Origin of the sequence: Flammeovirga sp. SubArs3 (genome assembly GCF_947387565.1) — a bacterium.
GTDB lineage: Bacteria > Bacteroidota > Bacteroidia > Cytophagales > Flammeovirgaceae > Flammeovirga > Flammeovirga agarivorans.
This window is the reverse complement of sequence record NZ_CANDOA010000006.1, coordinates 57,672-288,357: the sequence shown is the minus strand read 5'-3', so window position 1 is coordinate 288,357 and position 230,686 is coordinate 57,672. Positions and strand designations below refer to the sequence as shown.

General features: G+C 33.6%; 182 protein-coding genes and 2 riboswitches (2 of these 184 only partly in view). Of the genes, 66 read left to right on the top strand and 116 right to left on the bottom strand.

Annotation, left to right across the window (positions count from 1 at the left end):
- Positions 1-2,524, bottom strand: the 5' end (the start) of a protein-coding gene (locus QL232_RS18250) for a hypothetical protein (RefSeq protein ID WP_281615251.1). It extends 4,580 nt beyond the left edge of the window; 2,524 of the gene's 7,104 nt are visible here — the first part of the coding sequence; its start codon is at positions 2,522-2,524; the stop codon falls past the left edge of the window.
- Positions 2,525-2,964: 440 nt separating this feature from the next.
- On the opposite strand from QL232_RS18250, the gene QL232_RS18245 reads away from it, so the two are divergent.
- From QL232_RS18245 to QL232_RS18235, 3 genes are all read left to right on the top strand, one after another.
- On the top strand, positions 2,965-3,246 hold the full coding sequence (locus QL232_RS18245; protein WP_281615250.1) for a hypothetical protein: 282 nt from the start codon (positions 2,965-2,967) through the stop codon (positions 3,244-3,246).
- Positions 3,247-3,313: 67 nt separating this feature from the next.
- Positions 3,314-3,787: a DUF2235 domain-containing protein gene (locus tag QL232_RS18240; RefSeq protein WP_281615249.1), complete on the top strand. Its 474-nt coding sequence runs from the start codon at positions 3,314-3,316 to the stop codon at positions 3,785-3,787.
- Positions 3,775-4,362, top strand: a complete 588-nt coding sequence (locus QL232_RS18235) for a DUF2235 domain-containing protein (RefSeq protein WP_348646756.1) — start codon at positions 3,775-3,777, stop codon at positions 4,360-4,362. The genes QL232_RS18240 and QL232_RS18235 overlap by 13 nt, the downstream gene beginning before the upstream one ends.
- Before the next feature lie 21 nt (positions 4,363-4,383).
- Here QL232_RS18235 and QL232_RS18230 read toward each other — a convergent pair whose 3' ends face one another.
- The 3 genes from QL232_RS18230 to QL232_RS18220 all read right to left on the bottom strand — a co-directional run bounded on the left by QL232_RS18230 (position 4,384) and on the right by QL232_RS18220 (position 7,388).
- A complete protein-coding gene (locus tag QL232_RS18230) occupies positions 4,384-5,169 on the bottom strand; it encodes a hypothetical protein (RefSeq protein ID WP_281615248.1) in 786 nt (261 codons plus the stop codon).
- A gap of 62 nt (positions 5,170-5,231) precedes the next feature.
- Positions 5,232-5,537 (bottom strand): 2Fe-2S iron-sulfur cluster-binding protein, encoded by a 306-nt coding sequence (locus QL232_RS18225; RefSeq protein WP_281615247.1) that lies wholly within the window; start codon positions 5,535-5,537, stop codon positions 5,232-5,234.
- 99 nt (positions 5,538-5,636) lie between these two features.
- Positions 5,637-7,388 (bottom strand): sulfatase-like hydrolase/transferase, encoded by a 1,752-nt coding sequence (locus QL232_RS18220; RefSeq protein ID WP_281615246.1) that lies wholly within the window; start codon positions 7,386-7,388, stop codon positions 5,637-5,639.
- 383 nt (positions 7,389-7,771) lie between these two features.
- Here QL232_RS18220 and QL232_RS18215 point away from each other — a divergent pair, with 383 nt between their 5' ends.
- A complete protein-coding gene (locus QL232_RS18215; protein WP_168884451.1) occupies positions 7,772-8,752 on the top strand; it encodes an AraC family transcriptional regulator in 981 nt (326 codons plus the stop codon).
- A 65-nt stretch (positions 8,753-8,817) separates the two neighbouring features.
- On the opposite strand, the gene QL232_RS18210 is transcribed toward QL232_RS18215, so the two are convergent.
- A complete protein-coding gene (locus tag QL232_RS18210) occupies positions 8,818-9,222 on the bottom strand; it encodes a hypothetical protein (RefSeq protein WP_168884450.1) in 405 nt (134 codons plus the stop codon).
- A 229-nt stretch (positions 9,223-9,451) separates the two neighbouring features.
- Between QL232_RS18210 and QL232_RS18205 the strand changes: the two genes are divergently transcribed.
- The 3 genes from QL232_RS18205 to QL232_RS18195 all read left to right on the top strand — a co-directional run bounded on the left by QL232_RS18205 (position 9,452) and on the right by QL232_RS18195 (position 11,463).
- Entirely contained in the window at positions 9,452-10,783 is a 1,332-nt protein-coding gene (locus tag QL232_RS18205) for a polysaccharide biosynthesis C-terminal domain-containing protein (protein ID WP_281615245.1), read from the top strand.
- A 67-nt stretch (positions 10,784-10,850) separates the two neighbouring features.
- A riboswitch (SAM-I-IV-variant riboswitch) is annotated at positions 10,851-10,948 on the top strand.
- A 59-nt stretch (positions 10,949-11,007) separates the two neighbouring features.
- A complete protein-coding gene (locus QL232_RS18200) occupies positions 11,008-11,262 on the top strand; it encodes a hypothetical protein (protein WP_281615244.1) in 255 nt (84 codons plus the stop codon).
- A gap of 33 nt (positions 11,263-11,295) precedes the next feature.
- Positions 11,296-11,463 (top strand): hypothetical protein, encoded by a 168-nt coding sequence (locus QL232_RS18195; protein WP_281615243.1) that lies wholly within the window; start codon positions 11,296-11,298, stop codon positions 11,461-11,463.
- A gap of 42 nt (positions 11,464-11,505) precedes the next feature.
- Here QL232_RS18195 and QL232_RS18190 read toward each other — a convergent pair whose 3' ends face one another.
- On the bottom strand, positions 11,506-11,940 hold the full coding sequence (locus tag QL232_RS18190) for a hypothetical protein (protein ID WP_281615242.1): 435 nt from the start codon (positions 11,938-11,940) through the stop codon (positions 11,506-11,508).
- Between the two features lie 222 nt (positions 11,941-12,162).
- Entirely contained in the window at positions 12,163-13,545 is a 1,383-nt protein-coding gene (locus QL232_RS18185; RefSeq protein WP_281615241.1) for a cation:dicarboxylase symporter family transporter, read from the bottom strand.
- 259 nt (positions 13,546-13,804) lie between these two features.
- Between QL232_RS18185 and QL232_RS18180 the strand changes: the two genes are divergently transcribed.
- From QL232_RS18180 to QL232_RS18170, 3 genes are all read left to right on the top strand, one after another.
- The gene (locus tag QL232_RS18180) at positions 13,805-14,509 is read left to right on the top strand and encodes a cytidylate kinase family protein (RefSeq protein ID WP_281615240.1); all 705 of its coding nucleotides are present in this window, start codon (positions 13,805-13,807) and stop codon (positions 14,507-14,509) included.
- Positions 14,510-14,594: 85 nt separating this feature from the next.
- Positions 14,595-17,273: a cation-transporting P-type ATPase gene (locus QL232_RS18175; protein WP_281615239.1), complete on the top strand. Its 2,679-nt coding sequence runs from the start codon at positions 14,595-14,597 to the stop codon at positions 17,271-17,273.
- Positions 17,274-17,380: 107 nt separating this feature from the next.
- Positions 17,381-19,561: a TonB family protein gene (locus QL232_RS18170; protein ID WP_281615238.1), complete on the top strand. Its 2,181-nt coding sequence runs from the start codon at positions 17,381-17,383 to the stop codon at positions 19,559-19,561.
- A gap of 115 nt (positions 19,562-19,676) precedes the next feature.
- Here the strand turns inward: QL232_RS18170 and QL232_RS18165 are convergent, their stop codons facing one another.
- Positions 19,677-20,069, bottom strand: coding sequence for a hypothetical protein (locus tag QL232_RS18165; protein WP_168884441.1), 393 nt, complete (start codon positions 20,067-20,069; stop codon positions 19,677-19,679).
- Positions 20,070-20,464: 395 nt separating this feature from the next.
- Between QL232_RS18165 and QL232_RS18160 the strand changes: the two genes are divergently transcribed.
- Together QL232_RS18160 and QL232_RS18155 are read left to right on the top strand one after the other, a co-directional pair.
- Entirely contained in the window at positions 20,465-21,886 is a 1,422-nt protein-coding gene (locus tag QL232_RS18160) for an MBL fold metallo-hydrolase (protein WP_168884440.1), read from the top strand.
- Positions 21,887-22,768, top strand: coding sequence for a Rossmann-like and DUF2520 domain-containing protein (locus tag QL232_RS18155; RefSeq protein WP_168884439.1), 882 nt, complete (start codon positions 21,887-21,889; stop codon positions 22,766-22,768).
- Positions 22,769-22,807: 39 nt separating this feature from the next.
- On the opposite strand, the gene QL232_RS18150 is transcribed toward QL232_RS18155, so the two are convergent.
- The gene (locus QL232_RS18150; protein WP_281615237.1) at positions 22,808-23,659 is read right to left on the bottom strand and encodes a mechanosensitive ion channel domain-containing protein; all 852 of its coding nucleotides are present in this window, start codon (positions 23,657-23,659) and stop codon (positions 22,808-22,810) included.
- A 273-nt stretch (positions 23,660-23,932) separates the two neighbouring features.
- On the opposite strand from QL232_RS18150, the gene QL232_RS18145 reads away from it, so the two are divergent.
- Positions 23,933-24,862, top strand: coding sequence for a sulfite exporter TauE/SafE family protein (locus QL232_RS18145; RefSeq protein WP_281615236.1), 930 nt, complete (start codon positions 23,933-23,935; stop codon positions 24,860-24,862).
- 40 nt (positions 24,863-24,902) lie between these two features.
- Here QL232_RS18145 and QL232_RS18140 read toward each other — a convergent pair whose 3' ends face one another.
- The 9 genes from QL232_RS18140 to QL232_RS18100 form a co-directional block, all read right to left on the bottom strand.
- Positions 24,903-26,462: an arylsulfatase gene (locus QL232_RS18140; RefSeq protein ID WP_281615235.1), complete on the bottom strand. Its 1,560-nt coding sequence runs from the start codon at positions 26,460-26,462 to the stop codon at positions 24,903-24,905.
- Positions 26,463-26,472: 10 nt separating this feature from the next.
- Positions 26,473-27,948 (bottom strand): arylsulfatase, encoded by a 1,476-nt coding sequence (locus tag QL232_RS18135; RefSeq protein ID WP_281615234.1) that lies wholly within the window; start codon positions 27,946-27,948, stop codon positions 26,473-26,475.
- A 430-nt stretch (positions 27,949-28,378) separates the two neighbouring features.
- Positions 28,379-29,923, bottom strand: coding sequence for a RagB/SusD family nutrient uptake outer membrane protein (locus tag QL232_RS18130; RefSeq protein WP_281615233.1), 1,545 nt, complete (start codon positions 29,921-29,923; stop codon positions 28,379-28,381).
- A 2-nt stretch (positions 29,924-29,925) separates the two neighbouring features.
- The gene (locus tag QL232_RS18125; protein ID WP_281615232.1) at positions 29,926-32,919 is read right to left on the bottom strand and encodes a TonB-dependent receptor; all 2,994 of its coding nucleotides are present in this window, start codon (positions 32,917-32,919) and stop codon (positions 29,926-29,928) included.
- A 69-nt stretch (positions 32,920-32,988) separates the two neighbouring features.
- Entirely contained in the window at positions 32,989-34,452 is a 1,464-nt protein-coding gene (locus QL232_RS18120) for a hypothetical protein (RefSeq protein WP_168884432.1), read from the bottom strand.
- A 354-nt stretch (positions 34,453-34,806) separates the two neighbouring features.
- Entirely contained in the window at positions 34,807-39,669 is a 4,863-nt protein-coding gene (locus QL232_RS18115; RefSeq protein ID WP_281615231.1) for a sulfatase-like hydrolase/transferase, read from the bottom strand.
- Positions 39,670-40,022: 353 nt separating this feature from the next.
- Positions 40,023-41,906 carry a biotin/lipoyl-containing protein gene (locus QL232_RS18110; RefSeq protein WP_168884430.1) on the bottom strand — a complete coding sequence of 628 codons (1,884 nt, stop codon included), beginning with the start codon at positions 41,904-41,906 and terminating at the stop codon, positions 40,023-40,025.
- 415 nt (positions 41,907-42,321) lie between these two features.
- On the bottom strand, positions 42,322-46,329 hold the full coding sequence (locus QL232_RS18105; RefSeq protein WP_281615230.1) for a two-component regulator propeller domain-containing protein: 4,008 nt from the start codon (positions 46,327-46,329) through the stop codon (positions 42,322-42,324).
- A gap of 362 nt (positions 46,330-46,691) precedes the next feature.
- On the bottom strand, positions 46,692-47,216 hold the full coding sequence (locus QL232_RS18100; protein WP_168884428.1) for a DinB family protein: 525 nt from the start codon (positions 47,214-47,216) through the stop codon (positions 46,692-46,694).
- An 82-nt stretch (positions 47,217-47,298) separates the two neighbouring features.
- Between QL232_RS18100 and QL232_RS18095 the strand changes: the two genes are divergently transcribed.
- Positions 47,299-48,138, top strand: coding sequence for a sulfurtransferase (locus QL232_RS18095; RefSeq protein WP_281615229.1), 840 nt, complete (start codon positions 47,299-47,301; stop codon positions 48,136-48,138).
- A gap of 344 nt (positions 48,139-48,482) precedes the next feature.
- Here the strand turns inward: QL232_RS18095 and QL232_RS18090 are convergent, their stop codons facing one another.
- The 4 genes from QL232_RS18090 to QL232_RS18075 all read right to left on the bottom strand — a co-directional run bounded on the left by QL232_RS18090 (position 48,483) and on the right by QL232_RS18075 (position 56,712).
- The gene (locus tag QL232_RS18090; RefSeq protein WP_281615228.1) at positions 48,483-53,171 is read right to left on the bottom strand and encodes a sulfatase-like hydrolase/transferase; all 4,689 of its coding nucleotides are present in this window, start codon (positions 53,169-53,171) and stop codon (positions 48,483-48,485) included.
- A 270-nt stretch (positions 53,172-53,441) separates the two neighbouring features.
- A complete protein-coding gene (locus QL232_RS18085) occupies positions 53,442-54,527 on the bottom strand; it encodes a glycosyl hydrolase 53 family protein (RefSeq protein ID WP_281615227.1) in 1,086 nt (361 codons plus the stop codon).
- Positions 54,528-54,631: 104 nt separating this feature from the next.
- Positions 54,632-55,405 (bottom strand): sporulation protein, encoded by a 774-nt coding sequence (locus QL232_RS18080; protein ID WP_281615226.1) that lies wholly within the window; start codon positions 55,403-55,405, stop codon positions 54,632-54,634.
- Between the two features lie 53 nt (positions 55,406-55,458).
- A complete protein-coding gene (locus QL232_RS18075) occupies positions 55,459-56,712 on the bottom strand; it encodes an MFS transporter (protein WP_281615225.1) in 1,254 nt (417 codons plus the stop codon).
- Positions 56,713-57,133: 421 nt separating this feature from the next.
- Here QL232_RS18075 and QL232_RS18070 point away from each other — a divergent pair, with 421 nt between their 5' ends.
- Positions 57,134-57,946 (top strand): DUF2490 domain-containing protein, encoded by an 813-nt coding sequence (locus tag QL232_RS18070; RefSeq protein WP_281615224.1) that lies wholly within the window; start codon positions 57,134-57,136, stop codon positions 57,944-57,946.
- A gap of 1 nt (position 57,947) precedes the next feature.
- Positions 57,948-58,823: a hypothetical protein gene (locus QL232_RS18065; RefSeq protein ID WP_281615223.1), complete on the top strand. Its 876-nt coding sequence runs from the start codon at positions 57,948-57,950 to the stop codon at positions 58,821-58,823.
- A 3-nt stretch (positions 58,824-58,826) separates the two neighbouring features.
- Here the strand turns inward: QL232_RS18065 and QL232_RS18060 are convergent, their stop codons facing one another.
- Both QL232_RS18060 and QL232_RS18055 read right to left on the bottom strand, forming a co-directional pair.
- The gene (locus QL232_RS18060; protein ID WP_281615222.1) at positions 58,827-59,642 is read right to left on the bottom strand and encodes a putative zinc-binding metallopeptidase; all 816 of its coding nucleotides are present in this window, start codon (positions 59,640-59,642) and stop codon (positions 58,827-58,829) included.
- A gap of 160 nt (positions 59,643-59,802) precedes the next feature.
- A complete protein-coding gene (locus tag QL232_RS18055; protein ID WP_281615221.1) occupies positions 59,803-60,075 on the bottom strand; it encodes a hypothetical protein in 273 nt (90 codons plus the stop codon).
- A 910-nt stretch (positions 60,076-60,985) separates the two neighbouring features.
- Between QL232_RS18055 and QL232_RS18050 the strand changes: the two genes are divergently transcribed.
- Entirely contained in the window at positions 60,986-61,657 is a 672-nt protein-coding gene (locus tag QL232_RS18050; protein WP_281615220.1) for a hypothetical protein, read from the top strand.
- 109 nt (positions 61,658-61,766) lie between these two features.
- Here the strand turns inward: QL232_RS18050 and QL232_RS18045 are convergent, their stop codons facing one another.
- A complete protein-coding gene (locus tag QL232_RS18045) occupies positions 61,767-62,126 on the bottom strand; it encodes a helix-turn-helix domain-containing protein (RefSeq protein ID WP_281615219.1) in 360 nt (119 codons plus the stop codon).
- 109 nt (positions 62,127-62,235) lie between these two features.
- Between QL232_RS18045 and QL232_RS18040 the strand changes: the two genes are divergently transcribed.
- Genes QL232_RS18040 through QL232_RS18015 form a run of 6 tightly spaced genes read left to right on the top strand, consistent with a single transcriptional unit; the run spans position 62,236 to position 67,225 of the window.
- On the top strand, positions 62,236-62,829 hold the full coding sequence (locus QL232_RS18040; RefSeq protein ID WP_281615218.1) for an NAD(P)H-dependent oxidoreductase: 594 nt from the start codon (positions 62,236-62,238) through the stop codon (positions 62,827-62,829).
- On the top strand, positions 62,829-63,485 hold the full coding sequence (locus QL232_RS18035; RefSeq protein WP_281615217.1) for a peroxiredoxin-like family protein: 657 nt from the start codon (positions 62,829-62,831) through the stop codon (positions 63,483-63,485). Before QL232_RS18040 ends, QL232_RS18035 begins: the two co-directional genes overlap by 1 nt.
- A gap of 4 nt (positions 63,486-63,489) precedes the next feature.
- Positions 63,490-64,023, top strand: a complete 534-nt coding sequence (locus QL232_RS18030) for a redoxin domain-containing protein (protein ID WP_281615216.1) — start codon at positions 63,490-63,492, stop codon at positions 64,021-64,023.
- Positions 64,001-64,792 (top strand): hypothetical protein, encoded by a 792-nt coding sequence (locus QL232_RS18025; protein ID WP_281615215.1) that lies wholly within the window; start codon positions 64,001-64,003, stop codon positions 64,790-64,792. The genes QL232_RS18030 and QL232_RS18025 overlap by 23 nt, the downstream gene beginning before the upstream one ends.
- A 10-nt stretch (positions 64,793-64,802) precedes the next feature.
- Positions 64,803-66,134 (top strand): aldehyde dehydrogenase family protein, encoded by a 1,332-nt coding sequence (locus tag QL232_RS18020; protein ID WP_281615214.1) that lies wholly within the window; start codon positions 64,803-64,805, stop codon positions 66,132-66,134.
- 8 nt (positions 66,135-66,142) lie between these two features.
- Positions 66,143-67,225 (top strand): bestrophin family ion channel, encoded by a 1,083-nt coding sequence (locus tag QL232_RS18015; protein ID WP_281615213.1) that lies wholly within the window; start codon positions 66,143-66,145, stop codon positions 67,223-67,225.
- 171 nt (positions 67,226-67,396) lie between these two features.
- Here QL232_RS18015 and QL232_RS18010 read toward each other — a convergent pair whose 3' ends face one another.
- From QL232_RS18010 to QL232_RS17995, 4 genes are all read right to left on the bottom strand, one after another.
- Entirely contained in the window at positions 67,397-68,764 is a 1,368-nt protein-coding gene (locus tag QL232_RS18010) for an ADP-ribosylglycohydrolase family protein (protein WP_281615212.1), read from the bottom strand.
- A gap of 19 nt (positions 68,765-68,783) precedes the next feature.
- A complete protein-coding gene (locus tag QL232_RS18005) occupies positions 68,784-69,782 on the bottom strand; it encodes a GRP family sugar transporter (RefSeq protein ID WP_281615211.1) in 999 nt (332 codons plus the stop codon).
- 4 nt (positions 69,783-69,786) lie between these two features.
- Entirely contained in the window at positions 69,787-70,689 is a 903-nt protein-coding gene (gene rbsK, locus QL232_RS18000; protein WP_281615210.1) for a ribokinase, read from the bottom strand.
- Between the two features lie 144 nt (positions 70,690-70,833).
- Complete coding sequence (locus tag QL232_RS17995; protein WP_281615209.1) at positions 70,834-71,850, bottom strand: LacI family DNA-binding transcriptional regulator; 1,017 nt, start codon at positions 71,848-71,850, stop codon at positions 70,834-70,836.
- A 158-nt stretch (positions 71,851-72,008) separates the two neighbouring features.
- Between QL232_RS17995 and QL232_RS17990 the strand changes: the two genes are divergently transcribed.
- On the top strand, positions 72,009-72,521 hold the full coding sequence (locus tag QL232_RS17990; RefSeq protein WP_281615208.1) for a PepSY domain-containing protein: 513 nt from the start codon (positions 72,009-72,011) through the stop codon (positions 72,519-72,521).
- A gap of 42 nt (positions 72,522-72,563) precedes the next feature.
- On the opposite strand, the gene QL232_RS17985 is transcribed toward QL232_RS17990, so the two are convergent.
- Positions 72,564-73,682, bottom strand: coding sequence for a BamA/TamA family outer membrane protein (locus tag QL232_RS17985; RefSeq protein ID WP_281615207.1), 1,119 nt, complete (start codon positions 73,680-73,682; stop codon positions 72,564-72,566).
- A 179-nt stretch (positions 73,683-73,861) separates the two neighbouring features.
- On the opposite strand from QL232_RS17985, the gene QL232_RS17980 reads away from it, so the two are divergent.
- Positions 73,862-74,467 carry a DUF1684 domain-containing protein gene (locus QL232_RS17980; protein WP_281615206.1) on the top strand — a complete coding sequence of 202 codons (606 nt, stop codon included), beginning with the start codon at positions 73,862-73,864 and terminating at the stop codon, positions 74,465-74,467.
- A gap of 63 nt (positions 74,468-74,530) precedes the next feature.
- On the opposite strand, the gene QL232_RS17975 is transcribed toward QL232_RS17980, so the two are convergent.
- The 8 genes from QL232_RS17975 to QL232_RS17940 all read right to left on the bottom strand — a co-directional run bounded on the left by QL232_RS17975 (position 74,531) and on the right by QL232_RS17940 (position 82,226).
- The gene (locus QL232_RS17975) at positions 74,531-76,333 is read right to left on the bottom strand and encodes a long-chain fatty acid--CoA ligase (RefSeq protein WP_281615205.1); all 1,803 of its coding nucleotides are present in this window, start codon (positions 76,331-76,333) and stop codon (positions 74,531-74,533) included.
- Between the two features lie 220 nt (positions 76,334-76,553).
- Positions 76,554-78,071: a sigma 54-interacting transcriptional regulator gene (locus QL232_RS17970; RefSeq protein ID WP_281615204.1), complete on the bottom strand. Its 1,518-nt coding sequence runs from the start codon at positions 78,069-78,071 to the stop codon at positions 76,554-76,556.
- A gap of 12 nt (positions 78,072-78,083) precedes the next feature.
- Positions 78,084-79,184, bottom strand: coding sequence for a VWA domain-containing protein (locus QL232_RS17965; protein ID WP_281615203.1), 1,101 nt, complete (start codon positions 79,182-79,184; stop codon positions 78,084-78,086).
- A 92-nt stretch (positions 79,185-79,276) separates the two neighbouring features.
- On the bottom strand, positions 79,277-80,086 hold the full coding sequence (locus QL232_RS17960; protein ID WP_281615202.1) for a hypothetical protein: 810 nt from the start codon (positions 80,084-80,086) through the stop codon (positions 79,277-79,279).
- A 212-nt stretch (positions 80,087-80,298) separates the two neighbouring features.
- Complete coding sequence (locus tag QL232_RS17955) at positions 80,299-80,793, bottom strand: hypothetical protein (RefSeq protein WP_168884406.1); 495 nt, start codon at positions 80,791-80,793, stop codon at positions 80,299-80,301.
- Positions 80,794-80,861: 68 nt separating this feature from the next.
- Positions 80,862-81,335 carry a YdeI/OmpD-associated family protein gene (locus QL232_RS17950; RefSeq protein ID WP_281615201.1) on the bottom strand — a complete coding sequence of 158 codons (474 nt, stop codon included), beginning with the start codon at positions 81,333-81,335 and terminating at the stop codon, positions 80,862-80,864.
- A complete protein-coding gene (locus QL232_RS17945; RefSeq protein ID WP_281615200.1) occupies positions 81,335-81,790 on the bottom strand; it encodes a TspO/MBR family protein in 456 nt (151 codons plus the stop codon). The genes QL232_RS17950 and QL232_RS17945 overlap by 1 nt, the downstream gene beginning before the upstream one ends.
- A 4-nt stretch (positions 81,791-81,794) precedes the next feature.
- Positions 81,795-82,226 carry a hypothetical protein gene (locus tag QL232_RS17940; protein WP_281615199.1) on the bottom strand — a complete coding sequence of 144 codons (432 nt, stop codon included), beginning with the start codon at positions 82,224-82,226 and terminating at the stop codon, positions 81,795-81,797.
- 106 nt (positions 82,227-82,332) lie between these two features.
- Between QL232_RS17940 and QL232_RS17935 the strand changes: the two genes are divergently transcribed.
- A complete protein-coding gene (locus QL232_RS17935; protein WP_281615198.1) occupies positions 82,333-84,045 on the top strand; it encodes a hypothetical protein in 1,713 nt (570 codons plus the stop codon).
- 383 nt (positions 84,046-84,428) lie between these two features.
- A complete protein-coding gene (locus tag QL232_RS17930) occupies positions 84,429-86,066 on the top strand; it encodes a hypothetical protein (RefSeq protein ID WP_281615197.1) in 1,638 nt (545 codons plus the stop codon).
- Between the two features lie 35 nt (positions 86,067-86,101).
- Here QL232_RS17930 and QL232_RS17925 read toward each other — a convergent pair whose 3' ends face one another.
- The 7 genes from QL232_RS17925 to QL232_RS17895 form a co-directional block, all read right to left on the bottom strand.
- Entirely contained in the window at positions 86,102-86,473 is a 372-nt protein-coding gene (locus QL232_RS17925) for a hypothetical protein (RefSeq protein ID WP_281615196.1), read from the bottom strand.
- Between the two features lie 141 nt (positions 86,474-86,614).
- Entirely contained in the window at positions 86,615-87,346 is a 732-nt protein-coding gene (locus QL232_RS17920) for an outer membrane lipoprotein-sorting protein (protein WP_281615195.1), read from the bottom strand.
- Between the two features lie 11 nt (positions 87,347-87,357).
- Positions 87,358-88,632 carry an FtsX-like permease family protein gene (locus QL232_RS17915; protein WP_281615194.1) on the bottom strand — a complete coding sequence of 425 codons (1,275 nt, stop codon included), beginning with the start codon at positions 88,630-88,632 and terminating at the stop codon, positions 87,358-87,360.
- Positions 88,632-89,807, bottom strand: a complete 1,176-nt coding sequence (locus tag QL232_RS17910) for an FtsX-like permease family protein (RefSeq protein ID WP_281615193.1) — start codon at positions 89,805-89,807, stop codon at positions 88,632-88,634. Before QL232_RS17910 ends, QL232_RS17915 begins: the two co-directional genes overlap by 1 nt.
- Before the next feature lie 4 nt (positions 89,808-89,811).
- Positions 89,812-90,504, bottom strand: coding sequence for an ABC transporter ATP-binding protein (locus tag QL232_RS17905; RefSeq protein ID WP_281615192.1), 693 nt, complete (start codon positions 90,502-90,504; stop codon positions 89,812-89,814).
- Between the two features lie 12 nt (positions 90,505-90,516).
- On the bottom strand, positions 90,517-91,674 hold the full coding sequence (locus QL232_RS17900) for a hypothetical protein (RefSeq protein ID WP_281615191.1): 1,158 nt from the start codon (positions 91,672-91,674) through the stop codon (positions 90,517-90,519).
- A gap of 4 nt (positions 91,675-91,678) precedes the next feature.
- Positions 91,679-92,248, bottom strand: a complete 570-nt coding sequence (locus QL232_RS17895) for a TetR/AcrR family transcriptional regulator (protein WP_281615190.1) — start codon at positions 92,246-92,248, stop codon at positions 91,679-91,681.
- A 150-nt stretch (positions 92,249-92,398) separates the two neighbouring features.
- Here QL232_RS17895 and QL232_RS17890 point away from each other — a divergent pair, with 150 nt between their 5' ends.
- On the top strand, positions 92,399-93,169 hold the full coding sequence (locus QL232_RS17890; RefSeq protein ID WP_281615189.1) for an MBL fold metallo-hydrolase: 771 nt from the start codon (positions 92,399-92,401) through the stop codon (positions 93,167-93,169).
- 64 nt (positions 93,170-93,233) lie between these two features.
- Here the strand turns inward: QL232_RS17890 and QL232_RS17885 are convergent, their stop codons facing one another.
- The 6 genes from QL232_RS17885 to QL232_RS17860 form a co-directional block, all read right to left on the bottom strand.
- Positions 93,234-95,054: a DUF4493 domain-containing protein gene (locus QL232_RS17885; RefSeq protein ID WP_281615188.1), complete on the bottom strand. Its 1,821-nt coding sequence runs from the start codon at positions 95,052-95,054 to the stop codon at positions 93,234-93,236.
- A 91-nt stretch (positions 95,055-95,145) separates the two neighbouring features.
- Entirely contained in the window at positions 95,146-95,730 is a 585-nt protein-coding gene (locus tag QL232_RS17880; RefSeq protein ID WP_281615187.1) for a hypothetical protein, read from the bottom strand.
- Positions 95,723-96,832, bottom strand: coding sequence for a YHYH protein (locus QL232_RS17875; RefSeq protein WP_281615186.1), 1,110 nt, complete (start codon positions 96,830-96,832; stop codon positions 95,723-95,725). The genes QL232_RS17880 and QL232_RS17875 overlap by 8 nt, the downstream gene beginning before the upstream one ends.
- A gap of 235 nt (positions 96,833-97,067) precedes the next feature.
- Positions 97,068-98,363: an NCS2 family permease gene (locus tag QL232_RS17870; protein WP_168884392.1), complete on the bottom strand. Its 1,296-nt coding sequence runs from the start codon at positions 98,361-98,363 to the stop codon at positions 97,068-97,070.
- Between the two features lie 58 nt (positions 98,364-98,421).
- A complete protein-coding gene (locus tag QL232_RS17865; protein ID WP_281615185.1) occupies positions 98,422-99,246 on the bottom strand; it encodes a hypothetical protein in 825 nt (274 codons plus the stop codon).
- 260 nt (positions 99,247-99,506) lie between these two features.
- Entirely contained in the window at positions 99,507-99,806 is a 300-nt protein-coding gene (locus QL232_RS17860; RefSeq protein ID WP_281615184.1) for a DUF6150 family protein, read from the bottom strand.
- A gap of 372 nt (positions 99,807-100,178) precedes the next feature.
- Between QL232_RS17860 and QL232_RS17855 the strand changes: the two genes are divergently transcribed.
- Positions 100,179-103,502 (top strand): Ig-like domain-containing protein, encoded by a 3,324-nt coding sequence (locus QL232_RS17855; protein WP_281615183.1) that lies wholly within the window; start codon positions 100,179-100,181, stop codon positions 103,500-103,502.
- Positions 103,503-103,567: 65 nt separating this feature from the next.
- On the opposite strand, the gene QL232_RS17850 is transcribed toward QL232_RS17855, so the two are convergent.
- The 4 genes from QL232_RS17850 to QL232_RS17835 all read right to left on the bottom strand — a co-directional run bounded on the left by QL232_RS17850 (position 103,568) and on the right by QL232_RS17835 (position 106,761).
- Positions 103,568-104,590 (bottom strand): DNA cytosine methyltransferase, encoded by a 1,023-nt coding sequence (locus tag QL232_RS17850; RefSeq protein WP_281615182.1) that lies wholly within the window; start codon positions 104,588-104,590, stop codon positions 103,568-103,570.
- A 15-nt stretch (positions 104,591-104,605) separates the two neighbouring features.
- Positions 104,606-105,487 (bottom strand): 23S rRNA (adenine(1618)-N(6))-methyltransferase RlmF, encoded by an 882-nt coding sequence (gene rlmF / locus QL232_RS17845; RefSeq protein WP_281615181.1) that lies wholly within the window; start codon positions 105,485-105,487, stop codon positions 104,606-104,608.
- Positions 105,488-105,627: 140 nt separating this feature from the next.
- Positions 105,628-106,080 carry a hypothetical protein gene (locus tag QL232_RS17840; protein WP_281615180.1) on the bottom strand — a complete coding sequence of 151 codons (453 nt, stop codon included), beginning with the start codon at positions 106,078-106,080 and terminating at the stop codon, positions 105,628-105,630.
- Positions 106,081-106,311: 231 nt separating this feature from the next.
- A complete protein-coding gene (locus QL232_RS17835) occupies positions 106,312-106,761 on the bottom strand; it encodes a hypothetical protein (RefSeq protein ID WP_168884385.1) in 450 nt (149 codons plus the stop codon).
- Positions 106,762-106,967: 206 nt separating this feature from the next.
- Between QL232_RS17835 and QL232_RS17830 the strand changes: the two genes are divergently transcribed.
- Together QL232_RS17830 and QL232_RS17825 are read left to right on the top strand one after the other, a co-directional pair.
- A complete protein-coding gene (locus QL232_RS17830; protein WP_168884384.1) occupies positions 106,968-107,450 on the top strand; it encodes a GtrA family protein in 483 nt (160 codons plus the stop codon).
- A gap of 99 nt (positions 107,451-107,549) precedes the next feature.
- Complete coding sequence (locus tag QL232_RS17825; protein WP_281615179.1) at positions 107,550-110,021, top strand: M1 family aminopeptidase; 2,472 nt, start codon at positions 107,550-107,552, stop codon at positions 110,019-110,021.
- 40 nt (positions 110,022-110,061) lie between these two features.
- On the opposite strand, the gene QL232_RS17820 is transcribed toward QL232_RS17825, so the two are convergent.
- The 18 genes from QL232_RS17820 to QL232_RS17735 all read right to left on the bottom strand — a co-directional run bounded on the left by QL232_RS17820 (position 110,062) and on the right by QL232_RS17735 (position 129,193).
- The gene (locus QL232_RS17820) at positions 110,062-110,946 is read right to left on the bottom strand and encodes a hypothetical protein (protein WP_281615178.1); all 885 of its coding nucleotides are present in this window, start codon (positions 110,944-110,946) and stop codon (positions 110,062-110,064) included.
- Positions 110,947-111,108: 162 nt separating this feature from the next.
- Positions 111,109-111,957, bottom strand: coding sequence for a DUF5777 family beta-barrel protein (locus QL232_RS17815; protein WP_281615177.1), 849 nt, complete (start codon positions 111,955-111,957; stop codon positions 111,109-111,111).
- Positions 111,954-112,493: a YceI family protein gene (locus QL232_RS17810; RefSeq protein ID WP_281615176.1), complete on the bottom strand. Its 540-nt coding sequence runs from the start codon at positions 112,491-112,493 to the stop codon at positions 111,954-111,956. The genes QL232_RS17815 and QL232_RS17810 overlap by 4 nt, the downstream gene beginning before the upstream one ends.
- On the bottom strand, positions 112,493-112,897 hold the full coding sequence (locus tag QL232_RS17805) for a hypothetical protein (RefSeq protein WP_281615175.1): 405 nt from the start codon (positions 112,895-112,897) through the stop codon (positions 112,493-112,495). Before QL232_RS17805 ends, QL232_RS17810 begins: the two co-directional genes overlap by 1 nt.
- 11 nt (positions 112,898-112,908) lie before the next feature.
- Positions 112,909-113,409 (bottom strand): SRPBCC family protein, encoded by a 501-nt coding sequence (locus QL232_RS17800; protein WP_281615174.1) that lies wholly within the window; start codon positions 113,407-113,409, stop codon positions 112,909-112,911.
- A 345-nt stretch (positions 113,410-113,754) separates the two neighbouring features.
- Complete coding sequence (locus QL232_RS17795; protein WP_281615173.1) at positions 113,755-114,459, bottom strand: SDR family oxidoreductase; 705 nt, start codon at positions 114,457-114,459, stop codon at positions 113,755-113,757.
- A 7-nt stretch (positions 114,460-114,466) separates the two neighbouring features.
- Positions 114,467-115,543: a bestrophin family ion channel gene (locus QL232_RS17790; RefSeq protein WP_281615172.1), complete on the bottom strand. Its 1,077-nt coding sequence runs from the start codon at positions 115,541-115,543 to the stop codon at positions 114,467-114,469.
- Between the two features lie 42 nt (positions 115,544-115,585).
- Positions 115,586-115,963: a nuclear transport factor 2 family protein gene (locus QL232_RS17785; protein WP_281615171.1), complete on the bottom strand. Its 378-nt coding sequence runs from the start codon at positions 115,961-115,963 to the stop codon at positions 115,586-115,588.
- 134 nt (positions 115,964-116,097) lie between these two features.
- Complete coding sequence (locus QL232_RS17780) at positions 116,098-117,165, bottom strand: DUF5074 domain-containing protein (protein ID WP_281615170.1); 1,068 nt, start codon at positions 117,163-117,165, stop codon at positions 116,098-116,100.
- Between the two features lie 3 nt (positions 117,166-117,168).
- Complete coding sequence (locus tag QL232_RS17775; protein ID WP_281615169.1) at positions 117,169-119,112, bottom strand: TonB-dependent receptor; 1,944 nt, start codon at positions 119,110-119,112, stop codon at positions 117,169-117,171.
- Positions 119,102-120,004, bottom strand: coding sequence for a hypothetical protein (locus tag QL232_RS17770; protein WP_281615168.1), 903 nt, complete (start codon positions 120,002-120,004; stop codon positions 119,102-119,104). Before QL232_RS17770 ends, QL232_RS17775 begins: the two co-directional genes overlap by 11 nt.
- A gap of 52 nt (positions 120,005-120,056) precedes the next feature.
- Positions 120,057-121,433, bottom strand: a complete 1,377-nt coding sequence (locus tag QL232_RS17765) for an InlB B-repeat-containing protein (protein WP_281615167.1) — start codon at positions 121,431-121,433, stop codon at positions 120,057-120,059.
- A 122-nt stretch (positions 121,434-121,555) separates the two neighbouring features.
- Positions 121,556-121,731: riboswitch (cobalamin riboswitch) on the bottom strand.
- Between the two features lie 123 nt (positions 121,732-121,854).
- A complete protein-coding gene (locus QL232_RS17760; protein WP_168884371.1) occupies positions 121,855-122,016 on the bottom strand; it encodes a Lacal_2735 family protein in 162 nt (53 codons plus the stop codon).
- Positions 122,017-122,021: 5 nt separating this feature from the next.
- Positions 122,022-122,717, bottom strand: a complete 696-nt coding sequence (locus QL232_RS17755; RefSeq protein ID WP_281615166.1) for an SDR family oxidoreductase — start codon at positions 122,715-122,717, stop codon at positions 122,022-122,024.
- Positions 122,718-122,808: 91 nt separating this feature from the next.
- A complete protein-coding gene (locus QL232_RS17750) occupies positions 122,809-123,102 on the bottom strand; it encodes a thiamine-binding protein (RefSeq protein WP_281615165.1) in 294 nt (97 codons plus the stop codon).
- 57 nt (positions 123,103-123,159) lie between these two features.
- On the bottom strand, positions 123,160-123,615 hold the full coding sequence (locus tag QL232_RS17745; RefSeq protein WP_281615164.1) for a hypothetical protein: 456 nt from the start codon (positions 123,613-123,615) through the stop codon (positions 123,160-123,162).
- 388 nt (positions 123,616-124,003) lie between these two features.
- Positions 124,004-127,090, bottom strand: a complete 3,087-nt coding sequence (locus tag QL232_RS17740; RefSeq protein WP_281615163.1) for a response regulator — start codon at positions 127,088-127,090, stop codon at positions 124,004-124,006.
- Between the two features lie 39 nt (positions 127,091-127,129).
- Positions 127,130-129,193 carry a SpoIIE family protein phosphatase gene (locus tag QL232_RS17735; protein WP_281615162.1) on the bottom strand — a complete coding sequence of 688 codons (2,064 nt, stop codon included), beginning with the start codon at positions 129,191-129,193 and terminating at the stop codon, positions 127,130-127,132.
- A gap of 247 nt (positions 129,194-129,440) precedes the next feature.
- On the opposite strand from QL232_RS17735, the gene QL232_RS17730 reads away from it, so the two are divergent.
- The 4 genes from QL232_RS17730 (at position 129,441) to QL232_RS17715 (ending at position 132,899) form a co-directional block, all read left to right on the top strand.
- Positions 129,441-131,087 carry an FAD-dependent oxidoreductase gene (locus tag QL232_RS17730; RefSeq protein ID WP_281615161.1) on the top strand — a complete coding sequence of 549 codons (1,647 nt, stop codon included), beginning with the start codon at positions 129,441-129,443 and terminating at the stop codon, positions 131,085-131,087.
- Positions 131,088-131,184: 97 nt separating this feature from the next.
- Entirely contained in the window at positions 131,185-131,742 is a 558-nt protein-coding gene (locus QL232_RS17725; RefSeq protein WP_168884364.1) for a YeeE/YedE thiosulfate transporter family protein, read from the top strand.
- Positions 131,743-131,752: 10 nt separating this feature from the next.
- Positions 131,753-132,175, top strand: a complete 423-nt coding sequence (locus QL232_RS17720; protein ID WP_348646753.1) for a YeeE/YedE thiosulfate transporter family protein — start codon at positions 131,753-131,755, stop codon at positions 132,173-132,175.
- An 82-nt stretch (positions 132,176-132,257) separates the two neighbouring features.
- Positions 132,258-132,899: a YiiX/YebB-like N1pC/P60 family cysteine hydrolase gene (locus QL232_RS17715; RefSeq protein WP_281615160.1), complete on the top strand. Its 642-nt coding sequence runs from the start codon at positions 132,258-132,260 to the stop codon at positions 132,897-132,899.
- Positions 132,900-132,948: 49 nt separating this feature from the next.
- Here the strand turns inward: QL232_RS17715 and QL232_RS17710 are convergent, their stop codons facing one another.
- Genes QL232_RS17710 through QL232_RS17700 form a run of 3 tightly spaced genes read right to left on the bottom strand, consistent with a single transcriptional unit; the run spans position 132,949 to position 135,004 of the window.
- On the bottom strand, positions 132,949-134,040 hold the full coding sequence (locus tag QL232_RS17710; RefSeq protein ID WP_211093358.1) for a DUF2652 domain-containing protein: 1,092 nt from the start codon (positions 134,038-134,040) through the stop codon (positions 132,949-132,951).
- Positions 134,041-134,051: 11 nt separating this feature from the next.
- A complete protein-coding gene (locus tag QL232_RS17705) occupies positions 134,052-134,297 on the bottom strand; it encodes a hypothetical protein (RefSeq protein WP_168884362.1) in 246 nt (81 codons plus the stop codon).
- Between the two features lie 17 nt (positions 134,298-134,314).
- Positions 134,315-135,004, bottom strand: a complete 690-nt coding sequence (locus QL232_RS17700; RefSeq protein ID WP_281615159.1) for an HAD family hydrolase — start codon at positions 135,002-135,004, stop codon at positions 134,315-134,317.
- A 202-nt stretch (positions 135,005-135,206) separates the two neighbouring features.
- Here QL232_RS17700 and QL232_RS17695 point away from each other — a divergent pair, with 202 nt between their 5' ends.
- Both QL232_RS17695 and QL232_RS17690 read left to right on the top strand, forming a co-directional pair.
- The gene (locus QL232_RS17695; protein WP_281615158.1) at positions 135,207-135,803 is read left to right on the top strand and encodes a hypothetical protein; all 597 of its coding nucleotides are present in this window, start codon (positions 135,207-135,209) and stop codon (positions 135,801-135,803) included.
- Between the two features lie 126 nt (positions 135,804-135,929).
- On the top strand, positions 135,930-136,229 hold the full coding sequence (locus QL232_RS17690) for a hypothetical protein (protein WP_168884359.1): 300 nt from the start codon (positions 135,930-135,932) through the stop codon (positions 136,227-136,229).
- A gap of 414 nt (positions 136,230-136,643) precedes the next feature.
- On the opposite strand, the gene QL232_RS17685 is transcribed toward QL232_RS17690, so the two are convergent.
- The 4 genes from QL232_RS17685 to QL232_RS17670 all read right to left on the bottom strand — a co-directional run bounded on the left by QL232_RS17685 (position 136,644) and on the right by QL232_RS17670 (position 140,359).
- The gene (locus QL232_RS17685; protein ID WP_281615157.1) at positions 136,644-137,210 is read right to left on the bottom strand and encodes an LUD domain-containing protein; all 567 of its coding nucleotides are present in this window, start codon (positions 137,208-137,210) and stop codon (positions 136,644-136,646) included.
- Between the two features lies 1 nt (position 137,211).
- Entirely contained in the window at positions 137,212-138,582 is a 1,371-nt protein-coding gene (locus QL232_RS17680; protein WP_168884357.1) for a lactate utilization protein B, read from the bottom strand.
- Positions 138,566-139,336 (bottom strand): (Fe-S)-binding protein, encoded by a 771-nt coding sequence (locus QL232_RS17675; RefSeq protein ID WP_281615156.1) that lies wholly within the window; start codon positions 139,334-139,336, stop codon positions 138,566-138,568. The genes QL232_RS17680 and QL232_RS17675 overlap by 17 nt, the downstream gene beginning before the upstream one ends.
- A gap of 138 nt (positions 139,337-139,474) precedes the next feature.
- Positions 139,475-140,359 carry a class II aldolase/adducin family protein gene (locus tag QL232_RS17670; protein ID WP_281615155.1) on the bottom strand — a complete coding sequence of 295 codons (885 nt, stop codon included), beginning with the start codon at positions 140,357-140,359 and terminating at the stop codon, positions 139,475-139,477.
- 206 nt (positions 140,360-140,565) lie between these two features.
- Between QL232_RS17670 and aldA the strand changes: the two genes are divergently transcribed.
- The 6 genes from aldA (at position 140,566) to QL232_RS17640 (ending at position 145,332) form a co-directional block, all read left to right on the top strand.
- The gene (aldA, locus tag QL232_RS17665) at positions 140,566-142,032 is read left to right on the top strand and encodes an aldehyde dehydrogenase (RefSeq protein ID WP_211093357.1); all 1,467 of its coding nucleotides are present in this window, start codon (positions 140,566-140,568) and stop codon (positions 142,030-142,032) included.
- An 82-nt stretch (positions 142,033-142,114) separates the two neighbouring features.
- Complete coding sequence (locus QL232_RS17660; protein WP_168884354.1) at positions 142,115-142,294, top strand: hypothetical protein; 180 nt, start codon at positions 142,115-142,117, stop codon at positions 142,292-142,294.
- 96 nt (positions 142,295-142,390) lie between these two features.
- Positions 142,391-143,584 (top strand): DUF6786 family protein, encoded by a 1,194-nt coding sequence (locus QL232_RS17655; protein WP_281615154.1) that lies wholly within the window; start codon positions 142,391-142,393, stop codon positions 143,582-143,584.
- Positions 143,585-143,694: 110 nt separating this feature from the next.
- Positions 143,695-144,261: a Crp/Fnr family transcriptional regulator gene (locus tag QL232_RS17650; protein ID WP_281615153.1), complete on the top strand. Its 567-nt coding sequence runs from the start codon at positions 143,695-143,697 to the stop codon at positions 144,259-144,261.
- 30 nt (positions 144,262-144,291) lie between these two features.
- Positions 144,292-144,492 carry a hypothetical protein gene (locus tag QL232_RS17645; protein WP_168884351.1) on the top strand — a complete coding sequence of 67 codons (201 nt, stop codon included), beginning with the start codon at positions 144,292-144,294 and terminating at the stop codon, positions 144,490-144,492.
- Positions 144,493-144,519: 27 nt separating this feature from the next.
- A complete protein-coding gene (locus QL232_RS17640) occupies positions 144,520-145,332 on the top strand; it encodes a hypothetical protein (RefSeq protein ID WP_281615152.1) in 813 nt (270 codons plus the stop codon).
- Positions 145,333-145,335: 3 nt separating this feature from the next.
- Here the strand turns inward: QL232_RS17640 and QL232_RS17635 are convergent, their stop codons facing one another.
- The 4 genes from QL232_RS17635 to QL232_RS17620 all read right to left on the bottom strand — a co-directional run bounded on the left by QL232_RS17635 (position 145,336) and on the right by QL232_RS17620 (position 150,875).
- Positions 145,336-146,286, bottom strand: coding sequence for a helix-turn-helix transcriptional regulator (locus QL232_RS17635; protein WP_281615151.1), 951 nt, complete (start codon positions 146,284-146,286; stop codon positions 145,336-145,338).
- Between the two features lie 178 nt (positions 146,287-146,464).
- Positions 146,465-148,288 (bottom strand): arylsulfatase, encoded by a 1,824-nt coding sequence (locus QL232_RS17630; protein ID WP_281615150.1) that lies wholly within the window; start codon positions 148,286-148,288, stop codon positions 146,465-146,467.
- A 79-nt stretch (positions 148,289-148,367) separates the two neighbouring features.
- Positions 148,368-149,705 carry an L-fucose:H+ symporter permease gene (fucP, locus tag QL232_RS17625; protein ID WP_281615149.1) on the bottom strand — a complete coding sequence of 446 codons (1,338 nt, stop codon included), beginning with the start codon at positions 149,703-149,705 and terminating at the stop codon, positions 148,368-148,370.
- A gap of 144 nt (positions 149,706-149,849) precedes the next feature.
- On the bottom strand, positions 149,850-150,875 hold the full coding sequence (locus QL232_RS17620; protein ID WP_281615148.1) for a LacI family DNA-binding transcriptional regulator: 1,026 nt from the start codon (positions 150,873-150,875) through the stop codon (positions 149,850-149,852).
- A gap of 146 nt (positions 150,876-151,021) precedes the next feature.
- Here QL232_RS17620 and QL232_RS17615 point away from each other — a divergent pair, with 146 nt between their 5' ends.
- From QL232_RS17615 to QL232_RS17605, 3 genes are all read left to right on the top strand, one after another.
- A complete protein-coding gene (locus QL232_RS17615; protein ID WP_281615147.1) occupies positions 151,022-152,800 on the top strand; it encodes an L-fucose isomerase in 1,779 nt (592 codons plus the stop codon).
- A 65-nt stretch (positions 152,801-152,865) separates the two neighbouring features.
- A complete protein-coding gene (gene fucK / locus QL232_RS17610) occupies positions 152,866-154,260 on the top strand; it encodes an L-fuculokinase (RefSeq protein WP_281615146.1) in 1,395 nt (464 codons plus the stop codon).
- A 128-nt stretch (positions 154,261-154,388) separates the two neighbouring features.
- Positions 154,389-155,432 carry a winged helix-turn-helix domain-containing protein gene (locus QL232_RS17605; RefSeq protein WP_281615145.1) on the top strand — a complete coding sequence of 348 codons (1,044 nt, stop codon included), beginning with the start codon at positions 154,389-154,391 and terminating at the stop codon, positions 155,430-155,432.
- Between the two features lie 77 nt (positions 155,433-155,509).
- Here the strand turns inward: QL232_RS17605 and QL232_RS17600 are convergent, their stop codons facing one another.
- Positions 155,510-156,448: a manganese-dependent inorganic pyrophosphatase gene (locus tag QL232_RS17600; RefSeq protein ID WP_168884332.1), complete on the bottom strand. Its 939-nt coding sequence runs from the start codon at positions 156,446-156,448 to the stop codon at positions 155,510-155,512.
- A 139-nt stretch (positions 156,449-156,587) separates the two neighbouring features.
- Complete coding sequence (locus QL232_RS17595; RefSeq protein ID WP_281615144.1) at positions 156,588-157,544, bottom strand: hypothetical protein; 957 nt, start codon at positions 157,542-157,544, stop codon at positions 156,588-156,590.
- Between the two features lie 481 nt (positions 157,545-158,025).
- Here QL232_RS17595 and QL232_RS17590 point away from each other — a divergent pair, with 481 nt between their 5' ends.
- On the top strand, positions 158,026-158,946 hold the full coding sequence (locus tag QL232_RS17590) for a hypothetical protein (RefSeq protein WP_281615143.1): 921 nt from the start codon (positions 158,026-158,028) through the stop codon (positions 158,944-158,946).
- Positions 158,947-159,166: 220 nt separating this feature from the next.
- On the opposite strand, the gene QL232_RS17585 is transcribed toward QL232_RS17590, so the two are convergent.
- From QL232_RS17585 to QL232_RS17565, 5 genes are all read right to left on the bottom strand, one after another.
- Positions 159,167-160,291 carry an FAD-dependent monooxygenase gene (locus QL232_RS17585; RefSeq protein WP_281615142.1) on the bottom strand — a complete coding sequence of 375 codons (1,125 nt, stop codon included), beginning with the start codon at positions 160,289-160,291 and terminating at the stop codon, positions 159,167-159,169.
- A complete protein-coding gene (locus tag QL232_RS17580; RefSeq protein WP_281615141.1) occupies positions 160,284-160,994 on the bottom strand; it encodes a methyltransferase domain-containing protein in 711 nt (236 codons plus the stop codon). Before QL232_RS17580 ends, QL232_RS17585 begins: the two co-directional genes overlap by 8 nt.
- Positions 160,991-162,043 (bottom strand): type III polyketide synthase, encoded by a 1,053-nt coding sequence (locus QL232_RS17575; RefSeq protein ID WP_281615140.1) that lies wholly within the window; start codon positions 162,041-162,043, stop codon positions 160,991-160,993. The genes QL232_RS17580 and QL232_RS17575 overlap by 4 nt, the downstream gene beginning before the upstream one ends.
- 21 nt (positions 162,044-162,064) lie before the next feature.
- Positions 162,065-162,946 carry a UbiA family prenyltransferase gene (locus QL232_RS17570; protein ID WP_281615139.1) on the bottom strand — a complete coding sequence of 294 codons (882 nt, stop codon included), beginning with the start codon at positions 162,944-162,946 and terminating at the stop codon, positions 162,065-162,067.
- A gap of 151 nt (positions 162,947-163,097) precedes the next feature.
- Complete coding sequence (locus QL232_RS17565) at positions 163,098-163,472, bottom strand: hypothetical protein (RefSeq protein ID WP_281615138.1); 375 nt, start codon at positions 163,470-163,472, stop codon at positions 163,098-163,100.
- A 974-nt stretch (positions 163,473-164,446) separates the two neighbouring features.
- On the opposite strand from QL232_RS17565, the gene QL232_RS17560 reads away from it, so the two are divergent.
- Together QL232_RS17560 and QL232_RS17555 are read left to right on the top strand one after the other, a co-directional pair.
- Complete coding sequence (locus QL232_RS17560) at positions 164,447-164,857, top strand: hypothetical protein (protein ID WP_168884324.1); 411 nt, start codon at positions 164,447-164,449, stop codon at positions 164,855-164,857.
- A gap of 74 nt (positions 164,858-164,931) precedes the next feature.
- Positions 164,932-165,276 (top strand): hypothetical protein, encoded by a 345-nt coding sequence (locus tag QL232_RS17555; protein WP_211093354.1) that lies wholly within the window; start codon positions 164,932-164,934, stop codon positions 165,274-165,276.
- A gap of 235 nt (positions 165,277-165,511) precedes the next feature.
- On the opposite strand, the gene QL232_RS17550 is transcribed toward QL232_RS17555, so the two are convergent.
- Complete coding sequence (locus tag QL232_RS17550; protein ID WP_168884322.1) at positions 165,512-165,736, bottom strand: hypothetical protein; 225 nt, start codon at positions 165,734-165,736, stop codon at positions 165,512-165,514.
- Between the two features lie 226 nt (positions 165,737-165,962).
- On the opposite strand from QL232_RS17550, the gene QL232_RS17545 reads away from it, so the two are divergent.
- Positions 165,963-166,673, top strand: coding sequence for a chalcone isomerase family protein (locus QL232_RS17545; RefSeq protein WP_281615137.1), 711 nt, complete (start codon positions 165,963-165,965; stop codon positions 166,671-166,673).
- 52 nt (positions 166,674-166,725) lie between these two features.
- Here the strand turns inward: QL232_RS17545 and QL232_RS17540 are convergent, their stop codons facing one another.
- The 4 genes from QL232_RS17540 to QL232_RS17525 form a co-directional block, all read right to left on the bottom strand.
- Positions 166,726-167,730 carry a WYL domain-containing protein gene (locus tag QL232_RS17540; protein ID WP_281615136.1) on the bottom strand — a complete coding sequence of 335 codons (1,005 nt, stop codon included), beginning with the start codon at positions 167,728-167,730 and terminating at the stop codon, positions 166,726-166,728.
- A 70-nt stretch (positions 167,731-167,800) separates the two neighbouring features.
- Positions 167,801-169,591: an ATP-binding protein gene (locus tag QL232_RS17535; RefSeq protein WP_281615135.1), complete on the bottom strand. Its 1,791-nt coding sequence runs from the start codon at positions 169,589-169,591 to the stop codon at positions 167,801-167,803.
- A 72-nt stretch (positions 169,592-169,663) separates the two neighbouring features.
- Complete coding sequence (locus QL232_RS17530) at positions 169,664-171,487, bottom strand: hypothetical protein (RefSeq protein ID WP_281615134.1); 1,824 nt, start codon at positions 171,485-171,487, stop codon at positions 169,664-169,666.
- A 44-nt stretch (positions 171,488-171,531) separates the two neighbouring features.
- Positions 171,532-172,143, bottom strand: coding sequence for a response regulator transcription factor (locus QL232_RS17525; RefSeq protein WP_168884317.1), 612 nt, complete (start codon positions 172,141-172,143; stop codon positions 171,532-171,534).
- A gap of 117 nt (positions 172,144-172,260) precedes the next feature.
- Between QL232_RS17525 and hrpB the strand changes: the two genes are divergently transcribed.
- A complete protein-coding gene (hrpB, locus tag QL232_RS17520) occupies positions 172,261-174,750 on the top strand; it encodes an ATP-dependent helicase HrpB (RefSeq protein ID WP_281615133.1) in 2,490 nt (829 codons plus the stop codon).
- A 100-nt stretch (positions 174,751-174,850) separates the two neighbouring features.
- Positions 174,851-175,144, top strand: a complete 294-nt coding sequence (locus tag QL232_RS17515; protein ID WP_168884315.1) for a hypothetical protein — start codon at positions 174,851-174,853, stop codon at positions 175,142-175,144.
- 44 nt (positions 175,145-175,188) lie between these two features.
- Here QL232_RS17515 and QL232_RS17510 read toward each other — a convergent pair whose 3' ends face one another.
- The 4 genes from QL232_RS17510 to QL232_RS17495 all read right to left on the bottom strand — a co-directional run bounded on the left by QL232_RS17510 (position 175,189) and on the right by QL232_RS17495 (position 180,786).
- Positions 175,189-178,422: a response regulator gene (locus QL232_RS17510; protein ID WP_281615132.1), complete on the bottom strand. Its 3,234-nt coding sequence runs from the start codon at positions 178,420-178,422 to the stop codon at positions 175,189-175,191.
- A 1-nt stretch (position 178,423) separates the two neighbouring features.
- Entirely contained in the window at positions 178,424-178,966 is a 543-nt protein-coding gene (locus QL232_RS17505; RefSeq protein ID WP_281615131.1) for a heme NO-binding domain-containing protein, read from the bottom strand.
- 115 nt (positions 178,967-179,081) lie between these two features.
- On the bottom strand, positions 179,082-180,062 hold the full coding sequence (locus QL232_RS17500; protein ID WP_281615130.1) for an SGNH/GDSL hydrolase family protein: 981 nt from the start codon (positions 180,060-180,062) through the stop codon (positions 179,082-179,084).
- 64 nt (positions 180,063-180,126) lie between these two features.
- Positions 180,127-180,786, bottom strand: a complete 660-nt coding sequence (locus QL232_RS17495; RefSeq protein WP_281615129.1) for a hypothetical protein — start codon at positions 180,784-180,786, stop codon at positions 180,127-180,129.
- Between the two features lie 160 nt (positions 180,787-180,946).
- Here QL232_RS17495 and QL232_RS17490 point away from each other — a divergent pair, with 160 nt between their 5' ends.
- Positions 180,947-182,098, top strand: coding sequence for a porin (locus QL232_RS17490; protein WP_281615128.1), 1,152 nt, complete (start codon positions 180,947-180,949; stop codon positions 182,096-182,098).
- Positions 182,099-182,308: 210 nt separating this feature from the next.
- Positions 182,309-182,677, top strand: a complete 369-nt coding sequence (locus tag QL232_RS17485; protein ID WP_281615127.1) for a hypothetical protein — start codon at positions 182,309-182,311, stop codon at positions 182,675-182,677.
- A 37-nt stretch (positions 182,678-182,714) separates the two neighbouring features.
- Here the strand turns inward: QL232_RS17485 and QL232_RS17480 are convergent, their stop codons facing one another.
- The 4 genes from QL232_RS17480 to QL232_RS17465 form a co-directional block, all read right to left on the bottom strand.
- Entirely contained in the window at positions 182,715-184,700 is a 1,986-nt protein-coding gene (locus QL232_RS17480; RefSeq protein ID WP_281615126.1) for a TonB-dependent receptor, read from the bottom strand.
- Positions 184,700-185,602 carry a FixH family protein gene (locus QL232_RS17475; protein ID WP_281615125.1) on the bottom strand — a complete coding sequence of 301 codons (903 nt, stop codon included), beginning with the start codon at positions 185,600-185,602 and terminating at the stop codon, positions 184,700-184,702. Before QL232_RS17475 ends, QL232_RS17480 begins: the two co-directional genes overlap by 1 nt.
- A gap of 144 nt (positions 185,603-185,746) precedes the next feature.
- Positions 185,747-186,139, bottom strand: a complete 393-nt coding sequence (locus QL232_RS17470; RefSeq protein WP_281615124.1) for a hypothetical protein — start codon at positions 186,137-186,139, stop codon at positions 185,747-185,749.
- Positions 186,140-186,401: 262 nt separating this feature from the next.
- On the bottom strand, positions 186,402-186,632 hold the full coding sequence (locus QL232_RS17465) for a hypothetical protein (RefSeq protein ID WP_281615123.1): 231 nt from the start codon (positions 186,630-186,632) through the stop codon (positions 186,402-186,404).
- A gap of 103 nt (positions 186,633-186,735) precedes the next feature.
- On the opposite strand from QL232_RS17465, the gene QL232_RS17460 reads away from it, so the two are divergent.
- Positions 186,736-189,288, top strand: a complete 2,553-nt coding sequence (locus QL232_RS17460; protein ID WP_281615122.1) for a CHAT domain-containing protein — start codon at positions 186,736-186,738, stop codon at positions 189,286-189,288.
- Here QL232_RS17460 and QL232_RS17455 read toward each other — a convergent pair.
- The 5 genes from QL232_RS17455 to QL232_RS17435 form a co-directional block, all read right to left on the bottom strand.
- The gene (locus QL232_RS17455) at positions 189,256-189,774 is read right to left on the bottom strand and encodes a hypothetical protein (RefSeq protein ID WP_168884303.1); all 519 of its coding nucleotides are present in this window, start codon (positions 189,772-189,774) and stop codon (positions 189,256-189,258) included. The genes QL232_RS17460 and QL232_RS17455 overlap by 33 nt on opposite strands.
- Positions 189,775-189,872: 98 nt before the next feature.
- The gene (locus QL232_RS17450) at positions 189,873-190,523 is read right to left on the bottom strand and encodes a sigma-70 family RNA polymerase sigma factor (RefSeq protein ID WP_281615121.1); all 651 of its coding nucleotides are present in this window, start codon (positions 190,521-190,523) and stop codon (positions 189,873-189,875) included.
- A gap of 100 nt (positions 190,524-190,623) precedes the next feature.
- A complete protein-coding gene (locus tag QL232_RS17445; protein ID WP_281615120.1) occupies positions 190,624-190,947 on the bottom strand; it encodes a hypothetical protein in 324 nt (107 codons plus the stop codon).
- 307 nt (positions 190,948-191,254) lie between these two features.
- Positions 191,255-193,564, bottom strand: coding sequence for a GH92 family glycosyl hydrolase (locus tag QL232_RS17440; RefSeq protein WP_281615119.1), 2,310 nt, complete (start codon positions 193,562-193,564; stop codon positions 191,255-191,257).
- A 22-nt stretch (positions 193,565-193,586) separates the two neighbouring features.
- Positions 193,587-195,869: a GH92 family glycosyl hydrolase gene (locus QL232_RS17435; RefSeq protein ID WP_281615118.1), complete on the bottom strand. Its 2,283-nt coding sequence runs from the start codon at positions 195,867-195,869 to the stop codon at positions 193,587-193,589.
- A gap of 580 nt (positions 195,870-196,449) precedes the next feature.
- On the opposite strand from QL232_RS17435, the gene QL232_RS17430 reads away from it, so the two are divergent.
- From QL232_RS17430 to QL232_RS17400, 7 genes are all read left to right on the top strand, one after another.
- Positions 196,450-197,520 carry a type IX secretion system membrane protein PorP/SprF gene (locus QL232_RS17430; protein ID WP_281615117.1) on the top strand — a complete coding sequence of 357 codons (1,071 nt, stop codon included), beginning with the start codon at positions 196,450-196,452 and terminating at the stop codon, positions 197,518-197,520.
- Between the two features lie 21 nt (positions 197,521-197,541).
- On the top strand, positions 197,542-204,471 hold the full coding sequence (locus tag QL232_RS17425; protein ID WP_281615116.1) for a PKD domain-containing protein: 6,930 nt from the start codon (positions 197,542-197,544) through the stop codon (positions 204,469-204,471).
- A 191-nt stretch (positions 204,472-204,662) separates the two neighbouring features.
- Positions 204,663-205,721, top strand: coding sequence for a type IX secretion system membrane protein PorP/SprF (locus QL232_RS17420; RefSeq protein ID WP_168884296.1), 1,059 nt, complete (start codon positions 204,663-204,665; stop codon positions 205,719-205,721).
- A gap of 11 nt (positions 205,722-205,732) precedes the next feature.
- The gene (locus QL232_RS17415; RefSeq protein WP_281615115.1) at positions 205,733-212,185 is read left to right on the top strand and encodes a PKD domain-containing protein; all 6,453 of its coding nucleotides are present in this window, start codon (positions 205,733-205,735) and stop codon (positions 212,183-212,185) included.
- A gap of 118 nt (positions 212,186-212,303) precedes the next feature.
- Positions 212,304-213,524, top strand: coding sequence for a M20 family metallo-hydrolase (locus QL232_RS17410; RefSeq protein WP_281615114.1), 1,221 nt, complete (start codon positions 212,304-212,306; stop codon positions 213,522-213,524).
- Positions 213,525-213,642: 118 nt separating this feature from the next.
- Positions 213,643-215,043 carry an AbgT family transporter gene (locus tag QL232_RS17405; protein ID WP_281615113.1) on the top strand — a complete coding sequence of 467 codons (1,401 nt, stop codon included), beginning with the start codon at positions 213,643-213,645 and terminating at the stop codon, positions 215,041-215,043.
- A 32-nt stretch (positions 215,044-215,075) separates the two neighbouring features.
- The gene (locus QL232_RS17400; protein WP_168884292.1) at positions 215,076-215,735 is read left to right on the top strand and encodes an isochorismatase family cysteine hydrolase; all 660 of its coding nucleotides are present in this window, start codon (positions 215,076-215,078) and stop codon (positions 215,733-215,735) included.
- Positions 215,736-215,765: 30 nt separating this feature from the next.
- Here the strand turns inward: QL232_RS17400 and QL232_RS17395 are convergent, their stop codons facing one another.
- The 5 genes from QL232_RS17395 to QL232_RS17375 all read right to left on the bottom strand — a co-directional run bounded on the left by QL232_RS17395 (position 215,766) and on the right by QL232_RS17375 (position 223,421).
- Complete coding sequence (locus QL232_RS17395) at positions 215,766-216,653, bottom strand: DUF3307 domain-containing protein (RefSeq protein WP_281615112.1); 888 nt, start codon at positions 216,651-216,653, stop codon at positions 215,766-215,768.
- A gap of 10 nt (positions 216,654-216,663) precedes the next feature.
- Positions 216,664-217,293 (bottom strand): AsnC family protein, encoded by a 630-nt coding sequence (locus QL232_RS17390; RefSeq protein WP_281615111.1) that lies wholly within the window; start codon positions 217,291-217,293, stop codon positions 216,664-216,666.
- A gap of 91 nt (positions 217,294-217,384) precedes the next feature.
- Entirely contained in the window at positions 217,385-217,978 is a 594-nt protein-coding gene (locus tag QL232_RS17385) for a hypothetical protein (RefSeq protein WP_281615110.1), read from the bottom strand.
- 98 nt (positions 217,979-218,076) lie between these two features.
- Complete coding sequence (locus tag QL232_RS17380; RefSeq protein ID WP_281615109.1) at positions 218,077-222,318, bottom strand: DEAD/DEAH box helicase; 4,242 nt, start codon at positions 222,316-222,318, stop codon at positions 218,077-218,079.
- Positions 222,319-222,320: 2 nt separating this feature from the next.
- Positions 222,321-223,421 (bottom strand): hypothetical protein, encoded by a 1,101-nt coding sequence (locus QL232_RS17375; protein ID WP_281615108.1) that lies wholly within the window; start codon positions 223,419-223,421, stop codon positions 222,321-222,323.
- A gap of 473 nt (positions 223,422-223,894) precedes the next feature.
- On the opposite strand from QL232_RS17375, the gene QL232_RS17370 reads away from it, so the two are divergent.
- From QL232_RS17370 to QL232_RS17360, 3 genes are all read left to right on the top strand, one after another.
- A complete protein-coding gene (locus QL232_RS17370; protein WP_168884286.1) occupies positions 223,895-224,038 on the top strand; it encodes a hypothetical protein in 144 nt (47 codons plus the stop codon).
- A gap of 202 nt (positions 224,039-224,240) precedes the next feature.
- Positions 224,241-224,723, top strand: coding sequence for a hypothetical protein (locus QL232_RS17365; protein WP_168884285.1), 483 nt, complete (start codon positions 224,241-224,243; stop codon positions 224,721-224,723).
- Positions 224,724-225,210: 487 nt separating this feature from the next.
- Complete coding sequence (locus QL232_RS17360; RefSeq protein WP_281615107.1) at positions 225,211-225,561, top strand: hypothetical protein; 351 nt, start codon at positions 225,211-225,213, stop codon at positions 225,559-225,561.
- Between the two features lie 82 nt (positions 225,562-225,643).
- On the opposite strand, the gene QL232_RS17355 is transcribed toward QL232_RS17360, so the two are convergent.
- A complete protein-coding gene (locus QL232_RS17355; RefSeq protein ID WP_281615106.1) occupies positions 225,644-228,328 on the bottom strand; it encodes a glycogen debranching protein in 2,685 nt (894 codons plus the stop codon).
- Positions 228,329-228,624: 296 nt separating this feature from the next.
- Between QL232_RS17355 and QL232_RS17350 the strand changes: the two genes are divergently transcribed.
- Positions 228,625-230,199, top strand: a complete 1,575-nt coding sequence (locus QL232_RS17350) for an arylsulfatase (protein WP_281615105.1) — start codon at positions 228,625-228,627, stop codon at positions 230,197-230,199.
- Between the two features lie 90 nt (positions 230,200-230,289).
- Here the strand turns inward: QL232_RS17350 and QL232_RS17345 are convergent, their stop codons facing one another.
- Positions 230,290-230,686, bottom strand: the 3' portion of a protein-coding gene (locus QL232_RS17345) for a hypothetical protein (RefSeq protein ID WP_281615104.1). It continues 2 nt past the right edge of the window; only the last 397 of its 399 coding nucleotides appear in the window; its start codon straddles the right edge of the window (only 1 of its three bases is visible, at position 230,686); its stop codon occupies positions 230,290-230,292.

The window sequence follows — 230,686 nt, the reverse complement described above, 5'->3', positions numbered from 1 at the left end:
AGAATGGAGAATAATTGAGTTCAGAGGATTGTAGATTTATTTTTGTCCCTTCTAGATTTTCTGCCCACCATTCCCTTCTTTTTGAACTTGTTTGTTCTTCAACTTCTAATAAAGTACCTAAAGTATTAACATCGATGATTTGATCTTCATGATTAGTAATAATTACTGGTTGAATCACATCGATAGAAACAATATTAGATGTATATTCTTTGTTTTCAATATTGGATTTACAGATTAACTCATAACTACCAGCATCATTAAAATTCAATACTAACGATGAATTAGTTTGTGGTATTTGAAAAGAGTTCCAATATATTTCACCTTTTAATCTAAAAAACCATTCTCTTTGATTTGCTATAGGATATTCTGAAACCTCAAGGATTTGTTCGGTACTATTGACTAGAATTGATGTAGTTATTGAGTTATCTATAGCATTCCCAAATACTTCAACCTCAACAATATTCCCATAATCACTAAAGCTATTCCAATAATTTCTACTCTTTATGTAATATTTTCCAGGTTCAGAAAATAATGGAGCATATTCATCCTTTTTTCCTAGAGAAATATAAGATCCATCTTCTTTTGTTGAATAATACCAGTATCTATAATTTGCTGTCGGTGATTCTGTAATTTTATATGTATCCCCAACCTCATTAACATCTACTTTTTGATATATAGGACTGATTACAGATTTAGATGTAAAAGTAATAGTGATATCTTCTGTCTGATAAATTTTATCATTTATAGTAGAAAAACAAGCTAACTGATATTCACCTGTCCAAAGATATTCGGGATTAAATGTTTCGCTAGTTTGAGGGGTATCAAAAGATTTCCAATTATCGTTATCATCTAATCTATATCTCCATTCCCTAGATGTGGCATTTGGATACTCAAATACTTCAATTGGTTCCGTTTCATCTTGAATATAGAAATGTTTATTACTAGTATTCAATCTATTTCCAATTACCTCTACTTGTATAGAATTACTATTTATCTCTACCTCTTCAATTTCAGCTTTTGCTATTAGATAAAACTTCCCTGGATAATAAAACTTTACATTATAAGGATTTGAAGAAGATAAATAATTACTAAATGGACCTTCGGAATTTTCTCCATAATACCATTTAATGTCAGCTTCACTATTGCTACAAGTAGCAGTAAGTGTAGGTCCCACTTGATCTTTGTCTAAAACGATATTTTCAAATGGAGTGAAACTAATTCCAGCGACCAACACATGACTTTGGTTTGAAGTGATCTTTTCTCCTTCTAAATCGTAAGTAAAAACGATATCCTTTTCTCCTTCAAATAAAAGACCTGGTGCTATATATTGTTCTACTTGTTTTGGTGAAAATGAAATAAACGCCCCTGTATTCTTATCCTTGTATAACCACTCTGTATTATTAAAATTACCTTTTTGAATAGTCATTAATTTTTCATTGTCACCACTTTTAAATCCTTGCTGACTAGGAATAATATCAAAGAATTTTTGTGAGGGATCATTAGAAAAATTGTAGATTTTTTCATAAAAAGACCATGATGAATTTTTCCAAGTATACTCAATTTCATGATCTATGTATTGATTATCATTATAAATGTAATCTTCTCTTCTTGAATTTAACCACTCACTTTTTGATACATCCCAATATTGGGAGAGGTACTTTGTTTTATTATTAAGGTTGTCGTAAGTATAGGTTTGTAAGGATTGAGGCACTCTGCCTTCCCCATAAAAAAGTAATGAAGTATTATTATTAAATTCATCATATTCATACCTAACTTCTGACATTAACTTCCATTGATTATTTTCAAAATAATGAGTCATACTATAATTAAATTGATAAGTTTCATCATCAATATATTGATAAGTTACTTTCAATTCAGGATCCCAATTATTTCCCGCCTTTATATAGTTGACATATTCTACTTCATTATCTCCAAAATAACTATAAACCACTTTTTGATAAAAATCGAAGTTATTATTCTCTAATCTAAAATAATGAATTTCATCCAAAAGTAGATTTTGATCAAAAACATAGTCAATATAAGAATCTAAATACCAATCATCCTTAGTATTATTCGGTAAAAAATAAGAAATCTTTGAAATAAAGATAGTCCCCTCGACATATTCATATTTTTGCTTTGTGCTTAGTTCCCACTGATAATTAATCCATGAATAATTTAGATATTCAGTAATTCTGCCATCATGGTCATATTCTTTTTTTTGTTTAAAATAACCTTCCCATTCATAGTTTTTCCAACGATATCGAGTTTCTTCAATTAAATTACCATGATTATCATATTTATGATATGATTTATAGGATGGGGTTGAATCACTTTTAATAGTAAAGGTGGAGTCAATATGAAAAGAATTTGAAAAGGTTCTTGACCTTAATTTTACTTCGTTCTTTTGTTGTAAGGTATGTCTGTATACTTCTATTGGATCAGGGAACTCTTGTGCAAAAGTTTCTTGAGAAACACCAAGTATAATAGTACACAGTGTTACAATACAGTATAAATACTGCCTCATTAAATAGGTATAGTTGAAATTCATTTGTATAGATAAAGATTTTAATATGAACAGCGTTTGTGTTTCTTTAAGTAAGATTTAAATATATCAATTCCTTTTTGTGTTAAGAAATGAAAATTATTTAATAAATATTAATTAAAGATACTATTGAGAATTCTCATTTTTAATTGAAAGCATCAAAACTTTTACTACAACAAAGTAACATAATTGCATTGTGATATTAATATAAATCTCGATAATATTTGGTAAGTAACCTTTAATCGAGATTGTTACCTATATAATAAATAAAATCATTTTTCAAACTGATAATTAAATCAATATATGGATATTTAAATCATTTTTTGAGTACAATATAAAGAATAATAGGTTGTATTAACCCTGTTTTACAACGGCACACATTTTTCATATTTACCATTGATTTTCAACTTAAAACATGAATTATGAAATCTCAAATAGTATTAATCTCTAGCTTAACAATTTTGGCATTAACGTCAATGTCTTTTGGCTCTAAGTCTGTGGATAATCTACAAAATAAGAAGTGGTCATATTGTTGTAAGCATCCATCACATGCGAAGTATAGTGGCAATCAATCAGTTTGTGATTATACAAAGCAAACTTATACTACTAAAGAAGCTTGTGAAAAAGGTAAACAAATCCATATCTCAGGACCAGCAAATATGAAAGCTCATTTAAATTACTGTAGTCCATGTTCTTCAAACTAAATGGAATATTTTCTACTATGTAATTAAACTTTCACATCTCTTATAACTACTCTTAACAACCAATAAAATGAAAAAGATTGTAATCTGTGCCGATGGTACTTGGAATAAACCCGAAAAAAAAGAATCAGATAATCCTTCTAACATATTAAAAATTGCTAGGTGTATTTCACCTGATCACCAACAACAAGTTTTCTATGATCAAGGTGTTGGATCATACGGTACTTTTTACTCTAAATTTGTTGGAGGAATCACCGGACAAGGAATTCAGAAAAATATTACGGATTGCTATCGTTACCTTGTTCAGAGCTATTCTCCAGGTGATAAGATTTATCTTTTTGGTTTTAGTAGAGGCGCATATACAATTAGAGCATTGTGTGGTTTAATCAACAACTGTGGAATTCTAAAAAGAGAAAATGCAGAAAAGATAAATCAGGCATTTAGTATCTATAAAAACTGTGGAGATGATTTCAGCCCAAATGGTATTAAGGCTAAGGAGTTTTATAAAACTAATTCACACCCTTTAAAGAAATTACATTTGTAGGTGTTTTTGATACCGTAGGAGCACTTGGTATCCCATTTCCGAAACTAAAATTTCTAGAAAGAGGAAAATACGAATTTTATAATTGTAAGGTATGTTCTAACATAAAAGTGGCTAGACATGCCCTTGCTATTGATGAAAAACGAAACGATTTCAAGCCTACTTTTTGGTTAGGAAATAAGAAAACTGATCTGAAGCAAGTTTGGTTCTCAGGAGTGCATAGAAATGTTGGAGGACAATATCCAGCAGATGAAGATCAATCTATTATTAGTGATATCCCTTTGAAGTGGATGTTAGATGAAGTTTCTAAACTCCCTAATGGAGATGCACTTACATTTGAAAACCATATATTCGAAAGATTAACAAATAACCCTTTAGCAAAACTTCATAAATCTCGGGTTTGTGTTTACTACTTACGTAAAAAATACAATCGACCTATCAACCATGGTACATCAAAAACCCTAATTCATGAGTCAGTAAAAATGCGTTGGAATAAAGATGAAAGCTATAGACCTATACAACTCAAGAAGTTTTTAGAAGAAAATAATTTCAATTGGGATAAATTTATGGTCAAATAAAGGAGTATTTTGTATTTCAATTTATAATTGAATCCTTACACTTTCTGTAATCTCTTTTGTAATAAAATTATCGGCTATTGAAAAAAGCAGCATTTCTGTAAAATAAAGTTCCTTCCGTTCATCATTCCAAAGTTTTTGATGGACGGCTTTGATCAATGTATTCATACAACAATATGCCTCATTTTTAGGAATGTATAATTGTTTGTCTCTATTTGAAATGTATTTTTGTTCGATATGGAATGCATCTTCAATATGGTATTTATCAATATGTTTTAAACGTATAAGTACGTCCATATCAAAGGCTTTCATTTTTGAATTCCTACCTAATGGGATGGGGAAATATTTTGTACCAGCATTTCTGGATAAGATCAACCAATTTAATGTATAGGCCACTCTTGCATCATAGATAATGCATTCCTCGGGACACATAAATGAAGCCACTTTTGAGTATGAAGCAATACGTTCAAAAGGCTGTATTCCCTTTTCAATAAAGTTATTGATTAATGGTATAGTCTCTTTTTTCGAAGCTGCTCTTATTCCTCCCCACTTTATAATAATCCACATTGAAAGCTCTTCAAATTTGGTTCTATCACTTTTATAATAATTATGGAGTGCATGATGAACGATAGTTTTTACTTTAACTTCCCTATTGTATATAGACTGTTGTAGTAGATCCGACAATTCGTCCTTTGATATTAATCCAAAATCTACCAATCCTGATATATCTGCATTCCATAAATAAAGTTGTTCTAATTGGTTTTTGTAAGGTGCTAAAGCGTTAGTTATTGCTGTGATATCGAATTTCATGATAGAATAACAGGATAATAATATAGGAATTAAAAAATTACACTATAGTGTTGATCTGTAAATTAACTCTTGCCTAACAACCTTTCCATTTTTTCTTTGTGGGCTTTAAAAAGCTTTACTTTCTCTTTACGCTCCTCTAATAAATCATCTCTTTGAAGTACATACTTTTCATTCTCATCAGGAGGAATTCCGCAAGATAATTTCTTTTCACCATCTACTTCAACAAGACAAGAATTGCAGGTTCCAAACTGACGTAGTGTTTTATAACAAGGAGCTGTAATGCTTAATTTGTGTTTTCTGCATACATCAAGAACTGTTTTGTTCCTTGGTCCTACTTCGTATTCTTTATTGTCGATAGTTATTTTCATATAGATATAAATTTTGGCAATTATACTTGATAAGAATTTAACAACATAAAAAAGGCCATCGACTTTTAACATCAATGGCCTTCTATCTATCTTTTTTGATTAGTTGCCTTCACTTGCCGCTTTAAAAGCATTCCAACTTTCGTCGACTTGTACCAATTGATGGTCTTTTTCATACTGTTTATAAGTGGCTAACATCTGATCAAATTTACCTTTCATTTTATCCTCTAATGGCATACTTTCAGATGGATCTTTTACTACATCATATAGATGCCATTGCCCATCACCAAACATACCTTTTCTTACTTTAATCAGCTTGTAATTCCCTTGCATAATGTAAGCATTACCAAACAGTTCAAAGGCATACCATTGTTTATCATTACGGACTATATCAGATTTTCCATCTAAGAATGGTCTTGCAGAAATTCCTGTTGGTGTGACCACTTTCTTTCCTTTATAAGTATCTCCTGGATGTTGAATACCTGCATAATCTAAAATGGTCATCGGTAGATCTTTCACAGACATCACCACATTACTCATTTGTCCTGCTCTAGAATAATTGTCTTTTGAGGCTCCTGGAGGAACTATTATCATAGGTACTCTTACACCACCTTCACCAATAAACCATTTCCACCAAGACAAACCACCCGTTGCTGCATTGGCCCAAGCTGTACCGATGTAATTCGACGAATTGGCTGTACCAATACCTTCAAAAGAAGTATCATAATTATTGGCAATCCATTGCCCAAACACCTGATTTCCTGTATTGGGGTTTTCAGCTTCCATACCTTCTGGTCCATTATCCGAAAGATAGACAATTAAAGTATTATCCATTTGTCCAGATTCTTTGAGATAATCTAATATCTGTCCAATACGGTTGTCCTGATCTTCAATCTCTGCTGCATAAGTAGCAAATACCTTAGCTTGATACTCTTTTTCTTTTTGACTTAGCTGAGACCATTTCTTTACCAAATCATTCTCGGGTGCTGGTTGTGCACTATGTGAGATTAACCCTTTCGCTTTTAATCTTTCATAGCGGTATTGTTTTAATCCCTCATACCCTTTTTCCAGATAAAATTTATAATGTTTTTCAACTAATTCTGGTGGTGCTTGAATAGGAAAATGAGCAGTAGTAAAAGCCATCCAAGAGAACCACGGTTTCCCTTCAGCTTTTGCCTCTTTTATAAAATCAATCATTTGTTTTGTGTAAAGCTCTCCAGAATACACTCCTTCAGGTCTATTGTATTTCTCACCATTTAACGTCCAATGTTCCTTAAATTTCTTATGCATAAAATCTGGATCAGAAAAAATTGGAGTCATTCTTAAATCGTTCCAGTGATTGGATCCACCCGATAGGATACCAAACTCTTTGGTAAAACCCCATTCTAATGGAGTGTATCCACCTGCTGCTTCACCCCCTAAATGCCATTTTCCTACTTTCAATACTTCATACCCTTCATCATTAAATAATTGAGATAACGCTACAGCATTTCTAGTCAGATAACCTTCATACCCCGCTTTTCCCTTAGATGCAGGGTAGAAAGAATAATCAAAAGAGCCTAGGCCTACCTCGATATTATTACAACCTGTCATTAACATAGACCTTGTTACTGAACAAACTGGTGAAGCATGAAAATTTGTAAACCTTACTCCCGATTCTGCTAAACGATGAAAATTGGGGGTTTTGATTTCAGAAGCATACACTCCTAAATCTCCGAAGGCAATATCATCACCTATTAGTATTAGTACATTGGTTTTATCTTTTTTATCGGATGACGACTCTGTATTGGTAGAGCTTGAGTTACAACCGTACAAAACGGTAGCAATCAGTAATAAACTTAAGATGTGTCTCATTTTTATAGTTAATCTATTGAAGTACGTGTCTTGTACTTTGCTTGGGTTTTAATTATTTATTTATCGAAGTAATCACTAACTAAAATAATGAACTTATTGAGTATAGTTGAAGAAATAACAAGAATGTTGTACATAATATATTTATTATCTAGGTACATCAGCATATAATACAAATTCCATAGTATATTCTAATAGTAGTATTCCACTAAGGAGTAAGGTGTCCTATTCATTATCAGCATATTTCATAGTACTTTCTAAAGATATTATTACAACTATATATCAGTTTCTTTTTGATAAGAGTACATTTTGAAATAAATGCATTAACTTAATTATCGTTTTGATAACAAAGAATAATCTATAATTGATATAACGCAGAAACTACAATGCTAAGAGAAAATTTGCATTTAACTTTAGACAAATGGGGTTCTTTCTTTAATTCCAAAAGAAAAGGAGATTTACTTACTTTTGATAATGAATTAGCGACAGGAAGTATCGAAGTTATAGATTGTAATGAGAAAATGGATCTGATTAAGTTTGATGTTACTTTTCATGAAGACTTCCACCACCCTAGACCAAAAGAAGTAGAAGAGGCTCCATTTATTACCCTTGTTTTTGGTGATCCCTTTTTTGGCGGGAACAAAGTAGATGATAATAATGAAGATCAAGTCATCAATCAATTGAATTATAATTCTGTTGGAGCTTTTTGCTCTAACTCCGATTCAAATTTAGATTGGAAGTATAGAACCAATGAACATATCAAGCTATTTATCGTTCGTATCTCAAAAGAATACTTCAACTATTACATCCACCAAGACAAAGGACTAACGGCACTAATGTCTCTCGATAAAGTCTTTTTTGTCTATGAAGAATTTGATAATAAAATGATCTTCTTTTATGATGAGGCATTTTCAATGAAATCGACAGAGATTTTCTATAAAGATCGAATGGAAACCTTAGGAAAAGCCATGCTTAATCGCTTCTTTCTCAATGTATCGATTCGTGAAGATATTACTGAATCCAATACGTATAGCTTTAATATTGAACCTATATTTAAAGCACACCGTTTGTTGGAGTCTACAACAGATAAAATCATCCCACTAGAAGAATTATCTCGAGAAGTAGGTTTAAGTGAAAGCCGTTTGAGGTTCTTATTTAAGCAAGTTTTCGGTATGACAATCACTACATTTCATACCAATGTGAGGTTAGAAAAGGCAAAACGATTATTGAGGGAAAGACAAAAAACCAACCTTATGATCGCAATGGATTTAGGTTTCTCCAGTGCCAGTCATTTTTCTACTGCCTTTAAAAAGAAGTATAAGATCACACCAAAAGAATATCAGACGAATTTATCGTCAAATTCATAAAAAAGAAAAAGGTCATCCGTAACATAATAGTTTCGGATGACCTTTATTCATTTATTTTAAATTAATTATCTAGCTTCTTCGAATATAAACGAGCCCATTAAAAAACCATTGTTGCTAAACTGCTGCATGACAATCTGGTCCTTTGAAAATAAGTTTTTCTTGTAACTGATCATTACAATCACATGTCCATCTTCACTTCTTTCAGTGTAGATCTTTTCACCATTTTCCTTTTTTTGATACTCGTAGGTATTAATATATTTATTATTTGATTCTTGTCCACTAAGAAATGCCAACTCAATACCCTCTTCTGTTTCTTTTGCTTCGACAGCTAAGTGTTCAAACTGTTCTTTTTCTCTCTGAGTGAATTCTGGATATGCACTCATCTCCGCTACCTCAAATCTTGTTTGAGAAAATGATGTATTGGATAAAGCCAAAAAGAATAATATCGATAAGAGTTGTAATAATTTCATAGGTGAATCTTTTGTTGTTTATACCCTTACTAACGACAATATATTAAAAATCAATCACTTGTTTAAATATTATTAAGAAAACATAAACAGTAAATGACAATTGAATTTTATTGATGATAAATGGTTATGTATAATGAAAAACGAATATTTAGTTGCAACTTGCGACTTATATTTATTAATACTATCTATTAATCCTTATTTTTAATATAGATGTTGTTACTACCTAATAATGAAATTACTCATACGTCAATTCACAGAGAGACCTTTTCTATCTTCGATTACTATCACTGTAAGCGAGTTATTTATTAATTACTCTCTCCTATTATTTATCACTCATTTATTTGAAGCTTCTGTTGTAGGAAAATGGTTTTTATTCCTCGCGGTTTACAATGTCTCTATTAATATTAGAGAAGGTGTTTTGTATGCTTCATTAGTCAAGTTTTCTTCTGGAAAAGAAGCAGATGTACAATATTCATCCTTCAAAACCGTATTCGTCAGTTTATTACTTATTGAAGGAATAATTGGTAGTATCATTTTAGCGGTCGGTTTATTTAATCTATTCCCTGAAATTAGTAGTTTATTGGTCCTCTACCCTATCTACTCAATCACTAATAATAGTTTAAAATGGATAGAAAATATTCATAAGAGTAATAGGCAATTACATAAAACTGTACTGATCAATATATTTACTATTATCTGTTTGGGTCTTCTTTGCTATGGTTTATGGCAACTTCAACAGCCAAAATTAGAGGATCTAATATGGGGTTTAAGCGGAATGTATACGGTAGTATTTTTCCTATCACTTTCTACACTTCCCATTTTTAAGATCATCAAAAGTAAATTTAACCCTAAGACCTTTAAACAAATTATATTCTATGCTAAACAAGGTACATTAAAGGCAATTTTTGGTACGATAGCATCAAGAATGACGTTATTTATTTCGGCTGGATTATTATCATTAGAAGTCACAGCAGTATTAGGATTAGCACAACGGTATTTAATAATTATACTCGCTTTAGGGAATTCTATTCAATTGATTTTCTATCCTAAAATTGTGGTCTTGTTTGAAAGCGGTCAGCTCAATAAATTTAAGAATGAATTCAAAAAGACGTTGGTCAGAGTCTATTCTTTAATACTGCCTTTATCTCTGATTTTCATGATAGTGATTAAACCAATTATTATCTTTTTACATGGAGAAGTCTATGCCGATGCCTACTACTTATTAGTTATTTTAATCTTATCGTCCTTATTTAATCCATTAGGGGCCTTCTTTGGTAGTTATACCAATGCTATTGGCAAACCGCAACATTCTACCAATGTAGTCGTACTCAACAGCTGTATTTTGATCGTTTCTTCTTACTTTTTCATTCACTTTTTGGGTGAATTAGGTACGGTACTTCCCTCTTTATTTACTGAGTTTATTGGTTTTATTTTGATCACTTATTACTTTATAAAAAGAGAAAGGATCAATATAGTCTCATTGATTTACTTTTTGCCAAAATGCTATGCTATCTATTTTAGAAAAGGAAAACAAATACTTTTTCAATACTCCAATAAATAAAACTCTACCAAATCAGTAGATTTTTATAAAATGATTTGGATTACATAATTTAATTCCTTTAAATTTGTATCAACATCAAGAATCCTTGAATGGATGCCAACCGAGCACTAGCCACGGTGGTAGAATGGATGTGGTCCAGTAGGATGGACAAAAACGCCTACCTTACCATTCTCCAAAATTTTTCTTGATGTCATGAATTTATGTTTCATCGTAAACGCTATTTTATGACATTTACAGAAGATTTTTATCTTAACAGTATCGAAAAGTTATCATCACTTTCAGATGATGAACTCATCCACTCTTTTAATAAAGAGGTGGGAAATCTTGGATGGACCTCCACAAGAGGTGCTTATCTTTCTGCACTCAATGATGCCATTTCTCAACGGAATTTCAAAGGAACTCCTTTAATTATAAGAGGGGGTAGAATGTCGATAAAACGACATATTTCTCTTAGAAACAACCAGCTTGAGTTAGTTTAATTTTCTTTATTTAACTATTTAAAAAAATACATCATGAGTTTAGCACAAGATATATATATCCAATTTTTAGATCACTTTTCATCACTTACTACAGATGAATTAAGAACCTTGGCTCAATCAGCCAATGAGCAAGCAGTATCACATCATAATCATACGATGGTACTTGCTCTACAAGACGTTTTAAAGGCAAGAGGCGTTTAAGAACAGAAAAGAGGTTGTTAAGTACTTTAACAACCTCTTCATTTATATTACTTTTCTTTCTTTAACGAGAAACACATCACAATAGGCTTCTGCTTTTCTTAGTGCAGACCCCATTGTCCTACAAATATCTTGTGGTATTTTAGGGCGAGCTATAATATTTACACCCTGAACAATTACCTTCCCCACCACATTCGGTATCACTATAAATGATTTTTTTAGAATGTGATCAAATTTTGATTCTGTTTCTCTCAAACTTAAACCGAATGCCACTCTCGACTCTGCACTTAACCATTTTAGAGTAGAGACATCTACAACCATTACTACTTCCATATCAAGAAGTGTAAAGATCTTGTTCTTAAGTTGTCTATATTCTGCAATATCTGAAACGTTAGGCTCTTCTTTCGTAACAGTTAGTGTAATTATTGGTAGTTGAGATAAATCAAATTTTGCAGCTTTACAATTATATTCTGTCTTCAATGTCTGATAACGTTTATACGATTTAATTTTATAACAGAGCTGTTTGATGAATAGTTCATCAATTTACGACAAAATCTACAAATAGTACAATAATAACACTTTATACAACCAACTAAAAATAAGTCAATAATAAAAAAGAGCCCATTCTCAATAATTAAAAACAGACTCTTGGATAATTCTAATACAAATGTAACCAATTACATATATATTAGAATCTTATATTTAATTTTCTTTATTAAAGGTTTCCATATCCATTAATCCTTCTCTCTTTGAAATGAAGGTTGCAGCTGAAGATACTCCAAATATATTTGTAGCTGTCCTTCCCATATCTATCAATGAATCTACAGAAAGTACAAATGTTAGGACAATTCCCATAACTTCTGGTGTTATACCCATAATTGTCATTGCTGTTATTGCTGCAAATGACGCCGTTCCTGGTAATCCTGCAATTCCAAAAGAAGAAATCACAACAGAAATAAACATGGTTATTAAAACACTTGGTGAATAAAGTGCCAAGTTACCTCCCATTGCATTCGTTACCCCCACTGATAGTACGATCATAAATACAGGCCACATTGCTCCACATGCATTCATACCCATTGTGGTTCCCAAAGATGCGGCAATATTCGCTGTTTCAGTATCAACACCATTTCTTTCTTCTAAAGAATTTATCGTAACAGGTAAGGTTGCTCCACTAGATTGTGTTGAGAATCCGGTAATGATTGCTGGCATTAAATTCTTCAAATGTTTCACTGGATTCACTCCATTCAACATTTGTACTACTAAATGCATTACAAAGATTAATAGCATAGTGAAATAAGCGACAAAGATAAACTTGGCTAAATCGGAGAATAATGAAGGACCTTTCTCAGCAACCGCCATTGTCATTAACGCTAATACCCCATAAGGTGTCAGTTTAATAATGGTCATTGTCATAGAATTGATAATGATTTTAGAAGCATCTAATCCTTTAATCACCATTCCCATTTCATCTGGTTTTCTTGAATTCATTCTTCTCACTGCTATACCGATCAGCATTGCTACCAGAAGAGTACCTATGATATTATTATCACTGAAGGCTTGGAATATAGAGGTGGGGATATTTTTAGTAAATCCATAAATCACGTTACCAAGTGATGCATCACTTAGGGCATCAATTCTATTGGCATATCCTTCTGAAATATTTTCTGTTGAAAACTTAGAAACATCGATAATTTTATCAAATCCGAAAATGGAAGCGGTTCCTAGTGCAATTGCTGCTGCACTTGTTACAGAAATCACAAAATAGGCAACAATTTTGCCTATCCTCTGTCCTACATTACTATCATTACTTAGATTCACCAATGTATGTGAAATACTAATAAATACGATAGGAACAATCATCAACTTCAGAAAACGAATATATATATTAGACACTGTCCTGATATAATGTTTAATCTCTTGATAGGCTTCTTGAGGAAGAAAAGCATATAAAGCCCAACCAAATAAAATACCCAGTGCAATGGCTGTAAGATTTCTTTTGTGGAATTTAACCTTCTGATTGGACATATAATTCAGTATCCATAGAAGACCAATAAAAATAATTAATGCTATAAACTCGAACATAATAACTACATAAGTAAGTAGTACTCAAAAAGATATCTAATCACTTTTTAAATACTCTAGTATTTTTATAGAAATTTACACAAAAAATTAGTTTCCCTTCGTCTATCCTTCATTATTTAATAATTGTTTGCAGATAAAATCAATTCATAAAAATCAAACACACCCGATACTTATCATCATTTTCTAGTGATTTACATTACCCAAACGGATCTATATAAGTGTTATATTTACACATATAATAACTAAAAGCCCAACAACCATGGAACCGCACATATATAATTACCTAATTCAAAAAGAACTCCGAAGTATACAGGCTCCAAAAACAAACGGACTCATAGTATGTATATCTAGAAACTTTGGCGTTCAAGCTAGAAAACCAATAGAAAACCTTATTGACAAATTAAACAAAAATGAAGTAGGATATTCCTTATTAAGAAGACCTTGGAAATTAGTAGACTATACCATTTTACATAATATTGCCAAGGAACTTAAAGTAGGAATTCAAGAACTCAACGAATTTACACCTATTGAACATAAAGGGATCATTGAACAAATGATGTACGGTCTAGATTTTAAAAGAAATAAACTAGACGAAAAACTTTCTGATGCATTAAAAACCGTTATTTATTCATTCTTTGAGAGAGGTAATGTTGTTTTTCTGGGAAGAGGAGCAACAAGTTTTACAGCTGGAATACCTAATGCTATGAATATTAGGGTCCATGCATCAGAAGCCTATCGGATCAGGCAGTACGCAACATCAAACGATCTAGACCTTGGTTATGCAAGAGAACGAGTGAAAAGGAAAGACAAAAAGCGAAAACAATTTCTGAATTATATCTCACAAACCGTTCCTATACCATTTGATTTGGAAATTGACAGAGAAGAATTATCCGACCTAACATTAACGGAATGTCTTTTCTCATTTGTGCGATCTAAAGAAAACGAACTTTTGCATAATGTTTAATGGTCTTGCACTCTCATACTACTTGTTATGGGAGTGCTTTTTTTATGCCTAGACAATTAGAATTTTCAACATAAACACTATAAAAATGAATACTATACAACATTACCACCTCCTTTCTGAAAGGCAGGTGATCGACCGGTTAGAATCAGATAAACATAAGGGTTTAACTTTAGAAGAAGCAGATAAAAGGTTGTGGATATATGGAGAAAATAAACTTACTCCTCCAAAAGGTGAACCTCCTTGGAAGATATTTCTAAAACAGTTTCAACAACCACTTATATATATTTTAATCGTCGCCGGAATTGGTGTTGGTTTCCTTGGTGAGTGGATTGAAATGGGTGTTATTTTAGGAGTTGTCCTTATCAATGCTATCATCGGATATTTTCAGGAAGTTAAAGCTTTAAAGGCGATTCAAGCGTTAAGTAAAAACCTTAAAGAACACTGTTTAGTACTAAGAGATGGAAATAAACAATCTATCGATACACACCAATTAGTTCCTGGTGATATTATTTTCTTAAAAGCGGGAGACCGAGTTCCTGCAGATGTTAGAATATTAGAAGCGAAAGAATTAAAAATCGATGAATCTGCTTTAACAGGAGAATCGCTACCAACAACAAAAAACTGTGGAACTTTCTTAAAAGAAAAGGGTATTGGAGACCAATCGAATATGGCTTTCTCTACTACCCTAGTTACTTTCGGAACTGCGACCGCCTTAGTAGTTGCAACTGCAGACCAAACAGAAATTGGTAAGATTAATAAGTTAATTGCTCATGCAGATATATTGGTCACACCACTAACAGAAAAAATTGAATACTTCAGTAAAATTCTTCTTTGGATAATTCTTGGTTTAGCCAGTATTGCCATACTCTCAGGGCTATACAGAGGACATTCCATTGTCAATGTATTAATGGAAGGAGTAGCTTTGGCTGTTGGAGCAATTCCTGAAGGTTTACCTACTGTTGTGACGATTACCTTAGCCATCGGGGTTTCTAGGATGGCCAAAAGAAAAGCTATTATTCGAAAGTTACCCGCAGTAGAAACTTTAGGAAGCACTACAGTAATATGTTCTGATAAAACAGGAACACTCACGCAAAATGAGATGACTGTTCAGAAAATAATGGCTGCCCACACTGTTTATTCACTCTCAGGTGTAGGATATTCCCCTTTTGGAGAAATCAGTTTAGATGATAAAAAAGTTGATGTACATTGTTCAAAAGCATTATTTGAAACTCTCTTAGCTGGAGTACTTTGTAACGCTTCAAACCTTATTCAGGAAAAAGGTACTTGGAAAATTGAAGGTGATCCAACAGAAGGAGCATTAATTACTTCAGGGATAAAATGTGGAATTCCCCTTCATCAAGTAAGAAAAGGTTATTCTCTTATTGATGAAATTCCTTTTGAATCTGAATACCAATATATGGCTTCCTTATATCAAAATGGCAATAGTCAGGTAATCTATATTAAAGGTTCTCCTGAAAAGTTACTTCCGAGATGTAAAAACATATTAGATCAAAATGGGAAGACTTCATCTATTGAATATGATAAAATTCAGAAGAAATTAGTTTCGTTTGCCAAAGATGGGTTAAGAGTTCTTGCTTTTTGTAAAAAGGAGATCCTTAAAAAAAGAGGTATAGACCATGAAGATGTGGATACCAACCTGACCTTTTTAGGGTTTCAAGCAATGATAGATCCGCCTAGACCTGAAGCAATCTCTGCTGTAGAAGTATGTCATCAAGCAGGTATTGAGGTGAAAATGATTACTGGTGACCATCAGATTACAGCAACATCAATTGCTCATCAATTGGGCATCATCAATAATAATGATGCATCTTTTAGTATCAGAGGAGAAGAATTAAAAGACCTCAATCAAAAAGAATTATCGGAGATAATCGATGATAAACAAGTCTTCGCAAGAGTCAATCCGCATCAAAAACTCATACTAATCAAAGCTTTGCAAGAGAAAAACAATATAGTTGCAATGACGGGTGATGGAGTAAATGATGCACCCGCTTTACGACAAGCAAATATTGGTATTGCAATGGGACTAAATGGTACGGAAGTCGCCAAAGAAACTTCCGATATGATTCTTACTGATGATAACTTCTCCACTATCAAAGATGCTATTGAAGAAGGAAGGAACGTATTTGACAATCTAATTAAATTTATTATCTGGACGATTCCTACCAATGTAACTGAAGGCCTTGTTATTTTAGTTGCTTCTTTACTCGGCTTGATGTTACCGATAACACCACTTCAGATTTTATGGATTAATATGTCAACGGCCATATTTTTAGGTGCAACCTTAGCTTTTGAAAAGCAAGAAATTAGTTGCATGAATAGACCTCCTCAGCCTCCGAATACACCAATTCTTACGCATCAGATGCTTTTTAGAATTACTTGGGTCAGCCTCTATTTAGTTGCATCTATATATTTCCTATTTGATATGCTTATGGATCAAGGAATTCAAGAAGAAAAAGCTCGAACTATTTGTGTCAATTTGATTGTATTTGGAGAGTTATTCTATCTTTTCAATACCCGATCTTTAAGACATTCTGTATTCAAAATAGGCTTTTTCAGTAATCCTTGGCTTATCGGTGGTGTAATTACTATGATATTACTTCAGTTAATTTTCACCTACTCCCCTGCCATTAATTCTATTTTTGGTAGTACGCCTATCACTCCTTACGACTGGGCTTGGATTATCGGTTTATCCGCCGTTCTTTATTTATTAGTGGAACTTGAAAAAGGAATTAGAAGATTATAATATTAGCAGTTGGTACGAAAAACATCATTTGTCACATATTAATATGTTTGGCTTTTGATGTTTTTTACTAATTTTAAGAGAGACTACTTTCATTAAAACACACCAACATGTTCAAGAAGCAACTACTTATTCTTATACCTTTATATTTTTTCATCAGTTCTATCTATGCACAGTCCAATAAGATTGTATTTTTTGATAGCCTTTTTAACAAAACAGAAAATATTACTGAAGCATCATTTATGCAGAGAATTCGATATGATGCCAAAAAGGAGTTATACCTCAATAACATCAACAATTTTAAAAAAGGGTATAAATATTCTTCTTTTTACTCTTCAGACAGTTTAGGTTTAGTAAAAGAAGGAAAGTACAAACAATGGCATAAGAATGGGAACCTTGCCTTTGATGGAGAAATTCTAAACCGAAGAAAATATGGACCTTGTAAAACGTACTATGAAAATGGGAAATTAATGGATCTGACTGCTTATCCTTTAGTGGAGTTAGGTAAGGGTAAACTAGTAGAGTTTTACGATCCCAATGGTAAACAACTGATTTCTAACGGAAATGGTCCTTTTATAAAGTACTGGGAGGACAATACTGAAATGGTCAAAGTAAAAGGACAGTATAAGGACGGCTATAAAATAGGACAATGGATAGGTTATGATAGCCTAGGAAATATCACTTTTGAAGAAGTATGGAAGAACAAGAAGCTGGTAAAAGGTATCAGATATACGGAGAACAATCAACAGAAAGAATATACTCGATTATATGAAAAACCTAAGCCGGTGATGGGCATGTCCGCTTTAAATAATCTCATCATGAAAAATATCGTTTACCCTCCAAATGCAATTAATAAACAATTGATGGGTTATGTTAGGGTAAGTTTTAATATTAATGATGAAGGGAATACCAAAAACGTAAAAATTCAAAATTCATCCAACACAATATTCGAAAATGAAGCCCTTAGAGTATTTAATCACATTCAACCAAAATGGGAAAAGGGGTTGTTTAGAGGTAAAATTCAAGAAGATAAACTAGTTCGGTATGTTGTCTACTTCCAATATGCTTTCGAAAGAAAATACTATTATTTTAAGGTAAATTCTCCTTACCTCCTCACTAAAAATATGTATCCAACATATACTAGAGAAGTAGCCTATTATCAAGGCACTGTATCTAAAATTGGAGAGAAATATAATCATAGCATATCTTACCTTTCAACAGGTCAATTGTATAAAGAATATTCTACGAAAGACCTAAAAGGATATAAGAAAGATGGTTTATACCAAGAATTTCACCCTAATGGTAGAGTGAAAAAAGAAGGGCACTTTGTAGATAAAAAGAAAGATGGATTATGGACTTATTACGATAACTCTGGTAATAAGGTATTAGATATCCCAGAGAATAAAACGTTTAGTAAGAAGAGAAAGTTTGAGAATTATTCAAGCAACAACGATCTTGATGTAAAGGAAATTCTGAATCAAGGTACTGCTGATTCTATTCAATCTAAACTAAATGACTTCCCGTACGTCTACCATTTCACAAGCTACCATTCTCCTTTAACAAAGAAGTTGAAAAGAAGCCGTTATTCAGAATATCGACATATCATTAATAAAAGTGGTGAACTCTCTCAGTATACTAAAGAAGGGCAATATTTATTAAAGGATGGCAAAGGAATATTAAACTTTTATGATGAAAAATCTGGCTTGGTCATTTTTGGTGATTTTAATAAAAATTGGAATGAAGACTACCTAATAGTTGTGGATACAAGTCAACATGGTATTCCTGAATACGAGGATGATATTTTCTTTCTTGGAAAATTTTATAAAAATAAAGAATATATAAAGTTTACTTCTAACAGCGAAGCAACTCAGCGTATCATTGATCAAAATTATAAACAAGATCCTGTATTGATATTCAATATATCTTCTATCGATAAAGAAGACGGTATGTCACTTTTTATGGATCATTTCTTTAACCCTCTCATTCGTTTTGCTTTGTATGAAGAAGTCTATGTGAGAAAAAATGAAAGACAACCCAATGGCGAAAAGTTTGATTATCGTATTTCTGTCAATCAAGATCAAGAATATACCTTAACACTTTTAGATGATCAAGGGAGTGAAATTTTACCTCTACTTTCAAAGCATCTGAATCAATCGAATTATCAGCAACTCTTTAAAAATTTAATAGATAGCTTACTTGGAGATTTACCAGAATTTGAAGCATCTGTCAATAATTTTAAAACATATTCATCTTCTATAGACACTCCAAGTGCCTATGATCAAGTACGATAAAGATAAAAATGATGGAAAAAAAATGTCACACTGAGAATAAATTCAGTGTGACATTTTAGATCTTCGTAAACTGTATGCATTCTAACAGAACGAATACTAAAAGATTTATATTTTTTTAATAATTCAATCTAGTTAATTCATTTTGAGAACAATCCAATTGCCAACAAGATGGTCTTAATTGTTCACGATGAAATAACACTCCTTCGTTTCCAACGATATTCAAAGCTTTTCCAGTCTCACAACCTTCCATAATTTTTTGGCGGTAGGATACTCTATATATTGATCGTTCATTATGTTCGATTAGTATATAATCACAACGATACATGGTTTTGTTACCATCTATTATTTCCTCTACATAACATTTTGTGTCTCCGGTAAACTCAACCCTGAGGTTTTGTACACCGTCTACCTCATATACTCCCACTGGGAAATGACTTGTCACCAATCCATTATTAGCACATGAAATCGTTAGTAGGGCAAAGGATAATAAGATAAAAAATTGTTTCATTTAATAAAATAGTGTCTGTATAATCAAAATTGGTGCTTTTAAATTAACGAAAAATGATGAATAATTGATACGTTTTAAGATTTAATAAATGTCATTTTTCATTAGAAATCAAACAATTAATCTAATTCACTATCTATAATCAATCTAAAAGAGTATCGGTATGATAAGGTAATCTGATACCTTGCATATCACAGAAGATCACTTGTATCTGCAACAAAAAGGAGTTTTACGTGTTAAGTTTACCTTGATTAATCGTTTCGTTCTCTGGAGCATCAAAAATAAAATTACTCAGCATCAAGAGTTAAAGAAAAAATTCAAAAAAAATTCTCTTAATATAAATCTTTTGATGCTAACTTTGGAGACAGTTCGTATCCACTATTTCATATAAATATAAAATGAGACTCACTTTTTGGGGAGCAGCACAGCAAGTAACTGGAAGTATGGCCTTGTTAACTTTAGACGATGGCTATCAAATTTTGATTGATTGTGGTATAGATATGGCCAACCTTTCTGAGGCTGATCCACTCTACCCCAATTCGGCTTTTCCATTTGATGTTTCTTTGGTCAATTTGGTAGTGGTAACCCATGCACATTTAGATCACTCCGGTAAATTACCGAATTTATATAAGGAAGGATACGAAGGACAAATTCTTTGTACGTCCGCGACAGCATCTCTAACACAAATTTTGTTAGAGGACTCTGCGCGTATTAATCAGAGAAAACTTAAGGCTTACAATAAGAAAAAATCTAAAGGACAATCTGTAGAACAATACTCTTTTATTCCAGAAAACCTTTATACTGAAAGTGATGTATCTGCCACTATGCAAGAGGTAGTACCTATCCAATTTAGTAGACGATTTAATATTAAGCCCGGAGTATGGGTAACTTTCTTGCCTGCAGGACACTTATTGGGTGCTGCACATGTTTATCTAGAGATTGATGATAATGGGGAAAGAAAAACCTTTTTATTCTCTGGTGATATCGGACGTCAAGATTATCCACTATTAAATGACCCGAGTGAAGTTCCTGAAGCAGATTATGTAGTTTGTGAAACTACTTACGGTAACCGTGAACACTCTCAAATAAGTGATTCTACTAAAGATCTTCAAGACGTTATTCAACGTACTTGTGTGGATATGCCTGGGCGATTGATTATTCCAGCATTTAGTATTGGTAGAACACAAGCCGTATTGTTTGAGCTACACAAACTTTTTGTTGAAGGTAAATTGCCTCCAATAAAAATATTTGCAGATAGCCCATTGGCGATGCAAAGTAATCGTATCTATGAAAACTCAAAGCACCTTTTAAATAAAGAAGCGAAAGATTTTATGGAGGATTATGATAGTCTTTTCAATTTTGAAAATATAGAATACCTTCAGAAACAAAATGATAGTAAGGCTATTTCAAATTATAACGAGCCTTGTATTATCATTTCTTCATCTGGTATGTTAGAAGGAGGACGTATTCAGCATCATATTCAAGCTAATATGGGGAACCCTTATGCTACTGTCTTGATGGTTGGTTTCTCAGCAGAAGGTACTTTGGGAGCTAGACTCCGAGATAATGAAGGGTCACTTCGTATTGGTTCAGAAGAACATACTATTCATTGTAAAATTGAACAGACAGATTCTTTTAGTGGACATGGTGATGTCAAAGATCTTGAACACTTTATCACTCAACAAGACAAAAATAAAGTGAAGCAGATCTTTTTAAACCACGGTGAAGAAGAATCTATGGAAGCGTTTAAAAATAGAATTGAGGCTCTAGGATACAATAATGTTGTTATTCCTAATAAGGGCCATGAATTTATTGTATAAATGAAAAGAGTCACTTTAATTGGAGCCGGTAAAGTTGCTTCACATTTGGGACTAGCATTAGAAGATCAAGGAATTGTAATTGAAGAAGTATACAGTCGAGATCTAAGAAATGCCAAACGTTTGGCAAGACAGTTTTATGATGCTCGTCCGACAGATCAATTAAACTTTTCGAACAGTATTGCAGAAGTCTTTCTCATTGCTGTTACCGATAATGTTATTGATGAAATTGCAAGAAATATCATTCTTCCAAATAGAAAAGCGATATTAGCACATACCTCTGGAGCCACACCCATGGAAGTTCTCGCAGAGGCAACACCCTCAATTGGTGTATTCTATCCTTTGCAAACTTTTTCTCATGACAAAACAGTAGATTTTAAAGAGGTTCCTATTTGTATTGACGGTACTTCTGAGAAAACATTAGATGTCTTAGCTGAAATTGCAGTAAAATTAACACCAAAGGTATATCACTTAAATAGTGAAGAAAGAAAGAAATTACATATCTCTGCGGTCTTTGCCTGTAATTTTACAAACCACTTATTAGAAATGTCATCACAACTAGCGGAACATGCTGGTATGAAACTTTCTGATCTTAAACATCTAGTCGATGAAACCATAGAAAAAGCATTTGCTTTGCCTTCACCGAAAGATGGGCAAACTGGTCCTGCCATTAGAAGAGATTATAAGACAATCAAAAGGCATCAAAAAGAATTAGAAAAGGAATTTCCAGAGATGCTTACTACATACAATGTACTTTCGGATTCCATTATGGAACAGGAAGGCAGGTATAAAACTGCAGAACAAATAAGAGAAGAGATTATCGAAGAACATCAACGTAAAAATGATGACCTTGACAATGAACATTTTGATGACTTCGATTTATAGATATAAATAAAAAGCCCTAGAGTTCTTCTAGGGCTTTTTTTAATATTCTTGCAATTCCAAAGGCAAACTTTCTTTTTCTCTCTGTAAATGTAAAACACGCTGAGGAAAAGGGATCTCAATATCATTTTGATCTAATGCTATTTTACAAGCCTCTAGGGTTTCAAATCTGAAGTCCCAGTAATCGTTAACGGAAACAAAAGCTCTTACTTCTAGGTCTACCGAACTTTCTCCAAGGTTTGTTACCACTACTGCAGGTAAACCATCTTGTTTGATAATTCTTTTATCTCTATTTAAGACATCCATCAATACTCTTCGAGCTTCCTTGATATTTGCCCCATATGAAATTCCTATGGGTAAGTCTACTCTCGATAAATCCTCAGAAGAAAAGTTTTTAATTACACCTCCTGCCAATCCACCATTGGGAAGAAATACTTGTCGCATTCTTGGAGTTCTGATAGTTGTAGAGAAAAGGCCTATTTCAATAACATTCCCTAAATGTCCATTGGCTTCTATAAGATCTCCTTTTTTAAAGGGACGTAGTGTTAGCAGTAATGCACCTCCTGCAATATTGGCTAAAGACCCTTGTAATGCCAAACCAATCGCTAAACCAGCCGATCCTAACATTGCGACAAACGATGTTGTCTCTACTCCTGCCATATCTATCGCCCCGATAAATATGATCACTTTTAAGGCGATATTTGTTAAGGAAGTAATAAAATCGATTAGAGAGTGATTTGTAGATTTCTTCTTGATCTGAACCTTGATCAATTTCGTTAATTTATTACCGATATAGTTACCAATAATCAGGAACATAATCCCTTGTCCCAATTGCAAACCATAACGCGAAAATAATCGAATGAGGTCATCTTGATACTGAGTAATCTCTTCCATGAAAATAGTGTAGTTTTATAATTAATGTTTTATGATTTAATAGATAAAATTTACGGTGCTAACTATTTTCAGGATGTCTAATTGATGAAGGTTATACACTAAAAAAGTAAAAAAACTTTCAATGAATTTTAACGGAGGATTTATTATTGATCTAGGTTAATTTTTCTACCCAATTATGTGATTTAGATTCTACCTAACAAGAATTAATGAAAGTAATGAAATCGATGAATATTTCAGAATTTTATCACCTAACTAAATAAATTCCTGTTTTTAATGATGAACGAGATATCCATCAAACAAATATTCCTGGCACTATTGGTTCTTTCCGGAATATGGTTCTGTATCGCTTTATTTAATTCGTATAAAAATCAAAAAGCAAAGACTAATGTAAATAAAAAAGAAGCTATAGGTTTAGCAATTACAGGGTTCGTCGCGAACTTTTTTGATACTTTAGGCATTGGCTCTTTTGCCATTATGACCTCCTCATTTAAGAACTTCAAACTTGTGGATGATAAACTAATCCCTGGTACTTTGAATGTGGGTGTTGCCATTGTTTGTATCACTCAAGCCTTCTTATTTATTGATGCTGTAAAAGTGGATACATTGACACTAATGTCTATGATTGTATCGGCTTTAGGTGGGGCTTTAATAGGTGCTAGTATTGTATCTAAACTAAACAAACAGCACATTCAACTTGTCATGACAATCGCTCTATTTATTATGGGTATTACCATGATCTTAAAGATGGCAGGTTTACTTCCTGGAGGTGATGAAGCTTCTTCAGTTAATGGGTTTACAGGTGGGAAATTAGTTATTGCCTGTGTTGCCAATTTTGTCTTTGGTGCATTAAATACCATCGGAATTGGCCTGTTTGCTCCTTGTATGGTCACGCTATCATTACTTGGATTACATCCTTCTTGTATCTTCCCAATTATGATGGGTTCAACTGCATTATTAGTTCCTTTTGCAGGGATTAAATACATCAAAGAAAACGTTCATAATATGAATGGATCTATTTTGATCAATATATTTGGAACAATAGGTGTCTTTGTTGCTTTTTTCTTGGTAAAACAAATGGACCTTGTCATGCTAAAATACCTTGTGATTATTGTAGTAGGCTATACCACTTGGGAAATGGGGAAATCTTATATCAAGTCTAAAGTGGATACTAAAAAAGAAAATCAAAGATTACAAAATCAGTAAATAAAAAAGCCAAGTAATTAAAAACTACTTGGCTTTATTCTTATTTCAACTCTAACTTATTGTCTACACCTTTTTTCCATTCTCCTCTAATTTCATAGAATTCTTCCAACAGCTCTTCTACGACCTCTGGATATTGATGAGCAACATTTTTAGTTTGTGATAGGTCATTTTCTAAATCAAATAACATCAACTCTTCATTATTACCTAACTCTATATCTACGAATTCATTTCTTTTCTTTCCTTTATAACTTGGTATTAAAATCCATTTCCCTTTTCTGAAAGAGGTTCTTGTAGTAGCTTCTAGAACCAAAGAAGTTCTACCTGTCTTATCCTGTCCTAAAAAAGAGGATAAGATATTTTTTGAATCAGGTCCCTTAATATTACTACCTACTAAGGCTGCCAAAGAAGAAAATAGATCTATTTGGCATACCAGTGCATTGGAAACTGAAGGTTCAATTTTACCTTTCCAGTAAGTAATAAATGGAACATGTGCTCCTGCTTCAAATAATGAATACTTACCACCACGTAAAGGTCCTGCAGGTTGATGATCCCCTACTAACTCCACTGCTTTATCATAATAACCATCATTTAACACTGGACCATTATCTGATGACAGAATGATTAATGTATTTTCTAGTATCTCTTCATTTTCGAGAGTCTTCATTAATTCTCCAATACACCAATCCGCTTCTAAAATTACATCTCCTCTAGGACCTTGACCTGATAAACCTACAAACCTTGGATGTGGTGTTCTTGGCACATGAGGTTGTTGCATGGTATAACTTAAGAAAAATGGTTTATCAGTTTTAGATTGAGTTTGAATATACGACTTTACTTTTCCTAAGAAATGATCTGCCATATCTACATCACTCCATAATGCAGACTTGCCTCCTTTCATGTAACCAATTCTTGGAATTCCATTTACTATCGTATTATTATGCCCGTGGTGCCACATCATTGTCACTAACTCTGGATTGTCTTTACCCGTTGGCTGACCTTCAAAATTTTGATCATAATCTACTTCGATTGGGTCATTCATATCCAGGTTTACCACATTACCGTCTTCTATGTAAACTGTAGGTACTCGGTCTTGTGTAGCGGCCAAAATATAGGAGTAGTCAAACCCTACATCATTTGGACCTGGATAAATTCGTTGATTCCAATCTTTGTTCTCATTGCCTAAACCTAAATGCCATTTTCCAATAATAGCCGTTTCATACCCTGCCGATTGTAACATTTTTGGTAAAGTGACTTGAGTCGTATCGATTAACATTGGAGCCGTACCAGGAAGAATTTTAGCGTTCTTTCTCCATGGATATTGCCCCGTAAACGCTGCATATCGAGATGGTGTACAAGTAGCAGAAGTGGCATAACCATTTTTAAAATTTACTCCTCCTTTAGCTAGAGCATCCATGTTAGGAGTTGTAAACCCCTTTGCTCCATTGATACTGATATCTCCAAAACCAAGGTCATCTAAGTAAATAAAAATGATATTTGGCTTTTGGGCTGTTAAATCTTTGCTTGAAGTTGCTTTTTGCTGCTGTTGACAACTGAAGAAAAAGATAGATAAAACAGTTGTAATTAATAATTTGTAATTCATTATATATTATCTAAATATGTTGATCAAATTTTGGAAATAGTGTAGAAGGTGAATGTGCATCCGACATAATCAGAAGTAACTCATTGACCTTTGCAGGATATTCTTCAGAAAGGTTATTTCTCTCGTACGGATCAGTATCCAGATTGTATAATTCTATAATCGAATCAGTAGCTGAAAAGGCCTTTAATTTCACCAATTTCCAGTGACCTTGTCGTATAGCTTGACGTCCGCCTTTTTCATGGAATTCCCAATAGAGATGTTGATGATTGGATTGTTTTTCACCTTTTAAGGTTGGAACAATTGAAATTCCATCTATCTGATGATTAAAGTTGAGATCAGCAATTTCTGAGAAAGTTGGCATCATATCCCAAAAAGCGGATACATGATCTGAAACACTTGCTTTTGGAACCACACCATCCCAACGAACAATCATTGGAACTTTAATTCCCCCTTCATATAAATCTCTTTTTACACCTCTTAAACCTCCATTACTATTGAAAAAATCTGGAGCTGCTCCTCCTTCTGTATGGGGGCCATTATCAGAAGTAAAAATAACTATCGTATTCTCTAACAAATCATGCTCTTCCAACTTAGCAATCACTTCTCCTACTTGTTGATCTAAGAGTGAAATCATTGCTGCGTAAGTAGCTTTGGGTTCAGGTTGGGAAGCATATCTAGCAATATTAAATTTATCACTTCCATAATCTGCTCCCTTTTTATTATTGATAAATGCTTCCTCATTACCAAACTTTGCTCTATACTTTTGTAATAGGTCACCCTCAGGTAAAAGTAATTCTGCATGAGGTACCAGATTTGGGTAATAAAGAAAGAAAGTGGCACTCTTATGATTATCTATAAATTCTAATGCTTTCTGATGGATTAAATCTCCTGAATAAGTCACCTTATTATTGAAATCATTTCCTTCCAACAACACCTTCTTATCATTATGCCATAAGTGCTTAGGATAATAACGATGTGCCTCTTTCTGGCAATTGTATCCATAAAACTCATCAAAACCCTGATTATTGGGGTCGCCCTCAGAACCTGGATAACCTAGTCCCCATTTACCAAAAGCTCCAGTGATATATCCCTTTTCTTTTAAAAGTTCTGCAATAGTGATACTTTCTTGTGGTAGCGGAACCTGACCTTCTGTAAATTTTTTCGTTGGTTTATTTCCTCGAATAGCTGTATTCCCTGTGTGCAAACCTGTTAGAAAGGTAGACCTTGACGGTGCACACACAGAACTGCCTGCATAATGGTTGCGAAACAGCATTCCATTTTTAGCTAATAAATCAATATTTGGTGTTTCAATTTTTTCTTGACCATAACACCCTAAATCACCATAGCCTAAATCATCTGCTAAAATATAAACGATATTGGGCAGGTTTTGTGGATGTGTATTATCTACTGTACTTTTCTTTGGAGATGTACATCCAAAAACAATACAGTAAATAAATAATGAGATTATAAGTTGTTGTTTAATCATTGTTTGCCTGGTTAATAGTTATGGAAGATGAGCAGTTCAATTGTAAAATGTCATGCATCAGTAAGTCATTGATATTTTGTTTCAAATACCAATAGGGATCTTTTCTAAGCCATTCATAAATTATTTCTTTTCTAAATTTTAAATTCATTTTAACTCTTTTCACTTGACAATAATGTATATGGATTTTGTGATTCATTTTTATAAAGTACAACCGAGGTAAAACCCCGATCGTACTCTTCAGTTTTATTTCTTAATACTACTTCATTGTTGTAGTCACTTGTCTTATGTATAAACTATAACCTTAATAAAACTCCGATTGACATCGTATGAATATCATATATTGGGATAATAATGGTTTGTAATATTTGTACATTTCGCACAACACAAATGATTACTAACCATTATTATTATACTTTATTTTTATATCTATTTACCTTGGATTTTGTGTTAGATTCGGATTCAACTCTAAATCAATATCAGGCAATGGCAATAGATAAAAGTTCTTATTTGATGGATCTCCAATTAATGGATTTTCAGAAGGGTCTCTATCTGATAATGCATTCGCTAACGTTTCTGTTCTGATCAAATCAAACCATCTTTTTTGTTCGCCAATAAACTCCCAACCTCTTTCATCAATCACATCTTGAGCTGTAAAAGCCATTAAGTCATCTGCGTCTGTTTGATTTGTCGGTACCCCTTTACCTCTTCTTCTTACTTGATTAAGGTATTCAAGAGCTTTGGTAGCTTCTCCACCACCTCCATTTACTTGTGCCTCTGCATAAATTAACATCATCTCTGTAATTCTATACATCGGCAAATCTAAATCAGAAGAAGGAGCAGTTGTTCCTACTTGATCTTCATATGGTAAATCCTTATTTACCGTACCACTATAAAACTTGCTTAAGAATGGGTGTTTCCAAGTAAACTCTTCCCACGGAATAGTTGTACCGTCTTTGGTCTTCAATTCTGATAAGAACGTAAAATCCTTTCTATTACCTTCTGGAAACTTGTTGTAATAAGCAATCTCCACATAGATATCTTGGAAACCTCCCAGCTCACCCGGCTTTGTAGTTTGAGAAGCGAACGTTGTAATTAAGCCTGCCCCTGGACAGTTTATTACATTACAGAATTTTAATTGCCAGATATATTCAGTGTTACTATCCTGACGATTATAATCAAAGATTGGTGCAAAATCTTCCTCAAAAGAAAAACCTCCATTATTAATTACGTCCTCAGCTGCTTTTAAAGCCAAAGCATAATTTTCCGTTTCCTTTAAAGGCCAACCAGCCATCGTTAAGTGAACATCAGCTTTTAAAGCTTTTGCTGCCCAATAAGAAACTCTACCTCTTTCCACTTGTTGCTTTGGTAAATGTTCAAGAGCAAACTCTAAATCAGAAAGGATTTGTTGGTAAACTTCCTTTACCGGTGTTCTTGTTAAGTTGGCATTCTCTTGACTATAAGATGGATCAAGAACTACAGGTACATCTCCATACAAACGAACCAGCCTAAAGTACGACCACGCTCTTAGGAAATAAGCTTCAGCACCCATTGCCTTTACCGTTGTCTCATCTTCACCTCTAGCAATTAGGTCTTCTATCCCTTGAATTGCAAAATTACTTTGTAAGATTACGTCGTAGGGTAAATTCCATCCCGTACCAGAAATATTGATATCTGAAGAACCAATATTCAATTGATCCCCAGCTTTAAAATCAGCTTTATTACCACCAGGTTGAGAGGTGAAATCATCCGCTCCCATAAATACTGTTCTCGATCGTGCTCCACCTAAGGATCTATTCCAAGCGTTATCGACTAATTGTCTATATGCTGCTGTTAAAGAATGATCCAAGTTTTCTGTCGACTGGAAAAAGTTATTGATCGTTGAGCGATCTTCTGGAGTTTCTTTTAGAATAGATTCACAAGAAGTTGCTAAACAAAAGAGGGCTCCTGCTGCTATAAAATGTTTTAGATGCTTCATTTCTATATTCCAAAATTAAGTCCGAAAGTATATGTAATAGGTAGTGGAAATGATCCTCTGTCGATACCTGGTGCTAAGTTTGACCCTGAATTAGATTCTGGATCATACCCTTTATAGTTTGTAAAGGTATAGATGTTTTGTGCTCCACCATACACTCTTAATTGAGCTTTGTCCCAAGGCACTTGATACGCTAGTGTGATGTTTTTGATTCTAATAAAACTCGCATCTTCAACAAACAATGAAGACTGTGCTCTATATCTTGCGTTCAACGATGGTAATGAACCATTACGGTCAAAAGAATAACTGTTGTAAATCTCTGTAGATGTCGCATCTAATACTCCAGATCCACCACCAAGTAAACCGTGTTGTGGCAAGTTAAATACATCCACTCCATGTACCCCTTGAATAAAGATATTTAAACTCCAGTTACCGTAATCTAAATAAGAGTTGAAACCCCAAGTCATATCTGGGTGACCATTACCAATTACTTCCATATCTTCGATAGAAATAGTACCATCACCATTCGCATCATAATAGATCGCATCACCCACTTCTAAGTTTGGAATCTCTCCTTCAACAGGTGTATTTGATTTTTTCACACCAACATATCTGTAACCATACAGTTGGCCTACCTGTTGACCTTGAATTAGAATATGAGATTGTCTTTCAAATCCTCTTTCATTGATATTACCCACATACACTGTATCCTGAGGAATAGCTAACACTTCAGATTGGTTATAGTTAAAGCTAAGTGTGTTACGCATTGAGAATTTCCCTCCAGTGGTCCACTTGTAAGTTAATTGAAGTTCAACTCCTTGATTTTGTAACTTACCTGTGTTTGATTTTACTGTTCCACCACCAAGGTATCCTGGCACTACTGAATTAAAATGTGAGTCATCCGTAATCTTATTATAGTAATCTGCGTTCAATTGAATCTTATCGTCTAGCAAACCTAAGTCGAAACCAAAGTTTGTCTGTCTTGAAACTTCCCAACGTAATTCTGGATTTGCTCGATTGGCTCCATTTTCAATTCCTTCCGCATAAGCTAATTCCGTTCCTTGAAAAACATAAGGTCCAATTCTAGGGTTAGTTAAATCTTGAACCTGAAAAGCATTTAGAGAGTTTACATTACCAATTTCACCGTAACCAACTCTAAGCTTTAACATTGAAACTACCTCAGAATATTTCAAGAATTCTTCATTAGAAAGCTTGTAGGCAAACGCTGCTGAGTAAAAATCGTCCCACTGATTATCTTCTGGAAGTCTAGATGAACCATCTAATCTTACGGAACCCGTTAATAGAATTTTGTCTTTGTACGAGTAACCTACTCTACCTAAAGCAGATAACATTCCTTCAGGTTCCATCACATTGATGACTTCAGAAAGTGTTCCTTCTTGATCTTCTCCTTGATCATATGATGTAGTAAAAAACTCACTCTTATTTTTACGAGAAATCACCTCAAATACTGCTGTTGCATTTAATTTATGATCGCTGCTAAATTCTTTATTAAAGTCTAACTGTGCATTACCTTGATACTTGACATTACTCCCTGTTAATTCATAAAATGAAGAAACAGAATTTGGAGTAGCTGGTTCATATCTTGTAAAAGTATCATTATTGATATCTCTATATTGCATCGCACCAAATACTTTAAAACTTAGCTCTGGAATAATTTTCTGAGTCAGTGATAAGTTGGTAGCGTAAGTTTTTTGATTCGTATTTCGTAAAATCTCTTCCGATAAATAAACCGGATTTCTTAGTACAGTTGCACCATATCCTTGGAAACCTGTATAATCATTCGTTGTTTCATCATATACTTTTAAGTTTGGAGACCAAGCAGTAGCTGCGGCAACCACATTATCAGATCCATTTTGTCCTCCTTGAGCGGTGTTCATACCTTTCTCTTGAGTAAATGAACCATTGAAATTTAATTTCGTCGAAGATGTTAAATCAGATGAAATCGATAACCTAGATGTATATCTTTTGTAATTTGTATTTCTTAAAATACCTTCATCATTTCTTGCTCCTAATGAGAAACGCATTGTCGTTTTATCCCAACCTTTTGAAAGAGAGATGTTAGCATTATCAGAATGAGCTGTTCTGAACACTTCATCTTGCCAATCTGTACCAAAACCAGGAGTACTTTCAGCCTCTCTAATTTCTAATCTTGAGAAGATCTCATTCGCTCCAGCTTCAAGTTTTTTCTTGTTGACAATTTTCATGTAAGATACAGGATCTAGCAATTCCAATTTGTTATTCAGTTGGGATACTGTGTGGTAATATTCAGCATTAACTTTTAGTGGAGAGTTTTTCTTACCGCCTTTAGTTGTTACGATGATCACACCATTGGCTCCTCTTGAACCATAGATCGCAGTTGCCGAAGCATCTTTTAGTACAGAGATATTTTCAATATCGTTAGGATTGACTGCATTGATATCGCCATCGATTAGACCATCAATTACATATATTGGATTTCCTGTAAATCCCCTAACGTTTACTTTTGGAACTGCACCCGGTGCCCCACTATTTTGTGATACTACTACACCTGCCATTTTACCTTGTAACATTCCTTGAACGTTAGGTACAGGCTGCAAATCTGAATCTTCAGATGTCACTACACCTGTTGATCCTGTTAAATCTGATTTCTTTTGAGTACCATAACCGATGACTACAATTTCTTCTAGTTGTTCCGCATCTTCATTGATTTGGATCGAAATATTTGTTTGGCCTTTATATGGAATTTCTTGAGTCACATATCCGATTGAAGAAACAACAATGACATCGCTGATACTTAATCCTCCTAATTGAAATTCTCCACCAAAATCACTTACAGTACCTTTTGTTGTACCTTTTATGATCAAATTGACATAAGGAACAGGCTCACCATTAACATTGGAAATAACTCCTTTTAAAGTACTTTCTTGAGCAAATAGTTGTGTTGAAAATAGAAGAAAAAATAATAGACTGTAAAAAGAGTATTTGGTTCTATTTTTCATAAAAATATACGTTTAGATAAGGAGATATTGCTATCTATTTCAGAGCAATACCTCCATAAATTTCATTTCTTATTGAAGAGAACAGTCACTACCAGAGTTAGTTAATACTCTGTTGTTTAATGAAAGATCGTTACTGTTTTGAGCAGCACTATGTTCTTGGAATAATGTTGCTAACCATGTATCACCTACTCTAATACCTGTAATTGAAGCAGTTGGTGTGTTTACAGTTTGAGTTCTTTCTCTAATAAAGATATTTGTTAAGTCAGTTGGATCAACACCTAAACCACCATTGTAATCAGCATCAATTACAGCTTTTGGTTCAAGGTCACTCATTGATGTTGGAATTTCATCTCCTTCAGCGAAAACATACAATTTAGAAACATCGTTGTTGTCGCCCTCAACAAATTCATGACTTAAAACAACCGCGTAAGTCTTCCCTAAAACATAGCTTTCCTCTGATAATACATAAGGATTACCTTCATTTTCTTTAATGATACCGAATTTAAACCCTCCTTTATCATCACTGATCGCTACCACCTTGATTACATTGTTGTTAGCTGAACCTGAAGTTGCATTCGAAAGTGCAATGATATCACCAATACCAAATTCATCTGCTGTTCTTGCTGTTCCTAACTCATCCACCTGGATCAATGCTGACATAAATACATCATCAGTGTAACCATCTGCGGCAAATCTTCTTGATGCACTTGTGTTGTTTCCTTCATTTTTACCAGCGATACAATTTCCATTCTTTTTGTTCAACCAGTTCCAAAAGTGCCATGATCCATCATTATCAATCACCATGTTTCTATGTCCATCTACAGAAGGATAACCACTAAATGCTAAGTTTGAATCGTCAGATAAACCAACACTTGCTCTTAATGTTGCTCCGTTTAATGGAATTGGTAAATACCAAACATTCATTACTTCATTATTAGGAACAGTAGTCTCAGGATATCCTGCACCAGAATTAGCAGCGTTTACTACAGTGTCAGTATTTAAATCCCAACCCATAATACCTGAGTCTAATGGCATTACATTAGAATAACCTGTGTATTGTTCAAAATACTCAGACATAAATAAAGTACCTTGAATTTCAATCGCTACTTTAGCTACTAAACCAATTTTTACATCTTGTGCCCCTGTTGATTTTAATGCTAAATCACCTGATAAATTTCCTTGGAAACCTGCTGGAGGTACTGCTCTTACATATACGTTAGCATTTGCACCTTCAAGTAGATCTAAAGAGATTTCTAACTCCTCAGCTACAAAGTCTGCATCTTCTATAAGTGATGCTTCGAAGTTTTCTGGAATTTCAATCATTACAGATTCAGATAAATCAAAAGCAGAAATCGCAATTGTTTTTACCTCTGAGATTTCTTCTACATCTAGATCACCAAAATCTACTGTAGTCACATCAGCAATGATCTCAGGATTGAGTACTTCTACTTTGTTATCCTCTTCTTCAGAACAAGAGGTGATAAGAGTAGAGAGCATGAATAGATAGAATAAAGAAATAATAATTCGTTTCATTCCGTTTGTTATTTGGTAAATAAAAAATTCAAATTGATGTTTCAAAAGTAGTGGGACCAGTAGGAAAAAAAGGGGGTATATTCATCAACAAGGAAGTAAATAACGTCATTTGTACACTATATGGGGCATTTATGCATAAAGTACGAATATACCCCAGTACTGATTTTTCTAATTGAATAGATCACAGGGCTTTAGAAAGAATTACGTAAAACTATACTCGTTTTATTGAAAATGACGAGCGAACATTCTTCTCTTTTTATTGGTTTTAGAAACAGAGCTCATATAAAGAAATGGACATAAAAAGACCCTTAGACTTTTACATCTAAGGGTTCTATTTTCGGTTATCCCGATTACTTATTTGATAATCACTTTTTGTTCTTTGGTATAAAAATCATTCTCTATTAAAAGTAGGTAAACTCCACTCGACAATTCATTGGTAGGTAGAATGATTCGCTCTACATTACTTCCCATTTGATGAACGATCAACTGTCCCATTAAGTCATAGAGTTTTATACTCAAATTAGGAGAAACACCACCCAAATCAATTAAAAAGTTATTCCCTTTTTGAATAGGGTTTGGATATACTTTTAATTGATCTTCCAATAAGATTTGATGATTGTTTGTTCTTGATCCAGTAGTTTGTTGTAACTCTCCAATTTCAATTTTATCAATCTGAGGTGAATCATAGAACTTAATAGAGTTTAACCCTTGATTGAGATCTACTATGATTTTATTATCAGCAGAACTACCACCTTGGTAACACCATTTTCCAGTAGATGGTAGAGAAATTGTCTGATCCACTCCATTTACTTCTATTACAGCAGTAACATTTGTACTTGTCATATAAGTGATAATTAGCTCATATTCTCCATCATTAAAGATTTCTATATCATTAAATGAAACAGCGTTTACTATACCACCCGTTAACCCTTTTACTGATTTTCCTCCTGAAGAAGTCGCACAATTATAGGCCAATGCGGTACCTGATAATACTGCATTTTCTGCTTCCCAAGCTCCTCCAGATGAAGGCAACTCAATATGGATTTTATCAATTATAGGGCTATCAAAAAACTTAATTGTATGATCGCCTGCATCTAAAGTGATATCAAAAGTATAATCTCCTGGTGATCCACCTTGATAACACCATTGACCAGTAGCAGGTAAAGTTAATGTTTGAACTTCAGCTCCATCTATTTGGCAGTTTAATGTTGCTTCACTTGTTGCATAATAACTTACCGTTAATTGATAAGTGGTAGCGATATCCACATTTAAACCTTCAAAAATTAATGCATTCGAAGTACCTCCTGTTAAACCTTTTACCATCTCGCCTTCAGAAGCATTTCCACAAGTAGTGATTTCCGCTGTTCCAGTTAAAGTGGCTAATTCTGCTTCATAAGTTGGTCCAGGTTGAGGAGTTGGTGGAGGTGGAACTTCACCTTCTTCGAATGAAACTATTTCAATTTTATCTAAAGTGATATTACTTATTGAAATTGTATTTGCTCCTGAAGTTAATGGTTTCACAAATTGGTAGTTACCTGCCACACCACCTTGAGCACACCAACCATTCGTAAATTGAAGTAATACTTCTTCAGCTGGTGAATTGTTGATACTTAATTGAATCGGCTCAATATCAGGATTCATGTAATACACTTTTAAGATATACTCTTTAGCTTCATCAACATTTACAGTAAATGTAACTGTACCATTTTCGGCTTCCACAATCTGACTTCTAGAAGCCGTTGAACAACTTACTGAGTTTCCACTAGAGATTACAGCATCTTCGGCTTCATAAACTGTAGTTTTTTGTGATAAAGGAACACCAGAACCATTATAAGCACCAATATTTGTTTCCATTGATAAATCAACGGGATTCCCGTAGTAATCTTTTTCAGCCGCAGAAGTTACGTCTTTAAAAACCCCTTGCCCCGCATAAGGGAAAGTTGGTTCTTGGAAAGACTCCCCACTTTTCAAGGCTGGACTACCTTCTTTTAATTGATATCCCAACTCATTGTGAGTACCTTCCCCAATAAACTCAGGGTTTTGTTCAATTCTTGTTGCATCAAGATTCTTCAAACTAGAGTTGAACTCACCTCCAAAGAATATATTCTTCTTAAAGTTTGTAGTCGTTGCACTGTTTTTATAAAAACCTGAACCGATACCTAGCTTAGAATCCGATTCTAAGAAAATGATGTTATTGATAAAATTAAATTCTTCTACCTCAAATAAAACCTTAGCATTTGTGATCTGATTGTCATAATCGCGGCCACCATAGATTGTATTATTGTAGATATGTACATCTCTACTTTTCTTATTATTGCTGGAGAATTTAGAAATCCATAATAATAGGTTTTTGCCTCCTCTATCTGTATCTGCATCATTGACACTGATATTATATCGCCAAATAACATTGTCATTATCACCTAATGTTTCACAGAAACCACCAGCAGCATCTTCAGAATAATTGTATTGATACAAAATATTTTTGTTACCATAATCCACATGCATACCACTAGAATCTCCGTCTCCTCTTGCATGTTTCGAAATATTGAATTGAGCAACAACACCATCACAACCAAAAGTCCACATACCACTACCTCTTTTTGCCATTCTTGAATCTGAATTCGCTCCGCAGAATTGCATGTAGTTGTTTTCATAAAGAATTCTATTGGAAACAGATAAAATAGCTCCTGAACCTCCAATATCTACAAATTGGTTGTTTTTGATAATAATATCTGTTGACCATCTTCTCACCCAAATACCTGTTCTTTGAAGATCTGTGAAATAAGAATCTTCGATTATGATATCCTTCGCAAAGGATTCTTCTAAATAAATAGCTGTTGAGCGTACACTGTTAAATGGAATACCATCAAGACCTAAACTATATACTTTATCGAAATATAAGTTAGAGAAATAGAGATGTTCGTTAAATGAAAGCGTATCTGTCTCTTCAATTGCTTTTTCAAACTCTTTGTTGGAATAACCCGTCGGTAACTTTCCATTTACTCCTGCTTTGTGTTCTCCTAATTGCTCTGTATAATTTAAAATACCGAAAGCTTTATCATTATCTACCCCTTCCATGGCGTCGAAACGTTCATTACGAATATGTAGATTTTTGAATTCTAGGAAAGATTGATCAACAATCAAAATTGTAGTTAATGGATCAGGAACCCCATCATTACCAGTACTACCTGATAAAATAGGTAAGGCGCCGTTTCCATAATCTTTATAGATGATTGGAGCATTATCAATACCTGAATAATTACAATCCAATTGGCCAATAAAAGTATCTCCTCTTTTAAAATGTACCCAATCTCCTGGTTGTAACGCTATCGTGTTTAGTTTAGCTATTGATGCTATCGGACTATCCATACTTGTCCCAGAGTTAGTATCATTTCCATTGCTACTACTCACATAATAGTTAGTCCCTGTAGTTCTTTGCGTTGTTGTAATTGGAAGAATAACGTCAGTTATTTCTTCTCCACCCGAACCATCATTTACAGATAAAGTTAATTGATCGTTAGTACCCACAGCACTTGTAGATTGATACGCAATTTCACCATCATTTACCTGTCTTTGTGTAAATTTATGTCCTATCAATAACTCCTCTCCATCTCTTAAAATTGTACCATTATTTGGTAAGGATGTAATGGTATAGGCAATCACATTTGCATTTTTTATTGGATCTGTAAACTCAATATTTGAAGTCGAAATTACAGATAAAGAATATTCTTCAGCACTTAATGTTTGAACTTGCTTTTGTTCCAATTTTGTCGCTTCCTTAAAAGCTGCAAATCGATCAACTATTACCTGACAGTTCTTAGCATTGTTTGCTGTTGGACATACATTCTTTAAGATAGTTGCTCCGTACCATGAAGGTAAATCCAATGTATTGTTCCAATTATTGTAAGCAATTACCAAATCTGATACATTTTGAGATGCAGCACTATAAACATTCGTTGTTTCAGAAATATCTGAGTCTAAATTATAAAGTACAGTGTCATATAAGTTATTTGCTGGATCGGTAGCTTCAAATAACAATTTATTTACCCCATCTGAAGCAATTCCCCAACGGTCTAACTTTCTCCAATAAAGGATAGAATGTAAAGGGGTATTCACTTGATTAGAGGCTTGAACTAAATCTTTACCGTCAAGTTCAGCATATTTTGAATCCGATAGATTTCCTCCAGCTGCCTTAATGAAAGTTGTTGTTAAATCTAGAGAAATAACTTGTTCGCCGTAGGTAGTATTAGATGGAATTTTTGTGTTCCAAGTAGCAAAAAATGGCACTCTTAATCCCCCTTCATATTGACTACTTTTATTTCCTTTTAATACACCATTATCAGTAAGACCAACACCACCATTATCACTTAAGAAAACAAAAAGTGTATTTTCATACTGTTGTTTTTCTTTTAGTAGATCTATAATACGTTTAACATTATCATCTACATTTTTGATCATCCCATAATAATTCTTCTGGTCACTAGATAAGGAGGTATTAGCATCAAATAAAGCTTTATCTTCTGGTTTTGCCTGAAATGGTCCATGGGGTGCAGTATATGACATAAAAGCAAGGAATGGATTACCTGCATCAATCTCTGATGTCATAAAAGCAAGTGCATCATCTGTAAGAAGATCTGTCAGGTAGAAGTTGTTGTCTGTTGGCTCTACTTCTACTCCATTTTTTCTTAACATCTTATTAAAGGCTGTCTCTACTTTATTATAGTTTCTTGAACCAGAAAGTAGACCATAGAAATAATCAAAACCTCTTGTATTAGGTCTATGATGATCTTCTTCTCCAACATGCCATTTACCAAAAAGAGATGTAGTATAACCCAAATCTTTTAGATAATCTCCCATTGTAGGAACATTAGGATCAATCCCAACATCATGCGAAGTATGATCAGGAGAATTGGAATACGTTACAATGTTATACTCAAAACCTATTTTGTTTTGGTACTGTCCTGTAAGCATGCCTGCTCTCGATGGAGCACAAACCGAATTAGTCACGTACCCTTGTGAAAAGATGGTTCCTTCAGCAGCCAATTGGTCAATGTTTGGTGAGATGGCTACTGTGGATCCTTGGAAGCCCCAATCCTTATTACCTGCATCATCTACAAGGATAACGACGATGTTAGGTTTAGTCTGAGCAATTGAGTTCCCCGCCAGCAGGCACAAGAGTACCTTTAACAGAAATCTCGGAAGTAATAATGATTTCATATTTAATTGTAGTGTAAAATGTTAAGAGTATTCAACTATCAATACTTTTGCTGGTTGTCGTATATGTTGATAGTTGTTCATTTCATACTCATGAAAAGTTAAAAGAGATATCAATACACAAGAAATGCTCGATATCACATATCACAATTATACCCTACAGAGACAGATAATTATGGGGTATTTTATGCAAGAGAGGGGGTAAAATGACTCTTTAATGAAATTACCCATAGAACTTTTACAATAATCTTTACTCAAACAAAAAAAGAGCTGCTCCATGACAAAAATGCCATTTCACAACTCTTTAGAATTGTAACTAGAAATCGTAAGATCTCTTATTATTCTTACTTAAATATTTATGCTAATTCTAAAGCAGAAATATCTTCTTCTGATGAAACAATATCAAGAATCATTTGACCTGATGCTACCACATCGCCATCTTCAACAAAGATATTGTTTACATAACCACTGAATTCTGCAGTGATTGTATTTTCCATTTTCATTGATTCTAAGATCATAATAGGGTCTCCCATCTTGATCTTATCACCCGTTTTTACAACAACTTCTAAGACTTTACCAGGCATTGGTGAATTGGCTTTTCTACCAAGTTTTACAGGTTCTTGTACTTTTTCAACTACTTTCTCCTTTTTAACCTCAACTGGCTTTTGTGCTTCGAAACGTTCTTTCTTCAAGTTTTTCAAGTAACCTTTAGCCACTAATGGGAATAACTCCAATAAAAGCTCTTCTTCATAGTTTTCAGCTAACTTTACATTACCGAATTCTGGTAATGTAGGGTTGTCTTGTGCTTTGTAGTTACTTGTATCAAATGGTCTTTCGTCTGCATGACCACAGATTTTTTCTCTAAATTCAGGTTTAACAGGAATTGGCGTTTTACCATAATCCCCTTTCACTAAACTCATAAATTGGTTAGAAGTATTAGAATACATCTCCTTACCCGCTTTTAAACTCATGGCTGCATTTACTGCCTGAGCCCCAACAATCTGGCTCGTAGGTGTTACTAATGGAGGTAAACCTGCATCCATACGTACTTGAGGGATCAATTTCATTGCTTCGTCCAAAATCTCATCAGAACCTAAAGCTTTTAATTGAGCCACCATGTTAGAATACATACCACCTGGTACTTCTGCCTCTTTTACTTTCGTATTTGGTTTAGGGAAGTTGAAGTGATCTTCAATTTGATGACAAATTGTTAATAATAAATCCTCATTTCCGCTATTTACTGCCTGAATAGCATCATCAAATAGTTTATCGATGTTAGCAGGTAACGTATCTGTTAGAGGATTGAATGGGTTAGGGAAACTATCGTAGGCATCGAAATCTCTTAATTCTCTACGGATGTCTACAAGTTTTTCATTTATTTCAGCTACAGCTTCCATATTCACATCGATGTTGATACCCAATTTTTGAGCAAAAACATAGATTAACTCAAGGGCTACACCAGCAGAACCTCCAGCGAAGTTCCAAATGTTTGTATCTACAATATCAGCACCACTCATTACGGCACTTAATACAGCAGCCAAACCATAACCTGGAGTACAGTGTGTATGGAAATCTACAGGAATTGTTAGATTGTCTTTAAATAGTTTTACCAGTTTTGCTACTCTCATCGGTGGAATTAAACCACTCATATCTTTGATGGAGATCATGTCAGCTCCTAGCTTTTGCATTTCTAATGCTTTGTCTAAGAAGTACTGGTCTGTAAATACTGGTTTTGGAAGTGGTTTACCTGTAAAGAATCCTTTAATTCTTTCCATTGTAGTGAAGTGCGGATCAATAGTATAACAAACTGCACAGTCTGCAATACCTCCATATTTCTTCACATACTTGATAGTTGATTTAATATTATTAGTATCATTCAGAGCATCAAAGATTCTCATGATACCTAAACCATTATTTATTGATGTCTTACAGAAGCCTTCAATAATTTCTTCAGTATAAGGAGTATATCCGAACAAATTACGGCCACGCGACAAGGCTGTCAACTTACTTACATTGCCTACAGACTCATGGATAGTTTTTAGACGAGTCCAAGGGTTTTCACCTAGATAACGCATTACTGAATCTGGTACTGCACCACCCCAAACTTCCATTGCATAAAAGTTGGCATTTTGGTAATCAGGTAGTAATCTATCTACTTGATCTTGAGTCATTCTTGTTGCAAACAACGATTGTTGACCATCGCGAAGAGTTAAATCTCTTATTTTTAACGTCTTTGACATAATATTTAAGTAAGTATAGTTATAATTCACAACAGCTCTTTTAAGTCTCCTTTTGTTCAATGGTCACCGATATAAAAAAATACAAAACCATCATCCTTGTACACGCACTTAAATAGAGCATCACACTTTGATAAATCAAAAATACAGGTTAGAGATATCTATAATGATGACCTAGTTCGTTGGTTAAAGAATGACTTCACACACCTTTTTTTATATAATAATATCAAATAAATAGAACCTTATTTCGAATTGAGTAAAAAATATTTTCTATAGTTCACTGATTATCAATTGTATTTTATACGATTGCTTGATGTCGTAAAAAAGAAACATTTGTCACCTTTATAAAAAAGCACCTCCTATTTTCGTCCAAAATAAGAGGTGCTTTTTTAGTGTTTTCTTTGATATAACAGAAAAATTAACTGTTCATTACCAACATTTCTTGTTTTTTCTTCTCTCTATACTCCTTTGGTGATACACCAAACTGTTTAGTAAACTCTTTTTTGAAATACTTGTAATCATTAATTCCGACCATACTACCTATCACATACAACTTCTGATCATCTTCTATTAATAATTCAGAAGCTTTCTTTAAACGTATCGATCGAATAAAGCCTGCGATGGTCATTCCGGTTAATCCTTTTAGCTTTCTGTACAGTGTGGATTGACTCATACAGCATTGTTCTGCTAATGTTTCCACAGAGAAAGATTCATTTTCTAGATTCGTATTAATAAATTCTGAGACATCTTGTAAGAATTTTTCGTCTTTATTCTCTGTATTCAGATTAGTGTTTGGCTCAAATCTGACTTTATTTTGGAAGTACCTCTGTACTTTTAGTCGGTTCCTTAACTGAGTCTCAACCTTTGTGTTTAAAACTTTTACATCAAACGGCTTTCTTATATAATCATCAGCACCAGATTTTAACCCTTCTATTTCATGTTTATTATCAGTCTTCGCCGTTAATAGTAAAACAGGAATGTGTGCTGTTGATATATTATCCTTTAGTATTTTACATAGATCAATACCATTCATCTTCGGCATCATTACATCAGTTAAAATAAGATCTGGAATAATTTTAACTGCTAGTTCTTTTGCTTCTACTCCATTTGCCGCAGTAGTAACCTGATACCTATCTTTAAAGATATCCTCTAAATACTCTCTAATTTCTTCATGATCATCTACGATAAGAAGGCTTTGTTTTTCCCTAGTATTCTCTGCATCTGCAGTAGTTGTTTTCTTTTCATTTTCTTGTTCTTTGATACTTGAAACTTCTTTTACCGATTGATTTTCTATTAATGAGTGAGGAATGGTCACAGTGAATTCAGTTCCATTATTTTCTTCTGATCGGATTGAAATTTCTCCTTGATGTAGCTCTACAATCTTTTTAGTTAAAGCTAATCCAAGGCCAGTACCCATCATATTAATGCTCTCCACATCCTTAATTTGATAATATCTATTGAAGATTTTTTCTTGCTCAGTAGCAGAAATCCCTTTTCCTGTATCTTTTACCGTCAGTGTTACATGATCAGAATTATTTGAGATAATCATCTTCACCTTACCATCTAATTTTGTAAATTTAAATGCATTGGTTAGAAGATTACATACGACCATTTCCATTTTATCATGATCGAATACAAGATTAAAATCTGTGGCCTCTTTCTCTAAATCAAAATAAATGCTTTTGGATTCTGAATGGTTTTTAAAATTCAGAAAAATCTTATCAATAAATCTCTCAAAGTTATGTTCTCTTAGATTCAATTGAAGCATTCCATTCTCTGCTTTTCTAAAATCTAAAAGATTATTGATAAGTGTTAGGAGACGCTGTGCATTATTGTTTATACTGACCACCTTATTTTTCATCACAGGTGTTAGATCCATATCCATGATTTCACTCAGCGGACTAATGATCAATGTCAGAGGTGTTCTCAATTCATGGGAAATATTAGTGAAAAACATCAACTTCGATTCATTCAATTCATTGTCTTTTTCACTATTAATTTTTTCAATCTTTAAATCGTTTTCTAATTTTGATTTTAATATTATAAAACGCAATACTAAATAGATAACAACAATTAAACTTGATAAATATAAAAGTTTAGCCCACCATGTTAAGTATAAAGGAGGGGCAATGGTAAACGTTATCGTTTTAATTGCACTGTAATTTTTTCTATCGTAGGTCGACCTTATTTCTAGGTGATATATTGATGGTTTTAAGTTAATTAAATTGATGAGCTGATTATCTCCATTATCAATCCAATTTTTATCTAGTTCTCTGATTCTGAATTGATAAAAAATAGTACTATTTGCATGATAATTTGGTGAAACTACTTTAAATGAAAGTGTATTTTCGTTATAAAAAAGGTGAATATTGTCTTCAAAATTCACTTCTTCTTCCAATAAGATACGTCCGTTTCTTTCTGCCTGTACTTCAACTCTTTTCTGGTTTACATAAAAGTCTGTGACAAGAATGGAAGGAACCACTTCAGGTTGTAAACTTATTTTTTCTAGATCAAGAACATATAAACCATTAGTACCACCAAAATAGATCTTTTTCCCATCATTATATATGGCATCATTGTTCATGACATTATTGAACCTTTTCTCTCGATCAAAGTTGATGATACTTTTCTCATTTGGGCTTATAGTTCCGATTCCTAAAGTATTACTGAACCATAATCTATTATTATAATCAAAAGTGACACCTTTGATACAGTCATTATTTAATCCATCATCGACTGTAAATACTTTTTCAATTTTAAACCCATTGGAAATGTCTGCTTTTATTAACCCCTGTGCAGTAGATAACCAAAGCTTTCCCTCTTTTTCAAGGTTTATAGATAATATCACAAGTGATGATTTTACTTCATCTTTAATATGTCCATAGATGTTATAAAAATCACTCTTATCCTGATCAAAAATTTGTAATCCTCCATAAGAACCAATCCATACCTTTTTAGATCTATCTTTTCCAATTGCACTTACTCTATTATTAACAAGGTTACTATTTTTAGTAGTATAAATGCTAGGTAGTTCAAAATTTGGATCTTTTTTAAGGTCAATCACTAATAAACCATTCATTTGTGTACCTATATAGAGGATTTCATTTTCATCTAATAAGACCGAATTCATTCGGAATTTTCTCAAAAAATGACCTAAGTATTTTTTCTGGTTATTCGTATTGTCTATAATATGAATTCCCTTTTTTCCAGCATAGATTATCTTATCTCCCCAAGGTATAACTTTCGTTACTTTTTCTTTTTTATTATCAGGAAATTTTTGAAATAGTGTTGAACCTTTAGTCAGATAAGAGAGTCCACCAGACCATGTTCCACACCATAATGTACCGTAATTATCTTTATAAATTGATAGAATGTTATTATCTGATAAACCAATGTTATTCGTAAAAGTATTATGATAATTCTTGATAGAATGTTCATGAATAAGTTTTACCAAACCTCCATTAGCCGTACCTACCCAAATGTTTTTATCTTGATCGAAAAAGATATCCAGAATGGCTTCGTATTGAGAATTGGTCTCATAATCTTTAATTAATGGAAGCTTCGAAAAATATTTCTGTTCTCGGTCACTAACAAATAATCCTCTTGTCCATGAACCTACCCAAATTCGGCCTTCCTGATCTACTTTTATTGTATTTAGCCCTTTCATTCTGTCCAACGTTTTATCTGAAGGAAAAGATTGAATCACCATATCTGTAGTGGCCATTTTGTACAAACCTTTAGCGGTACCAATAATAATTTGATCCCTAGGTGCATCGTAATACAACTCCATCACTTCACCATATACTTTTCCAGCAGAAATTAGTCGATCTTCTGAAGGGTCATATTTATATAACTTACCGCGTGATGCAAACCATATGTTACCAAAAGTATCTTTAATTAGATGAAGTACTTTAGAGTTTTCAACAAATCTTTTTATTATTCCCTTTTCTTTATTGAAAACAACTACTCCATGATAAAATGTAGAAAGCCAAAGGTTACCATCAGCATCCTCAGTAATAGATGTGATTCTATTGATTGGCCTATTCTTTTTAGTTAAGATATTATCGTAATGTTTAAAATAATCTAATCGACTATTATAATGAGATAATCCCCCACTATTAGTACCTACCCAAATGATACTATCATTTTGAAGATAAACTGCACTAATATTCTCATTCTTTAAACCGGTATATCTTAGAGATGGCCTTTTGACATTAAAGTTCTTACTATCATAAACCACCAATCCACTATTGGTCGCTAACCAAAATAGTTTATTATGATCCTGTCGTATTTTATAGGTGTAATTTGTTGGTAAACCGTTGGAAACATTGAAGTACTCAAACTGATAGGAATCTAAGATTTGTTCAGCATAAGTATCAATAGAAATAATAGACAGAAGATAAAAAAGTAATAGCTTAAATTTCATGTATTAATTATTGGAAACGTATTCGTAGTAGTTAACACAGCTCAATAATAGTAATTATAACACTTATTTGAAAATGTAACAGTTGACCATCTTCATTTTAATAAAAATCAAAAACAAATTTCGTTTGTATTAAATTGAAGAAGGCAGAATAGCAATTATAGAATATGTGTTGTTTATGCATCCAACTAAATTGGACTTTTTATTTGTACAATGATAAAAAATTAACGTAGAAAAAAGTGGGGGTAAATTCTTCAAAAAGTGGGATAAACCTTGAAAACAAGTCAAAAACGCCTATTTCTATTCAAAAACCAAAGGGGAAGCATAGAGAAAAAGTACCTTACCTTTTCTCTACACTTGTTATATTATTGATCCAACAATGGGAAGTATCTTTCTTTAATTACATTCCCATGATGTAATTGATGACCAGCAATTGTAAAGCCAATAGCGAGAACGTTATTCTTAATCCCACTAGCTACACCTTCCTGTAAAAGCATTTCGTCGGTAAAGCTTTTAAACATGGCAATTGTGCCCATTCGTACAGCTTGAAATTCAGCTACCAATTCATCAAAATCTCTTTGATAACCTAAAGCGGTTACTGCATAAGCGTTCTCTTCAAAACCTTCGATTTCTGTTTTGTCTTCTCGGGCAAATCGCAATGCTCTATAGGCTAGAATTCTCTCTGTATCTATAATATGTTGAATAATATCATGCATTGTCCATTTTCCAGTTGCATAGACTCTAGTACCAAGTTCTCTCATCTTTTCAACATTATCCATATTGATGTTAACCAGTGTTTCAGAAAGAACATCTACGACATCTTTATCCTCACATAGGTTGATGTAACGGTCGTAAAATTCTGGCATAAATGGGATATCTTTTTTTTTCATCCGTGATAGTTTTGGTGATCTATTGAAAGCTTGTAAATTCAAACTAAATTTTAATATAATCGATTCAAGTATATAAATCATTATGAAGAATATTATTTCTGCATCTGAACTTCATGAATTACTTCAAAACGAAAAGCTTATTATCTTAGACGCTAGCCAACCTGGTAATAAAGCGGGATTAGTAGCAACAAACCCTGATTTACAGATAAAAGGTGCTCGTACTTTTGATATCAAAAACGACTTTAGCGACACTTCTTCTTCCCTGCCTAATATGTTACTAGATGAGCAGAGCTTTGAAAAAGCAGTACAAGCGTTAGGAGTCAATCAAGATAGTATTCTAGTCGCCTATGATAATCTTGGAATATTTACCAGTCCAAGAGCTTGGTGGATGTTTAAGACGATGGGCTTTAATAATATTTCAGTACTAAATGGTGGCCTTGATGCATGGATAGACAAAGGTTTCCCTACTGAAGCTATCGGTACTTCACAAGTTTTCGATAAAGGAAATTTCAAGGCATCGTTCAATAAAAATGCTGTTGTTGATGCTAAATATGTGTATGAGAACATAAACAAATCAACGGATCAAGTTATAGATGCTAGAGGGAAACAGCGTTTTGATGGAACGGTAGAAGAGCCTCGTCCAGGAATGAGAAGTGGGCATATTCCTAACTCACAAAACTTGCCTTTTAAAAAACTTCTTGAAAATGGATTTTATAAAAGTGTTGAAGAAAGAAAAGAAATCTTTGATCAACTTAATTTAGATCAGGAGAAACCCTTAATTTTTTCTTGTGGTTCTGGTATTACGGCAGTTGTTGACTTGTTAGGTACTGAAGATATACTTCCACAAGAGAAAAAAGTATATGATGGCTCTTGGACGGAATGGGGACAATCAGAATATCCTATTGCAACAAATAAAGACTAAGGATTTAAACAAAAAAAGAAGAGGAAACACAAAATGTTACCTCTTCCTTATATAATCGGAATTATTAAATACACTTATGATGTCTTTCACATCATTAATTGAATCTTATAGAACTTTTTCACTGTCACGTGAAAATTTTGTGACCATTGTTTTTTGATCACATTGCTAATCTAGAATTATTCTAAATAAGAACCAAAGATTATGTAATGTTAATCTAAATAATTTCTTATTTCGTAGTAAAATTCTGATTTCGTTAACGTTATCCTACAAAAAGATATAAAACAAAAAATCCTGAGCTTAACGAAAATGTTTAACTCAGGATTATTAATATAAATATTTATTCTCTAGTTTTTGATAAACCTCAAGCTACCCAAATTACTTAATTTGATAAAGTAGATACCATTTTGTAATTGGCTGATATCAATCATATCTTGAGCTTTGGTAGTCATCACCACCTGTCCCACTAAGTTCACGACCATTATATCAACTTCATGTGATAAACCCTTGATATAAAGTACATTTGAAGCAGGAATTGGGAAAAGTGAAATATCTTGGATATCAATTTCAGCTTCAAGAATTGGATTATCATCACTTGGTGTTCCATCTTCAATTGGGTCTTCATCATCAACAGATACTTCTGGATTTTCAGGAGTTTCTGGTCCTGTTACTTCCTCCTTTGAAACATTAAAAGTTACTATCTCAGAAGCGGCATTGTATTCTTCATTTCCTAATTGAGAAACAGTAATCTTAACCGTCCCTTCAGCTCCTGTTAGAGTTATTGTTGTTCCATCTAAAGAAGCTGGACCTTCAATTGCATAGGTTAACTCAAGATTTGATGAAGTTGAAGCTACCAACTCAAAATCAGCATCTGTTGTCTTTTTATCTCCAATTGGATCTATTATTATTGTCTGATCCATTTTCTCAATATCATTTGGAGCAGATGATTCTGAACCAGGAACTAAATAATCTGAATAGAAATACACTCCATTAAGTTGAAAACTCCAATTGGAAGGACTTTCATTTTCAACTCCATTTTTCATAAGAATCTTTACATACTTAGTCCCCTCAGGAATTTCCTTATTAGATACAAATGCAAACTTATGAGAGTGTCTATATTGATCTATTACTCCTTCGGCATTGATAATATCATTGATGAATAATGAGATAGAACGCATTTCTAATGATTGATAAGTGTTATTATCCTGTGAGACAAGTACCTCAATTTGATAATCTTTTAGTACCGTATCATTGTTCGCGATATAAGTCCCCGAACTATGCAATTCTACTGCTTCAACTCTAATCGCTCCGATATTTTCTACTTCATAAATCACAAAAGCCTCTTCAGTTGAGCTTCTCACTAACCTTTTACCATCCTGATGAAAGTCTTTACCATCATCATCTGTTAAGTAAGTATTATCTGATTTTTGGAAGTATTCTTCAGATGAAGAAAAATCATCCGCCTTGATTGGTAAAATAGAACTGCTTGTTCTGTACCTTTTACTTTCGATTTCGAAAGTTGATTCATCAACATCTACGACAATATTATCTAGATCCATGATCATATTGCGATCTTCTGCTTTATAGATACGAACACTTCCTAATAATGCTGCAGCATGATCTTCTCCATCTCCTTCTAAAGTAATTTTAATATATTTTGTTCCTTCAGGGAATTCAGTCATATTTTCATAGGTATAGATATTACTATCCCAAGTATAGCTACCAACGATTTCATTGGTCATCATTTCTTCCCAAGTTGAATTGTCAGAAGAATAATATACTTTCCAAGTACCATACTCAACAGGTACATTTTGCCATTTTCCTGTATCCTCATTCAACACAGATTTATAGGGAACCCAAGTTTCAACTGTTAATACTCCAGGATTGGTCACTTCGTAAGTGATAAAGTTTTCTGTCACTCCTGCTTTAACTCTTTGTACTAAAGACCCATCATTTTCAATAGGTACACCCCAATCTTTAGAGAATGATTTCCAATTATCACTCTTTTCATAAGCAAGATCTAAATTTTCTAAATGATCATTTAAAGCATAATCCGGACGTAGTTTGTATTCCATCTTCTTTTGGAAAGCAGCCAATACTTCTACATATGCAGGATCATCAATTACATTGATAAATTCATCTTGGTCATATTTGTGATCATACAATTCGTCTTGGCCGTCATAACGATTAATATAACGGAACCTTTGACTCTTTATACCATAGTTTTGACGGTCTGAAGTTTTATAGAACCAATTACCTATTACCGATAAAGCTACTTCATCTCCTGTAAAGTCCGAAGAGTTAACATCAAAAAGGAAAGGCTTTAAACTATTACCATCTAAATCAGCTCCAGCTTCACTAAACTTTGTATCTCCAGTTAGTGAACATAAATCTTGCAATGTAGGATAAATATCTACCAATGATACTGGGTGATTTACTTTTCCGCCATGTGTATTTTTATGGATCGGTGATTTAATGATCAATGGAACTCTAGTCGAATGTTCCCAAAGGTTATTCTTGTGAGAATAATCTTTTTCTCCCATCAAATAACCATGATCGCTAAATAACATGATCACTGTATTGTCTTTATACTTACTATTCTCTACAGCATCCACAACTTTACCGACCATTTCATCAGCAAAAGCAACACTTGCTAAGTAGCCTTGGAAATACCTTTTTAATCCTTCATTCTTATCAATATGACTATGTTCTAGAGCATCAACAATCTCATGTCCTCTATTCGTACGGTCATAAGTAAAATCTTCTCTGTCATCTAAATAAATTTTTGGAAGTTCAATGCTCTCTAAAGGGAACATATCAAAATATTTGTCTGGCACTACAAAAGGCGAATGGGGACGAATGATTCCGACTGCCATAAAAAATGGATCTTCACTATCTGCATCGGATAAAGCATTGATATGCTCAACAGCCCAGTCTGTATTTTTCTCATCGGGCATAAGATCTCTGTCCTCTTCAGAAACGTAATTAAATTTCTCTCCTGTAATAGTACTGTACCATCCTTCAATTAATCTATCAAATCCAGAATTGTCATCTAATGTTTGATGTCTCATTGCAGTTGGAATATCAGAAAGTCTTCCGTAAACACCGTCTAACGAACCACCGACATCTGCCATTTGGTGAATAGAGCTTGAGTGAATAGCTCCACTTTTTCCATTGTAAGCAACTGGACCATAATCTTGAGAATCCTCATGAACATAATCCCACCATTTATCTTCACCTGAGGTAGAGTGAGTAATCTTACCTGTTTTGTAAGTGGTGTAACCATTATCCATAAAGTATTCTGAAATCAATTTTGATTCCTTTAGTACTGGGTTATTCTTCCAGTTACTACCACCTGTACCAAAATGCTGGGAAGTCATAGGTAATATACCATTCAAGAAAGAGGCTCTTGATGGATCACATAGAGGAGCGTTGGAATGAGCATTCATAAATGAAACACCTTGTGTCGCCAATTTATCAATGTTAGGTGTCTTTGTTTTTAGATAACCACCCATAAAACCAATGTAATCATTTAGATCATCGAGAACGATCATCACTACATTTAACTTCGCTCCAACAATACTTAATTCAAATAATTCTGTAGTTGAAAGATCACCCTCTATGATTGTTATTTCAACCTTATAAACATTATCTTCATCATGATCTGCAGCTATATCTACACTTGGGGTAGTTACAAATGATAGTTCCCCTTCTGAAGACAAATTAAAAGAGGTCTGATCCTCACCACCTGTAATCTCATAAGAAACATTATTATTGGGAGACAGTGTTTCTAAAGTTAACTTCTCTTGATTTTCTGGATAATTTTGAAATGGATCAGTGATAAATATTGGTGGTAATGCTAAAGATCCTACTCCTAAATGTCCAACATCGTTATTCGATTTTGTTTGACCTATTGCATCAGTAATAGTACCTGATGCAGTTCCTGATGCATCAGCCAAAGAGGTATTATATATTGGTAAAATATATAAGCCATTTTCAGCTTGCTGCAACTCACCAAATTTTAAAGCTGACTCGGCTACTTGTGCTTTCTGCAAATAATTTGTCCCGTTTTCAAAAGGTGCCCTATCAGTAGCTGAGTGAACATATGAAATGATATTACCACTTACATTAAAATCTGTATCCGCCTCGTTTGAGATAACAATATCTTCTCCATCGGCTCTTACGTCATCACCCACAATATTATTAAAAAGAATATTGTTATGCATGTTCACTACAATAGTTCTATTATTTGCCTTATCATCATCACTTAAAGCTGAATATAAGTTGATACCAGCAGATTTATTGACCGCCTCAGTAGAATTATAAGCAAAGGTGTTATTTAAGAAAGTGACTTCTTTAGCATTTGCTCTGACTGAAGCTCCCGTACCAGTACCACCTGCAACGTTACCATAAAAAAGGCAATTTTCGACCACCAATGGAATTAGGTTCGAGTTATTATTAATAGCTCCACTATGTGTGGCACTTTTGTTATTAATAAAAGAAGAATTTTTAACTGTTAGCTCTCTGTTTGTAGAAATAGCTCCACCTTGGCTTTTTGCATAGTTTTCAATAAAATTACAATTTTCAACCGTTAACTGAGAGTTCAATTTGTTGTTATAAATTGCTCCTGCTTGCCCTCCTTCAAAACCATACTTTATGGTAAGATTTCTAAAAGTAACTATTTGCTCATTTTGAGACATAGTAAAAATACGTTGGTTTGAAGCAGGTACTTCACCATTCTCTAAACGTACAAAAGGTGATTCAATATTTCCTTGAACTATAGAAGTGAGTGGTGCATCTCCCTCAATAGTTATAGATTTATTGATAGTAATTCCATGCTCTATCACTGTTCCAATAATATGGATGATATCATCGTCTGATGCCTGAGCAATAGCATATGAGATCGTCTGAAAAGGAGCTTCTTGTGTTCCATTTTCAGCTGCATCTGTACCATCAGCCTTTACATACCATGTATCGGCATAAATAGACGTCAGCCTCATTATAAAAATGATAGTAAATAGTAATAATCTTCTCATTTGTGTTCAGTAAGTAAACAAAAAATATTAGGCGTATATTTTACACGACTTCAAAAATGAATATCGCGGATTGAGATATAAAAAGTTGTATTTGTATAAATAGAAGTTAATGAAGGGTTAGTTTAGGTCAAAATGAGATTACTCTATTCTCTATTATGAATTTTATATTGGTTTACTGAATGCACAAAGAAGAAGAATACAAACCTATAAAGTGGTATTTTCAATGAAAAATACTGCAGTTATATATCAAATGAGTACTGATTTTTTCTCTTATTTAATTTTAAATTCTTCAATTACTGGTAAGGCCTTATTATCAAAATCAAACAACGCCTGATTTTCCCAAGAAGAACCATCAGTAGCTTCTGTACCTTTCCAAGCAATTAATTCTGCTCCCCAGTAACAAAAACCTAAAGTATATTCTTTAGCTGTAGAAAGCGTTCTGATTTCTTTTATAAAAGCCTTTTGACCTTCCGCACTTGAAGGGTAATCCGGTGTAATCAATTGGTCATCACTACCAATAATATTATTCGTCCAATCATTCCAACCTAAAGTAAATGCATAAGCGGTCTCAGCCACCAGAACATCTTTATCATAAGATGAGGCTAAACTTGATAAGGTTGAACTAAGTTCGGATAATAACTTTCCATGCCATAATGGATAATATGACAAACCAATGATATCGTAATCAAGTCCATACATCTCATTAAAAAACCAGTCGGATCCTTCTATACCTGCGTAATGTAAAATAACTTTGGTATTGGTATTTTGGTCTCGAACAGCTTTGATTCCCGATTTCAGTAATCCTTTAAACTGTTCCATATTTTGAAGGGTGCCTGTTGGATGTAATATTCCAGTATTGATTTCATTACCCACTTGAATGTACTCTGGTGACATTGTATTTACAATGGAAGAAGTATATTCATAAACACTGTCTTTTAATGCTTCGTAAGACAGGTTTTTCCAACGTTCTGGAGTTTCCTGATGGCCAGGGTCAGCCCAAGTATCAGAGTAATGTACTGTCAACCATATTTTAAAACCCATTCCTTTTAACTCTTGAGAAAAACGTTGTACTTCATCAAAAGTAGAATGATTAGAAACAGGATCAACCCACAATCTTAAACGTACTGTGTTTACTCCATGATCACTTAAGTAAGATAAGAAGTTAATTTCAGTGCCCTCTTCATTGTAAAATACAGGGTTGGTCAGTTCAATTTCAGGGTAATTTGAAATATCAACAGCTGAAATTTTGTTTGTTGTCTCTTCCTCTTCGACTTCATTTTCAGTACTATCTTTACATGATACAAGTAAAGAAAAGAGGAGTAGGTAAATTAAGTATATATTTTTAATAGCTTTCATTATCTGCAAGGTAATAAATAGAGTCTACCTTTCTGTTTTATAAAATACAATAGATTTAAATGCTTGATAAGATTATTATTCACCATCTTATCAAGCATTTACTACTAAATATTCTCTGTGATTATTTGATAGAACATCTCGACAAGTTTTTGTTGTGAATAATGTTCGGACATATGTAAAACCAATTTAAAGTTCCTTTCATCATAGCCAGCCATTTCTTGCAACCAATTCCCTCTTTTGTCTATTTCTAATAATACATATAATTTATCTTCAGCGGCAACAAACATCACTTCCAGTTCGTCTAATTTTCCTCTGAAATGACCTCCATTAGGCTTAAACTCCAACTCTTGTACTACAGGAAGTTCAGTAGGAATTCCATAGCCTGCTCTTTCGAATTCGGTCTCTGCTAAGTACAAACCTAATTCCTCAAATGCATGCATACATTGCTCCTGCAACGGATGAGGAGCTATTAATAAATCATCACGGTCAGATTTATCAATGGCATTATCGATATAAACTAATGTTTTCATGTATACTTTAGAATCACCAAAAGAAACGGGTACATCATTTGGTAACTTCAAATCAAATTCAAACACCTCATCGACCTCTTTTTTGATGGTAAATGAGTCTGCGATAGCATAACGCCATAGCTCAATTTCTTGATGTGCTCTATTATTCTCAGTATCCTCATCTTTGATATAAACATGAGCATATAATCTTATTTCAATTTTATTGATATTCTGGTCTACATTTCCAGATTTCAAGTACACTTTACCTGTTATCTGTTCTCCGGCTTGAACTTGTTCTTTATCAAAAATGGTATCGACTTTTAAACTCCCAATTCCTACACTGGCAAGAGCTTTCTTAAAAAATGACATATCGTTTGTTTAATTTATTACTCAATTGAATTTACATCTTTTCTAAATGGATTCTAACTCTTCTTCTTATTTTTGTGATAAAACATCAGTACTGTGAGGTATAACACTAAAAGCATTACTCCTACGATCACTAATGCCTCTCCAATAGAAAAATGGTCTGCCAAATACCCAAACAAAAATGAAAGTACAGCGGTAGCAATAGTACTAACAAAAGATTGAATAGATAAAAAGGTAGTAGTCATATCAGAAGGTGTATCATCCATGATATAAGAAAAAATAAATGGTTTTCTTAAACTATCTATGATATAAAGAAGAGAAAAAGAAATTAGTGACAATACCACAAAATTGAATTCATAAAAGATACCAGAACAGATCCCTACCACCAAGCCTGCAATTAATGTAACAGTAATATAAGAAGGTTGATCACTAAAGCCCTTTGTAATTTTTTTCGCATTAATCGATGTAGTTGAATTCAAAAAATAGATAATAAAATAAAGTACCCCCACGACTATACCTATCCTTTGATGCTCTGAACCAATGTCATTAATAAAGACTAAAGACAAAGCAAACGTCGCCATTATTGGCTGGATAAAATCTTTTACTGCACCAAGAAATGAAGCCAATGTTGTAGAATTCCCTATAACCTTTATTAGGTGTGGATTTTTTAACGCACTCAACATTTCTGAATTAAAACTTTCTGTTTTCTTTTTCTTAGATGCTTTTCCTGTATTCAATTCTTTTGGGTAAGTAATGATATTAAAGAAGTTGATGACATATGGTACAATGGAAAATAGAAATATGTTATTGAAATGCTCTGTATTGAAAACCAACACCCCTGCCACCAAAGATGAGATGGCACTCCCCATTTGTGCCCAACCTCTTGTATGTCCAAAATAATCTGCCTTTTGATCTTCCCATCCTTTAATTTCTAAATATGATAGGATAATCGCCTTATGTGTACCACTTCTTAATGTTTCTGCCAAACCAAAAAAGGTAAATGATAAGATCAGAAGATAGAAATTAGGGTAAAGGTAGATGATAAGAAAAGAGATAATGTAAGCTAAAAAAGCTAATGACAATGATTGCTTCCTTCCCATTTTGTCCGCTAAAATCCCTGTAGGTACTTCTAAGAAAAATGCCACTAACTTTCGAATACCGTATAACACTCCAATCTGAGTATAACTCACCCCTATTCCGGAGAGATAGATAATCATAAAAGGATCAAAAAACCTGAGATTCTTAAGAAAACCATAAGCAGAAAATCTCCAATAAAGAATATCTTTCTTAAACGTAGTATTTTGGGTCATACAATAATTTACTTTGGGTGATGATATAAGTTAATGAAAAGAGTATTGATAGACAGCATATTGCTGAAAATTTTAATATGAATGTTATTGAGTCATAAAAAAATTAACATATAAGATCTTACATTTTTCAACTATTTTCCATGTATTCAAAACATAACAAAACATACAAGGTGTTTTGATTTATTTTTGATAATAAAAAGGTGATTATCATGAAATTTTATCATGTAAAAGCTTACGAACTGAAAACAAAAAATATTGTAAAAAAACACTCTTCACAATCAAATATCTATCGAACAACAATACATTTGTATAGATCGTTGCTATTCAATTTCTGATACAATGATTATTTAAACTTCAACCAATACACTCTTCACAAAGTTGAACTCCTAAACTTAACGACTGTCTAACTTCATTAATTAATATGCTAAAAAAACTACCAAGATTCATTCTAATTTTAATTAGTTTATTATCTACAATTTATACGTATGGACAAGATGCCCCCGAGTCTAGTTTAGAGGAAACTGGAATATGGACGGGTGCATACATTAAAGTCAGGTTTTCTGAGAAACTTGGTTATTACGGTGAGCATCATTATAGGGTGAGAAATGATCTTGATGATGTTAATTCATTCTATGGTAGACCAAGACAAATCTACAATAGAGCAGGTCTTAATATTTTCTTTAATGATTATTTCGAGGCTGTAATTGGACCTACTATGGTGGTGAATTTTTCTCCGGAACCTGGTAGTGACCAATATGAACCATATACCATAGAACATAGAATCTGGCACCAATGGCTCTTAAAAATGCCTATGATGGGTAGAGTAAAAATCTATCATCAATTTAGATTTGAACACCGTTGGAAAAGAGATAATAATATCGGTGCAGAGCATGATTATACCAATAGATATAGGTATAAGATGTTTGCCTACATTCCAATCAATAAAAGGAAGATAGAAAAGAATACACTTTATTTCTCCCCGAGTTTCGAAATCTTTATGCATTCTGGGGCTTCGATTGCCTACAATCCATTTGAAGACTTTAGAACATACAATGGGTTTGGTTACGTCCTAAACAACCAAATCACATTCTTTGCAGGTCATATGTGGACGTTAGGACAAAAGAGTTCTGGATACCAATATAAAGAATCCCACATTCTTAGGTTCAATATCTTTATTGGTCTAGATACTAGAAAAAACAGTAACAAAATGCCTAAAATTAACCTTGGATATTAATATGAAAAAGATACTATTTATCATCCCGTTATGTTTTATTCTATCCATTATTTCTCTTTATGTTTCTGAGCACATAGATCAATTGCATATCAAAATAAAGACACTAGAGAAAGAGGATCTTGAATATAAAGTACTCACTTTAAAAACCACTGCAGATTCATTATTGATTGCTCATCAATACGATACTGCTCTATCATTGTATCATAAAGTCGATAGCATTTATCAATCGGATAGTTATACGGAAAATGCTTTGCGTTTCATCGAAGACCAAAAAGTGCCTTTCGAAAAAATCAATGAGCTTGAAAAACGGTATTACACTAACCAAAAATATATCTATCGACTAAAGCAAAATCAAGTGGAATTATTTGATAGTATCAATGTATATAAAACTACAAATCATCTACTCACATCGGATAAAGGAAAACTTGAGCTTGACCTTCAAAAGAATAAGAAAACTATTAAAAACCTTCAGAAAGAATTAGTCTCTCAAAATAAAGACATTGAAAGACTCGATATTCAAAACTATGATGGAGCTGAGATTAAATACATTGGCGAGGTATTTAATGGGAATGCGCATGGTTTTGGGTATGCGGTTTTTGAAAAAACAGGTTTCTATGAAGGACTTTGGGAAAACAATAGAAGAAATGGACAAGGTGTTTATACCTGGGAAAATGGTGACCGCTTTGAAGGCAATTATAAAGCAGGTATAAGAGACGGTTTTGGCGTCTATTTTTTCAAAAGTGGAGAAAGATATGAAGGGTTCTGGAGTAATAATTTAAGAGAAGGTTTTGGTGTTTTATTTAATGATAAAAACGAAGTAATATTTGAGGGCATCTGGAAAAAAGATAAACCGAAAAATAAGAAACTCACCAAATAGATATTAATCATCCATATTGAGAGACTTTAAATGTTGTCTCATCTCAGTCCTGTAAGCCACTAAATCAGGAAATTGATAAAAGAAATTTATCTTTTTATCCTTGATGGAAGTGGCTTCATTTTTTTCATTCAAAATAAAATAAGACCAAGATTCTGCAAAGTCTTCCTCCGGCGATTCTACAGCATAATCATTGATAAACTGATCTTGGTAATTATCATAAAAGCCTAATAAAAATTTTTGTCTTCTTCGGGATCCTTTCATCGCTATTTCATCCCATTCCAAGAGTAAATCACCTTTCCAAAATTCAGCAACATATAAACCAAGATAACTGTCTTTTTTTGCATAACCTTCTGTTGTTAAATAACCTCTTTCGTCATCTTGATACTTATCCTCCGTTGGTTCTACCTGCTGAATATTTAAAGATAATAAATGTCCAAACTCATGGATAATCGTATGATCCATATCTTCCAACATAGATGAATCATTACTTGTTAAGTCATTATCTATATAATCTAATTCTATTTGCCAATTTTTATTCGATTCATCTAATGGACTCATCCCTCCTAAATCTTCTTCTTTCCCATCAGTATATAAACGAAATGCTACAACATATCGATCCAAAAACTCATTGGGTAAAACCTTTTTCATATACTCCCAGTACACCTTTGCTTTATTATCTTCAACTGTTCCTTTATCTAATTTGATAGAGCCATTATTTATTTCCCAAACCGCTAATGTTTTTCCAATTTCTTTTTTCTGGGCATGTACCTGAAGAAGAGGTAATAAAAGTAATATTAAAAATTGAGGTAGATTTTTCATGGATAATTTAATTTGGTATCGTATTAATGATGTCGTGATAAGATTGATGGTATTCGAATAACATCAATATAAAAATATTTGTTCTTTGTAGAGTAAGAAAATAAGAAATAAAAAAAGCCACCCTTTTACAGGTGACTAATTTTAAATGTGTATTACATTTTTATGAAGCAATCCAATAAGATTGCATTGTATTTGTGTCTAATTGTCTCACATTGGATGAATCTAATTGACAAATAAAATTAATTAGTCTGTCATCCAGTTCTTTATCCTTTATTACCCTATCATCAATACTATTACTAATGAAGTCTAAAGCTAATGAAATAGCTGGTATAAAAGATTTTGGGAATGCTTGTACTAGAGTGTCACTATGAACTTGGTTCATCAATTGTACAGTATCTTCAGTTTCAATAATTGAATACTTGATAGTTTGCATGATTCTTAAAATTTACTCCACTGCTAAACTCTTCCAAGCTTAGAGGTGGAAGGTGTGACATAGTATCACCTCTTCGGCAATACGAAAACGAATCGAGAATGTGTGATCTATAAATCAGATCAATCACTGTGCATTAAATGCACCTATTATTTAGTTGACTACTGGAAATAGTGGAATCGAATATATCGTTCTACACTATTTAGAAGAGAAAAAATTCTACTTATTTAATGGTGGTACTCTTTACCACTTCTTTGAAATAGTTTGTTTGATTTATGAATCGTTCACTCTCTAGGAAGAAGTCTTTATTTTTGGATTTTGATTAAAAATCGTTCTTCCTTTATAATTACTGTCTACTTTTATTCAACAGTTTATTTTTGATAATCTCTCTTAGATGTTTGTTTTGATGATTTATAAAACGGCAAAGTTGAAACTTAGATGTCTGTTTCACATTGAATAACACCATAACCAAAGTATTTGGCTATAATTTAACAAATCCATCCTTTTTCATCATTTTCTACCTTCAAAGAACAACAACAAATGTGAAATATTTTAATAAATAAATATTAATTTTTAGATGATTATTTAGAAATATAAAATTAGAATATTTCAATAATGGTTTTCAATTGTGAAGATATGTAATCATATGTAACATAGTTTCTAAAAGAGTTATATATTTGAATCATCGCCGGTTAATTTACTAATCGACAAACTAATCAAAATTGCATCATCTTAATTTACTATGAATAATTACATATCTGTTGAACAAGCTTTGTCGAAAGGACGAAAACGGATTCTTTATCCTATGTTATTTATAATCATAGTTGGAGTAAGTATATTATTATCTTTATTCCTATTTGTTTTTAAGCACTTCGACATATTAACTATACTAACATGCCTTACATTTCCCATCTTGACGGCAGTACTATATTTAGCGTATGCCATACCTAGATGGAAGTTATGGGCTTATACAAAAGTAGATGACCTTAATGGTCTGAAACAAAAAGTAGCGGTATTTGGAATATTTACGGATAATCATCCGTTTTGGAATCAAATAGCCATTCTTTCCCCGAAAAAGAAGCAACTATTGGAACAGGTTTGTAATAATAATAAATCTAACACTGTCTATTTTAAGTACTCGAACTTACCTTCTTACACAGTGTTAGAAAATAAAAATAGTGAACCCTTTCTAAAAACAATGATTGGTTTAGCTTTATGCTTAACTGGTATTTATCTATTGCTACAGGAAGAGTACCCTATTGATTTTATCATCCCCACTATTGCCTTAATATTTGGGGTTTTCATTAGTATATCGAGTATAAAATTATTGTTTTCGAACAAGACTATCGTTGTACTTTCACACCAAGGAATAGTTATAGATAAAGAATTAATTCCTTGGAAAAATATTAGTAAAATAGAAGCCAATACTAAACCTATTGGTGAAACTTTTAGAGACTATTTATTATTAATTACAAATGGAAATAGTTACGAATTATCTATAGATCATTTAAACTATTCTGTAGAAGAAATCAATGAATTAATAGATTTATATTGTTCAAAAGCATTATCAAGTGGATTATATTAATACTTCCAAAAATGGAGATTAATAGATTTTGTTGTTTTTTTTGATAGGATCTAACGTTTCGGCTAAACTGCGTTTTAATGCAGTTTAGGTTTTGTTGTACACTGGTCTTTTATAAAGATACTATTCTGCATTGTTCAAACCCAACCTCTTCATAGGTTTCAAATGTCCAGTCACTTAGACTTTTTAGTACAGGTAATAAAGCTTGACCTTTTGGCGATAAAGAGTATTCCACTCTCGGTGGGATTTCGGCATATTTGGTTCGAATGATAAGTCCATCTTCTTCTAATTCCTTCAATTGTTCAGTTAACACCTTTTTTGATATAGTAGGAGTAAATAAAAGCAGTTTGCCGAAACGTAAACTTCCGTTTGCCAATAAATAAATAATTATCGGTTTCCATTTACCACCAATTATATTCATGGCATAAACCAAGGAGCACATATTGGGGTTGTCAATTATTTTTCTGCCCATAAGTTACTTTTTTGTTACCACTATTTTTTTAAATATCACCTCAATTAGTTTCTAATTGAAACTATTATAAGTTCCTTTGTGAAACAAATGTAAAGTTAAAAAAGAAAAAATGAAAAAGATACTTGTTATAAATGGACATCAATACTATCCATTTGCTGAAGGGAAACTGAATTCATCACTTATACAAAGGGCAACACAGATAATGGAAGAACAAGATTATGAGGTTAAGTATACCACAAGTGAAAAAGGATACAATGTTGAAGAGGAAATAGAAAAATGGCTTTGGGCGGATGTATTTATACTTCAAACGCCACTAAACTGGATGGGTGTAACATGGAGTTTTAAAAAATATTTAGACGAAGTACTCACTGCGGGTATGATGGGGAAATTATCTAATGGAGATGGTAGAAGCTCTGAAGCACCTAAAAAGAATTACGGGTTAGGTGGGTTGCTCGAAGGAAAGTACATGATTTCTGTAACTGCGAATGCACCACGAGAAGCGTTCAATAATCCTGAAGAGAAATTTTTTAATGGTATAAGCGAAGATGATTTATTGCTTCCAATGCACTTAAACTTTAGGTGGTTCGGACTAGAGCCGTTAAAGACCTTTTTCGCTTATGATGTCATGAAGAACCCTACCATTGAAGATGATTTTAAAAGATTTGAAACACACATCAAGGAAGAATTAATAGAGAAAATATAATGATGGAATTACAGCAAAGTTTAGATAGACTAAAGGAAAGAATTGAAGGTGGAATGCCTTCTGAGTTTGTAGGTATTATGCACCAAGCTACCCGAGATTTAGAGGCTTCGGGAATTGGTGATGGTATATTAAAAGCTCGTGACAAAGCTCCATCATTTAAACTTCCTAATCAGAAAGGGGAGCTTATTTCTAGTGAAGAAATATTAGCAAAAGGTCCATTAGTAATCACGTTTTACAGGGGTGTTTGGTGCCCATACTGTAATACAGATTTGGCTTACTTAAAAAGATACAAAGAAGAACTAGATGCAAAAGGAGCTACTCTATTCTCTATTTCCCCTCAAACTCAAGAGAATAATCAGCAGATAGTTGATGGGCAAAAGTTAAACTATGATCTCCTGTCTGATAAAGGAAATGCCGTAGCTGAATCTTTTGGATTGAGATGGGAAATGGTTGACCCTTTGAAATCGCTTTATGCTAATAAGTTTAGAATTAGCTTGCCTGATTACAATGGTGAAGATTCTTGGACATTGCCTGTACCTGCACGGTTTATTATCGGGCAAGATGGAGTAATAAAATATGCTGAATACTCCATTGATTACACTAAACGACCGAATCCGGATGTATTAGTCAGCAAGTTAGAAAGCATTAAGAATTAAAAACATGAATACACAACAAAAAGCCATACCAAAATCGCAAGCGCCAGCGCTTGAGGTGAAATTATTAAATGGAGATACTTGGTCACTAAAAAAGCAGAATCCAGACTTTTTTACCATGGTTATCTTTTATCGTGGTCTTCATTGTCCGCTTTTTAAAAAGTATTTAGAAAAACTCAATGAAATACAAGGCGATTTAGAGTTTAAGGGGGTAAATGTTATTGCCATTAGTATGGATCCGGAAGTTCGTGCACGCAAAAGTAAAATGGATTGGAACATTGAAAATGTAAACTTAGGTTGTGAAATGGATGCGGAAACAGCGGCAAAATGGGGACTTTATTTGAGCGAATCTATATCACCTTCAGAAACTCCTTTATTTAGTGAGCCAGGTTTGTTTTTAGTGAAACCCGATAATGAGCTTTATTACGCAAATGTAAGTTCTAACCCATGGGGAAGACCGTTTTTACCAAGTTTTGTGCAATTAATGGATTTTCTAAAATCTAGCAATTATCCAGCGCGTGGAGAAGTGGTTCAACTTTAAAATTGGAAAAATGAATAAAGAACAATTTAAAGTGATTGCATACGAGCCTGGTTTTCATTCTCAAGCATTACCTACTTGGACTGATCGGTTGAAAGCCCAAGATGTATTTGAGGAAGGTTTTGATGCTTCAAAAGTTAAGCGAGTCGATTTACCGGAGGTTCCCGGAGGATTTCAATTGTTGAATGTGCTAACAGAAACAGAAACACGAAAGCTGATTGATATTTCAGAGATGCTAGGATACGATGAAGATTCTCCTGTTTCTTTACCGCATGAAGTTCGACATAATGAAAATTTCAACTGGGTAGTAAGTAAGGTGGTAGACCAGACTATTTGGGAAAGGAGTAAGCATTTGATTACCGAAGAATTTCAGAATCAAACAGCCAAGGGGATTAATGCGCGTTTCAGATTTTATAAGTACAAAAAAGGTGATTTTTTCAAACCTCATACAGATGGTGCATGGCCAGGTAGCAGAGTGATTGATGGTCAATTAATTGCGAATGCTTATCCAGGGCTGTATAGTCAGTACACCTATTTGATATTATTAAGCGATGAATTTGAGGGAGGAAACACACAGTTTTATGTGAGTAAAGACACCCCCAACAAACCCGCAAGAAATCCTGTAAATGCAAACATTATAAACGTTAGAATACCACGAGGAGGAGTGCTTTGTTTCCCACATGGACAACATCCTTTACACTGTTTGCACTCAAGTGAAGAGATTACCAAAGGGGTAAAATACATCATTCGAACAGATATTCTGTTTGGCTAAATACTTAGACATGAGAGAAAAAATCATTTCATACGACCCAAGTAACGGGGAAGCTGTAGGCGAAGTGAAAAAAAATACTTTGTCGGACATCTCACAGAAAGTTGCTAATGCCAAAATGGCCCAAAAGGAATGGGCTATGTACTCACCCGAAGAAAGGGTTAAATTCTTTTCAAGTATTGCAGCCGAAATTAGTGCTAAATCTGAGGAGTTAACAGAGTTGTTATGTCAAGAAATGGGTAAAGATTATCATAGAGCTTCAGGAGAAGTACAAGGAGCCGGTTATGGTGCTGTGCGGTTAGCAGAACAAGTAAGGAATGCCATTAAACCCAAGAAAGAAATGGGAACAACCATCAAATATGTTCCGCTTGGAGTGGTGGCTGTTATTTCTCCATGGAATTACCCCCTAATGATGGCGGTGAACCTGATAACTCCTGCTTTAATTGCAGGTAATGCTGTTGTTTTCAAACCATCTGAGGAAACCCCGTTGATTGCACAAGCCTATTTTGATATTTTAAGTAAATATCTACCTAAAAACGTCATCCAAATAGTCCACGGTGACGGTGAGCAGGGACGGGCGCTTGTTGAGTCTGATGTGAACATGATTGCATTCACTGGTTCACAAGTTGTGGGTAAAGACATCATGAAGCGAGCGGCAAGTAATATAAAGAGGTTGGTGATGGAACTTGGGGGTAATGACCCAATGATTGTATTAGAAGATGCAGATATTGAGCAAGCAGCTCGTTTTGCTGTAGCAAGCAGTTTTGAAAATGCCGGACAAATGTGTACTTCAACAGAACGCATTTATGTTGACGAAAAAGTGGTTCAGGAATTTCAGAATGAAGTTGTTGCTATTGCTTCAAATTATAAATACGGTCCTTGGAATGCATCGAATATAAATTATGGCCCCATAATTAATGAAAAACAACGAGATAAAATCATTGCTCATATAAAGGATGCGAAGGTCAAAGGCGCGAAAGTGCTCCTTGGTGGTGAGAATCATCCTGAAAGATACATTGTTCCAACAGTAATAGCAGAAGTCAATGATACCATGTTGTTGGAACAAGAAGAAACTTTTGGTCCTGTTGTTAGCATAGATAGTTTTTCAACGGTAAAAGAAGCAATTACCAGATCAAATAATTCAACCTATGGGTTAGGTGCAGTAGTTTTTGGTGAGCAAAATGCGGCATATGTTGCTGAGCAGTTAGAAGCAGGAATGGTAGGTGTTAATAAAGGCCCAGGTTCCGGCTATGGCCCTTGGGTAGGTGCAAAGCAAAGTGGTTTTGGCTATCATGGAACTGTTTCGGGACATAGACAATTTACGCAAACAAAGGTGATTAACTAATATTTAACATGTACGCTAAACGAAACTATTCAGTAAAAGTGATGCTGTTGTGGACGCGTAGATACATCTACAAGTTCATATTGATAGCCACTATTCCTACAGTCTTATACGAAGTGTTAGACTGGAAATTTATTCATTTGCCTTGGTTGCCTATCGCTCTTGTAGGTAGTGCGTTGGCTTTTATAGTAGGTTTTAAAAATAACGCCTCTTACGGTAGATTGTGGGAAGCACGAAAAGTTTGGGGAGGTATTGTGAATACTTCACGATCATTTACCATGATGTTAAATGATATGGTGACTAATGAACATGCCAAGGAACCTAAGTCTAATAAAGAGCTTTTCGATCTTCGAAAAGAAATGGTGTTACGGCATGTAGCCTGGATGACTGCACTTAGACATGCTTTAAGGGCACCAAAACCTTGGGAAATGTCTAATAAAAATAGTTCGGATCGTGAATATATGCGCGATGTAAAAATTAATGAGCGAATACATTCCTTAGAAGAAGAGTTAGAAGGCTACTTGTCACCATCTGAGAAGGAGTTTGTTTTAAGTCAATCTAATAAACAAGGAGCATGTTTGAACTTACAGTCTAAGCAACTAAGAAAACTTAAAGAGAGTGGACATATTTGGGAGTTTTCTTTTCTGGAAATGGAAAATCAGTTGGTAGAATTATTCACTCTACAGGGTAAGTTGGAGAGAATCAAAAATTTTCCTTACCCAAGGCAGTTTGCTACTCTAAATCTATTTTTTGTTTGGATCTTCATCGTTCTTCTTCCATTTGGTGTTATTAGTATCTTTGATGAAATAGGTCTCAGTATTTTAGAAAGCTACGAAGTTCCTTCAAGGCTTATTCAAATGATTGGGAATAACTTCGTTTGGCTGTCCATTCCATTTAGTGTTGTAATATCATGGATTTTTCATACAATGGAACGAATTGGAGAAGTATCAGAGAATCCTTTTGAAGGTATCGCCAATGATGTTCCAATAACAACAATGTCAAGAGGAATAGAGATAGATATTCGTCAAATGATAGGAGATGACTCTAGATTAATACCTGATCCTATATCAGAGCAGAAAGGGATACAAATGTAGTTACTCTCGGTTGGAACTTGTGTGCAACAGAATCTAAATAAAATTGGTCGTTATATAAAACATCACTCATTACAAGAAGCAGAAGAGATTATCATACTTATTTAAATTACATCATCACAAGAAACATTTTCGACAAAAAAAGGTAGAGTTGTTAACCCTACCTTTTTTTATTTATTGAGGTATATACCAAAGATCATTCTCTAAATCTACTCCACCTTTCATCTGTTCTTGAACTACTCGGTCAACGATAAACATTCCAATCTTGGACATATTATTAAAGTTATCTACAGAGTCATTCTCAAAGGTAAATCCTTTTCTTGTTCTATGAATATCAAAACGGTCTGAGAATTTACGATTGAATGCTTGTTCAACACCTTCTTTGCCAATCATAAACCCAATCATACCTGCCCATGTAGCTGTAGGATTATCAGAATCCCATCCTGCAAGGCTACCAATTTTAATGGTTTCTTTTAGATCACCTTCACCATAAAACAAGCTAACTAAACTGGCTCCATAATTAATACCAGCAGCAAAGCAACCATTACAATATAATTCCTGTGAGGTTACATTATAGCCATCTTCTTGATTGACTTGGTATTTTTCATAAAGGCCGTCTCGGACTTCTTCCCACTTTGTACCTTTATCATATTCGCTTTTTACATACTCATACATTTTAAAAACATAGGTGTCTTTTGGCATATCTTTACTGGCCTCTTTAGCCATCCAAAGCACTTGTTGCTTCAAGGATAACTTCTGATCTACTTTAGAAGCTAAAGAATACATTTTCACATAAAATTCTGAAATAATCTGTGCATCCTCTCTTGCTGTAGTTTGTATCGGAAGCTCAGCCATTTTAAGAGCAATATCTGGCCTTGATGGAGCAAAGAAACCAAAAATTTCAGTAGTCAATTGAGCATCAATCATATTGTAATGCTCATTGTTTTTAGGATCTCCTGTTGCTGGAGGAATTACCCCATCATACATTAGGTCAAAAGCTTGTTGGTTCGACACCCATAAATAGTTTTCTTCTTCTTTATGAATATGTTCCATCCATCCTTTACGAATATCCTCTCCAGATAGCATTGTTTTCCCTAATGTATACAGTAAATGTTGGTAGATATATTCAATATCTGTATCATCATCTGCTCCCCATATTTCATCCTCATCTTTAAAAACAAAATCAATTGTTTCGGACAAATCACTAGGTATCCCTTGTCCCCAAATAGAAGGTTGATCTGGTTTTCCCCAATCATCTCTGGTATAAAAATCACCCGTTTTAATTTCTCCGATATTTCCAATCTTATCCATCTCAGTCACTAAACCAGTCCAATTACCAATACATTGTCCTAGCCAGAAACCATAGAGTTTATCCTGATACTCCGATCTTGAGATCTTTAAGTCACTTTCTTTTGGTGTATAGGAAGTATGATAATTTAATTTGGGATCCTTGATCACCTCTTTATGATTCTCTTTTGTTGAACATGATGAAAATACCATCACAGAAGCAACAATTGGAAGATACTTTACTATTCTTTTCATTTAATGTATTATTTATTGGTTATAGTTTTGAATACACAATCAAGCCTAATCCTACTATAAAAAGCAGAAACATTAGATTTAATATTTTATTTGTTCCTTTTGGTGCAGTTTTAAATTCCTTCCAAATATAGACACCCCAAAACGCGGCCACCATGGTAGCTCCCTGCCCTAATCCATAAGATACTGCAGGGCTTGCTTTTTCGGAAGCTAAAATGTTTAATCCCATGCCTAAACCCCATATCATACCTCCAAGAATGCCTATAAAGTGTAACTTTGGTGTTCCCATTGAAAAGTACTCTTTGTAAGAAGTTTTCTCTCCTGAAATTGGTTGATACATATTTATCGTATTAAACACGAAGTTTGAGATAAACAATCCAATAGAGAAAATAAATAGCGCCGAATATGGAGTCAGTTTTCCTGCTTCAGGCTGTTCAAAGTTTAGGCTCATCGATTCCGCAACAAAACCATAGAAGAAGCCCATAGAAACCCCAGCTATTAAAGCGATAATGATCCCTTTTTTACTACCACTTTGTTTATTCGGTAATTTACTATATGCCAATGCATTAAGAATAATTGCAGTGATAATCAGTACAACACCTATAAAAATAAGGTATTGGTTGGCACTTGGATCTTTTAGATAATTATCGATTACACCTATTACTAGGGCAAGGCCAATTCCTACAGGAAAAGCCACTGCCATTCCTGTAATATCAATGGCGATAACTAATAACAAGTTGGCAATATTAAAAATAACGCCTCCTAAGAATGCATTGAATAAAGCAGCAGATTCAGCTTGAGTTATATCATCAATAAATCCTCTCCCTAATTCTCCACTTGAACCTAAAGTAAAAGCCATTAATAAAGACAAGAGGATAACTCCAATTGAATAATCCCAATAATACAATTGGAAGCTCCATTTTTGGGAAGCTAGCTTTTGAGTATTCGCCCACGATCCCCAGCATATCATGTTCACGAAACATAGCATTACTGCTAAAGAGTAACTTTCAACTATAAACATGATATTAATTATTAAGTTCTTCTAGTGATGGAATAGATGCTTGAGCACCTGCTATCGTTACTGAAAATGTTGCTGCTCTTGTTCCAAATTCAATACAAGCTGACAAAGGATAATTATCTGCAAGGTGTGCTGTGAAAGCACCGTTAAAGACATCTCCTGCAGCTGTGGTATCTACCGCTTTTACTTTTTGTGCTTCGTAATAGCCTTTCAACTCTTTTGATGACACATAACACCCTTTACTACCGAGTGTAACAATCACATTTTCAATCCCTTTTTGATGTAATTTCTCAACTGCTTCCTTTAATCCTTCTTCGTTATTAATTTCTACTCCAGTTAAAAGAGTCAATTCAGTCTCATTTGGGGTGATATAATTTACTTTTGATAAAACCTCGTCACTTAATGTTTGAGCAGGTGCCGGGTTTACTATAACCATCGCACCTTTCTGATGAGCCACTTCAATACTGTGTTCAATGGTTTTGATAGGTACTTCTAGTTGAAGTAAAACAATGGTGTCTTTACTAAAAAGATGACTTACTTTATCAATACGATCGATATCTAAGTCATTGTTCGCACCAGGAACCACCACAATACAATTTTCTCCATGATCATCTACATTAATCATCGCTACTCCAGTAGGTTGATCAGATGAAGATATATAATCCGTATTGATTCCTACTTTTTTGTAAGATTCCTTGGCCACTTTACCAAAATCATCTTTACCTACACAAGCAATAAATGTGGTTTCTCCTCCTAACTTGGCACAAGCAACGGCTTGGTTTGCTCCTTTTCCTCCCTGATTTTGGAAAAATTGTGACCCAATAATTGTTTCACCTGCTTTTGGTAATCTATTGCTTCGAACAACAAGATCCGTATTAGAACTACCTATTACAATAATTTTCTTTTTCATTTCAAACTTCAAATACTTGCACAATCGTTTGTTCTGTTGATATAAAAAGAAGACGCATTAGTAAAAAAAGCGTCTTGTACAATCGTTTGTGCTACAATTATAAATAGAACAAGTTGAAAAGGAAAATTAGTTGTCACATTTACACTAAATAAAAAGTTTTTTAACACTTTTCCTTTCAACTAAGGTCGTCATAATAAAATCATTATCTGGCTGATCTTCCTCTTGAATTAATTTATATAACATTTCAAAGGCTGATTTACCCATACTTTCTTTATCCTGTTTGACAGTTGTTAGCGCTGGGTTGATAAAATCTGAATATTCATGTTCATCAAATACAATGAGTGATATATCTTCCGGAATATCTAATTGTAATGACTTAGCAGCCTTTAATACACCCAAACCAATTGTATTACTTAAGGCTATTACGGCAGTGAAAGTCGGGTTCCTCTCCCATAAATCTATGAATGTTTTGGAAGCTTCCTCGATATCAAAAGAATGTCCAGTAATGTTTTCCTGAGCTTCTGAGAGATTATTCTTTTTTAAAGCATCCAAGAATCCTCTCACTCTCATCTTAATGGGTTCACTTTGTTTTCCTTGTAAGAGAGTAATATTTCTATGCCCTTTATTAATCAGGTATTGAGTAGCAATAAAAGTCCCTCCATAATTATCTGATGTAATAAAAGGTATTTTACTTGTATTCAGATATCTATCAATAAAAACTATAGGACAAGGTTTGTCAACAATCTTTTCATAATAAGAAATATCGTCGCTTGTAGGGCAAAGAATGATTCCGTCAACATTTCTAGATTTTAATTGATCAATTGCTTTTTTCTCTTTTTCGAAATCTTCATCTGAATCCATCAAGAGAATAGAATAATCTAGGGCTGAGGCTTGTTTTTCAATGAATTTAGCCATGGTACTGAAGAATGGATTGGCAATATCGGGGACTAATAAACCAACAGTAAAAGTCTTGGATACCCTTAAACTTTGGGCAACTCTATTGGGTTGATAACCCATTTTCTCAGCATATTCAGTAACGATTTTGATCGTCTTTTCACTAATTCTATACTCTTTTGCCTTACCGTTTAAAACTCTTGAGATTGTTCCTACTGATATATTTAAGTCGTTTGATAATGACTTTAGATTTACTTTTTTATCCACCTCTTCTTATTCATTTCAAAATTCTATCGATAAAGTTAGCTGAATTAATCTTGAATCAAATAGAAATCAATTCTGGTACTCTAAAATTGAGATTCATTTTGATATATTTGATGTTTATTCAATACTAAACTTATTCAATTCAACTTCTATCAATTATCATGAAAAATAATACATCAAAGTGGATGAGAATTATTCATCGCTACCTTGGTTTTTTTCTTGCAGGTATTATGGCTGTCTATGCACTAAGCGGTGTGATTCTCATTTTCAGAGATACTGATTTTCTTAAAAGAGAAATTCAATATGAAAAAACTGTAGCTCCTCAACTTAAGAAAGAGGAATTAGGGAAAGCCTTATCGATTCGTCGACTTAAAGTGGAAAAACAGGAAGGTGATATTATGTACTTTAGGAATGGTACTTATAATGCATCTACCGGAGAGGCTAAATATTCATCCAAGAAATTACCCTTCTTTATAGATAAGATGACACACATGCACAAAGCTACATCTAAGTCACCTTTATACTTCTTAAACATCTTTTTTGGCGTATCCTTACTTTTCTTTGTGGTCTCAACATTTTTCATGTTCACACCAAAAACAAAGATCTTTAAGAAAGGACTATATTATACTGCAGGTGGGATAGTATTAACTATTATAGTCCTGTTTTATGAATAATAGAAATAACTGTCTATATCATGGTGATGATATAGACAGTTACTAAAATGCTTCTCTAGTAGTTAACCATAAACCTTGTTGGTCATAATTACCAAAACCGTAATCTATTCTAAAATTCAGTTTCATGTCTTCAACTAATTGGAAACGGATACCGGCACCTACTGTATATTTTACATTTTCAAAGGCATTGGTGCCATTACTACCATAAACATTACCCACTCCTGCAAAACCGACAACTCCTAAACGCCAAAACAAATGTCGACGATATTCTACTTGAGCCATATAATAGTTTTTATCAATAAATCGGTTAGGCTGAGCAATACTTCTCATTCGCTTAGAACCTCCTAAGGTATTAAGGTAGTAAAATGGAATATCACCATCTAACATATGAAAGGCAGCAAAAACTCCAATCACATTCTTATTATTTTTTATACTGAAGAATTGACTAAACTCCGTAAAAAAGTACCAAAAGTTATAATCATTCCCTGTAAATGAAAGATAGGGTGTAAAAGCAATTGCAAGTAATCCACCTTTTGTTGGATAAACGATATTATCTCTGGTATCTACTCTTATTTCTGGTCCAATTCCCATACTGAACCCACCATTATACCCTTCAACAGTGGCATTTAAATAAGTGTCTTCCACATCCGTTATTTCATTATATTGGATATCATATCTTGCTCCAAAAAAGAAGGTGTCAGATATCTCATATTGCACTTCACCAAAACTGGAGAACCTTCTATTAAAATAATTGACTGTATCAGAAGGTACTGCTTCATTTATACCATAGTATACATTCGGTACATATTGATAGACACCAGTGAAGTACATGTTCCATTTACCTAAGCCAAACATGATTAGACTAGCATCTACATTAAATAATCCTTTGGTCGAAACTAATATTGAAGGAATAAAAGTGGTTGGTCTGTTAAACCTTGTATTTTGCCTCTTCTCAGGATTCTTTTCTTTAAAAGTAAATACAGGCATAAGACCAGCAGAGAATCCTTCCTGTTCACTAAACCCTGCCATTGGGTATGTAACTATGTTCACATTTTCTCCATGGTAAGTAATAACATCAATTACTTTATCTACAAAATTGTGTTCCTGTAATGAGTCTGAATATGTCTCTTCCTGTCCATATGTGAATTGTACAGACAGCATTATTCCTATAACTAAAAGACATTTTTTAAGCATAATTTTTTGAAAGGCAGATAAGATAATGAGTTCTTAAGTTATGATAGTCAACGGACTAAGTTTCTTTATTAATTCTATTATATAAAAATATAGCTTTTGTGGTGTAAATCATATTATTTTAAAAAAATAAACTAAATGAATATCTAATGAAAAAGGTTGTATCATTACTATTATTCTTACTCTTTAATGCTCATTGTTTTGCTCAAGACTATTACAAAGAGATTGAAGAATACCAAGAAGAATTAAACACAGAATATAGAACAAAAGGTGAGACTCCTTTAAGTGAGAAGGATCGATTGGCTTTCAAAGAGCATGAGTTTTTTCCTATTGATTCTACCTACAAAGTAGAAGCTAAATTTAAAAGGGTAAAAGGTAAACCCTTTAAGATGAAAACATCTTCTAAAAGTAAACCTACCTACGAAAAGTATGGAGAATTGACTTTTACCTTGCAAGGAAAGAAATATAAACTGACTGTATTCCAAAGTCATCGTTTGAGAGCAATGGAAGAATATAAAGATTACCTTTTCTTACCCTTCATGGATAAAACAAATGGTTTTACCACTTATGGAGCAGGAAGATATCTAGAATGTAGTATTCCTGAAGGCAAAACGATCATTGTAGACTTTAATAAGGCTTATAATCCATATTGTGCTTATTCTGATGGATATGCTTGTCCTATTCCTCCAAAAGAGAATTTCCTAAATACAGAGATTAAAGCAGGAATTAAACTTGATCAAAAAAATAAACACTAAAAAAATCCCTCATGAAAACTTATAGAATCATGAGGGATTTTTTATTGATGAATGAAATTGATATTAATGTTTTGTTGAATACATTTCTTCAATTTCATTCTTATAATTTGCATCGATTGTCTTACGCTTTAATTTTAAAGTCGGTGTCATCTCCCCTTTCTCTTGTGAGAATTCACTTGGAAGTAGAGTGAATTTTTTCACCTTTTCAAAATTAGCTAAATCGTGTTGTAATTTTTCGATTCTAGCAGTATACATACGAATGATTTCATTATTTGAGATTAACTCTAGCTTATTATTAAAGCTAATGTTATGCTCATTCGCATACTCTTCTAATATTTCAAAAGAAGGTACAATTAACGCTGAAACAAAGTTTCTCGCATCTGCAATCACTGCAATTTGCTCTACAAAATGATCTTTACCAATCTTTCCTTCAACAAGTTGAGGGGCAATATACTTACCGTTTGAAGTTTTCATCAACTCCTTAATACGGTCAGTAATTAATAGATTACCATACTCATCAAATGCTCCTTTATCTCCAGTTTTAAAGAAACCATCTTCTGTAAATACCTTTGCCGTTTCCTCAGGTTTATTGTAATATCCTTTCATCACAACATCTGATTTAACTAAGATTTCGTCGTTTTCCCCTAGTTTAATCTCACAGCCAGGCATTGCAGATCCAATTGTTCCTACTTCAAACTTACTGTAAATATGCCAAGCAGATACTGTGGCAGTAGTTTCCGTTAAACCGTAACCTAAAATTACAGGAATACCAATCGAATGGAAGAATTGACCAATCTCTGGATCAAGCTTTGCTCCACCTGCAGGCATAAACTTGATATTACCGCCCATTAATTTTTGGAACTTACTCAACACTAATTTAGTGGCAAGATTAAACTTCATCTTATCAAAAGCACCTAAAGTTTCACCCGCTTGTTTAGCATCAAAAGCCTTACGACCCATACCAACAGCCCAATGGAAAAGTTTTTGCTTACTTGGTGAAGCCTTTGCTACTTTTTCATGAATAGCAGAATAAATCTTTTCATAGAATCTTGGTACAGCACACATTACTTGTGGCCTTACTTCTACCAAAGCTTCTTTGATTAACTTAGTATCTTCAAGGTAACAGTTTACACCACCTTGCCAGAAAACATACGTGGACCATGCTCTTTCAAAAACATGAGATAAAGGAAGGAAACTAAGGTTAACATCCTTGTCTGTGAAAGACACTAAATCAGTATGTGCATTAAATTGAGAAACCATATTGTTGTAATCTAACATTACTCCCTTTGGTTCTCCAGTAGTACCCGATGTATAGATTAAAGTAGCTAAATCATCGAATGAAGCTTCAGCAACTCTTTTTTCTAATTCCACTTGCTCATCTTGAGTACCTGTTTCAATAAAATCACTCCACAAAATACCACCTTTGTGATGGCGTAAATGTGTTGTTTCTTTCATTGCAACAACATACTTCAACGAAGGGCAGTTATCAAAAACTTCGATAGCATTGTCATATTGTTCTTGATCACCAACAAACAATACTTTAATCTCAGCATCATTGATAATATATTCTGCCTGATGTGCAGTATTCGTAGCATAAATAGATACACTCACTGCTCTAATTTGTTGTGAAGCAAAATCTGCAACAGTCCAATTTGGCATGTTTTGAGCATAAATACCCACTTTATCTTGAACTCCTATACCGTTTTTTAATAACGCTCTAGAAATATAGTCGATTTCCTTACCGAAGTCTGTCCATGAGATACTTTCCCATAATGCATCTGCTACTCTGTAACGAACAGCATCACGGCTGTTATATTTGGAAACTTGTTCTCTGATTCTATGAACTAAATGTGGCTTTGTAGACATGTTAAATTTATATCTTTTCTCTTTTCACTTGATCGAATGATTGACTTTCAGTCTTCATCAATACCTCCAACAACTAAAGTTGTTAGTTTGTGACAGAAAAAAATTTAAAGAATGATAATTTTCTGCAATAAAAGTGAAATTCACATGAAATGGTAATAAAAAAAGAAACACTTGCCGGAACAGGTGTTTCTTTTACGTATAATTTTCTTCTAATAATTAATTACTCGTCATCTTCTTCATCGAAATGAGAACTTGAAAAGTCCATCATTCCAGAAAGTAAATCTGAGAATGTCGTTTTAGAAGCTAAAGCATGTTTACTAAGTTGACTAAATTCTGCCAATCCATGTAAAACAAATTCCATTTGGTAATATATTTCTTCCTCAGATAAACCTTTATGAGCATTTTCTACTGTAGCGCGCAAAGTTGGAACGTTATCAAGTTTGCTTTTATATTCTTCATAAGAAGTATCATTCAAAAGATCTACTTTATTCGCATCTCCAAACCAGTTTATAACATATTGGTACGGATTATCTTCAGATTTTCTCACCTTTTCAGGCGAAGGGTAATTTTCTAAAAATTGCTTTCGAATTGCTTTGCTTAATAAGCTTTGGGCTACTTCTCCTGCTCCTTCTTGCTCACCTTCATAAACTAACTCTATCTTACCCGTAATGGCTGGTATTGTTCCTATCATATCAGAAACACGCACATAGGTATTATTTTCACCATTAATCAACATTCTTCGTTCTGCTGAAGAATATAGATTTTCCATCGCTGAGATGGTTAGCCTTGCAGAAACTCCACTTTTCTCATCAACAAATTCACTTTCTCTAGCTTCAAAAGCAATCTGTTCAATTAGACTCCTTGATAAGTCATTTATAGATACTTGATTAAGTTGTGCCTCTTGTACTTTAGCTTCCTGTTTGGTAATCTTTTTACCGATCTCCAATTCTTTTGGATAATGAGTAATAATTTGTGATTCAATTCTATCCTTAAGTGGAGTTACAATACTACCTCTATTAGTATAATCTTCAGGGTTAGCTGTAAATACAAATTGGATATCTAAAGGCAATCGAATTTGAAAACCTCTAATTTGTATATCACCTTCTTGCAAAATGTTGAAAAGAGCTACTTGAATCCTAGGCTGTAAATCTGGAAGCTCATTAATCACAAATAGTCCTCTATGAGACCGCGGTACTAGTCCGTAATGAATCACTCTCTCATCAGAATAACTTAATTTATCTGTTGCCGCTTTGATTGGATCTATATCACCTATTAAATCAGCAACTGTAACATCCGGAGTTGCCAATTTTTCTGAATATCTATCTTCTCTTTTCCACCAACTAATAGGGGTATCATCTCCTTTTTCTTCTAATATTTTCTTACCAGAATAAGATAAAGGCTGAAAAGGATCGTCGTTTAGTTCACTCCCTTCAATCACCGGAATGACATCATCTAAAAGGTGAACCATTAATCTGGCAATCCTGGTTTTTGCTTGTCCTCTCAACCCAAGTAAATTGATGTTGTGTTTTGATAATACTGCTCTCTCCAATTCAGGTATTACAGTATCTTCATAACCCCAAATCTCAGGGAATGGATTTTCTTTATTTTTTAGTTTTAATATAAGGTTATCTCTTAATTCGTCTTTTACAGATTTTGAAGTATAACCATTTGCTTTAAGTGCACCTAGAGTGGTGATTGCTTGTTTTTCTTGTGTAGAAAGTTGAGTGTATGTATTCATTCTTAATTATTATTACATTCGCTTTTTCTTATTTCTTGCATAATCTTCAAAGATCATATCACCTAATCCCTGTAGGCCACTATAGTAGGCATTACCATTATTCGCCTCAGTAAATTCTTTAATAAACTCCTTGAGGTAAGGATCTGAAGCAATCATAAATGTCGTTATAGGGATTCTAAGTCTTCTACATTGACTGGCCAATGTAAGACATTTGTTCACGATCTTACGGTCTAACCCAAAACTGTTTTTGTAATATCCGCCTGCCTCCTTAAGACAAGAAGGTTTACCATCAGTGATCATAAATATTTGCTTGTTGGTGGTCTTTCTTCTTCTCAGTAGATCCATTGCCAATTCCAACCCAGCTACGGTATTTGTGTGGTAAGGGCCTACTTGTAAATAGGGTAAGTCTTTGATTTTAATTTGCCAGGCATCATTTCCGAAAACAATAATATCTAAAGTATCTTTTCGGTATTTTCGCTTGATCATCTCGGCGAGTGCCATAGCCACTTTTTTTGCTGGAGTGATACGGTCTTCACCATACAAAATCATAGAGTGAGAGATATCAATCATCAACACAGTAGAAGTTTGTGTACGATGCTCTTTTTCTATTACTTCTAAATCATCTTCGTAAATAGAAAAATTATCAATACCATGATTGATTTGGGCGTTGCGTATAGAATCAGTCATTGAAATTTGACCTAACGCATCACCAAATTGATAAGGCCTACGGTCAGAAGTCATCTCCTCACCTTGGGTTCCGGTAAAATTAGTTTTATGATTTCCTTTTTGTCCTTTCTTTAACTTCCCAAAAATTTCTTCCAAAGCTCTTTGTCTAATGCTTTGTTCACTTTTGGGTGTTATAGTAAAAGAACCTTCTTGATTATTTTCTTCGATGTAACCTTTATTCTTCAAATCGTTATAAAAATCACCCATCCCATATTCGTTATTGGTGATATTGTATTGACGATCAAGATTATTCATCCAATTCATGGTCTCACTTACATCACCTCCTGTGATGTTGATCAACTCAAGAAATATTTTTAATAATTCTGAAAAGGTATCTGCCCCATCAATTTCTGGGGGTATATATTCTGTGAAACGGTATCCGATCATAAGAGAGATAGTTTATTGATCAATTAAAATAACTAATCCCTCTAAGATTTGTTCAATAATGAATTAAATTTATTGAAATATCGATTAGATTTTTATTGTACAGGAAACAAGTGGATGTTTTCTAAGACAAAAGTCGTTTTTAAAGTGTTATCAACGTATAATCTGTCTTCGTTTATTTCGTCGATGTGTAAGTGGAAGTCTAAACCAAGTAGTCCATGATGGTGAATCAGCTGGGAGGCATTATCTGTGTAAAGAATAACGGGTAATCCATATAAATTGAGACCTACGTTCCTTATTCTTCTAGGTTTTCGGAAACTGACTAGTTGTATTCGTTCATTCAACTCTTCCCTTTCAAACTGTTCAGCATATAATCTTTTCTGTGATGGAAATAAAGAAATAAGCTCTTTATTTAAATCTGATTGGTTGGATATGCTGGTGTAATAGTTGAAATAGGTATCAAAATTATCCACTGAGGAGCTGGTACTCGCGATGAAAAATAACATGCCGGATAAACTTAAAAAGGACCTATGAAGTACCCTATACCTACCATGTGCATGGTACATCAACAAAAGCGAAATGAATAACAATAGGAAAGAAAAAACAATTAACCATTTGGAATGAATAAACATTTGATACACCCTATTATTCATCTCTTTGATTTTGTTATCCTCAACCATGATGTATTCAAGGTCATTGATAGACAGATCTGTAAGGGTTATCGTCGTGATTTCTCCAGTTAATTTTTCGACAAATACTTTCGATTCGTCTGAAGCCAATAGTTTACCTCTAAGAATAATGTTACCTTCGGTTCCTAACCAATTTCGATAGTCTAAATTAGTAGTATTTCCAAGGCATAGATTGATGTTAGTGATAAACAGTAATAATAAGTAATAGTGTTTCATTGTAGGATAAATAAATTCACATTTATCTTTCGATTACAAAGCGATTAGTCATTGTATGTATTTACAAAATAAAGGTAAAGATAATACTCAATGAAATCTGTATTTTTAGCTCATTATATTTAAATAGTGCAATAAGATACTGCTTACGTTCAAATTGCACTATTTAAATAATTTCAACATAATTGGTTAATAATAAACAATATTTTATTGAATTAGAACAGTTGTTGTAAAGTCCCTAATAAAATAAAAGCTGAAGCTACAAAACCGTAAATATAGTGATTATCAAAGTGTTGTATTGCATGACCAGATAAATTCAGTATTCCTCTATGATTAATTGGGAGGTTGTTAGTGAAAAACTGACCATCAGAATTGATAATATTCTCTTCTTCTTGGTTTTTGATAAGCCACTGCTTATTGATTAAGTTTTTAGAGTACCAATAATATGTTTTATCATGGATCTTTATAACCGCTTTATTTCCTAAAAGGTTAACTCGAATACTACCCACTTTTTTATATTCATCGGTAAGAATATTAATCGTAGTATGTAAGCGAACAGTAAATTTAAAAATGTACTTTTTTTTACCCCATGTCCCTATTAGTTTGTGAAGCCATTTTTTTTCGATCAAACTAGAGACGAAATAATCATCTTCATATATGGTCTGATCTTCTTCATTGGTTTTTGACAGTGATATACTGGATCGTATCATGGATATTAGTTGATGGTTGTTCAATACCAATATAAGAAAAAAATAGACTCTATGAAAAATCTTGAATTTTATTTAACGCTTTGATTATTAGTTAGTAATTGATCAATCAACTCATTAATACGTGTAACTTGTACATTTTCATCACGGTTATCAAAAATCCATTGAACATAGTCCTTTTGCCGGCTTTTAGGTAGTTTAACAAAACATTGTTGAGCTTCTTTAGAAATTTCTGATAGTATGGATTCAAGTTCAGAAGTATTTTGAATATGTGCATCATCACGATAAAGGTGTATGAGGACTTCATCTCCTTCTCCTTTCTTTAACTTTTTCCTTAATTGAGCATTTAATGGTAAAAATAGAAAGCCATTACCCTTAGGCATCAGTTTCACCTTATCTAAAGCAATATCATCTACAGATCCACTAACGGTAGTCCAACCAAAGTGGGTGTTCTTTTTAGCTTCTATCTCGGGAACATCTACAAAATGCCACCCTCCTTTACCTTCAAATCTTTGAATAATTAGTTTTTTCTTTACTTCGTTCATTAGTTATAGATAACAACATAGGCATTTAAAGAGACCGCTATAGTTATCCATACCACATAAGGAAGGATACCAATCGACCACCATTTTAATACCTTCATGTATTTTATTAAATAAAAATAGATCAATAAGCCTAACAAGGAGATAATCAATAAACCGAATATAGTTTTATGATAATAAAAAAATACTGGATTCCATCCTACATTCAATACGACTTGTAATGAAAACAACCTTAGAAAGGAATTTCGATCTATCAAATCATATAATTTCATTAGGTAAATGGAGAACATAATCATGATTGTTGTCCATGCGGCTCCAAATACCCACCCTGGGGGAGTCCAAGGTGCTTTTGCCAGTTCTGTATACCACTCGGAGGGTACTCCCGCTCCTGTAAAGAAACCTCCAATTGCAAGGCCTCCAAAATTGATGACTAAAAAAATGATGAGTCTTATGATCATACTGTTATTCGTACATTAAAGATTTATTCCATCCATCTAAATGTAAAACAACCGGAAATGTTTCATCTTTTATCGGTTTTAAATCAATTTTAGTTTCTCTTGTGATATACGCCTCACACTGTTCACTATTCTCTAAAACAAACTTCAAACTTCTCTGAGGCGGATAAGATTCCATTATTAAACCAGCATCAACCACATAGAAAACCCAAGAGTCTCCACTACAACCACTATTTGAAAATATAAGATGTAATGTATCATCTATTATATAAGCCGAGTCAACTTTTGAAGCAAATACATTTTGATATAATTCTTCGTCTATAAGTACTTCAGAAAGGTTTTCATCCTCTTCTGGAGACATATTATCGTCCACTTTGTTATCTTCACAACTAAAAAAAGAAAGTAGAATCCCCAATAAAATAACTGTTCTTAGTATCATTAGTTAATTAACTTTTGTTTTGTGAATTATCCTTTTTTGTTAAAAAATATTGATTAATTTAGATAAAACTTTTTAATCTTATCCATCAAAGTAAACTAAATTTTTAATGAACTTAAAGCGTTTGACGGGTTTATGTCTACCTGTTTTTGTAGGGATATTTGCCTGTACAGAATCTAAAGATGTAGTTGAGGAAATTATTGATGAAACTCCAGACCTTGAATATGAACTCCCAACTATAGCAGTAGATTCTATCGATTCATATGTAAGAGGTGACTATAGTATTTCTGTGGCATTCAGTGATTACCAAAGTGACATTTTAACACTAGAGAATATTGTACTTAACCATGAGGGCAAACAAATTTCTGAAGGTGTTATCAATGATGAAACTTCAAAAATCACTTTCGAAATTGATTCTAAGACAATAAAAGACGGCACTGCCAACCTTGAAGTTAAAGCAACTTTCGAGGCATTAGAGGGACTTAGTGAAACCGAAGCATCTCTAAATTTTGATATTGAAGTAGATAATTACTTCCCGGCCTTATTTGTAGGAAATGGATACTCTGATCGCAACTATGACAATAATTATAGTAGAAGAACTGAATATTCTTTAGACTTCTTTATTACTGATCAGAACAACAATCAGATTTCTGAAATTTATAACAGTGCTGAAATTGAAGAAGATTCAGTGATGATTGAAATTCCTGAAGATTTTGAAGGTCAAGCTTATAACATTGTTAGAGTAGAACATTATATCGATGAGATATATGGAGATACAAGTGAGGAACCTTACAACAATAATAATAAGAGAAATAATAACTCAATTACAATTGAAACCAAACATACTAATGGAGAAAGTAATGAGTTTAAGTTTCGAGATCCTCTAGTAGAAAAAAGTATCACTTTAGCTATTAGTAAAGATATTGAAGATTATTCTGTCAGTGGGTATTATCAAAGTGGTGCTGATACTAGATCTGAAAGCTCTGATGAAAACTATAACTACATTACTTATGAAAAAGTAAAAGTTCCAATCTCTTACCGTAATATGTTTATGGACAATGTTACCGTATTTAGTGGTGAGAAATATGCTACTGTCTTACTTAGCTTTATGGAAGATGGTGACACTATGAAGATAGAACAAAACTCTCTCACTGATGAGTATGTGGAATTTCGTTTTAACGAAATAGATCAAGAATACTTCCATATGTATACATTTGGGATAAAAGGAGATCAAGAAGGCTTCTTATCTTCGATGGAGACTTTTGGTTATGAAGATGATGAAAAATTTTATAAGGTAAGAAAACCACTGAATAGTGATACAGAAATTGAATACCTTATTATAGCTACTAAGTATTTTGATGGTGGTAATACTACTGTTAGAACATCAGGAAGAGGAACTCCTATCAACAACTACAGACAGTACATTACAAAAGATAACTTTACTACTGTAAATACTTCTGACAAAATTGGTTTAAAAAGTGATTTAGTTTTAGATAACCAAACAAGAAGAATCACCTTATCAAACAATACGGGAGATAATAAAGATGAGGTAATCAGTGAAATCAGATTATATAGCCAACAAGATATTGAAATGGGACGAAGTTTTAATTTTGATATTTCTTCTCTAAACAATAGTATTCTAAATGAGCTATTATCTTCATCTAGTCACGATATAAGTTATAGTGTTTCACAATATGATGCCGCTTCCAATTCGCATTTAATTGATGGATCATTTAGTATTAATTGGTCTGATGTTCCTACTCCTGCAAGAGTTCAAAGAACAACAGAACATTATATTAATCATCAAAGAGTACTTCAATAAAAATTAAGGCCGTTAATTTTTTTAATTAACGGCCTTAATTTTTACAATCTATGAGGATATAATTCTATTAAGAAGCAGAAAACAATACTATTTGTACCTTCTTATGCTTGAGAATTCAACTTGATTTTGTAATATTGGTTCTTTATTTAATCTAACATACAATAATAACTTAAGCAAAGTATTGATATAAAACGCTATTGTAGAAGTAATAGACTTCTATTTTGATCAAATAAGATATTGATAATTTTTTAACGCTACATCTTTTCATCAGTATCCTTAAGAAAACAAATTCTCAACTTCAATTCAATTAAGTAACTATAGATCAATACTTTAATACTGTTATTATTGATATTTCCATCGCTAAAACAAAATTACTGATCACTATGATTAAGCAACTATTTTCCATCTTATGTATTTCAATACTCTTTTTTAATGCTTCTTGTACTTCCCAAAAAGAAGTAGTAGAAGAGCTAGAAGAAGAACAAGAGCAAAATGAAGAAGACCTTGAGACAGAATTTGACCTTCCCACTTTAGTATCAGACTCTACCTTATCATTTCTAAGAGGTGATGATACTTTATCGGCTTCTATTCAAGACTTGGATCTCGAATATTTAGAAATTACAGCAGTTGTACTTGAACATAATAATCAGCAGATATCAGAAGGTATTTTCTCTGAGGATTCAACTTCCATTAATTTTCCAATTGACAGTAAGGAGCTACCTGAAGGTTTTGTAAACTTGGAGGTTAAACTTTCTTTAAAAGAAGTTCTATCAGAAGAGGAAGTAGAAGTTACTACGACAATAAGTATGGAAGTTGATAATTATTTCCCCGCTATCTTTTATGAGAGTAATTATATTCAACTTCAATACTTCTCATACACTGATGTCTGGACGGCTTTTTCAATAGATCTATTTTATGCAGATTTAGAATACAATAGAATTACAGACATTTATAATGTTGCAAATATTGAAGGTGATTCTCTTACTCTTGAAATCCCTGAGGGGTATGAAGGACAAGAGTATTTCCTCTGTAAACTCATTAATAATACCCAAGAAAATCCTTCATCAAATGGTTCTACTGTTACTTCAGTGGGTAATAGTATGTATATTGATGAAATTTCTTCAAATGGTGCTTCTAAGATTAATTATGCTTCTTCTAGCAATAAGGGTGATTACAAGTCCGTTACTGTTGCAATTAACAATTCGATAGACTACAGCTTATCAGGTAGATATGGTAAGTATGAAACTACAACAAAAGATGGCTATCAATTTACAACTTTCGAAAATATTATTGACCCAACTGCAATTAAAAGAGTTACACTAAATGACTTAGTGATCTCTTCAGGTGACAATTCAAATATCGTTGTACTATCGTATATTAATAATGGAGACACATTATGGGTAGAAGAAGATCAATTAACTGAACCTTCAGATTGGAAAGCTCTACCATACGAAGATCGAGAAAGACTACTGGTTTCTTGTTTTGTTAAATCTGATGGTATTGTAGGTCAAATTTATAATATGTTTGACTTCTACGATGAGAATAATATCGAATATTATAAGACGAAAAAAGTACTTAACGAAAATACTGAAGTCATTTATTCATTAAGAGCTGATAATAATCAAACAGAATATTATTCCCTCTTAACTACAACGACAAAAGAACTTCCTTTTACAAATTATAGAAATTTTTATAGTCCAGAAGATTTTGGAATTTCAATTCAAGATGGCGATGTAACAATAAATAATCACAATGCAGATTATTTTTATAAGTTCGTTATGGTGAAAAAATTGGATCAATCAAACCCGAATTTTAGACAGGCCATCTATATTACTTTAAATAAGTCTAATCACTTGGCAAGGGAATTTAATTTCAATTTATCTTCTCTAAATCAAGATAATACCAATACGTTATTTGATAATCTTCCTTTAAATTATGAAGTAAATGTCACTAACTATGATGATAGCTATTATGACGCACTCAATAATGGTGCATTTAAAGTTAATTGGGATCTAGAATAAAACATATAAGGCTACCTATTTGGTAGCCTTTTTTATTATCCTTTTACTTGTACTCTAACCACTTGATTATTGATGATTACTGTAAATCTTGAAAAGTCATTGGATAACTCTCCACAGAGTTCTTCTTCCAATTCAGACTTTTCTGACATCGTAATACCGGTACCTTCTGAGAACTCTTTATAGATCATCACTGCTCCGACAGTGTTTTCCCAAAGTTCAATAACAGAAGCCATTATTGGTAAATTTGGTACGCCTTCCATTTGTTTAAAGATCTCCTCTTCTTCATCATCAGTTTCAGCTTCTGCCAAATCCATTAATAAATCATAGTGATCTTCATCTAGAATATATTCTACATCGACCTTTTGGCCGTCGCTGTTTAATTGTTGAATCTGTTCTAAAGTATTCATTTTACCTATAGATTAATTTTGAACCGAAGTTAAAAATAGATTGGGTGATATCACATAACATTTATCATAACTTTACTAAATCAAAAAAATGGCCCATGAAAATCTTTCACAGGCCTTGCAGGATTGGTTCTAAGTCACTATTTATTTCTTTAAATTACTTTTATTAAAAACATGGTCAGGAATAGGAACATTATCTTGTAGATCCATAATAATAAAATCGGTTCCTTTTCCATCTTTCAATACGTCTTTATAATTCATTTTAAAAGGAAAATACCTATCTCCTACTTTTCGAATATCAGACATATTCATCTGCTTTAGCATTTGACCACTTTTGGCAAAAAGATCTTGTCTCATGGGTACATAATGATCTTTAGTTACCCACATTTTCATTTTGTAATAAGTTATATCTGCTACTTTCGCCTCTAAATCTAGAACAAGACATTGTTCTCCATTCATTTCTTCTTCTCCTACCAATGTAGCTTTGTAGGTATCTACTAACTTACGTTCTTGCATCATATCTTCGTAAGACATATCTGATCCATTGACTGACTGCCTTAACATATGACCCGAGATTTGAATAGTACGATCCGAAGATGGAGAATAGATCCAAAGTTTATCCTCTAATTTCAACATTTTTGTACCTTTTTCTCTTGCGGGAGATAGGTATTCTGAGAAGGAATCTGAAGTTCCTCTAGTGTAACCTTTTGAAACAATTTCCTTAGTTTTCCTTTTTCCATAGACGATCATTTTCGACGTAGAAATTTTAGTTTCAGAATACATGTTTTGATCAATCTTCTTTAAGATACTCTGTGCATCTTGAGCAAGTGATAAAGAGGATATATAAAGTAAAACTATTGTTATTATTTTTTTCATTGTTCTAGTATTTAAACACCCAATTCGTTAAATAATTCTGATGTTTGACGCTTAAAAATTCCTCTTCCTGACAATAAAGCACCAAGGAAAGTGGCCATTACACCGGGTATAAAACCTATCCAAAGTTGAGTTGAAACCAATTTAGCCCGAATGACATTGCTAATCAAAACACTATTTTGGCCAGATGTTACATTAGAAATATCTAAACCTACTTCTTGTAAATAAAATGTAAGAAGTAAGCCGAATACAGTTCCTATGATAGAACCTATGACTCCAACTATTACAGACTCCAACAAAAGGCTTTTATAAATTGCTTTTTTAGACTCTCCAATTGCGATTCGGATTCCGAATTCAGTATACCTTCTTAATCCACCTAATAAACCTGTGTTCCATAAAACAATAGACATGGCAAAAATAAAGAAGATATTAAAAATTGATGCAAATGTGTTCATCAAGTCCAACATAGTGCTTAAACCATTCTGATCTCTCAATGCCAACATTTCTGGTGCATATTCATCAGTATCATTTTCATAAAGTGCATTGAATGAATTCTTTACTTCCTGTATCTTGTCTCCATCATAAATATCATTGGGAAGAAAACCGAAAATTTCCTGAGCGGCATTTTCCATATCCAAGATTTGTTCAGCATCTTTTGTATCTATAATAAAAGTTCTATCATCCATGACAGACATTCCAAAAGATACTGCTCCCACGTATGTGAAATTTTGAAAAGACATACTTCCATCCATAGTAGCTCCGAAGAAGGTAATTGTATCCCCTAACTTTACTCCCATTCTTTCGGCCAGACCTTTCCCCAACAACATTTCAAATGAACCAGAAGGCATTTTTCCTTCGACAAGGTTCTCTCGGATCTGCATTCTTTCTAGGTCTTTAGATGAAGATGATAGGTTAAATGCCATTCCACCTGCAATACCTTGTGTTTTAGTAATTCCATTTTTATCGGGTACATCAAGAATACCACCAAAGGAGAACCTTCTTACCCAATCCATCTCTGGGTATTTATCATTTAGTTGTTCTAATAACTTATCAGCTTCTAAGATTGATAAATCTAAAGGACGTTGTGATATATTTTTAACATACTCCCTTGTCATTACTTTCACATGACCAGTTCCAAAACGAGCATTTTGACTAATCATATCTGTAGAAAATCCTTCAATATAACCTATGAAGAATACAGATAATGTTACTCCCAAGCTAACAACAATAACAGGGAGTAAACTTCTACTTTTGTCTCTAATAAGACCTTTAAATAAAAACTCAAACATTATTTCTTCCCTTTTAAAGCGTCAACAGTATTCATTTTAGATATTTTTCTCACCGGTAGATAGCTAATAACAGCCGATAAAAGCACCACCAATATTATAGTTTTGAAAAATAACTCTGGAGTTAATAATGGGTATATAAACTCATCAATAGTAATTCCCATCTTTCTTGATTGTTCCAAATTGGAAGTCATAGGAATACCGACTTTGTTCAACCACATAATTAATGGAATAGCCACTGCTGAACCGACAATTGTCGCAATAAACGCATACATTGTGCCTTCTAGAGTAAATAAGAAAGTGACTCTTTTTTTGGTAAAACCTAAAGCTATATAGGTCCCAATTTCTTTTTGACGTTTAAAAACAGAAAATACCTGAGAATCGAAAATGGCGATTAATGCGATCAACATGAGAATTCCATATAGAAATGAAGAACCTCCTTTTTTCATTTCTATCAAATCATAAAAAGGTTGAAGTAATTCCTGTTTTGATTCGTATTCCCAACCTTCTATATTTTGATGTTTATATTCTTTATCTGCTAGAAGGTAAGTGGCCTGTTGATGAAACCCTGTTAGTTGATTTAATTTTTCCAAACCTATCCAAACTTGGTTAGCATCAACTGTTGGTACAGTTGTTTCGAAAATATCAACAATAGTAACATTTTGAGCATCAAAGGTTCCATTTTTATCTTTCCACCTCATTAAGATTTCATCACCCTTTTTCAAGTGATTGTCTTGCGCCATCCCTTGACCAATAATTACCGGAATAGGCACCTCAGAATTGGATAAAACCTTTGTGGGTAGTTTAACTACATCCTGATCTGACGCAATCCCCTTTAATAAAATTGGTAACATTCGTCCATCAGGGTAAATATTTGCCTGACGGATTAATACTGGGGTTAAATGTGCATTTTCTGAATATTGACCATGTCCTGACTCGATCGTAAATGGATCCATTTTATCATAATCTGCATGAATCAATTGTCCTTCTGCAAACTCCCAGTTCACTTGATCCTTGATCCCTTGGTATTCCCAACCCATATATAGGCTATTGAAAAATAGGATCATCACAAATGCCAGAGATAATGTGATTATCGTTAACCAAGTTCTCAACCCTGAACTAATGATATTCCTAAAAGCTAGTCGAAAACTTAGTAATATATTATGTATCGTTTCCATCGCTTTATTTACTTTCGTCGTTCTTTACCTTACCATCTTCTAATGATATTACTCGATCGAGTGATTCTATTACTTTATTATCATGTGAGGAGAATATAAAAGTGATGCCTAATTCTTCGTTTAATTGCTTAAGAATCTCCATGATTTTATAAGCATTCTTTGAATCCAAATTTGCTGTTGGTTCATCAGCTAAAACAATATCTGGTTTTTTCACTATTGATCTAGCTATAGCCACTCTTTGTGCTTGACCTCCTGAGATTTGTGATGGCTTTTTGTTTGCAATATTAGCTAAACCCACCCATTCCAGTGCTTCCATCACTGCTTCTTTTCTTTCGGCTTTTGTACGTTTTTGTAGTAGTAAAGGAAATTCTACATTCTCATAAATGGTATAAACTGGCAATAGGTTATAACTCTGAAAAATAAAGCCTATATGTTGATTCCTGAGCAATGCCGATTCCTCATCAGATTTTGCTGCTACGTTTTTACCACTTATTAATATGTCGCCTTCAGAACAGGTATCCAATGCGCCAATTAGATTCAGTAATGTTGTCTTTCCAGATCCACTTGGGCCAATTAACCCAGCAAATTCTCCTTTTTTGAAATTGAGTTCAATATCACTTAATGCAGTAAACTCGGATTCACCTACAGGAAACCGTTTCGTTACTTTTCGAATTTCAATAATGTTGCTTGTTTCCATTTTCAGTTTTATTTAGTGATTTAATGTTGCCATAAGTCTCAATCCAAAACCAGGTGTAAATTGGTTCAGATCGTTATTTACATATGGGGTTGAAATTTGAGTTGTTGGGTTATAATATGCCATGATATACCCTGTCCAGATATCAAAATCATGGTTATAAGTGGCATAAACACCTGTACCATCATTCGTCCAATCCTGATAGATCATCAATGAAATATTATCAAAGAAGCTGACAGGATAATTAAATGAAATGGCACTTGTATTACCTTTATATTGTGGTTGATTGATTTCTTCTCCATATCTCGTAAATAAATGCTCGAAAACTATATTTACCCCTTTGATGGTATAATCTATTCCGACATCCAATAATGCTTGGTGAGTCAATCCTAATGGATCACTATTAGCATTTAAAACGATTGGGTCTTTAGTTTTTGTATAAGTCCCTTCAAACCAGATTCCAATACCAATATCCCACTTCCCATCCACACCATACTTATTCTCCGGTGTTTCAATAAAAAGCGGATCATTGATGTTCCAACGGTTATCAAACACAGCTGTTCTATGATGATAGGAAAAGGCAATTTCTCCTTTCGGGGTAGGTAATTGTAACCTACCTCCTAGCTCTGGATGATTTCTTACTGTTTGCAGTATATCATATCCTCGCGTCTCTTCATTTCCATATAAAGCCCAAAACCAAATATTTGCATTGTTCTTAAAGTAATACTTCCCTAATGCGGCATAAACTCCATTAGTTAAGCCTAAAGGATCTCTTGGGTCTATTTGATTAAACCATTGTAACGGTCTTAATAAAGTAGAAGAACCAAAGTCTATTTTCTGTAAGCCAATTCTCACTTCACTGTTTTCGTAAGCATAACGAACCCATGCTCTATAAGGTGCTACTGTTCCCTCCCAAATGGAATTACCTCCTGCATATTGAACAGATCCATAAATATTAGCGGAAACGTAAGCAGAGATACTTTGTAAGGAATCTATTTCAAATTCATATTTCAATTCTGGGATATATCGTACACCGGTCCAAAGCTGTTGTTGATCTGACTCAGGTGAATAAGTAGTAAACCCCTGAAACAGTCCGTTGAAATCTAAAGTAGACTGAGCCGTTACTTTTATTGATAGAGCAAGTAATATGTAAATTAAAAGATACCTCATCATCACATTATTTACTGATACCAAAGAAAAAAAACTTAGTAATCGATCTTGTCATTTCTTCTGATGATGAGAACATATGAAGAAGGTGGTCATCGTTCATCATTTCTTGGAGTTTATTCATCATATACATAATAAATTCAACTGATATATCTTCTGAAATTTCTCCTTTTGATTTAGCCAAAAGTATTTCCTGAACAAACAAAGCATTACTTTCACTTTTTATACGCTCTAATGCTGTGAGTACTTCTGTATCTTTTTGTGAAAAATAACTGTACAAGTCCTGTAAAAAAGTGAGGGATAGATGCTTGCTATACTCAATCTTGAAATCGATCACCTCTATTAATTTTTCTTGAAAAGTGATTTCCTTTTTTATCACTTCCTTAAAGTCCTGAATTCCTTGGTTTGAAATTCCAGTGACTATCTCAAGAATAAGTTCATCTTTATTTTTGAAGTTTCTATAAAAAGTCATCTTAGAAACATTAGCATCAGAAATTATTTCTGTGATACTCACCTTTATGATTCCTCTGTCAAAAAAGAGGTTTTTTGCTGCCTGAATGATCTTATCTTTTGCCTTCATAATGTTACTTATTCAGTAATATGTTACTAACTTAGTATCATTTTTTATTTTTAGTAACTTTGTAAAGAAATTTTAACAATAGTGAATGAAAACAATTTGATCCAAAAAATATTATAACTTAGGAAAACAATATACTTCTACTATAAACTCATGACTTCTAATATATTACACATCTCAACTATCATCGACGGAGAGGAATCCAAATTATACCCAACTTTAATTAAGAGTCCTCTAGGTAACTATCTTGTAGACACTGGTTATAATGAGTCTTATGCCCAATTAGAAATAGAGCTTCAAAAACATGGACTATCATATCAACACCTACAAGGCATTATTATTACACATGATGACATCGACCATATTGGTTGCGTAAAAGCAATTAAAGAATCTAACCGTTCAATTCAGATCATTTCATCTAGAAAGGAAAAAGCTTCACTAGAAGGTAAAGTCATTTCGGAGAGATTAGAACAGGCAATTTCTTCGTTTGATCATTTACCTGATGCTTATAAGCCTTGGGGAAGAAAATTTATCTATTCGCTTCAAAACGTTAGAAGGTTCAAAGTGAATCATACTGTAAAACATCAGGATGAATTATTAAATACTTGGAAAGTCGTGGAAACTCCAGGTCCCACCAAAGGTCATATTTCACTCTTCAATAAAAAGAGTCATACGCTTATTGCTGGTGATGCAATTGTTTTTAGAGATGGAAAATTAGATATAGCCAACTCTCAGTTCAACCTTGATCTTGATACCGTAGTTGATTCGGTAAAAACTATTAAGAGTTTATCCCCTAAAAAAATCATCTGTTTCCATGGAGGTGAGGTAACAGAAAATATAGATTCTCAACTTAATGATCTGATTAAAAAGTACTCCACTTTTAAAGAAAAGAAGGTAAATCAGTTCAATGTTTTTTATCGTTAAGACTTAGTAAAATTACTATGTAATAAAAACGACCAATACAATTGATATGCATTGGTCGTTTTTATTAATTTTCATATGGATTGTTCTGATCATCATATGTGAACTCATTCCATGGAGCGTAACCTGTAAGTTTATCAAATAACTCTTTAAGTATTACACCAGAAAAATTGTTATTTTCTAATTTCAAGATCCATAAATCCTCAAAATCATTTAAATAGTTTGGAATATCACCTGTTAATTGATTTGAATTCAATTTTAATGTACCAAGTTCTATTAAACTTTCCCACTTATCGGGAATACCTCCACTGAATCCATTAGAACTTAAATTAATTTTATTAATTGATTTTAATTCAGATAAAGATGAAGGTAACTCCCCACTTAACTGATTTTGTGACATATCTAGTATTAATAAATCTGGGAAGTCTCTAAAATCTACTAATTCATTTAAATTCCCTGCTAAACCCATATCATTCAAATGTAGCTCAACTAATTTACCTTCATTATTCACCACAACATTTCTCCATTCTCTAACAGGTTTTGAAGAATTAAAATCATGAGTTTTCGTCCAATTTACACCACCAAAATTGTCATAAATATCGTATAAAGATTGTCTTACTGTCTCATTAACATCTGGTCTTTCATACCCTTCTTCCAAAAAAGTAATGAAATGTGAAAAATCTCCGTTATTAGACGTAATTTTAAGGGTTAATTCATTTTCATTTAGAAGTAAAATTTCATATTTATTTTCATTTATAGTAGAATGAATTATTGGATAAGCTCCACCTGTTAATTCAAGATATAACCTTTCTTCATGCTTAGATAAACTCCACTTCCAATCTTCAGTATTTATAGGGTTAATTTTGTAAGAAATATAATTTAATTTCTCACCCTGATTTATACCTCCAAGTTGTTCATAATACTCCTTATTTTTTTCATCGCCAAAAACTAAAGAAGATCCATTATTTTCAAGGATAAAGGACTTATTTGAAGGATCAAATAAGAAATTATCATCATATACACCATATTCATCAAATTCATATGCATTAATTTTGAGCCAAGTAGGCTCATTTTCAGATGATGGGCCAATACCAACATGACCAAAAGTAGATTTATCTAATACCCATTTTTTCTCTCCATTATTTCCAGATAGAAGGTTAATGATTGGATATTGCCAATTTTTATCAAGATGGATTGTTTGATATGATATGTTTTGATCAATCTTATCTAAATCGTCAAGAATTGATTCATCTGTAAAACTTAGAAAGATTTTATAATAATCATTTGCCTCTGTAGACATTGTTTTTACCATAAAATCATTAGTATTGTCTTCATCATAGATGATTTTTAATTCAATTTCGCCTTCACTAAAGTAAAGTCCTTGAATTTCATCATTTGCATAGATAATTGAATCATTACCGCTTTTAAGTTGTACATAAATAGATGGGTATTGTAACTTAATACTATCTGAAAAAAAGAGCTCCAGTTTTACATTCTCCAATGTACATGTTACTGATAATGATGTAGTTTCTGAAGGTGTGATTGAAAAGTCAGAAGAACCTGAATAAAACGGTGTATCAAATCCGAACATCGATTCACCTAAATAGGCCAACATTGAATAGTCTCCTTCAGGTAATTGAAGAGAAGTTGGAGTTCCTGTAAAGTTATTTAATTCGTGGATAATATTACCCGAATCATCTTTAATAACAATAGTAAAATCTTTCTTGTCAATAGTATCTTCAATAATTCGTTGGTTCCCCATTGGATTAATCTCAATATCAAAGGTTAATGTACCTTGAAGATCTATTTCATCAACTTCAGTTTGCTTACAAGAGATTGCTAAGGTAGTTATGATAAAGAATACTACTGATCTAAAAATAGTCATCATAAAAAATATAGATTGTTAATTCGCTAATGCAACTTAATAACTTTGATAAGGAATTCAAAGTAACAATCTACACGATTATACTACAGAGTATTTAAATCAAACGCCTTCTTTCTGTAAATAAGATAAATAACAGAATTAATACTGCCCCAATGGTAATGGCAACAGATTGTGGCATTCCAGAAGTTTCAACTGTTTTCGTAAAATGGTCTGTAAAATCATTTCGATTAGATAAAATGGCTTTACCATTAGACTCACCAATTTTATAAACAAAGAGAGATTGATGGTCCTCATTTTCAGAAAATGCTTCAATTTGTACTTTTAAAGTATGAATTTTAGAAGGGACTTCAGTAGTGATAAATTTCAGATCGGTTTGATGCTTACCCAACTTAATACCACCATCTAAAAGTATGATTTCCTTTCCATTGATATTCAACTTAAATTTTTCTTTTATATATCTTACTATTAGTGATTTATACTGCCCTACGGTATAATTTTCAAACTCCTTTTCACCGTATGCTTTTAGTAGAGCTGCATCTACTCCATCTTGGCTGAGGTATATACTTAATAGCCCTTGCGAATCTTGTTTTTCAAGATAGAATTTAGCTGATAGAGGATTATGTGCTTTAACTCCATAGCTTAAGCATAACCCAACGATTAGGAAGATTATTTTATTCATATCTGAAATTGTTTGAACGAACGGCCACTCCTTTTAAACATACCGGAACATTAGGTGCATCGGTTGTACTTGCCACATAATGATATACACCATCAGGATACTCAGTTGTGATAGCTGATCTACCTCCACATTCATCTAAATCATCGGGTTCCACAGCATAAGCGTAAATAGGGTATCCATCTTTGGCAAAACCTACCAACTTTGTTGCATCACCTAGCAATTGATCGACATAATCTCCGCAATTTATATCTGTGATATTATTAGCAACTAATACTCGATCCATTACTTCTGCAATGAAATGCCAATGGTAATACCCAGCAGGGTCCTTATGACCTCCACATCTATCCAAAGATGGTATTTTTGCACTAGCCATTATTCTATTTGTCGGTCCACTAATGGCCGAAGGTGGTGTTCCATTAATTGGTACTCCATCTATGGATACACCAATCAATTCTACTGTTTCTATAGTATTTACAGATGAAGCTAGCTTTGGAGTTTTAGGAATTATAAACGTTAGTTCTAAGTCATCATCTGGAGCCGCATCAAGACAATAAGAAAGGTTTTTCTCTAATGCTCCGCTTTGAAAATCATCGATTCTAATATTTCCTTGATCATCTACAATATCATAACCATCCTGTTCCATGGCTTCAAATAAAGCCCTTTTCATTACTTGAAAACCTGGATTTGTATCTCCATCATATATTCCAAGACCTCCTACATCCTCTAAAGTTTCAGGACAAAGTGGGCTATCATTTTCAACGGGGTTAGCAGAGAAAGTAATTTCAAAACACTCTGCAGTAGTGCCATCTTCAAGAGTAGCAGTAACTGTTTCAATAGATATTAGTGATTCCTGATTAAAATACTCGGAGGCAATTAAAAATTCTGGAGTTTCTTCTTCTTCTTCAGTATTCGTTGAATCGTTTTCACTTTGATTTTCATCAGCAGTCTCATCTGTAGCATCTTCGTCAGATGTATCATCATCGCTGGATGTATTTGTAGTGGTATTATTTGAAGGGGTTGCATCATCTTCAGTCGATGAACATGAGTAAGAGAAAATACCAATCAACAAAGTAACAATAAAAAGCAGGGTATACTTTTTCATTAATAATAGTAGTTAAATAAAAAAATAGAATAATATAGATTTTTGGTTTCTGTAATAATATGAGATTAAAATGGTTTTAGCAGAATATATAAGGTTACAAATAGTAACGAAACCTATAACAAACTGAATATCAGTAATAATTTACAGAATATTTGAATAAATAGAAAAGAAAAGGTCCATCAATAACAAGAATTATTGATGGACCTTTTTGGCGATAGTATGAATTTGTAATGAATTACCCTGCGATTAAGTTCACCACAGAAAGAACTCCAATCACATACATTGTAATTGGTAATTCTTTACCTTTTCCTCCTAAGATCATTAATACTACATAAGAAATAAATCCGAATGTAATACCCATTGAAATAGAGTAAGTTAATGGCATCATGATAATCGTTAAGAACGAAGGTACCGCTGTTAACATATTATCAAATTTGATGTGCTTGATGTTCATAAACATATAAACACCGACCATTAATAATGCTGGCGCTGTTGCATAAGCAGGAACGATTCCGGCTAATGGTGCAAAGAATAAACAAGCAGTCATAATTAGTGCTGTAAACACCGATGCTAAACCTGTTCTTGCACCAGATGCAATACCTGAAGCAGACTCAATAAAGATAGTTGTTGTAGAAGTACCTAAAACTGCACCCGCTACTGTAGTTGCTGCATCTGCTTCTAAGATTTTTTCTAATCTTGGTACAGATCCATCCTCTTTCGTTAAACCTGCTTGATTTGAACAAGCAATGATTGTAGATAATGAATCAAATAAATCTACAAACATAAACGAGAAGATTGGTCCGATAAAAGCAAATTTCAAAGCACCCATAATATCTAATTTCATAAATACAGGCTCAATTGAAGGAGGTGTACTTACAATAGAAGAAGGTAATTCGACATAACCGAAGATGGTACTTACTACCGTAATAGCTACGATACCAATTAAAATACCACCAGTTACTTTTTTATATTCTAAATATGCGATTAAAATAAAGCCTAGTAACGATATGATTAACGTAGGTGTAAATGGACCTAAGCTTACTAATGTAGCTGGGTGATCCACAATTAAACCCATGTTTTTCATACCAATAAACGTAATAAATAATCCAATACCTGCCGTTACTGAAATACGTAAAGACAATGGTATAGCGTTAGCAATTTTCTCTCTAACACCAACAAAAGTAAGTATTACGAAAACAACACCTGAAATAAATACAATACCTAAGGCAGTTTCCCAAGGAACACCTGCACCTAAAACGATTGTATAGGTAAAGAAAGCATTAAGGCCCATTCCCGGTGCCATAGCAAATGGCATCTTACCCCAAAACGCAGCCAATAATGTACCTACGATTGAAGCTAATAATGTAACAGAGAATAAGGCATCTTTATCCATCCCAGCTTGTGATAAGATATCAGGATTGACAAAAATGATATATGCCATAGTAAGGAAAGTAGTTAAACCACCAATAAACTCCTTACTAATTGTGGTATTATTTTCTTTTAATTTGAATACTTTTTCCAGTAATTCCATTTCTCTTTTATTTAAACCTGAATGATTATTTGGCGAATATAAGTAGTCAACTTATAAATTAGAATGTTAATCGCACACAAGGTTGTGGAACGAATGCTGTAGCATCGTTTTCAGCCAAGTTTTTGTTAAAGTGCATGTAGATATCACAACCGATTTCCAACTTAGAGTTCTCATCGTTTTTAAATACTGTGTTTCTACCAACGTCAAATAAAAATCTTGTTTGTGAAATGAAATCTGTACCCATGTCTGTACGACCAAACTCAGGCTTGTTTGTTGCATTTGGAATTAAATCGAAGAAGCCTTGGATTCTGAAACCAGCCTTCTTCCAAATAGGTAAATCAAATACCCCTGTAAACTGAACTGCATCTTCTCTGATGTTGTCAGTTCTCCAATACGTAGAAAGTTTTAAGAAACCACCTTTAGGTGCTTTAAAAGTCATACCTAAACCGGCAAGACCTGCAAAAAATCCATTACCCATGTTTACTTGAGTATCAATTGAAAAATCTGCAATTGGACCTAAAGAAAAATCTTTACCCGTGATACCACCTAAACTGATCCAAGGAGAAACCTCAGAGTATACACGGTAGTTTGCTGCAGCTGGGTCTAAATCTTCGTTATTGAAACCTGTTAAGTAGAAACCATCAGGTGCTCCCATAAAGTTTACGAAGCCATAAACACCACCCCATTTTGTTACAGTAGTATGATCTAGTGTGAAAAGGTTCATGCCACCATTTTTAGGATTGGCACCTGTTACATAATCGGTATTGTTCCAACCGTATGCATATTCAATAAATGTACTAGAAAAGTTTTGTGCTTGTGTTTGAGTAGATGCAAACAAGCCAACCATCATTAGGAAAGGAAGTAAAAGTTTCTTAGAAACCATTGTGTAGATTATTTAAGACGTTTTTTAAACTCGCTTTAGAAACCTTCTAAAACGCACAGATGGTAATCGCCAATACATCTGCTTTTTCAGTGCAAATATGAACCTATTTATAGGTGAATATCAATGCCTTTTTTACACTTATTCTGCAAAGTGTTATGTGTAATTGAAATATTTAAATAAAAAATAGGATTTTCAATACGTTAAGGGAAGTTTTCGGTAGTGTTAAATATATCTAAATATTTCTTAACAGGTACAACCATTCATCTAAAATAGATTTTATAATCGGCTTCATAGCTTTTCGTTGTCACAAACATTTTAATATCGGCTTGGTACAATTGATCTACAAGAATCCAATCGGCACTGCTTTCATAACTTTTTGAAGATACAATGATATCGGCCTGATACGACTGCCCTACGACAAAGACTTTGTAGTCTGCCTTCCAAGACTGGTCAACAATAAACACTTTTGGTTTAGGTTCGATACTGGCTTCAATATCACAATTGGCTGTCAGTGTAAGAAATGTAAATAAAGAAATTAGGTAAAGTAGTAATCTTCTCATCTCTGTTTTTGCTATAAAATTATCACAGAATAAATATAGCTAATAATAAGTACTAGTTAAGAATGTGTTTAGAAAAATTATCTATCAAAAATATAGCAGTCACTAAGAAAAATTATTATTTGTAATTCAAATTAATATAATTCACATCGTTCATTTATCCTTTCAGAAGGGTAATTGATACAAAGCTGATTATATGACCAATAACTTTTTAAAAAAGTTCACATCTATCAATTATTGGCTACTTTTTGTCTATATACTACTTAAATATTCCTTTTCCTTCATCAATATTTGTAACAACAACACTTAATAAAATTTACCATAAAGATAACCAGCGAATGTTATCTATTAAATGAAATAGAAACGAATTATACTATGAGATTAAATTTTACAGCTTCTTTACTATTTACTCTATTTACCGTGGGTGTATCCATTTCTGGTTTTGCACAAACCTTCACTGATGACTTTGAATCACTGGAGTTTATTCATGAACATTCGGATCACCTAATAATAGATCATGGCAACCCTCTCAATTTTAATAATGATTCAAGTAGAATCGTCAGGAGCTCTACAGAGGATGCTTCATTAATTTACCATTTTACAGAAATCACTGATTTCAATTTACACTTTTGGTCTGTCGATGGCGATCAGAATGCCGGAGATCTTTCAATATTGAGTTCCAATGATGGGGTAAATTATACTTCAGTCAATGTAAACCGCTCATTTTTAAGCGATAATAGCTCATTGAGAACACTTGAAAGCGTTACCCCTACCGGTACCCTTTCTCACAGTTATTTAAAAATCGTAATATCGGGAGGAGATGCATCTTGGAAAGCTCAATTGGGGGCCATTCAAATTTCATATAAGGAATTACCAAATAGTATTAACACAGATGAATTGACTGACTTTAACCAAACTGTAGACTATTCCGGCTTTATTCTTTCTACAGATAGCGAAGTCAATTTCAATAATGATACTAATAGATTAGTAAGATCTACAATAGAAGATGCTCATATTACCTATGCCGTAAATAATCTTCAAACATTAAATGTAAAAACATACACTGTAGCTGGAGATATAGGTAATGCTGACGTCAACGTTTATTATTCAGAAGATAATATAAACTTTACTGCACTTTCAATATATAATTCACTTACTATTGATCTTGGATACAGAGCAGAAGTTATCTATTCAAATTCGGGTATAATTCCATCAAAAGCCAAGTACATTAAAGTTCAGTTTTCTAATGGTAATGCGGCTTGGAAAACTCATTTAGGAAGTGTTGCTTTTGGTACTTCAAGAGCTAGTAGAGCATTTTATTTAAGTAATGACGGCAATGATACTAATGATGGTAGTATTACATCACCTTGGGCATCACTAGAAAAAATTAGTGCAACCTCTGTTGGCGTTGGTGATAGTATCCTTTTTGAAAAAGGAGATACTTTTTATGGACACTTTATTGTCAATGGATCAGGAAGTGAAAATTCTCCTTTATTGGTGTCATCTTATGGTAATGGAGAGTTACCAATCATCAGTGGTGTGGTGGGAAGTGAAAACGGTGGAGATTACCAAGAGGCGTTGTTGATTGAAAATAATGACAATATAATTATTGATGGAATTGAAATTAACAATGAAAGAATTGACAACAGAGAGGGTGTCAGTGAACTGGATGCATTTGGGATTCAAATTGTTAATTCAGGTTCAAAATCACTTTCTAATTTTATAATACGAAATTCAATTATTAGAAATGTATATGCACCAAAAGCTATTTTAAAAGAAGAAGGAGAAGATGCCTTTAATAGTTTAGAAGTTTCAGGTATTAAATTCTATTCCACTAAGAATTCGGTAAATGGTGAAGAGAAAAACATTAATAACATTTTAGTTGAAGACAATTATTTTACTGATATACAACGTTTAGGGGTTTATGTAAAACACGACGGTGGAGATACAGGAGTTGGTAATGATTCTTTAAATGCTAATTATAATAGTGTTTTTAGAAACAACGAATTTGTTGAATTAGGTGGCACTAGTATCCTTCCTATACGAACATTTAATTGTTTGATCGAACATAACATTTTTGATCGTCCGGGTTCAAGTAAAGACCCAAGAATGCCAGGTAGAGGTAGTTCGGTTTGGAATTGGAGATGTTTCAATACAGTGATTCAATACAACAAATGTTTAAGTACAAGAGGACATTTGGATTCTCATGGTATTCATATAGATCATGAAAATGTCAATACCTTTATCCAATACAATTATATGGAAGATTGTGAAGGGGGATTTGTTGAAATTTTAGGTGGTAACTTAAATTCTATCTATAGATTTAATGTATCGATCAATGACGGTTGGAGAGAAAATCCTTCATGGACTAATAGTAATCATACAATATGGGTCAATGAAGTAGTTCCTGCCGGAACACATTATAGTGATCAGAATTTTATATATAATAATACAGTATATATGGATAGCGCCTATTCAACTTCTATCGATATTGATGGTAAGGCAACATATATTTTCAATAATGTATTCTATGCTAAAGAGGGACGCATTGGTGGTAAACAGGTAAAAATTGATACACATGGAGAAACACTTTATGTTCAAAATAACCTATTTTATGGGGATGTGCACAACAACTTTTCTAACCTTGACAATAGCAAGGTAGTTGCTGATCCTTTATTTTATGCCGAAGGTGCAAGAAATGCATTAGGGTATCAATTAAATGAAAACAGTCCAGCAGAAAATAGTGGTGTTTTAAATGTAGGACCTCCGATTCCAAGTGCAGGAACAGGTATTTTTGCCCATATCCCTGCCTATCCTACAGAAGATTTTTATGGAAATCCTGTTGATCTATTTAGTGGTTCTCCTAATATTGGTGCTATCAATAACAAAAATGGACAATTAGTACCAAGTGAGGTGGCTCCTATTGAAAGCTTACAATTGTCTACTGACGCTATTGCATTAAATGCAGGAAGCCAAGAAACGTTAATAGCAACAACACTACCCGCCTATGCTAGTAATCATTCTGTAAATTGGACCTCTAATAACACTAGTGTGGTTACTGTCGATGATAATGGAACGATTACCGCTATCTCTGCAGGAGTTGCAACAATTATAGCAACAACTGAAGATGGTAGTTTTACCAAATCATGTACGGTTACTGTCAATGATGATCAACCTGTTTCGAAGCCAATAATTACAGATGTACTTGCATATATTTATGCAGCAAAAATTACTTGGCAAGAAGGAAATAATGCGACATACCATAGGATTCAATATAAGCAAGAAGGAAAGGCTTGGAATACTATTGATAATATCCAAAATGTAGACCCTGATGAGTTTTGGTTATCAAACTTACTGCCTGGTCAAAACTACTCAGTAAGAATTCGAGCAATGAATACAACCTATATGTCAGCTTGGTCGGATATCGTTAATTTTACTATGAATGAAGACAGTAATAATCGAATTACCTCTTCAGAACAGTTGGTTTCAGAGCAACCTTACTTGGCTCCAAACCCAGTACAACACCGTTTAAATATTAAAGGGTTATCTGAAGACACACCGATTAAAGTACTTGATTTAAAAGGTAGTATTTTGAAGCAATCAACAAGTCATCAATCTCTGGATGTAAGTGGATTACAAAAGGGAATTTACATTGTAATGATTGAAGGGTTCAGTCCTATTAAATTCATAAAGCAATAATGATAATACAGTATCTTCATAAAAAGTAAAACTGATTATTAATTACTGTCACCCCATTTGTCTTTTTAAGGCGTTTGGGGTGTTTTTTTATCTCTTTGATTAAGAGAAAAACTAATCTTCTCTCCTATTGCTTTTACTACATTTACAGCTACTGAATTTCCAAATTGTTGGTATGCTTGTGTTAATTTTGAAGTGATCTTGAAACTATCTGGAAAACCTTGCAATCGAGCACATTCCCTTGGGGATAGTTTACGTACTTTACCTTTTACAAGATATAAACCAGTTCTTGAACCTACGCCTCCACCATACGCCGAAAGAGTAATAGCATGACCATTTTCATGGTATATTCGTTCGCCTTGACCACCTTTATTTACAGTCCCAATTTGTATAGGCTTATTGGGGTATTCTGTTTCTTTTAGCACATCAAAAGCTGAAATGTCTTTATAAAATCGGATATCATCACGATCTATCACTTTCCCATCCTTTGGATCTTCTAAAAGAAACTCTTTCAAAGCCACCTTTTTATGTGTTCCTATCGGAAATGAAAAATCTATTTCTAAATCTTTTCTAAAAGCTACAATATATAATCGTTCTCTATTTTGAGGCAATCCAAAATCTCTTGCATTCAGAAGTTTTGTTTTTGCCGAATACCCCAATAACTCTAATGTTGATAAAATCGTTTTTAGTGTTTTTCCTTGATCATGTCGAATCAGATTCCTCACATTTTCAAGAAAAACAACTTTAGGTTTTTTAGATTGAATAATCCTTGCTACATCAAAAAATAAAGTGCCTCTAGTATCCTCAAATCCTTTTTGTCTTCCAGATATAGAGAAAGCCTGACAAGGAAAACCCGCACATAGAATATCATGCGTAGGAATATCTTTCTCATCCACTTGTGTGATATCTCCTTGTGGTAAGATACCAAAATTGGCTTCATACGTAACTTGGCATCGCTTCTCCCACTCTACAGCAGATAAACACGTTGCTCCTAAACTCGACAACGCCAAATGGAATCCACCTATTCCTGCAAACAGATCAATAAAGGTGTATCCATGAAGAGGATGAGATGAAGATGATTTCTTAGACATATTCCTTCAAAAAAGTTATTTACTTAAACTTTGGAATGTCCATGCAACAAATCTACTTTTCTTTTGCCCTTGCCCCATATCGATAACATGAAATTCAGCAGGTCGTACAGTTTTCATGTGCTTTTTAATAGGAACAACATTCGTTGATTTAGAAACTAATGATGTAAACCAAATGACTTGATCTTTAATATCTTTACTCTCATTAATCATTTTTTTGATGAAGGCAAGTTCGCCTCCTTCACACCAAAGTTCATTACTTTGGCCTCCGAAGTTTAGTGTAACTTCTTTACTATTTGGGTTTAGGTTTTTTACCTTTCTTGTTGATTGTTGTAAAGCCTCTTCCGCACTTTTATGGAATGGAGGGTTACACATTGAAAATGCAAACCTGTCCCCTTCTCTTATCACACCTTTAAAAATACTATCCATATTTTTTTGTTTACGGATACCTATTTCTTTTGGTGAAATCTTATTCTTTTTTAGGATATCAAGAGCATTGTCTATAGCAACATCATCAACTTCTGTTCCTACAAATCGCCAACCTAGCATTCCTTTTCCAATTAAAGGGTAGATGATATTCGAACCAGAACCAATGTCTAGTCCTTTTACCATTGTTGGTCTTAACGAAGTGGTTTGTTCTAAAATATCCTCAATTTTTAAAATATAATCTGCTCTACCCGGAATTGGTGGACACAAATATCCTTCTGGAATATCCCAATATTGAACTTTATAGTACGATTTCAATAATGCTGAGTTCAAAGCTTTCACAGCTTTAGGATCAGAAAAAGTGATCGTTTTTCTACCTGATTTACCCATTATCACGAATGGAGCTAAAGCAGGATGTGCTTTTACAAGCTTATCGAAATTGTAACCTTTTTTATGTAAATTATTAGGATGCATGAAGGATTGATTTTATTAAGATGCGAAGTTAATAATAATCTTAGAATCCAAAATCAATAAAATTAAATAGAATAGACTGAAGAGTATAAAAAAACCAGAACCTATATTTTAGATTCTGGCTTATTGATACCAATGATTACTTATTTTTTCTTGAAAGTGATCACACTGATAAATTTCTTATGTTTCTCTGAAAATGTTCTTGATGATACTTTTGTGATGCCCATATCATCTTTTGGTTGAATGATATTTAGTTCGTATTCATCATTTAATAGCAACTTAACGCTAGTTGCATTTTCTCTATCTTTAAATTCTTTTATTTCTAAACATTTAAAATCTTCGTTTGTCCAGAAAATGATGTTTTCTGTATCTGGATTATAAATGTATTTTGTTTTACCTTCTTCTTGAATATCTAAATAGAAATCGATGACCTCATAAATTAAGGTAACATCAGAAATATGTTGTCCTTTTAACTCCTTTATTGTTTCCATTGTTAAGGCATTGTCATTTGGAGCAATTTTATCGTTAGGAGCAGCAAGCATAGTGTGAAGTAAATTCACGTTTAATGCAATGAATAAATAAAAAATCTTTTTCATGTATATGAGATTAAAAAATTATAAATACAAACTCATAAACGACCAAAAACCCTTTTAGATTCCTATTTATCAACGTTTTAAATATCGTTATCAATCATATTCATTTATTTACAATAGTAGTTTCATAATGCTTTTATGGACATTCAAAAAACGTTTTTCCGAGTAAATTTGGTCAAAAAAAAGCCTCCATCAACTTTCATATTAATGGAGGCTTTACTTGAAATATTTTTATTATTTATTTTCTTCTGTAACCACTTCGAAGTATCTTTCCCAGTCTGGAAAATACTTTCTAACGCGTACATCCAAGATGTTGTCAGTATCATTATAATACACAACATGTAATTTGATATCTTCATTAACGGTCATGTAAACGTTAGTCAACTGACTTGTAACTTTACAGTCTGTCACTACTAATTTATCAATACCATCTTTAAAATACATCACTAATTCGTTGTTATCGGGATTGTAAACATAATCCATATTTCCTTCTTCTCGAACAGACAAGTATTCGCTAAGAATTGCCTTGATCTCATTCGGTTGAGAAAATACTCTTCCCTTAAGTGACGAAATATCTAAAGTGTATTTATCATCAAGTTTATTATCATTATACTGATTATCTGAAGCAAAAGAAGTATTGATAATTAATAAGCTAAAAATTAATATGTTAAGTAACTTTTTCATAGGTATTAGGTAATAGACGAATTTATTGTTTTTTTATATCAACGTTAAATAGGTATTCGTAGCTAAGATTTAAAGACGACATTAAACATTGTTATCACTCATAAGCAGTTGTTTAGAAAAAGAGGGTATGATTAAGGATTTCTAACAGCTCTACTTGTTCCAACTATTCAATTAGATCTGTATATTTGTCGGCTAATTCATACAAAATGAGAGAAAAATTTATACAACTGATTGACTTATTCTATTTTATCTTCAAGCCTTTTATGCCTTTAAAAACATACCGTTATGCTGTATGTGGAGGTGGTAATTTGGTGTTAGATATTGTTTTATACTTTTTAGTCTTTCATTACGGTGTGGATGAACATAATTTGGATTTAGAATTTGTTACGGTAAGTCCTCACATTGCAGCTCTATTTATTGTTTACCCCATTACGTTAACTACTGGCTTCCTATTACAAAAATACATTACCTTCCAAGATTCTGACCTTAGAGGAAGAGTGCAGTTTTTCCGATATTTTCAGATTAGTGTGGGAGCGATTATCATCAATTATTTTCTAATGAAGTTATTTGTTGATGTCTGTGGCTTTTACCCTACACCATCAAAAATGCTTACTATTGCTGTTTCTGTGGTTTATAGTTATATATCTCAGAATTTATATTCCTTTAAAGTCACAAATAAGGAATCATAGAATAAAGTCTGTCAATTAAATTCTGTAAGCTAAATAAAAAAGTTTTTTTCACTTTCTACTTTTCCTATCTTGATTATAGAAATTATTAATCAAGCATATATGAGAAAGTTATTACTCCTAATTTTTTTATCAATTAGCATTATGGGATGTAAAAAAGAATTGAATCTCCCTCAGACGAATGGTGTTAGCCTTACGTTAGCACAGCATCGTTTTGAAAATTTATCCAATATTAGATATGAATTACATTTTGTCCTTCCTGAATTAAAGGAAGAAGAAATTCAAGCTACAGCATATATAGAGGTTGATATTAAAGATACTGACCATCCTTTACTATTAGATTTTGCTACTGATAATAACGAGATCACAAACCTTGTGGTCAATAATCAACCGAGTGACTATCGCTACCAACTAGAGCATATTGTCATCCCATCTGAGAAATTAACTGAAGGAAAAAATAAGATTTCTTTTCATTTTACGGCTGGTGATCAGTCTCTTAATAGAAAGGAAAACTATATGTATACCTTACTTGTTCCTGACCGAGCAAGAACCTTATTCCCCTGTTTTGATCAACCCGATTTAAAAGCTACCTACTTATTGAGCCTAGATATGCCCGAAAGTTGGAAAGCTATAAGTGCTGAATATGGAAAATCTACACCGAGTGAAGATGGAAGAACTTTAATCGTTTTTAGAGAATCACAACCCATGAGTACCTACCTTTTCTCATTTGTAGCGGGTGAATTTGAAGAGGTCGTTTATAATGATGGAAAACAAAAATTCCATATGCTCCATATGGAAAGCGATGAAAAGATCAATAATAATAAAAAAGCCATATTTGACCTTCATGTCAATGCTATCAAATGGTTGGAAGAATATACAGGTATACCCTATCCATATCATAAATTAGACTTTGCATTAATCCCTCCATTTCAATATGGTGGAATGGAACATGTGGGTGCGATACAATATAGAGCTTCATCTTTAATTCTTGATGAAAATGCTGGACCATCTGAACATTTAAGAAGAGCACAGTTAATTGCACATGAAGTCGCCCATACATGGTTTGGAAATTTGGTCACCATGAAATGGTTTAATGATGTTTGGCTCAAGGAAGTTTTTGCAAATTTCATTGCTGCAAAAGCTGTAGAACCTAACTATCCAGAAATAAATCACGACCTTCAATTTTACCTCTCCCACCAAAATAGAGCTTATGTGGTTGACAGGACTGCGGGGAGCCATCCTATCCAACAGCAATTAGATAATCTCAACTTAGCAGGAACTTTATATGGAGCAATTATTTATTCCAAAGCTCCTGTAGTTATGGCACAATTGGAAAAGGTAGTGGGGCCAGAAAATATGCAAAAGGCACTGCAATCCTATTTATCAAAATACGCCTTTAGTAATGCTACATTTGATCAGTTAATTGCTGAGATCTCTACCGCTAGTGGATTAGAATTAAAAGAATGGGCTGATAGCTGGGTAAAAAAAGAAGGGATGCCTTTACTTCAATTTACATCACAAGAAGATTTACTTTCCATTCAATACTCTGTTCCGAATGCATCACAAATCATAGAAGTGAACAAGGAAGATATATTATTAGATCAACAAAAGATTCAGCTGAATTCTAAAATCAATGGTTTTCCTTTAGATCAATCTGCAAAAGGATACGGATATTTTGAACTAGATGAAGTATTGCAAGAACAGGTTATTAATTCTATCAATACATTGTCCGATACTGAAGTTGTCGTAGCATATGGTACATTATTCGAGAATTTTCTTCATCAAAAAGTAGATATCGAAGTATATGTACAATTTATTATTGAGCAAATAAAAGTAGAAGACAATTTATTATTAAAAAATATGCTATCCAGCCAATTGAATGAGGTCTATTGGTATTATCTAAATGATAAAGAGCGTATCGTTATCACTAATAATGAATTTGACACTTTTAAGAAATTAATGGAGTCCGCCTCAAAGAAAGAGATCAAGGCATTCTATTTTAATATTCTGAAATTATTTGCTCATACTGAAAAGCATCAGTCTTTCTTTTCAAGCTACCTAACAAAAAAGAACACTTCCCCAAAACTAAATGATAGAAATAGAATTGCTTTATTACAAAAATTGAGACTCGAACAGTTAGTGACTGATGAGGAATTAGCCGTTTGCCAAAGTTTAATTGAAGCATCTTATTATCAAGATTTTCTAAAATATATTCTACCAAGTAGTAGTCAACAACAAGATCAATTGGATCAATTTATTGAAAATATGAAAAAGGTGGAGAATAGAGGAAACGAACCTTGGGTGGAACAGGCGTTAGGATATATCAATCATCCATTACAGGCTAAATTATCATTAAAACATATACCCACAATTTTAGAACTCTTACCTGAAGTACAAAAGACAGGTGATATATTCTTTCCATACAATTACCTCAGGTCTTCGATAGGTAAAAGAACAGAAAAGCATGTAGTAAAGATCACTAATGATTACATTCAACAACATCCAGAAATTGACAGTAAATTGAAAGCAAAAATTCTTCAGAACTTAGATCCAGTAATCAGAAGATCAAAATAAAAAACGCCACATAGATATTCAATTCTATGTGGCGTTTTGCTTAAAGGTTCATACTAACGTATTCTTGCTTAAAGTTCCTTAGTATTAAAGCTTCTTTATGTTTTGCTTTACTGATTAATATAAATGAATTATCTTCTTTAAAACACACTCCCTTATAATCTGACTTCATAGAAGTCTTACTAAAGATAGGATGGTTATACATTAAATTATAGATAAGTGATTTATTATTTTTCAGATCCCAGATATGTACTGATTCATCCGCAATAATAGCCAAATGTTGTCCATTGTCTGAGATATCTACTGATCTTACATTTTTCAGGTTGAGTTCTCCTACTTTCTTTAAAGTACCATTTTTTGTTTCTACTGGCATAGTAAAGATTTCGCAACCTCTTTCATCATATGAGAAGAAGTAATATTGTTCTGAGGACTCATGCACTATTAAACCTTTTATATCTCTTGGTTTATTATGGGGATATAAGTATTCTTTTACTGTTGGTGCTACAAAATTATCAAATATATCGCACTCATTAAAAGAGTACACTTGGATAGATTCCCTCTTTAAATCAGGATTTCCTGTATCACCAATATGGATCATCACTTTGCCATCTATGTGACTAGTAGAAAGGTCTTCCCAACCTATTGATGTACCGCGCACAAAGATTTTATCTAATAATTTTCCATTATTGACATTATAAGAATATATATAAGGGTCATTTACAGTGCTTTCATGTACCCATACTTTATCATTTCCATTTGAAATAGCTATACCTGAAATTTGACTTAATGTTGGGGTAATCAATTCAGTATTAACTACTTGAAATGTTTGTTTTAAGGGTAACTCATTCTTATTTTCAATAGTTTTACAACCTGTAAGAATGCTGAAGGATATTAAAATGAATATATGTAAAATTTTATCAAGATTCATCTACGATGAAATTTAGAGAAGTTTGTTATTAATACAAATAAACATGATGACCTCCACGAATGATAAATAATTTATATTCATTGACAAAAAATGATGAAACAAAGCATAAAATGGCAAAACCACTTAAATATTCCTGCGGTATTTTTTCTTATTTATGCCCGTTTAAAACACTCGAACAATATTAAACCCAAAATAGATCTCTCCATCACTCCAATCTCCCGAAGCATAAGTTAGATAAGAAGGTTCCAAAGTAGATTGACCATTTGAAAATAACAATTGAAATACATGCCCACCAGTTTCTAAATCAACACCTACTGATAATGGATTCTGATAAGGGTTTTCACTTGGTCTTGAGAAGTTATAATCATACTCTGCAGTAATAGCTACTCTTTTTGATACTTTATACCTTCCACCTATTCCTAGAATCATATAGTTATAGACATCATAATCACTATACTTTAAATTCTGTCGGATGAACTTTGGTGATAATTCCAATGATAAATTTTCATTGAATCTCCTAGAAAACATCAACTGATAAAGATAACTTAAACGGTCTACATTGGTAAGATCAGGGAATGTTTGATCCGATAGTTGTGTATTGGCATACATCGCGACATACCCTACAATATGTAATGGCATCTTTTCTGACTGCTCTATGAATTTATATTTTACAGCTCCTGTGACGGTTTTTCGGTAAGATTCCCTTCCTATACTTACATTTAATTTGTCTGTAATCCCGTAAAGTAAACCTAAGTAAGTGTTGGCATTATCTAAACCAAAAAAAGTAGAAATTCCATCCTTAATGCTTCCAAATCTATGAGCAATAATCAGATGAAAATCTTTCTTCTTAGCCAACTTGGTAGATTGTCCGTTAATTATTTTTGTCGCTTTGAAAGCTGGTAATTCAAATTTCTCAATTTCTACCTCCTCTTCTAAATCATTGAGTAAGTCATCTTGAGCGATTGTAATAGTGGAAAGAAAGAGAAAAGTTAGTAATAGTATTTGTTTCATTCTTTTGGTTTTAAATTCAATATCAGTTCTACGTTTACCTCTTCAGCAATCTTTTTTGTGATCACTTTAGGTATTTTTATCTTAAAATCTTCAGGTCGGATGACAAAATTGCTACGAACATATACTGAACCTTGAGTTCCTAAGTATACAATATCAGCTTCAATCTCTTTTTCCACTCCATGAATAGTCAACTTACCATTTACCTTACTTCTAGTACTGTCAGCAGATAATTGGAAATCATTAATCTTACCCGTAAATGTAGCCTTTGGAAATTTATGAGAATCCATGTAGTTCTCATTAAAATGCTCTTGCATTAATGAGATGGGAAAATTGAACGTAGTAATTTCTACCAATGCAGCTACCTCTCCATTCTCGGAATTTAAAACACCCAACATCTTTTCCGATTTTGCTTCGATAGGTTCAAAAGCTGGAACTGATGCTGAAAATTCACAAACACCTGTTTTTGTTATAAACTTCTGTGCTTGAGAATAGTGAAATAAAAAGGTAGCGAATAAAAAACATATTAATTTATACATTATTCTAAGAACCCTCCTTCTGCCCAATCTTCAATAGCTTTAATATTTTCCTCTGACATTAGTCCAGCTTGAGGCATTGGGTTGTTTACATCTCTTATTCTACTTAACACATTTCCATTTTGTGTACCGTTCTTAGCTGCAGTATAAGAATCCAAACTTAGCCCTCCACTAGGGTTTGCCCCATTATGGCAAGAATTACAATTGGATGCGAGAATTGTTGATACACTATTAGTGTAAGTGACAGCATCTCCATCCATATCATCCGATTGATCATCGTCATCATCATCCATCGGATCATTTGTTGTCGGAGGAGTGGTAGGTTGTGGTGTTTCTAGTTCACCTTCAGAACATGCCAAGCAAAAAAGAAACGTTGAAAGTAGAATGAGTAAGCTTAATTTTTTCATGGTTAATAAATTTAGTCGAAAATATAATTATTGTATTTTGGTAATTCTCCCCATTTATTTCGTAGCACTCTTCGTCTGTACAGGAAAATTTCTTTTAGTTTCTTCTCGATCATAAAAGAATTAGCAATCGCTCCAAGAAAACCAAAAGGAGGTGAATAAGTAACAATATCCTTCATTAAAACACCACCATCTATTTCTTCTAGTATATGTTGATGGTGCCATAAAGAATATGGTCCTACTCTTTGTTCATCTACGAAATATTTTCTATCCCTGACATGTGTTATTTCGGTCATCCAATCCATCTTGATGCCTAACATTGGACTCACTTTATAGGTGATGATCATTCCGGCATACATTTTTTCTGGAATGTCTGTATTCGTAATATCAAAACCCATGTAATCAGGAGTTATTTCTTTAAGGTTTTTTGGAGATGAAATGAAATCCCACACTTCATCAATCGTAGCTTTAATTCTTTGTTCTCGTTTGAACTGGTAAAAGGAGTTAGTTAACATAAAAGTCTAGAGTGATCGTTACCAAATATTATTAATTGAATAATTGTGATAACAACTAAGTAGTATAAATTGTTTAAACAAATGTAAATATATCAGTAGTTATATAATTCTGTAAATTGAAAATAAGATTATTTTACTGATTATCATAGATTTATTTAATCTATTTTTAAATAAAAAAATCAACAATACTTTGATGCATTGTTGATTTTCTGTTGAGGCTTAAAAATTCGGTAAGCCTAATTCTTCTTGGGTAAATTCACTTAACAGTTTATCACCTAACCTAAATACAGACGTTATATTATATGTAACTTCTTCATTAGGTTTTTGCTATTAAGTGGATGTCATCTAAAAAGGAATTTCTTTCTTATCTCTGAAAAACTTTCCTGAAGCAGCTCCTTTTTGAAGTAATGCCGCCCATATAATTGTTTCAGCTCCTTCGCTTACAGATCTGTTCGCTCCTGCTCCTCCCATATCAGTTTTTACCCAACCTGGACAAACAGAATTAATCAAGATATCGTAATTTGACGCTATATGAGCAAAATTAATCGTTAAGATATTTAATGATGCTTTACTGATAGAATATCCCGGTGTTCCTACTGTCATATTGGTAATGGCTCCTGATCCACTACTTACATTGACAATTCTACCATAATTATTTTGCTGCATTAAAGGCAAAAATGTTTGAATCATTTTCCAAGCACCAAATAAATTAGTTTCTAATGTTTCTCTTACATTGTTCAAATCGGCCGATAATGCATCTTGCCATGTATCATAGTTTATCGCGGCATTATTGACCAATATATCCAATCTACCATTTTCGAGTTTTATCTTTTCGAAAGCTTTTTGGATAGAATCTTCTTTTGAAACATCCAGCTCTATCACTTCAATATTTTCGGAGTTGTTTATTTTTGATTTAGCTGCATTTCCTTTTTCAATATCTCTTGCTCCTAAATAAACTTTATGACCTAACCCTGCCAATTGTGTAGCAGTTTCTAATCCAATCCCTTTATTTGCTCCTGTTACTAATGCTATCATATGTTGTTTGTTCATTATTTAATTACATCTGTATATCTCTTTGGTGTTCAATAGGAGACGGTATTTCTTCCTTGTTATCACCAATCATTTGTCTAATATCTATCTCTATTCCTCTTGCCATTGTAGTTATTGGTACATCGTTGGCTACTCCTTCAAACGGGTTTTCAGAGACCTCTCCAATTCGTTCCATTGTAAAGAAAATCCAAGAGATGACAATACTAAAAGGGATCGTTAACCAGGCGAAATAATTCCCAAGATATCCATACCAATTAGTAGAATTTTCTTTTAAAATTGTTAAACCAATTTCATCAAAAACATTGATTAAGCCAATAGGTAATAGTAAAACAAAAATCCAAACGAAAAACCTATTCAACGTTGCAAATTGTCGAGGGTATGGAAAGTTCTTTATTCTTTCTGATTTACCTTGAAGTGCAAACATCTCGATAATTTGTTTTTCCATTTCTAAGAATGAGAATTCCCAAATTCGTTTATCTTCTTGTAAGGCTCTTAAATGTTTTGATTGAAGGTTTAAACAAGCCGATTGCTTATTTCCTTGACTTAAAACATGATCAATTTCTTCCTCAGATAAATATCCTGTCAGTTCTTCTTTTAAGGTATATTTCCTTTCATTGATAACAATATCGTCCATATATTCTTTATCAGAAGCATTGATATGAGACATCTCCCAAGGTTTTGGTGTTCTCAATGCATGTCTTAGACAAGTCATCCATGCTATATGCCTTAATATAATTGTTTTTCGAATCGCAAATAACTCTTCTTGTGATAGATCATTATCTGCATATTGGTTGGAAATAAAATCATTGACCATTATGGTAAAAGATCGAGAAGTATTTACAATTCCTCCCCATATTTTTCTTGCTTCCCATAACCTTCCGTAGGATGCATTATTTTTAAAACCAATGATAAATGCAAGCGCACTACCAATTAGAGCAATAGGTAACCAAGGTAGGTGGATAAACTTCCAATCCAATAAAACATATAAAGCCGTAGGTATAGCAGATATAAACAAGAACATATAAATGTACCTTCTTGTCCATAACGCCATTGTTCCTATGGAATAATTTCGTTGCGTATACATGTAGAAGTAGTTTGAAGAGAATTAAATAATTGATCGGTTCTTTTAATACATAGTGTTGTCGTTGGCACTTTGTTTTGGAATCTGTTGTATTGCATCCCAATGCTCACAAATTTTTCCCTTCTCATCAAACCTAAAGAAATCCATAGTTACATATTGGTCATCATCAGGCCATGTTTGATGGGTATGTAAAGCAACAAGATTTCCTTCAGCTATACATCTTACAAATTCGATAGACTTTTCAGGATATTCTTTTTGCATTCTTTCAAAGTACTCTATAAAACCCATAAGTCCATCGCTTACATCAGGGTTGTGTTGAATGTATTGATCACCAACATAAAGATCCACTGCTTTTTTGGGGTTACCTTCATAAGCCATTCGATAGAAGGCTATCGCATTATCTTTATTCTGCGTTAAATCCATTTATGAGATAGTTAGGTTAATGAATTGTAGTAATGAATATACATCAATTTTAGATAATTTTTCACCAAATCAAACATCAATATCAGATAAAGATTAATATCAAGTATAAAGTTTTACTCATCAAAAAGAATAAATTATTGGAAGACAATCTCATTAGGAATAACCCCAACTTGAAAAGAATCTAACTTCACGCCCATTTGAGAATATCTGAAGACCCAACCTTTTTGTACATAATCGATAGCATCAGTCACATAGATATCGTTATTATGTGGAGAGACTCCTAGACCATAAAATAAACGTTTCCCTTTTTCTATCATCAATTCGGGGGCTAAAGGAGATTTATCAATAGGCAGTCTATAAATATTCTTTCTTATAAAGAATAACTCATCTTTTTCTTTATTGATTCTAAGCCTTGAGGGCATACTTAAATAGTCATCCTTTGTGAAAGTTATCTGGTCTTGTATAGTAAAAGTCTTGGGATCTACCTTTACAATGGCAGCATCTTCTTTATCCAGTCCACCATTACAAAGTACCCAAATTTTATCGTTTTTATCTTTCTGAAGATCAATAGGACCATACGGCAAAGCAAGGCTATCTTCAACTAGATCTGTTGCTTTATTTATTTTAAATAATAACTGTCCTCCTTGCCTTTTATCGAAAACCGTTCTGGTAACAGTCATATAAACATATTGATCCAATAGACACATTTTTTCCGTCCACCCACTTACTTTTACTTCTTTGGAAAGTGAAAAATTATTGTGGTCAACAACATAAAAACGGTCAGCATATAAATCCGTTACATATGACTTCCTTTCATCAATCTGTAAAAGATAGCGTGGACTACTTTTCGGTAAATCTATTCTATCCACCCACTTGGATGTTTTTGTTTCAATAACATCAACTCTGGAGGAATTATTTACACAGATATACCCTAGGTCTCCGATAATTGTCATTGATTGAGCAACATTCCCTATTTCGAAACTATTTACTTGCTTATATATTTCATTATAGACCGTATCCGAATCGTATTTTTTATGTGATAGTGTACCATGTCCCCAATCAAAATTCCCTTCATTAATTACAAAAACTCCATCCGTCAATTGTAGAGATTCTGGTATTTCTTTCTCATCAGAAATAGGCATACTATCTTCTACTTCATTACAACCTACTAAAAGTAGAAAAACCATCATTAACTTTTTCATCACTTATATTTTATAGGTTAGACTGATTTGATATACTTGAGTGGGCATTGGTTTTCTTGCTATTGATTGATAATGATATCCAAAAACATTCTCAATTCTACCTTTTAAATCAATCGTATGTGATCCTAAATTCCATTGCTTTCCTAATACCAAGTTGGTGAGATAGTAGGGTGGTAAATATTCACTGCCATCACTTTGAGTATATCGTTTACCATACATTTGTTGCTCAATAATTGTATATATTGATTTATAATTACAGCGTATATACCCTTGAAAAGAACTCACAGGTGTATAGATTAACTGCTTCCCTACTGAATTATCCAACTCATCGTAAGCCTCAATACTTTCAGATTTCACAAAGGACAAAGAACCATACAAAAGGATAGAAAAATCGTCCTTAGAATAAGAAGTGGTAATGATTTGTTCAACTCCTCTACTATGTACTTTTTTTAGGTTTTCGGGTCTCCATAAATTACTGACAGCTGGCTTCCAAATGATCCAATTATTGATTAAACTATTAAAAGCTGTTCCCTCATATTTGAACAACCAATTTTCATCCTGATATTTTATTTCCAAAGTACCTTCATGGGTCCACCCTTCTTCGGGTAATAAATCAGGGTTTCCTACCGGGTACCAATATCTATCATTTAAAGAAGGAGCATTAAAATTTTTAGAACTATTCCCTCTTACGGAAAGCTGCCAGAAATCATTTTCATATGGAATATATTCTACACCAATAGAGGGTAAAAATGGCTTTTGGTCAAAATCAATCCATTCTTGCCTAAATAATGTACTGATCGATAGATGAGGTAGCACCCACCAGTCAAAACCTGCATAAACATCTAAAGTATTTTGATGAACCAAATGACTGGTAGTATCTTGAGTGGATTGATAAGCATTACTATTCACTTGATCCATAACCAAATCTACACCACCTTTTATTGTAAAGTTTTCGTATAGTTGATAATCACTTCGTAAATGATTATGCCATTGATACGTTTTACTATCTGATGTGCTTAGTTTGGGATTTTCATCATTATTCAACTCTTTCCGGTACCAAAGTGATTCTTGTACAAAGGCGGTGGATGCATCGATAGTCAAATCGTTTTTATTATAATTCCAATTAAGTAATACTCTTGTTGAGGCATCACTTTGCCATGAATCACCTTCCTGACTGTCCATTGAAGGGGTTAACTCCCGGTCACTTTCCTGATACCAAAAATCTAACTTTATTTGTTGGTAGTCATCTATTCTCCATCCTACTTCCTGTAAAACCCCGTATTGTATTTGTGCAGAATGATTGTTTTCCCAAGTGGGATTACCAGGTTGTAATAGATTGACGAAAGTAAAGTAATTACCAGCATCTTTATAAAATACTTTTGTTGTGCTTTGTATTCTTTCATTACCTAAAGTGATGCTGGCATTGCTTATATAATTTTGCAATGTGTTCGCCGTTTGGGATAGTAATACATGAGTCTTACCATCCCAATTTAAATTACTATTCATTTGGATACCACCACCCAAACCTCCTGTACCATACAATAAACTCGACCCTCCATAGTTTACCGTTACTTCATCTGTAAAAGCCACAGGAAACAGGGATAAGTCTACTTGACCTAGCATTGGAGAATTTAAGTTGATCCCATTCCAATATACTTTAGTATGGCTAGCTCCTGTTCCTCTAAAAGATGGCGTTGCAGTTCCACCAGCACCATAACTTTTAATGAAAATGGGAGTATTTAAAGTCAACAACTCCCCTAAAGATGCAGAAAGATTTTCCTGTATTCTTTCTTTATTTATGGTGGTTGACTTAAAACTAATTCTCTCTGTAACTCTTTGCCCAATTACTTCAACTTCATTTAAGACTCTTGCCGTATCCAATGTTTGAGAAAAGGTAGAAGAAGTAAAGAATAGAAAGAGGCCCCACAAGAAAAGCTTACTCTTCATCACTTAGTAAAGAAATATCTGCGGCTTTAAATACTTCTGTTGATCTTTCTCCCAACCAACCCGAATTATCAAAAGTTGCTGTATACACTTTTACAAAATCAATGGCAATCAAATGAACAGCTTGTCCATTATCATCAACTGCATTAGAAATATCAAATACATCTGCACTTCTTAGTATTCCTTCATTCTCATATCCTGCATTATCACAATATCCCCACTTGTACTTAGGATTATAATATATGTCCCCTTCTTTTATCACATTAGAGGCTAATAATGTTCCGGAAAATGTAATCTCATCTGTTGAATAACATGTTGGAAACATAGGTTGATCATGATAAGGAATTATTGCTGTCAAATCGAACTCACCTGTTTGCTCTTCTCCATTCCATTCCATTTTATATGGAATAATATGATCATTTTCCGTAGGTCTGTAGTAAGTGATACTCACATTATGCTTTGTTGTTGATGCATTATATTCTGATCCTTTCAGTTCGTACCAGGGCTCATTTTCATCAGGGTAGCCATTGTGATTCAAATCTTGACATACCATAACAATTCCAGGTTCGCTGGAATTTTCAAACGAGTTACCATAAATGGCTATATCATTTCCGTCCTTATTAAGGATCGAGTGATCAAATTTAAAGGTTACCTCTCCTCCAAATGCACCTAATGAGATAAATTGATCTGTATTACCTACAATGTTTTCTGCTGCTTCAAAATCATTTTCTACCTTATTCATAAACTGACCTGGAGCAGGTTTGAAATCTATTACCTCTGAGATATAAGGTTGTGCATCTGGATTATCAATAGGTTTATAGCTTGTGTCTTCAATCTCTGAATTATCACACCCAGAAATGAGTATTACTGGAAGTATTTTTAAAATATTTTTCATAATTAGAATCGTTTGGAGGGAATACTTTTACGTATTCCCTCTTAGTTAGTGTTTAGGGTAAGATTGAAGCGTAAACTTGCAATGTATCTTTGTTTAAAACAGAAACTGTTTCGCCTTCTACTTGGATAGTGTAGATATATCTATTCTGTTCTAGATGATCGTCAAATAAAGATGTATCACTTTCAGATAAATTCTCGTATGTGATATTCCCTTGGCCATCCTCCACTCTCTTTTTAATCGTTACTTCCTCAGTACCAACAACTACTGATAAACCTTTTTCAGCAGAATAATTCACTTCTCTAACGTTACCTCTAATAATTTCATCGAAAAACTCGATTCCGTAACGCATAGGTGCATTCCATTTTCCACCATCATAAGCAGGAGTTCCTGTTTCATCAAATTCCTCATTTCGCATATATCCAAAACCTAATTGAGGTGATGACATGTAAACATCTTTTACTAGATTAAATACATAAGTACCGCCCATCATTGGGTCATCGCTTGCTACTGATAATGGGAAAGTGAACATTCCGTAGTTTGAATGGCTATATAAGTCTTTTGAGCTATTTTCTTTATTATCAACAAGATAAACCTCAGTACCCCAAGCCCAACCTCTAGATAGGTAATTGAGTTGAGCTTTTACCATAATATGATCTCCGTTACTTAAACTATTAAAATCATCTCTTGAAATGGTCGCATATTCAAATGTAGTTTCTCCTGCTACGATTTTCCACTTTGCTATTAAAGTAATATCACCATTAACTTTTGAAGTAAAATCATAAAGTTCATCATTTAAATACCATCCTAGAAACTCATAATCTTCCTTTTGTGGATTTTCAGGTTCAGTTACTTCAGTATCTTCATCGACAGTTACTAATGTCATTTGCTCACCATTATTTGGATCAAAGGAAACAACATACTGATCAATGACTTCTTCATAAATTGCCGTCAGTTCAATATTAGAAGTAACAGCCTCTCCAAATTTAAATTCAGCACCATCTTCAGACCAGAATTTAAAGATAAACCCTTCTTTTAGTGGGATTTGAGGAGCTTTTAATAGATCATTTTCGATGACAGTAGCTACACTATCTTCTTGTCCATTGTCAAATTTATATGTGACTTGATAGGTGACTTCGATTTCTTCCCATAACGCCGTTAATGTAAAATCATCAACTACTTCTTTTGAAAAATCGTATTCTTGATCATTTTTCGTCCAATATAAAAATTCGTGTCCCTCTTTCGTAGGGTCCGTTGGCGTAGTCACCTTTTCGCCCGCTAAAACTTCTTGGCTTTCTATTTTTGTACCACCATTACAATCAAAATCAACAGTATATGCAGTGATTGATGCCTCTTCTTTATCACAACTGAATAGTCCAAATAATAAGAGTATTACGAAATAGAATGATTGTCTTGTAAATTGTTTGTTCATCACTTTGCTTTTAATAATAAAAATTAGGTGACAAAACTCTAGGTAAGCTTACATTTCTTCGATAGAGGGGATCTACCAAGTGGTACCATGAAATTTTTCAAACTTTATTCCCGAAGTTTTGTCTAAAAAAATAAATGCTTGGTAGGTCTCCTGACTTAGCTCTCACTTTTCGCCTTCTCGTATACTACAATGGCCTATTGAAAAATGACTTTTTGAACTTTTACAGTTGCGGGTACAGTTCTAGATTTTCACTAGATTCCCTGTTATTCCTTACGGAACCAATGCGAAACAAAAGTGGTGTGGTTTAATTTAATTCAAAGTGATGTTGATCATTATTTAATCTTATTAATAAATAATATTAAAAAAAGGTTTGCGGTATCTAATAACCACAAACCTTAACATAATACGATATTTAAACCGCTTATAATTTTTCTAATTCTTTTAGCACTTCGTTCGCTTCGTACATTTTTAGATCGCTAGCTTTTCGATCTGTATGCGACAAACGATGTGATTCTTCCAAAAGCTTCTTGTATTTCGCTTCTAATTTTTCTTTGGGTGATTTCTTTTTAAATAGTCCAAACATGATGATTATAATTTAAGTGTTGATATACCTCCATCCACATGCAAGATTTGTCCTGTCATCCAAGAGGATTGATCCGATAAAAGAAAAGCAGATAATCTTGCAATATCTTCAGCCTCACCAATTCTCTTTAATGGGTGAGTACTGGCATTCGCTTCCTTCTTTGATTCATCACTAAGTAATTTTGATGCCAAAGGAGTATCGGTTAATGATGGTGCTATTGCATTTACTCTAACCTTTGGAGCATATTCTGCTGCCAATGCTTTTGTTAACCCTTCTATCGCACCTTTTGATGCAGCTACTTGAGTATGAAACTTAAAACCTGTCTGCACTGCAACTGTTGAGTACAATACAATGCTCCCTTGTGATTTTCTCAGTTTATTGATCACTGCTTGTAAAACCTTTACGGCTCCGTTGACTTGAAGCTGAAAATCATCAATAAAACTTTGAGGCGTTAATCTTGTAAAAGGCATCAGGTTTATACTACCAGGACAATATGCTACTCCATTTAGTTCATCTGGAAGCTGATCAAAGTTATTGGTCTCCGAAAGTACATCATACTGTTGGTAATGTGTATTTTCGTTCTCAAACGTAGGCATTGTCTTATTATAAGTAGCAAATACTCTATTTCCACCTTCTGCAAGTGTTTTTACTAATGCTTCTCCTATTCCGGAAGCCCCTCCTATTATTAGATAATTTTTCATGGTCTACATAAGTGTTACAGAGAATTAACTACCTATGCTCGGAAATGTTTTCAATAAAAAAAGAGAACATCCAATGTTCTCTTCTCTCAGCCTAAACTTTACCTATTCTTTTCTCAATAGATTCTGTTTTCGCCTTAATCATCCCTGATTTATTTTTATTGTAATCCATGTTCATTACACAATAAATACGGTCAGAGATGGGATCCATAATCTTATAAGCATCGTCTACTACCTTTAATAGTTCAGTAACCGTTTCAGCTTCGATTACTGTCCCCATAGGAGAAAACTGATATGTAAGACCTGAATCTTTAATATGTTGTACTACTTTAGATACGTATTCTCCAATATGATCACCTTTGTCTATTGGAAAAATTGCAAAATTCATTATTGCACCCATAAATCATTAATTTTTGAAGTTTATGGGTACAAAACTAAGGAATTATTAAGGATGAACAACTGAAGTGGATGCTTTTAAGTTCTCCTCTAATTCTTTATACCAAATCACGAAAAAAGCATCGTATTGATCATCAGATTTCTCTATATTAATTTCATACTCTACTCCCTTATTTTTGGCAAACATCATGGTTGCTTCATCATAAACCAATACAGAATCAAAGGCTACATCAAATTCTTCTTCCATTGATGATTGAAATTGGTCTACTTGTGTCTTATTTAACGTTGTAGGTACCAAGGTATCATTGTTCACCGGCATAATCATTACACCTAAACATAATTCAGAGTCATCAGACTCCACCGGCATTACCTGATATGTATTTCCTTTAATCGATACGATTTTGTCTTTCTGTTTGCTTTGCCCAATCTTAATGCCTTCTACATCTTGCGCGTTCACCATTAACATTGTTAAGAAAGAAACCGTAGCTAAAATTATCTTTTTCATAATAGGTCATCAACAATAAATGTTGTTATATAAATCGTTAAACTTTTGTTGTAGTCATATTGGGTTTATCCAAATCAATCTTTGATACGTAACATCATACACACATAGTTACACTATTATTGTTAATAGATCATTCTAACAAAAAAATCCGCTCATGAAGCGGATTCTTTCTGTATCCTCCTACGACAAGAGGATATTATATAACTACTTATTTGACTTAAATTTTTTTCTTTTTGAGTATATACAAATATTCATATTTTCAACGAATTTTTCAATAACCATTTGTAGGTATTTTTAATTATTTTCTTAAAAATATGGTACTTAACGAACATATTTTTTAGAAATATAATTATTGCAATCGATTGTTGGATTTAAATTATACAATTTATTAGGACACTTCTTTTCTTAAAGTGTTCGGTGTTACGTGATAATATTCATTGAAACATTTTGTGAAATAATTCGGAGTATTGAATCCTGTTCTAAAAGAAATCTCCGCCATGGTAAGATCCGTATTTAAAACTAATTCATGAGCATATCTTAACCTGATATTTCTTATAAAAACACTACTTGATTGTCCTGAGATCGCTTTCACTTTTCGATGCAGCTGACTTCTACTCATCCCTAAGTGATTGGCTACTTCATCAACAGATAAATCTGTATTATCTAAGTTCTCTTCAACAAAAGAAGTAAGGTTCTTAATTAACTTCTCATCTTCAGATGGGAGGTCTGCTATTTCCTTCTTCAGCATAAAATTCGTACTGAATTTCTCTTGAATTAGCTTTCTATTATTGATCAAACTTTTTACTTGCAGTAATAACTCTTGCTTCTCAAAAGGTTTTGTCACAAAAGCATCTGCTTTTAATGAGTACCCTTCTAACTTCGTATCTAAATCCGCTTTTGCGGTGAGTAATACGACAGGTATATGAGAAGATTCAACTTCGGCTTTAAGTTTATCCAGTACCTCTAGACCGTTGACCTTTGGCATCATTAAATCGGATATCACAAGGTCTGGTGCGTAGCGTAAGGTCTGTTCTATACCTACCTCACCATTCTCTGCTGTAATTACGTTGTATTCATCATTCAACATTCTTTCTAAATATTGAAGAATATCCTTGTTATCATCAATCACAACAATTGTTGGCAATTGAGCATCGATCACCTCTACCTGGCTTGACTTCACATCAAATGTCTTTTCTAGAGTCGTAGTAGAACTTTCAGAAATGACAGGTTCTAACTGAACGGGTTCTATGATTTCAACATCAATATTTTCCGCCTCAAAGTCTTCTTTTCGGAGTAGAATAGTAATGGTGAACCTACTCCACTGTCCTTCTACACTATCAACACTAATACTACCACCCATTGTTTTAATCAATTCTGATGTTAGTGCAAGTCCAATCCCATTACTAGCCGCTAAACCAGATTCTGAATGATAATATTGATCAAATATTTTGTCCAAGTTGACAGCAGGGATACCTTCACCAGTATCATATACCTCAATAGACAGTCGATCATTCTGCTCCTTCAAAGTTACATTGATCTCATCTTGAGGGTGTGTAAACTTAAAGGCATTGAAAACTAGATTATTGATCACTTTGGTCAATTTATCTAGATCCATCAGCGCCTTTTTATCTTCTGATAAGACAGACCAAGAGAAGTTCACCTCATTCTGTTCCGCAAAAGATTCAAATGAGCCTAACATGACTTTGAAAGTATCATTAATACTATATTCAGACAGTTTCACCTTCTGTTTTTTGTTGTTCTCTAAAGAAGAAAGGTCTAATATCTGATTGATTAAGCTTAATAGCTGTTTTGACTGTCTTTCGATTGTTTTAAGGTGTAGAGGACTATGCTTACTTTTTGTTCTAAGTTCCGTTACTGCACTTAAAATAAGCGTTAAAGGGGTTCTAAACTCATGAGATATATTGGAAAAGAAGCGGGATTTAAACTCATCTAATTCCTTTAACCTTTTCTCATTCTCGATAAGTAACCTCTGCTTATGTTCAATTACTACCCTTTTTCCCTCTGACAATATATATTCTTTGTCTTTGTCCTTGTAGCTCTTATAATAAAAGACACCTCCACCTGCAAAGGTGATAATGAGTATAATTGAGAAAAGAATAAGATTCTGCTTTTTTGCTAATTCTTCATTGTAAGTCAGTTGAGCCTTAAGCTTCTCTTCTTCTTTTTTAACGACTTCATAATTTGCCTCAAGCTTGGCTATCTTTTCAAATTTCTCAAGGTTAAGGTATGCTTGAGATAAACTATCATGAATTCGATTTGTCAGATAAGCATTCTTATAGTCTTTTACATTAAAATAAGCCTGACCTAACATACCTGTAGTACCTACTTCATTTTTTAGATTTTTTGTCTTTTTAGATAAAGCGATACTCTTTTTAAACGCAGTGATTGCTTTGTTATAATGTTGTTGATCGTACTCAATATGGCCTTGAATCACATAGAGTAAATCTTCATCTTTTGTTTCACATTCTGCATCTAATGCAATCCCTTTATCAATATAAAGCATCGCACTATCATATTTCTTGGATTCTCTATACGCCTCTGCTATGGATGGATAGATACCTATTTTAAAACAATTTTGGTCGAGTTCGTTACGTAATTGCAGCGCTTTTTTAAAATATCTAATTCTGTAGTCTACTGTTTCTAAGATCGCCTCAGTTTCTGTATTCGGATCTAATTGGCTCGATAACTTATCATAGGCTCCTCCAATATTTGTTACCACTGTAGCCTGATAGTGTTTGTTGTTTAAATCTATAGAATACTTCTCTGCCAATTTGAACATTTCAATGGCTTTGTATATATATTTTTTAAATAGTTCTTTGTCTTTAACTGATAAGTTTTTCCAGATTAAAGCTTCGTTGTTGACTACTTTAAATAGACCCATTTTATGGTCATGTAGTTCGTAAATCAAACGAGCTTTCTTAAACAGTTCCATCGCTTCATCATAATTACCATGGTTTCTATAATAGAGTCCTGTTGAATTATAAATATCTGCCAATGGAATCTCCATCCCTTCCTCTTTGAATATTTGAACCGCTTTGTCAAAATACGTCAAACATTCTTCTTTATTTTTGATATTATAATAAAGGCTAAACCCAGAATATGCCTTACCTAAGCCTGCATTGTTATTTGACTCTTTTGATAGTTGCTCTACTTTTTCAAAATAGAAGTATAGGCTGTCCAACTTTCTTTTAATAAGATAAGTCTTTGCCAAAATATCATATAAGTCAATTTCAGCATTAATATTATTCGCTGATTCAGCTTCAGTAATCAATTTTTGAAGGCCACTAACGGCATCATTGGGTTTTGAATAACGTAACTGGTTATAATATTGACTACCCGTACTAAACTTGTTAGACGGTGTTGAATTCTCAAAAACTGTCCTCAACGAATCAATTTCGCTTGCATAAATAGAGGTAGCAGAAAAAATGATAAGGGTGTATATCAGAAATTTCATCAAATAGTAGTTGTGAGCGAAAAAATCAGAGTAATTAAATTATTCTACAGTAAAGCTTAATATTAAAATATCATCGGTTTGTGGCTCCCCTTGATATTTTCTCCAATTGTTCAGTGTAGTGTCAAGAACACTTTCTTGTTCTCTGACAGGTAAATCTTTTATTTCTTCCAACAAGTTTCTAAAGTTATTGGCCATAAACTTTCTATCTTTTGGTCCTCCTAGCTGGTCTTGGTAGCCATCAGTATAGAAGTAGAATTTAGTTCTTCCTTGAGAGATATCTATCTCATGGTTAATAAAACTATTAAACCTTGTATCCATTCCACCAATACTTCTTCGGTCACCTTTAACCACCTGTTGTTTTCCATTTTGGAAGTAAACCCAAGAGTTTTTTGCACTACTTACGGTTACTATCTTTCTTGAGTAGTTGATACAAGCCACCGTAATATCCATACCGTCTTGCACTCCGTAAGTTTCATATTGACTTAAGGTAGTTTGCAAACGTTGGTGCAATCCTTCAAGTATTTCTTTAGGAGAATGAATGTTTTTTACCTTAATGATTTCATTTAAAATACCATTACCAATAAGGGACATAAAAGCACCTGGAACCCCATGCCCCGTACAATCTATAGAAGCAACTATACTTAGGCGTTCATTGTTTTTATATAATTTTCCTGAGTAATAATAAAAGTCTCCAGAAACCACTCCACATGGCTTGTAGAAGATCATTAAGTCGTCCAACAACTTCTCCATCTTTCTTCTTGATGGTAAAGTGGCTGACTGTATTCTTTTTGCATAATTGATACCCGATTGTACTTGCTTATTCTTGGTATCTAATAGCTTTACATATTCTTGTAAATGGTCTTTTTGTGCTAAGATTTCTTCCCTCTGGGCCTCAATTTCATTGTTTTTCTCAGTAATATGACTGTATGCCTTCTTGAGATTAAGGTAGAATTTTAAAAGAAGATAAATGCCTAGTACCATCAAAAGGAACATCAAAACCATCACAAAAATAAACTGACGTTGTTGCTTTAATACCTTTTGATTTAACTCTTGTTCTGTCTTTAAAGATGAAATCTCCGATTCTCTTTTTTCTGACGAATAATTTTCTTTGATCTTCGCAATCCTCTCTTTGATATCAACATTATCAATTTGTTCTTTTATTGTCTGATATTCTTTATAGTGATGGAATGCGTTTTCAATATTGTTTCTCTTATATTCAACTTGATATAGCATTTTGGACGACTCCATTTTCCAGAAGTCGCTGTCTTTTATATCTGCTCGATTATAAACATCTAATGCTTTCTCTTTAGCGAGGATGTAGCGATCTAATGTCAGGTAATAATCAGCCAACCAGATTTCATACTCACAAAAAGCATCAAAATTATTGTTCTCCTTGAAATAAGCCAATGCCTCTTGTATCTCTTGAATCGCTTGTTTTACCTTTCCTTGGTTAAAAAGTACGCGAGAACGAATCGCAATAACATAAAACTCTTGTTCTTTAAAACCATACTTTAAAGACTCAAAAAATGACTCATTTAAGTAATACAAGGCAGAATCATTCTCATTTAGAATCGTATAGGCTTCTCCGATATTAAACATCATCGATACCTGATTTTCTCTCTGATGTAATAGAATGGTATCCGATTCAGCCATAAATCTATTGATCGATGTTAAACCCTTATGGTAAAATTCTATGGCTTTATGATAATCTTTGTCTCTAAAATAGAATACCCCAATATTGTTACTGATGGTTGCTACATCAGCCCAATCTTTTAAGGATTCAGAAATCGTTAATGCCTTTAACTCGTAATCAAAACCAACGGCCATGCGTCCTTTCTTAATGTAATAAGACCCCATGAATTGATAAGCGACACTTTCCCACTGCTTACTTTCTATCATCTTACTGACTTCAAGAATTTTTGTCGCGTAGAATAATGTCGAATCTGAAGCAGTGCGAATATGTTCGTAACACTTATCTTCATATTTTTTCAATATATCAATCCCTTTTCGATGTGTGTCAGAAGCTTGCACAGGTGCAAAGACAAATAGATAGCATAGGATGATGATGAAAAAACCGTTAGTATATTTTTTTGTAGTTATCAATGTTATTGAATACAAGTACAAGTAGAGTTATTTACAAGAAAGAAAACAATTTTCAAAAAGTATAATTTTTAATGGATTAATTTATAAGAATCACATAATTTATTAGGTGAGTTGTTAATGAATTCGAAAAATGGTTCAATTCATAACATTGAAAGCATTTGTGTAACAATTGTCACATTTTCAAAATCCCCTCTCTATTACGTTTGTAACATCATAAAAAAATAAGCGATTAAAATAGAGTTTGAAAATGGATAACAAGAAACGTATTATCATTATCGGAGGTTTATCTGCAGGTCCATCTGCTGCTGCAAAAGCAAGAAGAACAGATGAAAATGCTGAGATTATTTTGTTTGAAAAAACAGCTAATATCAGCTATGCAACTTGTGGTATTCCTTACGCATTTTCAGGAAGAATTAAAGATAGAAACAAACTTTTGGTGGTAAAGCCAGACCTATTACGCCAAAGATTTAATATAGATGTACACTTAGAGGAACCGGTAACAAATATTGACCCGGAGTCTCACACTGTATACACTCCAAAAGGGGAATACAAGTACGACAAATTAGTGTATGCAACAGGTGGTACTGCCATCACTCCTCCAATTGAAGGAATTACTGATTATCAGGAGTGGGCACATGCCAAAACAATTGAAGACTTTGATAGAATCGTCAAATCAAATGCATTAGACACAGCTGAACATATCACCATTGTTGGAGCAGGATTAATTGGTTTAGAAACAGCAGAAAACTTAGTTCAGATTGGCAAAAAGGTAACTATTGTAGAATTAGGTCAACATATCTTAGGCCCTTGGGACGATAAGTTTGCCACAATGGGTGAGAAAGTACTATCAGAAAATGGAGTTCGTTTAGAACTAGGAAAATCTGTAATTAAAATTAATGAAAATGGTGACTTAACTTTAAGTGATGAAACAGTTATCCCTTCCGATTTTCTCATCATGTCTATTGGTGTAAAACCGATCACTGAGATGTTGACGTCAAAAGGTGCTGCTCACCTTCCTAACGGAGCCTTGATTGTTAATGAAAAAATGGAAACCAACTTACCAGATATCTATGCTGCTGGAGACTGTGCTTCCATTCCAAATATTGTAACCAATTCAGAAGGTTGGTTCCCAATGGGTACTCACTCTAACAAAGGAGGTAGAGTTGCCGGAGCCAATGCTGTTGGTGCAAATGAAACTTTCCCTGGTGGTTATGGAACTGCTATCATGGAAATGTTTGATCATACTATCGCTAGAACTGGAGCAGGGCCGAAAATCTTAGAAAGAGAAGGCATAGAGTATGCATCTACATTTATTATTGCCAACTCTCACCCTGGCTTCTACCCTGGAGGTAAAGACATGTTTATTGAGATCTATTATACTCCAGATACTCATGTGATCTTGGGAGCTGAATTGTTTGGTGAAAAAGGAGTAGATAAACGTACAGATGTTTTAGCTACTGCCATTTATGCAAAATTGACTATTGAAGATTTACCAAATCTAGACCTAGCCTATGCCCCTCCTTTCTCACCAGCAAAAGATCCTGTTATTGTGGCTGGATTTGTAGCTCAAAATGCTCAAAAGGGATTGTTTAAAGAGGTAAATGTTAGTGTTGCAAAAACGGCATTCGAAGCAAATGAAGAGATGACAATTCTGGATGTTAGAAATCCACAAGAACTAGAAAATGCTGGAATTATACATCCAAATGCGTTGAATATTCCTCTGGATATTCTAAGAGAACGTTTAGATGAAATTGACCCATCAAAACCTATTTATGTTACATGTGCCAAAGGACTTAGAGGCTACTTAGCTTCTCTAATTTTAGCACATCATGGGTTTAAAAACATACACAATATTGCAGGAGGATTTACTGCATGGAAAAAAATTAACTTATAGATAGTGCTTGTCGATAGTGTCTAATGTTAGATACTATCGACACACTGCTAAATGATTCATCTACTCAATTATATAATTATCAATAACTTTCACGACAATGGAATTTTTATTAGCACCCTGGCCTTGGTATGTCAGTGGACCCATCGTTGGGGCTACAATGGCCTTACTTTTACTATTTGGAAAAAGCTTAGGACTTTCTTCCAATTTTAGAATCGTTTGCTCAGCATGTGGGGCAGGTAAGAAGAATGACTTTTTCAATTTTAATTGGAAAAACGAATCTTGGAACCTTGTCTTTGCAATTGGTTGTATCCTAGGCGGATACATCAGTATGGAGTATCTAGGCGGTGATCACTTAGCAGGAATTTCTAAAGCAACACAAGAACACTTAGCACAGTTAGGAATTACAAGTGACTCGCACTATGTATTACCTACAGAGCTTTTTAGTAAAGATGCCATCTTTTCCTTTAAGGGAATCAGTATGTTAAGTATTGGTGGTTTCTTAATTGGTTTTGGCTCTCGATATGCAGGCGGTTGTACTTCTGGACATGCTATTAGTGGATTATCAAATCTACAATTACCGTCACTTATTGCCGTTATTGGTTATTTCATAGGAGGCTTAATCATGACTTGGCTTATACTTCCTTTTATTCTTTAATACATTAAATATGAAACCGATTAGAACAATAATATACTTAATTCTGGGGGTGTTTTTTGGAATCGCCTTATCAAAAGGTGAAGCTATTTCATGGTTTAGAATCCAGGAAATGTTCCGTTTTGAATCTTTCCATATGTATGGATTTATAGGTTCAGCCATTGTTATTGGTGCACTGTGTATTCAAGTCATTAAGGTTTTTCAGATCAAAGATTTTGATGGGAAAGATATCGTTCTTGCTGACAAACAGAAAAGTATTTGGAGATATCTATTAGGAGGTATCGCTTTTGGTCTCGGTTGGGCATTAGTTGGTGGATGTACGGCTCCCCTATTTATCTTAATGGGGTATGGTGAATACAGTATGGTTATTGTCTTTATCTTTGCATTGTTAGGAACTTTCTCCTATGGAATATTTAGAAACCGTTTACCTCACTAACATTGTTAACGCACAACCCGTCATCTTGTAAAATTATTAGTTTTTGATAGTTAAAATAGATCGTTTCCTATAGCTTTGCAGCATGAAATATTTACTTCATTTTGTAATTGTTTTAGTAGCGTTTGCTTCTTGTAAGAAACAGCCTACTACCATCAATGATCTAGAGGCAGGTGATATCATTTTCCAAGATCTTGATTGTGGAGATTTTTGTGTTGCTATTAATAAAGTAACAGAAGGATGGAATGGTAGAGATTTTTCTCACTGTGCCATTGTCGCAGAAGAAAATGATTCACTATTTATCATCGAAGCGGTTAGTGCTGGCGTAAAGAAAACTTCTTTCAAAGAGTTTTTTGGTAAGCATACTGGCAATGGTGGCACAGTGTTAGGGCGAGTAAAACCCGAGTATAAATCTATCGCTCAACAAGCGGCAAAACATGCTTTTAAATATTTGGGGAAATCGTATGATGAGGTTTTCGATATTAATAACGACAAGTATTATTGCTCGGAATTAATCTATGAAACATTTAAGGAAGCAAATGAAGACAAAGAAGTCTTTCACCTTTTTCCAATGACATACAAAGATCCCGACACTAAAGAGTATTTCCCTATTTGGGTAGATTACTTTAATAATTTAGGAGAGCATATTCCTGAAGATGAACCAGGGTTAAACCCAGGTGGTATCTCCAGATCATCCTATTTGGAAGTTACTCCCCTACAGCTATAATTTAATAGATAACAAAAAAGCCAAGGTTCATTTTCCTTGGCTTTTTTGTTTAGACTACTTCTTTAGCATAATATTCTTCAGCATATACTTTTAGAGCTTCAATGGTTTTCTTCGAGTTTTTTAAAAAGAGCTTCTTCACAAAAAACTCAATAAATAACTTATTGATCCAGTTTTTTGGCTCTAAGTGTAACTGAATTTCAAGCTTAGTATTATGCGTACCAATAGAAGACAGTTGATAAAAGGTATGAATTGACTTAACAATTGGAGGGCTAGCTGTATACTCACCATAAACTAAAACACCCGCCGGAACATCTTTTGTCACTGTCACAAGGTTAAAGTGTTTTCCATTCACCACACAGACATGTTCTGTTCCTAACCTTGTTACTTCATCTTCATTGTATTCAAATTTCTCTACTCCCTCAGTCCATTCATGCCTGAATTTATAGTTGGTGATCAATTCCAATAACTGTTCTTTTGAAACCTGTATGTCTTGATCTACAGTAAACGTCGGAGGTTTTCCCAAATTCACCTTGTGAGCATAAGAATAAGGCTTCAGCTGTAGGTTTTTGGTATTTATTTCGGAGTATACATAAGGTATTTCTTCTCCATCATAAAAATCACTAGAGCTATTAAAATTGAATAGCTTCGACTGATAGTTTTCTGATAAATGGATTTCTTTTCTAAGATCATCTGAAATCAGAATATAGTTATCACTGTCCACTGAGTTTTTTAATAATCGATGTACTTGAATAACTGCTTTACCAAAAGGCTTACGCTTGTTTTGAACATTGATAAACTGTATATCACAACAATGGGCTACAATCTTTAATTGTAAATTTGGTGCCGACATACAAGCGTTACAAGGACAAACTCTATTCTTCTTTAATAATTCAAGATGGGAATAAAATGCTGTATACATTTGCTCCGCTTGTGCAAGAAGACGTTCTAATGATGGCACTTCATTTTCTTTAAAGAAAAATAGGGCATCACCTTCCACTTCGGCTAATTCCAATCCTTCAATGTTAGATTGGATCAATATATCTAAAAGTTCAGCAATCACATGCTGACTATGTTCTACTTCTGTATTTTGTATAAATTCTGTAAATCCAGAGATATCAGGAAGAAAAAGCAATGATTTCATAATTGGTCGAGTTATTTTCTTTTTTTGGATTTCCTTTTTTCACTCCCCACTTCATACATGGGTTTCTTTGGCTTACCAAAAAACTTTTCATAAACATTCATCACAAAACGAATAGGCCAAGTGACAACTCTGATTACATAATAGAAGGCACTACTTACAAACATACTTGCCATAAAAAACAGCGTAAAAAAAGCCTCAAATGCGGCAACAAAAACCAATAAGACTTTCTTAATAATGCCTACAAAAAATGATCTCATAGTGTAGTTCAGTCAGTTTATAAGATAGATGTTATGTCTAATATAGAATTTAATTCCTTAAATCTATCATTTTCCTCAATTTCATGATCTATCATTTCATGGGCCCAAGTAGTATGGAAAGGAACATGGTAAGCGTAGGCTCCTAAAGATAATACAGGTACAATATCTGATTTTAAAGAGTTACCAATCATCAGAAATTCTTCGGGTGCTACATCCAAATGTTGAAGTAATTTTTGGTACTCGCTTTCCGTTTTCTCTGAGACAATCTCAGTATGGTGAAAATATTGTAATAAATCTGATTTTATCAGCTTCTGTTCCTGTTCTAATAAGTCACCTTTCGTCGCTACTACCAATCGATACTTCCCTTTTAAGTATTCCAACGTCTCAATAACTCCATCCAATAGTTCTATTGGGTTATTCAACATTTTTTTACCTAAGTCTAAGATCTGTTCAATTTCTTGGGCAGTTACTTTACCCTTAGAGAACTTCACAGCCCCTTCAATCATTGATAATGACAGGCCCCTCGTTCCGTAACCGTACATTTTTAAGTTATGGATGACAAGGTCGAATAAATTCTTTTTTAGTTCACCCTTGGGCATGTACTTCTCAATAATTTTAAAATAATTGTCTTCGAATTCTCTAAAGTATGGTTCGTTAATCCATAGTGTATCGTCTGCATCAAAGGCAATTACTTTAATATTCTTCATTATGAGTATAATTGAGTTAAAACTTCAACAAAGCTAGTAATTTTTAGAATAGAGGGTTCAATAAAAAATTAATTTTTGGACCAAAATTACTTAAATTCTGAAAAGTGAATACAATATCTTTTTTTCATTAGTTCCATATCCAACATTTTTTTCTTGACGTATCATTTTATAAATTTCTAGATCATCAAAACTGTTCAAGCAAATGATACAAGTAATCCATGTACTAATTCACAATTCATTTATATACAAACCCAATTATACTCCAGAAACGAGAGCAACATTAAACGATTGGTTGACTAAGGATATACAAAGAAATTATACTTATCAAGACGGGATTTTATCATTTCATCAATCACTTAAAAATAGTATTACTGTCGATAAGAGTATTGGAAAGATTATTATCGTTCAAGATGTAGTAAATAAGACTGAGACAGTGGTATCACTTCCGAAGAATAAGAATAGTTTTGATGAAGGGTTCTATCAGATAAAGTTTCATGATGAAGAAATACCGTCATTACATTTCCAATTAGGCGAATATCTCAATATGGAGATCCCGAGTCCATCTAGAGAATCTCATAAATTAGCACTTCTTCATATTGGAAAAACCATAAGACACAGAACAAATTTTAAGTTTGAATGTAGAGGGGATAGTTTAGGTGCTCAGCGTTCCTATGGAGAATATGATACATTAGTCACCTACCTTGGTTCTACTAAAAATGTTGATTTTAATTTGAAAAAATCAACTGTACTACCAATTCAAATCTCCAAAGAGATCAATGAGCGAAAGATGCTATATTAGTTAAAGAGATAGAAATTTATTCATAACAAAGAATTAATTGTGAAAAAAATCAAGTGATCACTATAGCTATGATTTAAAGTTTATCGACTTTTTGTATATTTATTTAGAACTTAAAATAATTCAATTATGCTTACACCCGAAGAACAAAAAGCTGAAGATGCTTTAGATAGCAGTTTTAAAGGCTCAATTGCCCAAATAAAAAAGGGAATGATGGAGCAAGACCTAAATATTATTCGTGAAGTTATAGGTAATATTACTGTTTGGTGCGGCCATTTAGGTGACAGACCAGATTGGCTCACAAGTTTTTCAAGAACAGTACAGGAAAAAATAGATCAATACGGCAATAGTGATCAAGTTGATGCTAAAGAAAAATTCTTCGAAGAACTACAGAAGGCTTACGACTCCATTATCTTAAAAAAAGCATAGGTCAATAAGAAATTAATTGCATGCCCTTATAAAATGAGGGTATGCAACCATAAAACAGCGTCATGTAATGCAAAAATACAATGATGTAACATCAAAGTGGGTAGATGTAACGATGACTTACTACCTCGTAATGCAAAATTGAAGGCATGTAACAGTGAAATGCCACCATGTAACGTCAATTTGAGTGCATGTAATGCTAATTTATGTAGATGTAACAGTGAAACAGCCCTATGTCATCGCAAAATGATTCTATGTAACGTAAAATCACCTACTGTAAACGCTGAAAACATACCATGTTAAAACAAAAACACACCTTATAAAGGTGTGCCTTTCAACTTTTCTTCTATAAATTATTTCTGCTTGATTTTCATAGATGTATTCTCACTTATATATATACTTAAACTATTTATTCTTCTACTTTTGAATAAAAACAGTGAGAGACTTTGCTCCATGTGCACCCTTTACAAGGGATTGCTCAATATCTGCTGTCTTTGATGGACCTGAGATAAATACTCCATATCCATTTTCTTGTGGTTTGATATATGTATAAGCCTCATGCATATTCCAAACAACTTTTTGATAAGGAAGAACAATAATAAGATGACTTGCTATTGCTGTTAAAGCTCTGTGTTCTAAGTCATCGCCTGCTACCCAAATAGCACCATTCTCTGCCACTCCTAGCTGTCCTTCGATTACAGAAAGATGAAGGTCTGACATTTCTGTTTCGCCTAATGTATTGGTTAGTCCTAGTTCTTCAATTGGAGAATAAACAGGCCCCTCCTTTTTTCTTTCTTCTACTAATTGGTGCAGGTGATCTCGGTTATCACTAATGATTACCTCCACTCCTAAAGTGCCTAAAGCATCAAAAAAGAAAGAGTGTTTATCGTCTGAAAGACCATCGAAAATAGGAACTAATGGAAGCGATTTTGATGGTAGTCCAAGTCCTTTAATATTCCTTAGAATTTTATCTTTTGCTGTCATATTAGTTCTTATTTTTCTTGTACCAATCATCAAATGTCTGTGTTGGAACTGGTAGTTCTCTTTCTAATCCCCAAGTATTCATACCATTGTAAATCAATGCTCTTGGTCCTTTCAAGAAAGTATTGCCTACTTTTCCCATCAATTTAAATAGCGTCGGGTTACCCATGGCTTTCCCTGCCATTTTCATACTCATCTTTTTAGCGGGATCATAATTGGTTTCTTCCATAATGATCTGACGCCACTTATAAAGCTGAGTATGTATATCAATTTTTACTGGACACACATCACTACATGATCCACATAATGTAGAAGCAAAAGGTAATGAACTATGCTTTCGTAAATCTTTACCTGGTGAAAGGATAGAACCAATGGGTCCTGGGATCGTGTAAGTATAACTATGACCACCACTTCTTCTATAGATCGGACAAGTATTCATACATGCTCCGCATCTAATACAGTTTAGTGATTTCCTAAAATCATCTCTTCCTAACTGTTCTGTTCGACCATTGTCTACCAAAACAATATGCATTTCCTTTCCTTCTTTGGGTTGGTGGAAATGAGAACTATATGTAGTAATCGCTTGTCCGGTTGCACTCCTTGCAAGAAGTCGTAAGAAAACGCCTAGATGTTCAACCTTAGGAATAATCTTTTCTATCCCCATACAGGCAATATGAACCGGTGCCAAATTGGCTCCCATATCTACATTTCCTTCATTGGTACAAACCACAAATCCTCCTGATTCAGCTACAGCAAAGTTGACACCTGTAATGGCAGCATCTGCTTTAAGGAACTCGTCTCTAAGGTGCTTTCTTGCTGCTCTTGTAAGGTAAGTGGGGTCAGTAGCACCTTTTTCAGTATTAAGGTGTTCATGAAAAAGCTCCCCTACTTCTTCCTTCTTTTTATGAATAGCAGGTAATACAATATGACTAGGGTGTTCTTTGGCCAATTGAACTATACGTTCACCAAGGTCCGTATCCACCACTTCAATATCATGTTGGTTCAAATGAGGGTTCAATCCACATTCTTCTGTCAACATGGATTTACTTTTTACCACATTTTTCACCTTATGTTTTTGGAGAATAGACAAAACAATATCATTGTGTTCTTTGGCATCTTTTGCCCAATGTACATGAATCCCATTTGCCTTTGCCTGTTCTTCAAATTGTAAAAGGTATTTATCTAGATGTGATAAAGTATGTGCCTTAATTTGAGAAGCTATTTCTCTAAGTTCTTCCCACTCTGGGATGGAATGAGCTGCTGTATCTCTTTTTTCGCGTACAAACCATAACGCTTTGTCATGCCATGAAACACGCTTTGGGTTCTTATTAAAAACCTTTGCTCCTTCCTGATGTGATTTATATTGCGTTGACATGTTGACTATTCTTTGCGTTAGAGTTGATTGCTTTAGAAGCTAAGATTTCTGCCAGATGTATTACTTTAATCGGAAGTTGCTTCCGCTGTATGATTCCATCCAAATGCATTAAACAAGACATATCCCCTGAAGTAATGTACTCCGCACCGGCATTGATATAATCGTTTAACCTATCGTTGCCCATTCTCACCGATACATCAGGTTGAGATACACTAAATGTTCCTCCAAAACCGCAACATTCATCTGCTCTTGAGGGTTTCACTAATGATAATCCATCTACTTGTTCTAAAAGTTTATCTTGTTTGGATACATCACAAGTGACCCTTTCTGAGCATTGTCCCAATCTCATTCCTCTTAAACCATGACAGCTTTTGTGTACAGCTACTTGATGCCCAAAAGATGCTTCTAAAGTATCATCCTTCATCACATCATACATAAATTCTGTAAGATCGTATACTTTTGGCACCAATGATGACATCTCAGGGTACAGAGTTGCACCATGCTCCCTAACATGCAACACACAACTTGCTGAAGGCCCTACAACATAATCGAAGTCCTTAAAATTTTTATAGAACACTTTTAATGCCTCTACCCCATCTTTTTCACAACCTGAGTTAGCCATTGGCTGGCCACAACAAGTCTGACTCATGGGATAGGTTACTTTACCATATTTTTGTAACAATTGTAGAGTTGCCTTTCCTACCTCTGGGTAGAATTGGTTGATATAACAAGGTATAAATAATCCGATTTCCATTTTGGTAGTAGATTTAAAGTATTAGGTAGTAAAATGTCTTGCCTGCATTTATACAGACAAGACATATGATCTTGGTCTGATTAGAACCAAAACTGTTGAAATTATAGTCACACAAAATCTGTAGTCACACAGAGTTTACTATCTTCTATTGATGATTTTAGCCTTTTTATAGAAGTCGTTAAGTAACAATTCTTCGTCTGCCCACTTCGAACGTTTATCGTACATTCCAAGCTTCTCTCTAATTGCGATCATTTCTCTAGCCTTTTCAACACCTACAGCAGAAATTTCAGGAGAAACAATAGTAGCTACTGCCACTGTCTGACAAATCGCCTCTACATTTTCCATTTTCCAGTAAGCATCTTCCAAATGACTACCCCATACAATTACGCCATGGTTTTCCATTAATACCGCCTGATGATCAATTGCCGTTTCGCCAATTACTTGTGCATTTTCCGGTGAACCTGGAGTTTCATATTTTGCTAAACCAATCTGACCTAAGAAAATGTCTGCCTCAGGAATAACACCTGTTGGAGGTACAATAGAAGCAATTGCGAAGGCAGTACCATGAGGAGGGTGAGCGTGAACACAAGATTTAGCAGAAGGCATACGCTTCATTACAGCTAAGTGCGTCATTACTTCACTAGTTCTTGGTCGGATGCCTGCTTTTTGATTACCATCCATATCTACTAAACAGATATCTTTTGGTTTCATCGCACCTTTAGAGATTAATGTAGGAGTACATAATACAAGGTTATCACCTACTCGTACCGTAATGTTACCTCCATTACCATCGACAAATCCTTTTTGCCATAAACGTAAACCTACAGAACATATTTCCTTTTTAAGTTTCTTGATAGGTTTAGAATTAAAAAACAACTCTACCTCTTCTCTAGTGACAGGATCCTCACCTTTTTTCCAGTGGAATTCTAATTGAGGTAACTCTGGAGTTATTTTCCAGTTACTTTGTTCTTCTCTGTTTTTCTTAGATTTCTTTGTTGATCTAATTGGAGTGATTGCGTTCATAATATATATAAATATTTTTTTGATTCATTTTGCTTTCGATACTCCAAACATAACAGGACAAATACAGGAAAGTATCCTTTAGTGTCCTGTGTACACTACAGGATACTACAGGACATTAACGCTAAAAATTAGTCGTAACTAGCAGGTAAGTTCAGCTCGAATGAACATCCAAACAAAGAATTATTACACTATATTTTTATAACACTATGTCACAAAACTCTTATGCTGTTGGTACGCAGGTGAAAACGTACCAACAATATATCGCGGGATCATTTTTTAGCTCTGCTAACCACATTGAAGTTCTTAACCCATGTACTGAAGAGGTAATTGCTTTAGCTCCAAGAGGTACTAAAGAAGATGCTGATAAAGCAGTTGCAGCGGCTAAGGCTGCTCAAGTTGAATGGGGCCTTTTACCGGCAGTTGCAAGAGCAGAGTATCTAAAGAAAATGGCACAAGTCATTAGAGACAACAGAGTATTTCTTGCAGAAACTTTAGCTTCGGAACAAGCGAAAGTAATGGGTCTTGCTCAAGTAGAAATTGATGTTACTGCTGTTTACTTTGATTACTATGCTGGTCTTGCTAGGTCGTATGAAGGTGAAATCATTCAAAGTGATCGTCCAAATGAGCAAATGATGTTACACAAACTACCTATTGGTGTGGCTGTAGGTATTTGTCCTTGGAACTTCCCGTTCTTCGTAATGGCTCGTAAGATTGCTCCTTCTTTATTAACAGGTAATGCTTGTGTCGTAAAAGTAAGTGAAGAAACACCTATGGTATGTTTTGAATTTGCTCGTCTTATCGAAAATATTGGTCTTCCAACTGGAATCTTAAGTATTCTAACAGGATATGGTCATGAAGTAGGACAAGCATTATCAGAAAACCCTGATGTAGGTATTATCAGTTTAACAGGTTCTGTAGGAGCTGGCCAAAAAGTAATGGAGGCAGCTGCAAAGAATATCACAAAAGTATCTTTAGAGCTTGGCGGTAAAGCACCTGCAATTGTATGTAAAGATGCTGATCTTGATTTAGCAGTAAAAGCAATTGTAGCATCAAGAGTTATTTTCAGTGGACAGGTATGTAACTGTGCTGAAAGAGTATATGTAGAAGAAGAAGTATACGATGAGTTTATGACAAAACTTCTTCCTGCAATGAAAGCGGTTCGTGTAGGTGATGCAAGAACTGATGACAAAGCAGATATGAGTGCTCAAATCAATAAAACGCAATTGATGAAAATCGATAGCATGGTAAAAAGAGCCGTTGAGCAAGGTGGAGATGTATTGTTAGGTGGTAGAGCATCTACAAACTTCTCAAAAGGATATTACTATGAGCCAACGGTTATCGTTAATGTTGAGCAAGATCACGAGATCATGCAGGATGAAACTTTCGGTCCTATCCTTCCAGTAATGAAAGTTTCATCATTCGACCAAGCTTTAGATTATGCAAACGACAGTGACTATGGCTTAACATCATCTATCTATACTAATGACATCAACAAAGTGCTTAGAGCAACTAAAGAGTTGAGATTTGGTGAGACGTATGTTAACCGTGAAAACTTCGAGGCAATCCAAGGTTTCCATGCAGGCTTTAGAAAGTCGGGTATTGGTGGAGCTGATGGTAAGCATGGTTTAGAAGAGTATCTACAAACTAAAGTAATGTATATACAGCAAAACTAATCCAATTAATTAGCAAGAGTCTATTGCTTTTGGTAGACTCTTGCCACCTATTTTTTTTCAATGATTCATATTTTTTAAGGACATGACTTATCCATTAAACAATCTACAAGAAGAACAGCAAATCATTAATGCCATTTTACGTAATGATCAAAAACGCAAAAAATGGCTTAAGGCTTCCAATTGGTTAAAAACACAAATGATCAAATGGGAGATTCAAAATATTGCACCTGATCAAAGATCAGTGATCATAAAAAATAAGTAATAGACGAATATATACACAATTAAAGCTCTTCATAATTATGCAAGAGTTTTTTCTCTTTCTAAAAAGGACACCTCAAACTTAGTACTATTTAAAGAAATGAAATTTATTAATAAAATATTTATCGTTATGAGTTTATCAGCAACACTAAGTTGTAATGAAGAGAGTCATCAAATCAAAGAAGGTACTTTTGGTTATGATGTTGACTTCTTAAGTCAGTACCAGAATACCATTGTTTTAGAAAATAATAATGGCAAAAGTAAGGTAGCAGTTGTACCCGCTTATCAAGGGAGAATACTCACAAGTTCTGCAAGTGGTAATCAGGGAAATAGCTATGGTTGGTTAAATTATGACGCTATTTCTTCAGATAAAATAGAAGAGAAAATAAATATATATGGTGGTGAAGACCGTTTCTGGCTAGGCCCGGAAGGTGGCCAATACTCTATTTTCTTTGATCCTAAAACAGAATTTACCTTTGATAATTGGAGGACACCCAAAGAAATTGATACAGATGTATTTGAAGTTGTCGAGAAAAGTAAAAATAAAGCTGTCTTCCAAAAGGAAATGCAGTTAACTAATTACTCTGGTTTCCCATTCCATATTTTAGTCAATCGAGCTGTTAAAGTTTTTGATCAAGCAGAAATTGAAAAAAATCTTTCATTAAACCTCAATGATTTATCCGTTGATTATGTAGGTTTTGAATCGATCAATGAAATCAAAAACATTGGTAAAAAAGCATGGAACAAAGAAACCGGATTACTCTCTATATGGATTTTAGGGATGCTAAATCCTACCAAAGAAACTGTTGTGATGGTCCCTTATAAATCACAAGCTGACTACCAAAGTTATTTTGGTGATATTCCGACAGAAAATATCAAAGTAAAAGACCAACTCATTTTGTTCAAAGCAGATGGTACCCATAGATCCAAAATTGGATTGGCTCCTCAGAATACTGTCCCTCTATTAGGAAGTTATGATGCGGAGAAAGAGGTACTAACGGTAGTCCAGTTTAGTTTTAATAATGATCAGGACTATGTAAACTCAATGTGGGAATTACAGGAAAATCCATATAAAGGTGATGCTGTAAATACATACAATGATGGTCCATTAGAAAATGGAGATCAATTAGGTCCGTTTTATGAACTAGAATCATCTTCTCCGGCAAAAGAACTTTCTATCAATGAAAGTATTGTTCACGAACATATTACCTATCATTTTGAGGGTAATAAAGAAGATCTCAATAAGATTAGTTTGCGGTTATTTAAAACTGACTTGGAAAGTATCAAACTTTAGTCTCTTATTAATTTTCTAATTTGATAAGCTCAACTTAATTTAAGTTGGGCTTTTTTCTTACCCAAATTCATTTACATTTGTATTATACTATTTATGAATCTCTCAAAAACATGCGAAACTATCTAAATGCAACCGGCTTATTTAATCAACAAGAAATTGATGAGTTTCTCTCAATAGGTAAAAGAGTTTACCTGCAGAAAGGAGAGTTTTATCTTTCCGAGGGAGAAATCGCTAAGAAATTTGCCTTTGTCGTTTCAGGTGTGTTACGTTCATTTTATTATTCTAGTAAAAGTGAAGAGATCACCTATTGTTTTTGCTTTAATAATGAGCTTATTAGTGGTTATTCATCGATGGTCACTCAACTACCTACAAGAGAGAACATCCAAGCAATAGATGACTGTGAATTGATCGAATTTTCTATGGAACAAGTCAATCAAATCATAGGAAATAAAAGTAATTGGTTACAATTTTCGAAAGAAATCGCAGAACGAAATTACATTAAATTAGAACAACGTATCTTTATTCTTCAGAAAGAAAACGCCCAGATGGCTTATAATGATCTTTTAGAAAGACATGCAGAGTATCTCAATAAAATACCATTAGGATATTTAGCCTCTTACCTAGGAATTAGCCAAAGGCATTTAAGTCGTATTCGGAAAGAAGCAACATATGTATAATCAAATTCCAAAACTTAAATTACCCTCTTTATGCCCGACAAGAAAAACTTTTTAGTAGGAGTAACTTTTCTTATTATGATTGTATTAAGTATTTCACTTTTTATTAAAGGAAAAGATGCTGAACTTCAAGCCAAGGAAAGTAAAAAATTACAACAACTGTATTCTGTTGAAAAGGAAAAAGTAAGTGCCTTACAGGAAAAACTAAAAGAATGTAGAGCACAGAATAAATAACAACAGATCATTAACGCTCCATCTTAAATGAACAAAACTAATTTCATCTTCTTCTCTCTAATTTTATGCCTTGGCTGTAGTAAAAAATTAAATACGATTGTGATCCCAGAAGGTACAGATCCTAATTTTAAAATTGTATCACATCAAGATAAGGGATTCACTGCTACAAATAGAAAAGTAGATGTATTTGGTATTCCGATCTATGCCTATGAGGATGTAGAAGATGAAAAACTTTTACATGCCGCAAATGTAATGGCACAGTATCTAGACAATGATGAAGATGGAGTTGTAGACAATCCAATACTAATCACTACTTTACTAGCAAATAACGCTGCTCTTTTTATGTGGAAAAAGGAGTCTCAAATCCGACTAAATGCTCAAGATTTAGGAGCAGATGAAACCGTTCCAGAATGGCACAGTAATCCTAATATGAGGTTTGATGCTTCACTTGAAGAAGTATGGCATGTCATTACACATTCTGGTTATTCTAAAGCCTATCCAGAGGTTTTTGGTGAAAATGAAAACTCTCAATTGGCAAAAGCTATGGATATAGCTAGAGGCGGAGTTTATCAAAAAATACCATCCGAATATCCCACAACAGCCTGGTATACCTACGATGACCGTACTTGTACTTATGATTGTCAGGTGACAGAATATTTTTATTGGGGTATGACTTCAATTCTTGGTGCACAAAAAGATCGATTAGAAAGTATTGATAATGAATGGAGACTAAATACAAAGGATAAAGTTGCCCAAACAGATGCTTTACTATACCAATTATTGACTGACTCCACTTATCAATTCCCAACGATATTACCCAACGGAAAGTATCGACAGTAAAGACTACTTCCTATACTCACTTGGTTTTACTCCAAAATATCCTATATAGCTTTTGGATAGATGATTTACATCTGAAAATTGATATTCATAGGCTAATGTAGTAAGTGTCTTATTTGTATTTTCAAGTTCTTCTTTCACTTTTAATAGACGTTGTTCATTGTAAAACTTATAAAGTGTCTGTCCATATAACTCTTTAAAAATATTGGTCAGTTTAGTGGATTGTATACCATATTCTTTGGCCAACTCTTTCAATTTTGGCTTTACTTTCAGGTTTTCAGTGATTAGATATCGAATTCTTTGAACTGCTGCTAATTCATGATCCAAGAAAAATAGTTGGTCTTCTTCTGCCTGAAATTTTTCTAATGTATTTTCTAAAATGACTAATAGTAATCTGAGTCGAGCATTGTACCACTTCTCTTTGTATTGAGGCAAAATTTCGTGTCTTAATCCTTTAATCATTCCTTTATACCAATCTGTTGTTAACTTGTTTCCAGAATGATAGAGGTAAGTATTTATCTTTTCTAACTTTTCAATCACCATGGGAGAAAATACACTCTTATTGATTTGAAAAACAATGGCCTTTTGAGTGATTCCTTTTTTCTGATTGATTCTAATTTTTTGATCCCCTTTTAGAAAAATAAAACCTTTGGGAGTATTAATAAAAACTTCCCTTTCCCCCTCCATAAATGAGATGCCATTAAAAAACAAAGCTATCAGGTAATCGTAATTTTTTGTTTTATGTACATCGACTTTAAAATCCTGAAGAATTTGATGTTCATGTGCTACCACTACAAGCTGTTCATGATCTTCTGAACAATACGAATAACCTTTTATTAAATCATTATCTATCTCTACAGTATAGGGTGATATAATCTTCCCTTTTATATGCTTTTCTAAATAGTTAATGTAAGGTCCATCAAAACCTGATTCATGAAATTCGAGTGATTCTGCCATGTTAATACGATCCGTTTTATATTTAAAATATGGCTTTTACTTCAGAAATTCTATTAAAAAAAGGAAACCGTACTGTTCAATTATATTCAATATTTAAAGAATACTAAAAAGGCCATCATTTACTATGAAATGATGACCCCAAATTATTCTAGCTATAAATTTCTGTTTGAAATTGCTTTTAAAGATTTTTATCAGAGTGATGCTCTACATATATGTAAAAAGCATTTGTTTTTATTCCTTTATCTGTAGTGAACCAAGCGGTTAAATCACTATTTCCTTGAAGGATGTCAGCATCTATCGATACAGCACTTTTTGAGTTATCGACATCAACTGAATATTCTTTTTCTCCTACTTTGATGTGTGCTGTTTTGAAAGACATTGCTTTCCCTGCCACTCTTGCATCGGTATACTTTGTTGCTGGAATAGCATCATCAATTGCTGCATTTAATGGTAACCCACTTTCTTCTGGCCATCGGCTTAAATTGAATGTATACTTACCAGATTTCACAAAGTTGACCGCAAAACTTGCCGGTTTCATTGGCTTACCTTGACGAATTAGTTTCTGGTTCCAAGGTGGGTAATAATCAATTGTTCTAACATCATGACAAGTCAAAACATCAATTTCATCTACACCAAGATCAATAATCGAATATTTAGTTTCTTTGATCATCTTATCCCACCAATTGTTGTAGAAGTCGTTCATCTTTTGAACTCTTTCTTGATGCGTTGAAGCAATATTCTCTTTTTGTCCAGGATCTTTAGAAAGGTCATACAACTCATCTCCATTCACCAATCTCCATTGACCATCCATCACACAACTTTGCTTCCCTTTCTTAGGCCAAGAAATACGTTGAGTATCTACTACGAGCATTCTCTCTTTGGTCTTTGTTTGTTTTAGCAAATAGTCGCTGATATCCATACCATCCATTAACTTGCTTGGTGTATGTTCAATACCAGCAAAGGTTAATAAAGTAGGTAAGATATCTACATGAGCAGTCAAGTCACTTAACTCTTTACCTCCAGTAAGGTTACCGTTTGGCCATCTGATGATAAACGGAACTCTATGGCCACCTTCATATTCACTTGCTTTTGTACCTCTCATTTGAGCATTATAACCATAGTATTTTTTAGTCTTTTTATTCAACTTATAACCATTGGCTGTACCATTATCGGTAGTGAATATGACGATAGTATTATCTGCAATTTCCAATTCATCTAACTTTGACAATAACGTTTTAAAGTTATCATCTACATTAGAAATCATACCATAAAAACGCTTCTGAGTCTCTAATAAACCTTCAGCATCTTTATACTTTTCGTAATATTTTTCTGGAACATTGTATGGACCATGAGGTGCATTTAAACTTACATAAGCCAAGAAAGGTTCATCTTTCTTCACTTCAATAAATTTGATGGCTTCATTAAACCAAACATCAGTACAATATCCTTCTTGTTTTTCTGGCTTACCATTTCTAAAGTAAGTATCATCAAAGTAATCGTTATTCCAGTAATCAGGTGTTTGCCCAATTCCTCCTCCGCCATGATAAAAGGCCACATCAAAGCCTCTATCTTGGGGTAAAAAAGGATGGTTATCACCTAAATGCCATTTACCAAACATGGCCGTATTATAACCGTTTTCCTGGAAAATATCGGCCATGGTTACTTCATCTTTATTCAACATTGAAGCACCCATAATCGTATGCCATACGCCAATTCGATTTGGATTTCTACCCGTCATCAAAGCCGATCTTGTAGGAGCACAAGTCGTTGAAACATGATAGTTCGATAAGTTGATTGATTCTTTCGAAAATTGGTCAATAGTAGGCGTTTGAATCACAGTATTACCTGTATGCCCCATATCTCCATAGCCTTGGTCATCTGTAATGACGATAATAATATTAGGTTTTTTGGCTGAAGTTTCTTGTTGATTTACTTTTTGGCATGAAAACGCGAAAAAAAGGTAAACCATTAATCCCAACGAGGAGAATAATTGTTTTTTCATGTTACTGTCCTTAGTAGAATAATTGTTTATATAAAGTAACCACTATCCGATGATTGATAATCGGATAGTGGCATTCCGATTACCTGTTTGCGAACCTTCTAAATCCGAATAATGCGATCATACAGAAACATACAAGAGGTATCATAAACGAGAAGTTTACACCATCTAATCCCATAATCGTTTCTTGATCAATCAAAGTACCTTGCATCGGAGGCATAAGTGCTCCACCTACGATTGCCATAACAAGACCAGCAGCACCAAACTCCTGATCCTGATCTAAATTCTCTAATGTGATACCATAAATTGTCGGGAACATTAAAGACATAAATGCTGATGTAGCTACCAATGCATACAGACCAACATTTCCACCTACGAATATGGTGATACACATTGTAGAGATACCTCCTACTGCAAAAATAGCAAGTAATAAAGCTGAATTTACATACTTCATCATGGCTGTTGCTATGAATCTACAAAGAAGGAAAGTTACCATAGCAATGATATTCAAGCTTTGTGCTTCTGCTTTTGTATAGCCAATATTTTCAGCGTATTGGATGATAAACGTCCAACACATGATCTGAGCCCCTACATAAAATACTTGAGCAAGTACACCTTCTCTGTATATATTATTAGATACCAATCTTTTGATTGTATCCATTAATTTAAATTCCTCATCTTCTTTATTATTAGGAATCTTTGTAATTGCTATCACCACAAAGAAACCAATAACAACTATACCCAATAAAGCATATGGGTTTCTGATAACTACCAAATCATGCATCTTAATCATTTGCTTAGATGCTTCATCTAATGTTGCGTAGATCAACGATCCATCAGCAGCTTTTTCAGCAGATTGTAATTGCGATAAGATAAATTGCTGAGCGACAAACATACCGGTAATTGATCCAATTGGATTAAAAGATTGTGCGAGATTTAATCTTCTAGTAGATGTTTCTTTAGAACCTAACGATAAGATTAGTGGGTTAGCTGTTGTCTCTAAAAAGGCTAATCCAAAAGTTAAGATATAAAGTGATACTAAGAAAAATCCGAACATCTGGAAATTAGCTGCTGGGATAAATAATAAGGCTCCCACTGCATACAATCCAAGTCCAATTAAGATCACTGATTTATAGGAATATTTTTTAATTAATATTGCTGCCGGTAATGCCATAGTAAAGTAACCTCCATAAAAAGCAAACTGAACTAAAGATGCTTTAAAAGTGGAAATCTCCATTACTGTCTGGAATGCTGACACCATTGGGTTTGTAATATCATTTGCAAACCCCCAAAGTGCAAACAAACTGGAAATCAGTATAAATGGCACTAAATATTTTTTTTCAACGACTTTCTCTTCAGCTTGATGTTTTTCCTCAATTTTTTCTGGAACGCTAAATTGTTCAGAGATAATTTCATTCATTTCAGTAGATGAATTAGTGTTATAAATTTGTTAATTAAGCCATTTAATCAGTCTTTAAAACTGATTTTGGTTATTTCAAAGCTATCAATTTCGATTTACAGAAGTGTCCTACAGTGTCCTGTGTATTATTGAGGAAATATTTTACTAAGTACTTTCTCTTCTCAAATAAAATGTCTTTACCCTTGTTGTATCATAAGTATAAGATTCCCCTTTCTTATTATGTGCAATTTCGTCTAATAATAATTCTGATGCCTTCTCTCCCATTTCTTCCGCCGGCTGATTGATGGTTGATAATTTTGGTGAAGTATATATAGACAAAGGCTCATTCGCAAAACCTAACAAGGAAATGTCTTTTGGAACTTTAATGTTATTCTCTTTCAAATATTCCAATGCTTGGAATGCAAAATAGTCATTAAAACAAGTAATAAGATCAATCTCTTCGAAAGTATATTTTGAGAAAAATCGCCTTAAAGCTGATTTCACTTCAGATTCATGATCACAATGAATGATAAAATATGGATTTTCTTCAATGCCTTTTTCTCTAAGTGCTTCTTGATAACCTAATGTTCTATTGAATGACGTTGAAACACTATTGCTACCTTGTATATGAATAATTTTCTTTTTGCCTTGATCAATAAAATCACATACTGTCTCAAACATCCCTGTAAAATCATCAGAAACAACATAATTAGCGTCTATCTCTTCATAAATACGGTCCATAAATAATAAAGGGATTCCCTCATCTTGAATATCAATCAAAAATGACGGGTCTTCATGTTGGTAGGATAGAAAAATAATTATTCCATCTACATGATAAGCCGATAATGATTTACAAGCCTCTTTTTCCTGTTCTTTAGAATTTCCAGCTGTAGATATAATAATCTGATAATTATTTTCATGCATCACTTTCTCTACTCCTTTCAATACGCGAAAAAAGAAATTGGTATCAAAAGTGGGAAATATCACACCAATAGTTCTTGTACTTTGTCGTTGTAAACCTTGAGCTAGTGGATTGGGTATATAATCCATCTGCTTCGCTAATTGTCTTACCCGCTCCTTGGTCTTAATATTTATTTTAGGATGATCATTTAACGCTCTTGACACCGTTGAAACATTCATTTCCAAGGCTTTCGCCAGATCTTTTATTGTCGTCTTTCTCGATTTCTTCAATGCAGTAGTCTATTTTTCACAAAGTGATCGATTCTTTTCCAAAGGTAAATTGCAAACGTTTGCATTGCAAACTAAATCGAACAGTATTTATAATTGTAACATCAACACGAACAACTAATGTATTACAACATTTAATCATAGATAAAATGGTTTTAAACGAATCTAACTTACCAAAAATTGGTATTCGACCTACTATTGATGCAAGACTTGGCGGTGTACGCGAATCTCTTGAGGAACAAACAATGGCTATGGCTCAAACTGTAGTTGACTTCTTAGAAGCCAACTTAAAGTACCCTAATGGAGAGGCTGTACAATGTGTAGTTGCAGATTCTACTATTGGTAGAGTTAGTGAAGCTGCTGTCTGTGCAGAAAAATTTGTAAAAGAAAATGTAGGTTTATCGATCACAGTTACTCCTTGTTGGTGTTATGGTAGTGAAACGATTGATCTTACTCCACATATTCCCAAAGCCATCTGGGGCTTCAATGGTACAGAAAGACCTGGAGCTGTTTATTTGGCTGCAGCGTTAGCGGGTCATTCTCAAAAAGGAGTTCCTGCTTTTTCTATCTACTCTCATGAAGTACAGGAAGCCGGTGATACATCAATCCCAGCAGATGTACAAGCGAAACTATTGAAGTTTACCAAAGCAGGTTTGGCAGTAGCTGCAATGAAAGGAAAGTCGTATTTATCTATTGGTTCGGTGTCAATGGGTATTGCAGGTTCTATCGTAGATGAAACGTTTTTCCAAGAGTATTTAGGCATGAGAAACGAATATGTGGATATGTCTGAAATCTCAAGAAGAATTGAAGAAAATATTTATGATCCAGAAGAGTATAAGAAAGCTTTATCTTGGACAAAAGAATATTGTGAAGAAGGCATTGACTTAAATGAAGACAATGTAAAAAGAACTAATGCTGAGAAAGGGAAAGTTTGGGAGAAAGTAGTCAAAATGACTTTGATCTGTAAAGATTTGATGCAAGGTAATCCTAAATTAAAAGCATTAGGTTTCGGTGAGGAAGCGTTAGGACATAATGCACTTGCGGCAGGATTCCAAGGACAAAGACAATGGACTGACTTCCAACCTAATGGTGATTTTATGGAGGCAATTCTAAACTCATCATTTGATTGGAATGGGATCCGTAATCCTTATATGATGGCCACTGAAAATGATGCTTTAAACGGCATTACGATGTTATTTGGCTACTTATTAACAAACCAAGCTCAAGTTTTCTGTGATGTAAGAACATTCTGGTCAGCAGATTCAGTTGAAAGAGTAACTGGTGAGCGTTTAGAAGGATTAGCAGAAAATGGAATTATTCACTTAATTAATTCAGGTTCGGCTACACTTGATGGTACAGGCCAACAATCTGATGCTGCTGGCAACCCTGTAATGAAACCATTCTGGGAAATTTCAGAGGAAGAAAAAGAAAAATGCCTTACGAATACAAAATGGCCTGCTGCCATCCATGAATACTTTAGAGGAGGTGGATTCTCTTCTCAATTCCTTACAAAAGGAGGAATGCCTGTAACAATGGCTAGAATTAACTTAATTAAGGGTGTTGGACCCGTATTACAATTAGCTGAAGGTTGGTCAGTTGAGCTACCTAAACATGTACATAAAACATTAGATCAAAGAACAAATGAAACTTGGCCTACTACTTGGTTCGTTCCAAGATTAACAGGTGAAGGTGCATTTAAAGACGTATATTCTGTAATGGCCAACTGGGGTGCCAACCACGGTGCATTCTCTTATGGTCATTATGGAGAAGAATTAATTACACTAGCATCAATGCTAAGAATTCCAGTATGTATGCATAATGTAGATACAAACGGAATCTTTAGACCTAGCTCTTGGGCAGGACATGGTATGGATGCAGAAGGTGCCGATTATAGAGCATGTGATAACTACGGACCACTGTACAAGTAATAGTTTTTCTTTACCAATAAAAGGCTATCATTCCTGGTAGCCTTTTTTTAAATCATTATTCTGTTATGACAAAGGATTTAGCAGTTGTTCTTGATTGTGGAGCAACAAATATCAGAGCAATTATTATCGATAAAACAGGTAAAGTAATTGCAAAATATGCGGTCAACAACAACTCCAGACCAGATCCCATCAATGAGGAATATACTATTTGGGATCTTGATGAAATTATAGATAAACTAAGTTACTGTTCACAGAAAGTTATAGAATTAGTTGATCATAAAAGAATTGCTAGTATTGGTATTAGTACTTTTGGTGTAGATGGTGCATTTGTCGATGAAAATGGGGAACTTATAAGTCCAGTCATTTCATGGAAGTGTGCTCGTACCATCTCTGTCTTAAACAATATTGATACCTATTTCAGTAAACAAGATCTTCTGATGAAAACTGGAGTGGGTTCATTCAGTTTCAATACAATCAATAAGTTAATCTGGTATAAAGAGAATCAAGAAGAAACGATAAATACAGCAAAATATTGGTTGTTCATTTCTTCATTAATTGGACATCAGCTTACTGGCGAATTTTACACAGACCATACAATGGCAGGAACATCACAGCTTTGTAAGCTGGTTTCACAAGATTTTGATGATGAGATACTGAATAAAATTGGCTTAAGCAGAGACCTTTTTCCTAAAATGAAATATGCAGGTGAACAGGTAGGGCTATTACATGCTAAAGGTGCTCAATTATTGGGCCTTCCAGAAAACATTCCTGTAAAAAGTATAGGGCATGATACTCAATTTGCTCTATTTGGAGCAGGTGTTGATTTAAAAAATGCGGTATTAAGTTCTGGAACTTGGGAAATTCTAATGGTTCAAGCGAAAGAAGTTTACCTTAAGCCTGAGTTAGAACAATATGGTATTACTGTTGAATTTGACCCTGCCAAAGGTTTTTATAATATAGGCTTACAATGGATGGCTTCAGCGAATATAGAATGGGTTAAAAATACATTCTATAGCGACCTTCCTGAAGATAAAGTATATCAAGTGATGATTGAGGATGCTATGAATTCCAACCTCACTGAAGATATCTATTCTCCTAAATTACAACCTGATCAGGATATCAATATCTCTGCACAACTAACCTCAAGCAGAGGTGATATTTTTAAATCCTGTATGCAATCGATCAGCGACCAACTAAAGAAGGCTGTAAGTATTTTGGAAGAAGTAAGTAACTTCAAAGTGGACCAAATTACTGTAGTGGGCGGCGGAGCTAAAAATGCGTACTGGAATCAATTAAAAGCCAATAAAACAGGCTTGAGAATCCAAACCATACAAGAGAAAGAAACTACCGTTTTAGGAGCATCATTCTTTCTATTTGAGGAATCTTCTGAAGTAATTAGAGAAAATTACAAATATGATTTTTCTAGTTTTACTCCAGAAGAGTTAGAAGTCAATGCTTAAGTTGTTTACTGGAGTATAACATCTTTTCTTATACTCCGGTAACTTAAATATCATCATTTATCATCAACGAAAATCAATGGAATATTAAATTTCCATATGATTCTAAATAGTTTTTCCTACCACCATCTATGATAGACTTTAACGATCAGCTATATACCACTTTTCAAGAGGAGAGTAAACAAAATATACCAAAGTATGTTCAACTAAGTAATACTTTCAAATCACTAATTAAGATGGGGATTTTGAAGGCTGATGACCGTATGCCTTCGTTTAATGAGCTAATTATTAGTTTAGATGTGTCGAAGGATACGATTGAAAAAGCTTACAAGATTCTAAAAGATGAACACTTTGTAATTAGTGTAAGAGGAAAAGGCACCTTTGTGATGAGTAGTTCTTCCATGGGTAAAGTAAAAGTTTTATTGATTTTCAATAAAATGAGTAACTCTAAAAAGAAGATGTACGAAGCCTTTGTGAAAACTTCCGAAAATCACTTAGAAACAGATATTCTAATGCATAATGGTAGTCTTCATCGATTAAAAAAGATATTAGCTGAGCAGAAAAACAACTATCATTATTTTGGGATCATTCCAATCTTTAATCAAGTATCTGACTATGATGTAGATCAAGCATTAAAAGTCATTCCAAAGCACCAATTATTATTATTGGGTAGAGCTGAAAACAATCTTACTGAAGAGTTACCTAGTGTTTATGAAGACTTTGCAGAAGATATCTTCAATATTCTTCAACAAAACATTAAGAACATCCTTCCCTTCTCAAAATTACATTTAGTGATTGCTAAGGATAGTTCGAGATCTTTAAAAGATATTTGGTCTGGATTTGTTAGGTTCTGTATTCATTTTAACCTCCCCTATACAGTTACTACCACCTTTGAAAGTAATACCATAGAAAAAGATTCCCTCTATATTGTTACAGATGATGAAGATCTTGCAAATATTGTAAAAGATAGTAGAGCCAATAATTATAAATTAGGCCAAGAGATTGGAATAATTTCGTACAATGATTCTCCCTTAAAAGAAATTATCGATGGGGGTATTACGATCATTTCTGCATCCTTTAAGGATATGGGTAAAATTGCAGCACTACAGATAATAGATAAGCACTTAGAGAAAGTGAAGGTTCCTTTTATTATGAAAAGAAGAGGTTCATTCTAATAAAAAAGGTTGATCTAATGAAAGACCAACCTTCTCCGTATAGGTAAAACCTAATAATATTTTTACTTCAATAACTACTATTTGTTATAAAAAGCAGATACTGGAGGAATAAAATCATTCTTACGAGAAATTTTTCCTGCTAAAGCAACACCTAAATCACCTTTGGTTACACCGTATGCCTCCTCTAAAACTTTAAAGTCTGCATCGTCTGCACCGATAATTACAGAATTGTTTGTAGTAAGATCTACGTATGCAAAGAAAATGGCATTGTAACCGTTCTTCTTATTTTCTTGCATTGCAGCAGAAATCTCATCATGTTTTGCAATTACTTTGTCAATTAGTAAGCTTTCACAAACACCGAAACCAATTTTAATATCACCGAAGATAAAATCTTTGTAATCTAAGTTTAAGATTTCAGCTGCAGTATATTTTGATAAATCAGACTTGGCGATCAACATTTGTTGTGCAAAATCCTCAACGTTTTCCACACCAGCGATTTTAGCTAACTTTGCAGCAATTTCTCTATCAATATCAGTAGTATGTGGTACTGTTAAACCTAAAGTATCAGAAAGAATACCTCCTAACATCACACCGGCCATTTGCTTTGTGATTTCTACGTTCATTTCTTCGTAGTAATCAGCGATAATTGTACAACAAGAAGCTACTGTACGCATATCAATATGGATTGGCCCTTTTTGGAAGAAGAAATTATCTTGAACCGCGTGGTGATCGATGATTGATAAGATATTTGCCTCAACAACAGAAGCAGCAGATTGAGTAGTTTGGTTATGATCAACAACAACTACATTCTTTCCTGAAAAATTATCTTCAAAAGCAGGTACTTCTACACCAAATTGCTCTAATACAAATGTTGTTTCAGGGTTGATTTCACCTTGAACGATTGGTGTACCTCCCCATAAATTTGCAGCTGCAATAGCAGAACAAGTACAGTCTGTATCTGGGTTTTTATGCCCTACAAATAAAGCGTCTTTTGGAAAAGATAGTTGAAAACTCATTGCCTTCTTTTTCTTGGTTATTTTGATAAATATTTAAAACATGCGAAAATAAAAAAATTTCTTCGAATCACACACATCCTCTTCCCCACTTTATACAGGATTTCTAATCTATATTGAATAACGTCATAAAAAATAACATTTATAGTTCTCTATTTAATTTAGAAAGGGCCTTATTCATGGCTTCTACACCATTCTCAATCTCACCAAGCATATCAATTCTCAGTCTCAATAATTCTTGATTATAAATTCCTGATGGTAATAATAAGACTCTTAAGCGTTCCATTTTTTCTTCTTCAGTAAACTGTTCTTCAAAAGGCTTCCAGTTGTCTTTAATTATTTCGATTCCAGTTCTTCCATTCCCATCTACAATATTTTTATCTGTCAACATATACCAGATGGTTGAAGAGAATAACTTTTGTTGATTAGTCTTGGCATATACAGAACGAATAATATTTTTATTATGATCTACTTCAACAGTAGCATCTTGTCTTGATGATTTAACAGCTAAATAGGTACCCGCAACGGCACCTGCAATACCAATCCAATCTTTGGCATCACTATCATTTAAACCTTCATCTTTCGAAATCAAGATACCTGCAACTAATACTGTTGATAAAGTACCTACGATAATGGCAGCATTGGATAGGCGAGTTTGCTTTTTATTATTTAATGCTGTTAGATCATTTAAGATCCTTGCTAATCTTAATTGTTCACAATGAATACTACTCAACAATCCATCATTTTCAAAAGAGGCCAATTGTAATCTCTTATCAATTTCATTTTGATAGTAACTTTTATGTAAAAGTATTCTATCATTCATGTTGCCTGCTTTTATTTTCTCATCCAAACGCTTATACGCTTTAATATCTTCTGATACACCATAAATTTCAGCTAAGATTAAGCTACTCTTTGAAAATCGATTGGTCATAAAAGTATCCTCTAATACATCATAATCTATAGAAATTTTGATTTCATCATTAGGGTAGACCGAAAAACAGTTATCTTTTGTTGATTGCTTTGGGGACTGATAATAACTTTTCTTTGAACAGCTGAAAACAATGAACAGTAAACCAATAAATAGTAAATATTTTTTCAAGTTTAAATCTTTAAGTGGATATCAATAACACTTTTACAATAAAAGGATCGGGCAAAAGTACGAACTAAATTAATCTCTACTTTACAATGTTATCATAAAATTTTATAGACTTTTATCAGCTAAAATTAAAATAATAGATAAACAAAAAAGACATCCGAATATCGAATGCCTTTCCGAAAAGTTTTTCCTGTACGAATACTAAATCTGTTTTGTTGTACTTATGATTAGTACATTAAATCGTCTATTTTAATAACCTATTAGTAAATTTAGATGAATTACTGTTTGTGTTTTACTTACATCAATACTAACGGGAATTAATGAATGATTAATCAATAAAAAAGATTGAAACGGAAATACTATTTACTGAAACGACATAATAATGAACTGAAACGACTCGTTGTATTTAAGTGTTTAGTATTCAATAATTTTATATTCGTATATTCGATATGAAATAGATTTCAATCATTGCTTTTTTAACTACATGCAACTCAATAAATTCATACTACTATTCTCTCTTTTACTAACTCCTTTTCTCAATAATGCTCAAACCAATAGGGCAAATAAAAACTTATACTTTGATCTGGAAGCTTTAAAAGAAGATGAAGTTTTTCATGATCTTTCTAGTGCAATCAAAAAACCATATAAAGTAAGGGTTTTAGATCTTTCTAATAGAGCACTTAATACTTTACCAAAAGAAGTAAGCACATTTCCCAATCTAGAGTGTATAGATATCTCTTACAATCAATTTACTTCTCTACCTGAAGGGTTGTTACAAATGGATCTTAAAGTATTGTTTATTAATGGAAACGATATTAAATCTTTACCAAAAAAGGCAAAAGCATTAAAAAATACAGTAATTATTGCTTCAGGGAATCCTATTACTAAAGAAGCTCAAAAGCTAGCTTACAAAAGCTATAAATCTTTATTTTTTAGTAAATATACTGCCTTTGAAAGAATTGGCCTTGGTATATACCCTGGATTAAATCTTTCATTAAATGAAGCCATCAATGATTCATTAAATGCCATTTCTGGAATCCAAAGTTTAGAAGAACAGAAGTGTATCAATAATAAGTTGTACGAATTTACTGGAATTGGGCGACTGATTATTAGTAATACAAGTCTTTGTCACTCTGAAAAAAAACTAGGAAATTTTATTGAACTGTCTTCACTTCAAATTATAAACTCGTCCATTAATTTATCTACTGTCCCCTTTTATAAACTGCTGGGATTAAAAGAACTCTTCTTTGAATCTACCGAGATTATTGGTCAACTTTCTTCTTCATTGTCTTGTATTGAAGGACTCGAATACCTTCATATCAGCAATAGTGAAGTATCTCAAGAAGATTTAATGGATTTACAAAATAACCTCCCCTATTTAGAAATTATCGTCGATAAAAATTAATTGGGCACAAAAAAAGTAGATAACATCATCATCTACTTTTCTAACCCAAATTTTATCTTATAATCCCTTTTGCTGATTGAAAAACTTACTATAATAAAATCGTATTACTTATTAATATTTTTGTTGTTGACTCACATCTAAGTAACCTTATTGATAAAAAGTTAGTTCAGCAAATCATAAATATCAGATGAGAATACTATTTCAACAGTAAATCCTACAATTAGAAAGGATTACCATGGGTAGAACGTATAATTTTTTCAGTAATAAAAGGGCTAAATTTTAAGCTTCTTAGTAGGATATTGGTCGTCATATTATCTCCAAATAATCGTTGAATAAACCTTCCTGTTTTTAAACGGTGATGAAATGTATCCTTCCAATGTGTCGTATAATTGTCTTTCAAATTATTCCATGAGATATGTTGATGTAAATAATTGTCTAACTCTTTGTGAAGAATCACAGAAGCCTGCATTGCCATACTCATCCCGTTACCACATAATGGAGCAATTAAACCCGCTGCATCACCCAACATTGGTATTTCATTTTCTATCAATTTTTTATTAGAAAAATCAACTTGAGCAATACTTAGTGGTTTATCCCATAAACGTTCGTATTGGAGGTATTTTTCTAAAAAGGGGTTCTGAGATAAATACTTTTTTTCAATTTCATCGAGCGTATGCACTTCCTTTAGATTACTTCCTCTAGAAAGAAAACACATACATATTTTATCTTCTTCTACTTTAGAGATTCCACAATACCCTCCTCGAAAATTATGCAGTTCAATAACATCATTAGGAAACTCACCTCTTAAATGATATTTCACTCCGATAAAATTCTTGAGCCTGTAATTCAAAGGAGCATTTTTGATATAATCACGTTGTAAAAGCTTGTCTAATAAAGACCGTTTACCAAATGCACCAATCACAACTCTAGACAGATAATCTGATTTATTTGTTTTAATAAACCATCTATTGTTTTCTTTTGAAAGGTCTGTCACTTTTTCAGAGGTATGTACTGTTACCCCACTATCAATAGCGATTTGGTATAATTGATGATCCAATAAATATCGAGAAATGCCTTTACCTCCAACTGTTAGAGCAGCCTCAAGCGTAGTTCCATCAACAGCACTAACTTTTAACTTATTAATTTGGGGTAACTTTAAGTCAACATGGTCTATTCCCAATCGATTTAAAAACCCCCAAGCCTCATCACTGATATATTCACCACATACTCGATGAAAGGGATATTTTTTTTGTTCGATGAGCAACGTATTCCAACCAGATTTTGCCAATTGAATACTTAAAGTTAAACCACCAAGGCCTCCTCCAATTATAATGACATCATACATTTTCTTTAGTATCAAAAGTGATCAACCAACGAAATGCCCACATCCATTTCATTCTAAAAGCTTTAATATTTGATTGTTGAAAAATCTTTTTCCAATCTTCTTTTCGAAAACTTCTTGCTACAGAGAGGCAAGCATCATTTTTAACTAAATAAGAGGATGATGCTACTTGAGTAATCCATTTAATGCTGTAATATGCTAAATGATGCCTGTGTAAATCATTTACGACACCTCCCATTTTCGCATTATTTCTCATCCATTGAAAAAGTGAAACTAAGTCGTTTTCTTTTAAATGATGACAGAATAGACTGCTTACAATAATATCAAAATCGTTTTCCTGTTTTAATAGATCTCTGTAATCTGATTCAATAAATTCGATAGGTAAATCTTTACAGTTTTCTCTTGAGTAATTAATACAATCGCCTTTAAGGTCAACTCCTATCAACTTTAGCTTAAATTTTTTACCAAATTGTTGATGAATTACTTTTAGTGTATCACCTCCTCCAGATCCTATATCTAGTATTTTCACTTCTTTTTGAGGGTATTTTTGAAGAAAATACTCTACACCTTTCAACATCACCTGATATCCACCTAATAAAGTATTTATGGTATGTAACTCTTTTAGATTTTGATACAAATCAGGAGTCGGAATATCGGATTGATCCAATAACTCCAGTTGGTTACTTCTTACTGATAAATCGATCATGCGGAAATTTTTGTTAGTAGCATTGCTTCCATAGTTAAACCCGGACCAAAACCTGCAGCAAAAATCTTTTCTTTACAGTTTTTATTCGTCAACTTATCTAAAACATGTAATATGGTTACAGACGACATATTTCCATTTTCAGTAAGCACTTCATAAGAGTGATTAAACTCTTCTTTATCAACATTTATAGCCCTAGCAATACTTTGCAAAATTCTCACACCCCCAGGATGGAATGCCCAAGTTAATTTTTCTTGATCTACCTCCTCTTCCTGAATAACATCAGTAATTAAGTTCTGTATATCTTTTTCTATAATATCTGGAACATAATTGCTCAACCTCATCTGAAAACCAGATCTAGAAACCGTCCAAGCCATTTCGTCATAAGCATTGATGGCTAATCGAGATGCAAACTTGTCAATTTTAAATAGTGATTTCTCAGTAGTAGAATTACTTATAAATAATGCAGCTGCTCCATCTCCGAAAAGAGTATTAGCCATTAAATGATCTTCTTCATATCTGTTCTGATAATGTAATGAACATAACTCTACATCTACCAGCAGCACTTTAGCGTTTTTATTTGTATGACATATTTGATCAGCAATTCTTAATCCATGTAAAGCTGCATAACAACCCATAAAATTCACAGTTGTTCGGGTTGTTTTCGAGGAAAGTGATAATGCTTTAATAAGGTCGATATCAATACCTGGAGCTGAAATTCCTGTACATGATATCGTCACTAAATGTGTAATTTCTTTTAATTGATCTTCTGGAATACAATTTTTCACAGCTTCCACAGCCAATGGAACTGCACTTTTATTAAATTTTTCAAGTCTGTCTTCTAATGTTGGAGTCTCTCCGTCAAAAAAATCATATAGGTTATCTAAAACACTATATCGTTCTTGAATTCCTGATTTATGAGAGATCATTTTTAATAACCTTTGTTCTCTCACTTTATCTTTAGGAATTGCTGACGTCATAAAAGATAATAGGTCTTCTTGAGGATATCTATTTTGGGGTCTAGCTATCCCAATAGAATGAATGTAAGTCATGTGATTAATTTTGCGTTTTCTTTATAACTGTAACAGTTCAGTATGGTTTTGAATAAGTAGAATTATATAGCAGGTGTTCATACAGAAGCCAGAAATATTATTCATTCTCATTAGGTTTCTGAAACTAGCTTCTTCAGGATTTGACCAAGTTTTAAACATCCATATGTTGAACCATAAAAGTACTGGCAATAGGCATCCTGCAAAGACTAAAAAAGAACCATGAAAAAGAGTGTTGAAATAATAAAATAGGATACCTCCTGCAATGGAGAATAATATCATTGAAAAAATAAATGTCCCTTTAATTCCAAGTATCATACTAATGGTAATATCACCACTCTCTTTATCCTGCTTATGTTGATATATTTGAGATAATGGATAAGCCCCTCCGACCATTAGCGAAGATGCTATTGCAGCATATGGAAGATCTGTTTTAAAGAAAGAGATATTTGTGCCATCTACTCCACAATAGACCATCCAAAAGGTCCAAAACCCTTGAAAGATAAATACAGTGAGAAAGCCAAGAAAAGGATATTTTTTGAGTCGTATTTTTCTACTGCTATACATTCTTGACATTAAAACATAAGCTGTAACTAATATACCAAACTCAATATTGAGAATATAACTCCAGGCTAAGCCAATAAAATCCATTAATAAAGTGGTTTTAAATAAGAGTGGAGTAGATTCTGGAGGTTTCTCTAAACCACCTATACTCTCCGTATCTTTGTCTTCATAGCTATTGTAACCATTACTTGCTGGATAGATTAGTAAATGAAGAATAAAAAACACACTAATGGCATACTCCCAATTTACGACCATCGTTTGACTTAATGCAAAAAAATAGATTGGCATTAAATAGAATGAGAACGGTATTCGAAGTAGAGTCAGTGTGTTTTTAAGTTCCATATTGTTTGTTCAAGAGAAAAAGGTTTAATAATGAATTAAGAAGTTAACTGATATTTCTCTATCAAACAAAAAGGTTTTTAGTTAGAACGATTAATTGTTAAGGTAAAATTTAAAAAACGGGGAATATCTCAAACAAAAAAGCTGAACAGTATTAAACTAAGTTTATTACTTCATTTTGTGATTGTAAGGCTGTGAGTTTCCAACCACGATTAAGAGCCATAGTTTCAACTAAATCTCTTTCTTCTTGATCTAGACCACATACTGTGAAAATTTCATTACATCTCTCAAAACCAAATGTTTTAAGCATTGAGATTAATTGGTATTTATCCGGTATAGATAAAGGACATGATAAATCTTCAGTATTAATAATAATCGTATTGATATTATTATTCTTCATCACATTAGCGGCTTTAATCATTGCATCAGCTATAAAAGTTTGGGAGATAAATCCTTCAAGTTTTAATTGTACGTTGTTTGCATGAACACTCAAAATCGCATTTGAGCTATTCTGGGAAATTGTCATCATAGTTATAATAATGGTAATTGGATTATGCTAATTTAATTATTTATCAGTTTGAGATAATGCTTTAAAATATATATTCTGTATTGTGAAACTATTGATAAAAAAGGTGAACTCAAAATATCTAACTAGCATTTTCAGTAAATAAAAAGTGAATAATTCTTCGTTTATCTAAGCTAATCTTGAAATAAGTCTATATATAGAAACACCTTATCAGGTTCTTTTGTGAAAATGGGTAAAGAATCACAGAACCTAATAAGGTGTAAATATTTCTTATGAAAAGGAGTTGGTATGATTATGTCATCATTTTGTTAGAACAAACATACTGCATTAGGGCATAAAAAAAACTACCCATAGGGGTAGTTTTAATTGTACTCTTCTAATATTTTACCTCTATCAAATTCTATTCCTCTTAACATAAAAAACTTATCAAAACATATTGAAATTTAAGGTTTTAGTATAAAGTTCTAGTTTTCAACTTATTTCATTTTTGAAATATTTTTTTCAGGACTTCATTGAAGTTTTTCGTAAAATAAAATACTCCACCCCGCTAAGGGTGGAGTACAAAACATCTTTAAGTAAATCGCTAGAATCTAGGGGTATTACTCCAGTAGTATAGTTATCATTATCAATTATCAAAACATCATTATTATTCTTATTCAAAATCTTCGGCACAACATCGTTGTGCCTGTGATAGTAGTTATTCTGGGTTATTATAGTTTCAAAAACATCTTTTATTTCTAATTGGTAATCTGTTTTTGATTTGTTACATTTACTTATACGCGTTGTTTTTAAAGCATGATTTCCTTCAAAGGGTCAAAAGCTTCCTTATTTAGCCCAAACTAGAAATAGTTTAATTTTCAAATTGGTACAATTATTTTCACTATTTCTATAAAACTTTTATTTCCGGTAAAATTATTTTTTCTTCATTCTAGTTATTAATACTTTTATCACTTCAGATTTTAAATTTTATAAAAAGCATGAGCTACGAAGTTATCTACACTACAGATTTTCATAAAGTTGAATGGAATAAAGACGAGAAGGTTTTAAAGACTACTTGGTTTACTCCAATTGACATGGAGGAAGAAGTTTACAGACAAGAAGTAGTGAGACAAATCGATATTAATCAATTATATGCTCCTGAAAAAATGTTAGTTGATACTAAAGAAGCGTATTACAACGTCTTACCTGCTACTCAAGATTGGATTAATGAAAGATTTGTGAAAGTCCTTAATATCATTCCTTTAGAGAAGATGGCTTGGATTGTTTCTGAAGATTTTTTCGCTCAAGTATCTTTCGATCAAGTGATGGATGACGCTAATGATCAAGCTCCATTTAAAATCAAACACTTTACTACAGAAGAAGAAGCCTTAGAATGGCTCAATGAATAATAACCTATAAATAACCCATGTGCTTAACGTCAGGAAAATGCTACTCTTTACACTGGGATCAGATGAAGAGGCTAATGCGTATATACTTTTCAATAAATAATGAAACTCAAGAAAAAGACTATCTCTCTGAAACACAGCATCAATTGATGCTTATGGAAAAACTTAAACCTAAATTTGTCTTGGTCTGCAACACTAATGATAGCCTATCGGTTGTTCAAAATAACTTAGGTTGGTTCAATACTAAAATTGCATCATCTATGAGACAAGCTGGTACGCACAAATTGGCATGGATTACATCTCAAAGTAAACACAGTGAGATTTTGAATAATGAGTTTCTAGAACTAGAGAGTATACCCGGACCGTTACAAACGAAATATTTCACTGATGAGTTAGATGCTTTTGAATGGTTCAATCATTAATAAATTTAGAAGACTAATTACTAAACTGCCTTTATGCATTATATGATAACTATACAGCTATAGTAATTTTTGTCAAATATGGATTGTGAAGTTGAAAATCAATAGAAATATAGTATTACAAAGTATATCATATTTATGTTATCAGTAAAAAACGATAAAAATCACTATTTTTTCGATAATTTAAATAACAACATACACTCTTTATACATTGAGGTTAAATGAGTATTTTTTATTCTTATATTCTTCTGAAAGTATAATATTCGTTATTGATGTCACTCTCATATATAACACCAAATTCTTCTCTACTTTGTACCAACCATTTGTTGAATTCTAAAATAGAGAGCTCTAATCCTTCTTCGATAAATTGTGATTTAAATGATGAAACAAGAAATTCATAAGAAAAAGTAGCCTTACCTTCTCTCTCTATGGTGTCTAATACTAATTTAATTATACCGTTCATATAGCGATGAGTCATTTAAATTTAATATCACAAAAGAATAAGGAACATCGCAATAGTACAATGTGTAATAATAATCATTAAGAGGTATTAGTCTTTATTATTGTTTATATATAAACATATATAAGTGACGATCATCATCAAATTTATCTAATCGGTTTCATGTAATTTGCAACACGAAAAAAATGAATTATCCAGATTTAATATTCTAAATAAGTACTTAACTTTTATGATACGTCGATTTTTTGTACTCACTTTTTTAGGGGCAATTATTTTAACCAATTCTTTCGCACAAACTTCCTATAAAGTGAACTTACTTTTCAATATTGATTTTCCAGATCAAGTAACAATTGAAAATGATAAATTTATACTAAATGGAGAGGGTAGTTATATTCAAGGTGTACATAAGTTATTCGCTTGTGGCCTTTATGTCAAAGAGAAAAGTGATGACCCTGTAAAAATCATCTATTCTGAGGATACAAAAATTCTTGAACTCGTTGTCACAACCACACAATTTCAATCTCAAAAAACGATTGATGAGATCAAAAACTTGCATGAAGAAAATAAAGACTTACTAAAGAAAGGTGAAATCACAACTCTAATCAGCAATGTAAAAAATGCTGATGTAGCATTACCTAGTAATTTTGTGGAATCAGTTAACTTCTTTGAGAAAGCATTTGATGGAGCCAATAGAGGGAATACCGATGATTACCATGGGTATATTGAAGAATTCATTCAATTATTTGAAGAAAAGAATCTATTGGAAGACCACTACAGATTAACGTTTTTGGGAGAAAATAGAGTAATTATTTACAAAAACTCCCAAAAAGTTATGGATGTACAAGACAAGGCGTTTCCAAAAGCATTATTCAATATATTTATTGGTAATGATGCTACTAACAAACGACTCAAAGGGAATCTATTACATACTGCTTCTTAATACAAACTGTAATACGTAAAATATCCTATCTAATAAATGAAGGTAGGATATTTTACTTGTAAGCTCTAAATAGTCTTTCAATCCTTTCTTTCATTTTCTCTCGAAATGATGCAGGAGATAGCACAGTCAAAGCGTCACCAAAAGAAAATATTTGAGTTTCCAATTCTTTATTAGGGATTACGTCAATAGAAAATGTTGAGCCTCTGTCATCCTCCTGTTTTAGCTTTTGTGTACCATGTAAAGGCTTGGTTTTTACATAATCAGCTCTTTCTTTTTCAACAAAAAACTCGATCAGTATTGAGGGGGCATCATTTCTTGTTACACCAATGATGTCTTCAAAAAACTCATTGAAATCAATATTTAGGTTCTCAACATAATTCTTCTCAATCAATGTTACCGCCTCAATCCTATCCAGGGCAATATTCGTTATCGTCGAAAAACGTTCGTCTTGTCCTAAGAGGAACCATCTATTATTGTACTGCTTCAGGTAGTATGGGTGAATCGTAAAGTCAATAATTTCTCCATCACTAAACGGTTTATATTTTACGTCTATTACTTTTTTATAATAGATAGCATCAAATAATTCGGTAAGGTATTCGAGTCCTACCAGATCAATATTACTATCAAAACCAATGATCTCTACATCAGACTCTAAGACAAATGTTGATTCTAATTTTGTCTTTAATTCTTTCACCCACTCAAATTGTGGTAATCCTTCGAACCTACTAAGTACGGTTAAAGCACTTCTCAGCTGATTGGCTTCTTTTTCATTTATAGGTTGATTTGATATAGAAAACTTAGGATTTTTATATCGATAATAGGTTTTTCGTCCGTATTTCTCCTTTAGTAAATCGACCTTATACCCAGCTTCACTTTCCATAAAACGGATATCATCATAAATCTGTCTTTTGCGTATACCAGAAGAATTGGGATCTAACTCACTCAAAGCTTTATTGCACTCTTCAATCAAATCTTCCAAAAAATACCTTTTACCGGAGTTACTAAAACAACGGTCTAAAGTATTATAACGGATTTGTGCATTTTTATTTATAGGCATTTTATATCATCTTGGCTTCAAGATTTAATTTAATGCATATCCTCTGCACAACAAATACTGATTTAGAATTTTAAAGAGAAATTTCAGAAATAATAATATTTGTTCCTCCTGTATTGGATGTAATAGTGAGATAACCTCCGATTTCTTTTACTCTATTTGTAATATTCATCATACCCATGCCTTTTGTCTTACTCTTTTCCACAGGCAGTCCTATACCATTATCGTTATAATGAATCGATAGTTTATTTTTTCGGGTATCTATTTTGAAGACGATAATTAATAAACTCGCCATACTATGCTTTTTGGCATTAGATAGAAGTTCTTGAGAAATTCTGTACAATTGGTTGATAAAAACTGGAGGAATACTATCAAAGTCCTCTCCTTCAAATTGAACGAAACAATGCATTTTCTCTGTATGAAACCTTTCCACAAGATTAAAGAACAGAGTTTCGAAAGTAACCTTATCAATCATTTCTTCTTTCATAAGACCCTGAGACAATTCTTCTACTTCTGTAGCTGTCATTTTAAGAATTTCTTTAATCTCTTCTTGAGATAAATTTTGTGCTTTATTAATTAAAGAAAGGTTTCCACCTACAAAGTCATGCAATTCTCTACCAATACGGATTCTCTCCTTCTCTTTACCTTTAATAATAGCTTTTGAATACTGTTGTAAAAGTTGTTGTTCTTCTAATTCAAGTATTGATTTTTGTCTATATTTTGAATAAACAAACTGAAGAAGCAGTAAGAAAAAAGTACCCGTATCAAACGTAAGAATCATATAATAGACATAATCTATTGCTAGAAAATGTGGAAGAATGCCTAGATGTGGCATGGATACAAAGAAGGTCAATAATAGTACTGTTGATACATAACAAAAAAACGCAATTTTCGCTGCTGGAATCTTTTGTCTACAACCTATATAAATGTATCTGATATTTAAGATAAAGTTCAATAACGCTAAAGAAATCGACATCTGAACTAAAAGTCTTAAGGTAACATTCTCTACCAATATAAAATGTTGCACAATCAAGACGATAATCGTTAATACAACCTGAAGTGCTATGATTATTTTTAGATCCTTCGGAATTGGTTGGTTTTCTGAGAAGATAATCTTGTAATTAAAGACAGTACTAAAGATGACAAAAAGTCCATTACCTATAATTCTAATGTCATAAATAAAGATCTCATTTTCTCCAGATAAAAACGTTAAGAAATAACCAATTTCTGACTCTGCAAAAATAATTGCCCCAAAAATTCCAATGAGATTGTAGAGATAAATTCGAAGGCTTGAAATTACACCTAATAAAGCGGCTAGAAATAATAAACCACAAATGATTACTCTAGATGTCTGTTTAAAAAGAAACTTATTTTCTAAATTATCTTGATAAGTGTTGGGTGTTACAAAATCTATTTTACTCGACAAAAAAGTACTGTAAGATTGTATTTTAAAATAAAAGACTTTTTGTTCACCCTCTTTAAATTGAATAGGAACTCCAAATTCTTGGTCAATCTCTATACCATCCGTCACTCCTATACTGCAATTATAATTTTTAAATCCTTTCTCTAGGTTTGATTTTTCATAAATCTGCAATGTGTTGAATATAGGAACTTCTACAGTTAGGTAATAAATACTATTGGATTTTGAAGAAACCTCAACCTTATACCATCTTGTGATATTTCCGCCATCATGCATTAAGTAGGGTTCTTCTTCAGTCCATATATTATTCTGTTCTTCTACTTCCATTAGTGATAACTCTTCCTGATTATTCAATGAATAAAAAGAAAATGAGATACCAGCAGCCTTCGTAACAAAGGAGATAGGAAGTAGTAAGAAGAAAATATATATCCTTAAGTTAATCATATAAATAACACAGTAAAGAAGAAACGAGTAGTTAAAATGCGGAAGAGTAATAATTTATCTACAAATATAATTTTATCTTTTAATTACAGAGTCCTCATCACTTAATTCTATATCAAAAATTCTACAATAATAATCACCGGCTTGCTTTTGGTCCTCATATTTCGCCCCTATAGCAAATATTCTCATTTTAATATTATGGACCATCTCAGTGAATTGTTCTTTTGTATTTTCATGTTCACTACTCCATTCTATAGAAATCACACCTTTCTGTCCTACTTCAACAAATTGAACATAGAGTTTACCTTTTAATTTATTCAACTCTAAAACATTCAATACCTCTTGCACAATCCTGTAAATATGTTGTTGCGTGCTGATCTTCACACTCTCCCAACCTCGTATATGGTAGAAACACTTTAAAGTAGTATTGTTGTATTTTGAAAACAGGTCTAAGATTACGTCTTCAAATTCACCTTCCTCAAAAGAGGGTAACAGTAGATGATGACTAAGCGTTCGTACTTCGTCTATAGTGTTCTGCAGTAAATCTTTAGATTCTGTGATGTCATATGCATCGGATATCTCATGTAAATTCGTTGTAATATCCTTTGTTAAACGTTGACTTATTCTTTGCCTTTCTTTTTGTTCCCCTTCAATAATTGCGTGGTTGCTTTTATCTTTTATGTCTAAAATTGAAAGCTTTAATTTCTTTTTTTCCTTTTCAGAATTGACAAACTCTATTACCATAAAAATTAAGAAGATAAACGCCTGTAAAGCATTTAAGAAATAAGTCAGCCACATCGTCATAAACTCTCTATCTTTAAAACCTAACGATGGTATTGTAAAGAGCATAAATCCAAGAAGGAAGTTGATAAACTGAGCAATAAATAATGACTTTGCCAACCTTGTTCCTCTGTAAGCAAACCTTCCTATCATCAATAATGATAAAATAATACTTGCAGATGACATTAGAATACTTAAATAGGTTGATATTGTATTTACTAGATAATTATCAATACTAAATAGTATAAGCGATAAGAATATCAGAGAATTAACAACGACAAATACTAAGATTGTCTTCTTGATAAATCGTAAATGTTTGCCATATAGTTTAACAAACTTGGAGTAAAATAATAAAGAGAAACACACAAAAAATGCATTTCCAACAATTCGCATTACATATGTGAAAATCTCATTTTTTGTGATTAATAATATCAGACCTGAATCCGCTTCGAGCGGTAACATAGCCCCTAGGTAAAGAATAAAGTAGTACAGGTATATTTTTTCTTTTATTACAATAAAAGTGAGTATTGATACAAGCACAAACAGTAAATAAACTGCCCTGAAAATATTTGTCAGTATGGTTTTATCATGAATTGTTTTCTTTAATGAAGACTGCTTAAACAAATATATACCGGTATTGACAGGGTGACCTTCATTTTGAAAAAATATAAATACTTCAGAATCATGTTTTGGTAAGTCTAAAACATAACCTGATGAAGCATAAACAGAGCCTTTATTGAAATAAGAACTTTCGGATCCAAGTTGATAGGAATAGGTAGTATCTTCGTTAAAAACCCATGCTTTTATTTTAGGGATCAGCACATAATTGATAACAAGTTTGTAAGGCTCTTCTTGAGTATTTTTGAACTTAAGTCTTAATAATTTAGAGGAAGAGCCAGGGCCCAAACTTGCTTTGATTTCTGATAAGGATTGCCATTGAATTTGGTCATTATTGATCACCTCAGAAAATTGATTTTTTTCTAAATTAATATCAATAAAATCAAATTGATGTATGATGTCTTGACCAGACATTTCAGGCGCAACGATAAGTTGTGCAAGTGTAGTCGAATAACAAGAGAAAGTAATAAGTAAATAGGCAATTAATACTTTAAAATTCATCTTAATAGTGTAGAAAATATGTTAGTTAACACAATATACACAAATTATACTAACAAATTTTCAATTGCATATTTTATTAAGTCAGTTCTGGAATCTAAGTTTAATTTAGACCTAACATTCTTTGTATGAGTCTTTACTGTTTCATGACTGATATGCAACACTTCAGAGATTTCTTTCATGCTTAATCCATCAGCAATTAATTTGATAATTTCTTCTTCTCTAGGAGATATTTTAGAGGAATGAGGTTGAGCAACATTGATGATGTTTTGCAATCTAGGTGTAAAATATTGGTTCCCATTCAAGATAGATTTAATACCCTCTTTAAAGGTATTCATTTCATCATCTTTTAAGATATAACCGTCAATTTTCTGTTTAATTACTTTTCTAACAATCGATGGTTTACTATGCATAGAAACAATCACATATTTAGTATTCATGGATTGCTCTCTCGCTCTTTGAATAAACTCAAAACCCTTCATTTCGGGCATATCTAAATCCACCAAAGCGATATCAAAACTAGATAAATTCAAGTCTAAAGCATCAATTGGGTTAAAGCAAACAGTAACTTCTGCGGATAATAAATTTTTCAATAATTGTTCAATCCCGGTACAAAATAGTATGTGGTCATCTACAATTAGGATATTTAGCTCTTTCATCTTCAGGTAATTTCTTATTACAAAAATACAGAATTCAAAAGCATTTAGAATCCCTATTTTGGGTGATTTTAAAGAGGTTTGTACCTTTGTCTGTTTTTTCACCAATACTTAGATCAAGTGGCATTAGATATATCTAAAATAGATCTTCCTGTAAAGGAAATAGCAGAAGAAATTATTTCTACCTGTACGGAGCATTCGACAATGATACTCAAGGCTCCTCCGGGTGCCGGGAAAAGTACACTTGTCCCCTTATTATTTCTTGATCAACCTTTTTTTGAAGGTAAAAAAATCTATATGCTCGAGCCTCGACGATTAGCAGCAAAAACAATTGCTAACCGTATGGCTGATCTTTTAGGTGAAAAAGTAGGTGATACCGTAGGTTATCGCGTTAGGTTTGATACTAAGGTTTCTAAAAATACAAGGATTGAAGTTTTGACTGAGGGAATTCTTACTAGAATGATCCATCAAGACAATGCTTTAGAAGACGTTGCTATGGTTATCTTTGATGAGTTTCATGAAAGAAGCTTACATGCTGATGTGGCCATGGCACTTTGTAGAGAAACTCAACAAGTACTCCGAGATGACCTGAAGATACTTGTTATGTCTGCAACATTAGACATGCCACAACTATCTTCTATGCTTGATAACGCCCCAATTCTGGAAAGTAAGGGAAGAATGTATCCAGTAGATTTGCAATATGTTGGAGATATTGATCGCTTCTTGATCCCAGAAATGACAGCTAAAGCAGCTATCGATGCCTCAAAAAAACATGAAGGGGATATTTTATGTTTTTTACCTGGACAAGGTGAAATAAAGAAGTGTGAAGGTATTCTTAGAACACAACTAAGAGATTTTGCGATACACCCTCTTTATGGGCAGCTTCCCCATAGAATGCAGCAAGCTGCAATAATGCCTAACAAAGAAGGTAAAAGGAAAATAGTATTAGCCACATCAATTGCTGAAACTAGTTTAACCATTCAAGGTGTAACAGTTGTGATTGATACGGGATTCGGTCGTACTCAACAGTTTGATCCTAACTCCGGTTTATCTAGATTAACTACAGTACAAATTTCTAAAGATGCAGCTGACCAAAGAGCAGGTAGAGCAGGACGTTTGGGTCCAGGAACATGTTACCGTTTATGGAGTAAAGCCACCAATGAGCGTTTAGATGAACAACGTATTCCCGAGATCGAACAAGCTGATTTGTCTTCATTAGTATTAGATATGGCACAATGGGGTATTATCAATCCTTCTGAATTATCATGGGTAACCCCTCCACCACAAGGTCATGTATACCAAGCTAGAGAAACCTTAGAGCAACTTGATGCAATTGAAGATAACCAAATTACTGATCATGGTAAAAATATACATCGATTACCTTGTCACCCGCGAATTGCCCACATGTTATTGTTTGCTGAAGAAAACGATCTTCTTCCTTTAGCAACAGATCTTGCAGCAATTGTTGAAGAAAGAGATCCATTAGGCAGAGAAGCAGGTGTAGACATTAACTTAAGAATAGAAGGACTTAGAAGGTTCCGTAAAGAAGGGCAAAAGAATAGAAGGTTTAATCAGATCGAAAAAATTGCCAATCAGTATAGAAAAATGTTTGATATCAATGATGATAATTCTTCTGTAGATGATTACGAGACCGGTATTCTATTAGCTCATGCCTACCCCGAGAGAATTGCTTGTTCAAAACCTGGTAATAATGCTCAATTCCAATTGGCTAATGGTAAAATTGCAATGGTGGGACATAAAGATGATCTTGCCTATGAACAATGGCTGGCAGTTGCTCATATCGATGCTCGAGACGGTATGGGGAAAATCTTTATGGCTTCAACATTAGATCCCAAAGATTTGGCTCCAATGGTTAAGGAAAAAGAAATAGTTACTTGGGATTCTGATGATGGTGGAATAATCGCTACAAAAGACCTTCGTATTGGTAATATTGTTTTAAGGAGTGTTCCTCTTAATGATCCAGATCCAGATTTGTTAGAGGAAGCAATTCTGAATGCCATCAAAAAAGAAGGAAAACAACTCTTAAACTTTGATGAAGAAGTAGAACAATGGCAGGCTAGAATCATGTCGTTAAAAAAGTGGAACCCACAAGACAAATGGCCTGATGTATCTACCGAAACACTTTTACTTACATGTAAAGATTGGCTACTGCCTTACCTTGATCAAGTAAAAAAGCCATCTGACCTTAAGAAATTGAAGTTAAAAGATATCTTGCACCATTCTTTAAATTGGGAATTACAGGAAAAGTTAGATGTATTGGCTCCTCAACGAATAGAAGTACCTAGTGGATCAAATATTAAGGTAAAATATCAGAACAATGGAGAGCCAGCACTACTAGCTGTCCGCTTGCAGGAATGCTTTGGTTTAGAAAATACACCGAGCGTAAACCATGGAAAAAATAAAGTGCTTATGCATTTACTAAGCCCTGGATTTAAACCCGTACAGATCACTGCCGACCTAAATAGCTTTTGGAACAATGCATATTTTGAAGTGAAAAAAGACCTGAAACGTAGATATCCTAAACACTCATGGCCTGACAACCCTTGGACTGAAGAAGCGGTTAGAGGTGTTAAAAGGAAGAAACCTTAAACATCTCACTATGAGGAAGTATTAACATTGATTAGAATGTTTTAACTCAAACTTTATCAGTCAATTTCGTATATTTATGTATAAATAATTTATAAACGAAATGGCTGTTATTATGAAAGATTTTAAGGATTACTTTCTAAATTTTATAATAGGCGTATTTCCATTTCTAGCATTAGCTTATCACTTATTTTTTGTGCATAAAGCTTATCGAATGGAAGGTTTATGGGTTGCCATTGTATCATTCTTTACACCTGTAATCAGTGATATATTTTGGTTTATTACTACATTAACACATTACGGTTATCATGTATATCATACGCTTGGAATTTTAGGAATTGGATTTGGAGTATTATGGTACTTCTGGGGTAAAAAGAATCAGCATTTAACCACTTAACAAAAAGAGAGTGAAGCATTACAATAACTTCACTCTCTTTTCTTTTATAAATATTTCATGATTGATTTTTGAAGTTGTTCCTGACCATATGGTTTAGGAATACAGGCGTTCATACCCACCTTCAAATATTTTTTAACTAACTCTTTTTCTGAGTTGGCTGTGATTGCAATAATTGGAACATCAATATTAAGTTCATCCCTCATTATTTTGGTAGCATCTACTCCATCCATCACAGGCATTTGAATATCCATTAATATAATATCAAATTGATGCTTTTTACAGAGGTCTACAGCTACTTGTCCATTTTCTGCTTCCATTATGTTCATCTTCCAACCTTCTAAAATTCCTTTCAATAATAATAGATTAAAAGAATTATCCTCTACGATAAGAACTCTAATACCTTCCCAGTCCTTTTCTTCTACCTGATTTTTATTTTCGTGGGCTTTGTCATTCGTTTCCTGTAAGAAACCTTTAATGGTCTTTTCGAAATCTTCTAGATCAAACGGTTTAGAAACACAAGCATCCATACCTGTTTTCATATATAGGTTTTGTTCAGAACGAGAACTATTCGCTGTTAACGCAATTATTGGTAAATTTTTATGCAAATCTCCTCTGATAATCTTGGTCGCCTCTACTCCATCCATAACAGGCATTTGGATATCCATAAGAATGATATCAAAATCGTTTTCTTTCACTAAGTCTACTGCCTTCTGTCCATTTTCAGCGGTTTTGATTTCCATTCCCCAACCTTCAAGGATATTGACAACTAATAGTTGGTTAAACATATTGTCTTCAACGACCAAGACTTTCTTCCCTCTCCAACTATCTTCAGGTCGGTGTAATTCAGGTTTAGTTTCATTGGGTTCAAAGTAGAAAACATCATGTATCACTTTTTTAAGTTGCCCTACTTTAAATGGCTTTGGAATACATCCATTCATTCCTACTTCTAAGAATTCTTTCTCGTACTCAGGAGTTAGATTAGCAGAAAAGGCAATAATAGGAACATCTTGGGTAAATGATTTTCTAATTTTCTTAGACGCTTCTACCCCATCCATCTTTGGCATCTGAATATCCATTAGAATAAGATCATATTCTTTTCTTTGGATAAAGGAGATCGCTTCATCTCCGTCATCGGCAGTATCAACATTCAATCCCCAACGATTAAGGATATTCACTACAAGAAGTTGATTATATTGATTGTCTTCTACCAACAAGATATTTTTGCCAGACCATTTCGAATGATCTACACCATGTTCATCGATAATTTCCTTCTGATCAAAGATTTTACTAAGTTCTCTTTGAAGATCGTCTTGCTGGAAAGGTTTGGTTACACAGGCCTCCATTCCCTTTTCTCTGTATGAGTCTAAGTCACTTTTCATTGCATTAGCCGTTAACGCAATAATTGGTGTACCTATCTGAAGTTTATTTCGTACATATTGGGTTGTTTCTATACCATCCATTTCTGGCATTTGAATATCCATCAAAATGACATCATAATTCTTCTTTTTAAGCTTTTCTATTGCAATTTTTCCATTATCAGCGATATCAATATTTAGCTTCCATTGTAAAAGAATATTCTCCGCTAATAATTGATTGAACTGATTATCTTCTACTAAAAGTACATCAAAATCACTCCAGTCAATATCTTCTGAATTCAATAATGGTTTTTCTTCAGTAGTAGTTGATTCACATTTCTCAAATGGAATAGAAACGATAAACGTAGACCCTATACCTACTTCACTTTCAAGCGATATTTCACCACCCATCAATTCAATAAGGCTTCGACTAATTGTTAGGCCTAAACCGGTTCCTCCAAATTTTCTCGTTACAGATACATCTGCCTGAGAGAAGCCTTCAAATATTTTATGATGTTTCTCCTTAGGAATTCCCTCACCTGTATCTATCACTTTAAAAATGATATTCTGAATTTCATCATTACTATTTTCTTTATCGACAAAAACCTCAACTTTTACTTCTCCTTCACTTGTAAATTTGATGGCATTACTGACTAAATTTGTCAACACCTGATTAAGTCTGTAGGGATCTCCTTTTAGAGTCGGATGAATATCTTCATCCATTGTATGATTTAATAGAATATTTTTTTCTGTTGCACGAATTTCTAATGATTTTACAAATGATTTGATTCTATCCGTCAAATCAAATTCAATACTTTCTATTTCTAATTTTTCAGATTCGATTTTTGAGATATCCAATACATCATTAATTACAACCAAAAGGTTTTCGGCTGATGTTTTAATGGCATTGATAAATTCAGATTGTTTAGGTAATAATGGTGTTTTTGTTAATAGGTTGGATAGACCAATAATAGCATTCATTGGCGTTCTCAACTCATGTGATGTATTGGCAATAAATCGCTCCTTCACTCTAGAAGATTCGATTGCTTTTTCCCTCGCTCTTTCTAGAGTCTCCTCCATCTCTTTTCTTAAAGAAATATCTATTCCTACGGAAGTATAGCCTATGATTTCATCATTTTCTCCTTTGATAGATATTACCGTTTGGTACAACCATATTATTTTACCATTTTTATTTGTAATACTAAATTCATAAACATCTTTATCTTTCTTTTGGAGCGTTTGCTGTAAGAACTGTTCAGAGATCTGTTCATACATATCAGGAGTGATAAAATCAAAAAATGTTTTACCTAGAAGTTCAAATTCAGTATACCCTGTAATACTTTCGGCAGATGGGTTGACATAAAGTAGCTTACCTTCCTTATTGGTTCTAACAATGATTTCTGAAGCATTTTCTACCAGACCTCTATATAATATCTCTTTTTCTTCAACGATACTTTTTTGCTGCTTCAACTTGGTAGTTAACTCCCTTAATTCCAACAAATTGATTTCATTCATTTTTAATAATTGAACGGCATCAGGAGTTGGGTCATTTAAAGCAAAATCGGTAAGTGAAAGTTTATGGGTAACTAGTTCATCAGTACTTTTCATCCATGGTGAACCCAAAAAAAGTATATTTTTATCTTCCTCAAGAATGATAATCTGTCCTCTTAAGACAATATCTCTTTCTTGATTCTGGAAAACAAATACCTTTTGTAACTGGGTTTGTACCTCCTCATAGCCAAACTCAATGCTCCAAGGACGAACAAGTTTTAAGACTTTATCTAATTTTTCAAATTTACAGTCAGGAAATAACTTTTCGAAGCTTTTCCCGACTGATAATATTGATAGACTTCTATCAAGAAGAAAATGAAATGGATAAAGTTTATTGAAATCTAATTTCGTATTACCAATTTTAAAATCCATGCTACCACTTTACAGAAAATTCATCGTATTTTAAGCCATCCTTTCTTCCTTCCAAAAGTTCAGTTGACACTTCAGTATCGAAAGCTTCTCCTAAACCAAGAATTAAACCATGAACAAAATCCGTTAGTCCTTCCCTTTTAGAAAAATATCTTAGTTTTAGCTCATTCTCACTTACACTTTCTACATCAAACTCTGGGGGCTGAATATTTGGATAGAGCAACATTACTCGGCTATGAAAATTTGGGAGATTAACAAAGAACTCTTTCAAGGTATTTCCTCCTGTATCCATTAATGAACCGTAATGTTTCTTTGCTGTATTTAAGACCCAATACTTACCAAATGCTACTAATACATCCGATAATGGTAATTCTAAAACTTTAGATGCTGCTATCGCAAGATCGAAGGTAATACTATCATCGTAGATTTCATTTCCGGCGAAGATATCTATACTCACTCCACTCTCTTTCAAAATTGCTCGCCATTTATCCTCTCCAAAGTTCTCAATAACTAGCCCTTGAATCGCCTTGTTTACAATTCCATACATACTCTAAGTAGTTTACTGTTAAGTGTAAAATATTGACAAAATAGAAAATAATCAAAAGCAATTGAGGATCAAAAGTTCACCTCGAAAAGTGAAGTATTATCTCATAATCTTACAACTATATCAATTGATGTTTCCGAATAAACTCAACAAGATATTGAGACATTTTTGTATGCATTTCAACAGATGGATGAACTAACTTAGCCAAGAAAGGATACTCTAAGTAATAAATTTGGTCATCCCTCATATAATGAATAGCCGACTTGACATATTCTGGAAATACTGATGATTTGCTTGAAATATCCATACAACCTAAAGTACAAATGATAGGTGTATTAGGATACTTTAATCGTATACCCTGGAGAAATTGTGAATATTTTTCAATGATCTCCTCTCCTTCCAATTGCCTTCTTCCAATACGCTTTAAGAAGTTTTCATTATCAGGGTTTTGCATCAACCACTTGTCATTTTGCATTAGGTTAATAACAACAAGATCAGGAATTTTCTTTGAAAAGTCCCATTTTGATTTTTTATCATTTGGGTTTAATCGATCATATAATTCAGGCATAATCAAATCAAACCAACTGACCATTAAACCTATACCACTTCTTGCAATAATCGTTTGTTCTGTATTTAATGCCCTAGATGTTTGTGAAGTATATGCCCAATAATTATTAGTGAAATAACTATCATCATTACCTGTTGTATCTTCATTGGCATATCCTACAGAAATGGAATTTCCATAATATTCGATATGTTTTTTATTGGGTTTTATTTCATCTAGATCTCCATCACAAACTACTGCGTAAAGTGTAGAGGTTCCTTTTGAAAAATCGTTTTTGCGATGTAATTCAACGGTATGATCTTTTTTATCTTTAGGAGCATACAACACATACCATTCTTTATTCTCTGTGGGCTGAATATCCTCTATTTCTTTACCATCAACGATGATTGAGTACCTACTTTCTCCTAAATCATCAGATAGCTGAACTTTTAATGGGCCTCCATTTATTTTGAAAGTGAGAATGGTACCTGGCCAAAATATTTTTATTTGTTTATTACTTTGCTCGACTCTGCCTTGTATATATATATTTTCCATTTTTGTTTGGCTAGTTGATGTTTGACACCCCCAAATTATTAGGAATAGTATGGGAACTATTAGATTAGTTTGCAAATACTTCTTGTAGCATTTCTTCTGCTTCATCTTTATTGTCTTCTTTTATGATCAGTTCACCTTTTGAAAGTAGTTGATGTACCATTTGAAGGTCTTCAAAATTAGCGTTTGAAAGGTGTTTGGGTACTTTATATATTCTCTCATCTTTTTTATCAAACGGACAAGCCACCTTAGATGAGTACAAATATGGAATAAGTATTTTTGAACAACTAAATGCTATTTTTTCTACTGTATTATCCTTAAAATACTCGGTAAGTCTTTCATTAATATGTTCAAAAAAATTGATGGTATTCGCCAACCTTAACCTTGACCCTGCTTTTGACTTACCTCTGGTTTTTAAATACTTTATCTGACTTTTCCCTTGTTTTTTCCTCACTGCATAAGTTGAAAAAGTCTTATGCAACACGATCTCATTGTTTTTTACTAACCCAACAGAAGCACTTTCTGTTTGGATAATACAGATGACATAGACAACATCTCTTGCTTCAAATTGTGTATTTAATTGCCAAGGTAACCTTAATGAATATTGTATCTCAGAATTTTCAAGATATTCTATCGTATGGGAATCCTTATTGTAATGACTCTCAAAATTTTGAAGCTTTTCGCTTAATACATCTAACTTCTTTACCGGAATAGTCCTTGAAATCATTTGGTATTATCTGATTAAAATATTGGTTAATTCTATAAATATACAAGATTGGTTGGCTAATTAATGAATTTTATTTGGGGTAAATGTGTTTCAAATTTGATATTACACTAGAACCATATTTTTAATTGAAGCAATCTCTTGAATTTTATAACCTACTACTATGCAAAATTCGATGATCCTCAGAACTATTATTCTACAATTCTTTTTTCTTGTTCAGGTTATTCCTGTTCTTTCACAATCACATGATAAAGAAGAAAGTGGATGGGAACAATTTACTAGTAGTCTAGATATGCCTATTAATGGACGCTTTGATTATAGAAATATTCAGTTTGGTAATGATATAGACGGTTATGTAGATGATAGTAGATTCAGAATGTCTTCATTACTCTTTATGTTGAATGGTAAAATAAATGAAAACTTCACTTTTAATTATCGTCAAGCTTTTAATCAAACCGGTGTAGATGATTCTAACTTATCCAATAATATTCAAGTCGCAACAATTAACTATACAACAGATAACAAGAAGTGGCTTTTTAAAGCAGGGAAATTCTTCTACGGTTATGGTACTATGGAACAACAGTATTGGCCCTACGATGTTTACCGTTATTCATATGTTAATAATAATGTAAGATTATGGAAAACTGGAGTACATGCGGAACATATTACAGCATCTGGTCAACATATAGCCTTCCAGGTAGCTAATGGAGTGAATGAAATTGATTCTCTAGGGAAACAAATACAAGCTACTCAATTTAATGTGTATTGGTGGGGACATATTGTAAAAGATTTTATCAAGGTATATTCTAACGTTACCACGTTAAGTAACTATAACCTGTATGATGGCATGCCCTTCGCTTTCTCTCTTGGCTTACAATGGAATTTTGATACATTCTGGATCGATACAGATTTTATCACAGCGCGTAATATGCCCAATTTTAATAAAAATGGCACCTACTACTCGACTCCTATTAAGTTTAAATATAATGGTAAACATTTCAGACCTTTTATAAAATTAATATTCGACCAAGTGATGTTCGACTCTGAAAATGATGCTGTAATTGTGACTAATCCCGTTACAGAGAAGCCAGAGTTGGTAAAGAATTCTCTTATGATCACCTATGAGGTCGCTCTGGAATTTTACCCTTGGGAAGACAAAGATTTTAACCTTCATATTGTTGGAACGTATGCGGATGCAAACAATCATTATTTCCAACAAGAAAACACAGATCCATCTTCAAGAAATGAATACAATACGCAGTTTCAGTTGTTGGCAGGTATCAGTTTTAACTTCGATGCTTTTCACTTAAAATAATAAAAATCACATTTCACTATAAACCTTACTTTATATGTAACCCTAAAAATAAGGATTAAAAAGAGATAACAATTGTACTTTACTAATAGGTTACATCAAATTTAATCATCAATGGATATTTTGGTTTGTATTCTCATGTTAATCTAACATTACAAGAATTAATTTTTCTTACGTGATGTTTAATTAATACAACTAGATCATTGACCAGATATGAAAGCCTTACTTACTTTATCAATTGCACTTACTCTTAGCTTTTCTTCATTTGCAGATGTAAATGATTGGTATTTCAAATACATCCGTATTATTGATGTTGAATTGAATGACCACCTTGCTCAAGATATTTTACAGCAATGGGTAGGTATCACTGAGGAAGACAACGCTACTTATCTGTACAATTTGACTACAAAAAATATATTCTGTGAATTTAAATCGGGGATAAAAACGGCACAAATTCAAGATGTAATCACAGATTCTGGAACAGTACATGTAAGGCTTGTTGTTAATGAGTTTGTAATGATCAATGTTGCACTTTGTAAACAGTCTGGAAAAGTTATTTATACTAAAGCTTCACATATATAAACGACAAAAGCCTCACAAATTGTGAGGCTTTCCTTTTTTAGAAATTATAATTAATTCCCAATTTTATATTTCTTCCACTACTAGGTATTTCATTCCAGGCAAATGGGTCTATATAGTAAGCATCAAATATATTCTGAACAGCACCAATAAACTTTAATTCTCCTTTATTTAAATCTAGAGCATATTCTCCTTGTAAATTAAACAAGTGATAACTGCTCGTTGGCAGCTCTCCTAATTCTTCAGCAGGAGTTGACATACCAGAATTGTAAACATATTCTACCCCAAAAGCAAAGTTCTTTAACTGTAACTGAATATTCTGTTTCACTGTCAAAGGTTGCATATAAGGCATAGAAGAATGTAACTCTTCAATTGTACCATTATCAAATGACAAGTGAATACCATATTTCAACCAATTGGAAATTAGTTTACTACCATAAATATTTAAATGTGATGAATTCGCTTTACCCACATTCATATATTTCTTCACTCCTAGTGCTCCTATAGTCATTGGTAATAAGTCTTCTTGTACAATTCCAACAATATAATCATTGATAAATACTTTTCTTGCACTCATACCAAGTACCCAACCGTCTGAATTATATTCAAGATTAAAAATAAAATCAAATGCTTTTTCTGTATCCAAGTCAGGGTTTCCTATATAATCAAAGCGATCTCTTGCATTAAAAAGGTAATAACCATATAGCTCTGAAGCAGTAGGTAATCTATGCGTATAATTTATTCCAAATGATGAGGTAATTGATTCTGTTAAATGATAGTTGAAAGCAGAAGAGAAGGTACCTCCCAATTGAGAAATTGGACCATCTACAGTATAGTTTAATGTTTCAAATTGTTTTCTTGCCAATTCATTCGATAAGTTAATTGAATTGGATTCAATACGAATACTGTTTTCCCATTCTAAACGGTCGTCTAGTTTCCAAGTATCTTTCAAAAATGTTGCTATTGAATATCTTTGAATATCTCCCCAAGTGATCATATACATATCCTTTCCACCTGTTGGAGAATACATCGTCATATCTGCAAATAAGTGATTTGCGAATGCATCTACCTTTATAGAAAACTGATGCTTCTCGGTTTTTCTCCCCAATTTAGCCCAAGCTCCAAAAGTATTGCTCCTTCCCGGCATATCCATACGAATTGCTACATTCTCACGATTCGTATCGTCCATGATATGCTCAATAAAGTTGTAATAAACCTTAGCTTCTAAATGCTGAAATTTTGCTTGGTCATCATGTTTTTTATAACCAATGTTACCCATTATCCCAGTAGCAGAACTTACATCCATTGGTAATGCCGGATAACCAATATCTTTCCCTTGATCAAACATCAACATTGCTGTCAGTGTTTCGTTTTCAGATAATTTATACCCTGAAGTTAACGTATGGTTCTGTTTCTGATATTGTGTATATGGTACTAATTCTCCATTTCCATCTGTATAACTTTGATGTTTTCTATATGCACCAGAGTACCTTACTCCAAACTTTTCAGACGACTTTTCCAAGAAAATATTCCCATCATAACCGTTAGTATTTGTACTATAAAAGTTTTGAATACCAAAGTGTGTTTCCCCATCAAAATTGGGGTATTTCATACTTGCGTTGATACTTCCTCCCAAAGAAGTTCCAAATTCTTGTGCGTCAGAAGATCTTAATACGTCAAATGACTCTAGATTAATGGGCTCAAGATATGAAGTAGCAGGGTCCATCTTATCGGTACAAGCACCAAATACTCTCATCCCATCTATCACAACTGCTATCTGTCCATCAGAATATCCATTGATAATGGGCTCCCAAGCAAAACCACCTCTTTTTACAATATTCATTTCAGGCTTTTCTGCCATTACTTGATCTATTGTTAACTGATAGTCTTTATTTTCTATAGTATCTGAAGTAATTGTCACCTCACCTAAATAATAAGTCTTTAGTTGAGCTTGAGCAAACGTTGAAGTAATCGGTAGTAAAACTAAAAATAGCATACTACCGATTAATAGTTTAAGACTTTTCATTAAAACTCAAGGTAAAATGATAAACCTTCTTCATCAATAATTTCTGTTTCTCCATCTTTTACATTTAACTGAATTTGCCAGTCACCAGTCATAGAGAAATTCACTACACCAGTATAAACTCCTTCTTCCGTTTCTTCTGGATCAACATTATTCGACGAACCATGTGACATTGAAGGCATCCATGGAGTCGTTTTAATTGATAATTGAGTATATGGCTCATAAGTTTCAAAATCATGACCATGTCCCTCTTCGTGGTGACCGTGATCCATATCTTCCATCATATGATCCATTGCAGGAATTCTCTTAAATGCTAAGATTTCAATATCGTTTGCTCCCATTTCTGGCTCACCAGATAGGAAGTTATATCCTAAGACAATTCTTTCTTCACTACCATCTAATTGTTGCATAATCACTGTTTTGTAATTAGCTTCTGATGTTTCGAATGTCACCGCATTCACCTCAATTGGCATCATCCACATTGCTTCGACAGCATCATTTACGATATATTCAATATGTAATTCCCAAGCTCCCATTTCTACTGTAGGCATTACAAATAAAATTTGGCCTTCACCAGAAGTGGTATTCGAACTACCAATATCAAATCCTTTTATTGGTGTTGAGTGCATGTGTTTCATCCCATTATCCATCGTCATTTCCATAACAGGAGTAATTTTCCAAGTACCACCTTCAGATAAAGATTGACCATTACCAAGAGAGAACGTTACATTATTAACACCTTCATAAAGTGCCTCTTTCGTTGAAGTTAAGTTTAATACAACCCCCTCATCCGTAGTTGAAGAACCTATAACATTTGATCCTTCCTCTGGGTTGGTCTCATCTTGATTACATGAAATAAAAAATAATGCAAAAATTGAGATTAGTAAAAAAGATACGTTTTTCATGATTAAAATATTACGACAAAGGGTATACAATTCAACCCTTCATAAAGTTTTTATGATAGATATAATGATTAGCACTCAATAAATTGAGCAAAAAAAGGCATGAGTTTTAGACCTTCTTGATAAAAGGTGACTCATTAAAGTTATCTATACTATTGGAGGTCGTAATAATCGATCGACAAGATCTTTAGAAGTAAGAAGTACTTCTGTAGAATTTTGTACTGCTCTTACAGGCAATACTTGGGTTTGATCTAAAGTAGGAATTAAAGTTTCAGAAGCACATAACGACATTACTACCTCTTTAGTAGAATGCATATTAGATTCTTTTTGCTTCTCTGCTTCCTTCTTAAGTTGTTTGTTGATAAAACATTGTCCGTGACAAGACATTTCAGGTTTGTCCTTATTAATACAAAAGACCTTTTCGATAAAGTCTCTTTGATCTTCTAGATCCATTTTAAGTAAGGACACAGAAAATGCATTGAACAGAATGGCTACTGCACAGACAAGGTGTAAACCGAATTTGAAATAATCTGTTTTCAATACATTTAACTTTGATTCGCGTCAAAATTAAGATGTGAAAACAGTTAATTCAAAAAAATTGTATAAAAATGTTGATTTTTATCACTTTTTATATGTTAATAAAAAACTTTTTTATAAATTTGGATTACAAATATTAACATCATGAAATATTAGGCTAAAGTCTTACTTCAGCCTTGAATATAAAGATTAATTAATAGTTAGTTTTCAGTTTTAGAGTTATACTCTAAAACAAGTAAAAGAGGCACTTTATAAGTGCCTTTTTTTATATATCTTGGCCGAGATTATTATCTGTTTCCGTAGGATCAGTAAAATATTTAAGCCTTACTTTTTTCTTATTACTATTATTTAGAGAATCTTGTTCTGGAAACATTACCTCAAATTCAGTATTAACTGGATTATATTCAATAGGTTCTACCTCATTTTCTTGCATTGAACATGAAAAGGCAGTTAGTATAACTGAAAAAATAATTAACTTTTTTGATAGCGATTTCATAAAATTTCCCGAATTACTTGTTAATAAAAACTTTCTAACTAATCTTAGTAGTACTAGTAAGACATGTTCCTAGATAATATGTAATCAGTACTCTAAATAAATTATGATATTTTTTCTAATCATATTACAAATTCTCAATTATCCTTTTCTAAAAAACGATGATAGTAAATTAGCGGATGATGCATATATCAACTTTAAAAATAAAAACTATGAAACCTCTATTAATAGGTTTGAGTCTTTGAAAGAAAAAACCACTGACTATAATGCAAAGACATTTGCGTGTTTCTTTCTTGGGCACCTTTATTTAAAAGAAACATTAGAAATAGAAAAAGGAATTTGTAACTACAGAGAAGCTATTCAAATTCAAGAAAAGAATGGAATAAAATACGAATGGTTATATTCTAATTCTTTGAAAGCTATTGGAACCTATCACAATAGAGTAGGTTCATTAGATTCAGCCGAATATTATTTCCATAAGGCAAATAAATCATTTATCAAGCAAAATTCGAATGTTCAAAATAGTATGGCAGCAAAGCTTGGCCTTATCTATTATTTAAAAAAAGAATATTCATTTGGTGATTTATTATATCAAAAATACCATTCAAATATAAAATCACCATCCTCTGATTATTTTAGTTACTTGACACTTACCAAAAATGATTCTGTTATTGATGATTATTTTAAACAATGCCATGAATATTATAAAAATAAGAAGTTCAACAGAAGCAACTATTTTTACTTTTATGCTAAATATCAATATGAGAAAAATAAATTGATTGAAAGTATTACTATAGTAGATGAGTTCTTAGAATTATCTAAAGAAAATATCACTAAAAATATTAATGTATATAGTACAGATGAATTACTAATGACCCGTTTCTACTTCTCAAGAGCCCACTTATTAAAAGCATTAGCTTATGAGAAGTTAGAAAAGAATGATCAAGCACTCACAGAATTCAATATTGCTTTAAATGAAATTAACCTCGCACTACCTGCCAAATATCAAAGAAATCTAATTCTCAAGAATTTAATATTTAGGAACCTTACTCAATTTTATCATGATCGTGGTAAAGAGTATCTTCAATATTTAGATAGTTCTGAATTGGTTTTAGATCAATATGTAAATGTAGGAAAGGACAGTACAGGTGTGGTTCATCATGAATATATGGAGCACTATTACCTAAAAGGCCTCTATGAAGATGATGAACAATTAAAAGACAAATATTATTGGAAAAGTTACCATCACTTTAAGAAGTTTATTGGTAAACAGCATGGCGACAAAGATCAATTAGTATCCTTTATTTCTCAAAAAGATTTACAGGATGAGTTTATACACTTTTATATCCATCAATATCAAAAAAATCAAAATGAAGATGATCTATTAAAAGCCTTAGAAATTATTGAAAATACAAAATCAACTATTCTTAATAAAAGAAGTTCTAACGTTAAGAATTTGTCTATTGATGAATATTTTGCCTTGGATAATGTTTTTGATTTCAAAAAGAAATTAAAAGAGACTCCACTACTCACACCAGATATTCTTAGGTCATATTTTAAAGAAAATTTTGAGGAGAAGAATATTGGATTTGTTTCTTATTACCAAGACGAACATAACAGGTTTTTTATCATTTCTTATAGCAAAGGGAAGTTTAATCTTGAAGTAGTTAATGCCCAAGAAAGAGACTTTAATTTACTGAAAGCATTTTCTGCAAAATTATATCAGAGTGATTATTTTATTGATCGAACCTATATTAATCAGTTAGATTCAATTAGCCATTTGTTGTTACCTCAAAAGGTATTCAACAATCAGGAAGATAGAATAATGATATCTGCTGATCAATTAACATCAACTATACCTTTGGGTATATTGAACCTTTCAGGTGGAAAAAAAATGATTGAAGAACATAGTATAAGCTATGCTTTTTCTTTACATCATGAGTACTTTATTTCTTCTCTCCCTAAGGTAAAGAATGATCAGATTGATATTCTAGGTATTGCACCTTTTGCAAATAAGGATTTGAAATTTTCTCAAGAAGAAGTAGAAGGCATCACTGAAAATACTTTAATCAATGAAGAAGCTACTAAGGAAAATGTTATCAATGCGGTTAATGATTATGATATCATCCACTTTGCTACACATACAGTAATTGGTGACGACGAACAAAGTTCTCGTATTTTCTTGTACGGTCATGATTCCCTTCCGGAAGGTTTTACCTTTGATCAGGTAGAAGAAATGGATTTTTCAAAACACAACTTAATCTCTGTTAGCTCTTGCTACTCTGCTAACGGTAAGTATATAAAAGGTGAAGGCTTGATGAGCTTTCAGAGAGCATTTGCCTACTCACAAGCTCCTTCTGTTTTAGCCGGTCTTTGGAAAGTAAATGACCAAGCCTCACTATATATTTCAAAGAAGTTCTTCAAGTTTTTAAAAGATGGATATGAAAAAGATATCGCCCTACAAAAAGCCAAGCTAGAATTCTTTGAAGATTTCCCTGCCCTAAAACAGAACCCAATGTTCTGGGGGAGTCTGATTATCAGTGGAGATATAGACCCTATAACAAAAAAGAGCAACCATTGGTTATGGTTACTCTTCCTCATTCTAATTCCCTCAATTTGTTACTTCTTATGGCAGAAGTTCAAGCATAAAGACCTTTAGTTTTAATGAATTGGTTATCTCTCGATGGTAAAGGTGAGCAGGATCTTTTTCCATTTTTTCCATAAGAACTTTCGCATCTTCATAATTTCCTGCACCTATTTCTGCCATGCAAAGAAAGAAATCTTTATGATCAGACTCTTTCGCTGTCATTAAAATCATTTCTGCATCATGGAACTTCTGTTCGTGTAAAGCTTTTACACCAACTTGTAGCGGTAATCGTTCTTCTGTTAATGTGTATGATCTGTCCGATAGGTTATACTTATCGATTGAATCATTAACAACTGATTGGGGCGAGATTAGTAAGGTTACATAAACAGAGCCAAGCAAAAGCAATGTTGTTGCAGCAACAGAAGCAACCTTCATTGATTTCAACCACACTGAAGAAGTCTTCTTCTTCATCTGTTGTCTAATCTTTCCGATTTCTTCTTTCTTGAATTCAAGATATACCCTTTGCTCAATCTCCGTAAAGTTATTGAGTTGTTCCATAGTTTTATTTTCTTAGCATTGAAAATATTTGACCATAAATGTTTTTCTATACATATATGACACAAATGCTAATAAATGTAATCACTTAGATTAATTTTTTATTCCTCTTTGTCCAAGCAAGGTCCTATCATATTGATCATATCCTCTTTACTAAGATCCTTGTCATCACCAAGACTTTTTCTTAAATATTTAATACAGCGGCTCTTCTTATTACGGATTGCCTGCTCAGAACTATACTTGTCTTTATGGGTTGTTAACAGCATTTCATAAGACATAAGGTCAAAGTACAGTTTTTTTAGTAAATTCCTACAATCTGTTCCAATGCTTTTAAATGCTTCCGAAAATTTCTTTACAGTTTTCTGGTCTTCCTCGATAAAAGGTATTTCATCTATTAGGTCATAATCTTCTAATAAATGATCCGCACTTTCATCAAAAAAGCTGTACTTGTTCTGTTTTTTTTGCATATTGATCCATGCATTTCTACAAATACTGTATAAGTACGTGGAAATGTTCGCCCTTCCTTTAAATTGAGATGTTTCAATACTCATAATTAGTTTTGAAAGGCTATCCTGAAAGATATCTTCAGCATCTGCTTCGCAACCACCCATTTTTATGATCATCCTTAGTATTTTATCAAAGTTGTCTTGATAAATAAATTTGATAGTATCTGAGTAGTTTTGCTTACGAATGATGTTATTGATAATCTGTTCAGAAGTATAGTTAATTTTAGATTTAAAAATCTTAAACATTATACATGTTATTTATGTCGTCTTACAGCACAAATAGTGATTTATTAATTTGTGATAAAAGATATATTTAATTGACACTTAAATAAGTTCGAGTAGTGTTTCAGCTCTTATTTTTATTGTTTTCAAAACAAGCTATTATCAAATCCTTTGCCATTTCAAGCGAATCTTCTTCTTCTAAGTTTCTTAACTTCAGCTCGCCTTTGTAGTAATCCCCTCCATCTTCTAAAAACCCTTGTCCTTTGGGGGTAAAAACAGGAAAGTTATCAGGAGTAGATACTTCATATCTTCCATCATCGTTGACCGTCAGCGTTGTTGTTACCTGAAAGTAAAATGCTTTTGTTCTTTCAAACATATTTTTTAAAGCATTCGAGATGTTGATGAGTTGTTCTGTGTTAAGATAATTGATAAGTTCTTCTCTTGTCATACTATAAATCCTATTGTATTAAACAAATTTAGAGATTTCTACATAATAATAAAGTTTTATTGAAAATGTTTTTAATTATTTATCCTTTCGGTAAAAACATTACAACATTACTATTAATGGCATGAATTAGTCAATTTATAAATACACCTTTATATCTATAACAATTTCAATCACTTAATGTTCCCTGTAGTTAGATTAGTTATAATTTGCTATAATTTAATTCCTTACATGTAAATTGAGTTACAGAAAATAATAAAGGCACATTAACAACCGTAATGTGCCTTTAAATATTATATCAAAAATTGAATTATTTTTCTCTTGACATTGAATAAGGTACACTATCTTCTGCAGTACCCCAGTTCTTATTTGGTTGATCACCCATTTCAAAAACTAACTCACCTCCAGCCATAATTTGATCATGTGTGATGAATGTTTTATTAAAGTCTTTGCCATTTAACTTTGCTGATTGAATGTAAATATTCTTTTCATTATTGTTATTGGCAATCACTTTGAATGTGTTTCCATTTTCTAAAGACATTGTTGCCTCTTCAAACTCAGGTGAACCGATGGCATATTCTCCAGTTCCTGGAGCAACTGGGTACATTCCTAAAGCAGAGAATACATACCAAGCAGAAGTTTGTCCATTATCTTCATCACCACATAAACCATCAGGAGTTGGGCTGTAAAGGTCTTTCAATACTTTTCTTGTCCATTTCTGTGCTTTCCAAGGTTGACCTACATAATCATATAAGTATATACCGTGTTGTATAGGCTGGTTACCATGTGCATATTGGCCTGTTCCATATTTTTCATCAGCTACTTTCATTTCAGTAATTTCATGAATTTCGAAACCATAGTAATCATGATTGGCAATAGATGGAGTTGAGAATACAGAATCTAATTTTGCAGCAAATGCTTCTCTACCTCCCATTAAGTCTGCTAAACCTTCTGGATCATGGAATACTGACCATGTATAATGCCAAGATGACCCTTCAGTAAATGCACCACCCCAAGCTTCTGGGATAAATGGAGTCTGCCAAGAACCATCTTTCATTTTTGCTCTCATAAAGTTTGTTGATGGATCAAAAACATTTTTATAATTATCAGCTCTCTTACGGAAAAGATCAATCTCTTCTTGAGGTCTATTCAAAGCTTTAGCTAATTCCATGATTGTAAAATCAGCGTAAGCATATTCCAAAGTTCTTGCTGTGTTCTCATGGATGCCTACATCGTAAGGGATGTATCCAAGATCATTATAATAATCCACACCCATACGACCGACAGAACCTAATGGACCATGGTTTTTAGTATTCTTGATAATTGCAGCATAAAGTGTTTCAATATCGTATCCTCTGATACCTTTAAGGTAAGAATCAGCGATAATAGCTGCAGAGTTTGAGCCAATCATACAATCTCTGTGACCTGGTGAAGCCCATTCTGGCAACCAACCACTTTCATTATATGTATTAACTAAACCAGCCATAATATGACTATTTAACTCCGGATACATCACTGTAAAGAATGGGAAAACAGCTCTAAAAGTATCCCAGAAACCATTATCAGTAAACATATACCCTTCTTCTACTTGACCGTTATAAGGACTATAATGCACTAGTTTGTTATTTGCATCATACTCATAGAATTTTCTAGGGAAAAGCAATGTTCTGTACATTGAAGTATAGAAATTCTCCATACTTCTTTGAGTACCACCTTTCACCATTAACCTATTAAATTCTTTGTTCCATGCATATTGTGCTTCTTCTTTTACAGTAGTGAAAGATTTCTTACCAATTTCTCTTTTTAATGTTATCTCAGCCTGATCTATTGAGATAAAGGAAGAAGCTACTTTTGCTGTAATCACCTCACCATCTTTTGTGTCAAAGGTAACATAACCTGCTGTTCTATCTGCTTTTACCTCTTTTGATGAAGTAGCATCTTTACCATTCCAAGTACCTTGTGTTTTAAATGGCTTGTTGAAAACAATTACAAAATAGTTGGCAAAGTTATCTGGTACACCACCAGAGTTGTTTTTACAATAACCGACAATTTTATTTTCCTCAGGAATAATCTTCACATAGGAACCTTTATGATATGCATCTACTAATACACTACTTTCACCTGATTGCGGGAATGTAAATTGGAAGACAGCACCTCTAGTTGTAGGTGTTACTTCTGCTCTTGTATTATATGTTTCTAAATCTACACTATAGTAATGTGGCTTCGCCGTTTCAGTATCATGAGAATATTTAGATTGTCTTTCTTTCTCATTAAACTTCACTTCTCCTACCATTGGGAATAATGCAAATGCTGCATAGTCATTGATCCATGGTGATGGTTGGTGCGTTTGTTTTATTCCGTTAATACTATCTTTTTGGTACATATAAGCCCATCCATCTCCATTATTATTGGTTTGTGGAGTCCAGAAGTTCATTCCCCAAGGAGTTGCCACTGCTGGATAAGTATTACCTGTAGATAATCTAAAGTCTGACTTTGACCCTACTAATGTACTTACGTATTTGGTTAAGTCTTCTAATTCCTTTTTTTCTTCTTTCTTCTGTCCACAGGACATAATTGTAATAAGAAGAAGTAGATAAGGTAGTATTGTATTTTTCTTCATTATGATAATAGGATTGTAGTAATTATTGTATTGGTGATTTAGGAATATCATTAACATCAGTTCCCCAATTTTTATTTGGTTCTGGTCCCATAACAAACTTAAGGATACCTCCTGCCATTATTTCTTCTTGTGTGATATAGCTTCTATCTAGATCTTTACCATTAAGAGAAGCGGCTTGGATATAGACATTTTTATCCGATTGATTCTTTGCTTCGACAGTAAATGTTTTACCATTGCTTACTTGCATTGATACTCTATCGAACAAAGGTGAACCAATAATATATTGTTTATCGCCTGGGCAAACAGGATAGAATCCCATTGCAGAGAAAACATACCAAGCAGACATTTGACCACAGTCTTCATTATTAATCATGCCATCGGGTTTATCTGAATACATCTCGTCCATTATTCGGCGAATCATGGCTTGGGTTTTCCAAGGTTGACCAGCAAAATTGTACAAGTATGCATTAGCATGCCCCGGTTCATCTCCATGTGCGTAGCTACCGATAAATCCTGAAATATCTACATGTTCTTCACCTTTCATATCTAACTCTTGAGAAAATAAAGTATCCAAATCAGCAGCGAACGCATCTTTTCCTCCTTTCATTTCGATGAATTGAGAGATCGCTTGTGGAACAAAGTAATCATAAGCCCACTTATTGCCAGAAATCCAATGTTTCTGTAAAGGTTCCCATTGATCCATTTCTATATCACCAAACCATTGTCCATTTGACTTTCTTGGCCAAAATGTTTTTTTCTCTGGGTGATAAAGATTCGTGAAGTTCTGGGCTCTTTGCATGTATTTTTCATATAGCTTTTTATTGCCTGCTTTTTGTGCTACCTGAGCAATTACCCAATCTTCGTAAGCATATTCTAATGTCTTCGAGACGTTTTTGGGAATATGAGCTGGTACATAGCCTAACTTGATATATTCATTTAATCCACCATCGCCATCAGATGAAGAAATTTTATTAAAATGTGCAATATCATCCATTGCAGCCAAAGCCTCATTAACATCAATTCCCTTGACATCTTTCTGCATTGCTTCATAAATCACTGGTACTGATGGATAGCCAATCATACAAGTATTATCAAACCCTGCTAGTTCCCATAATGGCAAATGTTCTTTTGCATCTCTATGTCTTGAAATTAATGATTCTACAAAATCAGCTGAGTAATTAGGTGTCAGAAAACTGATAAGTGGTTTTGTTGCTCTAAAAGTATCCCATGTAGAGAAGTTTGAATAGTTCGTAAAACCATCTGCTTCTAACTTCTTACCCATGGCTACATACTTACCATCAACATCCATTGAAAGATTGGGGGCAATAAAGTTATGATAGATACCTGTATAGAAGATTCTTTTCTGTTCTTCTGTTCCTCCATCAATAGAGAATTTATTAAGAACTTCGCTCCATTGTTCCTGTGCATGTTGTACCGCTAAAGCAAATGAATTGTGACCTTCTGATAATAGGTTTTTTCTTGCTCCATTTAGACTTACTGCAGAAATAGCAACTTTAACTTCGATAGGATCATTTTCTCCCACTTTAAAGGTGGCAAAACCTTTTACATCTTTATCTTTTACTTTAAGATGAGAAGATATTTTCCCATTTCTCGAAATTTGAAACTTATCATAAGGCTTAGTAAACTTAATGATAAAGTATACATATCTTTTACCTCCCCAACCATTTGATTTACAATAACCCACAATTTCAGTTGGGTCATCTGTTGATATTTGAGCTTCCAGAACCTCACCAAAAATCAAGTTTGTAGGATCAATAATGATGTTAGCTGAATCGGTTGCAGGAAAAGTATATTTATGAAAACCTACTCTTTGCCCGGCTGTTAATGCTGCAGTAATTCCATAATCTTTTAGGTTTACTTCATAAAAACCTGGTTCTGCTATTTCTTCATCATGTGAGAATCTAGATCTCCACCCTAAATCCGGCTGATCTTGTGGTCCCGACTCTAATTGAATATCACCAACAGTTGGCATAATCAATATATCACCTAAATCGGACCATCCCGTACCACTTAAATGGGTATGACTAAAACCTTTTATTGTTGAGTCATTATAATGATAACCACTACAATGGTCCCACCCTTTTGTGTCTGTATCTGGACTTAATTGGATCATAGAAAACGGGATCGTTGCCCCAGGAAAAGTATGCACGATTCCTCCTGTTCCAATAAATGGGTCAACATAATCAATTGGTTTTTGTTGTATTTCTTTAACTACTTCTTTTTCACAAGATAATGTGATAATAGTTAATAGAACTGATGATAAAAGTAATATAGATTTCCTCATTAAATTACGATGATTGATGAATCATAACTGCATAAACAAGCAATTTCATGCAACATTACGCAAGATATCTTTGAAAGATAAATTATCAAAATGACACTTATAAGAAGTTGGGTTTTCTTTAGAATTATTTACAGGAAATATGATTTTTAAAGTTTCTCAACCAACAATTGGGTTGCCATAACATTGAGGTATCTTTAATCACAAAAAGATTGTCTTGTATAACGATTACCTATTATTTCATGACAAAAAGGATTTTTTTTCTACATGTGAAAGTAAAAAAGAATATTTTTTTGAATGAGAGAAGTACAACATTTGAAAAATAGTAAGTGAAGGGTAAAACCTTCAAATTAAAGGTAATGAATCCACATTAAGAACAAATGTAAGTTCTTTCAAAAAAGGCACTATCTAGGAAAAATTCAATCATATCTCATCTTAATCTTACAATTGAACTAATTTTTCTACTCGTATACACAAGTACTTATCGCATTAGGTACGAAGATTGCAATTATATCGATACTACTAAATAATTGTATAATTCTAAGACCACGTACTGCAATACTTAACTTAGAAGACGAATTCAATGAGAAAGCAAATAACAAAAGTTATCCAATTTTTTTTCTGGTTGACTTTACTACTTTATAATCAATACTCTCACGCTCAAGATGCACATCTGTCACAATACTATGCAGCTCCATTGTATTTAAATCCTGCATTGGTGGGCACAGCTGGCGATGGGCGAGCAAATATTAATTACCGTAATCAATGGGTAGGATTACCTTCTAATTACAGTACTTTTTTGGCGTCTTTCGATACTCCTATTCCAAAGAAGAATATTGGTGTAGGTGTTTCTTTGCATCAGGATGTTCTTGCTCAGAATTCTGGAGCAGTAATGGATCGATTTATTTTTAATGCGACAGGAGGTTATAAACTACAGATCACAAATAAGTATCAGTTAAGTTTTGGATTACAATTAGGTTTCGAACAATCATCTTTAGGCTTTTACCACCTTCTTTTTGGTGATCAAATTGATGACGATGGTATCACTGGTAATCCAACTGGTGATCGAGTGGATAGGGATAGTAGGATTTACCCGGATATTTCTGCGGGTACTATGTTTTATGGAAAAGACTTTTGGGTAGGTGTTTCCTTCTTCCACATCAATCAACCAAATATTTCAAGATATGAGGTAGGGCAAGATAACCTTCCTCTTCGCTTCAGTATGAATGCTGGCTATAGAATTCCCCTTACCTATCGTTGGCATGGCACTATTGGAAACTATGATGATAGAACGTTAAGTTTTATGATGCATTACCAGTCTCAAGGGAGAAAAGACCAGCTGTCAACTGGCGTCAATTTAAATTATCATCCTATTATTTTAGGATTATGGTATAGAGGATTAATTATTAAAGATAACGAACACCCTTCTCAATTTAATCAAGATGCAATTGTCATTATGAGTGGTGTACAATTAAAGCGATTTACTATTGGATATAGTTATGATCACCCTATTGGAGGTCTTAGTGTTTCTGAAGGAAATTCACATGAATTATCACTTAGATATGATATGAATTTCTACCCTGATTACAGAAAGAAAAAGAAAAAAGGCAAAGTAGGTGTACCGACAGATAAATGTCCTATTCCAAACCTGTAACATTGATAAACGACATACAAAATGAAACTGAGGATTTACGATATATTACTTTTATTTTTACTTACTTTATTTTTTGTTCCTGATATATATGCACAGCAGCTCATGGTGGGTAACCAAAATGCTGGCAATCCTTTTCCAAGTGACCTTGGTGGATGTAATAACTTCAATTCAAAATTCTATATTGATGAACAAGGTAATGGTAGTATCACCAATTTAAGATGGGATTTTGGTGATGGTAGTCCTATTATTTATGGCAATACAAACCCTACAAAGATATTTTTCAATACTTCCGACAATACCATTGTATATACCATTACGGCAACATTCGATCAAGGTGGTGGAGAGAAAGTATTAACAGGAGATGTGACGATCTTCCCTGCTCCAGAAGTAGAATTTGAAGCAAGTGTTTACCAAGGATGTACTGGTACACAGGTCGCATTTACGAAAACATCATCTATCAATGTTAATGGGCTTCAGTTTCTTATCAATGGTCAGACATTAACAGAAGGTGTCTATTCTAACCCATTACCTGCTAACCCCGGAGGATATGTCGCTTACCTGGTTGGTACTACGGACAATGGTTGTTATATCAATAGTGAAATTCACACAAAAATTGTCATTACTGATATTGTAGAGCTTCAACTAAGCCCTGAAGAGGTTGTTAGTTGTTTAAATACTCATACTGAAAACTTTTCCGTTTCTGCTATTCTCTCTGATGGATCAAATACTCCAGTGACACTACCTGATGATGAGTATATTTGGGACTTTGGTGATGGCAGTACAGCTACTGGTCAAAATGTGTCTCATACTTTTGATATTGCCAATGGCGATAACTATACCGTAACAGTTTCTGCTGATAATGGTGGTTGCCCTGTAAGTGAAACTATTCCTGTTTCCATTGGAGTAGGTACAGATATGTTTTCTGTGACCGAACCTTCATCGTTTTGTGCTTTTTACCCCGTTACTTTTACTCCTACTCTTCCAAGTAATTTAGACGGTGATAATATTACTTGGGATTTTGGTGATGGTAGTTCAACACAAACGACACAACTTCCAAACAGTGTAAGTCACAACTTCACCAATTCTACAAATGCTAATATTCAATATACAATCACAAGTACATTGGATAATGGATGTGCTTACAGTGAAGTGATTACTGTACCTCCTATGACGTTAAGCGGAATTTCAATTACCGCAGATCAAACAGAGTTTTGTACTGATAATAATTTCACCGTTAATTTAGGAATAGATAACCTAAATAATGTGACCAACTTTTTTTGGCGATTAAAGGGTACTAATGATCAGGATGAAGTGAATAACACCACTCCTTCCTATACATTTTCTAGTTATGGAACTTATACTATCGAATTAGTTGCCAACGACTTTGGTGAGTGTGTGATAGACGAAATAGTTATTACATCAACTCCAATTGTTGTGTCAATTGACGGTATTATTGATGATTGTGAATTTCATAGTTTAGATTTAGATTATTCTTTAACTCAAAATGGCAGTCCTATTACAGATACTTCGGTATCAAGGACTTGGACCATAAATGGTAGAAATACAGGGTATAACGACAATAGCTCAAACACTACCTTTAATTTAAGTAATCTAGCAGCAGATGAATACGACATCACTATTGATCTAGATTTTGGTAATGGGTGTACCTCTACTGTCACTGAAGTATTAAGAGTTGGGGAGAAAATTAACCTAGCTTTCTCTATTGAAATTGATGGAAATGATGGATTGATAGAACCAAATGTGTGTAATGGAACAGTAGTCGATTTTAATAACACAACTGTTAGTTCGATTCCTGATAATGATATTCAATACTTTTGGGATTATAACGTAGCGGATGTCAATAACCCTAATTGGACTCCTGCTAACAATGTTGGTGGTGATGGGCAATTTACCTATGACGATTTAGATGATGGAGAGTATATCGTTGGATTTTGGGCTAGACAAGATGGTTGTGAAACCGATCCAGTATTCCAAAAGATCAATGTTATTATCCCAAGGGCTAATTTTGACCTCCTCATCACAGATGTCTGCGATCCTAATTCTATTACAATCCAAAATTTATCATCGGGTGCATCTACAGGAGGTGAATATGTCTGGGATTTTGAAGTAAATGGTAGAACTGAACAGATTCGCACCACCGATGAAAACCATGATATCATTAATGATCAACTATATAAAGATTTAAACGTCACTTATGGTGAGACACTAAATGTGACATTAACTGTTTACAATACGGGTTCTCAACCTACAATCCAACCTCCAACTTATTGTGAGGATGAATTTTCTAGTAGTGTTACAGTAGCTTTAAAACCTGATCCATTAGCCATTACTTGGGGAGAATCAAGTACTAACTATAATATGCCAAGTGATGTTTGTACAAGCACCCCTATCTATTTTAATCCAGGTGTTTCTGATGCAGGAACCTATGAGTGGACTTTTACAAATACAAATACAGGATCCATAGTAAATATTACAGGTAGACGCCCTAATTATACATTTACTGAAGAAGGCACATGGGAATTTGAAGTGGATGTAAACTATGATAATGGTTGTTCTGATCAATTAAAGAGCGGTACGATCAATGTATACGAAATGACACTCTCAATTAGTGATAGTGAAAATAATATATGTTTGGGTGAACCAGTAACCTATTCAGTAGATGCTGGTAGTGTTTTAAATGCTCCAAATATTACTTGGGAATGGTGGGTCGACAACCGAGATGGATCTACAGCTACAATGGAATCTTCTGGATCAACTAATGTTATTGATGATTTTACATACACTTATACCTATGTAAATAATCCACAAAGGAGGTCTAAAAGAGTCTACCTTAGAGTCTATTCGGATGCTTGTCCTTTAGAAGTTTCTGAAAATACTAGAGTGACGCAACCTCAACTTGATTTTTCAGATAATGTCGATGATTATATAAACTTCGTATATAAGTGTGATTACATTGAAACATATGTTGATCCAAAAATTACTGATGAAACCGTTTACAATATTCAAAATGGTTCAACATTGTGGAATATTACAGCTCCTGACGGAAGCACAACGACAGTAACACCTGATGCACAAAGCAGTAATATCTATCAGTTTAATTCTTTCACTGAGGGGCAATACACCATAGAGTTAACGATTACAGACCAAAACGGATGCTCAGTCACTGATGAAATTACTTTTGATGTCCCTGAATTACCTATCGGAGAAGCTAGGTTTACACCAAGTGAGTTATCACTTGACTGTCCATCATCAATTACATTTACTGATTTGGCAGATAACACCGATGGAAATTCCATTACTCGAACAGATGCGGATGGTAATATTGTCCCTATCACTAAATGGACATGGGCAATTGAAAAAGGCGGCAGTACAGTATTCATGTTAGAAGAAACCTCAGGATCAATTAGTTATTTCTTTGAACCTGGTGATTATATAATAAAATTAACAACAGAAGATGCTGAAGGGTGTACTTTCACTGCAGATGACTTTGTTTTAGAAGTTGGTGGAGTTAGTGGCTCATTTTACATCTATAAAAAAGCAGGTTATGCTCCTCTAACTACTTCTATGGAAGCTATTCCTGGATATGTATCTGATGATGTAATTAGTATCGAATACATCTGGGATTCAGATTATGGTGACGGTGGAGACAATCAAATTCAAGAGTTTACTTATGCTTTAAATCAAGATGTTATTTATACTCCTAAGTTGATTTTCCAATCTCAAATTCAAGCACCTAATGGCACTATATCCAGCTGTGATTATGGTGCTGTATCAGATGAATATATTTCAGTTTTCCGTATTCCAGAGGTTGTATTGGGTGATATTCATTTATGTACATCGGCAGGAGATACAACTGTAGAAGGTTATGATAAAACATTTGAAGTAGCCAATGTAGACATCCCTGGGAAATTTAGTTATAAAGGAGAAACTAAATACCAATGGTTTGTAGATGGCAACCTTATTCCTGAAGCTGATGGAGGTATGGATTCTGTTGTAACATTCACCTATGGAAATACCGGTGGATATTTTGAAGTTGATCCTGACGATGAGGATGGCCGTGATTATACATTAAAAATTTGGGTAGATGCTGAGTATGTAGACTATGTTAATCCTTCATATAATCATACTGATACTGAAACTGCATCTTCAGAAAGGACATTTAATGTGAAGTATGATCCTACCTTAACTCCAGAATTAGAAGATATTACCTCTATCTGTTTATACGATTCTGCAACATTCGATGCCAGTGCGTCTGGTTTTACACCATTCAGTAGAGGAACGATCACAAACTATACATTTGAAATTTCTGATGGTTCAAATATCATTGAGACAATAGCTCAAGAAGATAGTGTATTAAAATATAAGTTTACGACCGAAGGAACTTATGATATCACTATGACCATCACTTCTGATAACCTCTGTGACGAGGCATCAATTACAAAACAAGTTGTGGTTGAACCAATTCCAACGGTTGATTTCTCATCAACTACTGTTTGTCTTGGTGAACCTACCACTTTCGATAACCTATCTTCATTTAATGGAACATTACTATCAATAGATTCTACAACAATACAAGAAGTTCGTTGGTATTTTGATCATTTAAATGCTCCTACTGTAGTACATTCAAATACCATTTCACCAGAGTATATTTTCCCTACTGAAGGAACTTACGAAGTGAAATTGGAAGTATATACTGTTTTTGGATGTGTAGAAGAAATAATAAAGGAAGTCACTATCAATCCACTTCCATCAATAACACCTGATGAAGACACCTACATTTGTTTTGGTGAGTCTATCACTCTATCAGTTATTGGAGGCACAACATACGAATGGAGTACAAGTGAAACGACACCTAGTATTACAGTCACTCCTACCGCAGATTCTACTACATATTATGTTAAAGCATGGAATGAATTTGGTTGCTTAACAGAAGACAGTGTGAAGATTTATATGATTCCAACTTTCAGAGAATCACTTACTGAATTTAGAGCCTGTGAAGGGGAAACGATTGAGCTAGACGGTAGTATTAATGAATTTGAAGGGACAGTAGAAAATTTTGATTGGTCTAATGGTGAAACTACCTCTAGTATAACAGTTACTGAAACTGGTGATTACACAATAACAAACAGAGTACTCAGACCTGATGGTCAGTATTGTACTTTAGTAAAAACATTTAGAGCAGTATTTAATGAATTGCCTCAAGAATTTGATCGAGATACATTAGTACATTGCTTTAATACTGGAGACATTACTATTCAAGCACCAGAGCAACCTGGATATACTTACTTATGGGATCAAGGGGAAACTACTTCGTCGGTAACAAGGAGTCAAATTGGCGTTTACTCTGTAACTATTATCGATACCTCAGATACAACCAATTGTGAAACTTATACTTCTATTGAGGTGATTGATCCAATCACTGATGCTAATTTCACAGCGACTAGTGTTTGTATTGGTTTCCCAACAACATTAACGGCAGACTACATTAATACAGATGATATTACAGTTGAATATGCTTGGAATTTATCTGGATTTGATACCACCACAACTACTCCAATACTAGAATATACTTTCCCCACACACGGTATTCAAGCGGTTTCATTGGTAGTTACTCCAGTTGGAGGTTGTTCTTCAGAAGAGATCATAAACAATGTTACGGTTTTTGAACTACCAGAACCCTCTTTTAGTGTTGAAGATATCTGTGTATTTAATGAAGCAGAATTTATCAACCTTTCAACGCTTGAAGGGAGAAGTCTTCGATCAGGTGATTTTGGTATTGCTAAAGTAGAATGGGACTTCAATTATGATGGTGCATCGGACAACTTTACCTCAGAAGAATTTTCACCTAGAAACTTATATAATGAAGTCGGAACATTTAATGTCTTACTACAAATAACAACTACTAATGGGTGTATAAAACGCTTCGAAAGAGAATTAAATGTACACCCTGAACCTACGATTACCATTACTGAAGACTTCTATATCTGTGAAGGTGAAACAGCAGATTTAACAGCCGAAGGTGGAGTCGCTTATTTATGGAGTAATAACCAAATAAGTGGAAATATTTCTGTTCAACCTACAGAAGATCAAACGTATTCAGTTATGGTCACCAATGAATTTGGATGTGTTAGCTATGACTCTGTTACTGTATTTGTTATTCCAAAAATCGAAACAGAACAAGTAGTTTATGAAGTCTGTGAGACTGAAGAAGTAACATTAGATGCAAATATTGGAAACTACTCTGGAACTACTCAAGGTTTTGTTTGGACAACAGGAGAAACTTCTTCTACAATTACCGTTAGTGAACCAGGGGAATATTCTGTTGTCAATACAGTATTACATGAAAGTGGAAAGGAATGTACATTTTCTCAAACATTCGAAGTGATACACCGTCCACTACCTCCTGAATTCGCTGTAACAGATACAGTCATTTGCTTTGAAACGGCGATAGAAATAGAACTTCAAGCACCGCAAGACAATGGCTTTTTATACTATTGGGAAGATACAGGAGAAACTACTTCATCCGTAAAAAGAGACGAAGAAGGTGAATATACTGTCAGAATTATAGATGCAAATTACGATACTGAATGTGAAACAATAACAAGTATTCAGGTCACTGATATTTGTCCACCAAAAATGCATACCCCAACAGCAATGACTCCAAACCAAGATGGTTTAAATGACGAGTTTCTGATTAGATCTAAATATGCATTAAACATCGACTTAACCATCTATAATAGATGGGGTGAAATCATCTTCAACCGAAGATATGCTGACTCCGATCAGGCTAGGACTGAAGGCCAAGGTTGGGACGCTAAGTGGAGAGGTAAATTAGTACCTGGTTCAGTGTATACGGTTATCATTGAGTATGACAGTGAGCTTGATGGCTCCCATCATAGAGAATCGTCTCATGTTACCGTTATTCGATGATTGTAATGCTCTGTAATGGGTAATTACAATGGATGTAACTATTTGTAACGCACTTTGACTACAGAAAAAGCCTTTTTGGTAAAACGATTATTTATATTTACCGTACGATTTATATAAATAAATGTACCGAAAAGGCTTATTTTTTTTGACTGATTAGTACTCTATTCTCATTTCATTGCTTTATATACTACATGAGAAACTACTTTATTCTATTTACTTTCACGATACTATCTTTCTATAATGTATCATCGTACGCACAAGATGCACAACTATCACAATATTATGCATCGCCTCTATACCTGAACCCCGCTTTAGTTGGAACAAGTGGAGATGGAAGAGCTGTGTTAAATTATAGAAACCAATGGGTAGGTTTACCTTCCAACTACATGACAGTGATTGGTGCATTTGACACTCCTATTCCTAAGAAGAATATTTCACTGGGGTTTCAAGTACATGAAGATATAATTGGAACAGGAACTGGGGCACATTACGATAGAACTATTGTTAACGCTACAGGTGGATATAAACTAAAAATAGATAAAAAATACACACTTTCGTTTGGCTTACAAATTGGGTTTGAGCAATCATCCCTTGGATTCTACAACTTGATATTTGGTGATCAGATTGATGATGATGGAATCACAAATAATGCTACAAGAGAGAGTGTTGGCAATACTTCTCTGATTTATGCAGATATATCTTCAGGGTTACTTTTTTATGGAAAAGATTTTTGGATTGGTACTTCATTTTATCATATCAACCAACCTTCTATTACAAGGTATGAAACCGGAAATGATCAATTGCCATTGCGTTTCTCAATAAATGCTGGGTATCGCATTCCTTTAACGTATAGATGGCATAATTCTGTACCTGATTACGATGATAAAACCATTTCTTTTATGATGCATTATCAAGCACAAGGAAGAAGTGACCAATTAAGTACAGGAGTAAACTTTAATTACAAGCCTCTAATTCTAGGTTTATGGTATAGAGGCTTAATTGTAAAAGAAAACGACCACCCTAATCAGTTCAATCATGATGCTATCGTGATTATGTCTGGTGTTCAGGTGAAACGAATAACTTTCGGTTACAGTTATGACCATCCTATTGGAGGATTGGCTGTCTCTGAGGGAACAAGTCATGAAATATCATTGCGCTACGACTTTGACTTTTATAAAAACTACAGAAAGAAAAATAAAAAAGGGAAATCAGGTCTTCCATCAGATGAATGTCCGATTCCTAATTTTTAGATGAAATAAATATGCGAAATATCTATTGCTTACTTTTTATCGTACTAACACTAACGGTATTCCATACTTCAGAAGCTCAAGTTCTTAAAGCTAGAAACTTAAGTGTTATTGGAGATGATAATGAATTTAATATTACTGAAGGAGACATTGTGCAAGGTTGTGAAACTTTAAGTTTACAATTTTTTGTAGATGGACTAGATCCTACAAAATCCTATACTTATTCTTGGGATTTAGGTAAGAATACATCTTTGTATACTATACCTACTCCAGCAGAGCAGTATCAGCAAAGTGGGGATTATTCAATCTCTGTAACGATTTCAGATGGAGAAAACTCTACTCAATTAGATGGAGTACTTCATGTTGCAGGTATTCCAGATGTCACCTTCACGATTACCAATATTTCTGGGGAGGACCCTCAACAAGGGTGTTCTTTAGATGAATATCAATTTTCAGTTGATGATCCATCCGGATTGGCAAGTTATAAATTTAGTGTGGGACAATATCTGATTGATGAAGCACCTTACCAAAAAGAATTGCTAGCCGGTATTTATAATGTTACATTAATTGGTATTACAAATGAAGGATGTCAGGTATATACATCACAGTCCCTTACCGTTCATGATGATATTGAAACGACAATCACTTCTTCACCTTATGTTTGTGAAAATACTGCCGTTATTTCTGCCAATTCAATCGCACAAACACTAAAAAGAACAGCCCCAGATGTAGTTTACTTATGGAATTTTGGTGATGGCACCCAAGCTACAGGAAACAATATCACACATACATTTAACAAGGAAGGACAATTTATTTATGATGTATCTTTAGTCGCATATAGTGGCTCTTGTACTCCAGTATTAACGACACAACGCTTTTACACTGCAGTTGAGGATAGTTTAATACAAAAACATATTCCTTCAAATTCATGTGAGAGTTATCAAGTAATGTATACTCACAATACTTCTATTTATCCTTCTGATTTAGAGATTGTCTATGATTTTGGAGATGGAAGTGAGCCTGTCACTCATTTCGCAAAAGATACAGTATATCATACTTACACTAATATTACTTCGGCAGATATTGACATGTATCCAAAAGCCTATGCTGGCGGATGTGTAATTACAGATACTGTGACTGTTCCTACTTTTAAAGATGCCCTTGAAATTGCTTTTACAACTGATCAAGAGGTTTATTGTGGTGAAGATTTTAGTGTAAACGTCGAGATAGAAAATCGTAGACCATTAGCTAAATACGAGAGCTATTATTGGAAAACCTATCATTATGTTGATGGTGAAGTAAGTACCGTTTCAACTTACGATGGGATCGATGAAACCATAATTTTAAGTGGTTATGGAGACCATACCATTCAACTTATTGGGGTGAAAAATGGTGGAGAATGTACTCTTGATCAGAAGAAAGTTTCGTCTAAAGAAATAAGTATCAAACTAAAAGGAAAAATAAAAGGCTGTGCTCCTATTTCTTCTGACCTCAGTTTCACATTATTCGAAGATACTTTAGAGTATGAAAAAGAACCTGAGAGTATTGTATGGACCATTAGAGACCTAAAGACAAATGAATTGTATGAAAGTAGTGTCACCAATTCAATTTCTTACACCGACCTGCCAATGGGACTTTACGTCTCGAAGATTGTTGTTAAGCTAGAAGAAGGTTGCCGTTATACTTTTTTTGAAGTGCTTCAATCTGGTGGAGAAGTGTACCCGAAATTTCATATTCCGGATACTACAATTTGTAATGGTACCTCCTTCTATTTCGAAAACTTAACGACTGATGCTGAAGATGGAGTCAACCTCAATGAAACCATTTATGAATGGAACTTCGATTTAAATAGAGGTGGAAAATGGGAAGTAACTGAAGAAAGAGACGGATCTATTACACATGAATTTATTGGTGTTGAAGAAGGTACAGTCACTGTAGGTCTAAGAGCAAAACATTATGGCTGTACGTCGGAGGTATTTACTCAAGAGATTAACATCTTAACACCAAACCCTGATTACTCTGTAGTTAAAACACTTTGTAATGCATCCAATTTTTATATTCAGAATACCTCAACAGGACATGATGGACCATTTGACTGGACATTTAGGGTCGGTTCAAGTAAACATAATAAAGCTGATCAACATCTTACGTTAACAACAACAACCGTAAGTGAATCTCCAAATGATCATCCAGACTATAATCTTATTGTGCAGGATGGTGATACAGTATATACAGAATTATACCTAGATGATCCTACTTCTTTATTAGAGAATAGCTTAGAATATTGTGAGGTAATTCGTTATGACACCACCATTTTCTCATCTGCTCCGATCGTTTCTGAAATGATCTGGGGGCTTGACGAAACAGACGATAGATCTCCTAGTACTATCTGTTTAGGTCAAACCTTCAACTTCCGAACAGACTATGAGCATTTTGATACCCATCCGGTAACCTTTTTATGGATCATCAATAATGATAGTATATATGATCAGCAATTCGATTATTCTTTTAACCGATTAGGTTCTTACGATTTGCGTTTAGAAATGTACGACCGTAGAAGCCGTTGTGAGGTTGAGTTTGATACTATTATTGATGTAAAAGGTTTTCAGATGACTTCTACAGCTGACTCCGTATGTGCTGGTTCTACGATTAACTACTCGATGTATGATCTTAGGATTGAAGATGATGAATTACAATCTTGGGTCTGGTCTATTGATGGTGTTCCTATCGTAAGTGGTACAACAGCTCCGATACAAGACTCTTTTGACTATACTTTTACAGATACAAAAGCCAACCAACATGAAGCTTATGAAGTTTCATTAGAAGTCTTTATTGATGGATGTAGTGTAAAGCAAACCATACCTACATATATTACGGGGCCTAAAGATTACCTCTCTTCTGCAACTGCGAGTTATTATTATCAGTGTGATTATGTAGAGGTAACCATCGACCCAAAAATCACATATGAGAACTTTTTCACTTCTTATGAAGAAGAAGGTACCTTTATTTGGGATATTACCAACCTTACTACTGGCGAAACAGAAACCATTTCTCCATCTAATACTGTAAGAGGCATACATAATGATTCTATCTTTATTTTCTCGCAAATTGAGACTGGGCAATACCAAGTAACATTAACAGCTGAAGACATTATTGGCTGTACATCAACAAGCTCATTTAATATTGATGTCCCTGCAGTTTTAACTGCTGAAGCTGGCTTTACTCCAGAATACACCTCTGTCTCTTGTCCTCAGTTTATTCAGATTCAAGATCTTGCTGATGGTACTACGGGGAATTCAAGGCCTAGATACGATGATATCAATAACGCACAAATTGATATTGTTACTTGGCACTGGAATATTGAAAGAGAGGATGGAAAAGAAACATATTTCCCTACTTCTGAAGGAGCCTTTATCAATTATTTTGAACCAGGAATTCATAAGGTAAGCTTAATTACAGAAGATGAACGAGGTTGTTACTTCTATTCTGATACAATAGATGTAGAAGTTGGTGGTGTAAGAGGTATCACTGATATCGTTCAAAAAATCGGATACGCTCCTTTCACTGCAGAAATGAATGGTATTATCGAATATACAGCTACAGATGTTGTTGATATTTCACAATTCTGGACCAGTGGACATGGTTATACTGCCACAGATAATCCTCAATCGTTTACTTATGAAAATGAGACCAATGAGGATAAAAGCTATTTACCAGAATTAACCTTTGTATTTAAAATTGGTTCTGGACAACAATGTTCTTATGCATCACAAAATGATGATACCGTAACGGTACTTCGATTACCTCAACGTACTGTATCTGATATTTTCAGATGTGCTTATTTGGGTGACACTACATTAGCAGTTTACGACTCTACTTTTACTCCTGCTAATAAGGTAACCGATTCCTATAGTTACATAGGTGAAATGACGTATCAATGGTATGTTGATGGAGAAAAAATAAGTGCTGATCTAGGTGGAGCTGATTCTGTCGTTACATTTACACAATCTGATGAAACTTCACCATTTTATGTTGATCCAAATGGATCATCTAAAACCTTTATTGTAGAATCTTGGGTAGACGCTCTTTATACTGATTTTGAAGATGATAGTCGTACTCATTGGGACTATAAACAGGGATATCAAAAAGACGAATTTACTGTGCAGTTTGAACCAACTGTAATTCTAGATTTATCACTCGACACACTAAGTTGTACTAATAAATCGATGGTTTTTGAAGCTTTCGAGACTTCAAATTATCAAGGAGAAATCAACAGTTATTTATGGTCATTCTCCAACGGGTTGGATACCACTACCACATCCAATGAGCTAGATATTAGTTTTGCAGATGAAGGTGATTATTCTGTAACTGTTGCTGCCATCACTAACTTATCATGTGAAACGAGTAGTGCTACAGCTTCATTCAGTTTACTTGAAAGTCCTATTTTGGCCTTTTCTATCCTTCCTACCTGTGAAGGATTGCCTTTAAACATCGAACAACTCTCGACCTACAATACAGACCTTTTAACTGTAGACTCTTCTTTGGTAAGTTCAGTCCTCTGGAGTATAGAAGAAACTGGAAGTCAGTACTCACAGCTTACACCGGATATCTATCTTGAAAATTCTGGAGATTATACCTTCCAATTGGAAATTGCTATGGAAAATGGGTGCTCGTTCTCTTACTCTGAATTTGTTACCATAGAAATCAACACATTACCTACTGATTATTCTTTCGATACATTACATTGTTTTGAAGCATTAGGTGACCTGACTATAGAATTACCAAATAACAGCAATTATGATTATTCTTGGGAAGGGTCATCCAATACAACCCCTATCCATACGGTTTCTGAAGCTGGCACCTATTATTGTACAATTGTAGATAATAGTAAATCAACCGCCTGCGAAAGAGTAGTTGAAGTAGAAGTAATAGAACCAAGAATTACCCCTGTGCTTCAATGGGAAAATGTCTGTTTAGGAGAAAGTATGACAATAGACGCCTCTTCCTCATTTAGTAATGTCGATGAAGATACGCTTACATATCAGTATTTCTGGAATATTAATGCATCATTTGACACCGTGACAACCTCTCCAAGTCTATCGTATACCTTTACGACAGAAGGAACGCAAAATATTTCATTGGCATTATTGCCATCACAAGGGTGTTTATCACAAACGATATCACAAGATGTAGAAATTCATTATTTACCAGAAGTTGCCTTTGAAGTAGATACGGTTTGTCAAAATGAGCCTGCCTATTTTATTAATTATTCAAGACACCTTGATCAACTGATCAACCGCTCCAGTGATCAAATCGCAAGCGTACAATGGGATTTTGAATACAATGGCACTACTCCAAATTATACTTCCACTGAAATTAATCCAACACATCAGTACGATACACACGGTGATCATAACATTCTTCTTTCAGTAACTACAATTTATGGATGTACAGTTAGTTCGGAGGGGCAAATTCATATTCGTGAGATCCCAGAAGTCAATTTAATAGAAGATCAAGTCATTTGTTATGGAGAAGCTGCAACACTTACTGTTGATGGAGGTATATCCCAACTTTGGAGTACCAACAGTAATGAAAAACAAATTACTGTAGCTCCAGAAGAAGATACTTTCTACACCGTAACGGTTGACAATGAATTGGGTTGTTCGGTAACAGATACAGTTTGGGTATATGTGATTCCTACTTTTGAAGATACCACAACTGTATATGAAGTATGTGAAGGAATTGAATTCGAACTATCTGCCAATGTTTCAGAGTACGAAAACATTACGCAAGCCTATTCATGGAGTTCAGGTTCTACCAATCAAACAATTTTGGTGGATCAACCTGGAATTTATACAGTAACCAATACGATCGTTCATGACAGCGGAAAAGAATGTATCATCACAAAAACATACGAGGTTATCTATAGAGACCTTCCTCCTTCATTTGCTAGTATTGATACCGTTGCTTGCTTTGATGATGGTTTCAAGATTGAATTACAAGCTCCACAAGGCGATGGATATGTATATTACTGGCATGATACAGGAGAAACTACGTCGTCTGTACTAAGAAATGAACAGGATACTTATGCGGTGACTATCACTGACACCTCATACCCTACAGCTTGTGAAACTTATACAGAAATATTTGTCGACGAGATATGCGATGACGATTTCTTCAATCCAACTGCATTTACTCCTAATGGTGATGGATTAAACGATGAATACCATGTCCACTCGAAACATGCTGTTGATATTCAAGTGAGTATCTACAATCGTTGGGGTGAAATCATCTTTGCCAAAAACTATGAGAATTCTGATGCTGCCAAAGAAGAAGGTGAAGGTTGGAACGGCACATACAAAGGTAAAACGGTACCAAGTGGCGTTTACACTGCCGTAGTTAGTTATACATCAGAACTGAACGGCACACAACACCGAACAAGCAACCAAATTACTATTTTACGTTAATTTTTTAAGAAGTCGTATCAACATTTGTGATATTTTGAAACGAATTGTTGATACGACTCGTTACTTCTATACTTTGTTAAACCTACCCATAAGACATTCAATGTCAATTAAATTACTTATGCAACTAGGAAAAGAAACATACCAAGTATTAGAAGAATTATCTAAATATTCGAAAGAAGGTCCCGGTGTAACTCGATTATATCTGACTGAAGAACATAAAGCTGCTTATTCGTACCTTGAAAAGTTAATGACTGATATCATCGGATTAACGGTTGAAGTGGACAATATCGGTAATATGATAGGTACTTATACCTCTCCTGAGAAAACAAATAAAACAATTGTTTTAGGATCTCACCAAGATACGGTTAGAAATGGAGGTAAATATGATGGAGCAATGGGTATCATTCTTCCACTGATCGCACTAAAACACTGTATTCAGAATAATATTCCCCTTAAATATAATGTCAAGATCGCTTCTTTTGGTGATGAAGAAGGCGTCCGTTTTGCAACTACATATTTAGGATCTAAAGTACTTGCCGGAACTTTTACAAGTGATTTACTTGACAGAAAAAGTGAAGATGGAAATACTCTTAAAGAGGAACTTATTTCTTTTGGTCTTGACCCTAATAAGATTCCTGAAGATAAATTAAAAGATGATATTGTTGGTTATCTCGAAGTACACATCGAGCAAGGGCCTGTTTTACAACATAAAAATTTAGCTGTTGGAGTAGTGAATGCTATACAAGGTTCACACAGATACACTATCAATATAAATGGTATGGCTGGTCATGCAGGAACAATACCGATGCCTCTACGTAAAGATGCAGGTATTGGTGCCTCTGAAAGCATGGTTGAGTTAACAAGATACCTTGAAACTATTGAGGATATTGTAGCAACATTTGGGATTGTTGAGTTTCTACCTGGGTCCATTAATGTTATTCCTGGTGAAGCCAATTTCACAATGGATATTCGCTCCCTAGATGAAAAGTTGATCAAAGATACTGTCACAAAATTTGATCAGATCTTGAGTGATGTCTGCAACAAAAGAGGGTTAACATATACCTTGACAAATACCAATGAAGCTCCTCCTACAACATGTAGTGATACTATCATAAAGCAACTAGAAACAAGTGTTGCTAATGTAGGAAGTGATGTTTTTACTTTTCCAAGTGGAGCAGGACATGATGCCCAAGAAATGAAAAACATCACTGATATGGGGATGCTTTTTGTACGATGTAAAGATGGTATCAGTCACAACCCACTAGAATCTGTTACAGAAAATGATCTTGATATTGCAGCAAAAGTTGTCGTTGACTTCTTAAAGAACTATCAAGTATAATATTATAACAAAACACTTTAATAACCTTTACCCATCACATAATAGTGATTTAATTGCATAAGTATATCACCCAATACACTTATAACTAAGCTATTCTATGTGAAATAATTAATAACCTATGACACAAAATAAGATATCATGGATAGATAAGATCCCTCACCCATTAGCTATTCTCTTTTTTATGCTAATTGGTGCTTCTGTCCTTACCTATATAATACCTGCAGGAGAGTTTGATAGAGAACTTGTTGATGGCGTTGCGAGAGTAGTCAATGGCACATTCCACTCTGTAGATCAGACACCTGTTAACCTATTTGACACCGTTATCGCTATTGGCATTGGTTTTCAAGAAATCGCAGATATTGTCTTTATCGTTTTTGCCAGTGCTGCAATGTTTGGTATTTTCGAAAAGAACGGAATGCTAGAAGACGTTGTGGGCTCATTTGTAAAACGTTTAGGACTAAAAAGAAAATATCTTATAGTAGGGATGATGACCTACATGTATGGTTTACTAGGTATCTTCGTAGGTTATGAAAACAACATTGCATTAGCACCAATAGCGGTGATCGTTAGCTTAGCTATCGGTGGGGATGTTCTGCTAGGTGCAGGTATGGCTGTTGGTGGTATTTCTGTTGGCTTTGGTTTGGCCCCTTTTAACCCCTATACGGTAGGTGTAGGACATCAAATTGCTGAAATGCCGTTATTCTCAGGCTGGCAATTTAGAAGTGTATTGGTCTTCGCCTTACTTACGGTGTTGGTGTATTATAACATCAGTTATTTCAAAAAGATATTAGCCAATCCAGAAAAGAGCTTATCTAAAGGCATAGATACACACGGATTAGAGTTGTCAAAACCTCTAGAAGAATATAAAACTTCAGCAAGAGATAAAATCGTCCTTGGTATATTCCTTTTAGGGCTATTAGTTATGCTTTATGGGGTCTTTAACTTGGGATGGTACATCAATGAGATCTCTGCCATTTTTATTATAATTGGTATTGTCAGTGGACTAATATCTAGAATGAGCATTGAAGAAATTAGTCAGGTGATGTCTAAATCATTTGAAACCTGTGCTTTGGCTGCAATACTTATTGGTGCTGCCCAAGGGCTAAAGGTTGTAATGGATGCTGGTCATATCAGTGATACCATCGCCCACAGTTTTATTGGTTTATTAGAATCTTTGCCTAAAACAGCCTCTGCTGTGGTTATGACAATGACTCAATCTATAACCAATATCTTTATTCCAGGTGGTAGTGGTCAAGCATTAGTAACTCTACCAATTATGATCCCTGTTGGCGACACAGTTGGAATTACTCGTCAGTGTACAATATTAGCCTTTCAAATTGGTGACGGAATCACAAATATCTTTACTCCAACTCTAGGTGGTCTAATCGCCATGTTAGGGTTATGTAGAGTTCCTTATGGAAGCTGGATCAAGTATATATTCAAGTTTACAGCAATGGCTTATGTCGTTTGTTGGATCGCCATGGCTATTGCAGTAGCTATTAATTATGGTCCTATGTAATCATTTAGAAATGAAATTTTGAGATTAAGAAAATGGAAAATCCAATTGAAGATATGTATGAGGGACAAAGTGTTCCTGAACTAAAAAGAAAAAAGGTAGGTTTAATTTCTATAGATATTCAATATCACGATGCTGCAATCGGTTATGGCTTCTTTAAGGATGCAAAAAGAGAAGACCATAGTTACTACTTTGATCGTTTAGATGATGTTGTTTTTCCTACCGTCAACAAATTACAAGAACTCTTTAGAAGCGAAGGTTTAGAGGTGATCCATGTAAGAATTGAAGCACTAACAGCTGATGGTCGCGATAGAAGCTTAGAACACAAACGTATTGGTTGTCATGTTCCTAAGGGATCAAAAGCTGCTGAAATTATGCCTCAGGTGGCTCCAAAAGATGATGAAATTGTATTAAGCAAAACGGCCTCAGGTGTTTTTAATAGTACAAACTTAGAATATGTACTCAGAAACTTGGGGATCGATCAATTAGTAACGGTCGGTGTGCTTACTAACGAATGTATTGAAACTGCCGTTCGAGATGGTGCCGATAAAGGGTTTACAATGTATATAGTTGATGAGGGAACTGCTGCTTTAACTCCAGAGTTACATGAAAGTTCTATGAAAGTGCTTAATGGAGTCTATGGGTACAGAGTTTCCGCCGAACAAATCATCGATATGGTCAAGAATTCAAAATAAGAAGAAGCTACCTTAAGGGTAGCTTCTTTTTTAAAATAAGCTTTTAGCTTCTTCACTTGTTAGGCACATCAAACCAGCAAAAATGGCTAAACCAAAACTAATCAGCGTACCTATTAAAATATACTCCGTCATCTGACGGTCTTTTCCCCCTTTCAAGTCGCCAAAACGGAAAACAGATTTAGCTGTTAAGAGAAATCCTATTGATTTAAGGTCTCCGTTTAATACAAAAGTTAGGATCAATACTCTTTCTAAAATACCAATCCATTGTCCTGCATCTTGTAAGGATGCATAAGTAGACCGATCATTCTGAAATTTTGTATTCTTCTGAAACTTAAATTTCTTTTCCAAACGTTTTGGATCGTTACGGTTGAGATCAATTTCAACTTCCATAAGGTTATCATAAGCATCTTGAATAATCTGAGAACTCTCAGGTGTCCAACGTTTCAATAAAACTTTCATGATAATCCCTGCCGGAGTCGTCACAAATAAGTAAGCGACAATAATCTTCCAGGGTATTTCTACAGTATAAATCTTAGCGAATAGAAAATTCCAATCGAAGTTAATCGAAAATAATGCTAGTATACCGATATGGATGAGTTGATCTGATGTAAATAATAATACCCCTTTACCTGGAAACTTCTTTGAGAAGTATGTCTTTGCGATATCTACTAACCCATGCAAAAAGGTTAAACTTAGTGTGGCCACCCCTGTCTGAGATAACCCAGAAGCTTCCCAATGCCCAATAAGATGATAATGAAACGCAAATACTACGAAATAACACAAGCCATGTATCACAATATGTTTCCAAAAAGCCGAGGAGAAATAATATTCAGCCTTCTCCACAGCCATTTTCTCTGATTGTAATAAAAAGTCTGCTGTTAAGTGTGCGAACAAAAGTTGGAAAAAGAGTGTATTCATATTAGTTCTGTTAGCTTGTCAGTAGGAGTATTTTCTGTGAAAACCAATTCAAGTAATTGATTAGTCCTTCCATATTATCTTTTTGGATTCTTTTGTGAATGGCAGGCTGTGATACTCCTACTAATTCTGCTAAATCCTTTTGCTTGGTAACACCTAAAAGATAATGTTTTCCTACCGTAAAGCTACTGAATGACCAATTGGAAATCAAATGTTCTATTAGTTGAACACTCTCTTGGAACCCCATAAGATCATAATCCCATGCGGTTGCGATCATAAGTTTTCGATTATTAGCCTGCAGTTTATCAAATGTTCTTCCAGAAAGTTTGTATGCATGTCCATCAGAACTCATTACATTATCACCTTCATAACCTTCCTTACCAATGCCAATACTTATTCTTACATCTATTTTTAAATCGTATAGCTCTTTCTTTGCATTAATAAATACGCGTAGTAAAATGGCTAAGTAAAGACTTCTACTAGGGTCTGATAATTCTATCTGAAAACTATCACCTCTAAAAATATCCCATCTTGCATCTTCGAAAAATGGTAAATCCATCACTTCCTCTATGCATGATGACCATAACGCATTATTTTGAGTTTTTGTCGAAGAAACGATATCAGCGGTAAGTATTGCAATCATAATATCAATTTTCAACAAAAATATAACCCATTTAGTTATAATCAAAATATATAACCATATGAGTTATAATTAAATTAAATAACCTATTTAGTTATAATCCTAAATCTACTTTTCTGTCCTTGATAAGTTGTGCGACATCAAGCTTCGAATTCATCTCAATAGATTGATCTACGATCAAAAGTTGATATGTTTTTCCCTTCTCCTTGAATAAAATTTCTTGACCAATTTTTAAGTCTACACCACTATTAGAAAAAGGAGATAAATTAGGATTCATCACTCCTGGAATAATCAGAGGGATGGATTTTGCCGTATTATTTCTTAAGGTAAATGTAACAAAAGGTTCTTTCATCGCTACAGCTTCTCTTGTCGTTTCTTCAGTAGAAAGAACAATTTTTATAGGTTGGTTAGACGAGTTTTTTAATGTGAGCATTCCTTCTTTTTCAACCAGCACTATTTCTTTAGCATGATGATTCAAGCCAAAACCTCTAATATTTTTTCCAGAAAATTTATTGATTACTTGAACTCCTACTTCTTGGTTACTCTTATTGTTGATTTCACATGCGTAGATATCAAGATTTGATAGATCATAGATTAAAGTTTGTTGGGCAGGAATAACCACTACAGATTTAGATGTAGAACATGATATCAAGACAACAAATAGCAGAAAGATGGATAGCGTTTTCATAGTTACAGATTTTTGGTGATTATATTGTTTAACCTGTGACCCAGAAAATTGTTTACAAAAAATCCTGATTTACAATTCAATAAATCAGGATGATATGGTTACACATCTAGTAAAACTTCATTATTCTGAAGTAATTTTAATAGCTCCTGTGTATTTAGTTTCGAAGCTTTTGAAGTACCAGAAAGTAAATCATCTGCTAACTCTCGTTTATCCGCATGAAGAGCTATCATTTTCTCCTCAATAGAATCTTTTGTTATCATTCGATACACTGTAACTGGCCTTGTTTGACCAATACGATGTGCTCTATCTGTTGCCTGATCTTCTACGGCAGGGTTCCACCATGGATCCATATGTATCACGTAGTCTGCCGCTGTGAGATTCAGTCCGGTTCCTCCTGCTTTCAAAGAGATAAGAAAAACATCCCCTTCTCCATTTTGAAAAGCCTCGATCCCTTTCTTTCTATTGCTCAAAGTTGTCGAACCATCAAGGTATTGGTAAGATATCCCTTCCTTGTCTAGAGCATCTTTAATAATATGTAAGAAGCCAACAAATTGACTAAATATTAAAGCTCTATGTCCGCCCTCTTTCAATTCATGGACGGTTTCTAAAAGAAGTTTCACTTTATTTCCTTGGACAGTCCAAGTGTGATCTATAAGTCGAGGATGACAACACAATTGTCTCAACTTGGTTAATTCAGCGAGTACTTGAAGCGTAGTATCCTTATTTTCATTTTTCTTAATTATCCCCTCAATTTCTTCTAAAGCAGTTCTTCTGTGTGCCTCATATAGTGTCATTTCATCATCAGAGAAATTCACAGTTAAGACTTGTTCGGTCTTTTGAGGAAGTTCATCCAGTACTTCACTTTTCTTTCTTCTTAGGATAAAAGGAGAAATGAGTCTTCTTAATACCTTTTTAGCAGATCTTGCATGATGCTCTTCTCCTGATTCAGAGATTTTTAATACAAAGTTTTTATTAAATGACTCCCAATTTCCTAATAGACCAGGATTGATGAACTCAAACAAATTCCATAGTTCTGCCAAATTGTTTTCTATAGGAGTACCTGTAGTAATAATTCTGGTATTCGCTTGCAATTGCATGGCTATTTTTGAACGTTTTGTCCCTTTATTCTTGATAGCCTGTGCTTCATCGAGCAGAACAATGTTCCAATCTTTATCAATTAATTTTTTATTATTTGATTGTAATAAACCGTAGCTGCAAATGACAAGGTCATGAGGTCCTGCCTCCTTAATCACTTTCTCTCGTTTCGTAGCTTGTGATAACAAATGGACTTTAAAAGTAGGAGCAAATTTTCTAGCTTCATTTACCCAGTTAAAAGTTACAGAAGTTGGAGCAACCACTAAACAAGGTCCTTCAGATGCTTTACTAAGCATTAATGATAAACCTTGTATCGTCTTTCCTAACCCCATATCATCCGCTAAACAGGCACCTCCTCCCCATGAAGCTAATCTAGACAACCATTGGAAACCTTCCTCTTGATAGTCTCTCAAGTCTGCCTGTAAGGTAGTAGGTATAGAAAATGACTTCTGATTCGCTTCCTCTATTTTCTCCTGCAGATTTTTCCAGGTATCGTCAGAACGGACTAAAGCTTCTTTTGTCAACTCATTTAGAACACCATAAGAAGCCAAACGGTGTACTCTTAATTCTTTATCATCATCTATTGCAACACTTGTAAGAGCAGTAAGTTGCCTTCTTAGTTCATCCGTTAGTGCAATAAATTCATCTTTCTTTATTTCTACATATTTGCTATTTGGGTCATTTTTGAATTGACGCATTAAATCGGCTAAAGAAGTCACCACCTCTTCATTTAGTTTCACATCTCCACCAATAGCAAACCAGTCTCTTTTTTTACTTTGGATGTTTACTGTAACATTACCGCCAGTAACTTTTCCAAGAAGCTTAAAACGTATGCCTTTCGGCCATTCAATAACAGGTTGTATATCTCCAAATTGAAGTTCATTTAAAGCATTTAGGGTTTCTTCTCTATCTGTTAGTTCCCAAGCATGGTGTCCGTCGTTGGTCATATCCAATTGCGGGCGTTGTGCATAGAACTTATGTAATACCTCTTGTTCTTCTTTTAATTGTCTTGTGACCCTAGTTCTTTCCCTGTCTACTTCCTCCACTAAGATCTCTTTTCCTTTTCCTGGAACAACATAAGGAGGTTGTGTTTTGAATGGCTTCATGTACAACTCCAAAAGAATATTATTACCTCTTGGTGTAAGTAAAGCATGAAGGGTTTTATCAGCTACTAATTCTGGTAATTCCTCTTTAATATCTTCTACATGTGAATGTACAATTAAGGACTGTCCTAAAGAGGAAACCACCTGTTTTAATTTTTCCTTTCCATTTTTTGGGATGATAACATCAGTAGGGAAATTCCTTGCCCAAGATTTAATGTTACTATCTACATCATACAAAATAACCCTAGTCGGTGTTTCTCTTTTTAAGGGAAAATCGATGTTGACATCCTTATCAAAAAACAGTTTATAGTTTTCCCCTTTCTCTGTGATCTGTAATTCCAATGGTCGTTTTTCAACAATAACAGATACATTATCATCACTTTCCAACACCACGTTTGGATGATTAGGAAGAAGTTTCCAAACCTCTAGCACATCATAATCAAAATATCCTCTTCCATAAGCTTTAACTGCTTTATCAAAGATCTCATTATCGATATCTAACATCCCTTTGATCGACCTTGATAGCATTCGTCGATCGGATATTTTTTTAGGTTTAGACCAAATACCACTTTTCAATTTTGTCTGCTCCATAGGCTGTACATATAACCTGTGGTCGGCAACAACCCAAAGTAGTCTGCTTTCTGATTTTGTTGTTTTCTTTTTCTTGTTGGTCTCTTTAAAGTTTTCTGCTAAGCCTTCAATTTTCTTTAAAACCTGTTCCCACTCTTCTACTTCAGATACCTCTAAAATATCTTTCAGCTGAAGAATATCTTCATCCATCAAATACTCTAGGTCAATATCACTATCGAACTCAAACTTTTTAGCTAATTGGAAAGCCTCAGCAAGGATTGATGCATACCATAAAAAACCAGATCGATAAAGTTTTAAAGCTCTTCCTCCAACTGGGTTAATCAAATGGTCTGATAACTTAAACTCTTTACCAAAAACTTGAATATATAGCCAAACCAAATAAGCATGCGAAAAGGGATTCAATAGGTTGGGTTCTTCCAGAAACTCAATAATTTTAAACCTTAGATCATATTTATCATAATAACAATCTAGACTATTCTTATTCTTAAAAACACTCTCAAGGTCCAATTGAGCATGAAGTAATTCTTTATTGATTAATAGCTTTTTAGCAAGTGCTGAATTATATCTATTTCTATTTAGAGAAGTCGCATCAGGAATCTCTTTTAAGATGATGGCAGAAAAAATAAATTCTAAGCTATTAGACAAAAACTGCCATGATTTAGAAGATTTCTTCTTTGCATCTTTGATGAGATCCTTTACTCCAATGGCCTCTAGAAAATTCGGTAATGCTTTACCATTGTCCTTTCTGATAAAATGACCTAACCCTAGATATTTCTTATCAAGGTGATGAGAAGTAATTTTCTGAAGAGCAGTATCGACATCTCCTCTCAAAATGAAATCAAGTAATTCAAAATTATAGATCACATGTGCATTTGAAGGGAGGAATGTTATTGCATTTCGGAAAAGTTGAATATCTACCTTAGCATCAAAAAAGTCTGCTAAGAAATATTCTACCATTTCATGTAGACGTTTTTCAGGAATTTCATTTAACCATTCTCCTTTATCAAATCCCGCTTTATAAACGGAAAAAACACCAAGAAGTAGTGTTGTGATATAATCAAAATGGCCTGCTTTATTCTGAAATATATTCATGAAAATAATTTCAGAGAGCTGAGAGTTTCCCAACATTAAGTCTCTTACAGAATTTTCAGGTTTATATACAGAACGACCAAATGAATGTTCATATGGAGGGAAAGTATCACTCAACTTTTCAATAAAAGAGCCATGAGGTGCATGTTTTTTAATATAAATCACGCCCCAAACAAAAGACTCTAAATCTACTGTATGGTAATATTTTGTCTGTCGATATTCAAATGAATGTAGAAGACCTTCTCCTTCTAATGTATCGAAGAATGAAAAGACTATTTTTTTTACTTTAGATTTTGTTTCAGACAAATAGAACAAACGTTCAAGAACTTCAAGAATTACATTCCGAGGTTCTCCTTTATAACCACTACAAGTATATATTGTAGCAATTTGTAATTTCTCTTTATCAGAGAATACCGCTAACTTTTGATCTATTGATGAATAATTATCTAATGAAAAAAACATGCTTATAGAATGTAGTACCCCGAAATAAATTTATCTTTCTTAGCGTAAGCTTCGTATTCTTCTTCTAATTCCTTCTCTGTTCGTAAGATAATCGAAGATTTACTACCACTGTTTAGGTGTTCAAGCACTCCCCAATCATTATTATTTTTGGCATCTATATAGTCTTTACTTTCAGGGTCCATCCAGATAAATGCAACATTTTTATTCATTACTTTCAATGCAGAAGACATAAAATCTTGGATACGATTTTCGTAACCTTTTTTCCAGAATAAACCTTCTACAGTCACAAAAGAATGGTTTTTGAAGTTGAATAAACGGTTGGCTAGAGGTATGTAAGGTAATAAGTATTTTGCGACCACTCCTTCAATACCAGGAAGGTGTTTAAATTGCCAATTTCCAACAAACAGTTGTCCGCCTGCTACAATCTCTCCATTTTCTTCCAAGACAAAAACATCTTCATTTTTACAGATATTTTCTGAAGAGAAAAAAGCATAATCTTTATAGAAATCATCAACAAGAGACATATACGTACTCTTCTCTGATTCTTTTATCCTTCTAAAGTTGTTATGAATAGATGGAGAAACCCTACTGTAAGTTAAGGTTGTCATTTTGCCAATCGTTTGGAAGCCTACTTTTTCAGTAAACATCTTCGATCTCAAATTGTCGTTCTCCACTTGTGCATGGAAACATTGAGGTGTACCATTTTCCTTGCTTTCAGGCATCCGGTAATTATTGAAGAAATCGATAAGTTGTTGATCCAATAAACTTACTTTTCTCTTCTTCTTATTTGCTGCCTGCTTAGCACTCTGCATCGTTTGCATAAAAGCAAAGTAACGAATATGATAGGTTTCTATTTTTTGTCCCTCATAAAATGTTTCCTTATGGATAAGTGTAATAGTACTTAAGAGCTTATTATTTCTTCTAAGGTTAAGAAAATATGCCTTCTTAGTATCTACTAAACTTTTTCTTGTTTCTGTATGGACATAGCGTAAACCACCCTCAGTACCCCAAAGAGTTCCTTTGAGTATGTCTACAACATCATCTTCGATAATATCTGTTAGTTCTAAAGTAATTGACCCTAGTTGGGTAATTATATCTTTCATTTGACTTCCTAAAAATTTCGTATTAAAAACAAAGTAACGCTTACTTCTATCCTAATGACATTAGGAGGTTACGATCTTATTCAAATTTAAACCTTTCATCACTGATAATAAAAACCCTTGTAGTGTATTAGATTACTATTAACATTGTTGTGATTAAGCTTCTCACTTCAAATTGAAACAAAAATATTGTTATTTTTTTCATTTCTAAATGAAACCATGAAAACATATCAAAAAAAGACGAATATTCTTTACTTATTGATGTAACACCATAGAAAACATATTGTATTAAAAAAGATATTATTCATTTATAAAGAACTTCAAGTGATATAAAAGTATAAATCCTTCGTACAGAATAACATACATTAAGAAAATAAACCTTCGATTATGTTAATTTCAATCGGTTGCATTAGTGCTCTAGCATTTATTTACTTACATTTGCATTATATAATAATAACCTAAACCTACCATTAAATATGTTCAACTCGTACTCCATCAGCGAGAACACCCTAAAGTGGGGTTCTGAAACTCTTTTCAATTCTGATAAGAGAAAAGACAATCGCGAAAACAAAAACCAGAAAGGTAAACAACAGAAGCTACAGAAAGGAAAAAACCTTTAACCTTATCCGTAGACTGCATAACCAGAACTAGATATTACTATTACGAAGAGAGGCATTTGTCTCTCTTTTTTTGTTCTTTAACTTTTGTGATAAACGTTTAATGTTGTTTACACTCCAAAAAATGCTGTTGGTCGAAAAGAAATTGTGAAGTAAGGTCTATTCTACACTTTTGTAATGTAATCGTTACAAAATGATTCAGATTATGAGAAAAGGCTCAATTTACATATTACTATTACTGTCAATATTTAGCTGTATTGAAGTAGACCAACAACCCAATATTCAGGGTACATGGGAGCTTATTTCAGCAGTTACCATAAAAGAAGATACAGTAGAGCATCTTGAAATGGATGGTATCAGAATGATTAAGATAATTAATCAGAACCATTTTGCCTTTCTTAATCATGACGAACACAAAGGAATTGACTCAACCAAAGCAAAGTTTATTGCTGGTGGAGGTGCTTATACTTTAAAAGGAAATCAGTACAAAGAAAACCTAGAATACTGTACTCACAGAGCATTTGAAGGATATGATTTCGATTTCACTGTAACGATAAAAGGAGACACTCTGACACAAGAAGGATATGAGATTGTAGAAGAGAAAGATATCCATCAAAAAATCATTGAGAAATACGTTAAAGTTCAGGGAGGAAAGGCAAAAAATATTTATGCATTTCCACTGATGTAACGAAAGATATATTATTAGTAGTTTTTCATTTCATTTCATACGATTCTATTTGGACGATAGAAGAGAATATTGAGAAAGCCATTCTATATTTATAGGATGGCTTTTTAGTTTGTAAACAGGAAATTAGTAACATTTTTCGAATCTATTACTTAATAGTTAATGTGTTTTAAAAACAAGGTATCAATGTTACTTTTGAAGAGACAACAGTCTGGTTAATAAACTTTAGTATCAATGAAAAATACATTAAGAGCGGAGATTCTTTCCACAATTATCACAACAAGTATTATCTTATTTACAGTTATCGGTTCTATCATTATTGAATTGATCAAATGAGAACCTATTCTGTAGAAAACAGAAAAGTATGAATGACATGTATACCAACTGATTAAGAGACTAATATTCCAATAAAGAAATATTAAATAAGCCATCTTACCACAAAGGATGGCTTTTTTGGCTATTTACTTTAATTTTGTTGAAAATTATAATTATGAGTCAAAGAAGAGAAGTGAGACAGGAGGAAATAACTCTTGTACAACACCTAATCACTTTAGGAGGATTAAAACCTGAGAGTTTTGAATTACCAACCATGGTAGATGATTATGAAAATGCTGTTATGGGAAGTATAAACTTTACTCCACCTGAAAAGGCGGCCTATGCAGGGGATATTGTCCAAGTGGTTTATAGAGATAGTGATGAAGTTCCTGTAGTGATTACACTCACAAAAAATGTCAATAATGAGATCCTTGACATGGATTTTTGGAAGAAAGATTTCTCAAAATTACAGACTTACCCTATTCCAGAAAAAGTAGCCATCTTTAATAATAATGGGATGATATAGGGCATATCGACGATAAAAAAATATAAAAAAAGGAGGTAAAATCTTAATTGATTCTATCTCCTTTATTTTCTATTTAAAGATCTTATTTACTCGCTTTACCGTAGTAGACATTTTCTATAAGTGCTGTATTTACATCAACATTCATATTTTCATCGTACGATTCAAAACGGATAGATAATTTATTGGCTCCTTTCTTTAATTGTACAGGAATATGGTTTGTCATACCAATACTTGACCATTCTTCAGTACCTCGCTGTGCCATAACTAAAGCACCTTGATCTGTTCCATTTACAAATAAATTACGTATTGCACATTTATTATCTGTATTCCATGGACCGCTACCATTTGTGTAAGAGAACCAAACCATATATTCTCCAGATTCTGGAACAGTGATTTTAAAATCTACTTTCTTATTTCTTTTCTTAGAAACTTCTACCATTCCTGATGGAGCTGCTTTAATATCGATTTTCTTACTTGCGCTCGCAATTCTCGAAACATTCTTGATTTTAATATCCCCTACTGAAATTGGTTCAGAAATATATGATGGGAAATTATCGCTATCTATTGCTCTAACAGCATACTCATCTACCTCTTTCTCTTTCTTGATTGTAAATAACGTTTCGTTCTGAGTGGCGATTACCTTACCATTCTTAATGATTTCGTAATTAACTGCTCCCTTCACTGCGTTCCATGTTAATTGATCACCTTTATATGTAACATTTGGGTTTTCAAGATGGAATTTATTAGCTACTTTGTTTGATGTCGTTCCTTCAGTAATATCATTATCTGCTAAGACTATATCAATTTTATGATTTCCTCCTTTTTTCAAGTTAAAGGTAAATTCATCAGATGCTTTTCCGTCTATTGTAAATGATTTGATCTTATTACCGTAACCTTTTAGAGTGATATCAAAGTTATTTTTCCAAAGCTTTACGTTTTTCAATTCTTTGCTACCTCCATATACTTTTGGTACTACAGGATTAAAACTTAAGATGCCTTTTTCATCAATAGAAATACCAAAATATACTTTGTAAATCATTGCCATGTTACCAGATAAACTCCATAACATCTCATCAGAGTTGACTTCTGTATCCATATAATCACCATCTTCTGCTACAAAATTCTCTTTGTTGGTTAAGAATAAGGCCGCAGGTCTATAAATCGATGCCAAACCTTGCTCTAAAGCAGTACCATTACCTGCCTTTGCTGTTGCAATGTTCCAATAAGCCTGTACAAATGGCCAAATACCATTGTTATGATAAGGTCTAATACCAGGAATCTGAGGATAAACACAAGCAGCACCATATGGAGTGATTGGTGAATTTTTTACAATGCTTTTCGCTCTATTTTCATCAGCAACATCAAAAATTACAGCCAATGCCTCACCTAATGCTTCATATTTTGGAGAAAGGATCATATGATCTCTACCATATAGATATTGTGCGTAGTATCCCTCTTTTTCTAACCAAAGGTGATTATTAATGGCATTTTTAAGGTTAACAGCATACTCATTATATTTTTGGTAGTCTTTTTCTTTTCCTAATAATCGAGCCATTTTAGCAGCGATATTCATAGCCTCAAAATGATCCACATTTGTTCCTAAGTTCAATGACCTGTAGATATCAACGTTATCCATCCATCTAGGATAAGTCTGCTTTCTCCAGTCCAAGAAAGATGACTCTCCTCTCATTAAACCTGTTGCTGGATCATAAACAACATGCATATCATCATCTATCGTATTTGCAATAACTTTGTATGCTTCTTTTAACCACCCCTGATCGCCAGTTGTAGTATAAACATTCCATGCTGCTAAAGCCCAAGTTACTCTATCAGAAGAGACAGGCCATGCTCCTCCAGAACCTGTATCTTGAATAATTCTATCTCTTTTTACCTTTCTTCTTAAAGAAGTAATAGCTCTTTGAGGGTCTAAAATTGATAAGCTTAAAACAATAGAATAAGAAATATCTCTAGTCCAAACTCCTCCCCATTCTTTACCAGTCCTAAAAGTACCATCTGCTTCAGAATCGGCCACAAGTTCGTTCAATGCTAAATTATAAAGAGCATCAACTAATGGAATATCAGAAGTAAAGGTTGGATACTTAGATAGATTTTTAGTTGATTTCCACACTGGTGAAGTGATTTTTTCAGGATCTGGCTGATTCATCACTAAAGTGATTTCATAAATACCATCACCATCCTTATCTGTCAGTTGTTCTACATCTCCTAAATTGTCGAAGTCCCAGCGCATTGGAGCACTTCCTCCTGCTACATAAACCCCTTTAAAGTCATTTTGGTAAATCTTCTCACCATGAATATCTTCATAATACCCTTTTGTTTTGAAGGCATTTAATACAGGCGACATATCTAATTTGATAGTTACTTCTGTATTCTTTTCCAACCAATCCATTTTGTCGACCTTCTCATTGTCCAAATGATGTTCTCCAAAAACAATTGTTGGTGAAGTATATTTTCCATCTTCCGGATGAATAACTAGGCGGTGGTTTTTACCATAAGCTAGTTCATCATCTTTTCCATTTATACTGAATTTAAATTCGATTGCTCTACTGTATGCATCTTGAAGTGGACTCTTATAGTTAGATGTCATTTCTTTTGGCGATACTACTGTGGCAGTAAAATCTCCTTGGGTAACATGATCTTTATACACATTGTATGTTTCGGATTCATATAAAGTATTTTCATTTCCAGAATCACATGCAGTAAAAGCCATTAGACAGCCTGCTGCCAACAATCGTAGGGTTCTATTCATTTGGTTTAAATTTGATTTTCCTCGATGAATTTAATCTTCAGTAATTTACAACAAGTTTCTATTTAGTAAAATTCTATTCTCTTTTGAAATCGGTTTCGAAATAAAAATTTATCAACCATTAAGAGTTTGTAACACCAAATATTTTGTCAAATTCTCAGTCAGGTTCTCTTAAGCCTATTTTTACTCAACTCCTATTCAAATTATCGGAATCGTCTTTTCTTATCATACCTCAATTTCATTGATGTTTTTTGTGATCATATTTGTATTATTAGTTTGATATTAAACAATATAGAGATATGAAAAAGATACGTTATTACTCCATTTTCAACCTATTCATATTATTACTTACTTTTCATCAAATAGAGGCAAAATCAAAAAGACCCAATATCCTTGTAGTTTGGGGTGATGACATTGGCTTTAGTAACGTTTCTGCTTACAATTTAGGAATGATGGGTTACCAAACACCTAATATAGATAGAGTTGCTCATGAAGGTGGACTATTTACCCATTATTATTCTCAACAAAGCTGTACAGCTGGTCGAGCATCATTTATCTTAGGAGAAGAGCCATTTAGAACAGGTTTACTTACCATTGGTCTTCCTGGTTCTCCTCATGGTATTCCCGAATGGGCACCTACCATTGCAGACCTTTTAAAAAACCAAGGATATACCACAGGGCAATTTGGTAAAAACCATTTAGGAGATAGAGATGAACACTTACCTACAGAACATGGTTTTGATGAGTTTTTCGGCAACCTTTATCACTTAAATGCGGAAGAAGAACCTGAATCTTATTACTATCCAAAAGACGAAGAGTTCAAAAAGAAATATGGACCTAGGGGTGTTATTCATTCTTATGCCGATGGTAGAGTCTCGGATACGGGACCACTGACTAAGAAAAGAATGGAAACTATAGATGATGAGTTACTGCAAGGTGCTACTGATTTTATAGAAAGAGCACATAAAGCAGATAAACCTTTTTTCTTATGGTTTAATTCTACAAGAATGCACATCTGGACTCACTTGAAAAATGAATCTGAAGGAAAAACAGGTGTCGGTGAGTATGCTGATGGTATGATTGAACATGATAGACATTTAGGTGTCTTACTAAATAAACTGGAAGAGCTAGGGATCGATGATAACACCATTGTCATTTGGTCGACTGATAATGGTACTCAAAAATTTACTTGGCCTGACGGTGGAGTATCACCATTTAAAGGAGATAAAGGAACCACTTGGGAAGGTGGTTTTAGAGCTCCTTGTGTAATTAAATGGCCAGGAGTAATTAAACCAGGTACCAAATATGATGGAATGGCGTCGCACATGGATTGGATGCCTACATTATTGAGTGCAGCGGGTGTTCCTGATGTCAAAGAACGATTAAAGGAAGGATATAAGGCTAATGGAAAAACATTTAGAGTACATTTAGATGGTTATGATTTAACAGATTATCTAGCAGGAAACTCCAAAGAATCACCTAGAGAAACGTTCTACTATTTCTCATCTACAGGAGATCTAAATGCAGTAAGATGGAAAGAATGGAAAGTAAGTTTTGCTGTGCAAGAAGGTGATATGTCAGAAGCATATAGAGCGGTACCCGCCTTTCCTAAGGTCGTCAATTTAAAATTGGATCCTTTTGAAACAGCGCAAGATCAATCAAAAACTGCATTTAAATGGTATGTTGAAAATATGTGGTTATTTGGTTCAATAGGCGAACAAATCACAAAATTTGTCACCACAGTTCCTGAATACCCTTTCCAACCTGCGGCTCCAAGAGCAGACAATATCAATTATGAATATTTCAAGAAAATGGAGAGCATGCAACAGTTAAAAGCACTTGACGATGAAGTTCAGAAATTAAACAGTAAATAAGAGTTGATAAAAAAGGTTTCCTTATCATTAAAGTACAACTTTAAGTGATAAGGAAACCTTTCATAGTATTAGTGAGCTCTATAGAAATATCTAGCTTTCCGAGTAAACATTTTCTTCTACCTCTGCTTGATTTCTTTCTCTCCAATACGATAATGAACATTTGATCATTAGATATTCAACAAAGATGACATAGCCCATCAATTCAACATCAAAAATATTTTCAGATGATATAGAATCAGAATAATAGAGGTAAAGTAAAAAAAACGGATATAGTATAGCTGAAAGTCCAAAAATATAGACGTTGGCCTTTTCAAAAAGAGCAGATAATACTAAAGCGATAAAAATGATTACAGCAGTAGATATGAGTAGTTCGCCTAGGTAAAAATTATCATCAAAGTAAACTACAAATCCTGCAATTAATGAAATAAAGAATAAACAGGCCAAGACTATGACACCGTTTAATTTTAATTCGTCTTCTGTATTGTTC

Coding starts and splice junctions, on each gene's coding strand:
- QL232_RS17550 (WP_168884322.1), bottom strand. CDS start 165,736: ATGAACGGTATAATTAAATTAGTATTAGACACCATAGAGAGAGAAGGT.
- QL232_RS17370 (WP_168884286.1), top strand. CDS start 223,895: ATGTTCAACTCGTACTCCATCAGCGAGAACACCCTAAAGTGGGGTTCT.
- QL232_RS17660 (WP_168884354.1), top strand. CDS start 142,115: ATGACTTATCCATTAAACAATCTACAAGAAGAACAGCAAATCATTAAT.
- QL232_RS17390 (WP_281615111.1), bottom strand. CDS start 217,293: ATGATTGCAATACTTACCGCTGATATCGTTTCTTCGACAAAAACTCAA.
- QL232_RS17715 (WP_281615160.1), top strand. CDS start 132,258: ATGAAATATTTACTTCATTTTGTAATTGTTTTAGTAGCGTTTGCTTCT.
- QL232_RS17965 (WP_281615203.1), bottom strand. CDS start 79,184: ATGATCGGATACCGTTTCACAGAATATATACCCCCAGAAATTGATGGG.
- QL232_RS17815 (WP_281615177.1), bottom strand. CDS start 111,957: ATGAAACAAATACTATTACTAACTTTTCTCTTTCTTTCCACTATTACA.
- QL232_RS17885 (WP_281615188.1), bottom strand. CDS start 95,054: ATGATGACTATTTTTAGATCAGTAGTATTCTTTATCATAACTACCTTA.
- QL232_RS17640 (WP_281615152.1), top strand. CDS start 144,520: ATGAACAAAACTAATTTCATCTTCTTCTCTCTAATTTTATGCCTTGGC.
- QL232_RS17875 (WP_281615186.1), bottom strand. CDS start 96,832: ATGAAAAAGTATACCCTGCTTTTTATTGTTACTTTGTTGATTGGTATT.
- QL232_RS18015 (WP_281615213.1), top strand. CDS start 66,143: ATGTACGCTAAACGAAACTATTCAGTAAAAGTGATGCTGTTGTGGACG.
- QL232_RS17800 (WP_281615174.1), bottom strand. CDS start 113,409: ATGTTAACTAACTCCTTTTACCAGTTCAAACGAGAACAAAGAATTAAA.
- QL232_RS17440 (WP_281615119.1), bottom strand. CDS start 193,564: ATGAAGAAAAATACAATACTACCTTATCTACTTCTTCTTATTACAATT.
- QL232_RS17990 (WP_281615208.1), top strand. CDS start 72,009: ATGAAAAATAATACATCAAAGTGGATGAGAATTATTCATCGCTACCTT.
- QL232_RS17505 (WP_281615131.1), bottom strand. CDS start 178,966: ATGTATGGAATTGTAAACAAGGCGATTCAAGGGCTAGTTATTGAGAAC.
- QL232_RS17355 (WP_281615106.1), bottom strand. CDS start 228,328: ATGAATAGAACCCTACGATTGTTGGCAGCAGGCTGTCTAATGGCTTTT.
- QL232_RS17485 (WP_281615127.1), top strand. CDS start 182,309: ATGAAAGCCTTACTTACTTTATCAATTGCACTTACTCTTAGCTTTTCT.
- QL232_RS17910 (WP_281615193.1), bottom strand. CDS start 89,807: ATGGAAACGATACATAATATATTACTAAGTTTTCGACTAGCTTTTAGG.
- QL232_RS17495 (WP_281615129.1), bottom strand. CDS start 180,786: ATGATTTCAAGGACTATTCCGGTAAAGAAGTTAGATGTATTAAGCGAA.
- QL232_RS17615 (WP_281615147.1), top strand. CDS start 151,022: ATGGTTTTAAACGAATCTAACTTACCAAAAATTGGTATTCGACCTACT.
- QL232_RS17580 (WP_281615141.1), bottom strand. CDS start 160,994: ATGATCGATTTATCAGTAAGAAGTAACCAACTGGAGTTATTGGATCAA.
- QL232_RS18125 (WP_281615232.1), bottom strand. CDS start 32,919: ATGAAAAATAGAACCAAATACTCTTTTTACAGTCTATTATTTTTTCTT.
- QL232_RS18080 (WP_281615226.1), bottom strand. CDS start 55,405: ATGTCATTTTTTAAGAAAGCTCTTGCCAGTGTAGGAATTGGGAGTTTA.
- QL232_RS17925 (WP_281615196.1), bottom strand. CDS start 86,473: ATGAATACTTTAGAACAGATTCAACAATTAAACAGCGACGGCCAAAAG.
- QL232_RS18240 (WP_281615249.1), top strand. CDS start 3,314: ATGAAAAAGATTGTAATCTGTGCCGATGGTACTTGGAATAAACCCGAA.
- QL232_RS17770 (WP_281615168.1), bottom strand. CDS start 120,004: ATGAAAAATATTTTAAAAATACTTCCAGTAATACTCATTTCTGGGTGT.
- QL232_RS17655 (WP_281615154.1), top strand. CDS start 142,391: ATGAAATTTATTAATAAAATATTTATCGTTATGAGTTTATCAGCAACA.
- QL232_RS17600 (WP_168884332.1), bottom strand. CDS start 156,448: ATGAGTTTTCAACTATCTTTTCCAAAAGACGCTTTATTTGTAGGGCAT.
- QL232_RS18060 (WP_281615222.1), bottom strand. CDS start 59,642: ATGAAAAATCTACCTCAATTTTTAATATTACTTTTATTACCTCTTCTT.
- QL232_RS17955 (WP_168884406.1), bottom strand. CDS start 80,793: ATGATACGATCCAGTATATCACTGTCAAAAACCAATGAAGAAGATCAG.
- QL232_RS17350 (WP_281615105.1), top strand. CDS start 228,625: ATGAAAAAGATACGTTATTACTCCATTTTCAACCTATTCATATTATTA.
- QL232_RS18035 (WP_281615217.1), top strand. CDS start 62,829: ATGATGGAATTACAGCAAAGTTTAGATAGACTAAAGGAAAGAATTGAA.
- QL232_RS17630 (WP_281615150.1), bottom strand. CDS start 148,288: ATGAAAAAACAATTATTCTCCTCGTTGGGATTAATGGTTTACCTTTTT.
- QL232_RS18045 (WP_281615219.1), bottom strand. CDS start 62,126: ATGGGCAGAAAAATAATTGACAACCCCAATATGTGCTCCTTGGTTTAT.
- QL232_RS18010 (WP_281615212.1), bottom strand. CDS start 68,764: ATGAAAAGAATAGTAAAGTATCTTCCAATTGTTGCTTCTGTGATGGTA.
- QL232_RS18115 (WP_281615231.1), bottom strand. CDS start 39,669: ATGAAATCATTATTACTTCCGAGATTTCTGTTAAAGGTACTCTTGTGC.
- QL232_RS17635 (WP_281615151.1), bottom strand. CDS start 146,286: ATGGCAGAATCACTCGAATTTCATGAATCAGGTTTTGATGGACCTTAC.
- QL232_RS17840 (WP_281615180.1), bottom strand. CDS start 106,080: ATGAAAAAGATTTTTTATTTATTCATTGCATTAAACGTGAATTTACTT.
- QL232_RS17730 (WP_281615161.1), top strand. CDS start 129,441: ATGGATAACAAGAAACGTATTATCATTATCGGAGGTTTATCTGCAGGT.
- QL232_RS17740 (WP_281615163.1), bottom strand. CDS start 127,090: ATGAAATTTCTGATATACACCCTTATCATTTTTTCTGCTACCTCTATT.
- QL232_RS17605 (WP_281615145.1), top strand. CDS start 154,389: ATGATAGACTTTAACGATCAGCTATATACCACTTTTCAAGAGGAGAGT.
- QL232_RS17790 (WP_281615172.1), bottom strand. CDS start 115,543: ATGTATACGCAACGAAATTATTCCATAGGAACAATGGCGTTATGGACA.
- QL232_RS18205 (WP_281615245.1), top strand. CDS start 9,452: ATGAAATTACTCATACGTCAATTCACAGAGAGACCTTTTCTATCTTCG.
- QL232_RS17420 (WP_168884296.1), top strand. CDS start 204,663: ATGAGAAACTACTTTATTCTATTTACTTTCACGATACTATCTTTCTAT.
- QL232_RS18105 (WP_281615230.1), bottom strand. CDS start 46,329: ATGAAATTTAAGCTATTACTTTTTTATCTTCTGTCTATTATTTCTATT.
- QL232_RS17985 (WP_281615207.1), bottom strand. CDS start 73,682: ATGCTGTCTGTACAATTCACATATGGACAGGAAGAGACATATTCAGAC.
- QL232_RS18075 (WP_281615225.1), bottom strand. CDS start 56,712: ATGACCCAAAATACTACGTTTAAGAAAGATATTCTTTATTGGAGATTT.
- QL232_RS17590 (WP_281615143.1), top strand. CDS start 158,026: ATGCAACTCAATAAATTCATACTACTATTCTCTCTTTTACTAACTCCT.
- QL232_RS17705 (WP_168884362.1), bottom strand. CDS start 134,297: ATGAGATCATTTTTTGTAGGCATTATTAAGAAAGTCTTATTGGTTTTT.
- QL232_RS17775 (WP_281615169.1), bottom strand. CDS start 119,112: ATGAAGAGTAAGCTTTTCTTGTGGGGCCTCTTTCTATTCTTTACTTCT.
- QL232_RS18055 (WP_281615221.1), bottom strand. CDS start 60,075: ATGCAAACTATCAAGTATTCAATTATTGAAACTGAAGATACTGTACAA.
- QL232_RS17555 (WP_211093354.1), top strand. CDS start 164,932: ATGCGTATATACTTTTCAATAAATAATGAAACTCAAGAAAAAGACTAT.
- QL232_RS17460 (WP_281615122.1), top strand. CDS start 186,736: ATGATATTTTTTCTAATCATATTACAAATTCTCAATTATCCTTTTCTA.
- QL232_RS17670 (WP_281615155.1), bottom strand. CDS start 140,359: ATGAACGCAATCACTCCAATTAGATCAACAAAGAAATCTAAGAAAAAC.
- QL232_RS17725 (WP_168884364.1), top strand. CDS start 131,185: ATGGAATTTTTATTAGCACCCTGGCCTTGGTATGTCAGTGGACCCATC.
- QL232_RS18150 (WP_281615237.1), bottom strand. CDS start 23,659: ATGGAAGAGATTACTCAGTATCAAGATGACCTCATTCGATTATTTTCG.
- QL232_RS18095 (WP_281615229.1), top strand. CDS start 47,299: ATGAAGAATATTATTTCTGCATCTGAACTTCATGAATTACTTCAAAAC.
- QL232_RS17675 (WP_281615156.1), bottom strand. CDS start 139,336: ATGGAAATCGGATTATTTATACCTTGTTATATCAACCAATTCTACCCA.
- QL232_RS17830 (WP_168884384.1), top strand. CDS start 106,968: ATGAGAGAAAAATTTATACAACTGATTGACTTATTCTATTTTATCTTC.
- QL232_RS17855 (WP_281615183.1), top strand. CDS start 100,179: ATGAGATTAAATTTTACAGCTTCTTTACTATTTACTCTATTTACCGTG.
- QL232_RS17970 (WP_281615204.1), bottom strand. CDS start 78,071: ATGAATACATACACTCAACTTTCTACACAAGAAAAACAAGCAATCACC.
- QL232_RS17785 (WP_281615171.1), bottom strand. CDS start 115,963: ATGGATTTAACGCAGAATAAAGATAATGCGATAGCCTTCTATCGAATG.
- QL232_RS18030 (WP_281615216.1), top strand. CDS start 63,490: ATGAATACACAACAAAAAGCCATACCAAAATCGCAAGCGCCAGCGCTT.
- QL232_RS18140 (WP_281615235.1), bottom strand. CDS start 26,462: ATGAATTACAAATTATTAATTACAACTGTTTTATCTATCTTTTTCTTC.
- QL232_RS17915 (WP_281615194.1), bottom strand. CDS start 88,632: ATGTTTGAGTTTTTATTTAAAGGTCTTATTAGAGACAAAAGTAGAAGT.
- QL232_RS18195 (WP_281615243.1), top strand. CDS start 11,296: ATGAGTTTAGCACAAGATATATATATCCAATTTTTAGATCACTTTTCA.
- QL232_RS17850 (WP_281615182.1), bottom strand. CDS start 104,590: ATGTCTAAGAAATCATCTTCATCTCATCCTCTTCATGGATACACCTTT.
- QL232_RS17650 (WP_281615153.1), top strand. CDS start 143,695: ATGCGAAACTATCTAAATGCAACCGGCTTATTTAATCAACAAGAAATT.
- QL232_RS18230 (WP_281615248.1), bottom strand. CDS start 5,169: ATGAAATTCGATATCACAGCAATAACTAACGCTTTAGCACCTTACAAA.
- QL232_RS17695 (WP_281615158.1), top strand. CDS start 135,207: ATGATACAAGTAATCCATGTACTAATTCACAATTCATTTATATACAAA.
- QL232_RS17780 (WP_281615170.1), bottom strand. CDS start 117,165: ATGAAAAAGTTAATGATGGTTTTTCTACTTTTAGTAGGTTGTAATGAA.
- QL232_RS17820 (WP_281615178.1), bottom strand. CDS start 110,946: ATGAATCTTGATAAAATTTTACATATATTCATTTTAATATCCTTCAGC.
- QL232_RS18100 (WP_168884428.1), bottom strand. CDS start 47,216: ATGAAAAAAAAAGATATCCCATTTATGCCAGAATTTTACGACCGTTAC.
- QL232_RS17410 (WP_281615114.1), top strand. CDS start 212,304: ATGCAACTAGGAAAAGAAACATACCAAGTATTAGAAGAATTATCTAAA.
- QL232_RS17710 (WP_211093358.1), bottom strand. CDS start 134,040: ATGAAATCATTGCTTTTTCTTCCTGATATCTCTGGATTTACAGAATTT.
- QL232_RS17805 (WP_281615175.1), bottom strand. CDS start 112,897: ATGAAAAAATTAAGCTTACTCATTCTACTTTCAACGTTTCTTTTTTGC.
- QL232_RS17385 (WP_281615110.1), bottom strand. CDS start 217,978: ATGAAAACGCTATCCATCTTTCTGCTATTTGTTGTCTTGATATCATGT.
- QL232_RS18120 (WP_168884432.1), bottom strand. CDS start 34,452: ATGAAACGAATTATTATTTCTTTATTCTATCTATTCATGCTCTCTACT.
- QL232_RS17940 (WP_281615199.1), bottom strand. CDS start 82,226: ATGATACTAAGAACAGTTATTTTATTGGGGATTCTACTTTCTTTTTTT.
- QL232_RS17360 (WP_281615107.1), top strand. CDS start 225,211: ATGAGTCAAAGAAGAGAAGTGAGACAGGAGGAAATAACTCTTGTACAA.
- QL232_RS17905 (WP_281615192.1), bottom strand. CDS start 90,504: ATGGAAACAAGCAACATTATTGAAATTCGAAAAGTAACGAAACGGTTT.
- QL232_RS18160 (WP_168884440.1), top strand. CDS start 20,465: ATGAGACTCACTTTTTGGGGAGCAGCACAGCAAGTAACTGGAAGTATG.
- QL232_RS17860 (WP_281615184.1), bottom strand. CDS start 99,806: ATGAGAAGATTACTACTTTACCTAATTTCTTTATTTACATTTCTTACA.
- fucP (WP_281615149.1), bottom strand. CDS start 149,705: ATGAATGAAATTATCTCTGAACAATTTAGCGTTCCAGAAAAAATTGAG.
- QL232_RS17880 (WP_281615187.1), bottom strand. CDS start 95,730: ATGAATAAAATAATCTTCCTAATCGTTGGGTTATGCTTAAGCTATGGA.
- QL232_RS18170 (WP_281615238.1), top strand. CDS start 17,381: ATGTTCAAGAAGCAACTACTTATTCTTATACCTTTATATTTTTTCATC.
- QL232_RS17645 (WP_168884351.1), top strand. CDS start 144,292: ATGCCCGACAAGAAAAACTTTTTAGTAGGAGTAACTTTTCTTATTATG.
- QL232_RS17525 (WP_168884317.1), bottom strand. CDS start 172,143: ATGAAAGAGCTAAATATCCTAATTGTAGATGACCACATACTATTTTGT.
- QL232_RS18135 (WP_281615234.1), bottom strand. CDS start 27,948: ATGATTAAACAACAACTTATAATCTCATTATTTATTTACTGTATTGTT.
- rlmF (WP_281615181.1), bottom strand. CDS start 105,487: ATGCATCCTAATAATTTACATAAAAAAGGTTACAATTTCGATAAGCTT.
- QL232_RS17375 (WP_281615108.1), bottom strand. CDS start 223,421: ATGAAAGATATAATTACCCAACTAGGGTCAATTACTTTAGAACTAACA.
- aldA (WP_211093357.1), top strand. CDS start 140,566: ATGTCACAAAACTCTTATGCTGTTGGTACGCAGGTGAAAACGTACCAA.
- QL232_RS17515 (WP_168884315.1), top strand. CDS start 174,851: ATGGCTGTTATTATGAAAGATTTTAAGGATTACTTTCTAAATTTTATA.
- QL232_RS18215 (WP_168884451.1), top strand. CDS start 7,772: ATGCTAAGAGAAAATTTGCATTTAACTTTAGACAAATGGGGTTCTTTC.
- QL232_RS17700 (WP_281615159.1), bottom strand. CDS start 135,004: ATGAAGAATATTAAAGTAATTGCCTTTGATGCAGACGATACACTATGG.
- QL232_RS18220 (WP_281615246.1), bottom strand. CDS start 7,388: ATGAGACACATCTTAAGTTTATTACTGATTGCTACCGTTTTGTACGGT.
- QL232_RS18020 (WP_281615214.1), top strand. CDS start 64,803: ATGAGAGAAAAAATCATTTCATACGACCCAAGTAACGGGGAAGCTGTA.
- QL232_RS17430 (WP_281615117.1), top strand. CDS start 196,450: ATGAGAAAGCAAATAACAAAAGTTATCCAATTTTTTTTCTGGTTGACT.
- QL232_RS17950 (WP_281615201.1), bottom strand. CDS start 81,335: ATGAACGAAGTAAAGAAAAAACTAATTATTCAAAGATTTGAAGGTAAA.
- QL232_RS17455 (WP_168884303.1), bottom strand. CDS start 189,774: ATGGAACAACTCAATAACTTTACGGAGATTGAGCAAAGGGTATATCTT.
- QL232_RS17530 (WP_281615134.1), bottom strand. CDS start 171,487: ATGAATTTTAAAGTATTAATTGCCTATTTACTTATTACTTTCTCTTGT.
- QL232_RS17765 (WP_281615167.1), bottom strand. CDS start 121,433: ATGAACAAACAATTTACAAGACAATCATTCTATTTCGTAATACTCTTA.
- QL232_RS17510 (WP_281615132.1), bottom strand. CDS start 178,422: ATGGATTTTAAAATTGGTAATACGAAATTAGATTTCAATAAACTTTAT.
- QL232_RS18175 (WP_281615239.1), top strand. CDS start 14,595: ATGAATACTATACAACATTACCACCTCCTTTCTGAAAGGCAGGTGATC.
- QL232_RS17895 (WP_281615190.1), bottom strand. CDS start 92,248: ATGAAGGCAAAAGATAAGATCATTCAGGCAGCAAAAAACCTCTTTTTT.
- QL232_RS17750 (WP_281615165.1), bottom strand. CDS start 123,102: ATGAATTTTGCAATTTTTCCAATAGACAAAGGTGATCATATTGGAGAA.
- QL232_RS17685 (WP_281615157.1), bottom strand. CDS start 137,210: ATGACAGCAAAAGATAAAATTCTAAGGAATATTAAAGGACTTGGACTA.
- QL232_RS17720 (WP_348646753.1), top strand. CDS start 131,753: ATGAAACCGATTAGAACAATAATATACTTAATTCTGGGGGTGTTTTTT.
- QL232_RS17575 (WP_281615140.1), bottom strand. CDS start 162,043: ATGACTTACATTCATTCTATTGGGATAGCTAGACCCCAAAATAGATAT.
- QL232_RS17980 (WP_281615206.1), top strand. CDS start 73,862: ATGAAAAAGGTTGTATCATTACTATTATTCTTACTCTTTAATGCTCAT.
- QL232_RS17795 (WP_281615173.1), bottom strand. CDS start 114,459: ATGAACAAACAACATATGATAGCATTAGTAACAGGAGCAAATAAAGGG.
- QL232_RS17425 (WP_281615116.1), top strand. CDS start 197,542: ATGAAACTGAGGATTTACGATATATTACTTTTATTTTTACTTACTTTA.
- QL232_RS17565 (WP_281615138.1), bottom strand. CDS start 163,472: ATGATGACAATTTCCCAGAATAGCTCAAATGCGATTTTGAGTGTTCAT.
- QL232_RS18180 (WP_281615240.1), top strand. CDS start 13,805: ATGGAACCGCACATATATAATTACCTAATTCAAAAAGAACTCCGAAGT.
- QL232_RS18110 (WP_168884430.1), bottom strand. CDS start 41,906: ATGTCAAAGACGTTAAAAATAAGAGATTTAACTCTTCGCGATGGTCAA.
- rbsK (WP_281615210.1), bottom strand. CDS start 70,689: ATGAAAAAGAAAATTATTGTAATAGGTAGTTCTAATACGGATCTTGTT.
- QL232_RS18130 (WP_281615233.1), bottom strand. CDS start 29,923: ATGAAGCATCTAAAACATTTTATAGCAGCAGGAGCCCTCTTTTGTTTA.
- QL232_RS17405 (WP_281615113.1), top strand. CDS start 213,643: ATGACACAAAATAAGATATCATGGATAGATAAGATCCCTCACCCATTA.
- QL232_RS17365 (WP_168884285.1), top strand. CDS start 224,241: ATGAGAAAAGGCTCAATTTACATATTACTATTACTGTCAATATTTAGC.
- QL232_RS17465 (WP_281615123.1), bottom strand. CDS start 186,632: ATGAAATCGCTATCAAAAAAGTTAATTATTTTTTCAGTTATACTAACT.
- QL232_RS18070 (WP_281615224.1), top strand. CDS start 57,134: ATGCTAAAAAAACTACCAAGATTCATTCTAATTTTAATTAGTTTATTA.
- QL232_RS17760 (WP_168884371.1), bottom strand. CDS start 122,016: ATGTTTGGACTATTTAAAAAGAAATCACCCAAAGAAAAATTAGAAGCG.
- QL232_RS17475 (WP_281615125.1), bottom strand. CDS start 185,602: ATGAAAAACGTATCTTTTTTACTAATCTCAATTTTTGCATTATTTTTT.
- QL232_RS17500 (WP_281615130.1), bottom strand. CDS start 180,062: ATGGAAAATATATATATACAAGGCAGAGTCGAGCAAAGTAATAAACAA.
- QL232_RS18085 (WP_281615227.1), bottom strand. CDS start 54,527: ATGAAAGCTATTAAAAATATATACTTAATTTACCTACTCCTCTTTTCT.
- QL232_RS17945 (WP_281615200.1), bottom strand. CDS start 81,790: ATGATCATAAGACTCATCATTTTTTTAGTCATCAATTTTGGAGGCCTT.
- QL232_RS17870 (WP_168884392.1), bottom strand. CDS start 98,363: ATGGAATTACTGGAAAAAGTATTCAAATTAAAAGAAAATAATACCACA.
- QL232_RS17930 (WP_281615197.1), top strand. CDS start 84,429: ATGATTAAGCAACTATTTTCCATCTTATGTATTTCAATACTCTTTTTT.
- QL232_RS18005 (WP_281615211.1), bottom strand. CDS start 69,782: ATGTTTATAGTTGAAAGTTACTCTTTAGCAGTAATGCTATGTTTCGTG.
- QL232_RS17400 (WP_168884292.1), top strand. CDS start 215,076: ATGGAAAATCCAATTGAAGATATGTATGAGGGACAAAGTGTTCCTGAA.
- QL232_RS17745 (WP_281615164.1), bottom strand. CDS start 123,615: ATGAAAAAGATAATTTTAGCTACGGTTTCTTTCTTAACAATGTTAATG.
- QL232_RS17560 (WP_168884324.1), top strand. CDS start 164,447: ATGAGCTACGAAGTTATCTACACTACAGATTTTCATAAAGTTGAATGG.
- QL232_RS18065 (WP_281615223.1), top strand. CDS start 57,948: ATGAAAAAGATACTATTTATCATCCCGTTATGTTTTATTCTATCCATT.
- QL232_RS18165 (WP_168884441.1), bottom strand. CDS start 20,069: ATGAAACAATTTTTTATCTTATTATCCTTTGCCCTACTAACGATTTCA.
- QL232_RS17865 (WP_281615185.1), bottom strand. CDS start 99,246: ATGGTTTCTAAGAAACTTTTACTTCCTTTCCTAATGATGGTTGGCTTG.
- QL232_RS17900 (WP_281615191.1), bottom strand. CDS start 91,674: ATGATGAGGTATCTTTTAATTTACATATTACTTGCTCTATCAATAAAA.
- QL232_RS17480 (WP_281615126.1), bottom strand. CDS start 184,700: ATGAAAAGTCTTAAACTATTAATCGGTAGTATGCTATTTTTAGTTTTA.
- QL232_RS17825 (WP_281615179.1), top strand. CDS start 107,550: ATGAGAAAGTTATTACTCCTAATTTTTTTATCAATTAGCATTATGGGA.
- QL232_RS18225 (WP_281615247.1), bottom strand. CDS start 5,537: ATGAAAATAACTATCGACAATAAAGAATACGAAGTAGGACCAAGGAAC.
- QL232_RS17490 (WP_281615128.1), top strand. CDS start 180,947: ATGCAAAATTCGATGATCCTCAGAACTATTATTCTACAATTCTTTTTT.
- QL232_RS17395 (WP_281615112.1), bottom strand. CDS start 216,653: ATGAATACACTCTTTTTCCAACTTTTGTTCGCACACTTAACAGCAGAC.
- QL232_RS17960 (WP_281615202.1), bottom strand. CDS start 80,086: ATGAAACACTATTACTTATTATTACTGTTTATCACTAACATCAATCTA.
- QL232_RS17890 (WP_281615189.1), top strand. CDS start 92,399: ATGACTTCTAATATATTACACATCTCAACTATCATCGACGGAGAGGAA.
- QL232_RS17690 (WP_168884359.1), top strand. CDS start 135,930: ATGCTTACACCCGAAGAACAAAAAGCTGAAGATGCTTTAGATAGCAGT.
- QL232_RS17680 (WP_168884357.1), bottom strand. CDS start 138,582: ATGTCAACGCAATATAAATCACATCAGGAAGGAGCAAAGGTTTTTAAT.
- QL232_RS17415 (WP_281615115.1), top strand. CDS start 205,733: ATGCGAAATATCTATTGCTTACTTTTTATCGTACTAACACTAACGGTA.
- fucK (WP_281615146.1), top strand. CDS start 152,866: ATGACAAAGGATTTAGCAGTTGTTCTTGATTGTGGAGCAACAAATATC.
- QL232_RS18245 (WP_281615250.1), top strand. CDS start 2,965: ATGAAATCTCAAATAGTATTAATCTCTAGCTTAACAATTTTGGCATTA.
- QL232_RS17545 (WP_281615137.1), top strand. CDS start 165,963: ATGATACGTCGATTTTTTGTACTCACTTTTTTAGGGGCAATTATTTTA.
- QL232_RS17835 (WP_168884385.1), bottom strand. CDS start 106,761: ATGAAAAAGTTACTTAACATATTAATTTTTAGCTTATTAATTATCAAT.
- QL232_RS17380 (WP_281615109.1), bottom strand. CDS start 222,318: ATGTTTTTTTCATTAGATAATTATTCATCAATAGATCAAAAGTTAGCG.
- QL232_RS17435 (WP_281615118.1), bottom strand. CDS start 195,869: ATGAGGAAATCTATATTACTTTTATCATCAGTTCTATTAACTATTATC.
- QL232_RS18145 (WP_281615236.1), top strand. CDS start 23,933: ATGATGAACGAGATATCCATCAAACAAATATTCCTGGCACTATTGGTT.
- QL232_RS18040 (WP_281615218.1), top strand. CDS start 62,236: ATGAAAAAGATACTTGTTATAAATGGACATCAATACTATCCATTTGCT.
- QL232_RS17570 (WP_281615139.1), bottom strand. CDS start 162,946: ATGGAACTTAAAAACACACTGACTCTACTTCGAATACCGTTCTCATTC.
- QL232_RS18090 (WP_281615228.1), bottom strand. CDS start 53,171: ATGAGAAGATTATTACTATTTACTATCATTTTTATAATGAGGCTGACG.
- QL232_RS17585 (WP_281615142.1), bottom strand. CDS start 160,291: ATGTATGATGTCATTATAATTGGAGGAGGCCTTGGTGGTTTAACTTTA.
- QL232_RS17920 (WP_281615195.1), bottom strand. CDS start 87,346: ATGAAAAAAATAATAACAATAGTTTTACTTTATATATCCTCTTTATCA.
- QL232_RS17810 (WP_281615176.1), bottom strand. CDS start 112,493: ATGTATAAATTAATATGTTTTTTATTCGCTACCTTTTTATTTCACTAT.
- QL232_RS17935 (WP_281615198.1), top strand. CDS start 82,333: ATGAACTTAAAGCGTTTGACGGGTTTATGTCTACCTGTTTTTGTAGGG.
- QL232_RS17450 (WP_281615121.1), bottom strand. CDS start 190,523: ATGTTTAAGATTTTTAAATCTAAAATTAACTATACTTCTGAACAGATT.
- QL232_RS17540 (WP_281615136.1), bottom strand. CDS start 167,730: ATGCCTATAAATAAAAATGCACAAATCCGTTATAATACTTTAGACCGT.
- QL232_RS18210 (WP_168884450.1), bottom strand. CDS start 9,222: ATGAAATTATTACAACTCTTATCGATATTATTCTTTTTGGCTTTATCC.
- QL232_RS17445 (WP_281615120.1), bottom strand. CDS start 190,947: ATGACAAGAGAAGAACTTATCAATTATCTTAACACAGAACAACTCATC.
- QL232_RS18155 (WP_168884439.1), top strand. CDS start 21,887: ATGAAAAGAGTCACTTTAATTGGAGCCGGTAAAGTTGCTTCACATTTG.
- QL232_RS18200 (WP_281615244.1), top strand. CDS start 11,008: ATGACATTTACAGAAGATTTTTATCTTAACAGTATCGAAAAGTTATCA.
- QL232_RS17535 (WP_281615135.1), bottom strand. CDS start 169,591: ATGATTAACTTAAGGATATATATTTTCTTCTTACTACTTCCTATCTCC.
- QL232_RS17755 (WP_281615166.1), bottom strand. CDS start 122,717: ATGAAAAATTATCTAATAATAGGAGGGGCTTCCGGAATAGGAGAAGCA.
- QL232_RS18185 (WP_281615241.1), bottom strand. CDS start 13,545: ATGTTCGAGTTTATAGCATTAATTATTTTTATTGGTCTTCTATGGATA.
- QL232_RS17975 (WP_281615205.1), bottom strand. CDS start 76,333: ATGTCTACAAAGCCACATTTAGTTCATAGAATCAGAGAACAAGTTTCC.